Origin of the sequence: Streptomyces sp. HP-A2021 (assembly GCF_022807935.1) — a bacterium.
GTDB classification, from domain to species: Bacteria; Actinomycetota; Actinomycetes; order Streptomycetales; family Streptomycetaceae; genus Streptomyces; species Streptomyces afghaniensis.
On sequence record NZ_CP094344.1, the window covers coordinates 5,912,218 to 6,141,355 of the forward strand.

Sequence of the window (229,138 nt, forward strand, 5' to 3'; positions counted from 1 at the left end):
GTCCAGCAGCCACTCCGCCCCGGGCCCCCAGGCCTGGCCGCGCACCCCACCGCCGTACGCGCAGACCCGTAGCGTGCCGGGCCCGGCGGGCGTACGGCAGGCCCGCCACACGGACCCGTCCGGCGTCGCCCGGAACGTCGGATCACCCGGCCCGCGCCGCAGCGGCCCGAGCACCAGACCGAGATCCAACGGCCCGTCCGGCGACCAGTCGCGCACCCGCCCGGGCCCCGCCGCCTGCCGCGGCACGCCCCCGGCCACGCCGACGTGCCCGCCGCGCACGGTGGTACGCGTGGGCCGGGGTGCGAACCGTCCTGCCATGAATGAAGTCCCTGGGATGCGATGCGAAGCGAGAGGAGCCCTACGAGCGTAGGCGCCGGCCGGCGCCGGTCACCGCACCTCGATGAAGGCCCCCGCATCCCGCTCCGGCCGCGGACGCGGTTCCTCCGCCGGATGTCCGACCGCCACCGCGCCCATCGGGTCCCAGTCGGCCGGCAGCCCCAGCACCTCGCGCACCACGTCCCGGCAGAACATCGTCGAGGACACCCATGCCGACCCCAGCCGCTCCCCGGCCAGCGCGACCAGGAAGTTCTGCACGCCGGCGCCCGCGGCGACCACGAACATCTCCCGCTCGGCCCCGTCGCGCCGGGCGTCGCCGTAGGTGTGCGATCCGTCCATGACCAGACAGGGGACGACGAGGTACGGCGCGTTCCGCAGGACGTCCCCGCGCCGCACCCGCTTGGTGATGGACTCCTCCGTCTTGCCGTCCCGCCGCAGATCCGCGATCCACGCGTCACGCATGGCGTCGAGCAGCCGCGTCCGCGACTCCTCGGACTCCAGCAGCACGAAGCGCCAGGGGGTGGTGTGGTGCGGCGCCGGCGCCGTCACCGCCGCGGCCACCGCCCGCCGTACCGCTCCGGGGTCGACGGGCTCGTCCGTGAAGGCCCGGACCGTGCGCCGCTGGGTCACCGCCAGCCGTACCGCCTCCGACGTGCCGAGCCGGAACATGTCGTCGCGCGCGCCGCGCACCATGGCCCGCGCTCCCTCTCCGTCGTCCGGAGCCAGCACGTGCGGCAGGCCGCGCACCACGGCGACGGGGAGCCCGGCGGCCTTGCCCTTGACCAGGTCGCCGGCCGCGGCGAGTTCGTCGGCCGTGGCGACGACGGTGGCGCTGAGCGGGTTGCCGTGCGTGTCCGTGCCGCCGCGCAGATCGTCCAGTACGCGCACTCCGGCGGCGCCGATCGCGACGTCCGTGAGCCCCGCGCGCCAGGGCCGCCCGAACGTGTCGGTGACGACGACACCGACGTCGACGCCGAGGACGTCGCGCAGCCCCTCGCGGATCGCGCGGGCGGAGGCGTCCGGGGCCTCGGGCAGCAACAGCACCGTCCCGGACGGGGTGTTGGACGCGTCCACCCCGGCCGCGGCCATGACGAGGCCCTGTCGGTTCTCGACGATCCGGAGGCTGCCGCGCCGGGCGACCACCCGTACCGTCTCGGCGTCGATGGCGGCCTCCCGGTCGGCTGCCTGGACCGCCCGGCCCTCCGCCTTGGACACGATCTTCGACGTGACCAGCAGTACGTCCCCGTCGGCCAGACCGGGCTCGGCGGCCGCGATCAGCTTGGCCAGATCGTCCCCGGCCGCGACCTCGGGCATCCCGCCCAGGGCCCACACCCGGTACCCGTCGGCACCCTGCCGGCTCTCCGGGACCTCGCCGCTCAAGCTCCCCGCACCTCCTCCGCCAGGGTCAGGGCCTCCCGCGCCATCTGCGCGGTCGCGTCGGCGTCGGTCATCATCAGCGGCACGGCCCGGCAGCGGATCCCGGCCGCTTCTACCCGCTCCACCGCGCCGGCGTCCACCGTGTCGACGAGCCAGCCGTCCAGCAGGCCCGAGCCGTAGTGCTCGGCCACCGCCGGCGCGGTCGACTCGACGCCCACGGCGGCGAGCACCTTGTCGGCCATGCCCCGTACGGGCGCGTCACCGACGATGGGGGACAGGCCGACCACCGGCACTCCGGCGTCGGCGATGGCCTCCCGGATGCCGGGCACGGCGAGGATCGTGCCGATCGACACCACCGGGTTGGACGGCGGGAAGAGGATCACGTCCGCCTCGGCGATCGCCTCCAGCACACCCGGCGCGGGCTTCGCCTGGTCGGCGCCCACCGGCACGATCGCCTCCGCGGGCACGGAGGCGCGCAGCCGCACCCAGTACTCCTGGAAGTGGATCGCCTTGCGCTCGCCGTCGATCTCGACGGCCACGTGGGTCTCGACGCGGTCGTCGGACATCGGGATCAGCCGCACGCCCGGCTGCCAGCGGTCGCACAGCGCCTGGGTCACCGCGCTCAGCGGGTACCCGGCGCCGATCATCTGCGTCCGCACGATGTGCGTGGCGAAGTCCCGGTCGCCGAGGCCGAACCACTCGGGCCCGACGCCGTACGCCGCGAGCTCCTCCTTGAGGTGGAAGGTCTCGTCGGCACGCCCCCAGCCCTGCTCCTCGTTGATGCCGCCGCCGAGCGTGTACATCACCGTGTCGAGGTCCGGGCAGACCTTCAGCCCGAAGAGGTGGATGTCGTCCCCGGTGTTGCCGATGACCGTGATGTCCGCGTCCGGAACGGCCCGCTTCAGACCACGCAGGAACCGGGCACCACCGATGCCGCCTGCCAGAACCACAATGCGCATGGGAGCCAGTCTTGCAGGCGCCTGTGACAACCGGTCGGCGGCTACGGCAACCGGTCAGGCGGGCCCGCCGACCGGTCAGGCACGTCACGGCAACCGGTCAGGCGGTCACGACATCCGGCAGAGTCCGGGCCTCGCAGTGCTGGGCCGTGTGCATCGGCATCTCCGTCAGGCCCGGGTAGTAGACGTGCAGGCTGACGGCCGGCTCCAGGGCGTCGTTCATGACTTCGTGCGCGTACCCCGGCGCGAAAACGCGCTGCGCGCCTGCCCGCAAGGCGCGCGAGCCCCGCTCCGTGCGCTCGGTCAGCGTGCCGGCCAGCACGGTCAGCACACCGGAGGAGCGGCCGTGGTCGTGCAGCCCGCTGCCCTGCCCGGGCACCCAGGACAGCAGCCACACCTCGTAGCCCGGGCCGGTGCGCAGCCGGTGGTACCAGCGGCTGGTCGCGTCGTACCGGACGAGGTGCTCCCACTGGGATCGGTCGTCGGCGATGGAGCGGGCGAGTCCGACGAACTCGGCGACGGTGGCCGGGTGCTCGCGCGGGGTCTGGAGCAGATGCGGGACTTCGAGGATGTCGCCGGCGATCTGGAGGTCGCTGTCGCTGTTCATGGGTGCGGTGGTTCCTCAGTGAAAGGAGGTCAGAGGGAACGGAAGCCGAGAGACGGGTGGCTCGGCCTTCAGCTGGAGCAGGTGTGGCTCAACAGCTGGAACAGCAACAGCGACAGCGAGCGCGGGCAGCACCGTGGGACCCGGCGGTGCGGGTCGAGGTGAGGGCCGAGTTCGCGAGCATGCCCACAAGGACACCGGTTCACACCCGCACTGTCAACTCGGCACCCGCTGTGTGGGACGTGGTTCACCTCATCCGGTCGTTCACTCAGATGAAAGGTTTGTTCATTGCCCGCCCGGGACACATGGCGTCCAACCGGGCGCACCAAACCCCGTTGCGTACTCGTGATCCGACTGTGATCCGTTTCGCTTCGAGGTGCGTGTCGGAACGAGATCGAACCTCTGGGCGTCCTTCTCCGTACAGGTCTGCGAGGGGTCCGGCGGACGGCGTGAGCCCTTGCGGGCTCCGTCGGTGTGTCAGGTTTTATGGTGATTTGAACACTTTCCGCTTGGGCTTGGTTCCGCAGAGTGAATAAGGGGCTCAATAGCAGATCTCGGCTTGACTCGCCCGGAGCAGCACACTTGTAATTTCACTCGTGTCGTTCAGCCGGAATCGGTAACGGCTAGATCACGGGGACGCGAAAGACAGACGAGGGGCGCACATGACCGAGACGGTGCAGCAACTGCTGGTCGACGACGCGGACGAGGAACTCGGCTGGCAGGAGCGCGCACTGTGCGCCCAGACCGACCCCGAGTCCTTCTTCCCCGAGAAGGGCGGCTCGACCCGGGAGGCCAAGAAGGTCTGCCTCGCCTGTGAGGTCCGCTCCGAGTGCCTCGAGTACGCCCTCGCCAACGACGAGCGATTCGGCATCTGGGGCGGCCTGTCCGAGCGGGAGCGCCGCCGGCTGAAGAAGGCAGCGGTCTGACCGGCGTCCCGGATCCGTACGCACGGCTCGAACGGCCCGTCGCAGGTGGGTTGTCCACAGGCGGCGGGCCCCCTTGTTGCGCAGCCGATAGTGTGGTCGCTCGTCCGAGACGCCCCGCTGCCCCCACCGGTCGCGGGCGTCCACCGCAGTCCACCGAACCGGGGCCCGTACCTCGATGTCCGTGCACAGCCACCCGGCAGCTCATCACGACAGCGCTGCCACACCTGAGTTCCCGCGTCATGTGGTGACCGCGGTCCTCGTCTCCCACGACGGCGCCCGCTGGCTGCCCGACGCGCTCGCCGGGCTGCTCGGCCAGGAGCGACCCGTCCAGTACGCGATGGGCGCCGACACCGGCAGCGCGGACGACTCCGCCCAGCTGGTCACCGACGCCCTCGGCGCCGACCGCGTGCTGCACCTCGCCCGCCGCACCGGCTTCGGCCAGGCAGTCGAGGAGTGCGGCCGCACCGCCCCGGTCCTCACCCCCGAGCAGCTCCCGTACCTGAAGCGGCCCAGCGGCTGGGACCCGGTCACCCGCTCCTGGCGCGACGACGCCTACGACCTGCCCGAGCTCCCGCACGGAGAGCCGGTCCAGTGGCTGTGGCTGCTGCACGACGACTGCGCCCCGGAGCCCGACGCCCTGGCCCAGCTGCTGCGCGTCGTGGACAACGAGTACGAGCTGGGCCGCGAGGACGTGGCCGTCGTCGGCCCCAAGCTCCGCGGCTGGTACGACCGGCGGCAGCTGCTGGAGGTCGGCGTCAGCATCGCCAACTCCGGCCGCCGCTGGACCGGCCTGGACCGCCGCGAGCAGGACCAGGGACAGCACGACCACGTCCGGCCCGTGCTGTCGGTGTCCACGGCCGGCATGCTGATCCGCCGCGACGTCTTCGAACAGCTCGGCGGCTTCGACCGCCACCTGCCCCTCATGCGCGACGACGTCGACCTGTGCTGGCGCGCGCACGCGGCGGGTTACCGCGTCCTGGTCGCCCCCGAGGCCGTCGTCCGGCACGCCGAGGCGGCCAGCCGCGAGCGCCGCACGGTCGACTGCGTGGGCCGCACGGCAGCCTCCCCGCACAAGGTCGACAAGGCCGGCGCCGTCTACACCCTCCTCGTCAACGCGCGTACGGCCGTGCTGCCCTGGGTGCTGCTGCGGATCGTGCTCGGCACGCTGCTGCGGACCGTCGCCTACCTCGTCGGCAAGGTCCCCGGACAGGCCGTCGACGAGATCCGCGGTCTCCTGGGCACGCTGCTCAGGCCCGAGCGGATCCTCGCCGGGCGGCGCGGCAGAGGCGCCCCCCGGATCGACAAGGACGAGCTGCGGCCGTTGTTCCCGCCGCCCGGCGCGACCGTCCGCATGACGGTCGAGCAACTCGCGGGCAACCTCGTGGGCCGCTCCGACCCCGAGGTCGCCTCCGGCGCCGGACGGCACGGCGGTGCCGTCGAGTCGGGCCCCGGCGGCGACGACGCCGACTTCCTGGAGATCGAGCAGTTCGCCCGGCTCAAGCGCATCGCGCGCAAGCCCGGACCGGTGCTCTTCCTCGTGCTGCTGCTCGTCTCCCTGGTCGCCTGCCGCGAACTCCTCGGCGGCGGCGCCCTCGCGGGCGGCGCCCTGCTGCCCGCCCCGGCCGACTCTTCCGACCTGTGGGCGCGCTACCTGGACGCCTGGCACCCGGTCGCCGCCGGTGGCACCTCCTCCGCGCCGCCGTACCTCGCGCTCGTGGCGATGCTGGCGTCCCTGCTGTTCGGCTCGACCGGCCTCGCCGTCACGCTGCTGCTCGTCTGCTCGGTGCCGCTGGCCGGTGTCACCGCCTACTTCGCCTCCCGCCCGCTGGTCGAGTCCCGGCTGCTGCGCGCGTGGGCGGCCGTCGTCTACGCCTTCCTGCCCGCCGCCACCGGCGCCCTCGCCGGAGGCCGGATCGGCACGGCCGTCCTGGCCGTGCTGCTGCCGCTCATCGCCCGCGCGGGCATCGCCGCCAGCGGCCTGGCGAACCCCTCGGGAGGGCGTGGCAGTTGGCGGGCCACCTGGGCGTTCGCCCTGCTGCTGACCATCACCACCGCGTTCACCCCGATCGTGTGGCCCGTCGCGCTGTTCCTCGGCGCCGGGCTGCTGGTCCTGCGCCGGACCGACATCACGGCGTACGGGCTGCGGTTCCTCGCCCAGCTCGGCACGCCCCTGCTGGTCCTCGCGCCCTGGTCGCTGTCGCTGCTGCCGTTCGGCTTCTTCCAGGAGGCCGGTCTGGAGTACGGCCCGTCGGCCGCCTCCCCCCTCGACCTGCTCGGTGCCAGCCCCGGCGGCCCCGGGACGGTCAGCGGCCTCATGCTGATCGGCATCGTGCTGGCCGCGCTCGCCGCCCTGCTCCGTTCGGAACGCCGGCTGGGCATCTGGACGGCCTGGACGGCCGCCCTGACCGGCTTCGTCTTCGCGGTCCTGTCCAACAGCTCCACCTGGTCCGGCCCCGCGACCCTCGTCTACGGCATCGCCCTCCTGGCCGCCGCCGCGCTCGGCGCCGACGGCGCCCGCTCGCGGGTGGCCGAGCAGAGCTTCGGCTGGCGTCAGCCGGTCGCCGTGCTGATCGCCTTCGCCTCGGCCGCGGGCCCGCTGCTCGTCGCCGCGGGCTGGATGATCCGCGGCGCGGACGGCCCTCTGGAGCGGCGCGACCCGACACAGGTCCCCGCGTTCGTCGCCGAGGAGAGCGGCAGCAGCGACCAGGCCCGCACCCTCGTCCTCGACAGCGACTCCGCCTCCCACGTCGGATACATGCTGGTCCGCGGCTCCGGCGCCCGCCTCGGCGACGGCGAGATCGCCGCGGCCGACGGCGAGAACAGCAGGCTCGACAAGGTCGTCGCCAACCTCGTCGCCGGCTCCGGCGCCGACCAGTCAGACCAGCTCGGCGGCTTCGCCGTGCGCTACGTCCTCGTCCACCAGGGCGCTCCCCGCGATGTCACCCGCGTCCTGGACGCCACGCCCGGCCTGACCCGGCTCAGCCAGCAGAAGGGCGGCGCGCTGTGGCAGATCGACCAGGAGGTCGCGCGCGCCACCATCGTCCCCGCCTCCGGCTCCGGCACGCCGCAGACCGTCGCCGCCGGGCCCGTCGACATCCACACCACGATCCCGACCGGCTCCGACGGGCGCGTGCTGCGCCTGGCCGACACCGCCTCCGACGGCTGGACCGCCACGCTCGACGGCAAGCCACTGACCCCCACCACGGTCGACGGCTGGGCCCAGGGCTTCGAACTCCCCGCCACCGGCGGCACGCTGGACGTCACCTACGACGACCCCGTCGGCCACACCGCGTGGCTGTGGGCGCAGGGCCTCCTCGCCGTCGTCCTCGTCGTGCTGGCCCTGCCCGGCCGGCGCCGCGACATCGACGACGATCTGCCCGAGGAGCCGGCCGTCCCGGCGCAGGCGGTCGCGGGCGAGGGCCGTCGGGCCCGCCGCCTGCGCGCCCAGGCGGAGGCCGAGGCCGAAGGGGCGGCGCAGCCCGAGGAGTTCCCGCCCCCGCAGCCCGAGCAGCCCCCGGCACCCGTGCCCCAGCAGAACCACGGGCAGTGGGACCACGCCGGCCGGCAGAGCGGCGAGTACGCGAACTACGGCGACCAGTACCAGGGCGCCCAGTACCCGGCGGACGCCTACGGACAGCAGTACCAGGCGGATCCCTACCAGGGCGGCCAGTACGACCCGTACGCGTACGGCGGCCAGCACCAGAACCCGTCGTACGACCAACAGGGCTACGACCAGACGGGCTACGACCAGGCCTACCCCCAGGGCTACGGCGCGCCGTACGACCCGGCGCAGCAGCACCACCCCCACGGCACGGGCAGTGAGCGTCCCGACGGGAGCCAGCAGTGAACCGCACCACCCTGTCCCTGATCGCCGGCACGACCGCGCTCGCCGCCGTCACCGGCTTCGCCGCGCTGTCCGCCCCGGACACCCCGGGCGCGGGCACCACCGCCAAGGCGGCCGCCCAACTGCCCGTGGAGCGCACGAGCCTGCTGTGCCCCGCGCCCAGCATGTCCGACATCGCGGAGACGTCGTACACCTCCTTCACACCCGTCACGAAGGGCACCGGCGGCGGCAAGGCCGAACTCCAGGCGGCCGCCCAGGAGTCGAAGGACGGCGCGGGTGGCGACAAGGGCAAGGACGGCGGGAAGACCGGCGAGCGGAAGACCGAGAAGCCGGTGCTGACCCCCAAGGAGCCCGGCAAGCCGGTCACCGGGGACAGCTCGGGCGCCGAATCGCCCGCGCTGGTCGGGACAGCGGACGGCAGGTTCGCGCCCGGCTGGACGGTCCAGGAGACGACGGAGGTCGCCGCGGGGACCGGACGCGGCCTTCAGGGCGTCAACTGCACGGCCCCGGACACGAGTTTCTGGTTCCCCGGCGCCAGCACCGCGGCCGACCGCACCGACTACGTGCATCTGACGAACCCCGACGACTCGGCCGCCGTCGTCGACATCGAGCTCTACGGCAAGGACGGCACCCTCAAGTCCACGGTGGGGGAGGGCATCACGGTCCAGCCGCACTCCACCGACCCGGTCCTGCTGTCCACCCTCACCGACGAGCAGCAGACCAACCTCACCGTGCACGTCAATGTCCGCAGCGGGCGGGTCGGCGCCGCCGTGCAGGCCCTGGACGACAAGCTCGGCGGCGACTGGCTGGCCGCGTCCACGGACCCGTCGGGCAGCCTGGTCCTGCCCGGCATCCCCAAGGACGCCACTTCCGTGCGCCTGGTCGCCTTCACCCCGGGCGACGCCGACGCGGACCTCAAGGTGCGCCTCGCCTCCCCCTCCGGGCTGATCACCCCGGCCGGACACGAGACGGTGCACGTCAAGGGCGGCATGACCACGGCCGTCGACCTGGGCGACGTGACGCGCGGCGAGGCGGGCTCCCTGGTGCTGACGCCGACGGACCAGTCCGTGCCCCTCGTGGCGGCCCTGCGGGTCGTACGCGGCAAGGGCGACAAGCAGGAGACGGCCTTCATCCCGGCCACCCGCCCCGTCGGCACGCGCGCGACGTCCGCCGACAACAGCGCCAAGGGCAGCACGCTCTCCCTGACCGCCCCAGGCCGCGCGGCCACGGTCCAGGTCACCGCCTCGGCGGGCAGCGAGGGCGGCACGCCGGTGTCGAAGACGTACACGATCAAGGCCGGCACCACCCAGGACATCGAGCCGCCGCTCCCCAGCGGCCTGAAGGGCACGTACGCGCTCACGGTCGAGCCGAAGTCCGGCGGCCCGGTCTACGGCGCCCGCACTCTGGCGGCGACGGAGGGCGGCGTCCCCGGCTTCACCGTGCAGACGCTCCCCGACGACCGGGGGACGGTGGCCGTGCCGGAGGCGGACGAGGACCTGTCGGTGCTGCAGAAGTAGCCCTGACCACTGCGGTCGGTGCTGCGGAAGCAGCCCTGACCGCTGCCGGTCGTCTCAGCCCTGGTCCTCGCCGTACCGCGGATCCACCGTCTCCGGTGTCAGCCCCAGCAGCTCGGCGACCTGCTCGACGACGATCTCGTGCACCAGCGCCGCCCGCTCGTCGCGGCCCTTGGTACGGATCTCGACCGGCCGCCGGTAGACCACCACGCGCGCGGGGCGGCCCTCGCGGGCGCTGATCGTGCCGCCCAGCGGGACCGCCTCGTCGTTCCAGGCCTGGCCGGGCCCGTCGAGCCGCGGCACCTCCAGCACCAGGAAATCGATGTCGGCGAGCTGTGGCCAGCGCCGCTCCAGGCGCTCCACGGAGTCCTGCACCAGATCGGCGAACGCCTCCGCGCGGCTGGCGGCGAGGGGCACCTGCGGCGGTGCGATGGGGCCGCGCATGCCCCGGCCGTGGCGATCACGGCGGCGGGGCCCGGGGGCGGCGGCTCGGGGCGTTACGGGCTTGTCCATCACTGCTGAAGGGTAGTCCCCGCCGCGTCCCCGCGCCCGGCACCGCACGGCGGTACGGACGGCTTCCGGCCGACCGGTACGGCATGTCGTTACATGACCATTCCAGCCAAGGTTGGGCTCGATTCCGTATCCCGCCGAGACCGGCGACCTCACGGCAATTGAGGGTTTTATGGCGACTCTTGACCGCTTGGAGCGCTGTTCGACACCCCGGACGACGCTGTCCGGGCAGGTCAGCAGGGTGCACCCGAAAGGGGGTGTGGGGCGTTTCACAGCACGACACGGGGGAGTGACCTGGTGGAGAGTCGTCGCGGCCCGCTCAAGAGTGCGGTACCGTCCAACGTCGTGAGCCCTGTACGTCGCTGTTCGCGCACCGCCTGCGGCCGTCCCGCCGTCGCGACGCTGACGTACGTCTACGCCGACTCGACCGCGGTCCTCGGCCCGCTCGCCACCTACGCCGAACCCCACTGCTACGACCTGTGTGCCGAGCACTCCGAGCGCCTCACCGCCCCGCGCGGCTGGGAGGTCGTCCGGCTCCTCGACGGCTCCGCCCCGGCGCGCCCCAGCGGCGACGACCTGGAAGCGCTTGCGAACGCCGTGCGCGAGGCTGCCCGTCCCCAGGAGCGGGCGGCCGGGGCCGGCGGCGGCGGGCGCGCGGCCGACCCGATGGAGGTCGCCCGGCGGGGCCACCTGCGCGTCCTCCGGTCGCCCGACAACTGACCGCCCCCTCACGGTTCCTCCCCGCGCACGCCCATTGACGCGAGCTTGGCGCGGACATGACCATTCCGTTTTGAGGCCGCGAGAAATCGCTTTCGCATGACGGAAACCGGGGAGGCGCCCGTGTACGTCCAGGAACTGGAACCCGTCGCCGGCTCACTGGGCCTGTCCGCCCTCGTGGCGGCCCTGCCCCTCGTGATCGTCCTGGTCCTGCTCGGCGGCGTCCGCATGAAGGCGCACCTGGCGGGCCTGACCGGCCTCCTCGCCGCCGTTCTCGTCGCCCGGCTCGCCTACGGCATGCCCCTGGGGCAGACGCTCGCCGGCGCCGCCCAGGGCGCCGTCTTCGGCCTCTTCCCCATCCTGTGGATCGTCGTCAACGCCCTGTGGGTGTACCGGATGACCGTCCGCACCCGGCACTTCGACATCCTGCGCCGGTCCTTCGGGCGGCTCTCCGACGACCCCCGGATCCAGGCGCTCGTCATCGCCTTCTGCTTCGGGGCGCTGCTGGAGGCGCTCGCCGGCTTCGGCGCGCCCGTCGCGATCAGTGCGGTCATGCTGGTCGCCCTCGGATTCGAACCTGTGCGCGCCGCCGTCGTCGCCCTGGTCGCCAACACCGCGCCCGTGGCCTTCGGCGCGATGGGCACCCCGGTCGTCACGCTCGCCCAGGTCACCGGGCTGCCGCTGGACTCCGTGGCGTCCGTGGTGGGCCGTCAGACGCCGCTGCTGGCCCTCGTGGTGCCCCTCGTACTGGTCTGGCTCGTGGACGGCCGACGCGGACTGCGCGAGACCTGGGTGCCCGCCCTCGCCTGCGGAGTCGCCTTCGCTGTAGCCCAGTTCGCCGCCTCCAACTACGTCTCCGCCCAACTCGCCGACATCGGCGCCGCCCTGGCGGGCGCGGGCGCCCTGGTCGCCGTACCGCACGCGCGCGTGCCCGCCGCCGAGTCCGTACGCGCCTCCGTGCTGACCGGCGTACGCAGCGAGGAACTGGACGAGGAGGACCCGCCCCGCGAGGTCCTGCGCGCCTACGCCCCCTACGCGCTGATCGTCCTGATCTTCTCCGTCGCCCAGCTCCCGCCCGTCAAGGAACGGCTGGACCGGGCCACCCAGACCTACGACTGGCCCTTCCTGGACGTGCTCGGCTCCGACGGCGAACCGGTCGGCGGCAACGTCTTCACCTGGCCGATCGTGTCGACCGGCGGCACGCTCGTACTGCTCGCCGGGATCTGCACGGCCGCCGTCATCGGCGTCCACGCACGCGTGGCGGTGAAGGAATGGCTCGCGACCGTCCACGAGCTGCGCTTCGCGATCCTGACGGTGACGTCCGTACTGGCGCTCGCGTACGTCATGAACCTCTCCGGCCAGGCGGCGACCATCGGCCACTTCGTGGCGGCGGCCGGAGCCGGGCTCGCCTTCCTCTCACCCGTCCTCGGCTGGTTCGGAGTCGCCGTGTCCGGCTCGGACACCTCGGCCAACGCCCTCTTCGGCGCCCTCCAGGTGACCGCCGCCCGGGAGTCCGGACTGTCGCCCGACCTCCTGGCCGCCGCCAACAGCTCCGGCGGCGTCCTCGGCAAGATGATCTCCCCGCAGAACCTCACCATCGCCTGCGCGGCCGTCGGACTCGCGGGCCGCGAGGGCGACCTGCTGCGCAAGGTACTGCCGTGGAGCCTGGGCCTGCTGCTGGTGATGTGCCTGATCGTGGTCGGCCAGAGCACGCCGGTCCTGGGCTGGATGCTGCCCTGACCTGAGGCTACGACTGGGAGTCCTCTCGGCGTCCGCCCAGCGCGCTGTCAGCGGCCGGGGGTAGTTTGGGCGGACCGACAGTACTTTTTCAGGAAGGTTGGCCGTGGCTGCTGATCTGTCGCAGGTCGTCAAGGCGTACGACGTACGCGGGGTCGTCCCCGACCAGTGGGACGAGTCCCTGGCCGAGCTCTTCGGGGCGGCCTTCGTGCGGGTCACCGGCGCGAGCGCCATCGCGACCGGGCACGACATGCGGCCCTCCTCACCGGGCCTGTCGCGGGCCTTCGCGCGCGGGGCGGCGGCGCTGGGTGCCGACGTGACCGAGATCGGCCTGTGCTCGACGGACCAGCTCTACTACGCCTCGGGCGCGCTGAACCTGCCGGGCGCCATGTTCACCGCCTCCCACAACCCGGCGCAGTACAACGGCATCAAGATGTGCCGCATGGGCGCCGCCCCGGTCGGCCAGGACACCGGCCTCGCCGAGATCCGCGAACTGGTGGAGCGCTGGAGCGAGTCGGGCGCCCCCGAGCCGGCCGCGACGCCGGGAGCCATCACCGGCCGCGACACGTTGTCGGACTACGCGGCGCACCTGCGCTCCCTGGTCGACCTGACCTCCATCCGCCCCCTGAAGGTCGTCGTCGACGCGGGCAACGGCATGGGCGGCCACACGGTCCCCGAGGTCTTCGCCGGCCTGCCCCTGACGCTGGTCCCGATGTACTTCGAACTCGACGGCACCTTCCCCAACCACGAGGCCAACCCCCTCGACCCGGCCAACCTCGTCGACCTCCAGAACCGGGTCCGCGAAGAGGGCGCCGACCTCGGCCTCGCCTTCGACGGCGACGCCGACCGCTGCTTCGTCGTCGACGAGCGCGGCGAACCGGTCTCCCCGTCGGCGATCACCGCCCTGGTGGCGTCCCGCGAACTGGCCAGGCACGGCGGCAAGGGCACGATCATCCACAACCTGATCACGTCCTGGTCGGTCCCCGAGGTGGTCGCGGAGAACGGCGGCACCCCGGTCCGCACCCGCGTCGGGCACTCCTTCATCAAGGCGGAGATGGCGCGCTCGGGCGCGATCTTCGGCGGCGAGCACTCCGCCCACTACTACTTCCGCGACTTCTGGAACGCCGACACGGGCATGCTGGCCGCCCTGCACGTCCTGGCCGCCCTCGGCGGCCAGTCGGGCCCGCTCTCCGCCCTCGTCGCCGAGTACGACCGCTACGCCGGCTCCGGCGAGATCAACTCCACGGTCACCGACCAGGCGGCCCGCCTCGCCGCGATCCGCTCCGCGTACGAGAACCGCGAGGGCATCACCCTCGACGACCTGGACGGCCTGACCGTCTCCGCCACCGACTGGTGGTTCAACGTCCGCCCCTCCAACACCGAGCCACTGCTCCGCCTGAACGCGGAGGCGAGGGACCAGGAGACGATGACCAGGGTGAGGGACGAGGCACTGGCGATCATCAGGGGGTAAGGGGAAGGCGAGCCCAGCCCCTTGTCCGACCTCGTCGGGCGGCGGCTGGGCACAGGTCCGGGGGTCCAGGGGGCGAAGCCCCCTGGCGGGGTCAAAGGGGCGGAGCCCCTTCACAAAGCCCAGCCGCCCACCCCCTGCACCCACCAACCACCCCCGCCCCACCCCCACCGGCGGTACCCTGACCAGGCACATCCGCACCACCCCGAACACCAACGCCCCACCCCGCCCCATCCCCGAAGGGACCCCGCATGGCCCTCGAAGCCGGCCTCCTCGAAATCCTCGCCTGCCCGGCCTGCCACGCCCCCCTCAAGGAGCAGGACACCGAACTGCTCTGCACCGACCAGAGCTGCGGCCTGGCCTACCCCGTCCGCGACGGCATCCCCGTCCTCCTGGTCGACGAGGCCCGCCGCCCCGCGTAGGCCCCCGGGCAGACACCCGCGTGAACCCGGTGCACATACACCCGGGCACAACGGGCACCGACGTAGGACATCCCAAAAACGGACCCGGACCGGACTCCGGCGATCGGAGGCTGCCGCCCATGCTCGACGAATCGCTGCTCGACTCCCCGGAGGGCCTCTCCGAGGCCGACCACCGCGGGCTGCTCCGCGGCGCCGCAGAAGCCGGCGCCCGCGTCCGCACCGCCGCCCGCCACTCCGCCGAGGCCGGCATCAACGACCTCAAGCCCGACGGCCGCCCTCGCGCCGTCCTCATCGCCGGCCCGGGCGCCGCCGCCACGCACGCCGCCGATCTCCTCGGCACCCTCGCCGGAGCCGGCAGCCCGGTCACGCGGCTGGCCCCCAGCGGCGTCGCCCCCGCCGCGGGCGCCCTGCGCTGGGAACTGCCCGGCTGGGTCGGCTCCGTCGACCTCCTCCTGATCACCACCCCGGACGGCAGCGAACCGGGCCTGTCCCTCCTGGCCGAGCAGGCCTACCGCCGCGGCTGCAACGTCGTCGCCGTAGCCCCCAGCCGCTCCCCGCTCGCCGACGCGGTGAACGGCTCGCACGGCCTGTTCGTCCCCATGGCGACCGCCCCGTACGACCAGGACGAGCCCCTCGCCGCCTCCGCACCCGGCGTCCTGTGGGCACTGCTCACCCCACTGCTGGCACTGCTGGACCGTACGGGAGTGCTCGTCGCCCCGCCGGACGCCCTCGGCAAGGTCGCCGACCGCCTCGACCGCATCGCCGAACGCTGCGGCCCCGCCATCGCCACCTACAGCAACCCCGCCAAGACCCTCGCCGCCGAACTGGCGGACGCCCTCCCGATCGTCTGGACCGAGGGCACCTCGGCCGGACCGGCAGGCCGCCGTTTCGCCGCCGCGCTCGCCGAACTGTCCGGCACCCCCGCGGTCGTCGCCGAACTCCCCGAGGCGCTCGCCGCACACAGCGCCCTGCTCGCCGGCCCCCTGGCCGCCAGCGCCGACCCCGACGACTTCTTCCGCGACCGCGTCGAGGAACCCCCCGCCCTGCACGCGCGCGTGGTGCTCCTGCGCGACCGGCCCATCGGCGGCCTCACCGCCGCCCCCGGCGCCCGCGACCTGGCCCTCAGCCACGACACACCGATCAGCGAGCTGGAACCGGAGGAGGGCGGCGAACTGGAGACCCTCGCGGAACTGATCGCCATCACGGATTTCGCCGCGGTTTACCTGGCGCTCGCTTCGAGGGCCTGATCTTGCCCGGGACACCCTGACGCGCCCGCACGCCCGAACACCAGAGAGACCCCCATGGACCGCCTCGACAACACCATCCGCCCCTACGCCTGGGGTTCCCCCACCGCCATCCCGCACCTGCTCGGCACCGAACCCACCGGCGAGCCGCAGGCGGAGATGTGGATGGGCGCCCACCCGGGCGCCCCCTCACGCACCGGCCGGGGCACGCTCGTCGAGGTCATCGACACCGACCCGGAGAAGGAACTCGGACCGGCCGCGGTCGCCAAGTTCGGCCCCCGCCTGCCCTTCCTCCTCAAGATCCTCGCCGCCGGCGCCCCGCTCTCCCTCCAGGTCCACCCCGACCTGGAACAGGCCAAGGAGGGCTACGCGGACGAGGAGCGCCGCGGCATCCCCGTGGACGCCCCGCACCGCAACTACAAGGACGCCAACCACAAGCCCGAACTGATCTGCGCCCTCACCGAGTTCGACGGCCTGTGCGGCTTCCGCGACCCGCTCGCCGCCGCCGGCCTGCTCGACGACCTCGGCATCGACTCCCTCAAGCCGTACGTCGACCTGCTGCACGCCCACCCCGAGGACGCCGCCCTGCGCGAGGTCCTCACGGCGATCCTCACCGCCGACCCCGAGGAGATGTCCCGGACGGTCGCGGAGGCGGCGGCAGCCTGCACCCGACTCGGCGGCGCCTACACCCCCTACGCCGACATCGCCCACCACTACCCGGGCGACCCCGGCGTCATCGCCGCCATGCTGCTGAACCACGTCCGGCTCCAGCCCGGCGAGGCCCTCTACCTCGGCGCCGGCGTCCCGCACGCCTACCTGAACGGCCTCGGCGTCGAGATCATGGCCAACTCCGACAACGTCCTGCGCTGCGGCCTGACCCCCAAGCACGTCGACGTCCCCGAGCTCCTGCGCATCGTCCGCTTCCGGCCCAGCGACCCCGGCGTCCTGCGCCCCGAGGCCTCCCCGGACGGCGAGGAGCTCTACGAGACCCCGATCGACGAGTTCCGCCTGTCCCGCTACGTCCTCCCCGAGGCGGGCAGCGCCCACGACCTCACCCGCGCGACCCCGCAGATCCTGCTCTGCACCGCCGGTTCCGTCCGGGCGGGCGAGCACGACCTGACCCCGGGCCGGTCCGTCTTCGTCCCGGCCGGCGAAAAGGCCGAAGTGTCCGGAACCGGCACGCTCTTCCGCGCCACGGTCGTCGCCTGACCGTTTCGATGACCCCCTTGCTGGTGACCTGAAGCACCGCGGCCCGAGCGGGCTGCAACAATGGCCCACCGTCAAGCACGGGCAAAGTCGCGGGCGGCGCAGCAAGGCGAGCGCCCGGGCCCTGGAACGGCGTACGAAGGGACAACGCGAACACATGAGCGCGTCAGGCGGCACCAAGGCGATCGTGGCGGCACTGGCCGCCAACCTCGCGATCGCGGTAGCGAAGTTCGTGGCGTTCATCTTCAGTGGCTCGTCATCGATGCTCGCCGAGTCCGTCCACTCGCTCGCCGACTCCGGCAACCAGGCACTGCTCCTGGTCGGCGGCAAGAAGGCCAAGCGCGAGGCCACCCCGCAACACCCCTTCGGCTACGGCCGCGAGCGCTACATCTACGCCTTCCTCGTCTCCATCGTCCTCTTCTCGGTCGGCGGCATGTTCGCCCTCTACGAGGGCTACGAGAAGATCAAGCACCCGCATGAGCTGACGAACTGGTACTGGCCGGTCGGCGTCCTGGTCTTCGCGATCATCGCCGAGACCTTCTCCTTCCGCACGGCCATCAAGGAGTCCAACGCCCTGCGCGGCCAGCGCTCCTGGAAGGAGTTCGTCCGCCACGCCAAGGCGCCGGAGCTCCCGGTCGTCCTCCTGGAGGACCTCGGCGCCCTCGTCGGCCTCATCCTCGCCCTCGGCGGTGTCGGCCTCGCCCTGCTCACCGGCGACAGCGTCTGGGACGGCATCGGCACCCTCTGCATCGGCATCCTGCTCATCCTGATCGCCCTGGTCCTCGCCGCCGAGACCAAGTCGCTGCTGCTCGGCGAGTCCGCCGGCGTCGAGGAGACGCAGAAGATCGAGGCCGCCGTCGTCGACGGCGACACGGTCACCCGCATCATCCACATGCGCACGCTCCACCTCGGCCCCGAGGAACTCCTCGTCGCCGCCAAGATCGCCGTCCAGCACGACGACACGGCCACCGAGATCGCCGCCGCCATCGACGCCGCCGAGTCCCGCATCCGCGAAGCAGTCCCGATCGCCCGCGTGATCTACCTCGAGCCGGACATCTACAGCGAGTCCGAAGCCGCCAAGGGCCCCGATCCCGAGGCCAGCCCCGGCGGCCCGACCCCGCACCCCGCCGACCACTGACACCCCCTCCCACGACTCCTCCGGCCACGGGGCCCGCCGAACCACTCGGCGGGCCCCGCCGCCTTTCCACCCCCGCACCCCACCCACAGACCCACCCCCCGCCCGTCACGGGATCGGCTTGATGTGTTTGCCTGCGGACTGGGGATCGCAGGCGCCCCCGGTGTAGCTTGGGACGGAGCCAGACGTCGCTGCTGATGGCGGTCGGGCGGTCCCACCGCGGACCGGCCGAGGGAGAGAGGGCCTCCGACGGACTGCGCTGCGCACACGCGGGCATGCCTGTGTCCTCTTTCGGGCACCCCTGTGTCCGCCGCCGCGCAGACCAGCCGTACCCACCTCGACCCAACCCCGAGGAGCAGCTCGCAATGACGACTGTCGAAAACCGACAGGACTTCAAGGTCGCCGACCTCTCCCTGGCCGAGTTCGGCCGCAAGGAGATCACCCTCGCCGAGCACGAGATGCCCGGCCTGATGGCGATCCGCAAGGAGTACGCCGAAGCGCAGCCCCTGGCCGGCGCCCGCGTCACCGGCTCCCTGCACATGACCGTGCAGACCGCCGTGCTCATCGAGACCCTGGTCGCCCTCGGCGCGCAGGTCCGCTGGGCCTCCTGCAACATCTTCTCCACCCAGGACCACGCCGCCGCGGCCATCGCCGTCGGCCCGAACGGGACGCCCGACAACCCGCAGGGCGTCCCGGTCTTCGCCTGGAAGGGCGAGACCCTGGAGGAGTACTGGTGGTGCACGGAGCAGGCGCTGACCTGGCCGGACAGCCCCACCGGCGGCCCGAACATGATCCTCGACGACGGCGGTGACGCCACCCTCCTCGTCCACAAGGGCGTCGAGTACGAGAAGGACGGCAAGGTCCCGTCCGTCGACACCGCCGAGTCCGACGAGCACCGCGTCATCCTCGAGCTCCTGCACCGCACCATCACGGACGGTTCGCAGAAGTGGACCCAGCTGGCCTCCGAGATCCGCGGTGTCACCGAGGAGACCACGACCGGTGTCCACCGCCTGTACGAGATGCAGCGCGACGGCGTCCTCCTGTTCCCGGCGATCAACGTCAATGACGCCGTCACCAAGTCGAAGTTCGACAACAAGTACGGCTGCCGCCACTCGCTCGTCGACGGCATCAACCGCGCCACCGACACCCTGATCGGCGGCAAGACCGCGGTCATCTGCGGCTACGGCGACGTGGGCAAGGGCTGCGCGGAGTCCCTGCGCGGACAGGGCGCCCGCGTGATCGTCACCGAGATCGACCCGATCTGCGCCCTCCAGGCGGCGATGGACGGCTACCAGGTGACGACCCTGGACGAGGTCGTCGACAAGGCCGACATCTTCATCACCACGACCGGCAACAAGGACATCATCATGGCCTCGGACATGGCCAAGATGAAGCACCAGGCCATCGTGGGCAACATCGGCCACTTCGACAACGAGATCGACATGGCCGGTCTCGCGAAGATCCCCGGCATCGTCAAGGACGAGATCAAGCCGCAGGTCCACACCTGGACCTTCCCCGACGGCAAGGTGATCATCGTTCTGTCCGAGGGCCGTCTGCTGAACCTGGGCAACGCCACCGGTCACCCGTCGTTCGTGATGTCCAACTCCTTCGCGGACCAGACCCTGGCCCAGATCGAGCTGTTCACCAAGCCCGACGCGTACCCGACCGGTGTCTACGTGCTGCCCAAGCACCTCGACGAGAAGGTCGCCCGTCTCCACCTGGACGCGCTCGGCGTGAAGCTGACCACGCTCCGCCCCGAGCAGGCCGAGTACATCGGTGTGCAGGTCGAGGGCCCGTACAAGCCGGACCACTACCGCTACTGAGCCGAGCAGCACCGCTGCCGGTCAGTTCGCTGCCGGTCAGATCGCCGAAGCAGGCCCCCGCACCCCCGTGCCGGGGGCCTGCCCCGTTTGCCGGACCAGCGACCTGCCCAGCCCGTCAAGACCCAGGACCCCCATGCCCCGCGGCCGCTATTCGCTCCACGATCCGCACGATCACACCCCCCTCGCAGAAGAACACTTCCAGTGCGCCCCCGGCCCCTCCGGCTGGCGCTACGTCTCCCAGCTGACCACCCCCTCGGGCGATCACCACGGCTCCGTCGACCTCACCCTCGACGAACTCGGCCGTCCCATCCGCCTGGAACTGCACGCCGCCGCCTGGCAGGTCCGCGGCGCCGCCCTCGACGGCGTCACCTGGGTCCGCACCGACCCCACCGGAACCGATGCCACCGAAGGCAATGTGCGCGCCCACGCCTTCACCGGCACCTCCCCGGCGTTCCTCGTCGCCACCACCCGTCTCCTGCGCCTCACCCCCTCCTCAGCAGGCACCCGCGTACGCCTCGTCGCCTTCACGGACCCGGTCCTCGCCCCGCGCACCGTGGACCAGTCGTGGACCTTGCTGAAAAGAGAAGCACACGCCACTGACAACGGCCCCCTGACCGTGGACGAATACCAGGTCACAGCCCTGGACACGGGAGAACAGCACTCCGTGCACATCGCCGGAGACGTGGTGCTCGCGGCCCCCGGCATCGAGCTCGAAGACCTCGAATCACCGCCGTCGGTGTTCACCTGAGGCCCGGGCCCCGCTGAACGGGCAGCCCGCTCTCCCCTACGCCGGCCTACGCCGGCGGCACGAACCCGGTCCCAGGACGCTCGCCTGCAGGCACCTCATGCGGCGCCGCGGGCCGAGCCCCACCCGACGACTCGGCAGCCGCACCGGACGGCTGTGACGGGGCACCGGGCGGCACGAACGGCGGTTGTCCGTAAGCATCGGGCGCCGCGCCCGCAGCCGAAGCGGTCTCAGCAGCCGAAGCCGCATCGGCACCAGCAACTGGACCGGCCGACGAGGACGACCCGCTCCCGAAAGCCCGCCGGGCCTCCCGCGCCTGCCGTTCCTGCACGACCGCCGCCAGATACGCCGCCGGCGGAACACCCTGCGGCACCGGAGCCCCCGTACGTTCCGCGAGGTCCGACGCCAGCCGCTCCGCCATGGACCACCCCACCTGCGGGTCCAACTGCTGCATACGCGTCAGGTACTGACGCACGGCGAGCCACAGCCCATCGGGCACCGCAGACAGGTCGAGCTCCGAGAACCGCCCCGCCAGCCAGGGCGGGGGAGGCGGCACGAACCCGGTCCGCGCGACCGGAATCCGCTCCCGGACGACGAGGGTCCCCGCGAACACATCCCCCAGCCGCCGCCCACGCGCCGACACGAACGAGGCGATACAGGCGACCACACCGAAGGTCATGAGGATCTCGACCACCCCGATCAAGCCCCTGACCAGCGCATGCCGGAACCGGATCGGCCCCCCGTCGTCGCGCACCACACGCAGCCCGCAGGCCATCTTTCCGAGCGAGCGCCCGTGACTGAGCGTCTCCACCGCGATCGGCCCGCCCACCAGTACGAGAACGAACGTCGCGATCGACAGCGCCGTCTGCGCCGCATCGTCCAGCGAGGCAGTGGAAACCACGACCGCGATGGTCACCGCGACGTAGACAGCCACGGCTGCCACAAGATCCAGCAATACGGCCAGCGCCCTGCTGGGCAACCTCGCGGGGCGCAGCTCCAACGCCACCGCCTCGCCCGTCACCAGCTCACTCACGCCCGCTGTCCTTCCCCTGCCCTGCCCCCGACAGGGCCAGTCTGCCAAGCTGAGGGCGCATCGCGCCGCAGTACGACAAGCTGATCCACGACGAGCCGCCGACGAACAGCCGAGGAGCAGGCAGACCGATGGACCTCGACGTCTTCGTCTCCGCCCACCGAGCGGAGTGGGACCGCCTCGAAGCCCTCCTCCGTCGCCAGCGCCGCCTCAGCGGTGCCGAAGCCGACGAACTCGTCACCCTCTACCAACGCACCGCCACGCACCTCTCCCTGATCCAGTCCAGTGCTCCCGACCCCCAGCTGACCGGCAGGCTCAGCCAACTCGTGGCACGCGCGCGTAGTGCCGTGACAGGCACCCGACGCGCCTCCTGGCGCGACGTCACCCGCTTCCTCGCCCACGGCTTCCCGGCCGCCGTCTACAAATCACGCCACTGGTGGGTACCCACCGCGCTGCTGTCCACGGCAGTCGCGGCCCTCCTGGGCTGGTGGATCGGCACCCACCCCGAGGTACAGGCCTCCATCGCGGCCCCCAGCGAACTGCGCGACCTCACCCGCCCCGGCGGCCAGTACGAGACGTACTACTCCAGCCACCCGGCCGCCAGCTTCGCCGCCCAGGTCTGGACGAACAACGCCTGGGCCGCAGCCCTGTGCCTCATCCTGGGTGTCTTCCTGGGGCTCCCGGTCATCTGGATCCTCTTCCAGAACATGCTCAACCTGGGCATCGGCTTCGGCCTGATGTCCTCGGCCGGCCGCCTCGACACGTTCCTCGGTCTCGTCCTCCCGCACGGCCTGCTCGAACTGACCGCCGTCTTCGTGGCAGCCGGCACCGGCCTGCGCCTCGGTTGGACCCTCATCGATCCAGGCCCCCGCACACGACGCACAGCTCTCGCGGAAGAGGGCCGCGCCGCCATCGGCATGGCCATCGGCCTGGCGCTGGTCCTCTTCGTCTCCGGCGCCATCGAAGGCTTCGTCACCCCGTCCGGCCTCCCCACCTGGGCCCGCATCACCATCGGAGTCGCCGCCGAACTGGCCTTCTTCGCCTATGTCTACGTCCTGGGCGGCCGCGCCGCCCGCGCCGGTGACACCGGTGACGTCGAGGCAGCGGAACGCAGCGCCACCGTCCCGACAGCTGCCTGAACGGCCCTGCGACCGCCTGATGTGCGACCACGTCCGTTCAACTGCTAGTCTCCTCTTCGCCCCACGGGAGCCGTTGACACGGCCCCTGCGGGGAGGTAGATTCGAACAGTTGCCTGGAAGTGGGGCTCAGCCTCAGATCGGCGACAGTGAGCATCTGTCTGCTTCATGAAACGCTGATTTCATCGAAGCCCCTCCCGATAAATCGGAAACGAGCGGCCGGTTCAGTCCGGTCCGAAACTTCTGATAAAGTCGGAGCCGCCGGAAAGGGAAACGCGGAAGCGGGAACCTGGAAAGCGCCGAGGAAATCGGGTCGAGAAAAGATCTGATAGAGTCGGAAACGCAAGACCGAAGGGAAGCGCCCGGAGGAAAGCCCGAGAGGGTGAGTACAAAGGAAGCGACCGTTCCTTGAGAACTCAACAGCGTGCCAAAAGTCAACGCCAGATATGTTGATACCCCGTCTCCAGCATCTGCTGGGGCGAGGTTCCTTTGAAAAAACACAGCGAGGACGCTGTGAACGGCCGGGCTTATTCCGCCTGGCTGTTCCGCTCTCGTGGTGTCGACCGGATTACCGGTAAACATTCACGGAGAGTTTGATCCTGGCTCAGGACGAACGCTGGCGGCGTGCTTAACACATGCAAGTCGAACGATGAACCACTTCGGTGGGGATTAGTGGCGAACGGGTGAGTAACACGTGGGCAATCTGCCCTGCACTCTGGGACAAGCCCTGGAAACGGGGTCTAATACCGGATACAACCACTAGGGGCATCTCTTGGTGGTGGAAAGCTCCGGCGGTGCAGGATGAGCCCGCGGCCTATCAGCTTGTTGGTGAGGTAATGGCTCACCAAGGCGACGACGGGTAGCCGGCCTGAGAGGGCGACCGGCCACACTGGGACTGAGACACGGCCCAGACTCCTACGGGAGGCAGCAGTGGGGAATATTGCACAATGGGCGAAAGCCTGATGCAGCGACGCCGCGTGAGGGATGACGGCCTTCGGGTTGTAAACCTCTTTCAGCAGGGAAGAAGCGAAAGTGACGGTACCTGCAGAAGAAGCGCCGGCTAACTACGTGCCAGCAGCCGCGGTAATACGTAGGGCGCGAGCGTTGTCCGGAATTATTGGGCGTAAAGAGCTCGTAGGCGGCTTGTCACGTCGGTTGTGAAAGCCCGGGGCTTAACCCCGGGTCTGCAGTCGATACGGGCAGGCTAGAGTTCGGTAGGGGAGATCGGAATTCCTGGTGTAGCGGTGAAATGCGCAGATATCAGGAGGAACACCGGTGGCGAAGGCGGATCTCTGGGCCGATACTGACGCTGAGGAGCGAAAGCGTGGGGAGCGAACAGGATTAGATACCCTGGTAGTCCACGCCGTAAACGGTGGGCACTAGGTGTGGGCAACATTCCACGTTGTCCGTGCCGCAGCTAACGCATTAAGTGCCCCGCCTGGGGAGTACGGCCGCAAGGCTAAAACTCAAAGGAATTGACGGGGGCCCGCACAAGCGGCGGAGCATGTGGCTTAATTCGACGCAACGCGAAGAACCTTACCAAGGCTTGACATACACCGGAAAACCCTGGAGACAGGGTCCCCCTTGTGGTCGGTGTACAGGTGGTGCATGGCTGTCGTCAGCTCGTGTCGTGAGATGTTGGGTTAAGTCCCGCAACGAGCGCAACCCTTGTCCCGTGTTGCCAGCAGGCCCTTGTGGTGCTGGGGACTCACGGGAGACCGCCGGGGTCAACTCGGAGGAAGGTGGGGACGACGTCAAGTCATCATGCCCCTTATGTCTTGGGCTGCACACGTGCTACAATGGCCGGTACAATGAGCTGCGATACCGCGAGGTGGAGCGAATCTCAAAAAGCCGGTCTCAGTTCGGATTGGGGTCTGCAACTCGACCCCATGAAGTCGGAGTCGCTAGTAATCGCAGATCAGCATTGCTGCGGTGAATACGTTCCCGGGCCTTGTACACACCGCCCGTCACGTCACGAAAGTCGGTAACACCCGAAGCCGGTGGCCCAACCCCCTTGTGGGGAGGGAGCTGTCGAAGGTGGGACTGGCGATTGGGACGAAGTCGTAACAAGGTAGCCGTACCGGAAGGTGCGGCTGGATCACCTCCTTTCTAAGGAGCACTTCTAAGCCGGTCCTTCGGGGCTGGTTCAGAGGCCAGTACATCAGCGAATGTCTGATGCTGGTTGCTCATGGGTGGAACGTTGACTACTCGGCACGGTCCAGGATGGATCAGGCGCTAGTACTGCTCTTCGGAGCGTGGAACGCTGATCTGGTCAGCTGGCTGTGTCGGGCACGCTGTTGGGTGTCTGAGGGAATGGATTTTTCCTCAGTGCCGGCCCCAGTGAACTCGGACCGAAGGTTCGGGGTGATGGGTGGCTGGTCGTTGTTTGAGAACTGCACAGTGGACGCGAGCATCTGTGGCCAAGTTTTTAAGGGCGCACGGTGGATGCCTTGGCACCAGGAACCGATGAAGGACGTGGGAGGCCACGATAGTCCCCGGGGAGTCGTCAACCAGGCTTTGATCCGGGGGTTTCCGAATGGGGAAACCCGGCAGTCGTCATGGGCTGTCACCCGCTGCTGAACACATAGGCAGTGTGGAGGGAACGCGGGGAAGTGAAACATCTCAGTACCCGCAGGAAGAGAAAACAACCGTGATTCCGGGAGTAGTGGCGAGCGAAACCGGATGAGGCCAAACCGTATGCGTGTGAGACCCGGCAGGGGTTGCGTATACGGGGTTGTGGGATCTCTCTTTCACGGTCTGCCGGCCGTGAGACGAGTCAGAAACCGTTGATGTAGGCGAAGGACATGCGAAAGGTCCGGCGTAGAGGGTAAGACCCCCGTAGTCGAAACGTCAGCGGCTCGTTTGAGAGACACCCAAGTAGCACGGGGCCCGAGAAATCCCGTGTGAATCTGGCGGGACCACCCGCTAAGCCTAAATATTCCCTGGTGACCGATAGCGGATAGTACCGTGAGGGAATGGTGAAAAGTACCGCGGGAGCGGAGTGAAATAGTACCTGAAACCGTGTGCCTACAAGCCGTGGGAGCGTCGGATGGAAGCTTGCTTCCATCTCGTGACTGCGTGCCTTTTGAAGAATGAGCCTGCGAGTTTGCGGTGTGTTGCGAGGTTAACCCGGGTGGGGAAGCCGTAGCGAAAGCGAGTCCGAATAGGGCGTTTCAGTAGCACGCTCAAGACCCGAAGCGGAGTGATCTAGCCATGGGCAGGTTGAAGCGGAGGTAAGACTTCGTGGAGGACCGAACCCACCAGGGTTGAAAACCTGGGGGATGACCTGTGGTTAGGGGTGAAAGGCCAATCAAACTCCGTGATAGCTGGTTCTCCCCGAAATGCATTTAGGTGCAGCGTCGTGTGTTTCTTGCCGGAGGTAGAGCACTGGATAGGCGATGGGCCCTACCGGGTTACTGACCTTAGCCAAACTCCGAATGCCGGTAAGTGAGAGCGCGGCAGTGAGACTGTGGGGGATAAGCTCCATGGTCGAGAGGGAAACAGCCCAGAGCATCGACTAAGGCCCCTAAGCGTACGCTAAGTGGGAAAGGATGTGGAGTCGCACAGACAACCAGGAGGTTGGCTTAGAAGCAGCCACCCTTGAAAGAGTGCGTAATAGCTCACTGGTCTAGTGATTCCGCGCCGACAATGTAGCGGGGCTCAAGCGTACCGCCGAAGTCGTGTCATTGCAGCAATACGGCCAACGCCGGCTGTGATGGGTAGGGGAGCGTCGTGTGCCGGGTGAAGCAGCACCGGAAGGTAGTTGTGGACGGTTCACGAGTGAGAATGCAGGCATGAGTAGCGATTCACACGTGAGAAACGTGTGCGCCGATTGACTAAGGGTTCCTGGGTCAAGCTGATCTGCCCAGGGTAAGTCGGGACCTAAGGCGAGGCCGACAGGCGTAGTCGATGGATAACCGGTTGATATTCCGGTACCCGCTGTGAAGCGTCAAACATCGAATCCAGTGATGCTAAGCCCGTGAAGCCGTTCCGGACCCTTCGGGGAAAGGAAAGTGGTGGAGCCGGTGACCCGATCTGGTAGTAGGTGAGTGATGGGGTGACGCAGGAAGGTAGTCCAGCCCGGGCGGTGGTTGTCCCGGGGTAAGGGTGTAGGCCGTGCGGTAGGTAAATCCGTCGCACACAAGGCTGAGACCTGATGCCGAGCCGATTGTGGTGAAGTGGATGATCCTATGCTGTCGAGAAAAGCCTCTAGCGAGTTTCATGGCGGCCCGTACCCTAAACCGACTCAGGTGGTCAGGTAGAGAATACCGAGGCGTTCGGGTGAACTATGGTTAAGGAACTCGGCAAAATGCCCCCGTAACTTCGGGAGAAGGGGGGCCACATCTGGTGATGAGCTTTGCGCTCTGAGCTGGGGGTGGCCGCAGAGACCAGCGAGAAGCGACTGTTTACTAAAAACACAGGTCCGTGCGAAGCCGTAAGGCGATGTATACGGACTGACGCCTGCCCGGTGCTGGAACGTTAAGGGGACCGGTTAGCTCCATTTCGGTGGGGCGAAGCTGAGAACTTAAGCGCCAGTAAACGGCGGTGGTAACTATAACCATCCTAAGGTAGCGAAATTCCTTGTCGGGTAAGTTCCGACCTGCACGAATGGCGTAACGACTTCTCGACTGTCTCAACCATAGGCCCGGTGAAATTGCACTACGAGTAAAGATGCTCGTTTCGCGCAGCAGGACGGAAAGACCCCGGGACCTTTACTACAGTTTGATATTGGTGTTCGGTTCGGCTTGTGTAGGATAGCTGGGAGACTGTGAAGCGCTAACGCCAGTTAGTGTGGAGTCGTCGTTGAAATACCAGTCTGGTCGTGCTGGATGTCTAACCTGGGTCCGTGATCCGGATCAGGGACAGTGTCTGATGGGTAGTTTAACTGGGGCGGTTGCCTCCTAAAGAGTAACGGAGGCGCCCAAAGGTTCCCTCAGCCTGGTTGGCAATCAGGTGTTGAGTGTAAGTGCACAAGGGAGCTTGACTGTGAGACCGACGGGTCGAGCAGGGACGAAAGTCGGGACTAGTGATCCGGCGGTGGCTTGTGGAAGCGCCGTCGCTCAACGGATAAAAGGTACCCCGGGGATAACAGGCTGATCTTCCCCAAGAGTCCATATCGACGGGATGGTTTGGCACCTCGATGTCGGCTCGTCGCATCCTGGGGCTGGAGTCGGTCCCAAGGGTTGGGCTGTTCGCCCATTAAAGCGGTACGCGAGCTGGGTTTAGAACGTCGTGAGACAGTTCGGTCCCTATCCGCTGTGCGCGTAGGAGTCTTGAGAAGGGCTGTCCCTAGTACGAGAGGACCGGGACGGACGAACCTCTGGTGTGCCAGTTGTTCTGCCAAGGGCATGGCTGGTTGGCTACGTTCGGGAGGGATAACCGCTGAAAGCATCTAAGCGGGAAGCCTGCTTCGAGATGAGGACTCCCACCTCCTAGAGAGGGTAAGGCTCCCAGTAGACGACTGGGTTGATAGGCCGGATATGGAAGCACGGTAACGTGTGGAGTTGACCGGTACTAATAGGCCGAGGGCTTGTCCTCAGTTGCTCGCGTCCACTGTGTTGGTTCTGAAACCACGAACAGCCCCATGCCCAGGTCACGGGTGTGGTGCGGCATGGTTCGGCAGTTTCATAGTGTTTCGGTGGTTATAGCGTAGGGGAAACGCCCGGTTACATTCCGAACCCGGAAGCTAAGCCTTACAGCGCCGATGGTACTGCAGGGGGGACCCTGTGGGAGAGTAGGACGCCGCCGAACAATTATTGGGAAAACCCCCGCATCTTCGGATGCGGGGGTTTTCTGCGTTTAGGGGCCCTCTTTCGAGGGGCCCTCGCCGTCACAGGCGCCCAGCCGCCTTCAGCGCCAAATACGCGTCCGCCAGTGCCGGCGCCAAGTCGTCCGGTGTCGCGTCCACGACTGTGACGCCATTACGGCGAAGTTGTTCGGCCGTGCGGTGGCGTTCGGACTGGGCCTGGGCGGCTGCGGCGGCCTCGTAGACGGCGTCGACGTTTCCGCGTGCCTGGGCCATTTCGGTGATGTGCGGGTCCGCTACTGATGCCAGCAGGACCGTATGGCGCTGGGTGAGCTGGGAGAGGACCGGAAGGAGGCCCTCTTCGATGGGGGCCGCGTCCAGGGTCGTGAGGAGCACGATCAGGGAGCGGCGGGGGGACGTGCGTAGGGCGGTGGCCGTGAGGCCTCGGGCGTTTGTTTCGACGAGCTCGGGTTCGAGCGTGGCCATCGCGTTGACCAGGGATGGAAGGACATCGCCTGCCGTGCGGCCCTGGACGAGGGCGCGGATCTTGCGGTCGTAGGCGAGGAGATCGACGCGGTCGCCGGCGCGGGAGGCGAGGGCTGCGAGGAGGAGGGCCGCGTCCATGGAGGCGTCGAGGCGGGGCGCGTCGCCCACGCGGCCCGCGGAGGTGCGACCGGTGTCGAGGACCAGGAGGATGTGGCGGTCGCGTTCCGGGCGCCAGGTGCGTACGGCGACCGCGGACTGGCGGGCTGTGGCACGCCAGTCGATGGAGCGGGTGTCGTCGCCGGGGACGTACTCGCGCAGGCTGTCGAATTCGGTGCCCTCGCCGCGGGTGAGCACGCTGGTGCGGCCGTCCAGTTCGCGGAGGCGGGCCAGTTTGGAGGGCAGGTGCTTGCGGCTGGTGAAGGGGGGCAGGACGCGCACGGTCCAGGGGGTCTTGTGGGTGCCCTGGCGGGAGAAGAGGCCGAGGGGGCCGTACGAGCGGATGGTGACCCGGTCGGCCTGGCGGTCGCCTCGGCGGGTGGGGCGCAGGCGGGTCGTCACGCGTCGGCGTTCGCCCGCGGGGACCGTGAGGCGGTGGCGGGAGGCCGTCGTTTCCGTGCCCGGCTGCCAGGTGCTCGGTGGCCAGGCGTCGCGGAGGCGGGCACGGAGGGGGCGGCGGGACGGATTGGTGATGGTCAGGGTCACGTCCGCTGTGTCGCCGAGGCGTACGGAGGTGTCGCCGGAGCGGGTCAGGCCCAGGCGTCGTACGGGGGCGGCCAGGGCGAAGTCGCAGGCGCAGGCCACGGCCAGGGGTGCGTTGACCGCCAGGATGCCCGTCCAGCTGGGTTCCCAGATGCCGACGGGGAGGGAGCCCAGGGCTGCGAGGAGGGCGGCGCGTCCGGTGAGTGCCATCAGCGGGGGACGGGGACGTGGGCGAGGATCGCGTTGATGACGGAGTCGGCCGTCACGCCTTCCATTTCGGCCTCCGGGCGGAGTTGTACCCGGTGGCGGAGGGTGGGGAGGGCGAGGGCCTTCACGTCGTCGGGGATGACGTAGTCGCGGCCTGTCAGCCAGGCCCAGGCGCGGGCGGTGGCCAGGAGGGCCGTGGCGCCTCGAGGGGAGACACCGAGAGTGAGGGACGGCGACTCGCGGGTGGCGCGGCAGATGTCGACGACGTAGGCGGTGATCTCCGGGGAGATCGTCGTTTTGGCGACGGCGACGCGGGCTGCCTCGAGGTCGGCAGGGCCGGCTACGGGGCGTACGCCGGCGGCGTGGAGGTCGCGTGGGTTGAAGCCCTCGGCGTGTCGGGTGAGGACGTCGATCTCGTCCTGGCGGGAGGGGAGGGGGATGGTGAGTTTGAGGAGGAAGCGGTCCAGCTGGGCTTCGGGGAGGGGATAGGTGCCCTCGTACTCCACCGGGTTCTGGGTCGCGGCGACCAGGAACGGGTCGGGGAGGGGGCGCGGGGTGCCGTCGACGGTGACCTGGCGTTCCTCCATGGCTTCCAGGAGGGACGACTGGGTCTTGGGAGGCGTGCGGTTGATCTCGTCGGCGAGGAGCAGGTTCGTGAAGACCGGGCCGGGCTGGAAGGAGAACTCGGCGCTGCGGGTGTCGTAGACCAGGGAGCCGGTGACGTCGCTGGGCATGAGGTCGGGGGTGAACTGGACGCGCTTGGTGTCGAGTTCGAGGGCGGAGGCGAGGGCGCGGACCAGGAGGGTCTTGGCGACGCCGGGGACGCCTTCGAGGAGGACGTGGCCGCGGCAGAGCAGGGCGACGACGAGGCCGGTCACGGCGGGGTCCTGGCCGACCACGGCCTTGGCGATCTCGGCGCGCAGGGCCTCCAGGGCGGCTCGGGCGGCGCCCGGGTCCCCGGTCTGCCCGGCGTTGTCAGTGGTCGGGTCCATCATGGACGGCGTACCTCTCTTTCGAGGGCGTCGAGTTGGTCGGCGAGTGCGATGAGTGCTGCGTCGTCGCTGGGCGGTGGCCCGAAGAGCAGGGTGCGCAGGTCCTGTCCGTGGCCGTGGAGGTGGTCGGACAGGGCGGGGAGCAGGGCCTCGGGCGTGTGTGCCTGGGTGACGGGGACGCCGGTGAGGGGGGCGAGGCGGGTGCGGGTGGTGGAGCGAAGAGCGTTGGCCGCGCGGTCGCGGGCGTCGGTCTTGCGGTAGAGGCGGGCTCGGCCTTCGGCGGTTTCGGAGGCGCGGATGGCCACGGGGAGTTTTTCGGGCACGAGGGGGCCGAGTCGGCGTGCCCGCCAGAGGGCGGCCAGGGCTGCGGCGATGAAGAGTTGCAGGGTGCCCCAGAGCCAGCCCGAGGGGAGCAGGTCGAAGAAGCTGCGTTCGTCGTCGGTGCCGGTGGCCGACGTGTCGGAGAGCGAGGGGAGGTACCAGACCAGATGGGGGCGGGAGCCGAGGAGTTGGAGGGCGAGCGAGGCGTTGCCCTGCTTGTCGAGGCGGTCGTTGAGGAGGATGTCGGGCGCGCCGAGGACGACGGTGTCGCCGTCCCCGGTCGCGTCCGGGATGCGCAGCAGGGTGGCCAGGCGCTCGCTGGGGTAGCACTTGTCGGCGTCGAGGTGGGTGGTGGTGTAGCGGACGCCGCCCGTGTCGGCGGTGCCCGCGCGCCGGGCGGCGGGCAGGCCGCAGTCGGGGGAGAGCGTCGAGTCGAGGCTGGTGGCGGGGTCGGCGGTGACGCCGGGGGCGAGTCGTTCGACGGAGGCGCTGCCGGAGGCGACCAGGACGGTGCGGCCGCGGGAGTCGGCGAAGGCGTTGTGCAGGCGGGACTGCTGACTTCGGGTCAGCATGTCGGGGACGGCGACCAGGAGGGTCGTGTCCGGGCCGGCTGCGGAGGCTGCCTCGTCGAGGGTGGTGACCACGCGTGTGTCCACGCCCCGGTCGGCGAGGAGTTCGGCGACGGCGCGGCTGCCGTTGGGGTCGGCGGAGCGCGGGTCGAGTGCGCCGTGCCGGGCGTCGGAGCGGAGCAGGGCGATGGTGATGGCCCCCACGAGGAGCAGCACGAGGGCGAGCGCGATGCCGCGCGCGCGGGTCCATACCTGGCGGGCGGTGGGCGAGGCCGAGGTGGACGGGAGCGTGGCCTCGGTGGTCATTCGGCGGCTCCCTGGCGGGTGTGGGGGGCCGTGCTGTGGGCGCTGCTCGTGGCGAGCTGGGGCTTGGTGCGTTCCAGGTCGCTGTCGAGCTCGGCGATGCGGTGGTACGACTGCTCGGTCGCCGACCGGCCGCCGTACGTCACGTCGTCGAAGTCGCGGGCGGCGGCGCGCAGTCGGTCGGTGTGGTCGGGCAGGGCCCGGCCCGCTTCGGCGGCGGCCTCGTCGGCGGTGCGGCCGGGTCGGACGTCGAGCAGGGCGCGTTCCTCCAGGGCGCGGACGAGGGCCCGCATGCGTTCCTGGACGGCCTGGTTCCAGTGGCCTTGGGCGGCGTGTGCCTCGGCGGCTGCGCGGTGGTCGGCGGCGCTGCGGGGGCGGTCGTCGAACAGGGTGGCAGACGAGGTGGGTTGGCGGCGCGGGGTGCCCAGGCGCCACCACAGGGCGGCCAGGACCGCTACGACGGCCAGGATGATGACGGCCAGGCCGAGTGCTCCGCCGGGCGTGGCGGTCGAGGCGGCGTTGAGGAGTTTGTCGAGCCAGTCCCAGAAGGCGTCGAGGGCGCGCTGGAACAGGCTGGGGTCGTCCTCGTGGTACATCCGCTTCGACAGCTCGCGCCGGGCCGCCTCGCGCGCGGGGTCGCGCGGGGTGGTGAGGGGCGGTTCGTCGGCGGAGCGTGCCGACGACAGTACGGAGGTGTCGCCGGCGCGCAGCAGCGTGCGTAGGGCGGCGCGTGGCAGCGCCGATGTGAGGACTTCCCCCGCCCAGCTCACCGCATCAGCTCCCCGGGATGGCGCCGGGGGCGGTGGAGCCGTAGCCCTGGACACCGGCGGCGCGGGCCAGTTCGAGGTCGAGGGCCTCGCGGCGGATGCGCTGGTCGATGTAGAGGAGCACGGTGACGCCGGCGGTGATCGGGAACGTGATCATGGAGCCGATCACCGCGCCGATGCCGCTGACGATGAGGAAGGTCCAGCCGAGGCTGGAGCCGCCGCTGTTGAGCCAGCCGGTGACGCCGTCGCCGCTGAGGGCCGCGGCGAGGAAGGTGAACGGGATGACGATGATCGAGGCGACGACGTTCGCGATGATCGTGGCGAGCAGCTGGATGCCGAAGATCCGCCACCAGGTGCCGCGGACCAGCTTCGTGGAGCGGCTCATCGCCTTCTTGATGCCCTGCTTCTCCAGCATCAGGGCGGGCGAGGCCAGGGAGAAGCGGATCATCAGCCAGAGGGCGACGATGCCGGCGCCGATGACGCCCAGGACGGTCAGGGCGACGCCCGGCCCGGTGCTGCCGGCGGCGGCGATGAGGATGCCGGGCAGGGTGCCCACGGTGACGATGCCCGCGGTGATGAGCAGCAACAGGCAGATGAGGCCGAAGAGTTTGACGACCTGGGGGCGGGCGTCCCGCCAGGCCTCGCCGATGGTCACCGACTTGCCGAGCACGGCGCGGCTGGTGACGGTGGTGAGGAGTGCGGTCGCGATGACGGTGCCGACCAGGGAGATGACGAAGACGACGGTGGAGTTGAGCATGGCGTCGCCCATGGCGCGGCTCAGTTCGCTGAGGGTGGCGCTCGGGTCGTTGAGGGCCTCGGTGCTGGAGTCGTTCAGGACGAGGCCCTGGAACAGCACGACGATGACCTCGGTGATGACCGCGACGGTCAGGGAGATGCCGAGGACCGTGCGCCAGTAGGTGCGCATGGTGGAGACCGCGCCGTCGAGGATCTCGCCCACGCCGAGCGGGCGGAGCGGGATCACGCCTGGCTTGGCCGCGGGCGGGGGGCCGCCCCAGGCGTTGCCCCAGCCGCCGTAGCCTCCGGGGCCGCCGGGGCCTGGGTATCCGCCGGGGGCTCCCGGGCCGCCGGGACCGTAGCCTCCGGGGCCGCCAGGGCCGTAACCGCCGGGGGGCTGGGTGCCCCAGCCGGGGCCGGGCGGCGGGGGCGGGGGAGCCTGGCCGGGGACGGCCGGGCCTCCGGGGCCGCTGGGGGCGGACCACTGGGCGGGTGGCGGTTGGTCCTTGGACCACTGCGGGCCGGGGCCCTGCGGGGCCTGGGCCGGCTGGCCCGGCTGGTCCGCGGGCTGTGCGGGGCCGGGGCGGTCGGTCGGCTCGGCAGGGCCCGGGCGGTCGGCGGGCTCGGCAGGGCCGGACGCGTCAGGCTTCTGCCCTTCGGACGGGGCGGATCCGGGCGAGGCCCAGCCCGGAGTGTCGTTCATCGTCGCTCCTTCACGGTGCCCGTCCGCGGTCGCGGCGGCAGGTTGGCAGCCATCGTGCCATGGGGTGGTCTTGGAGTGACCGGCCGCGGTATGGGCTGCGTACCTTCTATTGTCCGCGCGTTAGGGGGCAGACTGACCGCATGGCTGATCAGTACGCGTACAGCGGCGATGACAAGCGGCCGACCGAGATCCCGGCGATCCGTTGGGAAGAGCCACCGGAAGGACCCGTTCTGGTCCTTCTCGACCAGACGAGGCTGCCGGCCGAGGAGGTCGAACTGGTCTGTACGGACGCGCCCGCGCTCGTGGAGGCGATCCGCTCGCTCGCCGTGCGCGGGGCACCCCTGCTCGGCATCGCGGGAGCGTACGGCGTCGCGCTCGCCGCCGTGCGGGGCTTCGACGTGGACGAGGCCGCGGCCGCGCTGGCGAGCGCCCGGCCGACCGCGGTGAACCTGGCCGTGGGGGTGCGCCGGGCACAAGCGGCTCACGAGGCGGCGCTCGCCAAGGGTGGTGACATCAGGCAGGCGGCCGCTGCGGCGCTGGCGGCGGCGCGGCAGTTGCACCGGGAGGACGCCGAGGCCAGTGCGCGGATGGCCGAGCACGGGCTGACGCTGCTGGACGAGTTGCTGCCCGGCGGCGGGCACCGGATCCTCACGCACTGCAACACCGGTTCGCTGGTGTCGGGCGGGGAGGGGACCGCGTTCGCGGTGGCGCTCGCGGCGCACCGGGCGGGCCGGCTGCGGCGTCTGTGGGTGGACGAGACGCGTCCGTTGTTGCAGGGCGCCCGGCTGACGGCGTACGAGGCGGCGCGCAGTGGGATGGCGTACACGCTGCTCACCGACAACGCGGCCGGGTCGCTGTTCGCCGCCGGGGAGGTGGACGCGGTGCTGATCGGGGCGGACCGCATCACGGCGGACGGTTCGGTGGCGAACAAGGTCGGGAGCTATCCGCTGGCAGTGCTCGCGCGGTATCACCATGTGCCGTTCATCGTGGTGGCGCCGGTGACGACGGTGGATCCGGACACCCCCGACGGGGCGTCGATCGAGGTCGAGCAGCGGGCCGGTCACGAGGTGACCGAGTTCGTGGCGCCACAGGTTCCGGTGACCGGGGCTGAGGCGGGCGGTGGCATTCCGGTGGCGCCGCTGGGGACGCAGGCGTACAACCCGGCGTTCGACGTGACCCCGCCCGAGCTGGTGACGGCGATCGTCACGGAGGAGGGTGCGGTTTCGCCGGTGACGGCCGAGGCGCTCGCGGAGGTGTGTGCCCGGTCGCGCCGGGTGGCGGCGGGCTGAGCCGGGCGGCTGGGCTGAGCCAGGCGGCTGCCGGAGCGCGTGCGCAGTGGCGCGGGCTCCGGCAACCTCGTCGCTTTGCGGGGCGAGGGCCTGCCGCTGCCCGTCGTCGAGATCAACAAGGGGGGCGGACGAGGGCAGACAGTAGCGCTTGCTGCGACTATGGTCACTGGCCGGTGACCTACCTCACCACTGCCTTCGCCACCGTTATGAGAATGGGATGATGTCGTTTATGAAGGGACGAGTCCTTGTCGTCGACGACGACACCGCACTTGCCGAGATGCTCGGCATCGTGCTGCGTGGTGAGGGTTTCGAGCCGTCTTTCGTGGCCGACGGCGACAAGGCGCTGGCCGCCTTCCGCGAGTCCAAGCCCGATCTGGTGCTGCTCGATCTGATGTTGCCCGGCCGGGACGGCATCGAGGTGTGCCGTCTGATCAGGGCGGAGTCCGGTGTGCCGATCGTGATGCTCACGGCGAAGAGCGACACGGTCGATGTCGTCGTGGGCCTGGAGTCGGGTGCCGACGACTACATCGTGAAGCCGTTCAAGCCGAAGGAGCTGGTGGCCCGGATCCGGGCACGGCTCAGGAGGTCGGAGGAGCCCGCTCCGGAGCAGCTCGCCATCGGTGACCTGGTCATCGACGTGGCCGGGCACTCCGTGAAGCGGGACGGGCAGTCGATCGCGCTGACGCCGCTGGAGTTCGACCTGCTGGTCGCGCTCGCGCGCAAGCCGTGGCAGGTGTTCACGCGCGAGGTGCTGCTGGAGCAGGTGTGGGGCTACCGGCACGCGGCGGACACGCGGCTGGTCAACGTGCACGTGCAGCGGCTGCGCTCCAAGGTCGAGAAGGACCCGGAGAAGCCGGAGATCGTGGTGACGGTCCGTGGTGTCGGGTACAAGGCAGGGCCGAGCTGACATGTCCGGCGACAGTGCCGCTTCGGCGCCCGGACGGTCCGGGGCCCGCCCGGAGCGGCCTGTCGGGCGGAAGAAGGCGGGTTCCCGCTGGGGACGGTTCCTGGAGAGCGGGCTGCTGCTCCAGGGCGGGGTCCAGGGCAGCCCGGTCATCCGGCTGTTCATGCGGTGGGTGCGCCGGCCGCTGCTGCCCGTCATGCGGCTGTGGCGCCGCAACATCCAGCTCAAGGTCGTCGTCACCACGCTGCTGATGTCGCTGGGCGTGGTCCTGCTGCTCGGTTTCGTCGTCATCGGGCAGGTGCGCAACGGCCTGCTGGACGCCAAGGTGAAAGCGTCCCAGAGCCAGGCCACGGGCGGGTTCGCGGTGGCCAAGCAGCGGGCCGACGAGGCGGCGAGCGGCACCGGCGACGACGTCGCCACGGCGGACGGGCGTCCCGCGCAGAACGTCACCGAGTGGATGAGCGACCTCGTCTCCTCGCTGTCCAGCGGCGGCCAGGGCGCCTTCGAGGTGGTGACGCTCCCGGCCTCCGACGAGGACGGCGCGGGCGGCCGTGGGCAGCGTGCCTCCGGCGAGGTGGACTGGAACAGGAGCGTGCCCGCCGACCTGCGCGAGCGGATCGGCAGCAGCACGACGGCCGCGCAGAGCTACACCCGCATCACCTACAACAACGCGACCAAGGAATCCCAGCCGGGCCTGGTCGTCGGCAAGCAGGTCAACGACCCCAACGGGGACCCGTACCAGCTCTACTACCTCTTCCCGCTCACCCAGGAGGAGAAGTCGCTGAGCCTGGTCAAGGGAACCCTGGCGACGGCGGGGCTGTTCGTCGTCGTGCTGCTCGGGGCCATCGCCTGGCTCGTGGTGCGGCAGGTCGTCACGCCGGTGCGGATGGCGGCGGGGATCGCGGAGCGGCTGTCGGCCGGGCGGCTTCAGGAGCGTATGAAGGTCACCGGCGAGGACGACATCGCGCGGCTCGGCGAGGCCTTCAACAAGATGGCCCAGAACCTCCAGCTGAAGATCAGCCAGCTGGAGGACCTGTCGCGGATGCAGCGCCGGTTCGTGTCGGACGTGTCGCATGAGCTGCGTACGCCGCTGACGACCGTACGGATGGCCGCTGACGTCATCCATGAGGCGCGTGAGGACTTCGACCCGGTGACCGCGCGGTCGGCGGAGCTGCTCGCCGACCAGCTGGACCGGTTCGAGTCGCTGCTCGCGGACCTGCTGGAGATCAGCCGGTTCGACGCGGGCGCCGCGGCGCTGGAGGCCGAGCCGATAGACCTCAGGGAGGTCGTACGGCGGGTGGTCAGCGGGGCCGAGCCGCTCGCGGAGCGCAAGGGCACGCGGATCCGCATCCTGGGCGACCAGCAGCCTGTCGTCGCCGAGGCCGATGCCCGGCGCGTGGAGCGCGTGCTGCGCAACCTCGTCGTGAACGCCGTCGAGCACGGTGAGGGCAGGGACGTGGTCGTCAAGCTCGCCGCGGCGGGCGGTGCGGTCGCGGTCGCGGTGCGGGACTACGGGGTCGGGCTCAAGCCGGGCGAGGCGACCCGGGTGTTCAGCCGCTTCTGGCGGGCCGACCCGGCACGCGCGCGTACGACCGGTGGTACGGGCCTGGGGTTGTCCATCGCCCTGGAGGACGCGCGGCTGCACGGTGGCTGGCTTCAGGCGTGGGGCGAGCCGGGCGGCGGTTCGCAGTTCCGGCTGACGCTGCCCAGGACCGCGGACGAGCCGCTGCGGGGCTCTCCGATACCGCTGGAGCCCAAGGACTCACGGCGGAACCGAGGGCTCGACGACGCCGGGCTGCCGTGCGGCGGCGGGGACGGCGAGAAGCGGGCGACCGTGCCGGCACAGTCGGCGAGCGGGCCGGCGCCGTCGGGGCCGGGGCGGGACCCGATACCGCCGCGGACGGCCTCCGCGGCCCCTACGGCCGATCCGACGGCGCTGCCCGGCAACGGCGCGCGCGTGGTGCCCCGGCCCGCCTCGGGCACGCGCCGGGCCGAGGATGCGCAGGCGGCCCCGGAGCGGCCGGCTTGCGACGCGGGTGCGAGTGGCCCGGCCGGCAACGGCGTGGTGAGTGATTCGTCAGGCGTGGCCGACGGCGGTACGGCGAGCGGACCGGCTGGTACGGCCGGCAACGGTGTGAGGAATGGACCGGCGAGTGCGGTCGGCAGCGGCAAGTCGGGTGGTCCCGCCGGGGCCTCTCGGGACCGGGACGTGAGCGGGTCGCGGGACGCGCACGGGGACGACGGAACCGCGGACGCGGGCAGGAAAACAGACGCGGAGAGCGCGGACAGGCATGGGGAGGCATCTCGTGGGCGCTGACCGTGGGGGGCGCGGTCGGCGTACGCCCGCGCGCGTGATGGCGTACGCCGCCGGTGGCGTCCTGCTGCTGGCAGGGTGTGCCTCGATGCCGGACAGCGGGGATCTGCGGGGTGTGGAGTCCACACCGCGCCAGGACACCCAGGTCCGGGTGTTCGCCGTGCCGCCGGGGGAGGACGCGCCGCCCTCGGAGATCGTGCAGGGCTTCCTGGAGGCGCTCACCAGCGACGACCCGCACTACAAGACCGCGCGGCAGTACTTGACCGGCGAGGCCGCCAAGACGTGGCAGCCGGAGCTTTCCACCACCGTGCTGACGGACGGGCCGGGTGCCAAACCCGAGGCGGGCGGTGGCGGGGAGGACACCGGCGAGATCTCGTACACGCTCACCGGCACCAAGGTGGCCACCGTGGACGCGCAGCAGGCGTACGCGCCGGCCACCGGGGCGTACGGCCGTACCGTGCACCTGACGCAGGACGACAAGAGCCGGCAGTGGCGGATCGACGCGCTGCCGCAGGGCGTCGTCATGGGTGAGTCGGACTTCCAGCGCAACTACATGTCCGTCAACAAGTACTACTTCGCTTCGAACACCTCGGCGGCCGGGGCGGACACCCAGCCCACGGCGGTCGCCGACCCCGTGTACGTCCGTCGGCGGGTGGACCCCATGACACAGGTGGTGCGCTCCGTCCTGAGCGGGCCCACGCGGTGGCTCGGGCCCGTCGTCAGGTCGAGCTTCCCCACCGGTACGGCGCTGCCGAAGAAGACCGGTGCGCTGACGCCCGACGACCGGAACAAGCTGACCGTCCCGCTCAACGACAAGGCCGCGGGCGTCGGCACCAATCGGTGCCAGGAGATGGCGGCCCAGCTGCTGTTCACGTTGCAGAGCCTCAGCCCCGTGGTGGAGGAGGTCGAGCTGCGGGCCGACGGGGAGGAGCTGTGCTCGCTCGCGAAGGGCGCGGCCGATGCCGCCGCCTTCCGGAGCTCGACGCGCCACCCCGACTACCTGTACTTCGTCGACGGCAAGGACCGGCTGGTACGGATCCCGGCGGGCAGCAGCGACCCCAAGTCGGACCCCGCGCCGGGGGCGCTGGGCGAGGGCGACACGGCACTGCGGTCGGTGGCCGTGTCGCGCGACGAGCACACCGCGGCCGGTGTCAGCCTCGACGGCAAGTCGCTGTACGTGGGGTCGCTGGTCTCGGGCGGTTCGCTGGGCGAGCCGGTACTGCGCAGCCACGGCCGGACCGAGACCGACCGGCTGACGACCCCCAGCTGGGACGCGCACGACGGCTTGTGGGTGGCCGATCGCGACCCGGACAACCCCCGGCTGCTCCTGCTGGAGGAGGGCAAGGGCGATCCGCTGGAGGTGCGCATGCCGCACCTGGACGGGCGGGTCCAGGCCGTGCGGGTGGCCGCCGACGGAGTGCGGATCGCGCTCGTCGTGGAGAAGGGCGGCAAGAAGACCCTGCTCATCGGGCTGATCGAGCGGGAGGGGAAGCCGGGCGAGCAGCCGGCCGTCAGGGTGGTCGAACTGCGCTCCGCGACGCCGGAGTTGGAGGAGGTCACCGCCATGTCGTGGGCCGGGGACAGCCGGCTCGTGGTGGTCGGGCGTGAGCACGGTGGTGTGGAGCAGATGCGGTACGTCCAGGTCGACGGCTCCACGCCGGACGTACCGGCGCCCGCGGCCCTGACCGGCGTGAAGGAGGTCACCGCCGCCGAGGACGAGGGGTTGCCGCTGGTGGCGTACTCGGTGGACGGAATCGTCCGGCTGCCGTCGGGCGCGCAGTGGCAGAAGGTGACGGAGGGGACGGCGCCGGTCTATCCGGGGTGAGGTGTGACACCCCCGTGGCCGGTGCCCGGGGCGTGCGAGCGGTCGCTGCTGCCGGGTGAGGCCCGGGAGGGGCGACCGCTGTCGTTCGGGAGCGGGAGCGGCCGGTGCGCCCCCGGACTCTCGGGCCGTCCCACGGGGCCGTCACTCATGTGGGGGACGAGCCGTTCGCCGGGCGGGGAGTTGTCCACAGGCCGTTGTCCACAGGGGTGGCAGGGGCGGGGCCCGGTTCGGCACAGTGTGGCCATGCGGGGGTGGTGGCAGGACCTCACCGACCTGGTGCTGCCGGCCGAGTGCGGGGGCTGTGGGAGGCCTCGTACGGTGCTCTGTCCGGAGTGCCGTGCGGTGCTGAGCGGAGTCGCGGCACGCCGGGTGCGGCCGGTGCCGGAGCCACCCGGGCTGCCCCGGGTGCACGCGGCGGCTCCGTATGCGGACGAGGTGCGGGCGACGCTGCTGGCCCACAAGGAACGGGGTGCCCTGGCGCTCGCAGGTCCCCTCGGGGTGGCCTTGGCGGGAGCCGTGCGGGCGGGGCTGCAGAGGGCGTGGGGCGGCTCCTGGGCCGGGGGCGAGGGGGCGTGGTCCCGGGACGCCGGGGCTCCTGTGCTGCTCGTGCCCGTTCCGTCCGGGCGGCGGGCCGTGCGGGCCCGGGGGCATGATCCCGCGCGGCGGATCGCGCTCGCGGCGGCGGGGGAACTGCGGCGGCGCGGGGTTCCGGCCAGGGTGCTCGGCGTGCTGCGGCAGGTTCGGGCCGTGGCCGACCAGTCGGTGCTCAACTCCCGGCAGCGACTGGACAATCTCGCGGGCGCGCTGGCGGTGGTTCCCGGGGGTGCCCGGCTGCTCTTGGGAGGGCCGGTCGTCCTCGTCGACGACCTGATGACCACGGGGGCGTCCTTGGCGGAGGCCGCGCGGGCCGTGCGGGCGGCGGGGCCGGTTTCGAACGCTGCGGGGGCTGTGGCCGTGTACGGGGGAGAGACATGGGAAAGCAGAGAGGAACAGAACGTCGGAACAACGCGAGAGAGGACGGGCCGGCGGCCCGGCCGGCAGGGAATCAGGGGCGCGGGCGGCGCCGACGGAGTCGTCGACGTGGTGTGCGCGGCAGTGGTCGCCGCATCACCGGACTCTTTTGAAATAAACCGGAACTGACTGAGATCTTGCGTCGTTGCAGGTAGCGAGAGGGCTTATTCACCTGAACGGAGGTACGCCGCAGTAGAGGGTGACGACATCCGTCCAGGCGAGATATGTTCGGTTGAGAGGGAAAGCCGCAGGCCACACCTCTCAAATCCGAATGCCGTGCCGCGGGTTTTTCTTCATCACTCGCGACGGTGGAGTGGAGATCTCGCCCACGGGGGAGGAGGTGGAAGTCACCGAGTCCGAGGTCCCGGGGCACACCGGGACCTGGTGCAAAAGGGAGACGCTCCGCAGCGAAGCGGAGCGATCCGGGAACGGAGTTCTGCGTGGACATCGTCGTCAAGGGCCGCAAGACCGAGGTGCCCGAGCGGTTCCGGAAGCACGTGGCCGAGAAGCTGAAGCTGGAGAAGATCCAGAAGCTCGATGGCAAGGTGATCAGCCTCGACGTCGAGGTGTCCAAGGAGCCGAACCCCAGGCAGGCCGACCGCTGTGACCGAGTGGAGATCACGCTCCGCTCCCGCGGTCCGGTGATCCGGGCGGAGGCAGCGGCGAGCGACCCGTACGCGGCGCTCGACCTGGCGGCGGAAAAGCTGGAAGCCCGGCTGCGCAGGCAGCACGACAAGCGGTTCTCGCGCCGTGGCGCGCGCCGGATTTCGGCCGCGGAGGTCGCCGACCACGTCCCGGGTGTGGCGACGCTCAACGGAAACGGCCTGGTGCCGACTCCCGAGGAGGAGCCGGAAGAGGCCGTCCCCACGAAGAAGATCGGCTCGCTGGAAGTGCAGGGTGACGGCCCCATCGTCGTCCGCGAGAAGACCCACGTCGCAGCCCCCATGACCCTCGACCAGGCTCTCTACGAGATGGAACTGGTCGGGCACGACTTCTATCTGTTCGTCGACTCCGAGACCAAGGAACCGAGTGTCGTCTACCGACGGCACGCCTACGACTACGGCGTGATCCACCTCCGGACGGACACGATGGTCACACACGCGCACGCCCCCGAGGCCGGCGGTGCGCTCGGCGGCTGACCATGCCGGGTGAGAGCGGAGCAGGTGCCCCTGGAGCGCGTGTGCGCCCCCAGGGGCACCCCCGTGCGACCACTTGACGCCCCGCTCCGTCACCCTGGTGTCGTCCGGGCATGAAATCATGGTTGGCCACGGCCCAACCGGTGGGTCGTTGCTCTGGGTTGGCGATGGCTCAGGACCACAGGCCGCAGCCTTCAGGGGGAGGAACGATGGCGGACAGCTTCGGACCGATGCGTGACGAGGATGCCGACGGCGGCGTCGTCGGCATGGGCCCGGACACGGACTCTCCACGCAAGGAACCGATCAGAGTCCTTGTGGTCGACGACCACGCCCTGTTCCGTCGTGGCCTGGAGATCGTGCTGGCGGCCGAGGAGGACATCCAGGTCATCGGGGAGGCGGGCGACGGCGCCGAGGCCGTCGAGAAGGCCGCCGACCTGCTGCCCGACATCGTCCTGATGGATGTGCGGATGCCCAAGCGCGGCGGGATCGAGGCATGCACCTCCATCAAGGAGGTCGCCCCCAGCGCAAAGATCATCATGCTGACGATCAGCGACGAGGAAGCCGATCTCTACGAGGCCATCAAGGCGGGCGCGACCGGCTATCTCCTCAAGGAGATCTCGACGGACGAGGTGGCCACCGCCATTCGCGCGGTGGCCGACGGGCAGTCGCAGATCAGCCCGTCCATGGCGTCGAAGCTGCTCACCGAGTTCAAGTCCATGATCCAGCGCACGGACGAGCGCCGGCTGGTGCCCGCGCCGCGGCTGACGGACCGCGAACTGGAAGTCCTCAAACTCGTCGCGACGGGAATGAACAACCGCGATATCGCCAAGGAGTTGTTCATCTCCGAGAACACCGTGAAGAACCACGTGCGCAACATCCTGGAGAAGCTTCAGCTGCACTCCAGGATGGAAGCGGTGGTCTATGCGATGCGGGAGAAGATCCTCGAGATCCGGTAGGGCTCAGGCGAGGATGCGGGCGAGTTCTTTGACGAGGGGTTCGCGCAGGTCCGGTGCGTCGACGCGTTCTACGCGTACGTCCGTGCAGTCCACCCAGGTCGCCGCCTCGGTCAGGGCCTGGGCCACGGCCGGGACGGCCTTCGCGCCGTCGAGCGTGACCTGCTTGGCCACCAGCGTGCTGCCCTCGCGGGCCGGGTCCACGCGGCCGACGAGCCGGCCGCCGGCCAGGACCGGCATCGCGAAGTAGCCGTGCACCCGCTTCTGTTTGGGGACGTAGGCCTCCAGGCGGTGGGTGAAGCCGAAGATCCGCTCCGTGCGTGCCCGCTCCCAGATCAAGGAGTCGAACGGCGAGAGCAGCGTGGTGCGGTGGCGGCCGCGCGGGGGTGTCTCCAGGGCCGCGGGGTCGGCCCAGGCGGGCTTGCCCCAGCCCTCGACCGTGACCGGGACGAGGCCCGAGTCGGCGATCACGGCGTCGACCTGCTCGCCCTTGAGGCGGTGGTAGTCGGCGATGTCCGCGCGCGTCCCGACGCCGAGGGACTGGCCCGCCAGGCGGACCAGGCGGCGCAGGCACTCGGTGTCGTCCAGCTCGTCGTGCAGCAGGGCGTCCGGGATCGCGCGCTCGGCGAGGTCGTACACGCGCTTCCAGCCGCGGCGCTCCACGCAGACCACCTCGCCGTACATCAGGGCGCGTTCGACGGCGACCTTCGAGCCGGACCAGTCCCACCAGTCGTTCGTCTTCTTCGCGCCGCCCAACTCGGTGGCCGTGAGGGGGCCTTCGTCGCGGAGCTGCTTGATGACCTCGTCGTAGGCGCCGTCCGGGAGGTCGTGGTTCCAGTGCGGGCGGTTGCGGTAGGCGCGGCGGCGGAAGGCGAAGTGCGGCCACTCCTCGATGGGGAGGATGCAGGCCGCGTGGGACCAGTACTCGAAGGCGTGGGTGTCCCTCCAGTAGGCGTTCTCCACTGTCTTTCGGCCCACCGCGCCCAGGCGGGCGTACGGGACGAGTTCGTGGGAGCGGGCCAGGACCGAGATGGTGTCGAGCTGTATCGCACCCAGGTGGCGGAGGATGCCGCGGACGCCGGCGCGGCGGGGTGGGGCGCCGAGGAAGCCCTGGGCGCGGAGGGTCAGTCTGCGGGCCTCGTCTGCGGAGAGCTCTGTTGCGGGGCGCGGGGTGGTCATGGTTTTGCACGATAGGGGGTGGGACTGACAGAGGTGGCGTGAGCTGCGAGGTTGGGTGTGGGGGTGCTGTGCGCTGGGGCTGGGGCGGGTGGGGCGCAGTTCGGCGGTGCGAGGTGCCGCTGCGCCCGCCCGTGCCGCCCCGGCGGCACGACTGCCCGCAGCTGAGCAGCTCAGCAGCCCTGAGAACAGCTACGCGCGCGCCGGCAAGTACGGGGCCGTCGACGGGAGGCTCAGGTCCGATGGGAGCAAGGAGCCGATCCAGGTGTCGCGGCGTACGCCCTTGTTGTTGGTCGCGGCGCGCAGCGTGCCTTCGATCGTGAAACCGGCTCGTTCCGCCACCGCGCGGGAGGCGCGGTTGCCCACCTCGGCGCGCCATTCGACGCGGTCGATCGCGGCGTGGACGAAGGCCCAGCGGCAGGCCGTGAGGGCGGCCTCCGTGATGTAGCCGTTGGCGCGGTGCTCCTTGGCGGCCCAGAAGCCGATCTCGCCCATGCCCAGGGCGCGCATGGTGATGCCGACCATGCCGGCGAGTTCTCCGGAGTGGAGGAAGACGCCGAAGGTGTACATGGATCCGTCCGCCCAGCCGTCGGGGACCAACTGCTCCGTGAAGGCCTCGGCGTGCTCGCGGAGGTAAGGCGAGGGGATCGTGGTCCAGCGCTGGATGTCGGGGTCCTGGCAGGCGTCGTACACCGCGTCGGTGTCCTGGGGGCCGACCGTGCGCAGCAGGAGGCGGTCCGTGGTGAGGGTGACGGGGTCCATCGGCCGATTGTGGTGGGAGGCCCCCGGAAGCGCCATCTGTTTGCTGTGGGTGAGGGAGTGGTCACGCTTCGCGTGATTCGGGTGAGGGATGCGGCACCATCCGAGGGGCCCGGACGTTGTTCCCTTTGAAGCAGAGTGAAAGCGAAATGAAGCAGCGGACGGTCGCCGTCACGGCAGGCCCTCCCGGCGCGGTGGGGTCCTCGCATACGATGGCCGTTGCTCAGTAAGTCAAGTGGTAACCGACCGTCCCAGGCCCGACCGGCAAGGAGACCAACCCCCGTGTCCGTCCTCTCGAAGATCATGCGTGCAGGCGAAGGCAAGATCCTGCGCAAGCTGCACCGCATCGCGGACCAGGTCAACTCCATCGAAGAGGACTTCGTCGACCTCTCCGACGCCGAGCTGCGGGCCCTCACCGATGAGTACAAGCAGCGCTACGCGGACGGCGAGACGCTCGACGACCTGCTGCCCGAGGCGTTCGCCACCGTCCGCGAGGCCGCCAAGCGCGTCCTGGGCCAGCGGCACTACGACGTGCAGATGATGGGCGGCGCCGCGCTGCACATGGGGTACGTGGCCGAGATGAAGACCGGTGAGGGCAAGACCCTCGTCGGCACGCTGCCGGCGTATCTGAACGCGCTGTCCGGCGAGGGCGTCCACATCATCACGGTGAACGACTACCTGGCCGAGCGCGACTCGGAGATGATGGGCCGCGTCCACCGCTTCCTGGGCCTGAACGTCGGCTGCATCCTCGCCAACATGACGCCGGCTCAGCGCCGCGAGCAGTACGCCTGCGACATCACGTACGGCACGAACAACGAGTTCGGCTTCGACTACCTGCGCGACAACATGGCGTGGTCCAAGGACGAGCTCGTCCAGCGCGGCCACAACTTCGCCATCGTCGACGAGGTCGACTCCATCCTCATCGACGAGGCCCGTACGCCGCTGATCATCTCCGGCCCGGCCGACCAGGCCACCAAGTGGTACGGCGACTTCGCCAAGCTGGTCAAGCGCCTCAAGCGCGGCGAGGCCGGCCAGCCGCTCAAGGGCATCGAGGAGACCGGCGACTACGACGTCGACGAGAAGAAGCGCACGGTCGCCATCCACGAGTCCGGCGTCAGCAAGGTCGAGGACTGGCTGGGCATCGACAACCTCTACGAGTCGGTGAACACCCCGCTGGTGGGCTACCTGAACAACGCCATCAAGGCCAAGGAGCTCTTCAAGAAGGACAAGGACTACGTCATCATCGACGACGAGGTCATGATCGTCGACGAGCACACCGGACGTATCCTCGCGGGCCGCCGTTACAACGAGGGCATGCACCAGGCGATCGAGGCGAAGGAAGGGGTGCCGATCAAGGACGAGAACCAGACGCTCGCCACGATCACGCTCCAGAACTTCTTCCGCCTCTACAAGCGCCACGACCACAAGGGCAAGGAGCAGCCCGGCCTGTGCGGCATGACCGGTACGGCCATGACCGAGGCCGCCGAGTTCCACCAGATCTACAAGCTCGGCGTGGTGCCGATCCCGACCAACCGGCCGATGGTCCGCAAGGACCAGTCGGACCTGATCTACCGGACCGAGGTCGCCAAGTTCGAGGCGGTCGTCGACGACATCGAGGAGAAGCACCGCAAGGGCCAGCCGATCCTCGTCGGCACCACCTCGGTCGAGAAGTCCGAGTACCTCTCGCAGCAGCTCAGCAAGCGCGGCATCCAGCACGAGGTGCTGAACGCCAAGCAGCACGACCGTGAGGCGCAGATCGTCGCCCAGGCAGGCCGCAAGGGCTCCGTCACGGTGGCCACGAACATGGCCGGACGTGGTACGGACATCAAGCTCGGCGGCAACCCCGAGGACCTCGCCGAGGCGGAGCTGCGCCAGCGCGGCCTCGACCCCGAGGAGCACATCGAGGAGTGGGCCCAGGCCCTGCCCGAGGCGCTCAAGCGCGCCGAGAAGGCCGTCCAGGCCGAGAAGGACGAGGTCGAGAAGCTCGGCGGGCTCTATGTGCTGGGCACCGAGCGGCACGAGTCGCGGCGGATCGACAACCAGCTGCGCGGTCGTTCCGGCCGTCAGGGCGACCCCGGCGAGTCCCGCTTCTACCTCTCCCTCGGCGACGACCTGATGCGGCTGTTCAAGGCCCAGATGGTCGAGCGCGTGATGTCGATGGCGAACGTCCCTGACGACGTGCCGATCGAGAACAAGATGGTCACGCGCGCGATCGCCTCCGCCCAGTCGCAGGTGGAGCAGCAGAACTTCGAGACCCGTAAGAACGTCCTGAAGTACGACGAGGTCCTCAACCGCCAGCGTGAGGTCATCTACGGCGAGCGGCGCCGCGTCCTGGAGGGCGAGGACCTGCACGAGCAGGTGCAGCACTTCATGGACGACACGATCGACGCGTACATCCAGGCCGAGACCGCCGAGGGCTTCCCCGAGGACTGGGACCTCGACCGGCTGTGGGGCGCCTTCAAGCAGCTCTACCCGTGCAACGTCACGGTCGAGGAGCTGGAGGAGGCGGCCGGCGACCGGGCCGGACTGACCGCCGAGTTCATCGGCGACTCCATCAAGGACGACATCCACGAGCAGTACGCGGCGCGCGAGGCGCAGCTCGGCTCCGAGATCATGCGTGAGCTGGAGCGCCGGGTCGTGCTGTCGGTCCTCGACCGCAAGTGGCGCGAGCACCTCTACGAGATGGACTACCTCCAGGAGGGCATCGGCCTGCGCGCGATGGCGCAGAAGGACCCGCTGGTCGAGTACCAGCGCGAGGGCTTCGACATGTTCACCGCCATGATGGAGGGCATCAAGGAGGAGTCCGTCGGCTACCTGTTCAACCTGGAGGTCCAGGTCGAGCAGCAGGTCGAGGAGGTCCCCGTCGAGGACACCAAGCCGGTGGCCGACCTGGAGAAGCACGACACGGTGCCGGCGCAGGCCGGTTCCCGCCCGGAGATCCGCGCCAAGGGGCTCGACGCTCCGCAGCGGCGCAACCTCCACTTCTCCGCGCCGACGGTCGACGGCGAGGGCGGCACCGTCGAGGGTGACTTCGCCACCGACGACGAGCCGGTGCGTTCCGAGGCCGACGGCCTCACGCGCGCGGAGCGCCGCAAGCAGGCGCGGAGCCGGGGCCGCCGTAAGAAGTGAGGGTCGCCGAGGCACCGTAGCGGCTTGAAGGGCCGGACACCCTAGGGTGTCCGGCCCTTCGGCTTGGTGGATCGGCGGCTCTGTGGCCTGCGGCGACGGCTCAGTCGGCCTCTGCGCGGGGCGGGCGGGGGCCGCCGAGTTCTACCGCCGTGCAGCGCCAGCGGAGGTCCTGGCCGAGTTCCAGGCGGAAGGCCATGGCGCGCAGTCGGTCGCCGGCGCCGATGCGGGCGAAGGCCTCGATGGCGCCGGGGCGGGGTTCGAAGTAGCCGATGTCCCGGACGACGGGGCGGGCGCCGCGGGTGCGCAGGGGGCCGCGCTCGGCGAGCCAGGCCAGTTCGTCGTAGGCGCGGCCCCGGGTGTGGCGGAGCATCGAGTGGACGGGGCGGTGGCCGCTGAGCACGGCGAGCAGGAGGTCGGCGAAGAGGTCGGTGGGGAGGAGGCGGGGGACCGGAGCCGGGCGGCGGGGGTGCTGGGCCGGGACGCGTGGGGCGGTGTCCCGCAGGGCCGGAGCGGGTGTGGCCTTCCGGGATGCCGGGACCGGTGTGGAGTTCCGGGATGCCGGGGCGGTGGTTCCGGTCGCTCTGCGGGGTGCTGCGGGGGCGGCGGAGGGCGTCGGTGGGCGGGTGTCAGTGGGGCGGGTGCGGGGGCTCGCGGTGCGGGCGGAGCCCGGAGGCCTGCCGTCGGCTGCCGGGGTGGGGGCGGGGCCTCCGCCGGGGGTGCGGGGTGGGGCGGTGCCCCCGGGGACCCGGGGAGTGGGGCTCCCGGGGGTGCGTGGTGTGGTGCTGCCGGGTGTGCGTGGGCCGGCGCTGCCGCCGGGGCGGCGTGGGTCGCGGCGGGCCGGCGGGCGGGCGGCCGGGCGCTGCTGTGCCCTGGTCATGACCTTGTGCATGGGGGGTCCCCGTTTCATGGGCCCGGTAGATACCGGGGGGTAACTTCGGGTTGGTGATCTTGTACGGGGCCGACGGGGGCAGAGGCAAGGAAGCGGACACCGGGTGGCGGGCGCCGGAAGGGTTCACCTATCCGGGTGGTGCGCAGGGCATGAAGCCAGTCAGTGCGGGGGCGGGCCGGGTGAATGACGGGCCCGGAGTTGCCGCGTCCGGCGTCACAGGGCGGAACTCGAAAGGGGACGCGCCGCACGTATCCTGAAGGCCCTCCGGAGCCCTGCGACCGTGACCACGACCACGAAACGACCACGAAAGAAGCGGCCAGCCATGCGTGTCTACGTGCCCCTGACCCTCCCCGGCCTCGCAGAGGCGTACAAGACGGGTGAGCTGGGAGCCGGGCCGTCCGCCGCGTACGCCGTGACGCCCGGGCTGCGCGAGTGGTACCTCTCCGACGACATCGAGGAACTGGAGTACGCGGCGCTGAGCCGGGCCGCCCTGGCCTCGCTGCGGCTGCTGGCGGCCGAGCCGGAGGCGCCGCGGCGGCGGGTCGTGGTGGCCGTGGACGTGCCCGACCGGGCCGCGAGTGCGGACCCCGACCGGGGGCTCGACCCGGCGGCGCTGGGAGAGGTGCGGGTCGCCGGCCCCGTCGCGCTGGCCAAGGCCGCGTCCGTGCATGTCGACGCCGCGGATGCGGAGGCGGACGTGACCGCGGCGGCCGAGGCCCTGCCCGCGGCGGACGGTGGGGACGACGACGCGCAGTTCGTCGTGGACGGGGCGGAGGACCACGAGCTGCTGTGGTTCGCCACGCAGGAGATCCCGAACCTGGTGGGGCGCGGGGACTGAGCGCCGGGGCGGGTGCTCTCGGCGTTCAGGGGGCGCGTTGAGTTGCCGTTCTCTTGATTGTCAGTGGGGGCGGGTACGTTTTGGGGCATGGGGAAGCAGACGGGCGCGCACATTGTCTGGGACTGGAACGGGACGCTGTTCCATGACATCGACGCGATCATCGGGGCGACGAACGCGGCGTTCGCCGAGCTGGGGCTGGAGCCGCTGACGCTGGAGAAGTACCGGGAGCTGTACTGCGTGCCGGTGCCGAAGTTCTATGAGCGACTGATGGGGCGGCTGCCGACCGAGGCCGAGTGGGAGGTCATGGACGACATCTTCCATCGGTACTACGCGGAGCACCGGGTGAGCTGCGGGCTGACGGTGGGGGCGGTGGAGCTGCTGTCCGGGTGGCGGTCGGCGGGGCGGAGTCAGTCGATCCTGAGCATGTACGTGCACGAGGAGCTGGTCCCGTTGGTGCGGGGGTTCGGGATCGAGCCGCACTTCATACGGGTGGACGGGCGGACCGGGCCGTCGGGGGGCAGCAAGGCCGAGCACATGGTGCGGCATCTGGGGTCACTGAGAGTTGATCCTGAACGGACCGTTGTGATCGGGGATGCGGCGGATGACGCGGTGGCTGCGCAGCATGTGGGTGCGCGGGCCGTGCTGTACACCGGCGGGTCGCACAGTCGGGCGAGTCTGGAGGCAGTGGGGGTGCCTGTGGTGGACACGCTTGAGGAGGCCGTGGCGGAGGCGGAGCGGCTGGCGGCGTAGCTGGGTGCTCGGCGTCGGCGCTGGGGGCGGGTGGGGCCGCAGCCCGGCGGAGGGGGGGCCGCTGCGCCCACCCGGGCCGCCCTCAGCGGCACGATTGCCCGCAGCTATGGCCGCCGATAGGTGGCCGCACTGTGCAGAACGTCAAACTTCCAGGCCTGGTTTTGTACACATACGGCTCATGACGGGCCCCCTGTGAGGAGCGATAGCCTTGGTGGCGTGATCAGCGCGATAGTTCGCGGGGACGTCGTCGTCCCTGCCCTGCGCCCGGAGAGCACGGACCACATCCGTGACCGGGCGGCGGTCGCTGGTCTTCGCGGGCGGGACGGGGCTTCGAGGACTCCCTGGACGCCGAGCACCACCCGGATCGAGGCGTCGCAGAGAGCAGCCTCACACCCGTGGGGCAGCTCAAGATTGGCTCAGACACCCCCGCTCATCTCACCTTGCGGCATAGCGTCGGAACAGACCGGATACCCCGTGTCACGACGTGACGTCGTAAGCGCAGAGGCCGTACTTCCTTCTACGTCACGCAACGGCGCGCGACAGGAGCCAGAGGACAATGCAGACCAAGCTGGACGAAGCCAAGGCCGAGTTGCTCGAGAGGGCCGCCCGGGTAGCTGAGAACAGCCCGGTCGGGGGGCACCTACCGACCGGGTCGACGGGCGAGGAGACCCCAGACGCCCAGGAAGCCCCGGATCGCGAGTCCCTGCTCTCGTTCCTCCAGCGTTACTACCTGCACACGGCCCCGGAGGACCTCAGCGACCGTGACCCGGTCGATGTCTTCGGAGCCGCCGTCTCGCACTACCGGCTGGCCGAGAACCGCCCCCAGGGCACGGCCAACGTGCGGGTGCACACCCCCACGGTCGAAGAGAACGGGTGGACGTGCAGCCACTCCGTCGTCGAGGTCGTCACCGACGACATGCCCTTCCTCGTCGACTCCGTCACCAATGAGCTGACGCGGCAGGGGCGCGGGATCCACGTCGTCATCCACCCGCAGTTCGTCGTGCGGCGCGATGTCACCGGCAAGCTCATCGAGGTGCTGCCCACGCCCGCGACCGGCATGGGCGACCTTCCGCACGACGCGCACATCGAATCCTGGATCCATGTCGAGATCGACCGCGAGACCGACCGGGCCGATCTGAAGCAGATCACCGCCGACTTGCTGCGGGTGCTGTCCGACGCCCGTGAGGCCGTCGAGGACTGGGGCAAGATGCGGGAGGCGGCGATCCGGCTGGCGGAGGGGCTGCCGGACGAGCCCATCCCCGGTGACCTGCCCGGACCCCAGGTCGAGGAGGCCCGCGAGCTGCTGCGCTGGCTGGCCGACGACCACTTCACCTTCCTCGGCTACCGCGAGTACCAGCTGCGCGGGGACGACTCGCTGGCCGCCGTGCCCGGCACCGGCCTCGGCATCCTGCGCGCCGACCCGCACCACTCCGATCAGGAGAGCCACCCGGTCAGCCCGTCCTTCGAGCGGCTGCCCGCCGACGCCCGGGCCAAGGCGCGCGAGCACAAGCTGCTCGTCCTGACCAAGGCGAACAGCCGGTCGACCGTGCACCGGCCGTCGTACCTGGACTACATCGGGGTCAAGAAGTTCGACGCCGAGGGCAATGTCGTCGGCGAGCGGCGGTTCCTCGGGCTGTTCTCCTCCGCCGCCTACACCGAGTCCGTGCGCCGGGTCCCGGTCATCCGGCGCAAGGTCGAGGAGGTCCTCGAACAGGCCGGGTTCTCGCCCAACAGCCACGACGGTCGCGACCTGCTCCAGATCCTGGAGACGTACCCGCGCGACGAGCTGTTCCAGACCCCGGTCGACGAGCTGCGGTCCATTGTCACCTCCGTCCTCTACCTCCAGGAGCGCAGGCGGCTGAGGCTCTACCTGCGCCAGGACGAGTACGGGCGCTACTACTCCGCCCTCGTCTACCTCCCGCGCGACCGCTACACCACGGCCGTCCGCCTGCGGATCATCGAGATCCTCAAGGAGGAACTGGGCGGCATCAGCGTCGACTTCACGGCCTGGAACACCGAGTCGATCCTGTCCCGGCTGCACTTCGTGGTCCGGGTCCCGCAGGGCACCGAGCTGCCCGAGCTGTCCGACGCCGACAAGGACCGCATCGAGGCCCGGCTGGTGGAGGCCGCGCGCTCCTGGGAGGACGCCTTCGCCGAGGCGCTCAACGCCGAGCTCGGCGAGGAGCAGGCGGCGGAACTGATGCGCCGGTACGCGCACGCCTTCCCCGAGGGCTACAAGGCCGACCACAACCCGCGCGCCGCGGTCGCCGACCTCGTCCACCTCGAACAGCTGAACGCAGAGGAAGGCAAGGACTTCGCGCTCAGCCTCTACGAGCCGGTGGGCGCCGCCCCCGAGGAGCGCCGCTTCAAGATCTACCGCACGGGCGACGCCATCTCCCTGTCGGCGGTGCTGCCGGTCCTCAACCGGCTCGGCGTCGAGGTCGTCGACGAGCGGCCGTACGAGCTGCGCTGCTCGGACCGGAGCGTGGCCTGGATCTACGACTTCGGCCTGCGCATGCCCCGCTCCGGCAGCGGCGGGGACTACCTCGGCGACGACGCCCGCGAGCGGTTCCAGGACGCCTTCGCCGCCACCTGGACCGGCAAGGCGGAGAACGACGGCTTCAACGCCCTGGTGCTGAGCGCCGGGCTGACCTGGCGCCAGGCGATGGTGCTGCGGGCGTACGCGAAGTACCTGCGGCAGGCGGCGTCCACGTTCAGCCAGGACTACATGGAGGACACCCTCCGCAACAACGTCCACACCACCCGCCTGCTCGTCTCCCTGTTCGAGGCACGGATGTCGCCGGACCGGCAGCGCGCGGGACACGAGATCGTGGACGCGCTGCTGGAGGAGGTCGACGCGGCCCTCGACCAGGTGGCCTCGCTCGACGAGGACCGGATCCTGCGGTCCTTCCTCACCGTCATCAAGGCGACGCTGCGGACCAACTTCTTCCAGGAGGCGGCGGGCGGCAAGCCGCACGAGTACATCTCCATGAAGTTCGACCCGCAGGCCATCCCGGACCTTCCGGCGCCCCGCCCGGCGTTCGAGATCTGGGTGTACTCGCCGCGCGTCGAGGGCGTGCACCTGCGCTTCGGCAAGGTCGCGCGCGGTGGTCTGCGCTGGTCCGACCGGCGTGAGGACTTCCGCACGGAGATCCTCGGCCTGGTCAAGGCGCAGATGGTGAAGAACACCGTCATCGTGCCGGTCGGCGCGAAGGGCGGCTTCGTCGCCAAGCAGCTGCCCGACCCGAGCGTCGACCGGGACGCGTGGATGGCCGAGGGCGTCGCCAGCTACAAGACCTTCATCTCGGCGCTGCTCGACATCACCGACAACATGGTGGCCGGCGAGGTCGTGCCCCCGGCGGACGTCGTGAGGCACGACGAGGACGACACCTACCTCGTCGTCGCCGCCGACAAGGGCACCGCGACCTTCTCCGACATCGCCAACGGGGTCGCCGAGCAGTACAACTTCTGGCTCGGCGACGCCTTCGCCTCCGGCGGCTCGGCCGGCTACGACCACAAGGGCATGGGCATCACCGCCCGCGGCGCCTGGGAGTCCGTCAAGCGGCACTTCCGGGAGCTGGGCGTGGACACGCAGACCCAGGACTTCACGGTCGTCGGCATCGGCGACATGTCCGGTGACGTGTTCGGCAACGGCATGCTGCTCTCCGAGCACATCCGGCTGGTGGCCGCCTTCGACCACCGGCACATCTTCATCGACCCGAACCCGGACGCCGCCACCTCCTACGCCGAGCGCCGCCGCCTGTTCGAGCTGCCGCGTTCCAGCTGGGAGGACTACAACAAGGAGCTCCTGTCGGCCGGCGGCGGCATCTTCCCGCGTACGGCCAAGGCGATCCCGGTCAACGCCCACATCCGCGAGGCCCTCGGCATCGAGGCCAAGGTCACCAAGCTGACCCCGGCCGACCTGATGAAGGCGATCCTCCAGGCGCCGGTGGACCTGCTGTGGAACGGCGGCATCGGTACGTACGTCAAGTCCTCCGCCGAGTCCAACGCGGACGTCGGCGACAAGGCCAACGACGCCATCCGCGTCGACGGCAAGGACCTGCGCGTCAAGGTCGTCGGCGAGGGCGGCAACCTGGGCCTGACCCAGCTCGGCCGGATCGAGTTCGCGCTGCACGGCGGCCGGATCAACACCGACGCCATCGACAACAGCGCGGGCGTGGACACCTCCGACCACGAGGTGAACATCAAGATCCTGCTCAACGGCCTGGTCGCGGACGGCGACATGACCGTCAAGCAGCGCAACAAGCTGCTCGCCGAGATGACGGACGAGGTCGGCCAGCTGGTGCTGCGCAACAACTACGCGCAGAACACGGCGATCGCCAACGCCCTCGCCCAGTCCAAGGACATGCTCCACGCCCAGCAGCGCTTCATGAAGCACCTGGTCAGGGAAGGCCACCTCGACCGGGCGCTGGAGTTCCTGCCCACCGACCGGCAGATCCGCGAGCGGCTCGCCCAGGGGCAGGGCCTGACCAGCCCGGAGACGGCCGTCCTGCTGGCGTACACGAAGATCACGGTCGCCGAGGAGCTGTTGCACACCTCGCTGCCCGACGACCCGTACCTGCGGGGCCTGCTGCACTGCTACTTCCCGACCGCGCTGCGCGAGCAGTTCGCGGAGCGCATCGACGGCCACCCGCTGCGCCGTGAGATCACCACGACCGTCCTGGTCAACGACACGGTCAACACCGGCGGTACGACGTACCTGCACCGCCTGCGCGAGGAGACCGGCGCATCCCTGGAGGAGATCGTCCGGGCCCAGACCGCGGCCCGTGCGATCTTCCGCTCCGCCGAGGTGTGGGACGGGGTGGAGGCGCTCGACAACAAGGCCGAGGCCGACGTCCAGACCCGCATCCGGCTGCACTCGCGCCGTCTCGTGGAGCGCGGCACGCGCTGGCTGCTCAACAACCGGCCGCAACCGCTCCAGCTCGCCGAGACCGTCGACTTCTTCGCCGACCGGGTCGAGCAGGTCTGGGGGCAGCTGCCGAAGCTGCTGCGCGGCGCGGACCTGGAGTGGTACCAGAAGATCTACGACGAGCTGACGGACGCCGGTGTCCCGGACGAACTCGCCACCCGCGTGGCCGGGTTCTCCTCCGCCTTCCCGACGCTCGACATCGTCTCGATCGCCGACCGCATGGGCCGGGAGCCGCTGGACGTCGCCGAGGTCTACTACGACCTCGCCGACCGGCTGCGGATCACCCAGCTCATGGACCGCATCATCGAGCTGCCCCGCGCCGACCGCTGGCAGTCCATGGCCCGCGCGGCGATCCGCGAGGACCTGTACGCGGCGCACGCGGCGCTGACCGCGGACGTCCTGGCGGTGGGCAACGGCACGTCGACGCCCGAGCAGCGCTACAAGGCGTGGGAGCAGAAGAACGCGGCGATCCTCGGCCGGGCCCGCACCACACTGGAGGAGATCCAGGGATCCGAGGCGTTCGACCTCGCGAACCTGTCGGTGGCGATGCGGACGATGCGCACGCTGCTGCGGACGCATTCGTAGCAGTACGGCGTCCTGGGCGCCCCGGGCCGATTCCGGCCCGGGGCGTTTTCTTCTTGGCGTGCGTTTTGTTCTTGGCGTGCCTTAGGGCGATTCGAGTGGAGGACTTACCGTTTCCGGCTAAGGCTTAGGACGTGACAGTGAACCTCTCCGGGGAGCGAGCGGCCGCTCCCCCCACGCCGGTGAAGCGCGTCGTCGTCGAAGTGGTGAACTTCGCGCTGGTCGGCGGGAGCGGCGTCGCGGTGAACTTCCTGGTGTTCAACGTGCTCCTGCACGGCCTGCACCGGGCTGCCATGCCGGCGACCGTGCTGGCCAGCCTGATCGCCATGGGCACCAATTACCTCGGGTTCCGGTATTTCACCTACCGGGACAGGGCGTCCCGGACCCGGCGCCAGATCGCGCTGTTCTTCGTCTTCAGCGGAATCGGCGTGGCCATGGAGAGCGGGCTGTTCTACGTCGGGTACCACGGACTCGGCCTGACCGGCCCCTTCGAGTCCAACGCGGTCAAGGCGGCTTCCATCGTGCTGGCCTCTGCCTTCCGCTTCCTCGTCTACCGCACCTGGGTGTTCCAGCACGATGCGCACCGCACCTAGACCGGCGGCCCTCGCCGCGCAGGCGGCTGCCGCGGTGGTCGTCCTGCTGCTGGTCCTCGTGATCGTCCGGCTGCCGTGGGCCGGGGACCTCGGCATGCACGCCGCGACCGTCCAGCGGCTGCGGCACGATCTCGTCGACCCGGGCAATCCGCTCGTCGACGCGGACACGCCGAGCCCGTACTACTCGCCCTGGATGCTGGTGCTCGGCTGTGTCGCCCGGGTGAGCGGTCTGTCGGTGTTCGTGGTGCTCCGGCTGGGGGCGCTGGCCGGGCTCGCGCTGCTGCTGTCGGGGGTGTGGCGGTACGTGCGGACGCTGAGCGGCCATCGTGCCGCGCCCGCACTGGCCGTACTGAGCCTGCTGTTCCTGTGGGGGACGGCCCTGTTCAACTGGAGCGGCTTCTACGGGCTCAACTCGCTCGCGCTGACGGTGTCGTATCCGAGCGTGTTGGCGCTGGGGCTCGCGTTCCACTTCTGGGCGTGGCTCGGGCGGGCGGTGCGCGGTGACGGCCACGGCGACGGCGGCGGCTACGGCCGCGGCGACGATGGTCATGGTGACGCGGGGTGGGGCGTGTGGCTGGGTCTGGGGGCGCTGTGGGCGGTGATCCTGCTCTGCCATCAGTTCGCGGGGGTGGTGGCCACGCTGGGGGCGCTCGCGACGGTGGTGGCCGCGCGGCCGGGCCGGGTGGTGTGGATCCGGCTGGGCGGTGGGCTGGCGCTGGGGCTCGTCGTGTTGCTGCTGTGGCCGTACTACGACTTCTTCGCGTTGTTCGGGGCCGGGGCTGATCTGGAGTCGGTGCACCGGCCGCTGTACGAGGACCTGGTCGGGCGGTACTGGCTGGTGCTGCTCGGGGTGGTGGCACTGGGGGTGCGGTGGTGGCGGGACCGGTGGGATCCGCTGGTGCTGTTCTTCGTGCTGGGGGTCGTCGTCGTGACGGTGGGTGGGGTGAGCGGGCACTGGTCGTGGGGGCGGGCGCTGCCGGCGGCGCTGATTCCGGCGCAGGTCGCGGTGGCGGTGGAGGTGGGGGAGGCCGGGCGGCGGGGGCCCGGGCGGGGTGGGCGTGCGTGCTGGGGGTGGCGTTGGCCGTGGGGGCTTGGACGCAGGTGGGGACGCTCGGGTACGTGGTGAAGACTCGGGATCTGCCGGAGGCCGTCGCGGAGAAGTACCGGCGGCCCTGGGCGGGGTACTACTGGATGACGCCGTGGGTGAAGTACGGGGACGTGGTGATGGCCCGGGAAGGGCGGCCGGCCCGGCAGATCCCCGCGTACGGGGCGTACACCGTGGCGCCTGGGTATCCCGACTTCTTTCTGGCGGGGGAAGGGCGGCGGGCGGCGGCTGTGCGCAGGTATTTCGCTCAGGGGACGTCGGGGCCGGAGCGCGAGGAGATTCTTCGGGAGTACGGGGTGCGGTGGGTTGTGGACAAGGGGGCTGCTGGGAAACGTGGTGTGGGGTTGCGGGAGGTGACTCGGGGGCCGGAGGGGCAGGTGTTGTACGCGGTGGTGCGGTGACCGGGGCTCGGCGGCTTGTGCGGCTGGTCCTGGGCGTGGCCCGTCAGCGGCTTCGGCGGGCGTTGAGCCGGGCGGCCTGGCGTGTCAGGTGGGCGCGCTCGGCGAGGTTGGGTGCCTTGTGGGCCGCCTCGGCGTACAGCCGGGCCGCCGTCGCCAGGTCGCCGTCGCGCTCGTGGAGGTAGGCCGCCACCGCGGTGTGGCGGGGCAGTGAGGCGTCCAGCGCCGCGAGTGCCGCGAGGCCCGCGCGTGGTCCGTCGGCCTCGCCGACGGCGACCGCGCGGTTGAGCCGGACGACCGGGCTGTCGGTCAGGCGCGCGAGCTCGTCGTACCACTCGACGATCTGCACCCAGTCGGTCTCCTCGGCGGTGGGCGCGTCGGCGTGGAGGGCGGCGACGGCGGCCTGGGCCTGGAACTCGCCCAGCCGGTCGCGGGCGAGAGCCCCCTGAAGGATCACGACGCCCTCGGCGATCAATGCGGTGTCCCACCGGCCGCGGTCCTGCTCGGCGAGCGGCACCAGGCTGCCGTCGGGCGCGGTCCGGGCGGCACGCCGGGCGTGGTGGAGCAGCATGAGGGCGAGCAGCCCGGCCACCTCGGGGTGGTCGATGCGGGCCGCGAGCTGCCGGGTGAGCCGGATGGCCTCGGCGGCGAGGTCGACGTCGCCGGAGTAGCCCTCGTTGAAGACCAGGTACAGGACGCGCAGCACGGTGGCCACGTCGCCGGGCTGGTCGAACCGTACGCCGGATACGGTGCGCTTGGCCCTGCTGATGCGCTGCGCCATGGTGGCCTCGGGCACCAGGTAGGCCTCGGCGATCTGGCGGGTGGTCAGCCCGCCGACGGCACGCAGGGTGAGCGCGACCGCCGATGCCGGGGTCAGCGACGGGTGGGCGCACAGGAAGTAGAGCTGGAGCGTGTCGTCCACCGCGGGCGCCGGACCGGGCGCCGGCTCCTCCTCGAGTCGGTCCTCACGCTTGCGCCGGGCGGCGTCCGAGCGGGCGGCGTCGAGGAACTTGCGCCATGCCACGGTGACCAGCCAGCCCTTCGGGTCCCGTGGCCGGTCGGCCGGCCAGACGCGGACCGCCTCGACCAGCGCGTCCTGCACGGCGTCCTCGGCCGCCGCGAAGTCGGCTCCGCGGCGGACGAGGACGGTGAGCACGCTCGGCGTGAGGCTCCTGAGCAGAGCCTCGTCCATCTGGGGCACCTGGGAGGTCACTCCGTGATGGTGGGCTGCACGCCGTAGAACGGGCGCAGCTCCAGCCACTCGTGGATGGGCTTCCCGCCCGCGCCGGGGGCGGCCGACAGTTCCCCGGCCAGCTCCACGGCCCGCTCGTAGCTGTCGACGTCGATCACCATCCAGCCGGCGATGAGGTCCTTGGTCTCGGCGAACGGCCCGTCGGTGACCGGCGGGCGCCCCTCACCGTCGTAGCGGACCCACGTTCCCTCGGGTGCGAGCGCCTGGCTGTCGACGAACTCGCCGGTCTCCTCGAGCCGCGCCGCGAAGTCGCGCATGTACTGCAGGTGGGCCGAGATCTCCTCCTGGCTCCACTGGTCCATCGGCACGTCGTTGGCCGAAGCCGGGGCGCCGCGGTAGTGCTTCAGCAGCAGGTACTTGGCCATCGTGGTTCTCCTCGGTCCTCGTGCGACCCATTGTGGTCGCGTTCACCCCGGGGACGGAGCCGGACGCGGGTTCTCGACATCCCCGTCGACATTCCCGTCGACTTTCCGAGCTTTTTTGGCACGGCTTACTTCAGCGCGCTCGCCACCAAGCGTGCCGCCCGCTTCACCCGGGGCCTCGCCACCCGGCGGGTCAGCGGGCGGATCAGGGTCGCCGTCAGGCCCAGCGGCTCCCAGCGGACCTGCAGGCGGCCCGGGCCGTGCCCCTCCGGTTCCAGGGTCAGGCGGTGGTGGGGGACCTGGGTCGTCAGGGCCGGGAACGTCAGGGGCGCCAGGAGCAGGCCCGTGTGGGTCAAGCCCTGGTGTTCCAGGCGGAGCAAGGGGTGGCGGACTCCGGCGAAGCCGTGGAAGGGGAGGGGCGCCGCCGCCAGGTCCAGGTGGGCGTGGCCCTCGAAGATGCCGGGGCGGACGGGGGAGAGGCGGAACGGGACGCTGAGACGGCGCCGGCCCGGGGCGATGAGGAGGGTCGCGCGCTGGGGGCCGACGGGGAGGCGCAGGGCCGGGTCGTACGTGCGGACGGTGAGGTCGACCGAGGCGCCGGGGCCCCGGGTGATCTCCGTGATCTCGTGGCGGAACTGGGCGCTCGGGAAGGGGCGCGTCTCCAGGTCCAGGTCCGAGATGTCGAGTTCGCGGCGGGACCATTCGGTGGAGGGGATCCGGTCGCCCCAGTAGGTGCGGCCCTGTTCGTCCGCCGTCACCTGCCTCGGGGCCACGCCGTGGCCGAGGCCCCGGGCCGCCAGCCCGGCCTCCGGCAGGCGGCGGTCGCGGATCAGCTGGAGGACCACTCGCTCGGCGCGGGGCAGGCGGGCGAACGCGCCCGGCGTGAGCGTGTCCAGGTACGGCGTGACGATGTCCGCGAAGGAGGACAGCCACTCCTCGTCCCGGTAGGGCAGGTCACCGGCGTACATCCGGAAGTCGTGCTTGAGGAACTTGTGGTCCTTGTCCTCCCGCAGCGACTCGTGCCCGCTCTCCGCCAGGAACGCGTCGATGAGGTGCTGGACGTGGACGCGGTCGCGGACGTTGGCGAGCTTGTGCCGTTGGTTGGATATCGAGGCCGTGTCGGAGGCGGCGAACGGGGCGACGTACCAGCGGTAGACCGGCTCCGGGATGATCGTGAACGCCTTGGCCAGGCAGTACGCCTGCGCCGTGAACAGCTGGTCCTCGTAGTGGATGCCCTCGGGGAAGCGCAGGCCGTGCCGGTCGAGGAAGGCACGGGCGTACATCTTGCTGGTGGCCAGGTGCTCGAAGAGCAGACGCGGGTCGGCCTCGATGCCTTCCAAGGTGCGGCGCTCGGCGACCAGGTGCGGCATCCACGTCGAGCGGCGGCCGTTGTCGACCCGGACGCGCTGCACCGCGCCCATCGCGAAGTCGATCTCGCGTTCGCGGTGCGCGGCGAGCAGCAGTTCGACGGCGTCGTCGGGGAGTTCGTCATCGCTGTCGAGGAACATCAGGTACGGCGCCCGGGCGATCTCCAGGGCGCGGTTGCGCGGTGCGCTGCAGCCACCGCTGTTCTCCTCCAGGCGGAGGTGGCGGATGCGGGGGTCCTCGGCGGCCAGACGCCGTGCGACCTCCGGGGTCCCGTCCGTCGAGTGGTCGTCGCTGATGACGATCTCCACGTTCGCGTGGGTCTGCCGGCGGACCGAGTCGACCGCGCGGGTGAGGCGTTCGGCGTCGTTGTAGACGATGACCGTCACGGTGACGTCGGGGGTGCTCATGCGGTCGCCTCCTGCGGGGTCGGGGCCGGGGTGCGTTCCTCGATCGGCAGCACCGGCGGCAGGGACCGTTCGTCCTGGCCGAGGAAGACCCGGCGGACGACGCGTTCGGCGGCGCGTCCGTCGTCGAACTCGCAGAACCGGCGCCGGAAGACGGCCCGGGTCTTCGCCGCGCCCTCGTCGCGCCACGCCTCGGTGGTGAGGATCTCCGTGAGCTCCTCCTGGGTGCGGGCGACGGGGCCCGGGCTCTCGGCCATCAGGTCGAAGTAGACGCCGCGGGTGGTGCGGTACGTCTCCCAGTCGTCGGCGTGGATCACGATCGGCCGGTCGAGGTTGGCGTAGTCGAACATGATCGAGGAGTAGTCCGTGACCAGGGCGTCCGCCGCCAGGCACAGCTCCTCCACCGGGTCGTAGGCGGAGACGTCGATGAGCCGGCCCGTGCGGCGCAGGTTGGTGAGCGGGGAGGCCGCGCCGCCGTAGAAGTAGTGGCCGCGGACGAGCAGGACCGTGTCGTCGCCGAGGCGGTCGGCGAGGGCGGCGAGGTCCAGGCGGGGGGTCCAGCCGGCCTCGTAGTCGCGGTGGGTGGGCGCGTAGAGGACGGCCCGGCGGCCCGGCGCGATGCCGAGCCTGTCGCGGACCCTGCGGATGTCCTCGGCGCCGGCGGTGTAGTAGATGTCGTTGCGCGGATAGCCGTGGTCCAGGGAGACGTAGTGCGACGGGTACGCGCGCTCCCACATGCGGGTGGTGTGGCTGTTGGCGGAGACGCTGTAGTCCCACTTGTCGATGCGCTCCAGCAGCGCCTGGAAGTCCAGGCCCTGCGCGGCCGCCGGGTACGCCATCTGGTCGATGCCCATGCGCTTCAGGGGCGTGCCGTGGTGGGTCTGGAGGTGGATCGCGTCGGGGCGTTTGACCACCGCGTTGGGGAAGTTGACGTTGTTGACGAGGTACTTGGCGGTCGCCAGCACCTCCCAGTAGCGACGGCTGCCGGGCACGACATGGTCGGTGCCGGGCGGCAGCAGGGCCGCGTTCTCGTCGGTCACCACCCACACCGGGTGGATCTGCGGGGCGAGTTCGGCGAGCTTCGCGGCGATCGCGGCGGGGTTGCAGGCGACACCGCGGTTCCAGTAGGCCGCGAACACCGCGAGGTGGGGATCGACCGGGCGGCCGAGCGCCCTGCGGTACTGGTGGTCGCGGAGCCTGGCGCCGGCCTGCCGCTTGCGGGCCCGTACGGCCGACTTGGCGGTGCGGCGGGTGCGGTTGACGGCCTGGAAGGCCCGGTACCTGCCGTAGGCGCCCTCTTCGAGCAGGGAGCGGCGGACGCCTTCCAGGCCGGCCGGGCGGCGGTAGCCCTCCGGGCGGCGGCGCAGGGTGGCCAGGGACGCCCGCCGGAAGAACTCCCGCGCGACGTCCTCCGGCATGCCGCCGCGGGCGAAGGTGCGCAGGCAGTCGCGGACCATGACGTCGTAGAGCACGGCGTGGGCGGCGCGGCGCTCCCGGGTGAGGTCGAGGAGCGACTCGTAGCGCTCGACGAGGCCGTAGCGCTGATCGGGAGTCGCAGGGGGCAGGCTCGCCGGGCGCAGCCGGCGGTCCTCGTAGGCGACGTGCGGGAGGCAGGCCACGCGGTCGGCGAGCAGCAGAGCGGCCAGGGCGGCGTACGGCTCGTCGTCGGTGGTGAGCCGCTGCTCGTGCGCCCGCCAGAAGTCCGCGCGCAGCACGCGGGTGCCGAGCAGCGGCGTCAGGCGCAGCAGGGGCGCGCAGTCGTCGAGGGCGACGTCGGCCCGGCCCGCCCGGGCCAGCAGGGAGCCGTCCCGGGAGGGCATGCCGGAGGTGTGCCAGGTGCTGCGGACGTGGTCGAGGAGCAGGACGTCCACTTCGGCGGGCAGCTCGGCCACCCGCTCGGCGACCGTGCGCGGGGCGCCGGCGGGCAGGCCGTCCTTGGCGTGGACGAAGTGCAGCCAGCGCCCGGAGGCCCGGGCCGCGCCCGCCGCCCGGGCCGCGGCGTCGCCCGTGCCCTCCGGCAGCGGGACGACCCGTACGTCCGGGGCGTGCCGCTCGGCCGTCTCCCGGGCCCAGTCGCCGACCGCGGCCACGATCAGCTCGGCGTCCGGCAGCGGATGGGCGGCGAGGGAGCCGAGGAGCTCCGTCAGATGGTCCTGGACGTTCGGCCCGTGGACGATGACGCTGAGCTCGGGCATCAGGGGCTCCTCCCTCTCGGCGCACCAGGCGGGCCTTATTCGGTCATGGTGCCATCAATGCGGCAAAAGGACCGGCCGGGGTCCGCCTCACGAGGGAACGGGCACCGTGGGCTTCGGCTTGGCCTTGGGGGACTTGTCACCGGTGAAGGCCTCGTACTCCTTCAGGACGTCCTCCGTCGGCCCGTCCATGCGCAGCTCCCCGCGCTCCAGCCACAGCACGCGGTCGCAGGTGTCGCGGATCGACTTGTTGTTGTGGCTGACCAGGAACACCGTCCCGGCGTGCTTGCGCAGCTCGCGGATGCGGTCCTCGGAGCGCTTCTGGAAGGAGCGGTCACCGGTGGCCAGCGCCTCGTCGATCAGCAGGACGTCGTGGTCCTTGGCGGCGGCGATGGAGAACCGCAGCCGCGCCGCCATGCCGGAGGAGTACGTGCGCATCGGCAGCGTGATGAAGTCGCCCTTCTCGTTGATGCCCGAGAAGTCGACGATCTCCTGGTAGCGGTCCCTGACCTGCTCGCGGGACATGCCCATGGCCAGGCCGCCGAGGTACACGTTGCGCTCGCCGGTCAGGTCGTTCATCAGGGCCGCGTTGACGCCGAGCAGGGAGGGCTGGCCGTCGGTGTAGATGTGGCCGTTCTCCACGGGGAGGAGCCCGGCGACGGCCTTCAGCAGGGTCGACTTGCCGGAACCGTTGGTGCCGATCAGGCCGATGGCCTCGCCCCGGTACGCGACGAAGGACACGTTCCTCACGGCGTGCACCCGGCGCACGCCCGACGCCTTCTCCGTCTGCTTGCGGCGCACGATGCGGTTGAGGGCGGCGGTCGCGGAGCCGCGTCCGGCGCCGGTGCCGTTGACGCGGTAGACGATGTCGACGCCGTCGGCGACGACGGTGGGGATCCTGTCGTTGGTGAGGTCAGCCACGGCCGTACGTCTCCTCAGCCTTCCAGAAGTAGATGAAGCCGCCGACACCGGCGACCAGCGCCCAGCCGGCGGCGAGCGCCCACACGTGGGCCGGGAGCTGGCTCGCGTGGAAGCTGTCGATCAGGGCGAAGCGCATCAGGTCGATGTAGACGGCGGCCGGGTTGGCCGCCAGCGCCACGGTCACCACGTGCGGGAGGCTGTCCTTCTGCGCCAGCTTGTCGATGCTCCACATGACGCCCGAGACGTACATCCAGGTGCGCAGCACGAACGGCATCAGCTGGGCGATGTCCGGCGTCTTGGCGCCCATCCGGGCCATGACCATGGAGACGCCCGCGTTGAACGTGAACTGCAGGAACAGCGCCGGCACCGCCAGCAGCCAGGACGCGCTGACCGGCACGCCGAAGCAGAGCAGGATGACGACCAGGGCGCCCATCGAGAACAGCAGCTGCTGGAGCTGCTGGAGGCAGAACGACAGGGGCAGCGCGGCGCGCGGGAAGTGCAGGGCGCGCACCAGGCCGAGGTTGCCGGAGATGGCGCGGGTGCCCGCCATGATCGAGCTCTGCGTGAACGTCCAGATGAACACGCCCGTGACCAGGAACGGGATGTAGTCCGGCACGCCGTGCTTGGTGCCGAGCAGTACGCCGAAGATGAAGTAGTAGACCGCCGCGTTCAGCAGCGGGGTCATCACCTGCCAGACCTGGCCGAGCTTCGCCTGGCTGTACTGGGCGGTGAGCTTGGCGGTGGCGAACGCGGTGATGAAGTGGCGGCGGGCCCACAGCTGGCGGACGTACTCGGGCAGGGCGGGACGGGCGCCGCTGACGGAGAGGCCGTGGCGGGCGGCGAGGGCCGCGAGGTCGTCGTCGGCCGGGGCCGGTGCTTGGGGCGGTGTGTGGAGGACCTGGCTCACATCCGCTGCTTTCGTTCGGGGGGTGTGGGACCTGTGGGGTCGTGAAGAGCGAGGGGATGAGGCGGTTCTTACCGGACTCTTCACGACTTCTTACGTCGGGACGGGACCGTATCGTCGTAACGCGAGCGTATGCCGTCGGCACGTCGGAACGCAACCGTTTCGTCGTGACGCCCTATGCTGTCGGCATGACGACGAAGCCCGACGAGCCCCAGCAGCCCCCGCGCCGCCGGGCCCCCGCGGGGGCCGCCGTACTGCGGGAGGACGTGACGGAAGCCATCCGGGCGGCCGTCTTCGAGGAGCTCGCGGCCGTCGGCTACGCGCGGATGTCCATCGAGGGGATCGCACGCCGGGCCGGGGTCGGGAAGACGGCGGTGTACCGCCGCTGGCGCTCCAAGCTGCACCTGGTCCTCGACATCGTCTCGGCGCTCGCCGTGCAGGGCCTGCCCGTGCCGGACACCGGCTCCCTGGAGGGGGATCTGCGGCTGCTGTACGAGGTGACGTCCCGCGCTCTGCGCCACCCCGTCGCCTCGCAGGTCATCCCCGACCTCCAGGCCGAGGCGGCCCGCAACCCGGACATCGCCGAGGCCCTCCAGAAGGCCCTGCGCGAGGGCCAGGACGGCGTCGCCACCGGCATCGTCACGGCGGCGGAAGCCCGCGGCGAACTCCGCCGGGGCATCGACCGCGACCTGGCCCTCGACCTGATCTCCGGCCCGCTCTACTGGCGCTCGGTGGTGATCCGCAGCCCGAAGCTGCCCAAGGGGTACCTGGGGTCGCTGGCCCGGGCCACGGCGGGGGCGTTGAAGGCGTTGTAGTCCTGGTAGTCCTGCGGGACAGCTCGGATCAGCCCCGCGCCGCCTCCGGATGCAGGCGTACCCAGCCCTCCCACGCCGACGTGATCATGTCCTGGACGTCGTGCCGGGCCTTCCAGCCGAGCTCCGCGGCGGCGCGGTCGGCCGAGGCGACGACGCGGGCCGGGTCGCCCGGGCGGCGGGACGTGACCGTGGGCGGCCGGTCGTAGCCGGTCACCCCGTTGATGCGGTCGATCATCTCGCGGACGGAGACGCCCTCGCCCCGGCCGATGTTGAGCGTGAGGCTGCGGCCGGGGGAGGAGCGCAGCACCCGGGCAGCGGCGACATGGGCCTCGGCCAGGTCGACGACGTGGATGTAGTCGCGTACGCAGGTGCCGTCCGGGGTCGGATAGTCGTCGCCGAAGACGCGCGGCGGCGCGTCCTGGGTGAGCTTCTCGAAGACCATGGGGACGAGGTTGAACACGCCGACGTCCGCGAGCTCCGGGCTCGCCGCCCCTGCCACGTTGAAGTAGCGCAGGGCCGCGGTCGACAGCCCGGTCGCCCGGCCCGTGGCGCGCACCAGCCACTCACCGGCCAGCTTCGTCTCGCCGTACGGCGACATCGGCACGCAGGGCGTCTCCTCCGTGACCAGGTCCACGTCCGGCATGCCGTACACCGCCGCCGAGGAGGAGAAGACGAAGGACGCCACCTTCGCAGCCGTCACCGCGTCCAGCAGGACCCGCAGGCCCTCGACGTTCTCCCGGTAGTAGTGCAGCGGCCGTTCGACCGACTCGCCCACCTGCTTCTTCGCCGCGAGGTGGACGACGCCGGTGACCGCGTGGTCCGCGAGGGTGTGCGCGAGCCGCTCGCCGTCCAGCGTGGAGCCCACCACCAGCGGCACCCCGCCGGGCACGCGCTCGGCGATACCGGTGGACAGGTCGTCGTACACCACCGCCCGCTCCCCCGCCGCGGTCATCGCCCGTACGACGTGCGCTCCGATGTAGCCGGCGCCGCCGGTGATCAACCAGGTCATGTGCGGCCGTCCCCTCGTCAGTTGGCCCATGTGGTGGTGCTCTGTGCCGATACGTCGTCGTGCCCTCAGTGAAGCAGGCGGCGCAGCCTTCCGCGTGCGACGGAGAGCACACCGCGTGCGCCGGGCGCCACGCGCAGCGCCAGCGCACCCGAATGGGTGGCGTACGGCTGCACGAGTACCACGCCGTGCCGCGCGCTCGGGACGGCGCTGCGGCCCAGCAGACCGGCGCCCGTGAGGGCGTGCGCCGTGACCTCGCGGCTCACACCGTCGCGGAAGCGGATCCGAAGGCGCAGGTCCCAGGTGCCCACGCCGGGCGCGGCCAGCGCCGGGAGGTCCACGGTCGTCTCCGCCGACCAGGTGCCGGCCGACGGCGCCAGCTCGGTCGTCCGGCGGACCGCCTCGTCCCCGTCGTCCCGGTGCCGCCACTCCACCTCCACCGCCTCCGGGCCCGCCTGCGCCACCCGGCCGTACAGCTCGTGCAGACGCAGCCGGAGCCGGGCGCCACGCGCGCGTGGCCGCAGCTCCGCGTCGACGGCGAGGGGCAGCACGTGCACGGGCCGGGTGAGCAGGGGCTCCAGGGAGACCTGCGGGAGGTCCTCCGACCAGACGGGCGTGCCGTCGGCGGCCCGGGCGTACGGCGGGCACAGCCGGGCCGGGCGGGCCGCCAGCTCCCGCAGCCGGGGCAGGTCGCGCGGCTCCGGCGAGGCCAGGACGACCCGCCCCACCAGCCGGCCGGGAGCGGCCGGGTTGCGGGCCCAGTCGTCCGCGTCGTACGCGGCGAGATGTGCCCGCGTGAGCTCCCACCACGCGCGCCGGTAGGCGGCGTCGCGCAACCCCAGTTCCCGCATGTACATCCGCAGGTCGTGGTCGAGGAACTTGGCGCGCGCGACCCGGGCGAGTTCCTTCTGCCCGGCGCCCAGCAGGGCCTCGTACGCCTGCCGGCACGCCTCCGTGCGGGCCCGCCAGTTCTCGACGCCGGCCCGGTCCAGCGAGATCGACAGCCGCTCGGCGGACCGGCGCACGTGCCAGACGTACACCCGGTCCGGGACCAGTGCGATGCGCGGGGCCGCGGCCAGCACGCGCGCGGTGAAGACGACGTCCTCGTACGGGAAGCGGCCCTCGGGGAAGCGGATGCCGTGCTCGCGCAGGAAACCGGTGCGGTAGAGCTTGTTGACGCAGAGGGTGTCGTGGACCAGGAGCGGGCGTTGCGCGGGGTGCGGTACCACGGCGTGCAGCGCGTACAGGCGCGCCTGCCAGGGCACTTCGCGCCCCGACGGCAGTTCCCGGCGTACGCACAGGCCGCTCGCGACCTCCGCGTGCGCGCCCGTCGCCGCGTCGAGCAGCGCGCCGACCGCGCCGGGCGGCAGGACGTCGTCGCTGTCCAGGAACATCACGTACGGCGACGTCACCGCGTCGAGACCGGTGTTGCGCGGGGTGCCGCAGCCGCCGCTGTTGGCCCGGCGGCGGTTGACCTTCAGGCGGGGTTCCGACGCGGCGAGCCGGTCGAGCAGATCGGCGCTGCCGTCCGTCGAGCAGTCGTCGACGGCCACGACCTCGCGCACGGCCGGGCCCTGGGCGAGCGCCGAGCGCACGGCGTCCGTCACATGCGCGGCGTCGTCGTAACCGATGACCACGACGGCGACCTGGGGGAGAGGCCTCTCGGGGTTCTGCACGGCATCCATTACGGCGGATCGTAAGCCGGGCGAATGACATGAAAGTGGTAACACACCATCAAGTGTCACCAAAACCTGTGCAACGGCACAGAATCGGGCCGTGACGAGCGGACAGTCGACGGGGAGCGGCCGGTTCGCGGGTGTGGTGCCCGTGGCGGTTCCCATGGCGGTGATGGCGGGGATCGGGCTGTGGGGCCTGGACCGCGGCGGCATGTGGGGCGACGAGAGCGTCACCTTCCAGGTCGCGCAGCGCACGGTGCCGCAGATCTGGCGGCTGCTGCACGACGTGGACGCGGTGCACGGCCTGTACTACCTGTTCATGCACGCCGTCCTCACCGTCCACCCGGGCGAGGTCGTCCTGCGTCTGCCGTCGGTGTGCGCGGCGACGGCGACCGCCGGCCTGGTCGCGGCCCTCGGCGTCCGGCTGGCCGGGCCGATGGTCGGCCTGTGGGCCGGTCTCCTCTACGCGATCACGCCGATGACCGGCCACTACGCCCAGGAGGGACGGTCGTACGCGCTCGTCGCCGCGGGCGTGACGGGGGCGACGCTGCTGCTGCTCAGGGCAGTGGAGGCGGCGACCGCCCGGGCCTGGTGGCCGTACGGGACCGTCGTCACCCTGACCTGTCTGCTGCACGAGCTGGCGGTGCTGGTGCTCTGCGCGCACGCGCTGACGCTGGCCCTGACGCGGGTGCCGAGGGCGGTGTGGTCGGGGTGGGCGCGTGCGGCCGGGGCGGCCGTGCTGGTTCTGCTGCCGCTGGTGTGGGTGTCGCAGGGGCAGTCCGCGCAGGTGGCGTGGCTGGTGACGCCCGGGTGGGACAGGGCGGAGAGACTGGTGCGGAACTTCTCGCCGAGCCCGGATGGGGTGGTGTTCTGGGCGTCGCTGCTGCTGATGGCCGTCGGGCTCCGGGCGCGGGCGCTGGCGGCGGTCGCGCTCCCGCTGCTGCTCGTGCCGCCGGGGATCCTGATGACCGTGTCGCAGGCGAGGCCGCTGTTCCACGACCGGTACGTGCTCTACTCCCTCGCGGGAGCGTCCCTGCTGGTGGCCGCCGGCGCCGGGCGGGTGGCCGGAGCGCTGGGCCGGGTGCGGTTCGACGGGCGCCGGGTGCGGGTCGGCGGCCGGCAGGTGCACGCCCTGCTGGGCGTCACCGGCGTCCTCGCCCTCATCGTCACCTTCGTCCACCAGCTCCCCGTCCACCGCCAGGACCGGTCCGCCGCTCACCGCCCGGACAACCTCGCCGCAGTCTCCGCGCTCGCCCACCGCCAGATGCGCCCCGGCGACCCGGTGCTGTTCGTGCCGTCGGTCGGAAGGCTCGCAGCGCTGGCCTACCCGAAGGGGTTCCGGCAGGTGCGGGACATCGCGCTGCGGGAGTCGGCGCCCCGGTCCGGGACGCTGTGGGGTCGTGAGGCGACCCCCGAGCAGCTGCGGCACCGGCTCGCCTCGGTGGACCGTGTGTGGGTCGTCGCCGAGGCGTACGCGCTGGACCCGCGCTGGTCTCCGCGCGATCCGGTCGAGCGTGCGAAACGGGCCGTCCTGGCGGAGCAGTTCACGGTCCGGGAGGAACACGCGCGGGGTGGGGTGGTCCTCCGCCTCCACGTACGGAGGGCCCTGGGGGACGCACCTGCCACCGACGAGCCGTCCACCGGGGTGGCGACCGCCGGTGAGCCGTTCGCCATGCGCCGTGACAGCTCGGGGTTTCGTGTCGAGCGCCGGCCGTCGGTGGTGGATCGCGCAGTTCCCCGCGCCCCTTGATGCCCGACGTACCGGCCGCCGATGAGCCGCCCGGGGCGTCCACCGAGACCCCCGCCTCCGCTACGACCGCCCGTCTGCCGGCGAACCGCCCGTCGGCTCCGCGAGCGCGGCCGCGTCCAGTGCCGTGGTGAGCTCGTCGAGGCGGGCGCGCAGGGCGCGGACCTCGTCGGGCCCGAAGCCGGTCGAGGCGGCGATCCGGCGCGGCACCTGAAGCGCCCGCCCCCGCAGTGCGGTGCCCTCCTCGGTCAGCCGCACCTCCACCGACCGCTCGTCGCGCGCGCTGCGCTCCCGCCGCACGAGTCCCGCCGCCTCCAGCCGCTTCAGCAGCGGCGACAGCGTGCCGGAGTCCAGGCGCAGATGCTCACCGAGCTTCTTGACGGGCAGCTCGTCGTGCTCCCACAGCACCAGCATCACCAGGTACTGCGGGTACGTGAGCCCGAGGTCCTTGAGGATCCCGCGGTAGACGCCGTTGAAGGCGCGCGAGGCCGCGTGCAGGGAGAAGCAGATCTGCTGGTCCAGGCGGAGCCAGTCGTCGTCCGGCGTGTTCATGCTTCCAGGGTAGCTTGTGCCCGCCATTCAATTGCACACAACTTAATTGTGTGCTCTAATTCTGGGTGTCAGGCGGCCCGGAAGCGGGCCGCCGAACGTTGACGTGTGAGAGGGAAGGTTTTCCATGGACGCGCTCTACACCGCTGTCGCCACCGCCACCCACGGCCGCGACGGCCGGGCCGTCAGCTCCGACGGCGTGCTCGACCTCGCCCTGGGCGTGCCCCAGGCGATGGGCGGCAACGGCCAGGGCACCAACCCCGAGCAGCTCTTCGCCGCCGGGTACGCCGCCTGCTTCGGCAGCGCCCTCGGCCTCGTCGGCCGCCAGGCCAAGGTCGACGTCAGCGACGCCGCCGTGACCGCCGAGGTCTCCATAGGCAAGCAGGGCGAGGGCTTCGGGCTCGCCGTCATCCTCCGCGTGGAGCTCCCCGACAGCGTGGACGAGGCGACCGGCCGCAAGCTGGTCGAGCAGGCCCACCAGGTCTGCCCGTACTCCAACGCCACGCGCGGCAACATCGAGGTCGACCTCGTCATCGAGTAGGCATCGGCCCGTCACCCCCCGACCCGCGCCAGCACCTCCCCCGTCCGTCTGCTCCACGCCACCACCACGGCCTCCTCGGGCACCGGGTGCCAGCGCGTCAGCAGCAGCCAGCGCACGTGATAGCGGCGGACGACGGCGGCCCGCTCGGCGCGGGTCGCGTCGCGGGCCAGGTAGGCGCGCACGTCGGCCGCCCGGCGCCGCCGCTCCCGCTCGTCGAGCGCGGGGTCGGGCCAGATGGGCGCGGCGAGGTTCGGCCCGTACCCGGCGATGGAGTGACTGGCCAGATACCCGTCGGTGATCACCACCTCGCCCGGCCCGATGTGCCGCGCCGCCCAGTCGTACGACGGCCAGCGCGTCGGCTGCGCGAACCCCACCGGGTCGACCGAGCGCGGCACGACCGCCCCGGCGTGCACGGTGACGAACCCGGCGCACACCCCGGCCGCCGCCGCCCCGCCCAGCACCCTCCTGGCCCGCCGCCACGGCCGGGGCGCCGCCAGCTCCACCGCCGGCGCGAACTGGAGCGGCACCAGCACGGCCCACAGGGCCCTGGCGTACGTGTAGTGCCCGCTCACCCAGCCGTACGCCACCAGCAGGCACTCCAGCAGGAACATCAGCACCAGCGGGTCACGCACCGACGCGCGGGCCCGCACCCACAGCGCGGGCAGGCCGACCAGCGCCAGCCAGGAGTTGGCGAGCATCCCCTCGTACAGCTGCCGGTGCATCGCGTCCATGCCGGTGTCGCCCACCAGCGACAGGACGTCGTAGTACGGCCACGACACGGCGCCCGCCGCGCAGGCCGCACCGGCGAGGGCCCAGCGGGCCACGACCGGCCGGCGCCACCCCCGCTGCCGCGACGCCACGATCGCCACCGCCCCGACGAGCGCCGAGGCCGCCGTGACGGGGTGGGTGAGCAGGATCAGCCCGTACAGGGCGCCGAGCCCGGCGTACCCCCACCAGCCGCCGAGCCCGCTCGGGCCGACGAACCGCACGGACGGGGCGTCCTCCCGCGCGCGCACGCAGGTCCAGGCCCACGCCCAGAACGTCAGCCCGATCGCGACCGCGGACGGATAGCCGAGGTTCGTCGTCATCGGCATCAGCCCGAGGTAGCCGCTCCACAGGATCCGCGCGGTGCCCCACAGCAGCGTCATGAACAGCAGCGCCAGGACCGGCGCCCACGGGCGCGGAGTGAGGGTCCGGACGAAGCGGCCGATCCCCGTCAGCAGCACCAGCAGATGCACCGGCCCGGCGAGCTTCACGACCGCCCAGCCGGACAGCCCCGTCAGCCGCGCCAGGACGCCCTGGGCGACGGCGTACGGCCCGTAGTACGGGCTGCCCTCGCCCGGCAGATCGGCCATGGTGTGGGCCGGATGCAGCAGATCGGCCTTGAGACGCTCGACGACCGCCGCGTGCTGACCGGCGTCACAGCACAGCGGGACCCGCCAGTACGCCAGCGTCATCACCAGCCAGAAGAGGGCGCCGAAGAACTGGTAGGGGGTCGGGCGCCCCACGCGGCCGCCGCGCAGCGCCGTCGCGCCGCGCACGGTCCGCCGGACGACGACTCCGACGCTCACAGGACTGTCGGAAAGGGGAGGGACTGGGGCATGCGCCGAATGTTCCCGCCCCTGCCGGAGGCCTGACCCCGGGTCACTTCATCGGGTGAGGCGACTGCGCCCACCTGCCGACACACCCGCCTGCCGTCGTCAGTCGCACAGCGCCCGCTCCGCCGCGGCCGGCCAGCGCGCGAACCGGAACTGCGTCCGCTCGAAGGACGCAGTGAGGTTCCGCCAGAACCTCCCGGCGGTGAGCGGCGCGCGCACCGACTCCCTCAGCTCGGCCAGCTCGCCGCAGCCCAGGGCCGCCCGGGCCGCCTCGACCGCCTCCCGCGAGGCCCCGGCCCGCAGCAGGTCCCGCTGCGGCGGGTTCTCCACCGCCCACTCTGCGAAGACCCAGTGGTTGCGCAGGAACTTCTCGTGCCCGGGCCAGCTCCACCGCTCCAGCGCGAGATGCGCGCCGACGGGACTGGCGAGCCCCCAGGCGTCGTTGACATAGGCGTCGAGCGGCGCCGCGGCTCCCGTGACACCGAGATGACGTCCCACGATCACCACGTGGTACGGGGAGTCCTCGCGCATCGGCGTGGCGTGCAGCCGGCGCCCGGCGTCGAAGTACAGCAGGGTCGGCCGGGGCGCCCGCGCGGCCTGCGCCAGCATGCCGCGCCCCTCCGGCAGGGCCGGCCAGTTGGCCACCCAGGTGGCGGTGCGCACCGGGTTGTGGTCGCCGAGGCCCTCCACGTCGGAGCTGCGCACGTTGAAGGAGCCGGGCGTGCTGCGCACGTCGAACGGTGCCCGCAGCGGGCTGACCGCCGCGCACAGCCACACCAGCAGCAGTGCGCTCGCGACCCCCGTGAACCTGGTCGCGGGCACGACCAGGACCGGCAGGAGCAGCAGCAGAAGGGCGGGCAGGATCATGCGGGCGTGCATGTAGTCGCCGCCGACGCGGACGACGTACGCGGCGAGCAGCGCACCCGCCGCGAGCGGCGCCAGCAGCACGGCGAGGGAGGCCCGCCCCGGGGCGCGGTCCCGCCGGGCCGTCCGGGTGCGTCGCACGAGGAGGACGGCCAGCGCGGCGAGCACGGGCACGACGGGCCACAGCCAGTACGGCCCGAGCGTCTCCTGCACATAGCCGGCGCCCCGGCCCCAGTCGCTGGCGCTCGCCTCCTTGGCGATGGCGGGCAGCGGCACCAGGATCCCGTAGTACCCGGCCCGGAACACCTCGTACGCCAGCGGCAGCGCCACCGCCGAGGCCGCCATCGCCGCGGTACCCCGCCGGGACGGGCGCAGCACCCACCACCGCGCCGCCAGGAAGCACACCGTGACCACCGCGAGATCGGGCCGGACCAGCGGCCCCAGCCCGAACACGAAGGCGGCGGCATACGTCACCCGGGCCTGCTGACCGCGCCGGGTGCCCGTCAGCAGCCACCACGACAGGCCGGTCCAGAAGACGCCGAGGCCGCTCTCGAGGCCCGAGGTCATGTACGACCAGAACGGCGGCACGGCCAGCAGCACGAACACACCCGCCGGGAGCAGCAGCCCCGCGCCCCGGTGCAGCCGGCCCGTGGCGTACAGGGCGAGCCCGAACCCGGCCGTGCTCAGCAGCAGCCCCAGCCCGACCGCGAGGAACGCCGGGTCCTCGCCGGTGACCCAGGTGCCCAGCGCGAGCAGCCACTGCCACAGGGTGCCGGTCGAACTCTCCGCCCGTTCCCCGACGTTGAACACGGGCCCGTTGCCCGCCAGGATCTGCCGGACCGGACGCAGGTAGATCAGCCCGTCGTCGCAGATCCAGCGCCGCCGGTAGCCCAGCACGAACAGGGCCGCGGTCGGGACGGCGACCAGGGCCGCGTGCCACCAGTGCACCGGCCGCAGCCGCTCGACGGCGGCCGGCGGCCGGGCCGAGGAGGCCCGCTGGCCGGGCAGGGAGGGAAGGGCCTCGGGGGTGGCGGGAGTTCTCATCGCTCGACCAGCGCCCCGGACGGGGCAGGCAGCCCCGGGGTGCGGCGGGCCGCGGGCAGCAGCGCACCGCTCCGCTCGCCCAGCATCAGCAGGCGTACGACCCGCTCGGCGGCCTGCCCGTCCTCGAACTCGCAGTACCGCTCCCTGAAGTCGGCCCGCAGCCGCGCCGACTCCGCGTCCTGCCAGGTGCCGGACGCGAACAGCCAGGACAGCTCCCGGTACGAGCGCGACACGTGCCCCGGCGCGTCGGCCGTGACGTCGAAGTAGGCGCCCCGGCTCGCCGTGAACGCGCCCCAGTCGTCGGCGTGCACCACGACCGGCCGGTCGAGGAGCACGTAGTCGAACATCAGGGCGGAGTAGTCGGTGACCAGCGCGTCGGAGGCGAGCAGCACGTCCTCGACGTGCGGCTCGTCGGTCGCGTCCACCACCACCCCCCGCCGGTGCAGGTCGACAAGGCCCAGGCCGCGCGCCACGCCCTGGGCCAGCGACGGGTGCAGGCGGACGACGAGCGTGTGGCCGGGGCCGAGGTCCGCGGCGAACCGGGCCAGGTCGAACCGGTCCACGTGCCCGCCCCGCCGGTAGTCGCGGCGGGTCGGCGCGTACAGCACCACCGTGTGGTCGGCGGGGATGCCGAGCCGCTCACGCACGGCGCGGCCCCGCTCCGGGCCGGCGCCGACGAGCACGTCGTTGCGCGGGCTGCCGGTCCGCAGCGAGGTGAAGTTGCACGGGTACGCCCGCTCCCAGGCCCGCTCCGCGTGCCGCCCGGCGACCAGGCTGTAGTCCCAGCGGTCGGCGCGGCGCAGCATCTGCGGCACGTCGAAGCCGTGCCGGGCGCCCGGCTTGGTCAGCAGGTCCGCGCCCATGAACTTGAGCGGGGTGCCCTGGTGGGTGTGGATGTGGACGCTGCCGGGCCGCTTGGCCAGGGTGCCGGGCCAGTTGACGTTGTTCACCCAGTACGTGGCCCGCGCCATGACCTCGTGGTAGCGCCGCGAGCCCGGGGTCACATGGTCGATGCCGGGCGGCAGCGCGTCCACCGCGTCCTCCCGGACCACCCACACGCCCCGGATCTGCGGGGCGAGCTCACGCGCCTTGGCATGGATCGCGGCCGGGTCGCCCAGCACGCCCCGGTGGTGGGTCGCCGAGTAGACGGCGAGATGCGGATCGAGGGGCCGCTTCGACTGGGCCCGGTACCAGGTGCGCACGGCGACGTCCGACGCCTTCCGCGCCACCCGCCGTCGCCCGCCCAGGGCGGCCGCGCGCACGTCCCGCAGGCCACGCACCGCGGCGTACGACGCGTAGGGCGCCGACGCCAGCAGCCGCATCTCGACCCCGCGCCAGCCGTCCGGCTCCGGGAAGCCGCCCTCCGGGAGGTGACGGCGGTGGAAGGAGCGGATCTCACGGTAGAAGTCGCCCCGGTCGGCGGGCCGCACCCGGTCCTCCCGGGACAGTACGAACAGCATGTGGTCCAGGGCCCGCTCCAGCAGCAGCGGCCGGGCCCAGTCGAGGTCGGGGCGCTGCTCCAGGAAGGCGAACAGGCCCTCGTACTGCGGGAAGATCTCGAAGTGCCGGCGCCCCGGCGTCTTGGTGATCGCGCCCTGCCTGCGCTGCCGGTACTCCACCCCGATCCGGTCCAGGCAGGCGATCCGCTCCGCCAGCACCATCGACCGGTAGGTGACCGGCGCGTCCTCGTACAGCCCCGGCGCGTACCGCAGGCCGTGCTCCAGGAAGAAGGACCGGCGGTACGCCTTGTTCCAGGCGACCAGGAAGAGGTTCAGGTACTGCGGGCTCTCCCGGATGCCGAAGGTGTCCGTGCCCGCGGTGGCCAGCAGGTCCGCCGCCTCGCTGCGTCCGCCCCGGCCCCACCAGTGGGTGCGCACGTGGTCGAAGACCAGGATGTCCGGCTCGCCGGTCACCTCGAGGCGCGCGGCGACGGCCGCCAGCAGGCCCGGCGTGTAGTGGTCGTCGCTGTCGAGGAACAGGACGTAGTCGCCGGCCGCCTGCTCCAGACCGGCGTTGCGGGCCCGGCCGAGGCCCACGTTCTCGGGCAGGTGCAGCACCCGCACCCGGGCGTCGCGGGCCGCGTACTCGTCGAGGATCGCACCGCTGCCGTCGGGCGAGCGGTCGTCCACGGCGATCACCTCGAAGTCGCCGAACGACTGGCCGAGCACCGAGTCGAGACACTCGCGCAGGAAGCCCTGCACCTTGTAGACGGGGACGATGATGCTGAAGCGGGGCACTTCTTCGGTCAGCTCCTCACGAGGGTGGCGGCGGGGGCCGGGACGCGCTCCGCGAGCGGGATCACGGGCGGGATCGACTCGGGCGGCTGACCCAGCAGCACCCGGCGTACGACGCGCTCGGCGGCCCGCCCGTCGTCGAACTGGCAGAAGCGCTCCCGGAACGCGGCGCGCAGGGCCGTGGCGGACTCGTCCGCCCAGGTGCCGTCGCGGAAGACGGCCGCCAGTTCCTCGGGCGTGCGGGTGACCCGGCCGGGCGGGAACCGCATCAGGTCGAAGTAGACGCCCCGGACCTCCCGGTAGACCTCCCAGTCGTCGGCGTACACGACGATCGGCCGGTCCAGGTTGGCGTAGTCGAACATGATCGACGAGTAGTCGGTGATCAGCGCGTCGGCGGCCAGGCACACGTCCTCCGAGGAGCGGTGTCCGGTGACGTCGATGATCCGGCCGCCGCCCTGGCTCGCCCCCTGGTCGTAGAAGTAGTGGGCGCGCAGCAGCACCACGTACTCGTCGCCGATCGCCTCGCAGAACTCCGCCAGGTCCAGGCCCGACGCGAAGCCGGTGGCGTAGTCGCGGTGCGTGGGCGCGTAGAGCAGGGCCTTCCTGCCGTCCGGGACGCCCAGCTCCTTGCGGACGCGGGCGACGTCCTCGGCGGACGCCGTGCAGTAGACGTCGTTGCGCGGATAGCCGTACTCCAGCGTCTCGTGCGCTCCGGGGAACGCCTTCTCCCACATCTCGGTGGAGTGCCGGTTGGAGGTGAGGTTGTAGTCCCAGCGGTCGACCCGGGCCAGCAGCTTGGCGAAGCTGCCCGTGGCCGCGGCCACCACGGGGTAGGTCGCCTGGTCGGCGCCCATCTTCTTCAGCGGCGTGCCGTGCTGGGTCTGCAGGTGCACGCTGCCGGGGCGTTTGACGACGGCGTCCGCGAAGTTGGCGTTGTTGACGAGGTACTTGGCGCGGGCCAGCACCTGCCAGTACTTCCGGCTGCCGATCACCGCGTACTCCACGTCCGGCGGCACGGCGCCCACCGCCCCCGGCTCCACCAGGAACACCGAGCGCAGGTGTGGCGCGAGTTCGCGGGCCTTGGCGTGGATCGCGGCCGGGTTGCAGGCGTAGCCGCGGCCCCAGTACGCGCAGAACACGACGAGGTTCTCGTCGAGGGGGAGACGCAGGCCCGCCGCGTAGCGCAGGCGGGTGCGCAGTCCCCTCGGGCGCGGCAGCAGCGCGGCGGCTCGCGCGGCCCGCCGGTTGGCGGCGCGCAGGGTGCGGAACGCGGCGTACGACCCGGCCGCCAGCAGCCGGTGCTGGACGCCGAGACTGCCGCCGGGCGGCCGGTAGCCCGCGGGGCGGTGCTGCCGGTAGAGCGCGCTCGCCCGGCGGAAGAAGGCGCGCCGCCCGGCCGGCAGCCGCCGGGGGTGGGCGGCCGTCTTCAGTACGGCGGCGAAGAGCTGCTCGAACAGCGGCCCCAGCCGGTCCGCGGGCAGCTCCTGCTCCGCGGCCCGCGTCAGCACCAGCTCGGTCTGGTCGAGCAGCTCGGCGTGATGCTCCCCCGGCAGGTTGAGGCGGTTGCCCTGCCGGCGCAGCAGATGCCGGACGACGACCGCGCGCAGGGCCGCCACCCGCTCCGCCCGCAGGGCGACCAGACCGCCGAACCCGGTGTCGGTGAAGTGGTCCCCGGGGAAGGAGAGGCCCTGCTCGGTGAGGAAGGCCCGGCGGTAGGCCGCGCTCCACGCCGGCAGCGCCACGCCCGTCAGCCGCGGGACCCGGCCGGGGGAGAAGGCCCCGTCCGGTGTCCCGGCCAGCAGGGGCGCGGCCGGGTTGACCGGCTCGCCCTCCCACCAGGGGGTGCGCTCGTGCTCGAAGTACAGGACGTCGACGTCGCCCACCGCGCCCAGCCGGGCGTCCAGCGCCGCCAGCGTCCCCGGGACCAGGACGTCGTCCCCGTCGAGGAACAGCACATGACCGCCGACCGCCGACCGCAGCCCGGTGTTGCGAGCCCCGGCCAGACCGGCCGACGGCGGAGAGTGCACCGGCGTCACCCGGGAGTCCCGCTCGGCGTACCCGGCGACGACGTCCGCCGCGGGCGAGTCGGGCGCGTCGCACACCGGGATCAGCTCGAAGTCGCCGAACGACTGGGTGAGGATCGAGTCCAGCGCCTGGGACAGCCGGCCCGCGACCCCATGGGACGGGACGACGATGCTGAAGCGGGGCATTCTGCTCTTTCTGTCGAGGGTCTACCGGAAGTGAACGGCCGCGTCAGGCGGCGCGGCGGCGTCCCGGCCTCCCGGACGGGCGCCAGGAGGGCGGCCGGCTCGGGGTCGGCCGCGACGGGCTGGAGGGCATGCGAACTCCCACGCGTGTGAACCGGGTTCAGAGGAGGTCGGTGACGACGGACGGACCGGTCGGGTGCGGCACCGTGGCGAGCGGCTCGCGCGCCAGCGAGGCCGCCGCGGACGGCACCGGCCGGCGCTCGTCGAGCGGCACGACCGGCGGCAGGTCGGACTCCCCGAGGACGACCCGGCGTACGACCCGCTCGGCGGCCCGGCCGTCGTCGTACGTGCAGAACCGCTCCCTGAACGCCGAGCGCAGCTGGGTCGACCGGGAGCCGCGCCAGTGGCCGGTGGCGAAGATGTCGATCAGCTCGTCCTCGCCGCGCGCGACCGCACCCGGCGGGAAGGAGCGCAGGTCGAAGTAGGTGCCGCGGGCGGCGTCGTACGCCTCCCAGTCGTCGGCGTGGATCACGATCGGCCGGTCCAGGTTGGCGTAGTCGAACATCAGCGACGAGTAGTCCGTGACCAGGGCGTCCGAGGCCAGGCACAGCGACTGGACGCTCGGGTGGTCGCTGACGTCGACGACCCGGCCGCAGGTGCCGGCCAGCGGGGCGTCGTAGGCGTGGTGGGCGCGGGCCAGCACCATGAAGCGCGGGCCCAGGCGGCGCACGATCCGCTGGAGGTCGAGGGCGTGGCGCTGGGAGCGGCGGTAGTCGCGGCGGGTCGGCGCGTAGAGGATCGCCACCGTGCCCTCCGGGATGCCGAGCGAGGCGCGCAGCCGGGCCACGTCCGCTTCGGTCGCCGTGCGGAACACGTCGTTGCGGGGGTAGCCGTACTCCAGCGTGGTGTAGCGGCCGGGGTGGACGCGCTCGTGGGTGAGGGTGGTGTGGCGGTTGGCGGACAGCACGTAGTCCCACTGGTCGACGTCCTTGAGCAGCCGGGCGAAGTCCCTGCCCCGGGCCGCCGCCGGGCGCTCCTGGAGGTCGAGGCCGATGTGCCCCAGCGGGGTGCCCTGCCCGGTCTGGATCAGGGTCTGGCCCCGGCGCTTGACCAGGCGGTGGTCGAAGTCGGTGTTGCTGACCAGGTAGGCGGAGCGGGCGAGTGCCGTCCAGTAGGCGGCCGTGCCCGGGACGAGGCGGCGCGGGCCCGGCGGGATCGTGTGGTGGTGCTCGGGACGGGCGATCCACGCCGTGCGGACGTGCGGCGCGAGATCGCGGAACGCGGACTCCAGCGCGCCGGGGTTGCAGCTGTGGCCGCGGCCGTCGTAGGCGGCGAAGACGGCCCGGTCGGCGCGCAGCGGGAGACAGCGCTGGACGCGGTAGTGGAGCCCGAGCGCGGCGGACCGCACACCGCGCAGCAGCTTCCCGGTGGTCCGCGCGGCGCGGCGGTGCAGGGCCGACACCAGCCGGAGCGTGCGGTAGGTGCGGTGCAGGCCGAAGCGGATCAGGGTGTGGTGGACCCGGCAGCGCACGGGGACCGGGACACCGGGGGTGCGGTAACGGCGGTAGTGGGCCCGGGCCCGGCGCATGAAGTCCGCGTGCGTGCCGCGGGGCAGCCGGTCCGGGCGGGAGTACACGATCGCCAGGTGATGGACCATGCGGCGGAACAACACCGGCCGCCACCGGGCCAGTTCGGGCCGCTCGTCCAGATACGCGAACACCCGGTCGTACTGCTCGAAGACGTCGAAGTGCCGCTCGCTGGTGGTGCGCAGGATGCTGCCCTGCCGGCGCTGCCGGTAGTGCACGCAGACGCGGTCGAGGGTCGCGATCGACTCCGCGGTCATCAGCACCGGGTACGTCCACGGCGTGTCCTCGTAGTACCCGGGCGGGAAGGCGAACCCCTTCTCCTCGACGAACTCCCGCCGGTAGGCCTTGTTCCAGGCGACCATCAGCAGCCTCAGCAGGCCCGGCCGGTCCTCCAGGCGGAACGGGGCCGGGCCCTGCTCGGTGAGCTGGAGGGCCCCCTGGTTGCGGACAGCCTCCCCCGTCCAGTACGTGCGCGCGTAGTCGAAGACCAGGACGTCCGGGTCGCCGGTCTCCTTCAGCCGGTCGGCGATGGACCGCAGCGCGTCGGGCGTGAGGGTGTCGTCGCTGTCGAGGAACAGCAGGTAGTCGCCGCTCGCGTGGGTCACGCCGGCGTTTCTCGCGCGGCCCAGGCCGACGTTCTCCTGCAGGTGGACGGGGTGGACGCGCGCGTCGCGGGCGGCGAACTCGTCGATGATCGCGCCGCACGCGTCCGGCGAGCAGTCGTCGACGACGATCAGTTCGAGATCGGGACAGGACTGGGAGAGCACCGATTCGAGGCACTCGTGCAGGTACGCCTGAACCTGGTACGCGGGGACAATGACACTGAACCTGGGCAAGAGGCCATCCATCGGTCGGCGCGGGCGTTCGGCCCGGGAACGGCCGGTGGGCCGAGTTGGTTACGGTGGCTACGGCATCCGGGGGAACGCGAAAGGGGCGGACCGCGACCGGTCCGCCCCTCCAACTGTCTTGCGCTGAACGCTACTTGACCGCTCCCGCCATCACGCCGGAGACGAACTGCCGCTGGAACGCGAAGAAGACGACCAGTGGGACCACCATCGAGATGAACGCGCCGGGTGCCAGCACGTCGATGTTGTTGCCGAACTGCCGTACCTGCGTCTGGAGTGCGACCGTGATCGGCTGGCTGCCCGAGTCCGAGAAGATCAGCGCGACCAGCAAGTCGTTCCACACCCACAGGAACTGGAAGATGCCGAGGGCCGCGATCGCCGGGGCGCCGAGCGGCATCACCACACGGAAGAACAGGCGCAGTTCACCCGCCCCGTCCAGGCGCGCCGCCTCCAGCAGCTCCCTCGGGATCTCCGCGAAGAAGTTCCGCAGCAGGAACACCGCGAAGGGCAGACCGAAGCCGACGTGGAAGAGCACCACGCCGATCACCGAGCCGAAGATGCCGATGGATCCGAAGAGTTCGGCGATCGGGATCAGCGCGACCTGCACCGGCACCACCAACAGGCCGACCACGCCCAGGAACCACCAGTCGCGGCCGGGGAACTCCATCCAGGCGAAGGCGTAGCCCGCCAGCGAGCCGATGATGACGACCAGCAGGGTCGCCGGCACGGTGATCCACACCGTGTTGACCAGGCTGCTGGTGATGTCTTCGTTCTCCAGCAGCTTGGCGTAGCTGTCGAACGTGAGCTGCGACGGCTCGGTGAACACCTTCCACCAGCCGCTCGCCGCGATGTCCTCGGGCGAGCGGAGACTGGACAGCAGCAGACCGATCGTCGGCACCAGCCAGAACAGGCCGACGACGATGAGCAACACCCTCACCAGCCCACCGCTGACGCCTTCGGCGAGCCGGGACCCCAGCGACTGCTTCGCCTTCATCGCCGCACCTCCCGCCTCAGCCGACGCACGTTGAACCACATCACCGGGATCACGAGCAGCAGCAGGAACACCGAGATGGCGCTGGCGATGCCCGGCTGGTCCTCGGAGAAGCCCTTGCGGTACAGCTCCAGGGCCAGGACGTTCGCGTCGTCCTGGGAGGAGCCGGGGGCGATGATGAAGACCAGGTCGAAGACCTTCAGCACGTTGATCATCAGGGTGACGGTGACGACCGCGAGGACCGGCGCCAGCAGCGGCACCGTGACCCGTCTGAACACCTGCCACTCACTCGCGCCGTCGACCCTGGCCGCCTCCAGCAGTTCGCGCGGCACACCCGCGAGCCCGGCCGCGATCAGCACCATCGCGAAGCCCGCCCACATCCAGATGTACGCGCCGATGATGGACGGGGTGACCAGGGACGGGCCGAGCCAGTCCAGGCCGTTGTACGGCTCCTTGAAGTTGCTGTCCGGAAGCCGGAGCAGGGCCCCGTCGGCCGAGGCCGGCAGCGTGAAGGTGCCGTCGTCGGCGGCCGTCGCCGAGGCCACGACCTTGCCGTCCTTCACGGCCTCGATCTTCATGCCGGCGTAGCCCAGTTCGGCCGCGTCGACGCTGTTGAGCTTGCCGACGCCCTTGCCCCGCGTGAAGTCCTGCCAGGTCGTGCCGGTGATCTTGTCCGGCTGGGGCTTCGCCGCCACGGCGGGCTTCGCGCCGTCCGGCATCAGGTCCGGCGCGACACCCACCAGGGGCAGCGAGACGGTCTCGCCCGCGCGGACGGGCGACTTGGTGATGAACGCGCCCCCGCCCGCCGGTTCCAGCGGCGACTGACGGCCCGGGTGGGCCTTCGGGAACGCCGACGCCTGGGTGAACGTGTCGTGCACGCCCACCCACACCGCGTTCGCGACGCCCTTGTCCGGGTCCTGGTCGTACACCAGGCGGAAGATGATGCCCGCCGCCAGCATCGAGATCGCCATCGGCATGAAGACGACCAGCTTGAAGGCCGTGCCCCAGCGCACCCGTTCGGTCAGCACCGCGAAGATCAGGCCGAGCGCCGTCGCGACCGTCGGCGCGAAAACCACCCAGATGACGTTGTTCTTCAGCGCGGTGCGGATGCCCTCGTCGGTGAAGAGGGACTTGTAGTTGTCGATCCCGGCGAAGCCGTCGCCGGACTGGTCGTAGAAGCTGCGGACCACCGAGTACCCGATCGGGTACACCACGAGCGCGCCGAGCAGGACGAGCGCGGGAAGCAGGAACAGCGCCGCGACGATCCTGCGGGTGCCGGTCACACTCTTGCGCGACTTACCAACGGCAGGGGGCTTGACGCCCCCTGCCGCCGTGGCCGACGTCATGCCGTCAGCCTCCGTAGGCCGCGGCCGCTTCGGCCTCCAGCTTCTGCTGCGCCCCCGCGACGTCCTTCGGGTTCTTCAGGAAGTCCTGGAGGATCTTCCACTCGCCCTTGCCGGGCGTGCCGCCGAAGGCCTGCGGGGCCTGGTCGGACATGTCGAAGCGGAAGTCGTCACCGGCGTCGATGAGCGCCTTGGCGATCCTCTGCTGCACCGCGTTCGGATACGCGGAGTTCGGCACGTTCTTGTTCGGCGAGAGGTAGCCGCCCAGCTTGGCCTGGATCTCAGCCGCGTCCGGCGAGGCGAGCCAGGTGGCCAGGGCCTGCGACCCCTTGGAGTCCTCGAGGATCACGGCCGCGTCGCCGCCCGAGACCACCGGCCCGTTGTCACCGACCGCCGGGAACGGGAACACCTTCGCGTCCGTGCCGATCTTCATGCTCGTCGGGATGTTGACCTGCGCGAAGTCGCCCGCCGCGACCATGGCGGCCTTGGGCTGGTCCCCGCCGGTGAAGACCTGCGTGACGGAGGCCGGGAAGTCGGTCTGCAGCGCCCCCTTCGCGATGTAGTCGGGCTTGCCCCAGACCTGCGCGAGCGTGGTCAGCGCGTCCTTCACGGACGGGTCCGTCCACTTGATCTCGTGCTTGGCCAGCTGGTCGTACTTCTCCGGGCCGGCCTGTGAGAGGTAGACGTTCTCGAACCAGTCGGTCAGCGTCCAGCCCTCGGCGCCGCCGACGGAGAACGGGGTGACGCCGGAGTCGTAGACCGTCTGCGCGGTCTTCAGCAGATCCGGCCAGGTCTCGGGCTCACTCGCCCCGGCGTTCTCGAAGACCTGGTTGTTGTACCAGATCAGGGACTTGTTGGCGGCCTTGTAGTAGACGCCGTACTGCTTGCCGCCCACCTTGCCGATGTCCTGCCAGCCCTGCGAGTAGTTCTCGCCGAGCTCCTTCTGCGCCTCCGTGCCGATGGGCTTGGCCCAGCCCCGGTCGACGGCCTGTTTGATGGCGCCCGGCTGCGGCAGCATCACGATGTCCGGCGGCTGCCCGCCGGCCACCTTCGAGCCGATGAAGTTGATGATCGGGTCCTGGGCGGGCACGAACGTGACCTTGGCGCCCGTGCGCTTCTCGAACTCCGCCAGGACCTTCTTGAAGTTGGCCTGTTCCGCGCCGGTCCACACGGCGGCGATCTCCAGGCTCGTCCCGTCCAGCTTCGGAAGAGTGACGTTGCCGGCGGCGGCCTCCTCGGTGTTGCCCGGGCTTCCACTGCTGTCCTTGTCGTCGCCTCCGCAGGCGGTGAGCGAGAGCGCGAGCGCTCCCGCGGCGACGGCTGCCGCGGCCTTGGCGGCTCTGCGGTGCTGGGGGGTCGCCTTGTCCCGTTCCGGCGACCGGCGTTTCAGGATGGTGCTGCTCGTCATGCGCATGACTGCCCCGTTCTTCGTTCCCTCGTCGAACGTCGAGCGCGCTCCCGTGCGATCTGGTCTACGCCCGGGTGTGCGGGGGCGGCAAGATGGCGTCGGCTGTCAAGCGGGGGATCGTGACCCCCTCGTGACCAGGGACTCGTCCCTGATCAACGGACGGGGTCGGCATCCAGCCAATGCCACGGACGAGTGCCACGTCCTGCTCTACAGAAGTGACGGCACCTGCGCCGCCGCGACCTCCCGCGCCGCCCTTTCCAGCGCGCTGGCCAACAGTGCCAGGTCGGTCGGGCCGTTTCCGAGCTCCCGCACCGGACGCCGGGCCGGAGGGTCACCCATGCGGTGCCATTCCAGCGGTACGACCGTGGGGCGCAGCGTCGCCGTCCGGGGGATACGGCCGGTGACCCGCCCGCCCTGGAACGGCGTGACCCGCCCGTCCTCGCAGGCGAGGCGGCCACGGCCCGGAGCAGGCTCGTCGGGGCCCGGAGCCGGGGCGTCGAGGGTCACGCGGAGGGTGGCCCGGCGCGCCGGTTCCGTCTCCGCCGTACGGGGGCACGGGCCGGTGGCCGCCACCAGGTGGAGGCCCAGCCGCTCGCCCTCCCGGGCCACGGCCTCCAGCGCGCGCATCACTGATCCGGCCGCGGGCCGTCCGGTCGAGCCGAGGGCGGGGGAGACCAGCGCGTCCAGGTCGTCCACGACCACGACGAGCCGGGGCAGCGGCGGCGGCGCCGCCTGCGTCTGCCGCCGGGCCGCACCGGGCCGCAGCCGCATCGTCGAACTGGGCGGGGAGTCGAGATCCGCGGCACCTGCCTCGGTCTGTGCGCCGCCCCGGGCCGTCGCCGTGCGCTGGGCGACCATACGGCCCGACAGTTCGCGCCCGGTGTGCCACTCGGCGAAGTCGGACCGCCCCAGCAGCTCGGCGCGCCGCTTCAGCTCGGCGCTCAGGGACTGCGCGAACTCGCGCATCCTGACCGGGTCGTGGGCCGTGAGGTAGGTGGTGACATGCGGGACGTCCGTACACACGCGCAGTCCCTCGCCGGCCCCGCCGCCCGCGCCGGGGCCGCCGCGGCCGTCGACCAGCACGATGCTCAGCCGGTCCGGGCGCTCGGCGGCCGCCAGGGACGCGACGACCGCCCGCAGCAGCTCCGTACGGCCGCTGCCCTGAGGCCCCTCGATCAGCAGATGCGGTCCCTGGGCCGCGAGGTCCGCGCAGACCGGGCCGCGCGGCCCGGCGCCCAGCACGGCCCGCACCCGCCCGCCCAGCGCCTCGGTGTCGTCGGCCGCGTCCGCCCAGCGCGCCATCAGCGACGCCGGGGTGGCCCGGGCCAGGCCCAGCTCGTCCAGCAGCCGTGCCGCCTGGGGCAGCGGCGCGGAGACGCGCGGCTGCCCCTCGCTCGCCGAGCCGTCCGTACGCAGCGGCGCCAGCGCCCGCGCGAACCGCTCGGCCCACGCGGGGGAGACGGCGTCGACCGTGGCGATGGTGCCGTGTCCGACGGGTCCGGCCGGGGAGTCCTCGCCCCCGACCCGGGCCACACGCATCAGCCGCAGGGCCGTCGCCACGTCCCCGCTGAGCAGCGCGACCGCACCGCACTGCCGGAACGTCGGCGCCACCGAGCAGGCCGCCTCGTAGGTCTCCGTCACGGGCGAGGCGGGCGAGGCGGCGGCGGTCTCGGCCAGGCAGACGACATGGATTCCGGCCCGGGGGCCTTCCAGCGCCAGCCGTGCCACGGCCGCACGCAGGTCGGCGCCGCCGGGGTCGCCGTCCACGACGAGGACGGTGTAGGGGCCGGGGAAGCCGGTCGCCTGGTCGGGGGCGGGAGCAGGGGTGTCGTCCCGGGCCCACGAGGGGCGGCGGGCCAGGGGACCGGCGGTGCTGGTCCCCTGGCTGTCACCGCCCTGGCCGTCGGTCCCCTGTGCTCTGGAGAACCGCACGTTGCCCAGCAGCCCGCCGACCCCCGCGGCGCTGCCTTCCGCGTCCGCCAGCTGGTCCTCCAGGCGGCGCATGAGCTCGTCGGTGCGGGCGGCGGCCTGTTCCCGGTCGTAGGCCAGGAGCAGGCGGCAGTCCTGCCCGTGCCCGGGGCGGACGTGCGGCAGCCAGCCCAGCCAGGACCACTCGGCGGTGCGCTCCGCCAGGGGGCGGGAGCGGTCCGCGGCGATCAGGACGATCTCCAGTGTGTCGGGGGAGTGCAGGGCGGTGAGCTGCGCCAGCACGGCACGGGCCAGTCCGGCGAGCCGCCCCCGGGGCCCGGCCAGGCCCAGTGCGCCGACCTCGCGCAGCCCGGCGGTCACCGGCACCGCGGGCAGCAGGCCGGAGCCGTCCGGCGCGGCCCGGTCGGCCGTGCCGAGGCGCACCGCGAGCGCCTCCGGGTGGCCCGGACCGCGCTCCCACAGCCGGGGCCCCGGCCCCAGCGCCGTCAGCAACAGCGTGGCCGGATCCGGCCAGGTCTCCGGCACGGCCGGCCCGGCGACCGCGGAGCGCTCCGCCGCCACCTCGACCGGCTCGTCCTCGTACGTCTCGCGCGCGGGAGCTCCCTGCTCCCCACGCCCTCCGGCCAGCCGCCGCGCCCACGCCCCGAGCCCGCCCCGCCTGCGCGTCCCCGGCGGAACATCGGTGCCCCGGAGAGGAGTGACCTTGCGCCCCCGCCCGGCCCCCTCGCCCGGGGCGCTCGGGCCGCTGTCATCGCCGGGGCGCTCGCGCCCGGCCGGGGTGTGGGGGGCTGCACCCGTGCCGCTGAGGTCGCCGGGGTGTCCGCCTTGGCCTCCGGCCGGGGCGTGAGGGCTTGCGTCCGTGCTGCTGGTGTCGCCAGGGCGACCGCGCCCTGCCTGACCGGCGCCCTTGGGAGCCGCCGGAGCGGCGCCTGGCCGGGCCCCGGTCCGGGCCTGAGGGCCCGTGCCGTCCGCCGTTCCGGCGCCCTGGCAGGAACCGCCCGCACGCCCGTCATCGAACGCCCCGCCCAGCGCCCCGGCCCTTGAGCGGCCGGCGTGCGTGTCCCCGGCACCGAGCCCGTGCTGCGCCGCGCCGTGCTGCCAGGGAGTGCTGGTGACGCCGTCGGGGGAACCCCCCACCGACGAGCCCTCGGCGCTGCCACGCTGCCGGGGAGCCCGGACCACGCCCTCCGACGACGCCGTACGCGCTTCTTCCCGGGATGCCGAGCGCGCCGAGTCTCCGCCGGGGGCGACGGGCCCTGAGTCTCCTTGGCCCCGGGCGATGTCCGGCACGTACTCCCCGGCAGCAGCCCGGAAACCGCCGTGCGGAGCACTCTCCGCAGCCGGCCGCGAAGCCTCCGCGGCCGCTCCCGCACCCCTGCTTTCGACCCGGGGCGCCCCACCCTGCCCCGGCACCACCGCCGAGTCCTCGGAGCCGTGCCCCGCGCCACCCGGCGTGCCCCAGGGCGCCGAGCCGTAAGCGTGATGGGTCGGCGCGGCGGGACCGGAGGGCCCGGCAGGGGTCGGATCCGGCACGCGCGGACCCGCCCCCGCCCCGTCGGCGGCCGCCGGCACGCGCACGTGCCCCTCCCCGTCCGGCGTCGTGTCCACCCGGCCACCCGGCCCCCCGGCGGGAGCCAGCCGCAGGGCCGATTCGCCGATCCGCAGCAGCGCGCCCGGCGCGAAACGGACCGCCCGGTCGCCCACGCGCGTGCCGTCCAGCGTCGTGCCGTTCGTGGAGTCGAGGTCGGCCACCGAGACGCGGCCGTCGGCGCTCACCGTCACCGCGCAGTGCAGCCGGGAGACGTCCGGGTCGTCGAGCGGCACGTCGGCGTCGGCGGAGCGGCCGATGCGGATCTCGCCGCCGTGCAGGAGGTGGACGCCGCCGGCGTCGGGCCCGGCGACGACCTGGAGCTGGGCCGGGGCGTCGTCCAGCTCGGGATGCGGCTCCGGCTCACCCGGCGCGCCCACGGACAGCACGGCACCGTCGGTCAGCGGGGGCTCGCCGAGCGTGCAGCGCTGGGCGTCGAGCCGCTGCTCCCCGGCGTACAGCACCGGGGTGCCCGAGCCGTCACCGCCGAGGACCACCTGGGCGAGCCCGGCGGCCACCGCCGCGAGCGCCGTCCCGGCGGGCGCAGTGACCAGCACGTCGCAGCGCGCGGCGCGGTCCCGGGCCGGAGCCGCCAGGCCCTGCGGGTCTACGACGGTCAGCCGGATCTGCATCGCCGTCAGCGGTCCCTTCTGCCCGGGCGCGGAGTCCCCCCACCCCGCCCCAGCACGTCGGCCAGTACTGCACGCATCCTCGCACCTGCCACTGACACCGCGCCCCTCGCTCCGGAACAAGTGATCTTGATTGGTCGGCTCTGCCCGCAAAAGTGCCTGGGAGATGACCCACTCGCGATCACTTGAGATCGGTCACGCTCACTCTCGGCAACCACGAGACCGAGGTGAGCGTCTTTCCTTCGAACGCGTGCGAGAACGCATACGTAAGACCCACAGAACGACGACACCCCGGTCCCCGGCGGCACGGCACTACAGTGGGTCGGACAGGCCAGCAGGCAAGGCAAGCACCAGGGAGCGCATGACGTGCGGCCGGTAGGCAGCAAGTACCTGCTCGAGGAGCCGCTCGGGCGCGGCGCCACGGGCACCGTCTGGCGAGCCCGCCAGCGCGAGACCGCGGGCGCCGAGGCGGCCGTGCCGGGACAGCCCGGCGAGACCGTCGCGATCAAGGTCCTCAAGGAGGAGCTGGCCGGCGACCCGGACATCGTCATGCGGTTCCTCCGGGAGCGCTCCGTCCTGCTCCGGCTGACCCACCCGAACATCGTCCGGGTCCGCGACCTGGTCGTCGAGGGCGAGCTGCTGGCGCTGGTCATGGACCTCGTCGAGGGCCCCGACCTGCACCGCTACCTGCGCGAGAACGGGCCCTTCAGCCCCGTCGCCGCGGCCCTGCTCACCGCCCAGATCGCCGACGCGCTCGCCGCCAGCCACGCCGACGGCGTCGTCCACCGCGACCTGAAGCCGGCGAACGTCCTGCTCCAGCAGTACGACGGGCAGATGCACCCGCTGCTGACCGACTTCGGCATCGCCCGCCTGGCCGACTCCCCGGGCCTGACCCGCACCCAGGAGTTCGTCGGCACGCCCGCCTACGTCGCGCCCGAGTCCGCCGAGGGCCGCCCGCAGACCTCCGCCGTCGACATCTACGGCGCCGGCATCCTGCTCTACGAGCTGGTCACCGGCCGCCCGCCGTTCGCCGGCGGCTCCGCCCTCGAGGTGCTGCACCAGCACCTGAGCGCCGAGCCGCGCCGCCCCTCCACGGTCCCCGACCCGCTGTGGACGATCATCGAGCGCTGCCTGCGCAAGAACCCGGACGAGCGGCCCAGCGCCGAGAACCTCGCCCGTGGCCTGCGCGTCGTCGCCGAGGGCATCGGGGTGCACGCGAACTCCGCGCAGATCGCCGCCGCCGAGGGCGTCGGCGCGCTCCTGGTGCCCGACCCGGCGCCCGCGCCCGTGCCGGGCACGCCCGGCACGGGCGACGCCGACCCCACCCAGGTCCTCCCGCAGGGCGCGGGCTCCTACGACCCGAACGCCGCGACCAGCGTCATGCCGCACACCGGCGGCCCGGGCGGCGCCGCCGACCCCACCGCCGTACTCCCGAACCGGGGCGCGGCCGACCCGACCGCCGTCATGCCGCCGGTCCCGCCGGGCTCGCCCGGCCACCCCGGCCAGCAGGGCCAGCAGGGCGGACCCGAGGACCCGCACCCCTGGCAGAACCAGCTGCGGGCGGCCCGCGACCGCAACGAACAGACGCAGGTCCAGTACCTCGACCCGAACGAGGACCCGCTGCGCCGCCGCCCCCAGCGGCAGGTCGCCCGGCCCCAGCAGCAGCCCCCGCGCCGCCAGGCACCCCCGCCCGGGCCCGGCTACGGCCACCCGCAGCAGCAGCCCCAGCAGTACGCACCGCAGCCCCAGCGGCCCCAGCCGCCGCAGCGCTACGCCCCGCCCGCACCGCCGCCCCAGCCCCAGCCGCCGCAGCGCGAGACCCGGCAGCCCCGGCAGCGCAGCGCGAACCGGATGCGGATCCCCGGGCTCGGCTGCCTGAAGGGCTGTCTCTTCACGATCGTCATCCTGTTCGTCGCCGGCTGGCTGATCTGGGAGCTGAGCCCGCTCCAGGAGTGGATCGGTACCGGCAAGGGCTACTGGGACCAGCTCACCGACTGGTTCAGCACGGTGACCGGCTGGATCGAGAAGGTCGGCGGGAGCGGTTCGGGCACGAACTGACCCGAACCACCCCGCGGGGTTGGTGATTTGTCGACACCTGGCGGGTGATTTCTGCCTCCGCAGTGAAGGTTGGCTCTCCGGACGCGTAGTTTTAGCGACAACACGCGTCGGTAGGAGCAGCCTTGGCACGGAAGATCGGCAGCCGGTACACCGCCCACCAGATCCTGGGGCGGGGCAGCGCCGGCACGGTGTGGCTGGGCGAGGGTCCCGAGGGCCCCGTCGCCATCAAGCTGCTGCGCGAGGACCTCGCGTCCGACCAGGAGCTCGTCGGGCGCTTCGTGCAGGAGCGGACGGCGCTGCTCGGCCTGGAGCACCCGCACGTGGTGTCGGTGCGCGACCTGGTCGTCGACGGCAACGACCTGGCGCTGGTCATGGACCTCGTCCGGGGCACCGACCTGCGGACCCGGCTGGAGCGGGACCGGCGCCTCGCGCCCGAGGCGGCCGTCGCGATCTCGGCCGACATCGCCGACGGGCTGGCGGCCGCGCACGCCGCGGGCGTCGTGCACCGGGACGTGAAGCCGGAGAACGTCCTCCTGGACATGCAGGGCCCCCTGGGCCCGGGCGGCTCCCACCGCGCGCTGCTGACCGACTTCGGCGTGGCGAAACTCATCGACACCCCGCGCCGCACCAAGGCCACGAAGATCATCGGCACGCCGGACTACCTCGCCCCGGAGATCGTCGAGGGCCTGCCCCCGCGCGCATCCGTCGACATCTACGCCCTCGCCACGGTGCTCTACGAGCTGCTGGCCGGCTTCACCCCGTTCGGCGGCGGGCACCCGGGCGCAGTCCTGCGCCGGCACGTCACGGAGACGGTCGTCCCGCTGCCCGGCATCCCGGACGAGCTGTGGCAGCTGCTCGTGCAGTGCCTGGCCAAGGCGCCGGCCTCGCGGCTGCGGGCCTCGGAGCTGGGGGTCCGGCTGCGGGAGCTGCTGCCGATGCTGGCGGGCATGCCGCCGCTGGAGGTGGACGAGCCGGACACGGAGTCCGCCGAGGAGGCGGACCGGGAGGAGCAGTCCGCCAGGCCGGCACCGGCCGAGCGGGTCCGGCGGCGGGGCGCGGTCCCCCTGGTGCCGGGCGCGAAACCGGCCGACTCCAACCGGGACACGCACACCTCGATGCGCGTACCGGCCCCCGACGAGCTGGCCGGGGGCGCTCACGGCACGGCCCGGGCCCCGCGCGCGTCGGGCACGCCCCGGCCGGGCTCGGCCCGCAACCGCGCCATCGCCCGGCGCCGCCGCGTGGCCCTCGGCGCGGGCGCGGTCGTCCTGGCGGCGGCGGTCGGCGTCGGGGCGTGGCTGTCCACCTCGGGCGACGACGCGAGCGCACCTCCCCAGGACACGAAGAACTCGGCCCCGCAGTCCCCCTGACCCCCTTGGACCCTCCTGGTCCCCACGGGCCGGCCCGGACCGCCCGGCGATGGCCGCCGGGCGGAGCCGTTACGCTGGAGGGCGTGGCAGTCGTCGATGTATCCGAAGAGCTCAAGTCCCTCTCCTCGACCATGGAGTCGATCGAGGCCGTTCTGGACCTCGACAGGCTGAGGGCAGACATCGCCGTGCTCGAGGAGCAGGCGGCCGCGCCGTCCCTGTGGGACAACCCCGATGAGGCGCAGAAGATCACCAGCAAGCTGTCCCACCTCCAGGCCGAGGTGCGCAAGGCGGAGGCGCTGCGCGGTCGTATCGACGACCTCGCCGTTCTCTTCGAGATGGCCGAGGAGGAGGACGACCCGGACACCCGTGCCGAGGCCGAGTCCGAGCTCGTCGCCGTCAAGAAGGCGCTGGACGAGATGGAGGTCCGCACGCTCCTGTCCGGCGAGTACGACTCCCGTGAGGCCCTGGTGAACATCCGCGCCGAGGCCGGCGGCGTCGACGCCGCCGACTTCGCCGAGAAGCTCCAGCGCATGTACCTGCGGTGGGCCGAGCAGCGCGGCTACAAGACCGAGATCTACGAGACGTCGTACGCGGAGGAGGCCGGCATCAAGTCGACCACCTTCGCCGTCCAGGCGCCCTACGCGTACGGCACGCTCTCCGTCGAGCAGGGCACGCACCGGCTGGTGCGCATCTCGCCCTTCGACAACCAGGGCCGGCGGCAGACCTCCTTCGCGGGTGTCGAGATCCTTCCCGTGGTCGAGCAGACCGACCACATCGAGATCGACGAGTCCGAACTGCGGGTGGACGTGTACCGCTCGTCCGGCCCCGGTGGCCAGGGCGTCAACACCACCGACTCCGCGGTGCGCCTCACCCACATCCCCACCGGCATCGTCGTCTCCTGCCAGAACGAGCGCTCGCAGATCCAGAACAAGGCGACGGCCATGAACGTGCTCCAGGCCAAGCTGCTGGAGCGGCGCCGCCAGGAGGAGCAGGCCAAGATGGACGCCCTCAAGGGCGACGGTGGCAACTCCTGGGGCAACCAGATGCGTTCGTACGTGCTGCACCCGTACCAGATGGTCAAGGACCTGCGCACCGAGTTCGAGGTCGGCAACCCCGAGGCCGTTTTCAACGGTGAGATCGACGGTTTCCTGGAAGCCGGAATTCGCTGGCGCAAGCAGCAGGAGAAGTAAGTTTGTCGACAAGGCAACTGCCGTCGTCAGGACGGCAGTTGCCTTTTCTGTGCCCGCTTCTGTGCTGGCATGTCTGGGTTTTACATCACACTCACAGAGTCAGACTCCCGGCATTGCCCCCGTACTTGGACATGGCGCCCGCAAACGCCCTTGACGTGTCTTTGAAAAATGGGAAGGGTAAAGCGCGGCATGCGTGTCTCTGGGGCGCATGTGAACCGGGGGGCTCTTCACCGCAGCTACCCCCGTCGAGCACAGCTCCAAACGCTGCCTAATGACGATGAGCTACTGGGGGTAGCAACCACATGACGAAGAAGACGCGGATCCGTGTCGCGCGGATAGCGGCCGGTGCCGTGATCGCCGCCGGTGCCTCGCTGACCGCCGCCGGTGCCGCATCCGCCGCGGAGACCGAGGACTGCCTGCTGGGCATCCTGTGCGCCGACGAGTCGCCGGTCCCGACCCCGACCCCGCCGGTTCCCACCGAGCTCCCCACCGACCCGCCGACGGACCTCCCGACGGACCCGCCGTCGACCGAGGACCCCACGGACGAGCCCACCGAGCCCACGGACGAGCCCACCGAGCCGACCGAGGACCCGACGAGCCAGCCGACCAACCCGGGCAACGGGAACGGTGGCGGTAACGGCGGCGGCAACGGCAACGCCAACGGTGGCGGGAACGGCGGCGGCAACGCGGCCGACCCCGACGGCGGCACCTCGCCGCAGGAGGAGGGCTCCTCGTCCCTCACCGACACCGGCTCGGACGCCACCCCGGCGGCGCCGCAGGCCCAGGGCAACGGCCAGGAGCTCGCCGAGACGGGTGCCGCGCAGACCACCTTCCTGGTGATCGGCGCCGCCACGATGATCGCCGGCGGTGTCGGCTTCCGCGTCCTGCCGCGCCTCATGGGCGGCCGTGGCGGGGCTGCCGCCTGACGGTAGCCGCGTCCGTACGGACAGTAGGCACAGCGCAGCGTCGAGGGCCCGGAGCGAAACGCTCCGGGCCCTCGGCCGTGTCTTCGTGTCTTCCGGGTCCTGCGGACCGCCGAGTACGCCGCTAGGCGGTCTGGTGCGCCAGTAGTGCGACAGCGGCGATCAGCACGGTGAGCAGTGCGATCAGTGCCATCGGGTTCAGACCCGCGAGGAAGTTCTCCTGCTGCATCCGCTCGCGGTTCGCACGGCACACGGGGCACCGGCCCTCGCTCACGGGCGCCGCGCAGTTCGCGCACACCAGCCGGTCGTACGTCATGCGCTCGCCCTCCTTGCGCCGGTTCCTTGTGTGTAACGCTCGCGGTGGCGCGAACGTTCCCTCTCCACTGTGCCAGGTTCCTCCGGAGGTCGCGCGGGTCGCTCCCAAAGGGGTGGTGTGCATGGGCGCGCGGCTGCGGGGTCGTGAGGGCTGGGCGCGCCCACGCGGCGGAGCCGCATATCGACACAGCCCCGCGCCCCTGAGGGCGGTGCAAAACGGCACATCCATGGCGCAACCACGGTCGGTGACTGCGGTGCCCTACCCGGTTCGCGTATGGTCACGCTCATCTACCCCCGGCGACCCGTGGTGCATCCGTGATCCGATTCGACAACGTCTCCAAGGTCTACCCCAAGCAGACCCGCCCCGCCCTCAGGGATGTCTCCCTGGAGGTCGAGAAGGGCGAGTTCGTCTTCCTCGTGGGGTCCTCCGGCTCCGGAAAGTCCACCTTCCTGCGGCTGATCCTCCGCGAGGAGCGGTGCAGTCACGGTCAGGTGCACGTTCTGGGCAAGGACCTCGCGCGCCTGTCCAACTGGAAGGTGCCGCAGATGCGGCGCCAGCTGGGGACCGTCTTCCAGGACTTCCGCCTGCTGCCGAACAAGACGGTCGGCGAGAACGTCGCCTTCGCGCAGGAGGTCATCGGCAAGTCGCGCGGCGAGATCCGCAAGTCCGTGCCGCAGGTGCTCGACCTCGTCGGGCTCGGCGGCAAGGAGGACCGGATGCCCGGCGAGCTGTCCGGTGGTGAGCAGCAGCGTGTGGCCATCGCCAGGGCCTTCGTCAACCGGCCCAAGCTGCTCATCGCCGACGAGCCCACCGGCAACCTCGACCCGCAGACCTCCGTCGGCATCATGAAGCTGCTCGACCGCATCAACCGGACGGGCACGACCGTGGTGATGGCCACACACGACCAGAACATCGTGGACCAGATGCGCAAGCGCGTCATCGAACTGGAGAAGGGCCGCCTCGTCCGCGACCAGGCCCGCGGTGTCTACGGCTACCAGCACTGAGACCGCACCCAGAGTCACGGAAAGGCATAACCAGTCGCCATGCGCGCCCAGTTCGTCCTGTCGGAGATCGGCGTCGGTCTCCGCCGCAATCTGACGATGACCTTCGCCGTCGTCGTCTCCGTCGCCCTGTCGCTCGCCCTGTTCGGCGGGTCGCTCCTGATGAGCGACCAGGTCAACACCATGAAGGGCTACTGGTACGACAAGGTCAACGTCTCGATCTTCCTCTGCAACAAGAGCGACGCCGAGTCCGACCCCAACTGCGCCAAGGGCGCGGTGACGGACGACCAGAAGAAGCAGATCAAGGCCGACCTCGACAAGATGGACGTCGTCCAGACGGTCACCTACGAGTCGCAGGACCAGGCGTACAAGCACTACAAGGAGCAGTTCGGCGACTCCCCGCTGGCCAGTTCCCTCACGCCGGACCAGATGCAGGAGTCGTACCGCATCAAGCTGAAGGACCCGCAGAAGTACCAGGTGATCGCCACCGCGTTCAACGGCCGGGACGGCGTGCAGTCCGTGCAGGACCAGAAGGGCATCCTGGACAACCTCTTCAAGCTGCTGAACGGCATGAACTGGGCCGCGCGCGCGGTGATGGCGCTGATGCTGGTCGTCGCGCTGATGCTGATCGTCAACACGGTGCGCGTCTCGGCGTTCAGCCGCCGGCGCGAGACCGGCATCATGCGCCTGGTCGGCGCCTCGGGCTTCTACATCCAGGCGCCGTTCATCATGGAGGCCGCGGTCGCCGGCCTCATCGGCGGCACGCTCGCGTGCGGCTTCCTGCTGATTGCCCGGTACTTCCTCATCGACCACGGACTGGCCCTGGCCGATCAGCTGACGCTGATCAACTTCATCGGCTGGGACGCCGTCCTCACGAAGCTGCCGCTCATCCTCGCCACCAGCCTGCTGATGCCCGCGTTGGCCGCGTTCTTCGCGCTGCGCAAGTACTTGAAGGTGTGACGCATGCCAAGAGGGGCCGTACGGACAACAAGCCGTACGGCCCTTCCCCTTGTCCTAGACTCACCGCCATGTCAGGTCGTGACCCGTTCTGTCAGCCCCGTCCCAACCGTCGCGGGGCCGCCCTGGCATTGATGTTCGCGAGCGTGCTGGTCGCCGGCGCGGCCACGGGATCCCTCCCGCAGGCCGAGCGGAAGTCCGCGCAGGACGAGGCCCGTTCGGCCACCCCGGCCGGGCACCACGCGGACGTCACCAGGGCGGCCGAGGAGGCCCTGGCCGACGGCAAGTCCCCGATGGAGGCCGCGAAGCGCGCCGTCAGCCGCAGCGGGGACCGCTGGGGCGCCGTCTACTCCCGGGGCGAGTACGAGGAGTTCGAGGAAAGCCTCGACGGCCAGTACACCGGCGTCGGCCTGTGGGCGCGCAGCGCACGCGACGGCCGTATCGAGGTGACGAAGGTGCGCGCCGGGTCGCCCGCGGCCGCCGCCGGGATCCGCCCCGGAGACCTGCTGCGCAGCGTCGACGGCGAGAAGACCGACGGGCGGCCCGTCACCGAGGTCGTCTCCTTACTGCGCGGGGACGCCACCGACGCCCCCGCCGGCACCACCGTCCGTCTCGGCCTGGAGCGCGGCACGCGCGCGTGGACCGAGACCGTGCGCCGGGCGCACCTGTCCACAGACTCGGTCGCGGTTCGAAAAGTCGCCGGCCCGGTCACCGTCGTCCGGGTCGACACCTTCACCAAGGGCTCCGGCGACCAGGTCCGCGAGGCCGTCCGGCAGGCCCCGCCCGGCGCCGGGATCGTCCTCGACCTGCGCGGCAACTCCGGCGGCCTGGTCAGCGAGGCCGTCACCGCCGCCTCCGCCTTCCTCGACGGCGGTCTGGTCGCCACGTACGACGTCGACGGCGAGCAGCGCGCCCTGCATGCCGAGCCCGGTGGCGACACGACGAGACCCCTGGTCGCGCTCGTCGACGGCGGGACGATGAGCGCGGCCGAACTCCTCACCGGCGCCGTTCAGGACCGCGGACGGGCGCTCGTCGTGGGTTCCCGGACCTTCGGCAAGGGTTCGGTCCAGATGCCGAGCCGGCTGCCCGACGGCTCCGTCGCGGAGCTCACCGTCGGGCACTACCGCACCCCTTCCGGCCGCGCGGTCGACGGCCGGGGCATCACGCCCGACCTGGAGGCCGACGAGGGCGCGCTCCAGCGGGCCGAGGGTGTACTGCGCGGTCTGGCCGGTCCCTCGTAATCGACTTCCCGCGGGCCCCCTCCGTAGTGCGAAAATGGGCGGCACTATGGCTAAGGAAAAAGGGCGCAAGCTGATCGCGCAGAACAAGAAGGCGCGGCACGACTACCTCATCATCGACACCTACGAGGCCGGTCTGGTCCTCACCGGCACCGAGGTGAAGTCGCTGCGCCAGGGACGGGCGTCGCTGGTCGACGGCTTCGTGCAGATGGACGGGCACGAGGCATGGCTGTACAACGTGCACGTGCCGGAGTACAGCCAGGGCACGTGGACCAACCACAGCGCGCGGCGCAAGCGGAAGCTGCTGCTGCACCGCGAGGAGATCGACAAGCTGGAGTCGAAGTCGCAGGAGACGGGTCACACCATCGTGCCCCTCGCCCTGTACTTCAAGGACGGCCGCGCCAAGGTCGAGATCGCGCTGGCGAAGGGCAAGAAGGAGTACGACAAGCGCCAGACGCTCCGCGAGAAGCAGGACCGGCGCGAGGCCGAGCGGGTGATCTCGGCGGTGCGGCGCAAGCAGCGGGCGTAAGCACCCCTGGGGTGCGTGGGAATACGCTGGCATCGACCTGCGTTGGTCACGTACGATGGCACCTGCGCCCCACAGCGGGTGCGAGCCTCCTCGCGGGGGCCACGATTGAAAAATCAACATGGGGATGATCGGTTTCGACAGCGGCTGTCGAAGCAGGGGAAGCGTGTCGAGGAAGCGGCCATGATCTCGTAAACCACAGGCCGAAAAAAATAATCGCCAATTCCAAGCGATCCATCTCCCAGGGCGAGCTCGCCCTCGCTGCCTGATCTTCAGGTAGCGAGCAGCGGCTCCCCTACTTAAGGGAGTGTCAGCCCGGGGGTGTTCCCGACCCGGATCCTGGCATCATCTAGGGAACTAAACCTTGATCCCGGTCACGGGGTGAAGAGGGAAACCACACAGTGACTGGGCCCGTCGGAGACTTGTCGGCGTGATCTCCGGGGCCGAGAAAAGCACAGCCGACTGCACACGGAGAAGCCCTGATTCCACACCGTTGGACGCGGGTTCGATTCCCGCCATCTCCACTCATCCCATGTGGGCACAGGCCCCGTCGCTTCCGAGCGGCGGGGCCTGTGTCATGCGTGGCGCGTACTCGCCCGCTCCGTCAGCCGCGGCGTCAGCAGCGTCGTCTCCGGTACGGGCGTGCCGTGCAGCTGCGCCATCAGGAGTTCCACCGCCCGGGTGCCCAGCTCCGTGGCCGGCAGGGTGACCGACGTGACCGTCGCGGGGTCGTCGGGGCAGACGGCCGTGATCGACAGGTCCTCGGGGATGCGCAGGCCGAGCTGCTGGAAGGCCGTGATCAGGGGTTCCAGGAGCGGGGCGTTGTGGACGACCACGGCCGTCGGGGCGGGGTGTCCGCGCAGCAGCCGGTCCGCGATGGGGTGGGCCGCGGCCGGGGCCGATTCGGCGGGGTGCACCGAGGAAGCCAGGCCGTGGTGGTCGGCCGCGGCGGTGAAGCCCTCGACCAGGCGGTGGGCCGAGGCGGCACCGCGGAGGTGGACCTCCGGCGGCGAGCCGACCAGGGCCACTGTCCGGTGGCCGAGGCGGGCCAGGTGGTGCACACACACCTCGCCTGCTGCCCGGTAGTCCAGGTCCACGCAGGTCAGACCGTGCGGGTCGGCGGGGAGGCCGAGCAGGACGCAGGGGCGGTTCAAGGAGCGGAGCAGGGGGAGACGCGGGTCCTGGAGGCCGATGTCCATGACCAGTAACGCGTCCGCCGGCGCCGATTCGCCGACGCGGGTCAGGCCCTCCTCATGGGTGAGGAGCAGGACGTCGTGGTCGGACCCGCGTGCTGCTGTCACCACCGCCTCCGTCACACGCATCAGCGCCGGTATGTGGACGCCGGCGCGCAGCGGGGCCGCCACGGCGAGGACCTTCGGCCTGCCGTGCGCCGGTGCGCCCGAGTGCGGGCGGTAACCCAGCTCCAGGGCCGCCGCCTCGACCCGGCGCCGGGTCTCGGCGGAGATCGGGCGCTTGCCGCTCAGCGCGTACGACACGGTGCTGGGGGAGACCCCGGCCCGGCGCGCCACGTCCGTGATCCTGACCATCAGGACGGCTCCGGCCCCAGCGTCAGGGAGCCGGTACCGGCCGGTGCCCGGGTCTCGTGGCCGGCGGTGGCGAGCGCCCAGGGGGCCGCCGGGTCGCTGCACGTGGCCCGCAGGGTGTCACCCTCGCGTACCACCGTGAAGGTCACGTCCCCGACCCGTACCGTCGTCTCGTCGCCGGGCCGCAGCCCGTACGCCCGCAGCGTCACCCCGTCGGCGTGGTCGTAGTCCGGACGGTCGTCCACCGCGCCCACCGGGATCACCGCACCCGGCCTGACCAGCAACGGCACGCTCAGGAAGGCGTGCCGCTCGCGCACCCAGCGCGGGCCGGTCACCTGCTCGCCGGTGAGGAAGTGCGTCCAGGTGCCCTCGGGGATGTAGTACGTGACGTCGCCCTCGTCGCTGAACACCGGTGCGACGAGGAGGTCCGGGCCGAGCATGTACTGCCGTTCCAGGTGCGCGCAGCCCGGGTCGTCCGGGAACTCCAGCACCATCGCCCGCATCATCGGCACGCCCTCGGTGTGGGCGGTCCGGGCCGTCTCGTACAGGTAGGGCATGAGGCGCAGCTTCAGCCGGATGAAGTGGCGCGCGACCTCCACCGACTCCTCGTCGAACAGCCAGGGGACGCGGTAGGAACTGCTGCCGTGCAGGCGGCTGTGCGAGGAGAGCAGGCCGAACGCCAGCCAGCGCTTGAACAGGGCCGGTGCCGGCGTGCCCTCGAAGCCGCCGATGTCATGGCTCCAGAAGCCGAAGCCGGACAGGCCGAGGGACAGGCCGCCGCGCAGTGACTCCGCCATCGACTCGTACGTCGCCTCGCAGTCACCGCCCCAGTGCACCGGGAACTGCTGGCTGCCCGCCGTCGCCGAGCGGGCGAAGAGGACGGCCTCCGCCTCACCGCGGTGCTTGCGCAGCACCTCGAAGACCGTGCGGTTGTACAGGTAGGTGTAGTAATTGTGCATCCGCTCCGGGTCGGAGCCGTCCGACCAGGTCACATCGAGCGGCACCCGCTCGCCGAAGTCGGTCTTGAAGCAGTCGACGCCCTGCTCGAGCAGCGCCTCCAGCTTGGCGGCGTACCAGTCACGGGCGGCCGGGCTGGTGAAGTCGACCAGGGCCATGCCGGGCTGCCACAGGTCCCACTGCCAGACGCTGCCGTCCGGGCGCTTCAGCAGATGCCCGAGTGCCTTGCCCTCGGCGAACAGCGGGGAGCGCTGGGCGATGTACGGATTGATCCAGACGGAGACGCGCAGGCCACGGTCCTTGAGCCGGGCCAGCATGCCCTCCGGGTCGGGGAAGACCCGTGCGTCCCACCGGAAGTCGCACCAGTGGAACTCGCGCATCCAGAAGCAGTCGAAGTGGAAAACCGAGAGGGGGAGTTCGCGTTCCCGCATGCCCTCGATGAAGGACGTCACCGTCTTCTCGTCGTACGACGTCGTGAAGGACGTCGACAGCCACAGGCCGAACGACCAGGCGGGCGGCAGGGCCGGGCGGCCGGTCAGGGCCGTGTACTTGCGCAGGATCTCCTTCGGGGTGGGGCCGTAGACGACGTAGTACGTCAGTTCCTGCGTCTCCGCGCTGAACTGCACCCGGGACACGACCTCCGAGGCGACCTCGAAGGACACCTTGCCCGGGTGGTCGACGAAGACGCCGTAGCCAGCGTCCGTGAGGTAGAAGGGGACGTTCTTGTAGGCCTGTTCGCTGCAGGTGCCGCCGTCGGCCTGCCAGATGTCGACGACCTGGCCGTTCTTGACCAGCGGGCCGAAGCGCTCGCCCAGGCCGTAGACGGACGTGCCGACCTGGAGGACCAGCTGTTCGCGCAGGTGGTGCGCGCCGGTCGGGTCCCGCATGATGCCCATGCTCTTGTCGCCGCTGGTCGTGAGGGTGCGACCGTGCGCGAGGAACTCGACGTGCCAGGGGCCGCCGCGGGCCACCCGGACCGACAGTTCGCCCGAGGTCAGGGTCGCGTGCTCGTCGTCATAGGAGATCCGCGGAGTGGCGCCCGACCCGGTGAGCTCGAACTCGGGACCCCGCGACTCCCCTCCTGTGAAGTGCGTCAGCGTCAGGCCGATGACGTCGGGCATGGGCGTGTGCGCGCGGAGCGTCAGGACGGGGCCCTTCAGCAGGTCCCCGCGGGAGCGGACGGGCCGGGTCGGCGCGTGGATCTCCAGGGCGCCGTCCGACTCGGTGACGTCGAGCACCTCGGCCGGGTACGCCGCGGTGACGCCCTCCCGGAGCAGCCAGTAGCCGTCGGTGAACTTCATGTGGGGGTCCTTCTTCCCGTGCCCGCGGGGGCGGCAGGCGATCCGTCGAAGCGCTTCGACGGATGAACGTATGTGGGGTGCGTGGGGGCGTCAATGGGGCGTGCGCTGATCGGTGAAGCGATTCGACGCTCCGGCCAGGGACAACGCCAGAGCCACGGCCGCCGCCGTCACCGGGATGCCGTAGCCCGCCGTCGCCGACATGTGCTGCACCGTCCAGCCGCCGAGCGCGCTGCCGCAGGCGATGCCGCCGAGCAGGCCGGTCACCGCCAGGGTCATGCCCTCGTTCAGCCGGCCCTCGGGGGTGCGCTGCTGGACCAGCGTCATGGTGGTGACCATCGTCGGGGCCGTCGACATCCCGGCGATCAGCAGTGCACCGGCGACGAGCGGGAGCGAACCGGTGAGGGCGGCCGCGAGCAGCGGCAGGGTCAGCAGCGCGGTCATCGCGGCCACGCACCACGCCAGCCGGGCCGCGGCCCGGCCGGCGGCGCCGTACAGCAGGCCCGCCGCGCACGAGCCCGCCGCCTGGAGCGCGAGCACGGCACCGGCCGCAGACCGGTGCCCCAGCGCGTCCGCGAACGCCAGCGTGACGACCTCCGTCGAGCCGAACACCGCGCCCATCGCCAGGCAGACCGCGAGCAGCAGCGGCATACCGGGGGCCCGCAGCGGCGCCTTCGCGGGTATGCGTGCGCGGACCGGCGGCTCCGTCGCACGCCGGGTCGTGAACCAGACCATGCCGGCCAGCAGCAGCACCGCCCCGACGAGCGTGCCCGCCTCCGGGAAGAACGCCCCGCACAGGAAGGCCGCGAGCACCGGGCCCAGCATGAAGCACAGCTCGTCCGCGGCCTGCTCGAAGGAGTTGGCGGTGTGCAGGCCCTTCGCGTCACCGGCCAGCAGATGCGCCCAGCGGGCCCGGGACATGCCGCCGGTGTTGGGGGTCGTGGCGGTGGCGGCGTAGGAGGCGAACAGGGTCCAGTCGGGGGCGTCGCAGCGGACGCACAGCAGCAGGGCGAGCGAGCCGAGGACGGCGATCACCGTCGCGGGCAGGGCCACCTTGGCCTGGCCGTGCCGGTCGACGAGGCGCGCGGTCCACGGCGCGACCACCGCGGTCGCCGCGAGTCCCGTCGCCGTGACGGCACCGGCGAGGGCGTACGAGCCCCGCGTCCCGGCGATCATGACGACCGCGCTGACGCTGAACATGCCCATCGGCAGCCGGGCGATCAGGTTCCCGGCGGTGAACGCACGGGCGCCCGGCAGCCCGAAGAGACGGCGGTACGGGGTGAGTTGCGGCATGCGCCCACCGTCACCCGGAGACGACCGGGCGGTCCAACACCTGTTCCGTACGGATTCACGCACCTGGGTTGTAGGACTGGCGGGAAATATTCGCCGCTTGTTCTTCATACAGCGATATGGAGAGTCCTTAATGCCGCATGGAAAAGATGTTCAACCGGGAAATCCTTCACTCTTTTGCCGCGCATCCGCCGAAGTGGGCCGACGGTTAGTCGGTACATGACCGAGGCGACCAGGAAAGACGGTTGGGCGGTAACGCTCGGCCCCTACACCTACATTCCCGCTCCAGCACACTCGTCGGCCACCGTCAACGGCACGCTCACCAAAGGCGGTTGCCCGGTCGCGCTCCAGGTGACCGAGCCGGTTCTGCGCGATTTCATCGACACCATGAGCGTGCTGGAAAAGGATCTCGCCCGGCGGTGGATCAGTGCGACGGAATGGCCCGCTTTCGCGCTCGCCGAATAGTCGGGCAACGTGATGTACGACAAAGGTATCGAGGGCACCGGCCGGCACCGGGCGCCCACCCGGGACTTCGTGACCCCGCTGACGCCCCCGGATCCGACCTGGGACCCCGCCGAGGAACTCGCGTTCATCCTCGAGGAGGCCCTCGGGCAGCAGGAGACGAGGATCCCCGCCCCGCGCGACGCGGCACCGGCCGCCCCCGCGGACCCGGCCCCGGGTGAGCGCATGCAGCGGCTCCAGGACATCACCGAGGAACTGCCGCCCGTGCGGGAGATCCCCCGGCGGCACCGCAAGGTCCGGGCCCGCAGAGCACCCGGCGTGCTCCGCACCACCAGCTTCCTCATTGCCGCCCTGACGGCCGTCATCGCCTCCGCGGTGGGCCTCCTGAGCGGCATGGTCGCCTACGACCCGCTGCGCCTGGTCGCCGCTTCCCCCGCGGAGCGCAGCCTGCGCACCTGGTGGCCCCTGCTGGTGTACGGGCCCTGGCTGGTGGCGTCCCTGTCCGTCCTGCGGGCCGCGCTGCACCAGCGCCGTGCCGTGCACTCCTGGTGCGTGGTGCTGGTCTTCTCGTGCGTCGCCGTGCTGCTGTGCGTCGTCCAGGCGCCGAGGACCGTCCTCGGCACCGCGGCTGCGGCCCTGCCCGGGGTGGCTGCGCTGGCGTGCTTCCAGCAGGTCGTCCGGCAGATCACGCTGACGCGTCCGCCTGTGCGTACGGTGCCTCGGCATCGGCTGGGGCAGGTCCCGTCGAGGGAATGTCCTGGTGGGGACGGACCGGGTGGTCAGGTGCCGGGTGCCGACGCCGGTTCGGGGGCGGCCGCGGGTGAGTGTGCGGGTGAGGGCGAGGGGCCTGAGAAGGCCGCCGGGGGCTGAGCGGGCAGTCGCCGTTGTAGGTTCACGGCATGCCCGGCCACCTCGATCCCCGACTCCTGCGTGCCTTCGTCGCCGTCGCCGAGGAGCTGCACTTCACCCGTGCCGCGGTGCGTCTGCACACGGCACAGCAGGCGCTGAGCCGGGACGTGCGGCGGCTGGAGCGGGAGCTGGGCGCCGAGTTGTTCGTGCGGACCACCCGGCACGTGACGCTCACGCCCGACGGGGAGCGGCTGCTGCCGTACGCCCGCCGCGTGCTCCAGTCGCAGGAGGAACTGCTCGCCGCCTTCGACCGGGCCCGGCCCCTGCTGGTGGACCTCAACTCCCCGGGCCTGGTCACACCGCGGCGCGTGCTGCACCGGGCGCGTGAACTCGCCCCCGGACACGAGCTGATGGCCCGCTACGAGAGCGGCCTGACCGGAGCCGCCGGGGAGTTGCTCGCGGGCCGGCTGGACGCGTCGTTCGGACGGTTCGCCGGGCTGGACCCGGCGCTGCGGGCCGGGCTCGACCACCAGCCCGTGCGGTACGAGCCCATGGCGGTCGTGCTGCCCGAGGACCACCGGCTGGCCCCGCTGGCTCAGGTGCCGCTCGCCGAGCTGGCCGGCGAGACCGTCTACGCGGGCGCCGGCAATCCCCTCACGCCGGAGTGGACCGGCCTCGCGCGGCTGCTGTTCGAGGGGCGGGGCATCGAGATCGCGCCACCGGCACCACTGGCCGTCGGGGAGGAGGAGTTCCAGCGGATCATGGCCCGTACGCGCCACCCGGTCCTGGCCGTCGTGGGGTTCCCGGCCCTGCCGGGGACGGTGTCACGTCCCTTGGTCGATCCCGTTCCGCTCTCTCCCGTGTCACTGGTGTGGCGGAGGGGCCTGACGCATCCCGCGCTCGATGCGCTGCGGCGGGCGGCGGCGCGGCTCGCGGTGGCGGAGGGCTGGTTGCGGAGGCCCGCCGGAGGGTGGGTTCCGGACACCGACGATGTCCTCATGGCGTCTCACGGCTGACACGATTCGGCACGCCGTCCGCACACAACCTCCGCGTGCGCTACATTCGACGCCTGAGCACGGTGTGATAATGGGGGCGCTCTGGACGGGTTGGGGACCCGGTCCGGACGACGGGTGCTCAGGTCGCAAGCGCACCTGAACCATCCCGTGGGGGGAAGTGCGTGCGCGTGAACAAGTGGCGAGAAGACACCCAACCTGAATGGCCCGAGGCCGCAGCGAGGACCGGTGAACTCTCCACGGACGGCAGAACCCGGGACCGGAGAGCCACGCAGGTCTTCTCCGGCGGCGACGTCCGGGTGACGGGCGCTCGCCCGTCCGCCGGGACGGACGTGACGGAGATACTGCGCGGCATTCCCCGGCAGAGCGAGGGCGAGGCCGACTCGTTCGCCGCGAGCTCCGGCACGCGGTCGCCCGTCCGCGACCCCTGGCAGGAGGACGCCGACGCGGTTGGGCACGGTCTTGATTCCGCCCGGCACGGTCCTGACCCCGCCGGGCACGGTCCCGACTCCGCCGAGCACACCCACGATCCGCACGAGGTGACCGTCCAGCTCGACGCCGTTCAGCTCGGGGACGGGTTCGTACGGCAGGTCAATGAAGGCGCCGGCGCGGGCCCCGCCGCCGACCGGCCCGTCTTCGTCGACGAGTCCGGCCGCCGCAGCCGGCGCCTGCGCCGGATCGGCATGGCCGTCGCCGTGGCCTGCGGTGTCTACGCCGTCGTCATCGTCGCCACGGTGCTGTCGGGCAACTCCAACGCGCCCTGGCTGCCCGTGCCGGGTCAGCAGGAGGGCCGGCCGGCCGGGCAGGTCGACACACCGTCGCTGCCCGCGGAGTCCGCACCGACCGGTGACACAGGTGTCACCGCCCCGGGCAGCGCGGCGACGACGGACGAGGCCACCGCACCGTCGCCCGGCCCCAGTGCCCTCGAACCCGCGGCCTCCGCGGGCCCGGGCCGTTCCGGTGCGACCGCCAAGCCCTCACCGACCGCGACCCGGACCACACCGGCCGCCCCGGGCAAGGGCGTGACCGACCCGACCCCGACACAGCCGTCGGCCCCGCCGAGCTCGCCCGCTCCCGACCCGACGCCGACGATCGACCCCACGCCCGGGCCGACCCAGACCACGGGCACCGTCGACGACGGCGAAACGGGCACGGTCGCCGAAGGCCCGCCCGAGCCCCAGCCGACCCCCGAACCACCAGCTGCGTAGCGGCTCCGCCGGTTCGGCCGGGTCGTCGGGCCCGCCGAGTCGGTGGACAGGCCGGGGGCGTCGGGACTGCGGTCTGCTGACCGGCTGGTCGTCGGGGCTGGCAGGCCCTGCTGGTCAGTCGGGTCGCGGGGCGGCGGGTCGGCCGGGCTCGTCGGGCCCGCGTCGGGTGGCGGTGTTGGGCCGGTTGATCGGTCCGGGGCGTCGGGCCTGCGGCACCAGCCAGGTCGTGGGGTTGGCCGGGCCAACCGTTCGGCCGGGGGTCGGGGGCCGGGGCCGCCGATCGGATCGGGCCGGGGCCGTCGTAGCCAGCCGACTGGCCGGCTTCCGGGCCGCCGCCGCCCGGCTGAGCGGCTACAGCTCCGGCGAGCCGGGTGGCAGGTGAGAGAGGACTCGCAGAGCCGCCCGCACCTCCGACCGTCCGGCAGGCGGGGGGCAGTGCCCGCCGTCCGACCGTCCGCGGACTGGACCGTCCGCGGCCCGACCGTCCGCCGGCAGACAGGCCGTAGACGCCGCCGACCGCCCGGCATGCAGTGCCCGCCGCCCGACCTTCCGGCGGCGGGGCGCCCGCCGTCCGACTGCTCGCCCGACCTCTCGGTATGGCGAACCCGCCGCCCGCCGCCCCTCCAATTGCCCGTCCGACTACTCGTCCGCCCCCCCGGCCCGTCCAACCGCCGACCAGAACCCCTGCCCGCAACGGCCCCCGCGCGACAACCCGCCCCCGAACCCGCCCGCCGAGCCCGCCCCGCCCGATTCACCACACACCCGGGCCCCGGCACCCTCCCCGCACCCACCCCGTTCCCGCACCACCCCGGAGTACCACCCAAATGGCAACCCGTTCTCATCGCCCCGGCACCGCGACCGGTGCCCCTGGCGGTTCTCGTGGGCGCTTGCGTCGGCGGCTGCCCATGCGGCTGCTGCTGCCGCTGCTCCTGCTGGTCGCTCTCCTGGCGATGCTCATGCTGCGCGGCTATGTGCACAGCGAGATCCTGGCCGACCACCGGGTCGGGCCTCCCGCGGCCAGTGACCAGGTCCCGGAAGAGATCCTCAAGGGCGGGCCCGTCATCGACACCCGGGGAGGGCGGCCGGCCAGTCTGGAACTCCCGGACCACGAGCTGGTGCTGACCTTCGACGACGGGCCGGACCCGGAGTGGACGCCCAAGGTCCTCGACGTGCTGAAGAAGCACGACGCCCGGGCCGTCTTCTTCATCACCGGCACGATGGCGTCCCGCCACCCGGACCTCGTCCAGCGCATGGTCGACGAGGGCCACGAGATCGGGCTGCACACCTTCAACCACCCCGACCTGTCGTTGCAGAGCAGGAGCCGGGTCGACTGGGAACTGTCCCAGAACCAGCTCGCGCTCGCCGGAGCGGCCGGCATCCGCACCTCGCTGTTCCGTCCGCCGTACTCGTCGTTCGCGCACAACATGGACAACAAGTCCTGGCCGATCACCGAGTACATCGGCAGCAAGGGCTACATCACCATCGTCAACAACACCGACAGCGAGGACTGGCGCAGGCCCGGCGTCCAGCAGATCATCCGCAACGCCACGCCGAAGGGCGGCAAGGGCGCCGTCGTGCTGATGCACGACTCCGGCGGCGACCGCTCCCAGACCGTCGCAGCCCTCGACCGGTACGTCACCGGGCTGCAGGCCAAGGGCTACCGCTTCCACACGCTCACCGGCGCCCTGGACGCCCCGAGCGCGCACACCCCGGTCGCGGGACTGGAGGCGGTCAAGGGCGAAGCGTGGGTCTTCCTCGTGCAGGCCTCCGAGAAGACGACCGGCGTCCTGGTCACGGGTCTCGCCGTCGTCGGCGTGCTCGTCTTCGGGCGTCTCGGGCTGATGCTGATCCTGTCCGTCGCGCACGCCCGGCGGGTCCGGCGGCGCGGCTTCCGATGGGGCGCGACCGTCACCGAACCCGTGTCCGTCCTGGTGCCCGCCTACAACGAGGCCAAGTGCATCGAACAGACGGTCCGTTCCCTCGTCGCCAGCGACCATCCCATCGAGGTGCTGGTCATCGACGACGGGTCGTCCGACGGCACCGCCCGCATCGTGGAGAACCTCGGCCTGCCCGGCGTACGCGTCATCCGGCAGCTCAACGCCGGCAAGCCCGCCGCCCTCAACCGGGGCATCGCCAACGCCCGCCACGACCTGATCGTGATGATGGACGGCGACACCGTCTTCGAACCGACCACCGTCCGCGAACTGGTGCAGCCCTTCGGCGACCCGCGCGTGGGCGCCGTCGCGGGCAACGCCAAGGTCGGCAACCGGGACTCGCTCATCGGCGCGTGGCAGCACATCGAGTACGTGATGGGCTTCAACCTCGACCGCCGCATGTACGACGTGCTGCGCTGCATGCCGACGATCCCCGGCGCGGTCGGTGCCTTCCGGCGCAGCGCGCTGGAACGCGTCGGCGGCATGAGCGACGACACGCTCGCCGAGGACACCGACATCACCATGGCCCTGCACCGCGACGGCTGGCACGTGGTGTACGCGGAGAAGGCCATCGCCTGGACCGAGGCCCCGGAGTCCGTCCAGCAGCTGTGGTCGCAGCGCTACCGCTGGTCGTACGGCACGATGCAGGCGATCTGGAAGCACCGCCGGTCCCTCGTCGAGCGGGGCCCCTCGGGCCGCTTCGGCCGGGTGGGAATGCCGCTGGTGTCGATGTTCATGGTCGTGGCGCCCCTGCTGGCCCCGCTCATCGACGTGTTCCTGCTGTACGGGCTGGTGTTCGGGCCGACGGAGAAGACCATCGGCGCCTGGCTGGGTGTCCTCGCCGTGCAAGGGGTGTGCGCGGCCTACGCGTTCCACCTGGACAAGGAACGCATGACCCACCTGATCTCGCTCCCGCTTCAGCAGCTCCTCTACCGCCAGCTCATGTACGTCGTCCTCCTCCAGTCCTGGATCACCGCCCTCACCGGCGGCCGGCTGCGCTGGCAGAAGCTCCGGCGCACGGGCGCGGTCGGCCTGCCCGGGGCCGGTTCCTCCGCGAACCAACCGCAGATGGACGGGAGGCCGGTCGGATGACCACGCACACAGCCCCCGCCACCGAGGCTCCGGAACAGGAGCGGACCTCCCGTGGAGGGCCCGTCCGCGACCGGTACTTCGACCTGTTGCGCGCCCTCGCGCTGTTCCGTGTCGTGCTGTACCACCTCACCGGCTGGGCCTGGCTGCCGCTGGTGTTCCCGTCCATGGGCGTGATGTTCGCCCTCGCCGGCAACCTCATGGCCCGCTCGCTGAAGCGCCCGCCCGTCCAGGTGATCCGCGGCCGGATGCGCCGGCTGCTGCCTCCGCTGTGGCTGCTCGGGGTCGTGGGCGTCACCGGCATGGTCCTTCAGGGCTGGGGGCCGGACGCCGACGGGCATCCCGGCTGGTGGCTGCTCCACCTCACCTTCTGGATCGTCCCGCTCAGCGACCCGCCGTACGCGGAGGGCCTGCCCGGGCTGCACGGTTACGTCGGCGAGAACTGGGCCGCCGACCTCGCGGGCCCGCTGTGGTACATCCGCGCCTACCTCTGGTACGTCCTGCTGTCCCCGCTGCTGCTGAAGGCCCTGCGGGCGATGCCGGCGGTCACGATCGCCCTGCCGGTCGCCCTGGCGGTCGCCTTCGAGCAGGGCTACCTCAACCTGCCGGGCGAGCGGATCCCCTCGGCGCTCACCGACTTCTCCACCTTCGGAGCCTGCTGGATCCTCGGCATGGCCCACCAGGAGGGAATCCTGCGGCGGCTGCCGCGTTACATCGTCCCGTCCGTGGCGCCCGTCATCGCCCTGGCCGGCCTCTGGTACGCCCTGCACCACGGCTTCGGCCCGGGCAACGACCTGGACAGCATGCCCCTGGCGCAGGCCCTGTGGTCCTTCGGCACGGTGCTCCTGCTGCTGCATATCAGCCCGTCCTGGTCCGAGTGGCCGCGCCGGCTGCGCCGCTGGGCCGGGCCGGTCGGCCTGCTCAACTCCCGGGCCGTGACCATCTACCTGTGGCACAACATCTGCATCCTCATCGCCGCGACCCTGTGGGACCGGCTGTGGAGCGTCACCGTGCTGGAGCAGAACGTGCCAGGACTGCTGGAGAGCCCCTGGCCGGTGCTGGTCCTGGCGTGGGTGCTGATCGGCGGCTGCGTCGCGGCGTTCGGCTGGGTCGAGGACCTGGCGGCGAAGCAGAAGCCCCGGTTGTGGCCGAAAAGTGAGCCTCGGGTGAGGGTTCGAGGGGCCCGGAGGCGAGCGGCACCCGGCGGCTAAGCTGGGCCGGCATCGGCGGGGGCGGACGATGAGCGGCCCTTGTCCAGGGCCCCTTTTCGGTCGCAGGTGAGAGGCCCTGGCCGGAGTGCTCGGCACCATCGGCCTGGTCATGACGGCGGTCTCACTGGTCTGCCATGTACTGCTCGCCATCAACGGCGACGGCTCCTGGGGCGACGTGGCGATCGATGCGCCGGGCCTCGCCACGTTCGGTATCGGACGCGTCTCGGCCCTGCCCGACGTGGGCCTGCGGGCGGCCTTCCGCGGACTGCCGAGCTCCTTCGCCGGAGGACCCCGATGCCTGGGCGCGCACCCTCGTCGGACAGCACCTCGGCGGTGACGTCCCCGAGCCGTGGCGTGAGGCCTTCGGGGCGGACCTGCTCTGGCACTGGGGCGCGGCGGTGCGGCAGGGCCTCCTGTGCGCGGCGGTCCTGGCACTCCAGGACGAGCCCGTCGTCGGCAGGTGCACGGTGCGGGAGCTGACCGTCCCGGCGGAATCCCGGACCCTGGCCGCCTTCCGGGCCGAGGCGGAGCGCGCGGAAGGCCCGTACTTCGGTGGGGAGCAGGTCCTCAGGTCCGCCAGAGGACAACGGGACCCCGTTCCCCCGGGCTTTCCCGGTGTGGAAAACTGCCCGGGTTGCGCATGTGAACAACTGTGCCCAGTGGGCGGCCGGGGGAGCGGTGGAATGAGTAAGCGGCAGACACAGAAGATGCTGCGGCTGATGGCGAGCGGAGAACCGGTCGAGCTCACCAGCCCGATGGCATCCGTGAAGAAGCTCGCCCGGCTGGCCTTCGTCGCCCAGCAGTTCGGCTACGAGTACGCGGACGTCCGGCAGAGCAGCGGCCGCAACGGCGCGCTCACCATGCTGATCCTGCCCGACCCCAGCCCGCAGGCCCGGGCCCGGGCCGCACAGAACTGGGCGCAGTACCCCAACGCGTCCGACGGCGTCTCCCTCCCGCCGCTCGTGCCGGACGCCTTCGAGCTCCTCAAGGCCCGCATCAACTTCGACCTCACCGGCAAGAACGCCGAGAAGCGCATGGGCTACGGCGCCCTCGGCGTGACCACCGGCTGTCTGGTCCTCGCCTTCCGGTCCGGCGGTGAGTCCTTCGACTTCATCGCGGCGGGTGTGGTGTGGCTCGTGATCGTGGCGATCCTCGGCATCGGGCTGCTGGTCACGCGCAAGCGCAACACTAAGTTCGCCGCGCGCCTGCAGGCTGCCGGCTTCATGCCGGTGACCGAGGAGAACGGGCGGGTGCGGTACCTGCCGCCCGGGGCGCAGTTGCCGGGGCAGGGCAATCCGTTCGGGGCAGGGCCGTACGGCGGCGGGCAGGCGGCCGGGACGCCGGGGTACGCGGGTGCGCCGGGGCAGGTGCCCGGGGTGCCGGGCGGGCCCGGCGGGATGCCCGCTCCGGCCGCTGGCGCCCCCGCGGGTTACGGCCAGCAGGCGCCGGGGCCGTACGCCCAGCCGGCGCCGGGCCCGTACGGCGGCCAGCCGGCCGCCGGCCCGCACCCAGGGCAGCCGGCACCGGGCCGATACCCCGGTCAGCCGGCCTCTGGCCCGTACCCCGGCCAGTCGGCCTCTGGCCCGTACCCCGGCCAGTCGGCCTCTGGTCCGTACGGAGGCCAGCCGGTACCCGGCCCGTACCCCGGGCAGCAGGCTCCCGGGCCGTACGGAGGCCAGCCGGCCCCCGGCCCGTCCCCCGCCCAGCCCGCGCCGGGACCGTACGGGGCCCAGCCCGGCCCCGCGCCGTATCCCCCTCAGCAGCCCCCCGGCCCGTACGCCCAGCAGTACCCCCAGCAACAGCAGCCCCACGGGCAGCAGAATCCGCACGGACAGCCCCCGCAAAGCTGACCCGACGCCACGGAACCTCTCATCCCGCCCCAAGCCGGGGTGAGAGCAAAGTTCCCTTGCGGTCACCCGCTGGCACAGTCACGAAACGCGTCCTCCCTACCTTCGGAATCAGCACTCATGGAACGACCGAGTCCCGGAGCAAGTGGAGGCGTCATGACAGGCCCTGGCACGGCACCCGCACCCCCGAGCAGGGGCGGACGCTGGATCCAGCACTGGGATCCGGAAAACGAGACCTTCTGGAAGGAGACGGGCGAGAAGGTCGCCCGCCGGAACCTCTTCTTCTCCGTGCTCTCCGAGCACATCGGGTTCTCGATCTGGACCCTGTGGTCCGTTCTGGTCCTCTTCATGGGCCCGGAGTACGGGCTGACCCCGGCCGACAAGTTCATGCTGACCTCGATGGTCACGCTCGTCGGCGCCGTCGTCCGCGTCCCCTACACCTTCGCCGTCGCGATCTTCGGCGGCCGGAACTGGACGATCATCTCCGCCGGCCTCCTCCTCGTCCCGACCGTCGCCGCCTTCATGGTGATGGAGCCGGGCACCTCCTTCTCCACCTTCCTCCTCGTCGGCCTGCTCGCGGGCATCGGCGGCGGCAACTTCGCCTCCTCCATGACCAACATCAACGCCTTCTTCCCGCTGCGGAAGAAGGGCTGGGCCCTCGGCCTGAACGCGGGCGGCGGCAACATCGGCGTACCGGTCATCCAGCTGGCCGCCCTCGCGATCATCGGCGCCGGCGGCGGGCCGCGCGTGCTGCTCGGGATCTACATCCCGCTGATCCTCGTCGCCGCCGTCATGGCCGCGCTCTTCATGGACAACCTGGAGAACGTGAAGAACGACACCGGTGCCGCCAAGGACGCCGCGCGGGACGCCCACACGTGGATCATGTCCTTCCTCTACATCGGCACCTTCGGGTCGTTCATCGGCTACAGCTTCGCCTTCGGGCAGGTCCTGCAGAACCAGTTCGGACGCACCCCGCTGGAGGCGGCGTACGTCACCTTCATCGGTCCGCTCCTCGGCTCGCTGATCCGGCCCCTGGGCGGCTGGATGGCCGACAAGTACGGCGGCGCGAAGATCAGCCTGTGGAACTACGTCGCCATGGGGGTCGCGACGGCGATCCTGATCGGTGCCTCGATGGAGAAGTCGCTGGCGCTGTTCACCGCGGCGTTCGTGGTGCTGTTCGTGCTCAGCGGTCTCGGCAACGGCTCGACGTTCAAGATGATCCCGGGCATCTTCCAGAACAAGGCCCTCGCCAAGGGGCTGCAGGGCGAGGCGGCCGCGGCCTACGGGCGCCGGCTCTCCGGGGCCTCCATGGGACTCATCGGCGCGGTGGGCGCGCTCGGCGGCGTCGGTATCAACCTCGCCTTCCGCCAGTCCTTCCTCTCCTACGGCTCCGGCACCGGGGCGTTCGTCGCCTTCCTCGCCTTCTACGCGGTCTGCTTCGCGGTCACCTGGGCCGTATACCTTCGCCGTACGACTCCCCGGGTACCCGTCACGACGGCGACCTCGGAGGCGGAGCCGCAGCTCAGCTACGCCAGGGTGTGACGTAACACCGCCGACATCAAGCCGATCCGGGCCTGTCACGAGCCGTTGACAGGCTCGATCGGCATGTAGGTACGCCGTACCCACGAAGTACGACGACTCGAGTGCGGGACGAGAGCCATGTACGAGGAAGAACAGCGACCGGACCACGGACCCCTGGCGGGTTTCACCGTGGGCGTGACGGCCGCGCGCCGGGCCGACGAGCTGGGAACGCTGCTCCAGCGGCGCGGTGCCGCCGTCATGCACGCCCCTGCCCTGCGGATCGTGCAGCTCGCCGACGACAGCGAACTGCTGGGCGCGACGAAGGAACTCATCCGGCAGGTGCCGGACATCGTGGTCGCCACGACCGCGATCGGCTTCCGGGGCTGGGTCGAGGCCGCCGACGGCTGGGGACTCGGCGACGACCTGCTGTCACGGCTCGGCGACGCACGGATCCTGGCGCGCGGGCCCAAGGTGAAGGGCGCGGTCCGGGCCGCCGGGCTGACGGAGGAGTGGTCGCCGTCGTCGGAGTCCATGGCCGAGGTGCTCGACCGGCTGCTGGAGGAGGGCGTCGACGGACTGCGGATCGCGATCCAGCTGCACGGTGAGCCGCTGCCCGGGTTCGTGGAGGCGCTGCGCGAGGGCGGGGCCGAGGTCGTGGGCGTGCCCGTCTACCGGTGGATGCCGCCGGAGGACATCGCCCCGGTGGACCGCCTCCTCGACGCGACGGTCTCCCGGGGCGTGGACGCGCTGACCTTCACCAGTGCCCCGGCCGCGGCCTCCCTGCTCTCCCGGGCGGAGGAGCGCGGGATGCTCCCCGAGGTGCTGGAGGCCATGAGCCACGACGTGCTGCCGGCCTGCGTGGGCCCGGTCACCGCCCTGCCGCTGCAGTCCCGCGGCGTCGACACGATCCAGCCCGAGCGCTTCCGGCTCGGCCCCCTGGTCCAGCTCCTCTGCAAGGAACTGCCCGGCCGGGCACGCGCGCTGCCCATCGCCGGGCACCGGGTGGAGATCCGCGGCCACGCCGTCCTGGTCGACGACGACCTCAAGCCAGTGCCGCCCGCCGGCATGTCCCTGCTCCGCGCCCTCTCCCGCCGCCCCGGCTGGGTGGTCGCCCGCGCGGAACTCCTGCGCGCCCTGCCCGGCTCCGGCCGCGACGAACACGCGGTCGAGACGGCCATGGCCCGTCTCCGCACGGCCCTCGGCACGCCGAAACTGATCCAGACAGTGGTCAAACGGGGGTACCGCCTCGCCCTGGACCCGGCAGCGGACACGAAGTACGCGGACGCGTGAGCGCGTCCGCGGGTTGAGCGGGATACCGCCACGCCGAATCGCGACCGGCCCGCGCGAGGGGTTTCCGGCGCCGGAGTGGGCAGGCACTGTAAGAGGGAACGGTTTCCCAGCCCTCTCACTGGCACCTCACTGACCCTCTCGCGACCGGGGTGCACCCCTAGGCGGTGACAGGCACATGGCACTGGGTACGGCCACGGCCCCGTACGAGCTGCGATTCGATGCCGGGCGGATCTGCCTCGACCTGCTCTCCACCACGCATCCGGAGGAACGGCTCGGCTCCGTGGACGTGCTGCGCGCCTGGATCACCGGCTCCGGGCTGGTCCCGGCGGACACCGCCCTGGCACACGCCGACGCCGCCTGGCTGGCAGCCTTCCGCGAACTGCGCGGCCAGATCGACCGGTTGGTGCGCGGCTGGACGGGATCCGGAGCCCGGGCCTGCGACTTCGCGCTGGCGCGGGTCAACGACCTCGCCCGTACCGCGCCCCCCGCCCCGCGCGCCGTCCGCGGGGGAGACGGCGAGCTCGTACGGCAGTTGGACGGCCCGCCCGGCTGCGCCGCCCTGCTCGCGGTCATCGCCCGGGACGCCGTGGACCTGCTGACCGACCCCGTCGCCCGCGCGGCCCTGCGCCAGTGCGCGGGCGACAACTGCCCGATCGTGTACCTCGACACGTCCCGGGGGCGCAGGAGGCGCTGGTGCTCCAGCGAGGTCTGCGGGAACCGCGAACGGGTCGCCCGGCACCGCCGCCGCGCGGCACTCACCCGGGCTTAAGTCCCTTTTGCCCATCGGGCCAAGGGTGTTGAGTGGTCACTGCATTCAATTTCCCTGTCCTAAATGCGACTTCTGTGGACGCACTGTCGAAGTGATTTCGATTACATGCCGTTTACCTACGCACCCGTAGGGAAAGCCTGGCTTGATCTGGTCGATGTGGCGGAAATGTAAAGATCGCGGGGTGGGAATGTGCTCCCATGTCCCCCTCGTCACGTCACTTCGAAGAAATCTGTCACGCCACTTTGAACACCCAACGCCTCGTGTCCGTACGGCATGTGGAGCGACCGACTGGGGGAACCCCCGGACACCGGAGGTGGGCGTGCGCAAGGATTCCGTCGTGGCCAATGAACGTGCACCGAGGGCCCGACATCGCATGTCCCAGCCCTCGGAACCCGACGAGGAGCTGATGCGTGCGCTCTACCGCGAACACGCCGGACCCCTGCTTGCGTATGTCCTGCGCCTGGTCGCCGGAGACCGGCAGCGCGCCGAGGACGTCGTGCAGGAGACGCTCATCCGTGCCTGGAAGAACGCCGGTCAGCTCAATCGGGCGACCGGATCGGTACGCCCCTGGCTGGTGACGGTCGCCCGGCGCATCGTCATCGACGGCCACCGCAGCCGGCAGGCCCGGCCGCAGGAGGTCGACCCGTCGCCGCTGGAGGTCATCCCCGCGGAGGACGAGATCGACAAGGCGCTGTGGCTGATGACTCTCTCGGACGCACTCGACGACCTGACCCCCGCACACCGGGAGGTGCTCGTCGAGACGTATTTCAAGGGGCGTACGGTCAATGAGGCGGCCGAAACCCTGGGCATACCCAGCGGCACCGTCCGCTCCAGGGTGTTCTACGCCCTGCGTTCGATGAAGCTGGCACTGGAGGAGCGGGGGGTGACGGCGTGATGAGTGTTTACGGGGGTAACCAGGGGTTCGGTACGGGAGGCATGGGTATGTCTGGACCCATGCAGGAATCTCCGGTGCCGAACGAGCACGAGACCGTCGGCGCCTACGCTCTCGGCATCCTCGACGACGCCGAAGCAACCGCCTTCGAAGCCCACCTCGCGACCTGTGAATGGTGCGCCCAGCAGCTCGACGAGCTGGCCGGCATGGAGCCGATGCTCGCCGCCCTCGCCGACCTGCCCGGCTCCGGCACACCCGCGATCGGCGAGTCGCTGTCCGCGAAGCCCCGGCCGCGCCTGGTGGAGAAGCTGGTCGACGAGGTCGCCGACCGCCGCGCCCAGAAGCGCCGCCGCAGCTTCTACATGGTGGCCGCGGCCGGCGCGCTGATCATCGGCGGCCCCTTCGTCGCGGTCGCGACGAACAGCGGCGGTGACGGCGGCGGCGCGGAGAACCGTCCGCTCGCCTCCAGCCCCGCCAAGGAAGCCTTCGACGGCATCTCCGACAAGATCACCGCCACCGACCCGAACACCAAGGTCTCCGCGACCGTCGCAGTCCAGAAGAAGGACTGGGGCACCGGAATGGTCCTGGAGCTGAAGAACGTCAAGGGCCCGCTCAAGTGCGCCCTCGTCGCGGTCGGCAAGAACGGCGAGCGGGAGACCCTCTCCTCCTGGTCCGTCCCGGAATGGGGCTACGGCCTCCCGGACGCCAAGTCCGAGAAGGCCAAGGAGCCCCTGTACGTCCAGGGCGGCGCCGCCTTCGAGCCGAACGAGATCGACCACTTCGAGGTAGTGACCTTCGACGGCAAGCGGCTGGTCGAGGTCGACGCGTAGCCTTACCGGGTCCCCTTCGCGTACGGTGGACGGCTGCCCAGCACGTCAGAAGGGGGCCCGGTGGCCGCTCAGGCTCAGCAGGAAACCGCGCTCGACTCCCTGAGAGACAGAGAGATCAGCGTCGAACAGGAACACCTGGACCGGGTGTACCGGCGTCTCGAGGAGAAGATCCACGAGGCCGAGTTCCTCATGAACGACGCGGCCCAGCGCGGCCAGGTCGGCACGCCCGGCGCGCTCGCCGAGCGGGACGCCCAGGTCTTCCGGGCCGGCATACACCTCAGCCGGCTGAACAACGAGTTCGAGGACTTCCTCTTCGGCCGCATCGACCTGCTGCGCGGCAAGGACGGCAAGAAGGGCCCGGACGGCGCGTACACCGCCGTGGAGCCCGCCGAGGGTGCGGTCCGGCAGGACAACACCGCCGACATCGCCGAGACGCTGCACATCGGCCGCATCGGCGTCCTCGACCAGGACTACGCCCCGCTGGTCATCGACTGGCGGGCCCCGGCCGCCGCTCCCTTCTACCGGTCGACGCCCGTGGACCCCGGCCGGGTCGTCCGCCGCCGGGTCATCCGCTCCAAGGGCCGCAAGGTCCTCGGCGTCGAGGACGACCTGATGCGCCCCGAGCTGACGGCCTTCCTCGACGGCCACGAGCTGCCCGTCATCGGTGACGGCGCCCTGATGGCCGCGCTCGGCCAGGCCCGCAGCCACACCATGCGCGACATCGTCGCCTCCATCCAGGCCGAGCAGGACCTGGTCATCCGCGCCCCCGCCGCCTCCGTGACGTACGTCGAGGGCGGCCCCGGCACCGGCAAGACCGCCGTCGCCCTGCACCGCGCGGCCTACCTCCTCTACCAGGACCGGCGCCGGTACGCGGGCGGCATCCTGATCGTCTCGCCGACCCCGCTGCTCGTCGCCTACACCGAGGGCGTGCTGCCCTCCCTCGGCGAGGAGGGCCAGGTCGCCATCCGCGCCATCGGCTCACTCGTCGACGGCGCCGAGGCCACGCTCTACGACTCCCCGGCCGTGGCCCGCGCCAAGGGCTCGTTGCGCATGCTCAAGGTGCTGCGCAAGGCCGCGCGCGGAGCCCTGGAGCTGAACGATTCACCGGAGCGGCTGCGCGTCGTCGCCTTCGGCCGCCGCCTGGAGCTGGAGGCCGAGCAGCTGGCGGACATCCGCCGCGCCGCCCTCGGCGGCACCGCCCCCGTGAACCTGCTGCGTCCCCGCGCGCGCAAGCTGCTCCTGGACGCCCTGTGGGAGCAGTCCGGCGCGGCGGGCCGGCACACCGACCCGGAGCTCGCCGCCGAGCTGCGCTCCTCCTTCGACGAGGACATCACCTCCGAGGACGCCTTCATCGCGTTCCTCGACGCCTGGTGGCCCGAGCTGACCCCGGCGGCCGTCCTGGACGCCATGGCCGACGAGCGGCGCCTCGGCCGCTGGGCCCGGCGGATCCTCAACCCCGGCGAGATCCGCAAGGTCGCCCGCTCCCTCAAGCGCGAGGGCCGTTCCGTGCACGACATCGCGATGCTCGACGAGCTCCAGGCGATCCTCGGCGCCCCCGCCCGCCCCCGCAAGAGGCGCGAACTCGACCCGCTCGACCAGCTCACCGGCCTGGAGGAGCTGATGCCGGTGCGCGAGGAGTCGCAGCGCGAGCGCGCCGAGCGCCTCGCGCAGGAGCGCACCGAGTACGCGCACGTCATCGTCGACGAGGCCCAGGACCTCACCCCGATGCAGTGGCGCATGGTCGGCCGCCGCGGCCGGCACGCCACCTGGACGGTCGTCGGCGACCCGGCCCAGTCCTCCTGGTCCGACCCGGACGAGGCCGCCGAGGCCCGCGACGAGGCCCTCGGCACCCGCCCGCGCCGCCGCTTCGAGCTCACCGTGAACTACCGCAACCCGGCCGAGATCGCCGAGCTCGCCTCGAAGGTGCTGGCCCTCGCCATGCCCGGCTCCGCGTCCCCGAAGGCGGTCCGCTCCACCGGCGTCGAGCCGCGCTTCACGGTCGTGGACCACACATTGGCCGAAACCGTCCGCGCCGAGGCGGCCCGGCTGCTGGAGCGCGTCGACGGCACGGTCGGCGTGGTCGTCGCGATGCAGCGCCGCGAGGAGGCCCGGCGCTGGCTCGCCGGACTCGGCGACCGGGTGGTGGCACTCGGCAGCCTGGAGGCGAAGGGCCTGGAGTACGACGCGACGGTCGTGGTCTCCCCGGCGGAGATCGCCGACGAGTCCCCGGCCGGTCTGCGTGTGCTCTATGTCGCACTGACCCGGGCCACCCAGCAGCTCACGGTCGTCTCGGCGGACCGGGACGAGCCGGACGCGGCGGGAGTACCGGACCTGCTCAGGGACTGATTCCGTCCATCCGGCGGACCGCGCCCCGATACCCACTCGTCGGCGAAATGAACTCCCGGTACGGGAATGGCCTTACGGGATCTGTTTGTTAGCCTGGATGTGGCACCGGCCCGATCCAAGCCCCCGGGCCCAACCATCGTCGCTACGAGCGACCACTTGCCGCGAGGCGAGCATGGCGGGTCGGTGCCGCCTGACTTCCGAAGAGACCCGCGTCCATCGTGACGTGGGTCTCTTTTTGCGGGCCTGTTCCGCGAACAAAACGTTCGCAATTGAGGGTGGCTACCTGCTACTCAGCGGTAGGTGCGACGATCGGACGGCACAACTCAGCGTCAGGTGAAAGCAGAGGAAGTCGGCCATGGCAACGGCGCCCAGCGTCTCCTACTCGATGACGGTCCGGCTGGAGGTGCCCGCGAGCGGAACCGCCGTCTCGCAGCTCACCACGGCCGTGGAGTCCTCCGGAGGCTCGGTGACCGGCCTCGACGTCACCGCATCCGGTCACGAGAAGCTCCGTATCGACGTCACCATCGCGGCCTCGTCGACCGCGCACGCGGACGAGATCGTCGAGGAACTCCGCGGCATCGAGGGCGTCACGCTGGGCAAGGTCTCGGACCGGACCTTCCTCATGCACCTCGGCGGCAAGATCGAGATGGCGTCGAAGCACCCCATCCGCAACCGTGACGACCTGTCCATGGTCTACACGCCGGGCGTGGCCCGCGTCTGCATGGCGATCGCCGAGAACCCCGAGGACGCCCGCCGCCTCACCATCAAGCGCAACTCCGTTGCGGTCGTGACGGACGGCTCGGCCGTGCTGGGCCTGGGCAACATCGGCCCGAAGGCCGCGCTGCCCGTCATGGAGGGCAAGGCGGCCCTCTTCAAGCGGTTCGCCGGCATCGACGCCTGGCCGATCTGCCTCGACACCCAGGACACCGACGCGATCGTCGAGATCGTCAAGGCGATCGCCCCGGGCTTCGCCGGCATCAACCTGGAGGACATCTCCGCCCCCCGCTGCTTCGAGATCGAGGCCCGGCTGCGCGAGGCCCTCGACATCCCCGTCTTCCACGACGACCAGCACGGCACCGCGATCGTCGTCCTCGCCGCCCTCACGAACGCACTGCGTGTCACGGGCAAGGCGATCGAGAACATCCGGGTCGTCATGTCCGGCGCCGGCGCGGCCGGTACGGCCATCCTGAAGCTGCTGCTCGCCGCGGGCGTCAAGAACGCCGTCGTCGCCGACATCCACGGCATCGTGCACGCCGGCCGCGAGGACCTGGTGGACGCCGCCCCGGACTCGGCGCTGCGCTGGATCGCCGACAACACCAACCCCGAGGGCCTGACCGGCACCCTCAAGGAGGCCGTGCGCGGCGCCGACGTCTTCATCGGCGTCTCCGCCCCGAACGTCCTGGACGGCGACGACGTGGCCGCCATGGCCGACGGAGCCATCGTGTTCGCGCTCGCGAACCCGGATCCCGAGGTCGACCCGGCAATCGCCCGTCAGACCGCGGCCGTTGTGGCCACCGGCCGTTCCGACTTCCCGAACCAGATCAACAACGTGCTGGTCTTCCCGGGTGTCTTCCGCGGTCTGCTGGACGCCCAGTCCCGCACGGTCAACACCGAGATGATGCTGGCCGCCGCGACCGCCCTGGCGGACGTGGTGACCGAGGACGAGCTGAACCCGAACTACATCATCCCGAGCGTCTTCAACGACAAGGTCGCGGGCGCGGTCGCCGGAGCGGTCCGGGAGGCCGCGAAGGCGGTCGGCGCGACGGCGGCGACCTCGCAGCCGTAGGGCGACAGCCCTGCGGACGGCTGTGAGGATTGCCACGACTGGCCTGGCAACGGCGCGTCGGGGAACCCGACTCCTCGGGCCGCCCTCTATCGTGTCGGCCAGGCTCAGGCCCTCTTTTCGTGTGACTCCCAAGGGTGTTCTCACGACTCCTGCGGGTGCCGGATTGGCTTTCCCGCCGCAGGTAGAGGCAGGATGCGTCCCTGGGCGCGAGGGTCTGACGACGGACCCGGGTCCGGGGACTCACGGAGGACCCTGGCAGCATCGGCTTCGATCTGACGCCTCAACGGCAAGATGAACACGGGAGTAACAACATGAACCGCAGTGAGCTGGTGGCCGCGCTGGCCGACCGCGCCGAGGTGACCCGCAAGGACGCCGACGCCGTTCTGGCCGCGTTCGCCGACGTGGTCGGCGACATCGTCTCCAAGGGGGACGAGAAGGTCACCATCCCCGGCTTCCTGACCTTCGAGCGCACCCACCGTGCCGCTCGCACCGCCCGCAACCCGCAGACCGGCGAGCCCATCCAGATCCCGGCCGGCTACAGCGTGAAGGTCTCCGCGGGCTCCAAGCTCAAGGAAGCCGCCAAGGGCAAGTAACCCTGCCGTTCGTACGCCCATGGTGTACGAACCACAGTGAGTGACATCAAAGGGGCGGCCACCCGAAACCGGGTGGCCGCCCCTTTGGGCATCACTGCACGTGCTATCCGAGAGCCTTGCCCGGCAGCTCGACCTTCGCGCCGAGCTCCACCAGCTTCTCCATGAAGTTCTCGTAGCCCCGGTTGATCAGGCCGATGCCGTGGACGCGGGACGTGCCCTGGGCCGCCAGCGCCGCGATGAGGTACGAGAAGCCGCCGCGGAGGTCGGGGATGACCAGATCGGCGCCCTGGAGCTTGGTGGGGCCGGAGACGACGGCCGAGTGCAGGAAGTTGCGCTGGCCGAAGCGGCAGTCGGAGCCGCCCAGGCACTCGCGGTAGAGCTGGATGTGCGCGCCCATCTGGTTCAGGGCGGAGGTGAAGCCGAGGCGGGACTCGTAGACCGTCTCGTGGATGATGGACAGGCCCGTGGCCTGGGTCAGGGCCACCACCAGCGGCTGCTGCCAGTCGGTCTGGAAGCCGGGGTGGACGTCCGTCTCCAGCGCGATGGACTTCAGCTGGCCGCCGGGGTGCCAGAAGCGGATGCCCTCGTCGTCGATCTCGAAGGCCCCGCCCACCTTCCGGTAGGTGTTCAGGAACGTCATCATCGAGCGCTGCTGGGCGCCGCGGACGTAGATGTTGCCCTCGGTCGCCAGCGCGGCCGACGCCCAGGAGGCGGCCTCCAGGCGGTCGGACAGGGCGCGGTGGTTGTAGCCGCCGAGCTGGTCCACACCGGTGATGCGGATCGTCCGGTCGGTGTCCATCGCGATGATGGCGCCCATCTTCTGCAGGACGCAGATCAGGTCCTCGATCTCCGGCTCGACAGCCGCGTTCGAGAGCTCGGTCACGCCCTCGGCGAGCACCGCCGTCAGCAGCACCTGCTCGGTCGCGCCCACGGACGGGTACGGCAGCCGGATCTTCGTGCCCCGCAGCCGCTGCGGGGCCTCCAGGTACTGCCCGTCCGCCCGCTTCTCGATCCGCGCGCCGAACTGCCGCAGCACGTCGAAGTGGAAGTCGATGGGCCGGCCGCCGATGTCGCAGCCGCCGAGGCCCGGGATGAACGCGTGGCCGAGGCGGTGCAGCAGAGGGCCGCAGAAGAGGATCGGAATACGGCTCGAACCCGCATGGGCATCGATGTCAGCGACGTTCGCGCTCTCCACGCGCGTCGGATCCATCACCAGTTCGCCGGGTTCGTCCCCCGGACGGACCGTCACACCGTGCAGCTGCAACAGACCCCGTACCACCCGTACGTCACGGATGTCCGGAACATTGCGGAGTCGGCTCGGCGCGCTGCCCAGCAGCGCTGCCACCATGGCCTTCGGTACGAGGTTCTTCGCACCGCGGACACGGATCTCGCCCTCCAGCGGGGTTCCGCCGTGGACAAGCAGGACATCGTCGTTGACGGTCATGAATCTCGCGTTCCGTGGAGTCGGGCAGGGGCCAGGAGGGAAAGGGTAATCGCCCCCCACCCCCCTTCCGTAAGCCTGAGTCAGACCCAGCCACGTCATAGATCTGTCACAACACGAACCGTTCCGTGCCGGGCACGTGGGGTCACGGTCACGCCCGTGCGCGTGGGACGCATCAGTGCGCCCGCCCGTCTCCCGCCGCCACCCTCAATCGAGGCCTTACCAGGCCGCATCCCTGATTCATGGCTGCGTTCACTCCCGTCCCCGCATTGCCTCCCCATGCGGAGGGAAGATGCGGGATCATGTCTGGCATGACCGAGGTGTCCTCGCTCACAGGGCGGCTGCTCGTGGCCACGCCCGCCCTGGCGGACCCGAACTTCGACCGAGCGGTGGTGCTGCTCCTCGACCACGACGAGGAGGGCTCTCTCGGTGTCGTCCTCAACCGCCCCACCCCGGTGGACGTGAACGACATCCTGGAGGGCTGGGGAGATCTCACCGGCGAACCCGGCGTCGTGTTCCAGGGCGGCCCGGTGTCGCTGGACTCGGCCCTCGGGGTCGCCGTCGTCCCCGGCGGCGCGTCCGGGGAGGCCGCACCGCTGGGCTGGCGCCGGGTGCACGGCGCGATCGGTCTGGTCGATCTGGAGGCCCCGCCGGAGCTGCTGGCCTCCGCCCTCGGCTCCCTGCGGATCTTCGCCGGATACGCCGGCTGGGGCCCCGGCCAGCTGGAGGACGAGCTGGTGGACGGCGCGTGGTACGTCGTGGAGTCGGAGCCCGGCGACGTCTCCTCGCCCTCCCCGGAGAGACTCTGGCGCGAGGTGCTGCGCCGCCAGCGCAACGAGCTGGCGATGGTGGCGACGTACCCGGACGACCCTTCGCTCAACTGATGTCTGTGACCTTCAGTACCCTTGGGCCTATGAGCACTCTCGAGCCCGAGCGCGGGACTGGTACGGGGACCCTCGTAGAGCCGACGCCGCAGACCTCCCACGGTGACGGTGACCACGAGCGCTTCGCCCACTACGTCCAGAAGGACAAGATCATGGCGAGCGCCCTCGACGGCACCCCCGTCGTGGCGCTGTGCGGCAAGGTCTGGGTGCCGGGCCGCGACCCGAAGAAGTACCCGGTGTGTCCCATGTGCAAGGAGATCTACGAGTCCATGGGCTCCGGCGACGACGACAAGGGCAAGGGCGACAAGTAGGCCCGACCCGCGTGGCGTAAAGCCTCCAGGGTGCGTTTTGCGCGCTCTGGAGGCTTTTGTGCTGTCCGGGCGTTGCACGGGATGCGTCTGCCGGTCACAGAGTGGTTGAGACCTCTTGTGGGCGTGTTCATGCAGTCCCTAGCCTCCGAGGTGTTGTGCACAGCGAAACCTTCATTGCGCATGTTGCAACACTCCTTCGGAGGAGCACTCCATGAAGCTGTCCGTCCGATGCACCGGGCTCACCGCGCTCACCGCGCTCGCCGCCCTCCTGGCCACCGCCTGCGCGCCCCAGACCGCCACGAACTCCTCCTCCGACAAGGACGAGAAGACCGGCACGCTGCGCGTGTGGCTCTTCCAGGAGGTCGGCAACACCCCCAAGGAGAAGGCCGTCGACTCCGTCGTCGCCGCCTTCGAGAAGGCCCACAAGGGCACCGAGGTCGACGTCGAGTACATCCCGATCGACACCCGCGCCCAGCGCGTCAAGGCCGCCTTCAACGACCCCGCCTCCGCCCCCGACGTGATGGAGTACGGCAACACCGACACGGCCGGGTATGTGAAGGACGGCGGACTCCTCGACGTCACGAAGGAGTTCGGTGACTGGAGCGAGGCGAAGGACACCGACCCGACGGCCAAGCAGTCGGTGACGGTCGACGGCAAGGTCTACGGCGCTCCCTTCTACGTCGGCGTCCGCGCCCTGTACTACCGCACGGACGTCTTCAAGGAGCTCGGCCTGTCCGTCCCGAAGACGATGGACGAACTGGCCTCCACCGCCCGCAAGATCCGCGCCGCGAAGCCCGAGCTGTACGGGCTGGTGGTCGGCGGTGCCTACACCTACGGCGCGATGCCCTTCGTCTGGGCCAACGGCGGTGAACTCGCGAGCGGCAAGGGCGGTTCGTACGCCTCCGGCATCGACAGCCCGCAGGCGCAGAAGGGCATCAAGGCGTACACGTCCCTGTTCGGCTCCGACAACTGTCCGGCCGCCAAGTGCGCGGGCATGGGCGGCAACGACACGATCTCGGCCTTCGCCGCGGGCAAGGCGGGCATGGCGATCGGCGGCGACTTCAGCCACACCGCCGTCGAGGCCGGGAAGGTCAAGGGCAAGTACGCCGTCGTCCCGCTGCCGGGCGTGAAGCCCGGCTCGATCGCACCGGCCTTCGCGGGCGGCAACAACATCGGCGTCCTGAAGAGCACGTCCCACCGCACGCTCGCGGTCCAGCTGATGGAGCAGCTCGCCTCCAAGAAGACCCAGACGGAACTCTTCGACGCGATGGGCTTCCTGCCGACCTTCACGGACGTCCGCCAACAGGTCGCGGCGGAGGAACCGTTCGTGAAGCCCTTCGTGCAGACCCTCTCGGCCGGCACGAAGTTCGTCCCCGCCTCACCCGCCTGGGCCCAGATCGACTCCTCGCTCGTCCTGCCCACGATGTTCCAGGAGATCATCACCGGCAAGAAGGACGTGGCCGCCGCGTCCGAGGACGCCGCACAGAAGATGAACACCGCGTTCGGCTCCGCCGGGTGAGCCGGGTGAACGACAGCAGGGAATCGCCTGGGGGCGAGACGGCTGGAGCTGGCTCGGGTGGGGGTGGTGCGGCTGGGGTCGGTGCGGCTGGAGCGGGTTCGGGCGGAGGCGACTCGGCCGGGGGTGGTTCGACCGGGGGCGACTCGGCCAGGGCTGGTTCGGGCGGGGCCGACTCGGTCGGGGCCGGTTCGGGTAAGGGCGTCTCGGACGGGGCCGATTCGGCTGGGGCCGTCTCGGCTGGGGCTGTTTCGGGCAGGGCCGTCTCCGCCGGGGTCGGTTCGGTCGGGGCCGATTCGGCCGGCGCTGGTTCGGCTGGGGGAGTCTCGGTTGGCACGGGTTCGGCTGGAGTCGTCTCAGCCGGGGGCGTTGCGGGCGGGGCCGTCTCCGCTGGGGCTGGTTCGGCCGGCGCCGGTTCGGCTGGGGCCATCCCCGCTGGGACTGGTTCGGGTGGAGGCGTCTCGGCTGGGACCGGTTCGGCTGGGGCCATCTCGGGCGCGGCCGACTCGGCCGGGGCCGGTGCGGCTGGGGTCGACTCGGGCTGGACCGGTGCGGGTGGGGGTGGCCCCGCTGGGGTCGGCCCAGCCGCGCGTGGCCCGCTCGGGGGGCTTTCCAGGGCCGCTCCCGTGAGCGTCACCGCACCGCGGGCGGCCACGGCGGGGCCGGCCGCGGGTCGCTCTCCGTCGGCGGACGGTTCAGGTGAGGCCCGCGCCGCGCGTCGTGGCGGGGCGCCGGGACGGTCTGCGGGCGGGGGCCCGCGCGGGGCGCGCCGGGGCGGGGCCGGCAAGTCCCCGCTCGTGTCCGGCGGCTGGACACCCTGGCTGTATCTCGCGCCCGCGCTCGTCGTGCTCGGTGGGCTGCTCGTCTACCCCATCTATCAGCTCGGGCTGATCTCGTTCTTCGAGTACACGCAGGCGCAGGTCAGTGGTGGGGAACCGACCGTGTTCCGGGGGGTCGCGAACTACGCCGAGTTGTTCGGGGATCCGCAGTTCTGGCAGGTGCTGCTCGCCACCGTGCTGTTCGCGGCTGCCTGTGTGGTCTCCACCCTCGCGGTCGGCTGTGCTCTCGCCGTGCTGCTCACCCGCGTCCGGGCCGTACCGCGGCTCGCGCTGATGCTGGCCGCACTCGGCGCCTGGGCCACCCCGGCCGTGACCGGCTCCACGGTCTGGCTGTTCCTCTTCGACCCGGACTTCGGCCCGGTCAACCGGATGCTGGGACTCGGCGACCACTCGTGGACGTACGGGCGTCTCAGCGCCTTCTTCCTCGTCCTGCTCGAAGTGGTGTGGTGTTCCTTCCCGTTCGTGATGGTGACCGTCTACGCGGGGATTCGCGCCGTACCGGTCGAAGTGCTGGAGGCCGCCGCCCTGGACGGTGCCTCGCAGTGGCGCATCTGGCGTTCCGTGCTCGCCCCGATGCTCCGGCCCATCCTGGTCGTCGTCACCATCCAGTCCGTCATCTGGGACTTCAAGGTCTTCACCCAGATCTACGTCATGACGGGCGGCGGCGGCATCGCGGGCCAGAACCTGGTCCTGAACGTCTACGCCTACCAACAGGCATTCGCGTCCTCGCAGTACAGCCTCGGCTCGGCGATCGGCGTGGTGATGCTGCTGATCCTGCTCGCCGTCACGCTCGTGTATCTGCGGCTGCTGCGCCGGCAGGGGGAGGAACTGTGAACCCGCTTCGCGTTCGTGTGCGCCGCCCGGGGCGGCTGGCCGCCGAGGCCTCGGCTCTGCTGGTCGCGGTCGTCGTCGCCTTCCCCCTCTACTGGATGGTGCTCAGCGCCTTCAAACCGGCAGGGGAGATCGAGTCGAGCGAGCCCAGGCCATGGACCCTCGCGCCTTCTCTGGACTCCTTCCGGCGGGTCTTCGGGCAGCAGGAATTCGGCCGTTACTTCCTCAACAGCCTCGTCGTCGCGGGCTGTGTCGTGATCGCGTCCGCGCTGATCGCGTTTCTCGCCGCGACCGCCGTGACGCGATTCCGGTTCCGCCTCCGGACCACCTTGTTGATCATGTTTCTGGTGGCCCAGATGGTGCCCGTGGAGGCACTGACGATCCCCCTCTTCTTCCTCATGCGGGACTTCGGTCAGCTGAACACGCTGGGCTCGCTGATCCTGCCCCACATCGCCTTCTCACTGCCCTTCGCGATCTGGATGCTGCGGGGGTTCGTGAAAGCCGTTCCGGAGGCCCTGGAGGAGGCCGCCTACATCGACGGGGCGAGCCGGGCGCGATTCCTGTGGCAGATCCTTTTCCCGCTCGTCCTGCCGGGGCTCGTGGCCACCAGCGTGTTTTCCTTCATCTCCGCCTGGAACGACTTCCTCTTCGCCAAGTCGTTCATCATCAGTGACACGTCCCAGTCGACGCTGCCCATGGCGCTGCTGGTCTTCTACAAGCCCGACGACCCGGACTGGGGCGGTGTGATGGCGGCATCGACGGTGATGACGATTCCGGTGCTGATCTTCTTCGTGCTCGTGCAGCGACGGCTGGTGTCGGGGCTGGGCGGGGCGGTAAAGGACTGACGTGACTGAACTGATCCCGGCTCCCCGCAGCATCGTCTCCGGTTCCGGCGAGGTGCGTCTGACGGCGCACTCACAGCTCTACGCCGACACCGGCACACAGGGCGTCGGCCACTGGCTGCGCACCGCCCTCCGGCAGGCCACCGGCCTGCCGTTGCGCGAGGGGCGGGAACCCGGCGACGCCGGCGGCGACGGCATCGGACTCCAACTCGACCCGGGGCTCGGCCCCGAGGAGTACCGCCTCGTCAGCGACGGGAACGGCGTCCTCATCGAGGGCGGCAGTCCGGCCGGTGTCTTCTGGGGTGCCCAGACCCTGCGGCAGCTTCTCGGCCCCGACGCGTACCGCAGGGCTCCGCTCGGCCGCGACCGCGCCTGGGCCGTGCCGTACCTGACGATCCGGGACGCCCCCCGATTCCGCTGGCGCGGCCTGATGCTCGACGTCGCCCGGCACTTCATGCGCAAGGACGACGTCCTGCGCTGTCTCGATCTGATGGCGGCGCACAAACTCAACGTCTTCCACTTCCATCTGACGGACGACCAGGGCTGGCGCATCCAGATCGAGCGGCATCCACGGCTGACGGAGATCGGCTCCTGGCGGGCGCGGACGAAAACCGGCCACCGGGCCTCACCCCTGTGGGAGGAGAAGCCGCACGGCGGCTACTACACCCAGGACGACATCCGGGAGATCGTCGCCTACGCCGCCGAGCGGCATATCACCGTCGTCCCCGAAATCGACGTCCCCGGCCACTCGCAGGCCGCCATCGCCGCGTACCCGGAACTCGGCAACACCGACGTCATCGACACCACCGCCCTCTCCGTCTGGGACACCTGGGGAATCAACCCGAACGTACTCGCCCCCACTGACAACACCCTGCGCTTCTACGAGGGCGTCTTCGAGGAAGTGCTGGAGCTGTTCCCGTCGGAGTTCGTCCACGTCGGCGGCGACGAATGCCCCAAGGACCAGTGGCGGCGGTCCGAGACCGCCCAGGCGCGCATCAGGGAACTCGGCCTCGCGGACGAGGACGAGCTCCAGTCCTGGTTCATCGGGCACTTCGACGCGTGGCTTACCGCGCGCGGGCGCCGGCTGATCGGCTGGGACGAGATCCTTCAGGGCGGGCTCGCGAAGGGCGCGGCCGTGTCCTCCTGGCGCGGCTACGCCGGGGGCATCGCCGCCGCCCGGGCCGGCCACGACGTCGTCATGTGCCCCGAGCAGCAGGTGTATCTGGACCACCGTCAGGACCCGGGCCCCGACGAGCCGGTACCGATCGGGTGGGTGCGCACCCTGGAGGACGTCTACCGGTTCGAGCCCGTGCCGCCGGAGCTGACGCCCGAAGAGGCCCGGCACGTGCTCGGCACCCAGGCCAACGTGTGGACCGAGGTGATGGAGGACCCCGCACGCGTGGACTACCAGACGTTCCCCCGGCTCGCGGCCTTCGCCGAGGTCGCCTGGAGCGTCCTGCCCGCCCCGGCGGAACGGGACTTCGCCGGCTTCGAGCGCCGTATGACCGCCCACTACCGGCGCCTCGACGCCCTCGGCGTCGCCTACCGGCCACCCGCCGGACCGTTGCCCTGGCAGCGGCGCCCCGGGGTGCTGGGCCGCCCGATCGACGGCCCGCCGCCCCACCGGTAGCGCCCGGCCCCCGTCACCGAACAGCTCGAACAGGCCACGGAAAATGCGCACAAGGGTCACCGAAAGTGCCAATCGACACGCACCGGCGAACCAGTGCGAAAACGGACCATCTCTCCGGTGAGGTGGGCGAATGCCTCCTAGCGGACCCGTGTCTTCGGCTCTCGCCAAGATGTGCCAGAGTTGCCACGTCCGCCCTGTCAGCACGTACCGTACGGCAGCACAGGTGGGACCAGGTGGGGCAGCGGGAAGGGGCAGCCGGTTTGACCACGCACGCACCGCAGGCGGCGCAGGCCGTCACGCTGCCCACGACGCTGGACGAGGCCGTGGCGGCACTGACCGCCGTGCCCGCCGCCGTGCCCGTCGCGGGCGGCACCGACCTGATGGCCGCCGTCAATTCCGGGCAGCTCAGGCCCGCCGCGCTGGTGGGACTCGGCAAGATCAGCGAGATCCGCGGCTGGCAGTACCTGGACGGACACGCGCTGCTCGGCGCGGGCCTCACGCACGCGCGCATGGGCCGCCCCGACTTCGCGGCGCTGATCCCGGCGCTCGCCGCCGCAGCGCGCGCCGCGGGCCCGCCGCACATCCGCAACGCGGGCACCCTGGGCGGCAACATCGCCTCGGCCGCCCCCACCGGGGACGCGCTGCCGGTGCTGGCCGCCCTGGAGGCGACCCTGATCATCGCGGGCCCGGGCGGAGCCCGCCGGGAACTCCCGGTGTCGCACCTGCTGGCCGGGATGGACATGCTGCGCGCCGGTGAACTCATCGGCTACGTGCGCGTGCCGCTGCTGCACGCCCCGCAGGTCTTCCTGAAGGCGACCGGCCGTACCGGCCCGGGGCGCGCGGTGGCGTCCGTGGCCCTGGTCCTGGACCCCGCGCGCCGGGGTGTGCGCTGCGCGGTGGGCGCCATAGCGCCGATGCCGCTGCGGCCCCTGGAGGCCGAGCAGTGGGTCGGCCGGCTCATCGACTGGGACAACAACCGCGCGCTCGTGCCGGAGGCGCTGAACGCCTTCGGCGAGTACGTCGCCGCGGCCTGCATCCCCGACGCGGCCCCGGCCGAGGACGGCTCCGTACCGCAGCTTCCGCCTGCCGTACTGCACCTGCGGCGCACCGTCGCCGCGCTGGCCCGACGAGCACTGGGGAGGGCGCTGTCGTGACCGACGACCAGCACGGAGAGGGCACGCCCCGGGGCGGGAGCCGTTGGGACCCGCTGCCCCAGGGCGAGTACGACGACGGCGCCACCGCCTTCGTCGAACTCCCCGAGGGGGGCGTCGACGCCCTGCTGGCCGCCGACAGTCCCCTCGCCGCGCCCGGCCACGGCTACGTACCGCCGCAGATAACGGTCGACCCCGCCACGACCGCCGGGACCGACCCGGCGGCCCCGGGCGGGTGGCCGGTGCCCGGCGCGCCCGTCGACGGCGCCCAGTGGCACGACCCGCACGCGGCACACCAGCAGGGCCACGAGCAGGGCGGTCACCAGCAGTCCGGACACGACACGGGGGAGCCGTCGTACGGCTCGCAGGCGCCGTACGGATCGGGCACGCCGTACGGCTCCGACGCGCAGGCGGGGCGGCACGGCGGTGACCGCTTCACGTACAACCCGGGAGCCACCGGGCAGTGGCACTTCGAGGATGCCGCGGCGGCGGAGACCGCGCCCGGCCATGACGTGACCGGGCAGTGGTCCATCCCCGTCGCCGGGGGCGACCTTCCGGACGAGTCGGGTGAGTTCACCACGTCCTCGCTCGTCGAACAGTGGGGCGGCACGCCGCCGCCCACGCTGCCGGGCGGCGCGCCCGCACCGTGGGCGACCCAGGCGGCGGGCCGGCCGTGGGGACAGCAGGAGGTCCCGCAGGACACGGCGGGGCAGGAGCAGCTCGGGCCGGGATATCCGCACGGGCACGAGCACGGGCACGAGCAGGGCGAGGGACACGGACACGGACAGCCGGGTGCTGCCGGACCGGCCTCGGGGTACGCACCGGACCCGGGCGCGCGGAACCCGCACGCCCCGGAGCAGCAGCCCGCCGGGCCCATGCCGCAGGAGTCGGACCCGGCGGCCGGCCACGCCCCGGGAGCGACCGACGGCACGGGTCACGCGCCGCAGTGGCCGGAGGGAGCGGGACAGACGCCGGAGTCGTCCGGCTTCGCCGGTCACGGGCAGGAGTCGTCGGGGGCCGGCGGTCACGGCGAGGAGTCGTCCGGGTTCGGCGGTCACGCGCAGGAGCCGTCCGGGTTGGGCGGCCATGGACCGGAACCGTCCGGGTCGGGCGGCCACGGGCCGGAGATGCCCGGCGCCGGTCACGCACCCCAGCCGGCCGACGGCGTCGGCCACGCGCCGGAGCAGCCGGCGTTCACCGACCACGGGCCGGAGCGGTCTCCCTTCGCCGGCCACCGCCCGGAGCAGCCGGCCTTCACCGACCACGGCCCGGATCCGCACGGCTTCACGGACCACGGCCCGGAGACGCACGGCGCACCTGGCCACGGCTCCGAGGCGCACGGCGCACCCGGCCACGGTCCGGAGGCGCACGGCGCACCTGGCCACGGCTCCGAGGCGCACGACGCACCTGGCCACGGTCCGGAGTCGCACGGCGTGCCCGGCCACGGCTCCGAGCAGCACGGCGTACACGGCCGCGGCTCCGAGTCGCACGGCGTGCCCGGCCACGGCCCGGAGTCGCACGGCGCACCCGGCCACGGCTCAGAGCCGCACGGCGTTCCCCGCCAGGTCTTCACGGACCACGGCTCGGATCCGTCCACCTTCGCCGACCACCGCCCGGAGCTGCCGGCCTACGCCGATCACGGGCCGGAGTCGCATGGCGCACCCGGCCAGGGGGCGGACCAGTCCGGCTTCGCGGAACGCGGCTCGGAGTCGTCCGACTTCACCGAACACCGCCCGCAGCCGCACGCCTTCACGAACCACCACGGCCCGGAGCCCTCCGGCCCACCCGGACACGCTCCCGAGCCGTCGGGGCACGTCGGTGAGCCGACCGAGCACCCCTCTGCGGCCGATGACGCACCCGAACACCCCGGGGCAGCCGCGCACGGCCCGGCGCACACCCACGAACAGCCCGCGTCCCCCCAGCCGTACCCCGAGGCCCCGGGGGAGACCCCCGGCGAGCCCGAGCCCGAGGCGCACGTGGAAGCCGCCGCGCACCCGCAGGCCGCCCAGGAAGCCCCACAGGGCGCTCCTGGCGACCGTGAGGCCGCCGAGGGCGCCCCAGAGGCCGCAGAGGGCTCTGACGCCCCCGCCGAGCCGTCCGCCGGGCCCCTCCCGGCCGAGGCGGGCCCGGGCGCCGGGCCGGAGGCCGCCGACGGCGAAACCCCGAACGACCCGGCGCCGCAGGACCTGTCCGCCGTGTCGCACGACTCGCACGACTCGGGCGACACCGAGGGCGAGGCGTCCCAGGACGCGCCCTCCACCGCCCCGCAGGAGGAACACCCCCTCGCCTCCTACGTCCTGCGCGTCAACGGCACCGACCGCCCCGTCACCGACGCGTGGATCGGCGAGTCCCTGCTGTACGTGCTGCGCGAGCGGCTCGGTCTCGCGGGCGCCAAGGACGGCTGCTCGCAGGGCGAGTGCGGCGCGTGCAACGTCCAGGTCGACGGGCGGCTCGTCGCGTCCTGCCTGGTCCCGGCCGTGACCGCCGCCGGCAGCGAGGTCCGTACCGTCGAGGGCCTGGCCGAGGACGGCCGGCCCTCGGACGTGCAGCGGGCGCTCGCGCGCTGCGGCGCCGTGCAGTGCGGCTTCTGCGTACCCGGCATGGCGATGACCGTGCACGACCTCCTGGAGGGCAACCCGGCGCCCACCGAGCTGGAGACCCGCCAGGCGCTGTGCGGCAACCTGTGCCGCTGCTCCGGCTACCGGGGCGTGGTGGACGCCGTGAAGGAGGTCGTCGCCGAACGCGAGGCACACAGCGCGCCCGCCGACGGCGACACCGACGGGGCCCGTATCCCGCACCAGGCCGGCCCGGGCGCCGGCGGCGTCAACGCGTCGGCCTTCGGCTCGCCCCCGGAATCGCACACTCCGGACCCGCACACTCCAGACCCCCATGACCAGCCCTACGGCCAGGACGGAGGCCCCGCGTGAGCAACGAAGCAGCCACCGCGCAGGTCGCACAGGCCGCGGAGGCCGCCCCCGCCCCCGAACCGCTGCCCCACGGCCTGGGCGCCTCCCTCCCTCCCGCCGACGCCCGCGCGAAGACGGAGGGCACCTTCCCGTACGCCGCCGACCTGTGGGCCGAGGGCCTGCTGTGGGCGGCCGTGCTGCGCTCACCGCACCCGCACGCGCGCATCGTCTCCATCGACACCTCCCACGCGCGCGAGATGCCCGGCGTACGCGCCGTCGTCACCCACGAGGACGTCCCCGGCAGCCCGCTGCACGGCCGCGGCAAGGCCGACCGTCCGGTCTTCGCCTCCGAGGTCGTACGCCACCACGGCGAGCCCATCGCCGCCGTCGCGGCCGACCACCCGGACACCGCGCGGATGGCCGCCGCCGCCGTCATCGTCGAGTACGAGGTGCTCGATCCGGTCACCGACCCGGAGCAGGCCTTCGAGGCGGAGCCGTTGCACCCGGACGGCAACCTGATCCGGCACATCCCGCTGCGCCACGGCGACCCGGAGGCGGCCGGCGAGATCGTCGTCGAGGGCCTGTACCGCATCGGCCGCCAGGACCCCGCGCCCATCGGCGCCGAGGCGGGCCTGGCCGTACCGCGCCCGGACGGCGGTGTGGAGCTGTACCTCGCCTCCACCGACCCGCACGCCGACCGCGACACGGCCGCCGCCGCCTTCGGCCTGGAACCCGAGCGGGTCAAGGTCGTCGTCACCGGTGTCCCCGGCGCCACGGCCGACCGCGAGGACCAGAGCTTCCAGCTCCCGCTCGGCCTGCTGGCGCTGCGCACCGGCTGCCCGGTGAAACTCGCCGCCACGCGCGAGGAGTCCTTCCTCGGGCACACCCACCGGCACCCCACCCTGCTGCGCTACCGCCACCACGCCGACGCCGAGGGCAGACTCGTGAAGGTGGAGGCGCAGATCCTGCTCGACGCGGGCGCCTACGCGGACACCTCCGCCGACGCCCTGGCCGCCGCCGTCGCGTTCGCCTGCGGCCCGTACGTCGTCCCGAACGCCTTCATCGAGGGCTGGGCCGTACGCACCAACAACCCCCCGTCCGGCCACGTACGCGGCGAAGGCGCCATGCAGGTCTGTGCCGCCTACGAGGCGCAGATGGACAAGATCGCCAAGAAGCTCGGCATCGACCCGGCCGAGGTGCGGCTGCGCAACGCCATGGCGACGGGCGACGTGCTGCCGACCGGCCAGACCGTGACCTGCCCGGCCCCCGTCGCCGAACTGCTCCAGGCCGTGCGGGACTTCCCGCTCCCGCCGCTGCCCAAGGACACCCCCGAGGAGGAGTGGCTGCTGCCCGGCGGCCCCGAGGGCGCGGGCGAACCGGGCGCGGTGCGCCGGGGCGTGGGCTACGGCGTGGGCATGGTGCACATGCTCGGCGCGGAGGGCGCGGACGAGGTCTCCACGGCGACGGTGAAGGTCCACGACGGCGTGGCGACGGTGCTGTGCGCGGCAGTCGAGACCGGCCAGGGCTTCACGACGCTGGCCCGGCAGATCGTGCAGGAGACGCTCGGCATAGACGAGGTGCACGTGGCGCCGGTCGACACCGACCAGCCCCCGGCGGGCGCGGGCTGCCGCGGCCGGCACACCTGGGTGTCGGGCGGCGCGGTGGAGCGCGCGGCCAAGATGGTCCGCACGCAGCTCCTCCAGCCGCTCGCCCACAAGTTCGGCATGTCCACGGAGCTGCTCCAGATCACCGACGGCAAGATCACGTCGTACGACGGCGTCCTGTCGACGACCGTCACCGAGGCGCTGGACGGCAAGGAACTGTGGGCCACCGCCCAGTGCCGCCCGCACCCGACCGAGCCGCTGAACGAGGCCGGCCAGGGCGACGCCTTCGTCGGCATGTCCTTCTGCGCGATCCGCGCGGTGGTGGACGTCGACATCGAGATCGGCTCCGTACGGGTCGTGGAACTGGCCGTCGCCCAGGACGTGGGGCGGATCCTGAACCCGGCCCAGCTGGCCGCCCGGATCGAGGCGGGCGTGACCCAGGGCGTGGGCATCGCGCTGACCGAGAACCTGCGCACCCCGCGCGGCCTGATCCGCCACCCGGACCTGACCGGTTACGCCCTCCCGACGGCCCTCGACGCGCCCGACATCCGCATCGTCAGGCTGGTCGAGGAGCGGGACGTCGTCGCCCCCTTCGGGGCGAAGGCGGTCAGCGCGGTGCCCGTGGTGACGTCCCCGGCGGCCATCGCGTCCGCCGTACGGGCCGCCACGGGCCGCCCCGTGAACCGCCTGCCGATCCGCCCGCAGGCCGCGGTGGTCACGGAACGGTCCTGAGGCCGGTGCCGCCCCGGGGGCGGCCCGGACCCCGCGCATAGGACTTCGCTCCGCCCATTCGCTCCGCCCGCATGAAACTGACGCCGCGCCAGAGAATGAAAGCGATTTCGGCGGAAAGGGAACGCGCGAGGGTGCTCTGAGCGTCCTGTGAGGTGGACGCGTGTGGTCGCCGGGGCGCGCGTCGCTGTTCCGGGGCGTTGTCAGTGGTGGGGCGTACTGTTCTGGGCAGTGGGGGACGGCTGCCGGGCCTGGCCGGGCGGACTGCCGTGCTCCGCCAGGGGACGGTGAGCAAGCACATGCGGGGGAGCCCATGAGTACGACCGACGCCGGTTCCGCGGTGATCACCCTGACCGAGTCCGAGCTGGATCCGTGGGTGACGCACGCGTCGACGCGGCACTGGCTGACCGGGCCCGGACTGCCGTGCGACAGCGGCGTGCTGAGCTTCGCCGGGCTGGGCCGGGAGGGTCTGCGCACGGTGGCGGACTCGACGGGCGATCCGGAGGACCGGCTGTCGGCGGAGCTGCGCGAGCAGCTCGTGATAGGCGGACTGCTCGGCCCCGGAGGCCTGGAGACGGAGTCGGTCCTGCTGGACGGCGCGACGGGCGAGATCTCGACGACGTACTTCCTGCACGACCGCCCCGACCTGATGGACCGCCGCCCCCTGGCGCCGTCGCTGCGGACGCTGGTGCGCTTCGCCGAGGCGACGGACGAACTGGCGGGTCTGCGCGGCCAGTTCGCCTCCTACGCGGGCCGCTTCGGCCCGAAGGCGGTGGCGGAGGCCTCCCAGCACCTGCTGGCGGTGTTCCGGGACGGGGCGGACGGCGAGCCGGCCCCGTTCTGGAAGATGGCGGCACTGATCCGCCCGCTCTCCCTGGTCGCGGGCCGGGGCGGCACGTCCGGCCTGTCCCTGGACCTCCCGCACCGCCTCCTGGACCAGGAGTTCGGCCCCGGCAAGGTGGCCCGCTTCGAGGACGTCGACTTCCCCGCGACCCTCACGCACGAGCCGACCCGCCGCTTCCTGCGCGAGGTGGGCCTCCCGGAGGAGGCCCACGTCTTCTCCCTGGACACGGACGTCCCGCTGGCGACGCTCGCGGAGTACCACGCCGACACCGACGGCCCCGCGGAGCTCCCCGCCGGGGCCCACCGCCTGATACGCCTCGGCCACCTCGTCGAGGACAACAGCCTGGTCGTCGACGGCGCGACGGGCGCGGTCCTGAACTGGAGCGAGCCCGAGGCGACGCTGTCCCCGCTGAACACGGACGTGTCGACCCTGGCCTTCACTCTCTGGCTCCTGCACCGCGAGCGGGCGATCGACGCCCAGTCCGACCACGAGCTGACGACGGACACCTACGACCAGCTGGCCATGACGATGCTCCAGGTCCTCTCCGCGGTCGACCCGACGGGCGTCACGGCGGGCAGATCGGGCCGCCACTACTGGACGGACGCGTTCCAGGACGAGGCGGGCGGGGTGCTCTGACGGCGCTGCCGTCAGGCGGACCCGGCGGCGCTGCGGCGGCGTACGACGAACACCAGGCTGCCACCGATCACCGCGGCGGCGGCCGCGGCACCGGCGAGGAGCGGGGTGCCGTCGGAGCCGGTGGAGGCGAGGTTGCCGCCGGTGGTGCCGCCGGTCGTGGTGCCGCCGGAACCACTCGTCGTGGTGCCGGTCGAGGCCGACGCCGAGGGGGAGGCCGTGGCACCCGTGCCGCCGGCTGCCTGGCCCTCCGGATCGTTGCCGTTCCCGCCGTCGCCGTTCCCGCCGTTGCCGGAGCCGCCGTCGGCGCCGTCCGAGGGGCTCGGCCCGGGCTCGTTGTCGCTCGGCAGGTCGATGCTGATCAGGGCGGTGTTGTTGGCGCGGTTCTTGTCGTACGCGGGGGCGATGTCGTAGACGGACGACGCCTTGACCTCGCCCTCGGGGTCCTGCGCCGACTTCTCGATCTTCAGCGTGAAGGTGTACGCCAGGGACTGGCCCACGTCGAGGGTCCCGTCCTGCGGCCAGCAGACGTACTTGGGCTTGCCGGTGGTCCCCTGCGGTCCGCTCGGCCCGTCGATCCCGAACGGCGCGCAGTCCTTCGGCACGCCGACGGCGACGGTGCCCGGCGGGATCTGCACCAGCAGGCCCGGGAGGTCGTCGCTCTCCTGGTTCTGCACCCAGCCGGGGCCGTCGTTGCGCAGGGTCGCCGTGACCGACTGCTCCTCGCCGGGCAGCGCCTCGGTGTCCTCGCCGACCGCGACGAGGTCGGCGGTGTTGTCCGCGGTCAGGGTCAGCCGCCGGTAGCTGTCGTCGTACCCCTCGCCCGGGGCGTCACCGGTCGCGCTCGTGCCGTACTCGACGGCCTCCATCAGGGCGTTGTCCAGCGCCTTGAACCGGACGGGCGTGGTGACGGAGGCGCCGGGCTCGATGACCGTGTCGAGCTCGCAGAGCGCCTGCCGCACCTGGTCCTTGACGGTCGAGTAGCTGCAACCCTTCACCTGCTCGGGGAAGTCCAGCCCGCGCGTGAGGCGGACCCGGAAGGTGACTCCGTCCACGGCGGCCGTGCCCTTGTTGGTGAGGGTGACGGACTTGTCGTACACCTCACCGGGCTTGGGAGTCGCGGAAGGCAGGGCCGACACGACCAGCTCGGGCGCGCCCTCCTCGGCCTGCGCCAGGGGTGCGGCGACGGCGGGACCGGCGACGGCGATCACGGCAGCGGCCAGGACGGCTGCCGAGGGGCGGAGGTGCACGGTGATTCTCCTCGTCGAAACAGTGGGCCAGACGACCGGAACGTCGGCTACCGGTCATGTCCTGGACACGTGAGAGACGCCGAGGGTTGTGCGCGACTTTACGGAGCCGCGTCCGGGGCTGTGCACCGAGTCCTGACGCCCGGCGGATTGCCCCGCTGCGCCCTGAACGCGCCCTTTCCCGGTCACCGGCCCGCGCACATGCTCGCGCCATGGGGGGACACAGACGAGTCGAGCGTCATCCCGTTACCCGACCCGACGGACACCGGCAGCGGCCACCGGACGCCCCACGGCCTTGGGAGAAGACCGACCGGGCCCAGGCCGCGATGGAAGGCGCCACCGGGCCCGAGCCGCCCGCTCCGCCCGTCTGCCCCAACTGCGGGCTCGTGGGTGATCGGCGTGTCACCTACTACGGCTGGCACGTCCTCCTGGAACCGGACATGCCGGTACCCGCACACATGGTGCCCGCCTGGCACCGCTGGTACGTGGACGTGGGTTGCGTGGCCTGGCGTGGCTGAGGTGACCCGCAGCGCTTGTGGTCGCTGGACCCGATGGTCTGTGCGTCCGGGAACGGCCGGAGCCCCGCACGAGGCGGGGCGCCGGGTGGATGATGGTCCGGTGTCCGGGGCTGTTGACGGCAGTCCCGGGCCGGGCACTTTCTACTGCCGATTCAGACGCCGACTTGGCGCATCCGTGTGCCAGGAGCCGAGGACCTCGCCGAGGACGGGCCAGAGCACCGTGTTGCGCCCCCATACCGGGTCGATGAGCGTGACCTGCCAGGCCCGGGCGACCTTGCGCACGGCCAGGCGGTCGCACCCGGGCAGGATCCGACGCACCGCGAGCCCGGCACCCAGTTCCCCATCCCGGTGTTGACCCACCGGCTTCGGCGGCTCACGCGTACAGGGCCCGGGCGAGCGCCGGGTCCGCGACGAATCCGGAGACTAACGCCCGCTGACGCCACGGCAGTACATGGAACGTGGCAACTTCGCCGGGCTGAGAGCCTTCGGTGAGGCCCCCCGTCGTTGGCGGCCGCGAGGACCTCCACCAAGGGCTTGGTCTCCGGATCCGGGCCGCCGGGACCGAGGACCCGACCTCACAGCAGGGTGAGTCCCGCCTCTGACCTGACCGTCACACCGAAGCTCCCCCGTCGGAGGGTTCGATGCGGATCACGATGGATTTGGTCACCGGCGTGTTACTGGTCTCGGCCGTGGAGTCCAGGGCGACCAGCACGTTCGTCTCCGGGTAGTAGGCGGCGGCGCAGCCGCGCGGCGTCGGATAGCGGACGGCGCGGAAGCCGGGGGCGCGGCGTTCACCGTCCGGGTTGACGCTGATCAGATCGACCAGGTCGCCGTCGTGGAGGTGGAGGTCGCGGAGGTCCTTCCGGTTGAGGAAGACGACCCGCCGTCCTCCCTTGATGCCGCGGTAACGGTCGTCGAGGCCGTAGACGGTGGTGTTGAACTGGTCGTGCGACCGTACCGTCGTCAGCAGCAGGTGTCCCGGCGGAACTTCGGGCGCGGTCGGTGGGTTGACCGTGAACTGCGCCTTGCCGGTCGACGTGGGAAAGGTGCGGGAGTCGCGCGGTGCCCGGGGGAGCATGAAGCCGCCGGGCTGCCGGACGCGCTCCTCGTATGCGTGGAATCCGGGGCAGACGTGCTCGATGTGGCGGCGGATCACGGCGTAGTCGTCGCGCATGCCGCGCCAGCCGAGGTCGTCGCCGAAGAGAGCGTGCCCGAGGTCGGCGACGATCGCGACCTCGCTGCGCAGGTGCGGTGATCCCGGAAGGAGCCGTCCGTGCGACGAGTGCACCATGGCCATCGTGTCCTCGACCGTCACGAACTGCTCACCGGAGACCTGCCGGTCGCGCTCGGTGCGGCCGAGGCAGGGCAGAAGCAACGCCTCGGTGCCGTGGCACAGATGGGACCGGTTCAGCTTGGTCGCGACGTGGACGGTGAGGGCGCAGTTGGCCAGCGCGGTCTCCGTGACCTGCGTGTCCGGCGTGGCCGCGGCGAAGTTGCCGCCGAGGCCCATGAACACGTCGACCTCACCGTCGCGCATGGCCTTGATCGAGCCGACGGTGTCCAGGCCGTGGGCACGGGGCGGATCGAACCCGAACTCGTCGCGGAGCCTGTCCAGGAACGGTTGCGGCATCCTCTCCCAGATGCCCATGCTGCGGTCGCCCTGGACGTTGCTGTGCCCGCGGATCGGGGCGGGCCCGGCACCGGGGCGCCCGATATTGCCGCGCAACAGGAGGAAGTTGACGATCTCGCGGATGGTTGCCACGGCGTTGCGGTGCTGGGTGAGGCCCATCGCCCAGCAGACGATGACGCTGTCCGCGGCGAGCACGTCGGCCGCGCAGTCCTCGATCAGGCGGCGGGGCAGGCCGGCCATCGTCTCGATCTGCGACCAGTCCAGGGCACGCCATGATGTCGCGGCCGCTTCGAAGCCGTCGCAGTACCGGTCGATGAAGTGGTGGTCGAGCACGGAGCCCGGCTGGGAGTCCTCCCGGTCGACCAGGGTACGGTTCAGGCCCGCGAAAAGGGCCAGATCGCCGTTGATGCGCACGGGGAGCCAGCGGTCGGCGAGCTGCGTGCCCGGGCCGACCAGGCCGCGCGCGGTCTGTGGGTTGTGATAGCGGCCGAACCCGGCTTCGGGGAGCGGGTTGGCTGCGATGATGCGGGCGCCGCGCCGCTTGGCCTGTTCGAGCGCGCTGAGCATGCGGGGGTGGCAGGTGCCGGGGTTCTGGCCCACGATGATGATCAAGTCCGCGTAATCGGTGATGTCGGAGATCGTGATGAGACCTTTTCCGACGCCGATGGTCGCGCTCAGGGCCTCGCCGCTCGACTCGTGGCACATGTTCGAGCAGTCGGGCAGATTGTTCGTGCCGAGCCTGCGCGCCAGCAACTGGTAGAGGAAGGCGGCCTCGTTGCTCGTCCGGCCGCTGGTGTAGAAGACGGCACGGTTCGGATCGGCGAGGCCGAGCAGGCGATCGGCGGTGAGCGCGAGCGCGTCCTCCCACGAGATGGGCGCGTAGTGCGTCGCGCCGGGGGCGAGGTGCATCGGCTGGGTCAGCCGGCCCTGCGACTCCAGCCAGTGACCGTCCCGCTCCCGCAGGTCAGCGACGGAGTGCTCGGCGAAGAACGCCGCGTCGACGCGTTTGCGTGTGGCCTCCCAGGCGACGGCCTTCGCGCCGTTCTCGCAGAACTCCGCGATCTTCCGGTGGTCGGGATCGGGGTCGCCCCACGCACAGCTCGGACAGTCGAAACCGTCTACGTGGTTCACCTTCAACAGCGTCTGCAGACTCCGCTTCGGCCCCATTTCGGCCATGGAATACCGCGCGGATTCGGTGATGCCGTGAATTCCGACGCTGGCCTTCTCGGGTCCTGACGAGGTCACGTCCGATACGGGCGGGTTGATCGGTTTCTCAGTCATGACTGCCTCTTTGCCCTATATGTGGACTATCGTATGCGAGAGCAAAGTCGATCGCAGCCGTCGCCTCGCTCCGAGCAATGCCCGGCCGTCAGGGCAGCCGGTCTTCTACCGGGCGTATCGGGGCAAACCGCAGCCAGGTCCGGCACCCTCACCTGACGTCGACGAAGTCGTCGGCTGGCGTGGACGGGCGGCCTGGTCGGAACCGCCGTGGTGCTTCACGTCGTAGACCCGGTCTCCGACGAGACCGACCGCGCCGGTGCCCTTGGGGCCGGGGGCGATGACGGCGACCGGGCCGTCGACGGGCCGCTTGTCGATGCCTGTCGCGCTGAGACCCTTCCAAGGGTTGGGGCGGGGAATGCCGACATTGACGGAGAGCAGCTTCACCGCCGGGGGTCAGGCCGGCCACTCTCGGATCACCGGGGCGTTTCGCAGGTGAACTCGTCACGTGGGGTGTAGTGGGTGCGGAACGGCTCCCGCCTCACTTCCTTGCCGTCGTTGTGGAAGACCCGCTCGACGGTGACGTCGAAGCCCTCGAGCGGGGTCTGCGGCACGCATTTCTTGTCGGCGCTCACCTTCTGCTCCGGCTCTTTCACATTGCTGCGGGGCCCCTTGACCGATGTGATCCGGTCGTAATTCCTGGTGCCGAGGAAGGTGATGGTCACCGAGGTGTCGGTGGACTCGGCCTGGACGTAGACGGCGTTGCCGGAGTCGTTGGCGAACCTGAGATCGAGGCTGCCCCAGGCGACCGTCGCCTCCCGGCCCTCCGGGTAACGCTCGAGGTGGAAGGAGTGGGCGCCGGGCACCGAGCAGCCGCGCAGCCGCGCAGCCAGTCCAGCTCCTGGGTGAGCTCCCTCGCCGGCTGGAAGCGCCGTCCAACGGCGTTCAGCTTTCGGCGACCGCCGGGCTTGGCCTTGCACTGAATCGGGATGGGTGACTTGCTGCCCCCGCTTGGTCATCTCCCGATGCCGGCTGACGCTTTACGCCTGTGGAGGCCGTGGCGGGATTCGAACCCGCGTAACTCGCTTTGCAGGCGAGCCCCTGAACCACTCGGGCACACGGCCGGGACCGAGACCGACTCGACTGCCGTGGCGGGATTCGAACTCGCGTGACTCCCCGCGAGCGGAGCTCGCTGATGGATGCAGCGCAGACGAGCCCCTGAACCGCTCGGGCACACGACCGTGTCTGAACTCGGTGCAGTGACCGTAGGTCGGGGTGGAGTGAGGGCTCAAGGGCATCGGGCGGGCTGCAACGTGACTGCCATACGCAGTTCATGAAAGGGGCCGAGAGGAGGGGTGTACGACCAAGGTCCCATGAGGGGACCCATCTCGCGACAGGGGTCAAAGTGCCGTGTGGCCCTTACTCTGGCGGTCATGACCGCCCCGAAGCCGCATGACGCAGATGTCGTGGAAGCCGATGGCCTGACCTCCCTTCCCCCGGCGGACGAGACCGTGCTGGGGCGGACCTATCGGGCGCTGAGCTTCGGGATCGTCTCCGTGGTGCTGCTCATCGCGTTCGAGGCGACGGCGGTCGGTACGGCGATGCCTGTCGCGGCGCGGGAGTTGGACGGGGTGCCGCTGTACGCGTTCGCGTTCTCCGGGTACTTCACGACGAGTCTGTTCGGGATGGTGCTCTCCGGGCAGTGGTCGGACCGGCGTGGGCCCCTCGGGCCGTTGACTACGGGCATCGCCTCCTTCGGGGCCGGGCTGTTGCTGTCGGGGACGGCCGGGGCGATGTGGGTGTTCGTCCTGGGGCGGGCTGTGCAGGGGCTCGGCGGCGGGCTGGTGATCGTCGCGCTGTACGTCGTCGTCGGGCGGGCGTATCCGGAGCGGCTGCGGCCGGCCATCATGGCCGCGTTCGCCGCGAGCTGGATCCTGCCGTCGATCGTCGGCCCGCTCGCCGCCGGCACGGTGACCGAGCAGCTCGGGTGGCGGTGGGTGTTCATCGGGATACCCGTGCTCGTCGTCTTCCCGCTCGCGCTCGCGCTGCCGCAGATACGGCGCCGGGCCGCCGGACCGGTACCCGCGGCGGAGCCTTCTCCGTCCGGCCGATCCGACCGACCCCCCTCCTTCGACCGCCGCCGCATCCGCCTGGCCCTGGCCATCTCCGTCGGCGCCGGCCTGCTCCAGTACGCCGCCCAGGACCTGCGCCCGCTCTCGCTCCTGCCGGGCGCGGCCGGACTGGCCCTGCTGGTGCCGGCCGTGCTCGGACTGTTGCCCAGGGGCACCTACCGGGCCGCTCGCGGGCTGCCCTCCGTCGTGCTGCTGCGCGGCGTCGCGGCGGGGTCCTTCATCGCCGCCGAGTCCTTCGTGCCGCTGATGCTGGTGACGCAGCGCGGGCTCAGTCCGACACTGGCCGGGTTCTCGCTCGCCGCGGGCGGCGGGACGTGGGCGCTGGGCTCGTGGGTGCAGTCGCGGTCGCGGTTCGAAGCGTATCGGGAGCGGTTGACGACTCTCGGCATGCTGCTGGTGGCGGCGGCCATCGCCACCGCGCCGAGTGTGCTGATCGACTCCGTGCCCGTCTGGACCCTGGCCGTCGCCTGGGCCTTCGGTTGCTTCGGCATGGGCCTCGTCATCTCCTCCACGAGCGTGCTCCTGCTCAAGCTCTCCGCCCCCGAGGAGGCCGGCACCAACTCCGCCGCCCTCCAGATCTCCGACGGCCTCTCCAACGTCGTCCTGCTCTCCGCCGGAGGCGCCGCCTTCGCCGGCCTCGGCGGCGGCACGGTCACCCACACCCCCACCGACACCACCGCCTCCCACCCGGCCGCATTCACCGCGGTGTTCCTGCCGATGGCGGTGGTGGCGCTGGTGGGGGCGTGGGTGACCACGCGGTTGCGGGAGCGGTGAGAGCCGTTGGGCGGTGGGCTGTTCGGCACGGGCGGCACGGGCGGGCCGTAATACGGTCGCCCGTTCCCGACGGCGCTCCCTATCGTCAGCGGCGTGACCGATTTCACCATCTCCCTCCCGCCGCACGTCCGGCAGGAGCTCGACGACCTCGCGGACGCCACCGGCCGCCTCCCCGAGGACATCGCGCTGGACGCCGTACTGCACAGGTTGGCGCGGGAGTCGTCGGCGGTGCGGGGCACGGCGGAGTCGCTCGCGGTCGCGCATGCCGATCTGCTGCGCAGGCTCGGCGAATGACCAGACACCTCACCGTCGCGGAGGTCACGACGATCGCCCGGATCGCCTTCGGCGGGCGTGCCCCCGAGGTCCGCCGGACCGGGCTGTTCGTCTCCGCCGTGCACCGCCCGCGCGCCCGCATGTTCGGCACGGCGGCCTACGAGGACCTGCACGAGCAGGCGGCCGCTCTGCTGCACGCCATCGCGACGAACCACCCCCTCGTGGACGGGAACAAGCGCACGGCCTGGCTGGCCGCCGCGACCTTCCTCGGGGTCAACGGCGTCGACCTCACGGGCTGCGACCAGGACACCGCGTACGCCCTGGTCATCGATGTCGCCTCCGGGGACGAGAGCGACATCCGCCTCATCGCCGAGCGCCTGCGGCGGCTGTGACGTGGATCCCACCCTGGCATGACCCGGGCTTGTCCGCGCATGGGCAGTGGTGGGCCGCCGGTAGGGTGGCCCGGTTGTCATACGTAGCCGAGCCGTCAGGCTCCCCTCGAACGAGCCGCCCGACCCCCAACGGAGACCGTGACTACCACCGCCGGCACCAGCTCTGCCTCGCACCACCTGTCCCCGGCGTTCCCCGGCCGCGCCCCCTGGGGTACCGCCAGCAAGCTGCGCGCCTGGCAGCAGGGCGCGATGGAGAAGTACATCCAGGAGCAGCCGCGGGACTTCCTGGCGGTCGCCACCCCCGGCGCCGGCAAGACGACCTTCGCGCTGACGCTGGCGTCCTGGCTGCTGCACCACCACGTCGTGCAGCAGGTCACCGTGGTGGCCCCGACCGAGCACCTGAAGAAGCAGTGGGCGGAGGCCGCGGCCCGCATAGGCATCAAGCTCGACCCGGAGTACAGCGCCGGGCCGCTCGGCCGGGAGTACCACGGGGTCGCCGTGACGTACGCGGGCGTCGGTGTGCGGCCGATGCTCCACCGCAACCGCGTCGAGCAGCGCAAGACCCTGGTCATCCTCGACGAGATCCACCACGCCGGTGACAGCAAGTCCTGGGGCGAGGCCTGTCTGGAGGCCTTCGAGCCCGCCACCCGCCGGCTGGCCCTCACCGGTACGCCCTTCCGGTCCGACACCAACCCCATCCCCTTCGTGACGTACGAGGAGGGGAACGACGGAATCCGTCGGTCCGCCGCCGACTACACCTACGGCTACGGCAACGCCCTGGCCGACAACGTCGTCCGGCCCGTCATCTTCCTCTCCTACAGCGGCAACATGCGCTGGCGCACCAAGGCCGGTGACGAGGTCGCCGCGCGGCTGGGCGAGCCCATGACCAAGGACGCCATCAGCCAGGCCTGGCGGACCGCCCTCGATCCGCGCGGTGAGTGGATGCCGGCCGTGCTGCGCGCCGCCGACCAGCGGCTGACCGAGGTCAGGAAGGCCATCCCGGACGCCGGCGCGCTCGTCATCGCCTCCGACCAGGACTCGGCGCGTGCGTACGCCAAGCTGATCCGCGAGATCACCGGCAGCAAGGCGACCCTCGTGCTGTCCGACGACGCCGGCGCCTCCGAGCGGATCGACGAGTTCAGCGCGAACACCGACCGGTGGATGGTCGCCGTGCGGATGGTGTCCGAGGGCGTCGACGTGCCACGCCTCGCGGTGGGCGTGTACGCCACCACCATCTCCACTCCGCTCTTCTTCGCGCAGGCCGTCGGCCGTTTCGTACGGTCCCGGCGGCGCGGCGAGACGGCCTCCGTGTTCCTGCCGACCGTGCCGGACCTGCTCTCCTTCGCCAACGAGATGGAGCGCGAGCGGGACCACGTCCTCGACAAGCCCAAGAAGGAGGGCGAGGAGGACCCGTACGCCGAATCCGAGAAGGAGATGGAGGAGGCGAACAAGGAGCAGGACGAGGACACCGGCGAGCAGGACATGCTGCCCTTCGAGGCGCTGGAGTCCGACGCGGTCTTCGACCGGGTCATGTACAACGGCGCCGAGTTCGGCATGCAGGCCCACCCGGGGAGCGAGGAGGAGCAGGACTACCTCGGCATCCCGGGGCTGCTGGAGCCCGACCAGGTGCAGCTGCTGCTCCAGAAGCGGCAGGCCCGGCAGATCGCGCACAGCCGCAAGAAGCCGGACGAGGAGGCCGACCTGCTCGAAGTGCCCGCCGAGCGGCGGCCGGTGGTCTCCCACAAGGAGATGATGGAGCTGCGGCGGCAGCTCAACACGATGGTCGGCGCGTACGTCCACCAGAGCGGCAAGCCGCACGGCGTGATCCACACGGAGCTGCGGCGCGTGTGCGGGGGGCCTCCGGCGGCCGAGGCCACGGCGGGGCAGCTACGGCAGCGGATCGCCAAGGTGCAGGAGTGGGCCACGCGCATGAAGTGACCCCCGGGTCGTACGTATGCGGGCAAAGGGCGCCAGTCGGTCCTGGACGGTGCCCGGATTCTGGACGGAGCCTTCCGCTCAGCGAACTCCCTTCGCTACTGTCCGGCTACGCATACGCCCCGTGGCAGCGCCGCCGCGGAGCGCAGCCGTGAAGCGACGCGGCCCGGACAGGCCGGGCCGCCGGCCGATCGGCGGCCTCTGAAGCGCGTCGCCGACGGGACTCGGTGACGCATCCGCCGACCAGGGGGCCGTCGACCTCACCACTAAGGAGTGGGCGTCGTGACCGCGGAGACCTCCCAGACGCTCGACAGGGGACTGCGTGTCCTCAAGCTGCTCGCCGACACGGACCACGGGCTGACCGTGACCGAGCTCTCCCTCAAACTGGGCGTCAACCGGACCGTGGTGTACCGGTTGCTCGCCACGCTGGAACAGCACGCGCTGATACGCCGTGACCTGGGCGGACGTGCCCGGGTCGGGCTCGGCGTGCTGCGTCTGGGGCGGCAGGTCCATCCCCTCGTACGGGAGGCCGCGATGCCGGCGCTGCGGTCGCTGGCCGAGGACATCGGCGCGACGGCGCACCTGACCCTGGTCGACGGCTCGGACGCGCTCGCCGTGGCCGTGGTGGAGCCGACCTGGACGGACTATCACGTCGCCTACCGGGCCGGCTTCCGTCACTCCCTGGACCGGGGCGCCGCCGGGAAGGCGATACTCGCGGCCCGGCAGCACCCGATGAGGGACCCGGGCTTCACCCTGACCCACGGGGAGCTGGAGGCCGGCGCGTGCGGGGCGGCGGCGCCGCTTCTGGGTGTGACGGGCGTCGAGGGCAGTGTGGGCGTGGTGATGCTGGCGGACGTGGTGCCGGAGCGCGTGGGGGCCAGGGTCGTCGAGGCGGCACGAGAGGTCGCGGACGCGCTGCGCTGACGTGCGCGGACGCGCTGCGCTGACGTGCGCGGATCCCTCCTGTCGGGCCCCGGGTGACCTGGGCCCGGCCCGATTCCGTGCCCGAGTTAGATTGATCCCGTGTTCTCTCGCCTCACGCGCCCCCAGGCCATCGCCGTCTGTGCCCTGCCCGTCGTGGGTCTGCTCGCCACGGCGGTGTTCGCGCCGCTGCCGTTCTCGGTGGCGCAGCCCGGGCAGACGACGAACGTGCTCGGCGAGGACAAGGGCTCCCCGGTGATCACGATCTCGGGCGCGCCGACCCGGAACACCCCTGGCCAGCTGCGTATGACCACCATCGTCGCGACCTCACCGGACACCCGGGTCTCGCTCCCGGACATCATCGACAACTGGTTCCGCACGGACCGGGCGGTCATGCCGCGCGACGCGATCTACCCGAGCGGCGACACCGTCCAGGAGATCGAGCGGCACAACGAGAAGCAGATGAAGGAGTCCCAGGACGCGGCGACGCAGGCCGCGCTGAACTATCTCGGCCTCGACGACAAGGACGTCAAGGTCGGCCTGAGGCTCGCGGACGTGGGCGGGCCCAGTGCGGGGCTGCTGTTCTCCCTGGGGATCATCGACAAGCTCGACGGTGACGGCACCGGTGGTGATCTGACCGGGGGCCGTGTCATCGCCGGCACCGGCACGATCGCCGCCGACGGCACGGTCGGGGCGGTGGGCGGCGTCGCCCTCAAGACCCAGGCCGCCAAGCGGGACGGGGCGACCGTGTTCCTCGTCCCGAAGGCGGAGTGCGCGGACGCGCGGGCCGAACTGCCGAAGGGCCTGCGGCTGATTCCGGTGACCACGCTGAAGAGCACGGTGAGTTCCCTGGTGGCCCTGGAGACGGGCAAGGGGTCCGTGCCCAGCTGTTAGTGGGCGGCGGCTGCCGTCCCCGGCCGGGTGGCGAGCCTTAATCCGACCTCCACGAGGGTCCAGCCGAGGCGGGTACGGAGGCCATGTCTGTTCCGGGCGGCAGGGTGCAGGACGTCGGCTTCGGCACGGAGGTCGGCGGCGCGGGCGTGGTGCAGGGCGAGGTGGATGTCCGGGTGCATGGGTGATGGCCTCTCACAGCTTCGTCTGACTGGGGAAGACGTGCGTGTGGACGCGCACCGTTTCCGCGTCCGGGGTGCCCTCGGGCAGAGGGTGGTAGCTCTGAACCAGGTCGTGCATCTTGCCGATCAGCTCACGGGCGAGTTCCGGAGTGAGTCGCAGGGTGAAGTCGCTCAGATCGGTGGCGCCGTCCCACTCCTCGGCCCAGTCGCTCGCGGTGCCGAGCCAGGTCGCGACCTCTCGGGTGTGCACGTTCGCGATCTCGTAGCGGAACACGGCGACGGCTCCGCGCACGGCCGGGTCCGGGTCCTTGATCAGGGTCTCGTCGAGTTGGACGCCCTGGTCCACGGCCTTCCACCAGCGCTCCCGTCCCTTGCCGCGCTCCGGGTCGTCCGCGACGAATCCGTGCGCGGCGAGTTGCCGTAGGTGGTAGCTGGTCGCGCCGCTCGACTCGCCCAGCTTCTCCGCCAGTTGGGAGGCGGTGGCGGGACCGCCGCGCCGCAGCGCGATCAGCAGCTGCATCCGCAGGGGATGAGCCAGTCCGCGCAGGGAGCGGGCATCGAGCAGTCGGGGAGCCGGTTCTTCGGGCATGCGTACAAAGGTAGCGTTGCAAAGGAGCCTTTGCAACGGCTTCTTTGTAAGTCACCCCTCCCTGACCAACCCCTCCTCGACCATCCACTCCAACGCCACCTGATGCGGATCCTCCCCCTCCACATCCACCTTCGCGTTCAGCGTCCGCGCCACCGTGTTGTTCAGCCTCGCCGTCACCGGGTCCAGCACATCCGCGATCGCCGGCCACCGCCTGAGGGTCTTCGCGTTGATCATCGGTGCGGCGTTGTAGTTGGGGAAGAACTTCCTGTCGTCCGCCATGACCGCCAGATTCATGGAGTTGATGCGCCCGTCGGTGGTGAACACCTCCCCGTACGGGCAACTCCCCTTCGACGTCTGGGTGTAGATGATCCCCGTGTCCATCTGCGTGACGTTCCGCGCCGGCAGCTCCATCCCGTACGCCCGCTGCATGCCCGGCAACCCGTCCGCCCGGTTCGCGAACTCGACCTCCACGCACAGCTTCACCGCCCCCGGGTCGGACTTCGCCAGCTTCGCCACGTCCGACAGGGTCTTCGTGCCGTACTTCTTCGCGTTCTCCTGGTTCATGGCCAGCGCGTAGGTGTTGTTCAGGGACGACGGCCGCAGCCAGGTCAGCCCGTTCGCCGCGTCGGCCTTCCGGACCGCCTCCCACTGCTCGCGCGGATCGGTGACCGGCTTGCTGTTCCCCAGGTACGTGATCCAGGCCGTGCCCGTGTACTCGTACCCGGCGTCGGCGTCGCCCTTGCGGACGGCCTCGCGGCTGCCGATGGAACCCTGGATGCCCGTGCGGTCGAGTACTTCCGCCCCGGCCGCCTCCAGGGCGATGCCCATGATCGCGCCGAGGATCAGCCCCTCGGTGAAGGACTTGGACGTCACCGTCAGGCTCGCGCCCTTCAGCGGCTCGCCCCGCCCGACCGACCCGGGCCGCACGTCGTCCGCCATGGGGGAGCCGCTGGTCAGTCCGCAGCCCGCGACCGGCAGTCCCGCGACCAGCAGCCCCGCTGCCACCAGGGACGGACGCCGTCTCATGGCTGGAGCCCCCGCGGCCGCAGGAGCACCTCCGCCAGCGAGGCCAGCCAGTCCACCAGCAGCGCCAGGACCACCGTGAGGACCGAGCCCAGCACCAGCACCGGCATCCGCTGGTTGGTGATCCCGGTCGTGATCAGCACGCCGAGCCCGCCGCCCCCGCCGAAGACCGCCAGGGTCGCGGTGCCGACGTTCAGGACGAGGGCCGTGCGGACACCCGCCAGGATCAGCGGGACCGCCAGCGGCAGTTCGACCCGGGTCAGGACTCCCACCGGCGACATGCCGATGCCCCGCGCCGCCTCCAGCAGCGTCGGGTCGTTCGCCTTCAGCCCGGTGATCGTGTTCGACAGCACGGGCAGCACGGCGTAGGCGATGATGCCGATCAGGGCGGCCCTGCGGCCGATGCCCAGCCAGATGACGAGGAGCGCCAGCAGGCCGATCGCGGGCGTCGCCTGGCCCATGTTGGCGAACGCCATCGCCACCGGAGTGGCCCTGCGGAACGCCGGGCGGGTCAGCAGGATGCCCAGCGGGATCGCGATGATCAGCACGAAGAACGTGGAGATCGCGGTCAGTTGGATGTGCTGCCACAGGGCCTTGGAGACCTGGCCGCCCGACAGGGCGTTCCGGGTCAGCGCGTCCAGGTCGGCCTGCCGGAACCAGAGCCAGGTGGCCAGCAGTACGGCCACCAGGACGGCGGGCAGCACGGTCAGCTTCTGCCAGCCGACGTGCCGGGGCGGCGGGCCGGGTGGCGTCCGGGGCGCCTCGGCCTCCTCCTCGTCCGCCGGCTCGGGGGCGGCTCGCACCGGCCCGGGAGCGGTCACCGCGTCCCTCCGAAGCCGCCCACACCCGTGACGCTTCCGCCGCCCTCCTGCTCCGCGTGCGTCTGCGCCGCGCGCAGTTCCTCCAGCTCGTGCTGGTGCTCCAGCGCGTCCAGCCGGTCGGCCTCCAGCATGTCGTGCACGGAGTTGAGGAGCGTCTCCATGTCGACGACACCGGTGTACTCACCGCGCCGCCCCGTGACCGCCACCCGCCCGGTGTTGTCGGTGAGCACCGCCTCCAGCGCGTCCCGCAGGGTCGCGTCCCGGGTGACCGTGTCGTGCACCAGCGTCCCGGCGCGGGCCAGCGAGCCCCGGGCCCGCATCAGGTCGCCGCGCCTGAGCCACTTGTAGGGGCGGCCGAGCCGGTCGAGCAGCAGGACCTCGTTGATGCCGCCGGCCCGCAGCCGGTTGAAGATCTGCTGCAACGGGTCGTCGATCATCACCGTCGGATAGTCGGTGATCTCCACGTCCCGTACGCGGGTCAGGTTCAGCCGCTTCAGCGCCGCCCCGGCGCCGACGAAGCCCGACACGAAGTCGTCCGCCGGGTTGGTGAGGATCGCCTCCGGGGTGTCGAACTGCGCGATGTGGGACCGCTCGCGCAGCACGGCGATCCGGTCGCCGATCTTGATCGCCTCGTCGAAGTCGTGCGTGACGAAGACGATCGTCTTGTGCAGCTCGTGCTGGAGCCGGATCAGCTCGTCCTGGAGATGTTCACGGGTGATCGGGTCCACCGCCCCGAACGGCTCGTCCATCAGCAGCACCGGGGGATCGGCGGCGAGGGCCCGGGCCACGCCCACCCGCTGCTGCTGGCCGCCGGAGAGCTGGCGTGGGTAGCGGCCGTGGAACTCGCCGGGGTCGAGGCCGACGAGGTCGAGCAGTTCCTCGGTCCGCGCCCTGATCCGGGCCTTCGGCCAGCCGATCATCCTCGGTACCAGCGCGATGTTCTGCGCGACCGTCATGTGCGGGAAGAGCCCGGCGGACTGGATGGCGTAACCGACCTTGCGGCGCAGCCCGACCGGGTCGATGTCGGTGACGTCCTCACCGCCCATGCGGATACGGCCGCCGGTCGGCTCGATCAACCTGTTGATCATCTTGAGCGTGGTCGACTTGCCGCAGCCCGAGGGCCCGACGAGGACGACGACCTCGCCCGCCTTGATCTCCATGCTCACGTTGTCCACGGCCGGCTGCGCACTGCCGGGGTACCGCTTGGTCAGGCCCTCCAGCTCGATCGAGGCCCCGTGGTCGCCGGTCTCAGGCACGGATTCCCCCGGGAATGGTCAGCCGCCCGATCAGGACGTACGCGGCGTCGAACAGCAGCGCCAGGACGATGATGCCGAGCGTGCCCGCGAGGACCTGGTTGAGCGCGTTGGCGCTGCCGAGTGAGGCGAGGCCGCGGAAGATGACGTTGCCGAGGCCGGGGCCGGAGGCGTACGCCGCGATGGCCGCGATGCCCATCAGCATCTGGGTCGCGACCCGGATCCCGGTCAGGATCGGCGGCCAGGCCAGCGGCAGCTCGATCCGCAGCAGCCGGGCCGACCGGGACATGCCGATGCCGGTGGCCGCGTCCACCAGCGCCGGATCGACCCCGCGCAGCCCGACGATCGCGTTGCGCACGACCGGCAGCAGCCCGTACAGCGTCAGCGCGATCACCGTCGGAGGTACGCCCAGCCCCACCACCGGGATGAGCAGACCGATCAGGGCGAGCGCCGGCACGGTCAGGATGGTGGCGGTGGCCGTGGTGGCGAGGTTCCCGGCCCACTCGCTGCGGTAGGTGGCGACGCCGATCAGGATCCCGAGCACGGCCGCGACGACCATGCACTGGAAGACGGCGCTCGCGTGCTGGTAGGCGTCCGTGAGCAGCTGCTGGTGCCGGCCGGCCAGATACTCCCAGAAGTTCACACGCGCTCACCCCTGACTTCAGGTCTCCTCCGCGGCCTGCTCCACCAGCGGGATGATCCGCAGCGGAACGGGGTTCTCCATGACGATCGCCGTGGAGGCCCGGACGATGCCATCAAAACCGACGACCCGGTCGATCACACGCTGGAGATCGGCGTTCGAGCGGGCCACCAGCCGGCACAGCATGTCCCCGCTGCCGGTGGTGGTGTGCAGCTCCAGCACCTCGGGAACGGTCGCCAAGTGGGCCCGCACATCGGCGCCTTGGCCCTGCCGGATCTGGAGCGTCGCGAACGCCGTGACCGGGTAGCCGAGCGCCGCCGGGTCCACCTCCGGGCCGAAGCCGCGGATGACTCCGTTCGACTGAAGCCGGTCCAGCCGCGCCTGCACGGTGCCCCGGGCCACGCCCAGCCGCCGGGACATCTCCAGCACCCCGATGCGCGGCTCCCGGGCCAGCAGCAGGATGATCCGGCCGTCCAGATGATCGATCGCCACAGCAGCCTCCCGGCATGGTCATCCTGTACAGAAGGGCCGCCGATACGGCCGTAATGCTGACCAGATTGCCCAGCCAAAACGCAAACTATTGCGCACCTTGCCGGTCGGGGAGACCCTGCGGCTATGACGCAGACCACACACCACACTCCCGACACCGCCCGGCAGGCCGACCCCTTCCCGGTCAAGGGAATGGACGCGGTCGTCTTCGCCGTGGGCAACGCCAAGCAGGCGGCGCACTACTACTCCACCGCCTTCGGCATGAAGCTGGTCGCCTACTCCGGACCGGAGAACGGCAGCCGCGAGACCGCTGCCTACGTCCTGGAGAACGGCTCCGCCCGCTTCGTCCTCACCTCGGTCATCAAGCCGTCCAGCGACTGGGGCCACTTCCTCGCCCGGCACGTGGCCGAGCACGGCGACGGCGTCGTCGACCTCGCCATCGAGGTGCCGGACGCCCGCGCCGCCTATGCGTACGCACTGGAACACGGCGCCCGCTCGGTCGCCGAGCCGTACGAGCTGAAGGACGAGCACGGCACGGTCGTCCTGGCCGCCATCGCCACCTACGGCGAGACCCGCCACACCCTGGTCGAGCGCTCCGGCTACGACGGCCCGTACCTGCCCGGCTTCGTGGCGGCCCGGCCGATGGTCGAGCCGCCCGCGCAGCGCACCTTCCAGGCGATCGACCACTGCGTCGGCAACGTCGAGCTCGGCCGGATGAACGAGTGGGTCGGCTTCTACAACAAGGTGATGGGCTTCACGAACATGAAGGAGTTCGTGGGCGACGACATCGCCACCGAGTACAGCGCGCTGATGTCGAAGGTCGTCGCCGACGGCACGCTCAAGGTCAAGTTCCCGATCAACGAGCCGGCCATCGCCAAGAAGAAGTCCCAGATCGACGAGTACCTGGAGTTCTACGGCGGCGCGGGCGTCCAGCACATCGCGCTCAACACCAACGACATCGTCCAGACGGTCCGCACCATGCGCGCGGCCGGCGTGGAGTTCCTCAACACGCCCGACTCGTACTACGACACGCTGGGGGAGTGGGTCGGCGAGACCCGGGTCCCGATCGACACCCTGCGCGAGCTGAAGATCCTCGCCGACCGCGATGAGGACGGCTACCTGCTGCAGATCTTCACCAAGCCGGTCCAGGACCGCCCGACCGTCTTCTTCGAGATCATCGAACGCCACGGCTCGATGGGCTTCGGCAAGGGCAACTTCAAGGCCCTGTTCGAGGCGATCGAACGAGAGCAGGCCCGCCGCGGCAACCTCTGACCCCGACGGCCGCACCAGTCCGTGCGGGTGTCACGGGGCACCCGCACGGCCTCATTCCCCGGCAGTCTCCGGCAGCTCGTCGACCGGCGGCTCACCCAGCGCCTCCAGCGCAGCCCGGGCCGCGGGCACGTGCAGCGGCGAGAAGTGCGGGTTGATCCGCAGCGCCTCCGCGAGGCGCCGCCGGGCCGCGCCGTACCGTTCCAGCTCCCGTTCGATCATGCCGCGGTGGTACGCGTACACCGCGCTGCGCACCCCGCCCCCCTGCTCCCCCTCCGTCGCCCGCACCGCGAACCGGAGGGCCTCCTCGTGGCGCCCGGCCCGGTGCAGCGCCCAGCCCAGCGCGTCGGCGACCTCGGTCCCGGGCTGGCGGCGCCACTCCGCCCGCAACCGCCGTACCGCCTCCCGCGGATCGCCGTGGTCCGCCTCGAACTGACCCAGCACCAGCTCCTCGTCGGCCCCGCCCGCGGCGGCGCCCCGCACCCGCTCCCGCAGCAGGTCGTACTGCACCCGGGCCGCCTCCGGCATGCCCAGCGACTCGTACAACTCACCCAGCTCCAGGGCGTACCGGGGGCAGGGCTGCTTGGTGAGGGCCACCCGGTACGCGTTCAGCGCCTCCGTCGTGCGGCCCAGGGCCGCCAGCGCCCGGCCCTGCCCGGCCTGCGCCGCCCGCTGGTCCGGGTCGAGGCGCACCGCCTCCTGGAAGTGCCGCAGCGCGTCCTGAAGGTCCCCGCGTTCCCAGGCCAGCTGCCCGGCCCGCTCCAGATAGGCCGCCCGCTCGGCCGGTGCCCGCGCGCCCGACGCCGCGTCCGCCAGCGAGGCCGCCGCGTCCTCCCGCCAGCCCCGGTCCCGGTAGACGGCCGCGGCCCGCGCCAGCACGGCGGGCCCCGAGCGCAGCTCCGTCAGCCGGTCCAGCGTCCGCTTGGCCGCCGCGTGCTCGCCGAGCCCGGTGTAGGCGTCGATGAGCAGCGGGTACGTCGTCCACCGCCGGGGCTCCAGCTTCAGCGCCGCCTCGCCCCAGCGGCGCGCGGCGGGGAAGTCCCGGCGCGCGTTGGCCAGCGCGGCCAGCCCGGCCAGGGCCCGCGTGTTCCCCTTCGGCCGGACCTTCAGCGACGTACGCAACGCCTTCTCGGCACGCGGGTAGTACGCCGGGTCCGCCAGCCGCCGCCCCTGCTCCACGTAGGCCGCCCCGAGCACCGCCCAGGACCGCGCGTCCCGCGGATGCGCCCGCAGCCGCTTCTCCCGCTCGTCGATCAGCTCCGCCAGGTCGGGCAGCGCGGCCGGCACCCCGGCGTTGACCGCCGCCATGGCCAGCGCCCCCGGCGACGGCGGAGCGGGCTCGGCCGGGCGCTCCCACGGCAGCAGTACCAGCACCCCGCCGAGCACGGCACAGCCAGCGACGGAGGCGAGCACCACCCGCCGGGTGCGGAAGCGGCCCTCAGGGGGCTTCTGCTGGTTCTCCATGGCGCTCACTGTGCGTCAGTACGACGACCACACCCGGGCAGGTGAAGGGTGCCGCCGACGGGGTTCACACCGATGGCCCCGGGTGCGAACCTGTGATCATGAGCCGTATCGAAGCGCCCAGCGACGAAACGACCGGCAACCTTCTCGACCTGCTGCTCAGCGGCCTGCCCGCCGAGGCGGTCCTCACCGACCCCGACGTCACGGCCTCCTATGCCCACGACATGGCGAGCTTCTGCCCGGCCGGCGTCCCGGCCGTGGTCGTCCTGCCCCGCACGGTGGAGCAGGTCCAGCACGTGATGCGCACCGCCACCGCCCTGCGCGTCCCGGTCGTCCCGCAGGGCGCCCGCACCGGACTGTCCGGCGCCGCGAACGCCTCCGACGGCTGCATCGTGCTGTCCCTGACCAAGATGGACCGGATCCTGGAGATCAACCCGGTCGACCGCATCGCCGTCGTCGAGCCCGGCGTGATCAACGCCGCCCTCTCCCGGGCCGTCGGGGAACACGGCCTGTACTACCCGCCGGACCCCTCCAGCTGGGAGATGTGCACCATCGGCGGCAACATCGGCACGGCCTCGGGCGGCCTGTGCTGCGTGAAGTACGGCGTCACCGCCGAGTACGTCCTCGGACTGGACGTGGTGCTGGCCGACGGGCGGCTCATGTCCACCGGCCGCCGCACCGCCAAGGGCGTCGCCGGGTACGACCTGACCCGGCTGTTCGTCGGCTCCGAGGGCTCGCTCGGCATCGTCGTACGGGCCGTGCTCGGCCTGCGCCCCAAGCCGCCCGGGCAGCTCGTGCTGGCCGCCGAGTTCGCCTCCGGGGCCGCCGCCTGCGACGCCGTGTGCCGCATCATGGAGGGCGGCCACGTCCCGTCACTCCTCGAACTCATGGACCGTACGACGGTCAAGGCCGTCAACGACCTGGCACAGATGGGCCTCCCGGAGAGCACCGAGGCCCTGCTGCTCGCCGCCTTCGACACCACCGACCCGGCCGCCGACCTCGCCGCCGTCGGAGCGCTGTGCGAGGCCGCCGGTGCCACCCAGGTCGTCCCGGCCGACGACGCGGCCGAGTCCGAGCTGCTCCTCCAGGCGCGCCGGCTGTCGCTCACCGCGCTGGAGGCCGTCAAGGGCGTGACGATGATCGACGACGTGTGCGTGCCACGCTCCCGGCTCGCCGAGATGCTCGACGGGGTCGACCGGATCGCCGAGAAGTACCAGCTCACCATCGGGGTCGTCGCCCATGCGGGGGACGGCAACACCCACCCGACGGTGTGCTTCGACCCGGCCGACCCCGACGAGTCCCGGCGCGCCCGCGAGTCCTTCGACGAGATCATGGCCCTCGGCCTGGAACTCGGCGGCACCATCACCGGCGAGCACGGCGTCGGCGTGCTGAAGAAGGAGTGGCTGGCGCGCGAGATCGGCCCCGTCGGGATGGAGATGCAGCGGGCCGTCAAGCAGGCCTTCGACCCGCTGAACATCCTCAACCCGGGCAAGCTGTTCTGAAGTTCGCGTGTCCTCACCGGGCGAGCAGCTCGGCCAGCTCGTCGTCGAGACCGAGCTGCTCACCCTCCGTCCCCGGCGGGACCACCCGCAGCGTGCGCTCCAGCCACGCCGACACCGGGGCCGCAGGTGCCTCCAGCAGGGCGTCCCCGTCGGGTGAACTCAGCGCCACCAGCACCACGCTGCGCCCCTCCGCCTTCGTCGGCCACACCCGCACGTCCCCCCGCCCGCACGGCCGGAACACGCCCTCCACCAGCAGGTCCCGGGCGAACGTCCAGTGCACCGGGTGCGCGGAGTCGATGTGGAAGGTGACGTGGACGGCGTACGGATCGTCGGTGACGTACCCGAGCCGGGCCGGCACCGGGATCCGGCGCTCCGGCGACAGGACGAGTTTCAGCTCCAGTTCGCGTTCCACCACGGTGCGCATGGCGGTCTTCCCTTCTCTGCACGGCTGCCCGCGAGGGCCGGTCAGGAGGAGAGAGCGCGCGGGGGCGGCGGCATTACGCGCGTTGCCGGAAGTTTTTTCGCAGGGGGAGGCGCCGGGCCGCGCGATGCGTAGCACATCAGTGCTCGAAAGGGGTGGGTCCGGTGGGAGCGGCGGTGGGGGTTGCGCACGTCTGATAGATGTGGAGGCCCCCATTTGGCCCTCGAGCAGATACGGGACGACGGAGATGAGCGCCCCAACCCCGGCCCCCGGTGACGACAGGCCCCGCGAAGGTTATTACCCGGACCCGTCCATTCCTGGATATGTCCGGTACTGGAACGGTGCCTCCTGGGTACCGGGCACCAGCCGTCCCGCACCCAAGGACGGCGAGACGCTCGCGCCGCCGCCCGGTGCGGAACGGTCCGACGCCGCCGGCTCCGCCGCCGCTTCCGGCGCGGTCGAGGAAACCGGCCCGCACTTCTTCGACGAGGACCCGGCCGACGAGCCGTCCCCTGCCGACGCCCAGCACGGCAGCCGTCCCGAACCCGCGTCCGCCTGGGGCGCCGACCGCTCCCGCCAGTCCGGTTTCGGCGGCGACCAGGACCGCCGCGTCTCGTGGGGTGCACCGCAGGGCGCGCAGGGAGCAGCCCAGCAGGGAGCGGCTCAGCAGGGCGCGGACCCGAGGGTGCCGCACGCCGACCGGCAGCCGGCCGGGGAGTCCGCCCCACAGGGGGAGCCCCCGTCGCCCGCCGACCAGGAGGCGAACGCCGCGGCAGCCGGCAGCACGTTCGTCTTCCGCCGCCCGACGGGGAAGGCCGCAGGAGGCGCCTCCGCCGATGCCCCCGACGAGGGCACGATGACGTTCCGCGCGGTGTCGCCGCGTCAGGGCCCGGCGGGGTCCGGGATCGGTGCGCAGGGCGGGCCGGGCGGATCCGGCGGGAACCCGGCAGGGCCTGGATTCGGCCCGCCAGGGGCGGCCGCGGGCCCGGCCGGGTCCGGCTTCGGGGCCCAGGCCGGTCCGGGGGGCAGCCCGGCGGGACCCGCCTTCGGCGCGCAGAGCGGCGGGGCCGCCTCCGGCGACGCCTCCAACCGCCCCGGCTTCGGTGCCGGGAAGGCCGCCGCCGCCCGGGCCGCTCAGGCCGACCCCGGTGCCCAGGCCCCCGCGGCCGTCCCGACGGCACTGTCCGGGCCCCAGTCGGCGCCCACCGTCCCCCCGCAGTCCGCTGGGCCCCAGCCCGGCCCGGCCGCCTCCGCCACCCCCCTCAGCCCCGGCCCCGGGGGCGGTCAGTCCTCGTGGGCGCAGCAGGTGCACCGGTTGGCCGGAGCGGGCGGTGACGAGCAGCCCGTCGCGCCCTGGAAGCCGCCGACCGAGGACGTGTTCCAGGCCGCCGCCCGGCGCCAGGCGTCGGCCCGCCCCGCGGGGCTGGGCAAGCGGCTGGCCGCCCGGCTGCTGGACACGCTCGTCCTCGCCGGCGCCACCGCCGGGGCCGCCGTACCGCTCGGCATCAAGGCGGTCGACCACGTCAACGAGAAGATCGACGCGGCCAAGCTCTCCGGCGAGACCGTCACCGTCTGGCTGCTCGACGGCACCACGTCGGTGTACCTCGGCATCGTCGTGGCCGTCCTGCTGCTCGTCGGCGTCGTCTCGGAGGTGCTGCCGACCGCCAAGTGGGGCCGCACCCTCGGCAAGAAGCTGATGGGTCTCGAGGTGCGGGACATCGAGGGCCACGACGCCCCGGAGTTCGGCGCGGCCCTGCGCCGCTGGCTGGTCTACAGCGTGCCCGGACTCCTCGTCGTCGGGATCGTCGGCATCGCCTGGTGCCTCTTCGACAAGCCGTGGCGCCAGTGCTGGCACGACAAGGCAGCGCACACGTTCGTGGCCGGCTGAGCAGTACGGCTGCGTCCGCCACGGGACGGCGTCGTACCGCTGCGGCACCAGGTGAATCCGTACCTCGGACGGCCGCCTGCCGGATGCGGAGCCGGGGGGTTCGCGGTCGACTCGGGCCATGAGCAGTGAACCGCCCCCCGGCTCAGGTCAGCAGCCCCCGGAAGACGATCCGTTCAGGAAGCGGCCCCCGGGCGAGCAGCCCGGTGAGGGCGCGGGCTCGCCCTACGACCCGCGATACCCGGGCGGCGGCCCCGGCGGTGTCCCTCCCGGTGGCGGCCAGGGCGGCGGCTCCTACGGCGGTCCTCCCGGCGGTGGCCGAGGCGGCGGGCCCTACGACGGTCCTCCCGGCGGTGGCCAAGGCGGTGGCCCCTACGGCGGCGACTCCTACCCCACCGATCCCCTCGCCGGCATGCCCCCGCTCGCCGACAGCGGCAAGCGCACGCTCGCCCGCATCATCGACATCATCCTGGTGGGTGCCGTCGTCTGGCTGCTCACCTGGGGCTTCGGCGTCAACGAGTACGACGTGGACGGCGACCGCATCGAGGCCGGCAAGTCCTTCTGGCAGTCGGCGGTCGCCACCGTCCTCTACATCGCCTACGACACCTTCCTCACCGCGCGGAACGGCCAGACCCTCGGCAAGAAACTGCTGCACCTGCGTGTGGCCAACCTCGACAACGGCGCCACGCCCTCCGCGCAGAACGCGTTGATGCGCGCGGCGGTGCTGTGGATCCCGTGCTTCTTCTGCTGCTTCTGCGTCTGGCTCGTGATCTCGGGTGGCTGGAGCCTCTTCGACCGGCCCTACAAGCAGGGCCTGCACGACAAGGCGGCCAAAACGGTCGTGGTCAGCACCAATTGAGGCACCTCACCGATCGAGGCGCAGACGGGTCAGCCAGCGGTCAGGAGATCGCCCGCTCCCGCACCGGCTCCGGGGCCGGCGCGGCGACCGAGGCCCGTACGGGTTCCTCGGGCGCGGGCTGTTCCACCGCGGCCGGGCGCTTCCCGGGCAGCGGCACCGTCATGGCGACCAGCAGCCCGAGGGCGAGCGCCGCGGCGGCGATGATCGCGATCCCCACGCCCGAACTCGTCTGTGACAGCAGCAGCATGGCGAGGGTCGAGAGGATCACGGTGCAGGAACCGTAGGCGAGCTGTGCGGCAGTCGGACGGGGCATGGCCATCATGTCCTCGAAGTGGGGGTCCACGGGGGTGTCGGCCTGGCATTCCGCCAGCTTCCGGGCGTTCCGCCAATCGACTCTAATCGGCAGGGTGCCCGAGTGGAACGAACGGTAAGCGTGACCTAATCAACAGGCCCGGAGCACAGGGGGCGCACGGAGTCATGGCGTCCAGGTAGTGGACATATGCGCGCGCCCACCGGACGGTGGCACGTGCCTGCCGGACGTCGGCAGATGTCTGTCGGGCGCCGGATCGGTTGTCCGTAAAACGAACGTCGACTCCGCATAGTGCACTTGACCTGTCCAAGTCAAGGTCTGTCTTTTCTTCTAAACCTCTAGTCAAATGTCGTCACTTGACTACACGCGTTGATCACGCGCGCGCGGACCTTCCACGACCAGGACCCCTTCCTTCCGCGCGCTCGAACGCGGGGGAGGAACTCAAGTGACCAGTAGACCCTGGACATTCAGAGCGGCCGCCATCGGCGTGGCGCTCGCGGCGGCCACGGCCACCGTCTCCGTATACGGCGTGGCCCAGGCCGACGACACCTCCGCTCCCAGGCCCACCACCGTGGACCGGCACGACCCGGCGGACCGCCACCACGACGAGCACGACCTCGAAGGCCCGCTGAGCAAGACCCAGGAGGCCCAGCGGCAGGAGGCCCTGAAGCAGGTCATATCCGGCAAGTCCACGGTGAAGAAGCGTGACGGCTCGAACGTCGTCCAGCTCAAGAGCAAGAAGGGCGACAGCAAGTACGTCGAGCTCGGCCGCGAGAAGACCGACAAGATCTTCACCATCCTGGTCGAGTTCGGCGACAAGACCAGCGAGTTCGGCGGCACGCCCGGCCCGCTGCACAACCAGATAGCCAAGCCGGACCGCAAGAAGGACAACTCCACCGCCTGGCGGGCGGACTACGACCAGAAGTACTTCGAGAACCTCTACTTCGGCACCGGCAAGAACACCGAGTCGGTGAAGAAGTACTACGAGAAGCAGTCCTCCGGCCGCTACTCGGTCGAGGGCGAGGTCTCCGACTGGGTCAAGGTCCCCTACAACGAGGCCCGTTACGGCAACAACGCCTGCGGCAGCACCAACTGCCCGAGCGTGTGGAACGTCGTCAGCGACGGTCTGAACGCGTGGGTCTCCCAGCAGAAGGCGGCTGGGAAGACCGACGCCGAGATCAAGGCGGACGTCAAGCAGTACGACCAGTGGGACCGCTACGACTTCGACGGCGACGGCGACTTCAACGAGTCCGACGGCTACATCGACCACTTCCAGGTCGTGCACGCCGGTGAGGACGAGTCCGCGGGTGGCGGCGCCCAGGGCACGGACGCGATCTGGGCCCACCGCTGGTACGCCTTCGGCACCGACGCCGGCGCGACCGGCCCCGAGGACAACAAGCTCGGCGGCGCCAAGATCGGCGACACCGGCATCTGGGTCGGCGACTACACCGTCCAGCCGGAGAACGGCGGACTCGGCGTCTACGCCCACGAGTACGGCCACGACCTCGGTCTGCCGGACCACTACGACACCTCCGGCGGCGGTGAGAACTCCACCGGCTTCTGGACCCTGATGTCCTCCGGCTCCTGGCTGGGCACCGGCAAGAACGAGATCGGCGACCTGCCCGGCGACATGACCGCCTGGGACAAGCTCCAGCTGGGCTGGCTCAAGTACGACACCGCGAAGGCCGCGACGAACTCGTGGCACAAGCTGGGCGTCGCCGAGTACAACACGAAGCACAAGCAGGCCCTCGTGGTCGAGCTGCCCAAGAAGAAGGTCACCACCGAGATCGTGGCGCCCGCGCAGGGCGCGAAGCAGTGGTGGAGCGGCAGCGGCGACAACCTCAAGAACACGCTGGCCCGTTCGGTCGACCTCACCGGCAAGAAGTCGGCGGCCCTGACGCTCGACGGCTGGTACGACATCGAGGCCAACTACGACTACCTCTACACCGAGGTGTCGACCGACGGCGGCGCCAACTGGACCCCGGTCGACGGCACGGTGGACGGCCAGCCGCTCCCGCGTGACGGCAGCGACAAGCCGGCCCTGACCGGCACGTCCGGCGCGTACAAGAAGCTGGCGTTCCCGCTGGACGCCTACGCGGGCAAGAAGATCGACCTGCGCTTCCGCTACCAGACCGACGGCGGCGTGGCCCAGAAGGGCTTCACGGCCGACCGCATCACGGTGACCGCCGACGGCGCCGCGGTCTTCTCCGACGACGCCGAGTCCGCGGACGCGGCCTGGAAGGCCACCGGCTTCTCCCGCATGGGCGCGTCCTTCACCAAGGACTACGCGCAGTACTACCTTGCGGAGAACCGCCAGTACGTGTCGTACGACAAGACCCTCAAGGTCGGCCCGTACAACTTCGGCTTCTCCAAGACCCGTCCGGACTGGGTGGAGCACTACCCGTACCAGAACGGCCTGTTGATCTGGAAGTGGGACACCTCCCAGGCCGACAACAACACCAGCGTCCACCCGGGTACGGGTCTGCTGCTGCCGGTCGACTCGCACCCGAAGGCGCTGAAGTGGACCGACGGCACGCTGATGCGCAACCGCATCCAGGCCTACGACTCGCCGTTCAGCCTGTACCGCACGGACGGCATCGAGCTGCACAACGCGGACGTCGCGACGCGCATCCCGTCGTCGAAGGGGGTGTCGGTCTTCAACGACCGGGTGAACACCTACTACGACGAGACGAACAAGACCGCCGGCGTCAAGATCACTGACACCAACACCAAGATCAAGATCATCAAGGAGGCCAAGGACGGCTCGACGATCGAGCTCGAAGTAGGCCCCGCGGCGAAGTAAAACGCGTTTTCGCAGGTCAGAGCATGATCGGCGGCGACCCCCTGGCGGGTCGCCGCCGATCCGTGTTTAGGTGCGTCCTGTGGTTCTCTTATTGACACCGACCGACGCACCGACCGACACGGGGGTATGACCGCATGGCCGCAGGAGGCTTCTGCAAGCTGCCGAACGGCACCGTGGTGGTGGCGCTGAACCTGCCCAGCCCCGCCACCGACGGCCCCGGCTCCGTCCGCGTACTCGTCCACGCGGCGAACCGCGCCCGAGCCCTGACCAGGCTCCGCAACCTCGGCCTGCGCGCGGTCTACCTGCGCGGCAACGCCGCCCCGCCGTCCCCCGACGAGATCACGGCGGTCCTGCACCACCCCGACGGCCTGATATGGCGCACGGCACCTGACAACGGTGTCGTGGCCGGTCCGGACCTCGCCTTCGAACTGTGGCGGCCGATCAGGGCCCTCCTGCGACGCCCGACGGCCCAGACCTGACCCCTGGGGCGTGTCCGCAAAGTCCCGCCGGCCCCGCGACGCCCGGCACGCCCTCGGGCGTCACCGGGTCACTGGACGACCGGCTTGCCCGACAGCTCCACGCCGGCCTCGCGCAGCTCCTCCAGGGCCCGCTCGGTGGTCTCCTGGGCCACGCCCGCCGTGAGGTCGAGGAGGACGTGGGTGCGGAAGCCCTCCTTCGCGGCGTCCAGGGCCGTGGCGCGTACGCAGTGGTCCGTGGCGATGCCGACCACGTCGACCTCGGTGACCTCGCGGGAGCGGAGCCAGTCGGCCAGGGGTGTGCCGTTCTCGTCCGTGCCCTCGAAGCCGCTGTACGCCGCCGCGTACGCGCCCTTGTCGAACACGGCGTCGATGGATCCGGACGCGACGGCGGGGGCGAAGTTCGGGTGGAAGCCGACGCCCTCCGTGCCGGCGACGCAGTGCGCGGGCCAGGAGCGGACGAAGTCGGGGTTGGTGGAGAAGTGGCCGCCTGGGGCGATGTGGTGGTCACGGGTGGCCACGACGTGCTGGTAGCCGGACCCGGCCGCCTGGCCGATCAGCTCGGTGACGGCGGCAGCCACGTCGGCACCGCCGGCCACCGCGAGGCTGCCCCCCTCGCAGAAGTCGTTCTGCACGTCTACGACGATCAAGGCGCGGCGCATGGTCGGTGTCCTTCGGCTATGAGGTCGGCAAGCCCGGCCGGTGCACTTCCGAGCCTATTGACATGGGGGAGGAGACGGGAGGGGGCACGAGTCGGCGCATCGCGGCACACCGCAATTAGCTACCCGAAGCGCCGTGCGCGTACTCCGTCGGAAGGACGGGCTCCCCGCGCGAGAGTTGCGTGGCCGACATCGGGAGCCCCGCACGCGCCGCCGTGTGCCGGTCCCGCGCCGCGTCCAGCGGCTCACGGGCGACGACCTCGCCGCTCTTGACCAGCTCCACCAGCAGCTGCCGGTCCGCCAGCTCCGCCGGCACCGGACCGGTGCCGACCACCTCGGCCTCGGCGACCCCGTAGGAGTCCAGCCGCCGCGCGGCCCACTTGCGCCCGCCCACGGACGTCTTGCCCCCGCTCGACTTCTTCGCCACCGGCACCAGCGGCGCGTTCGGCTCCGCGGACTCGGCCCGCGCGACCAGCTTGTAGACCATCGAGGACGTCGGGTGTCCGGACCCGGTCACCAGCTGCGTACCGACGCCGTACGCGTCCACGGGCGCCGCCGCCAGCGAGGCGATCGCATACTCGTCCAGGTCCGAGGTCACGATGATCTTCGTGTCGGTCGCGCCCAGCTCGTCCAGCTGCTGCCGCACCCGGTGCGCCACCAGCAGCAGATCGCCGGAGTCGATCCGCACGGCCCCGAGCCCGGGTCCGGCGACCTCCACGGCCGTACGGACCGCCTCGGCGACGTCGTACGTGTCCACCAGCAGCGTCGTGCCCCGCCCCAGCGTGTTCACCTGGGCCTGGAAGGCGTCCCGCTCGCTGTCGTGCAGCAGGGTGAAGGCGTGGGCGGAGGTGCCGACGGTGGGGATGCCGTAGCGGAACCCGGCGGCCAGGTCCGAGGTGGTCGCGAAGCCGCCCACGTACGCGGCCCGGGACGCCGCCACCGCCGCCAGCTCGTGCGTGCGCCGGGCGCCCATCTCGATCAGCGGCCGGTCCCCGGCGGCCGACGACATGCGCGAGGCGGCCGCGGCGATGGCCGAGTCGTGGTTGAGGATCGAAAGGATCACGGTCTCCAGCAGCACGCACTCGGCGAAGGTGCCCTCGACCCGCATGATCGGCGAGCCCGGGAAGTACACCTCGCCCTCGGGGTAGCCCCAGATGTCCCCGCTGAAGCGGTAGCCGGCGAGCCAGTCGAGGGTTTCCTCACCGACGATCTCGCGCTCGCGCAGGAAGTCGAGCACGCCCGCGTCGAAACGGAAGTTCTCCACCGCGTCCAGCACCCGTCCGGTGCCCGCCACGACGCCGTAGCGACGCCCGTTCGGCAGGCGCCGGGTGAAGACCTCGAACACGCTCCGCCGCTCGGCCGTGCCCGCCTCCAGGGCGGCCCGCAGCATCGTCAGCTCGTACTGGTCCGTGAAGAGCGCCGTCGAGGGAACATCCACCGGCAGCCCAAGGTCCGCTGTGTTCATGAGCGGGATCGTACCCCCATTTCGTCAGTTTGACGATTTGCATCAAGGTCCCCGGTTTCCAGGCCCGTTTGTGCGACTACCCCCCTCGGGTGGCAGCATGGGCAGTGTGACGTCACCCGCGCCCCTGGAGATCGAACGGACCGAGTCGGCGGAGGAGGTTTTCGCCGTACCGGAGCCGGACCTCCCCTGGGTCACCATCGTCCACAACGACCCGGTCAACCTCATGAGCTATGTGACGTACGTCTTCCAGACGTACTTCGGCTACTCCAAGGACAAGGCCACCAAGCTCATGCTCGACGTCCACCACAAGGGCCGGGCGGTCGTCTCCAGCGGCAGCCGCGAGGAGATGGAACGCGACGTGCAGGCCATGCACGGCTACGGCCTGTGGGCCACCCTCCAGCAGGACCGCAAGTAGCCAGCTCCCCGCCCAGCAGCGAAAAGGCGTTCATGCCCGGAACCTTCGAACCGCTTCCCGGCGGCGGCGCGGCCGTCGCCCTCGACGACGTCGAGATCTCCATCATCCGGTCGCTGGCCGTCCAGCTCCTGGAACTCATCGGTCCCGGCCCCGCCGAGGACGCTCCCGAGGACCCGCTCGCCGAGCTGTTCGCCGACGGCCCGAGCGAGCCGCCCGCCGACCCGGTGCTCAAGCGCCTCTTCCCGGACGCCTACAGCGACCCCGAGCAGCCCGCCTCGCCCCGGGACGCCGAGGAGCAGCGGGCGTACTCCGCCGAGTTCCGCCGCTACACCGAGAACGACCTGCGGGCCGGCAAGCGGGACAACGCCCTCGCGGTGATCCGCTCCCTGGACGCGCTCTCCTCGGCCTCGGCCGGCGAGGGCGGCGCGGTGCTGAAGCTGTCGGTGGAGGAGTCCCAGCGGTGGCTGAGCGCCCTGAACGACCTGCGGCTCGCGATCGGCTCGCGGCTGGAGATCACCGACGACGAGGACACCGACCTGCTCTACCGCCTCCCGGACGAGGACCCGCGCAAGCCGATGGTGATGGCCTACCTGTGGCTGGGTGGACTCCAGGAGACGCTGGTCGGAACCCTTATGCCCTGATCCGTGCAGGTTCTGTGACCGCCGGGTGACCGATCGGTGTTCGCTCAGAGGACACTCAAATCCGGATAACGATCGCGTCACCGCACCCGCCTCCTATGGCCTCTTTCGGGTGCGCTTTGTCCGGTTTCCCTGTGTGGTGCGCCACATCGCGCCCCTGTGATCAGTATTGCGGCCGTGATAAATCTTCACGACCGCCCGGCCGACACCACCCGAATGTCCGGCCGGGTGCGCCACCGAGCCGACAACCGTCGGCCAGGCACCGCTCCATTTATCCGGGGGGATCGAGACCCGATCCGAGGCCGACGAAGGTCCGGGTCGGCATGGAGAAAGGCGCACCACACATGACCTCTGCGCAGGTCGACACGGAAAACGTGCCCGAAGAGGGGTACGAGCGCGGCCTCGGCAGCCGCCAGGTCCAGATGATCGCCATCGGCGGCGCCATCGGCGTCGGCCTGTTCATGGGTGCCGGAGCGAACATCGCCAAGGCCGGCCCCAGCATCATCCTCATGTACGCCCTCGCGGGCGTCGTCATCTTCTTCATCATGCGGGCGCTGGGCGAACTGCTCCTCTACCGGCCCGTCTCCGGCTCCTTCGCCGAGTACGCCCGCGAGTTCCTCGGCCCGTTCTTCGGGTTCGTCACGGGCTGGACGTACTGGCTCATGTGGGTGGTCACCGGCATGGCCGAGCTCACGGCCGCCGCGATCTACATCCACTTCTGGTTCCCCGAGATCCCGCAGTGGGTCAGCGCCCTGGTCTTCCTGGTGGTGCTCTTCGGCGTCAACCTGATCTCCGTCAAGATCTTCGGCGAGGTCGAGTTCTGGTTCTCGATGATCAAGGTCACGGCCATCATCGGCATGATCGTCATCGGTCTCGGCGTGCTCACCCTCGGCTTCTCCGACGCCGGTGACACCGCCACCGTCTCCAACCTCTGGTCGCACGACGGCTTCTTCCCGAACGGCATCGGCTCCAGCCTGATGACGCTCCAGGGCGTCATGTTCGCCTACCTCGCCGTCGAGCTCGTCGGCGTCACCGCGGGCGAGTCCGAGAACCCCGAGAAGACCCTGCCCAAGGCCATCAACACGCTGCCCTGGCGCATCATCGTCTTCTACGTCGGCGCGCTGCTGGTGATCCTCTCCGTCGTCAAGTGGACCGAGTTCTCCGCCGGTGAGAGCCCGTTCGTCCACGCCTTCGGCGAGATCGGCATCCCGCTCGCCGCTGGCATCGTCAACTTCGTGGTGCTCACCGCGGCCCTGTCGTCCTGCAACTCGGGCATGTACTCCACCGGCCGGATGCTGCGCGACCTGGCCGCCAACAGCGAGGCGCCGCAGGCGTTCGGCAAGCTCAACGCCCGCAAGACGCCCGCCGTCGGCATCACGGTCTCCGTGGCGCTCATGGGCATCGGCGTCGTCCTGAACTACGTCGTCCCGGAGAAGGCGTTCCTCTACGTCACCTCCGTGGCCACCGCGGCCGGCATCTGGACCTGGATGATGATCCTCGTCAGCCACATCCGCTACCGCGCCGCGGTCGACGCGGGCCGGCTGCGCGCCTCGTCCTTCCCCGCTCCCGGCGGTGCGCTCTTCAGCTGGGTCGCGCTCCTCTTCCTCATCGGCGTGACCTGCATGATCGCGTACGACAAGGACGCGCGGATCTGCCTGTACGTCGCGGCCGGCTGGGCCGTCGCCCTGGCCATCGGCTGGGCGATCCTCAAGAGCCGCAACCCGCAGATCGCCGAACGCCGCGACGCGGAGTTCGAGAAGGTCGGCTGACCAACCCGCCAGGACGTCCAGCCGCCGGGAGTACTCGTGGCGCCCCCGGCGGCTGCCGCTCAGGACGTCCGGCATGTGGGCCGTTCCGTACCATCCATCGGTACGGAACGGCCCTTCTGCTTATCCTGACGAGCATGCTGACCATCACCCAGGCCCTCGTCGACCAGATCGTCGCCCACGCGCGCAAGGACCACCCCGACGAGGCGTGCGGCGTGATCGCGGGCCCCGCGGGCTCGGACCGCCCCGAGCGCTTCATCCCGATGCTGAACGCGGCCATGTCACCCACGTTCTACGAGTTCGACTCCGGCGACCTGCTCAAGCTCTACCGCGAGATGGACGACCGAGACGAGGAGCCGGTGGTGATCTACCACTCCCACACGGCGACCGAGGCCTACCCCTCGCGCACCGACATCTCGTACGCGAACGAGCCCGGCGCGCACTACGTCCTCGTCTCGACGGCCGACACCGACGGGGCCGGGGAGTTCCAGTTCCGCTCGTTCCGGATCGTGGAGGGCGAGGTCACGGAGGAGGAGGTCGAGATCGTCGAGGCGTACTGAGCGCGTCGGCACTGGGCTGAACAGGGCAGTCTCACTCTCCGGCCCGAAATCGTCCGAGATGTGGGATCACATTCCAGTACCCGGACCGGGAATCGATACGATGAGCCCATGGTTTTCCACGACGTGAGCGACAAGACGCCGGGCATGCTGCTCGTTGCGCGGCTGCACGTCGACCTGTGCAGGCTCGCCAGCGCCATCTGTTGACGCCGATCCCTGCCGCCGTACGGCCGTGAGCCGCGGCGCTGCACACACGCACCATCCCGCTGTTCCTGCGCTGCCGCGCGCGCCCGACTGACTACTCCCGACAGGAGCCCTGAGCCATGGCCATCGAGGTCCGCATCCCGACCATCCTCCGCACCTACACCGACGGTCAGAAGGTAGTGGAGGGCAAGGGAGACACCCTCGCCGAGCTCTTCACCGACCTCGAGACGCGGCACGCCGGCATCCAGGCCCGCATCGTGGACGGCGACCAGCTCCGCCGCTTCGTCAACGTCTACCTGAACGACGAGGACGTGCGCTTCCTCGACGGCATCAACACCAAGCTGACGGACGGCGACAACGTCACGATCCTGCCGGCCGTGGCCGGCGGCATGGTCTGATCACCGATGCGATACGACTCACCCCTGGCCGCGGTCGGCAACACCCCCCTGGTGCGCCTGCCGCGGCTGTCGCCGTCCGCCGACGTCCGTGTCTGGGCGAAGCTGGAGGACCGCAACCCGACCGGGTCGGTCAAGGACCGCCCGGCCCTGCACATGATCGAGCAGGCGGAGAAGGACGGCCGCCTGACCCCGGGTTGCACCATCCTGGAGCCGACCAGCGGCAACACCGGCATCTCGCTCGCCATGGCGGCGAAGCTCAAGGGCTACCGCATCGTGTGCGTGATGCCGGAGAACACCTCGCAGGAACGGCGCGACCTGCTGGCCATGTGGGGCGCCGAGATCATCTCCTCCCCGGCAGCGGGCGGCTCCAACACCGCGGTGCGCGTCGCCAAGGAGCTCTCGGCCGAGCACCCGGACTGGGTGATGCTCTACCAGTACGGCAACCCGGACAACGCGGGCGCCCACTACGCGACGACGGGCCCCGAGATCCTCGCGGACCTGCCCTCCGTCACCCATTTCGTGGCGGGCCTCGGTACCACCGGCACGCTCATGGGCGTGGGCCGCTACCTGCGCGAGCACAAGCCGGACGTCCAGATCGTCGCCGCCGAACCGCGCTACGACGACCTGGTGTACGGCCTGCGCAACCTCGACGAGGGCTTCGTCCCCGAGCTGTACGACGCGTCGGTCCTCACCAGCCGCTTCTCGGTCGGTTCGGCGGACGCGGTCACCCGCACCCGCGAGCTGCTCCAGCAGGAGGGCATCTTCGCCGGCGTCTCCACGGGCGCCGCGCTGCACGCCGCGCTCGGCGTGGGCAAGAAGGCCGTGGCGGCCGGTGAGCCGGCCGACATCGTCTTCGTCGTCGCCGACGGCGGCTGGAAGTATCTGTCGACGGGCGTCTACACGGCGGCCACGACGGAAGAGGCCATCGAGACGCTCCAGGGCCAGCTCTGGGCGTAACCCGACGGCAGACCACACGAGAAGGGCCGGAGCGAGAACTCCGGCCCTTTTGCGTTTTCGGCCCTTCCGGGTTCGGGCTTCCGGGGCCGTGCCGTCCTGCGGCAGTCGGGTGGGCTCGCCGGCGAGTGCGGCGGCCGCGGCCGGGACCAATGGCCCGGTCCTCGCCGCGGGTCGGCGTGGACGTCCGTCCCCGGGGGCTTGCGGTCCTGGTGGGAGCCCGGGCGCGGTTCGGGTGCCGGTTCGCCTTGCGGTCGTCGGGTGGGCGCACCGGGTGCTGGCCGCGGTCCGCTGTCGTGCTGGTGCTGGTGCTGGTGCTGGTGCCCGGTGCTGGTGGTGGTGCCCGGTGCTGGTGGTGGTGCCGTGGCCGCAGCGGCGGCGAAGATCGCGCCTACGGCCGGGCCACCACCCGGTCCTCGGCGCGGGCCGCCGGACCGGCCGCGGGCCGACTCGCCCGGCCGTATCGGCGGTCGTCGCCGCGCCCGGCTGTCTCGGCGGTCGTCGCCGCGCCCGGCTGTCTCGGCGGTCGTCGCCGCGCCCGGCTGTCTCGGCGGTCGTCGTCGCGCCCGGCTGTCTCTCGGTCGACTGTCCCGTCCGGCCCTGCCCGGGCGGCCCGCCCGGACCGCGGCCGGGCCTGTGGCAGGTTCCCGTGCGGGCGCCGCGCAGGGAGACCCGGCTCTCAGCCGGTCAGATACCGCACCTGGTCCCACAGCGTCGGGTCCACCACCCCGACCCGTCGCCGGAAGCCCCACACCGGGACCTCCCGCAGTTCGTCCGTCTCCAGGAAGCTCGCGCGGCCCTGGGGGTCGCCGACCGTGCCCGGCGGGAGGGGGATCACGCCGGTCCGCTCGTGCCGGAACCTGGTGGTGATCTTCGCGACGGTCGCCCGCTCCCCGCGCACCGCCAGCACCAGACACGGCCGGTCCTTCGTACGCTCCTCGTCCTCGTAGGGGACGTCCGCCCACCAGATCTCCGCCGGCTGCGGCTGCCCCGCCACCGCGGCGGTCCCGGCCGCCGTCCGGCCCCGCCGCGCCGACGACCGCCGCCCCCAGCCGTCGACGAGCGTTGCGACGAGCGCGAGCAGTATCACCGCGGCGAGCGCCAGCCACCAGGACGTGTCCATACTGAGACGTTACCGGCGCCATCACCTCCCCCGCGCCCTTCTCACAAGGATCACACCCGGCGCTGCCAGCCGAACCGGTGACACCACAGGTGAGTTCGCCCACAACAGGCCTTGGCGGAGGAGCTACCGGAGGTTTTGCGCCTTACGCTCGACGAACCGCACGACCCCCGACGCCCCTCTCAGACATTCCCGCCAGCGGAGGTTTCTGCTTCATGAAGCTCACCGTCGTCGGCTGCTCGGGGTCGTTCCCGTCCGCGGAATCGGCCTGCTCGAGCTACCTCGTCGAGGCCGACGGCTTCCGGCTGCTTCTCGACATGGGCAACGGTGCCCTGGGCGAGTTGCAGCGCCACTGCGGTCTCTACGACCTCGACGCGATCTTCCTCAGCCACCTGCACGCCGACCACTGCATCGACATGTGCGCGTACTTCGTCGCGCGTTACTACCGCCACGACGGCGGCCGCTGCGATCCGCTCCCCGTCTTCGGACCGGAAGGCACGGAACACCGGCTGACCACCGCCTACGCGGACACCCCTTCCGCCTCCTCCATGAGCGAGGTCTTCGACTTCCACACGGTCAAGCCGTCCACCTTCGAGATCGGCCCGTTCACGGTGCACACCGAGCGCGTGGCCCACCCCGTGGAGGCCTACGGCATCCGCGTCGAACACGACGGCAAGGTCCTGACGTACTCCGGCGACACCGGCGTGAGCCCCGCCCTGGACGAACTCGCCCGGGACGCCGACCTGTTCCTGTGCGAGGCGGCGTTCACGCACGGCAAGGAGAACATCCCCGACCTGCACCTCAACGGCCGCGAGGCGGGCGAGACGGCGACCCGGGCAGGTGCCCGGCGTCTGGTCCTCACGCACATCCCGCCGTGGACGGACCCGCAGGCCAACCTCGCCGACGCCCGCGCGGTGTACGACGGTCCCGTGGACCTCGCGGCACCCCGGCAGACGTACGAGATCTGAGCACCCGAGCACGAAGAGGCCCCGGAACCGTAGCGGTTCCGGGGCCTTCACCATGTGCGGGCTACTTCGCCTCCGCCTTCTGGAGCTCGGCGAGTTCCTCGTCGGACTCGCGGCCCGGCGTCGGCAGGTTGAACTTGGTGATCGCGAAGCGGAAGACCACGTAGTAGACCGCCGCGAAGCACAGGCCCACCAGGGCCAGGCCCCACGGGTTGGTCGCGATGCCCAGGTTCAGGAAGAAGTCCACCGCGCCGGCCGAGAAGCCGAAGCCGTCCTTCATTCCCAGGGCCCAGGTCAGCGCCATCGAGACACCGGTGAGCACGGCGTGGATCGCGTACAGCACCGGGGCGATGAACATGAAGGTGAACTCGATCGGCTCGGTCACACCGGTGACGAAGGACGTCAGCGCGAGGGAGAACATCATGCCGCCGACGACCTTGCGGCGCTCCGGGCGGGCACAGTGCACGATCGCCAGGCAGGCGGCAGGCAGGGCGAACATCATGATCGGGAAGAAGCCGGTCATGAACTGTCCGGCGCTCGGGTCGCCCGCCAGGAACCGGGCGATGTCACCGCTCTTGCCCTCGTAGGTGCCGGCCTGGAACCAGGGGAAGGAGTTGAGCAGGTGGTGCATGCCGATCGGGATCAGCGCGCGGTTGGCGACACCGAAGATGCCCGCGCCGACGGCTCCGGAGCCCACCAGCCACTCGCCGAAGTTGTGCAGGGCCGTGCCGAGGACCGGCCATATGTAGCCGAAGACGATGCCGATGACCAGGCCCGCGAAGGCGGACAGGATCGGCACCAGGCGGCGGCCGCCGAAGAAGCCCGCCCAGTCGGGCAGCTTGGTGCGGTAGAAGCGCTGGTAGAGCAGGGCGACGACGAGGCCCATCACCACACCGCCGAGGACCTTGGCGTCCACCGGCGCGTCCGTCATGACGACCTTGCCGTCGACGGCCGTCGCCACCTGGGGCAGGTTCGGGTCGGTGAACGTGGCCAGCACGTTCTTGAAGACCAGGTAGCCGACGACGGCGGCGAGAGCGGTCGAGCCGTCCGACTTCTTCGCGAAGCCGATCGCGATGCCCACGGCGAACAGCAGCGGCATGTTGTCGAGGATCGCGTTGCCGCCCGCGCTCATGAAGCTCGCGATCTTGGTGATGAACTCCGGGAACGACTCCCGCCCGAGCATGTCGGTGTTGCCGAGGCGGACCAGGAGGGCGGCGGCCGGCAGTACGGCGACGGGCAGCATGAGGCTGCGGCCGATACGCTGCAGGACCGCCATCACCGCAGACCCCTTCTTCGGGCTCGCGGGCGCGGCTGTGGCTGTGGACATGAACTTCCTCCATGGGGCACGGCGCCGCCCAGGAAGAGTTCGACGGGGGACGGCGGCGTCTCAAAAGGGGAACGCGGTCTCCACCGCGCGACCTCCACCAGTGAGTGGTGTAGACCAGTTGTAGCACGGTAGGCCGAACGAGTGGAACCCGCGAATTCCGCCCGCTGTGACGAACTGGAGGCTGCGGCTCCCGGCCCCTTTGTGGAGAGGCGGGCTCGTGGTGTAGACCTGTTGCCCCAACTGTGGGTTACTGCGACAAAGCGGTTCGATCAGGGAGAACGAACATGGCCACCAAGGCTGAGAAGATCGTTGCCGGGCTCGGCGGCATCGACAACATCGAAGAGGTCGAGGGCTGCATCACCCGCCTGCGGACCGAGGTCGTGGACCCCGCCAAGGTCGACGAGGCCGCCCTGAAGGCCGCCGGCGCCCACGGCGTCGTCAAGATGGGCACCGCGATCCAGGTCGTCATCGGCACCGACGCCGACCCCATCGCCGCGGAGATCGAAGACCTGATGTGAAGTGCGGGGATCGTCCCGGGCTTCACCCCCTGACAGACCGCCGAGGTCGGTCGTGAGGGCCCCTTTCCACCGCGGGAGGGGCCCCTTCCGTATGTACGGATAGGCTCAGCGGCATGTCTCGAATCGACGGCCGCACCCCCCAGCAACTCCGCCCGATCACCATCGAACGCGGCTGGAGCAAGCACGCCGAAGGCTCCGTCCTCGTCTCCTTCGGCGACACCAAGGTCTTCTGCACCGCCTCCGTCACCGAAGGCGTCCCGCGCTGGCGCAAGGGCAGCGGTGAAGGCTGGGTCACCGCCGAGTACTCCATGCTGCCCCGCTCCACCAACACCCGCGGCGACCGCGAGTCCGTCAAGGGCCGCATCGGCGGCCGCACCCACGAGATCAGCCGCCTCATCGGCCGTTCGCTGCGCGCCGTCATCGACTACAAGGCCCTCGGCGAGAACACCATCGTCCTCGACTGCGACGTCCTCCAGGCCGACGGCGGCACCCGCACGGCGGCCATCACCGGCGCCTACGTGGCACTGGCGGACGCCGTCGCCTGGGCCCAGCGCAAGAAGCTGATCAAGGCCGGCCGCCAGCCCCTGACCGGCACCGTCAGCGCCGTCTCCGTCGGCATCGTCGGCGGCGTCCCCCTCCTCGACCTCTGCTACGAGGAGGACGTCAAGGCCGACACCGACATGAACGTCGTCTGCACCGGCGACGGCCGCTTCGTCGAGGTCCAGGGCACCGCCGAGGCCGAACCCTTCGCCCGCGACGAACTCAACGCCCTCCTCGACCTCGCCGTCGCCGGCTGCACGGAACTCGCCGCCCACCAGCGCACGGCGCTTGATACCGTCCTCGAAAAGTAAAGGGCGCGCCAAGACAGGTGCTCGGCACGGGCAACCGTGCCGAGCACACTCGCGTCTGAAGGAGTACGGGCGCACGGCTCATCCCTGTGCGTCCGGCCAGCCACACGGGCCGCCCGGCCCGACCGACGAGAGGGACCGTTCCATGGCCGCGAGCCGCCGACGCCGCACCGCAGCCGTCGCCGCCACTCTGGCGGCCGTCGCGCTGACCGCCGGACTCACCACCGGCTGCGCCGCCGTCGACAAGGCGCTGGACTGCGTCCAGACCGCCGACGCCATCGCCGACAGCGTCACGGAACTCCAGCAGGCCGTGGACAACGCCGCGAACGACCCGAAGCAGCTCGACGAGTCCCTCGACTCCATCGACAAGAACCTGACCAAGATCGGCGACAAGACCGACAACGCGGACGTCAACAAGGCGGTCGACGACCTCAACCAGGCTGTCGGCAACGTCCGTACGGCGGTCAAGAACGGCGACGAGACGCCCGACATCAGCCCGGTCACGGACGCGGCGGGTGAACTGACCAAGGTCTGCACGCCGTAACGCTGCGCCGGGGCTACTCGTTTGCCGGGTTTCGGTGGTGGCCGGCTGCGGGTGCGTCGTGGTTGATCGCGCAGTTCCCCGCGCCCCTTACGGGGCGCTCCCCGGCAATACTGGGGGCCATGACGCGCTTGATCCTCGCCACCCGTAACGCCGGAAAGATCACCGAGCTCCGGGCGATCCTCGCCGAAGCCGGGCTGCCGCACGAACTCGTCGGTGCCGACGCCTACCCGGACATCCCCGACGTCAAGGAAACCGGCGTCACCTTCGCGGAGAACGCGTTGCTGAAGGCCCACGCCCTGGCCCGGGCGACGGGGCTCCCGGCCGTCGCCGACGACTCCGGCCTCTGTGTCGACGTTCTGAACGGCGCCCCCGGCATCTTCTCCGCCCGCTGGTCCGGCCGCCACGGCGACGACAAGGCCAACCTCGACCTGCTCCTCGCCCAGCTCTCGGACATCGCCGACGAACACCGCGGCGCCCACTTCGCCTGCGCGGCGGCGCTGGCCCTGCCGGACGGCACGGAGCGGGTCGTGGAAGGGCGGCTGCGGGGCGTCCTGCGCCACGAGCCCACGGGCTCGGGGGGTTTCGGTTACGACCCTATCCTCCAGCCGGACGGGGAGACGCGGACCTGCGCGGAACTGACCCCGCAGGAGAAGAACGCGATCAGCCACCGGGGCAAGGCCTTTCGGGCGTTGGTGCCGGTGGTGCGGGAACTGCTCGGCTGACGGCAGGGAGAAGGGCGCCCCACCAAGTGGTGCGCCCTTCGTGAATGAGCCCGGTGGGACTCGAACCCACGACACACCGGACCTAAACCGGCGCCCTCTAGCCAGCTGGGGTACGGGCCCACAGCGCTGCCTACTCTACTGGGCGTCACGGATCACTCGACGGCCTCCTCGCCACCACGCTTCGGTGATCGTCCGCCTACCAGCAGCTGAAGGTTCTCGCAAGCGAGGAGAGGCCGAAATGCTGCGGTCGGTCTCGCCGGAGCCGGCGCTTCGGGGGGTCTGAGCGACCTGCCACTCCGTCACTGTCCGAGCCGGATCATCGTGCCGCCGGCCGATGCGACTGCGGTGCCCAACCGCCGTTGCCACCCGCAGGACCTGGCGGTTCCTTCACGAAGCGCGGTCCTCGACCACCTGGGTCACCCCCTTCGTGCGAGCCGTCCATACCCTTCACCTGGCCCTCTCGGACCGGCGGCGAGCGGCACAAGATTTTTACGTCACATTGACTTAAAGATCATCTGTTCGATAGCTTCCTCGCCTCGCCTGATGTGGACAGGCCTCATGGGGGGCCGCATCGGGTGGGAGATTCGGAGTTCCCGCATGTCGGGCAGATCCTCCAAGCGCGCGTCCGCCGTGATCGCCATGGCGTCAGCCTTCACCCTCGCGTTGTCCTCTGGTGCCTGGGCCAACTGGTCGAGCAGCATCAACTCGTGGACGGACGGCGGCGGCAGCAACGGGCAGTCCCGCTACTGGGCGGACGAGAGCTACTCGGAGATCATCTTCAAGGGCTGTTCCGTGCAGGGCGGCAGTAAGACCACCGGGGTCGAGCTGTGGGACTACGACGCGCTGTCGTCCAACGACTTCTACGGTGAGAAGACGTTCACCAACTGCTTCAACGGCAGCACCTACGCGAGCCGGGGCGAGTACAACGGCCTGCCCCAGGAGTCGGACTACTACTTCCAGCTCGACAACGTCGGCGGCGGAAGCAACGCGTGCTGCCTGCTGTGGGCGACCTACGCGGGAGTCGACACCTCTCTCGCCGATTCCTGATCAGTGATCTGCAGCGTGGTGCCTCGCCGTCGGCGAGGCACCACGCCCCCTTTTCGGACCGCTCCAGGAAGCCAAGAAGTGAAACCCCTCACACTCATCAGGTCCAGCAGCGCGCTGCGGGTCGCGCCTGTCGCCCTGCTCCTCGTGTTCGCCTACTACGCCACCGATCTCGGTGACGACCTCCGCATCGATCCGCTGGGCTACTCCGCGACCGTGGTCGACGCGGTGCTGCGCAACCTGCTGCCCGTGGCCTTCGCGGTTGCCTCGGGTCTCGCCGCGTGGGAGGCGCGGAAGCTGGGAGCCTCCGGAATCTGGGGGCTGGGGGCGGTGCGATCCCGCTACACCATCGCCGCACAGCATCTGCTGCCCGTGGTCGCGCTGGCCTGGCTGCTCCTCATCCTTCCCACGCTGTGCGCCCTGGTCCAAGAGCAGGTCGCACCCGACCTGCCCGGCCTCACGCTGCTGGCCTTCGGGCTGGTGCTCTGCGTCGCCCACGGCATCGTCGGGTTCGCCGTCGGAGCCACCATCCGCCACATCGCAGTGGTCCCGATCATCGCGGTCACCGACTTCCTGGCCGTCGGCTGGTCCACGGGACTGGAGACACCGTGGCCCCGGCACCTCACCGGCCTCTTCGCCGGAAAAATGATGTTCGGCGAACTGCCCACCCCCGCCGCCCTCGCGGCTCCCCTCCTGCTCGCCGTCGGCTCCGCCTGCGCCATGGTCCTGCTCTGGACGCCTGTTTCCCGCTGGCTCCGAGGAGCCGTCGCGGCAGCACTCGTCGTCGCCTGCGTGTTCGGCTCGTTCTCCTTGGTCAGCAACTGGAGCTACATAGGCCCACGGAGCACCGGTCACGGCACGGTCGCCTGCGCCGGGCAGTCCCCCCGCATCTGTCTGCCCGAGGCGCGCGCCGAGCACATCTCCTCTCTCACCGAGGAAGCGGACGCCACGCTGGAAACCCTGCGGCGAGCCGGCCTGCCCGCCGAACCGACTTCCATCGCGGACACTTCCCTCAGCCTCCGGTATCCCGAACCGTCCACCGAGGAGGACTGGACCGTCCCACTCGGGGTCGGCGAGGCGACCGGCACCGTCCGCTACCAGATCGCCCGCGAAGTGGTGCGTTTCGAATGCGCCCCTCCCGCCACCGGACCCGCCCGCCTGGTGTACTTCTGGGTGTCCTCCAAGGTCGGGCAGGCGGACACCTACTTGAGACGGCTCAGCTCCGAGCCTGATTTCACCCCTCAGGAACGCAGCCGTATCCAGGACGGAGTGGGGAAGGTCCTGCGGTTGAGCAAGGCCCAGCAACTCGACTGGTACGAGACGACCGTGGCGGAGGCCTGCGAGGAAGACGGGAAAACAACGTGATGTGGTGGCTGCGTGCCCGCCGCGCCCACACTCGACTGCCCCTGGGCTTCCTGATGTTCGCGCTGCTGGCGGCGATCGTTCAGGACACCCCCCTCTTCCTGCCGTCCATCTGGTCCGGCGGCTCCGAGATCGTGCAGGCCGCCACCCTGGTCCCGCTCGTGCTGACCTCGGTCCTCTTCGACTGTCTGCACACCCGGCTGGACGCCGCCGAGAACACCGGAATCCGACCCGTCAGGTTCTTCGACGTCCTGCTCTCGCTCGGCGTGGTGGCTCTCGCATGTGCTGTGGGTGAGGTGATCGCCATGGTCACCGGGGCCGCATCGGCCGAGACACTGGGCCGCAACACGGCCTTCCTCGCCGGCCTCACCCTGTTGTGCGGGGCTCTCTTCGGGAGATCCGCAGTCCTCGTTCCCGCACTGTGGCCGCTGCTCGGCGTGCTGTTCGGCATGAGAGCGCCCGGTGACGCCTATCCGTGGACCGTCCTCCTCGAACCGCCCGGCACCTGGTACGCCACGACGGGAGCCGTCTTGATGCTCACCGTCGGCGTGGGTGCCCACCTCCTTTCACCGACCCGCTTCGCACGGAGAGCCGCATGACGCTTGTTCTCGATTCCTGCACTTTCGCCTACGGCCGACGGCGGGCTGCCGTGCTGAAGGACTTCAACTACCGCCTTCCGGACGGACTGACCATTCTTCTCGGACCGAACGGGGCCGGAAAGTCCACCATGTTGCAGCTGGCCGCCGCCGTCACCACGCCGCAGCGGGGAACCGTGACGTGGGACGGACTTGACGCCAAGAGCAAGGACTACCGGCGGACGGTGGCCTGGATGCCGCAGAACATCACCCCCCTGCCCTCACTCACGGCACGCGAGTACGTCGCCTATGTGGGCTGGCTCAAGGGAATGAGCAGGGGCGCTGCCTGGGCCAACGCTCCTCGGGCGCTGGCCCGCGTCGAGATGTCGAAGCAGGCCGCCACCCGCACCGGCCGGCTCTCGGGCGGTCAGCTGAGGCGGGTGGGGGTGGCCTGTGCCCTGGTCCACGACGCACGGGTGCTCCTCCTGGACGAACCCACGGCCGGCATGGACCCACGCCAGCGACGGGTCTTCCGCGATCTCCTCGCCTCGGTCAAGGGCGAGGTCCGCATCCTGCTGTCCACGCACGACGTGACCGACCTCGCCGAAGAGGCCGATCACGTGTCCGTTCTGGTGGGCGGACGTCTCGTGCAGAGCGGTTCCACCAGGGAGTTCCTCGCCCACACTCCGCCCGGCACGGCGCAGGGCCGGGCTGCCGAGGGGGCTTATACGACCCTGCTCGAGTCGGCCTGACCCGCTCGGGTCTGTGATGCGGGCCGAGATCGTCTCGGCCCGCATCGGTTCCGAGCCCCGCCGGACCGGATCAGATCCCCAGATCCTTGATGATCTTGGCCACGTGGCCCGTCGCCCGGACGTTGTACAGCGCGCGCTCGACCTTGCCCTCCTCGTCCACGACGATCGTGGAGCGGATGACGCCCATGTAGGTCTTGCCGTAGTTCTTCTTCTCGCCGAAGGCGCCGTAGGCGTCCAGGACCTGCTTGTCCGGGTCGGCCAGCAACGTGACCTTCAGGGACTCCTTGTCGCGGAACTTGGCCAGCTTCTCGGGCTTGTCGGGGGAGATGCCGATCACCTCGTAGCCCGCGCCGGCCAGCAGCTCCAGGTTGTCCGTGAAGTCGCAGGCCTGCTTGGTGCAGCCCGGGGTGAGGGCGGCCGGGTAGAAGTACACGATGACCTTGCGGCCTTTGTGATCCGACAGGGACACCTCGGTGCCGTCGGCGTCGGGCAGGGTGAAGGCGGGGGCCACGTCCCCCGGCTGGAGTCGCTCGCTCATCGGGCCAGCGTAACCGGGGGTCCTGACAGTGCGATGAGCCGTGGAGCTGACAGACTGTCCTCCGGCACAGGCTTCATACCGACTTCGGAGGCGACACGGTGGCGGACACGGCGGACACCAGAACCCCGGCGCAGATCGAGGCGGACATCAGGCGCCGCCGCGCGACCCTGGCTGAGACTCTCGACGAGATCGGCGTGCGGGTGCACCCGAAGACCATCGTCGGGGACGCCAAGGCCAAGGTCGCGTCCAACATCGATCACACCCTCGGACGGGCGTACGTGGAGGTCAACCGGGCCGTCACCGACGTGCGGGCCCGGTTCGTGGACGAGGACGGGGCGCCGCGCCTGGAGCGGGTCGTGCCGGTCGCGCTCGTCGTCGTCGGAGTGGTCGGGCTGCTCGCCTTCAGCACGCGGCGGCGCAAGGGCTGACCCGACCACGTACGTCCACGGGGAAGACAGGTAGGTTTCAGGGCGTGAGCGCCAAGAGAAACGAGCACAGCACCCATCCCGACAAGCTGCCCATCCGGATGCTGCACGACCGCGTACTCGTGCGGCAGGACACCAGCGAGGGCGAGCGGCGTTCGGGCGGCGGCATCCTGATCCCCGCCACGGCGGCGGTCGGCCGGCGGCTGGCCTGGGCCGAGGTCGTCGCGGTGGGGCAGAACGTACGGACCGTGGAGCCGGGCGACCGGGTTCTGTTCGACCCGGAGGACCGCGCCGAGGTCGAGGTGCGCGGTATCGCGTACGTGCTCATGCGCGAGCGTGATCTGCACGCCGTGGCCGCCGACCGGTTCGAGGGCTCGGAGGACTCGACGGGCCTCTACCTGTAGTTCGGACAGCAGCCGAAGGGGCCGGTGACGGGAGTCACCGGCCCCTTCGCGCTGCTTTGCTACCTTGGAGGGACCCCCGACGAGACGCGCCGTACCGGGACGAAGGCAAAGACGACGCACCCACACCGTCAGCCCGTTCCCCGGAGGTGCCCGTCATGGCCTGGGTCCTGCTCGTCGTCGCCGGTCTGCTCGAAGTCGGCTGGTCCGTCGGTATGAAGTACACCGACGGGTTCACGCGCCCGCTCCCCAGCCTTCTCACCGGCGCCGGCATCGTCGCCAGCATGCTGCTGCTGTCCCACGCGGCCAAGACACTGCCCATCGGTACCGCCTACGGCGTGTGGGTGGGCATCGGGGCGGCCGGGGCGGCGGTGTTCGGCATGGCCGTGCTGGGGGAGCCGACGACCGCCGCCCGGATCTTCTTCGTGTGCCTGCTGCTGGTCGCCGTCGTGGGGCTGAAGGCGACCAGCGGCCACTGATCTATTCGCGGCGGGCGCCCTGCGGGACCACGCCCCAGCCGGGGCCCGTCGGCCCGCCCGTCGCGCCGCCGTCGGTCTCGTCGCCGCCGCCCTCCGTCGTACCGCCGTCGGTCGTGCCGCCGTCGGTGGCCGTGCCGCCGTCGCCGGTCCCGCCGTCCGCGGTGCCGCCGCCGGTCGGGGACTCGCCGCCCGTGCCGCCGTCGGTGGTGCCGCCGTCGGTCTGGCCCTCGGTCTGCCCCTCGGGCGCGCTCGGGGACTGGCCGGGCGTCTCGGTGCCGGTCTCCTGGCCGCCGGTGGACGTGCTGCCGCCGTCGGTGGTGCCGCCCGTGGTCGGATCGGCCGGGGGCTCGGTGCCGGGGGCCTGCGAGACGTCGGCGCCGGGCTGGAGCCTGAGGTCGAATTCCTTGACGGGCTTGCCCTTGAGGGCGTCCTGGGTGAACTGGGTCCAGATCTCCGTGGGCGCCCCGCCGCCGTTGATGCGGGGCAGGCCCATCGCGTTGTACAGCGACTTGTGGGCGGCGGTGACCGGGTCCTGGCCCATGACGGAGACGACCGTCGCGAGATCGGGGGTGTAGCCCGCGAACCAGGCCGCCGTGTCCTCCTCGGCGGTGCCGGTCTTGCCGGCGACGGGGCGGCCCAAGCCCTGCGCGGCGGAGGCCGTGCCGTTCTGGACGACGCTCTGCAGCATCGAGGTGGTGGTGTCGGCGGCCTCGCGGCTCACCGCCTGCCGGGTGCGCCGCTCCGGCAGCTCGATCGGCGAGCCCTCCTTGGTGACCTTCTTGACCATCGTGTACGTGCCGTGCCGGCCGTGGTTGGCGAGCGTGGCGTACGCCTCCGCCATGTCGAGGACGCTGGCGGTGGCCGTGCCGAGCGCGATGGCGGGGCCGTCGGCGAGGTCGGGGGTGGCCTCGGGGATGCCGAGGTCGATCGCGGTCTGCTTGACCTTCGAGGGGCCCACGTCGGCCGCCATCTGCGCGTACACCGAGTTCACGGAGCTGTCGGTGGCCTCGGTGACCGTGATGTCGCCGTAGGAGCGCTGGTCCTCGTTCTCCGGGGCGTACGGGTCGCCGGTCCAGCCCTGGACGGGGCGCTTGTTGGTGCCGTCGTAGATCGTGTTCGGGGTGATCATCCGGCCGTCCTGGGTCTCCGAGTGGTTCTCGACGGCCGCGGTGAACACGAACGGCTTGAAGGTGGAGCCGACCTGGAAGTCCCTGCGGGTGGCGTTCGGGGTGTACTGCTTGACGTAGTCGATGCCGTTGTACATCGCCACGACCTCGCCGGTCTTGGGATCGACCGAGGCGCCGCCCGCGCGGACGTAGCGGTCGACCTTGTTGTTCTTCTTGTCCAGCTTGTCCATCAGCTTGTCGTTGACGGCCTTCACGAACGCGTCCTGCCTGGGCTTCTGGAGCGTCGTGGTGATGCGGTAGCCGCCGGCGTCGAGCTTGCTCTCGTCGATGATCTTGTTCTGGGTGAGGTAGTCCTTGACGGTCCGCACGATGTAGCCGCGCTGCCCGGACATTCCGGTGGACAGCGTGGACTCCTTCGGCACCGGGAACTTCATGCCCGCCCGCTTGGACTCGCTGAGCCAGCCCTTCTTGACCATGCCGTCCAGGACGTAGTTCCAGCGGGACTCGGCGGCCTTGCGGTTCTCGGGGTGGGCGACGACGTCGTACTGGCTGGGCGCGTTGACGAGCGCGGCGAGGTAGGCGGCGCGGGCCGGGTCGAGGTCCGTGGCGTCCATGCCGTAGTAGGCCTGGGCGGCGGCCTGGATGCCGTAGGCGTTGCGGCCGAAGTAGCTGGTGTTGAGGTAGCCCTCGAGGATGTGGTCCTTGCTCACCTCGCGGTCCAGCTTGATCGCGATGAAGAACTCCTTGGCCTTGCGCGTGACGGTCTGCTCCTGGCGCAGGTAGTAGTTCTTCACGTACTGCTGCGTGATCGTGGAGCCGGACTGCTTGCCCTTGCCGAGGGCCGTGTTCCAGGCCGCGCGGAGCATGGCCTTGGGGTCGATGGCGGACTCGGTGTAGAAGTCGCGGTCCTCGGCCGCCAGGATCGCGTGCTGGGCGTCCTTGGAGATCTGCGGGAGGGTGACGTTCTCCCGGTTGACCTCGCCGTCGCGGGCGATCACCGAACCGTCCGCGTAGAGGTAGACGTTGGCCTGCTTGGTGGCGAGCGCGTTGGCCGGGGGGATCTGCACCAGCGAGTAGCCGAGGAAGAAGCCGCCGACCAGCAGCAGGGCGACGATGATGAAGCCGCCCAGCGTCATGCGCCAGGTCGGGATCATCCGGCGCCAGCCGGTGCGCTTCGGTTTCCCGGCCGGCCGGGCCTCCGGCGCGGCCGGGTCGCCGTCCGCCTGCGGCTCTCTCGGTGCCCAGCCCGGTGTCGGCTGCTGCGGCTGCGGCTCGTCACTCATGTCGTGCACGGACTCCTGTTTCGCGTCGTACGTCGTTCCCGTACGTCTCTGCTCGCTCTTGCGCCCCTGTGATGAAGACTGTCCCACCCGGCGATCAGTTCCCTGACCGAGGGCCGTGTCGTGAGGCGGGTGGCGCGCGGGCGAACGCCCGGCCGAACGCAGGGTGCAGTGAGCCGTCCTGCGCGCCTGCTCGGATCGCGATCTCGCGTGCGCGACATTCGCCTGAAGGGGGACACGACGACGATGCGACTGCTCGCCCTGGCCACGGGCGCCTCGGCCCACGCGGACGCAACGGATCGTACCGTCTGGGCCGGTGCGCACTCGCCCCGCGGCGCCCGAGCCCCTCCTCGAAAACCCGTGGCACGCGTGATCGCCGCTCCACTAGGCTCCTGCGCTTCGGTGCCCGGCGGCGAGGAGGGCTGTGGATGTGGGCTCGGGACGGTTGTACCTGGCCGTCGCTGCGGGGGCCTTCAGGCGGTATGCGACGTATCGGGCGGCCACCGTGGCCGGGGTGTTCACCAACACGGTCTTCGGCGTCATCCTCGTCTACACGTACCTGGCGCTGTGGGATGAGAAGCCGCATCTCGGGGGGTACGACCAGGCGCAGGCCGTGACCTACGTGTGGCTCGGGCAGTGCCTCTACGCGACCCTCGCCATCCAGGGCGGCGGCGCCGAGAAGGACCTGATGGAGCGCATCCGCACCGGTGAGATCGCCGTCGACCTGTACCGGCCGGCCGATCTCCAGCTGTGGTGGCTGGCGGGCGACGTGGGGCGGGCGCTGTTCCAGATGCTGGGGCGGGGCGTCGTCCCGTTCGCGTTCGGCGCGGTCTTCTTCCCCATGGCGCTGCCGACGTCGGTCACCCCCTGGGCGGCCTTCGTGGTCACGCTCCTGCTGGCGACGGTCGTCAGCTTCGCGCTCCGCTACCTGGTGGCCCTGAGCGTGTTCTGGCTCATGGACGGCATGGGCGTCAACCAGGTGCTGATGATCACGGGGATCTTCTTCTCCGGCATGGTGCTGCCGCTGAACGCCTTCCCGGGCGTGTTCGGTGACATCGTGCGGGTGCTGCCGTGGGCGGCGCAGATCCAGATGCCGGCGGATGTGCTGATGGGGGAGACCGACCCGCTCGGGGCGTTCGCCTTCCAGGCGGCGTGGGCGGTGGCGCTGCTCGCGGCGGGGCGGCTGCTGCAGTCGGCCGCGACGCGCCGGGTGGTGGTGCAGGGTGGGTGAGCGGAGCGCCCTGCTGGAGGGCCTGCGCGCCTACCGGCTGATCGCCGGGATGTGGGTGCGCTCCAGCATGACCTACCGCACCTCCTTCATCGTCACGGTGTTCGGCAACCTGTTGGTGACCGGCCTGGACTTCGTGGGAATCCTGCTGATGTTCTCGCAGGTCGACTCGCTGGGCGGCTGGTCACTGCCCGAGATCGCCTTCCTGTACGGGCTGTCGGTGACCGCGTTCGGGATCGCCGACCTGGTGCTCGGCTCGATGGACGTCCTCGGCGCCCGGATGCGCGACGGCTCGTTCGACATCCTGCTCGTGCGTCCCGCGCCGGTGCTCGCCCAGGTGGGCGCCGACCGCTTCGCGCTGCGCCGTCTGGGGCGGATCACCCAGGGCGCGGTGGTTCTGGGCTGGGCGCTGGTCTCGGTCGACGTCGACTGGAGCGTGCCGAAGGCGCTGCTGGTGCCGGTGATGGTGGTCAGCGGCGCGGCGATCTTCTCGGCGGTGTTCGTGGCGGGCGCGGCCTTCCAGATCTTCGCCCAGGACGCCGCCGAGGTGCAGAACGCGTTCACGTACGGCGGGACCACGCTGCTGCAGTACCCGCCGAGCGTGTTCGGGAAGGACCTGGTGCGCGGCGTGACCTTCATGCTGCCGCTCGCCTTCGTCAACTGGGTGCCCGCCGCCTACGTGCTGGACCGGCCGTACCCGATCGAGCTGCCCGGGTGGGCGGCCTTCGTGTCGCCGCTGGTGGCGGTGGCCTGCTGTGTGCTGGCGGGGATGGCGTGGCGGGTGGGGCTTCGTTCGTACCGGAGTACAGGGAGTTGACGGCGTTGGACAGCGCGGACGGTGTGGACAGCGGGTTCATCGAACTCGACGGCGTCGAGAAGGTCTTCGACGTACGCAAGAAGACCGGCTTCATGAAACGGGAGCGGCGGCAGGTCCGGGCCGTCGACTCGATCTCCTTCCGCGTGGAACGCGGCGAGATGGTCGGCTACATCGGCCCGAACGGCGCCGGCAAGTCGACCACGATCAAGATGCTGACCGGCATCCTCACACCGAGCGCCGGCCGGCTCCGGGTCGCCGGCATCGACCCCTCCCGCGAACGCACCCGGCTCGCGCACCGCATCGGCGTGGTGTTCGGGCAGCGTACGACGCTGTGGTGGGACCTGCCGCTGGTCGACTCCTACCGGCTGATGCACCGCATGTACCGGATCCCCGACGCCCGCTACCGCGAGAACCTCGGCCGTCTGGTCGAACTCCTCGACCTGGGCGACCTGCTGGACGTGCCGGTACGGCAGCTCTCGCTCGGGCAGCGGATGCGCGGCGACATCGCGGCGGCCCTGCTGCACGACCCGGAGGTGCTCTACCTCGACGAACCGACCATCGGCCTCGACGTCGTGTCCAAGTCCAAGGTGCGGGAGTTCCTGCGGGAGTTGAACGCCGAGCGCGGCACGACGGTGCTGCTGACCACGCACGACCTGCAGGACATCGAGCAGTTGTGCAAGCGGGTGATGGTCATCGACCACGGGCGCCTGATGTACGACGGCCCGCTCGCCGGGCTGCACGAGGCGGGGGAGAGCGAGCGGACCCTGGTGGTGGACCTGGAGCGGGAACTGCCGCCGATCGACGCCCCGGCACCCGCCCGGGTCGTCCGGGTGGACGGTCCGCGGCAGTGGCTGGCGTTCCCGGCGTCGGAGTCGGCGGCACCGCTCGTCGCGCGGATCGCGGCGGAGTACCCGCTGGTGGACCTGTCGGTGCGGGAGCCGGACATCGAGGCGGTGATCGCGAAGATGTACGCGGAACAGGCCGAGCGGGCGATCTCGTAGCCCCCGGCGGGGTGAACTCGTAATCTGCTGTATATGACCGACGACTCAGTCCCGGACCTCCGCGCCTCCGACGCCGACCGTGAACGGGTCGCCGAGATCCTGCGGGACGCCCTCGCGGAGGGCCGTCTCGACATGGCGGAGTTCGAGGAGCGGCTGGACGCGACGTATCAGGCGCGGACGTACGGCGAACTGGCGCCGATCACCCGGGACCTGCCGGCCGCGGGCGTCACGGCGCCCTCCGTGTCACTGACCAAGGAGCCCGCCCCCGGCCCGGACGGCTCGGACTGGTCCGGGCGGATCGTCGGCGGTGAGGGTTCCTCGTCGTGGGCCGTGGCCGTGATGTCCGGCTTCCAGCGCAAGGGGCGCTGGACGATGCCCCGGCGGTTCACCTGTCTCGCCCTGTGCGGCGGCGGGGAGATCGACCTGCGCGAGGCGAACTTCGCGGACCGCGAGGTCGAGATCAACGCGATCGCGATCATGGGCGGGGTGGACGTCATCGTCCCGCCCGGCGTCGAGGTCGTCGTCCGCGGCATCGGCATCATGGGCGGCTTCGACCACCAGGAGGAGGGCGTCCCCGGCACGCCCGGCGCCCCGCGCGTCATCATCACCGGCTTCGCCTTCTGGGGCGGCGTCGGAGTCCAGCGAAAGCTGACCCGGGCAGAGAAACAACGCCTCCGCGAGCAACGCCGCCAGGAGCGACTGGACGGCCGGTCGGGCCGCCGCCAGCTGGACTGAGGTGCCTGCTGCCTGCGGGCAGTCGTGCCGCTGGGACGGCACGGGTGGGCGATGGGGGTCCCCCCTGCTCGAGCGAAGCCGAGAGCTTGGGGGAGGCACCCCGCACCGCCGGGCCGCGGACCCACCCCCGCCCCGGCACCGACGCCAGTGCCGAAAAACAGGCCGCTCTACAGCTCCGCCGGCGCCGACCCCTTCAGACTCTCCAGATCGAACGCCTCCGCCATCCGCGCATACCCCTTGTCACTGGGATGCAGATGATCACCGGAGTCGTAGTCGGCCCGCAGCCGCCGCGGGTCATAAGGATCACGCAGCGCCTCGTCGAAGTCGACCACCGCGTCGAACACCCGCCCCGCACGGATCTCCGCATTGATCTGCTGCCGCACGGCTTCCCGCGCCTCCGAGTACCCCCGGTGCCCACCGAACGGCATCAGCGTCGCCCCCACGACCTTCAGCCCTCGCGCATGCGCCTGCCCGACCATCGTGCGCAGCCCGCCGAGAATCGCGTTCGGATCCGCGAGCCGCGGGTTGCGCAGGATGTCGTTGACCCCGAGGTCGATGACGACGACCTTGACGTTCGTCCGCTCCAGCACGTCCCGCTGGAAGCGGTTCAGCCCGCTGGGGTTGTCCGCCGGCCGGCCCAGTCCGTCCGTGAGGACCCGGTTCCCGCTGATGCCCTGGTTGACGACGCTGTAGCGGGGCAGGTCCCGCCCGGCGGCGATCTCCGCGCGTAGCCTGTCGGACAGGACGTCGGTCCACCTGTTGTTGGCGCCCGCCGTGGAGGTGATCCCGTCGGTGAGCGAGTCGCCGAGGACGACGACCGTCCCGTCGGACTCGTTGCTCAGCACGTCCAGCGCCGTCAGGTAACGCCAGTACATGCTCTGCTCGGTGTACGGCGCGCCCGTCGTGTCGGCCGCGTGGTCGCCCCGGGCGACGTAGGAGATCTGCCGGGCGTGCGGGTGGTATGTCACCGGGCCGGAGCTGGTCGGCGTGTACGTGGTGATCAGGACGTCCGCGTCGTGCGGGATGACGACGCGCACGGCGTCGCTCATCACCTGCCGGCCGGGCGGGATGACGACCGTCGGCCCGCCGTTGAAGGTCAGCTGCCGCAGCGTGTCCGGGAGCGCGGCGGCCGTGCCGCTGCCGGCGGCGACGGCGATCGAGGCACGCGTGATGCTCAGCGGCGACTGGCCGTAGAGATTGGACAGCGTCACGCGGGCACTCGTACCGCCGACGGTGGTGTGGACGACGTTGCGTACGGAACGGTCCGCCATGCCGGTCGTCTCCGTGCCCGGCTCGGCCGCGGCCGGGGAGGTGGACCAGGTGCCGACCCAGGTGCCGGTGGAGGCGGGTGCGGCGGAGTTGTTCGGGAGGCGGTCGTCGGCGAGAGCGTTCCGCGCCGGCGTACCTCTGTCGGACGCCACCCCGACGTATATGGCGGTGGAAAGGGCCACGATCGCTGCGACAACGAAGGCCAATAGGGCGTAACCACGACCCCGGGTCATGCTGTGTAGTTCTCCTCGGGCGATGGGAGCCCAAGGCTCCGATCTGATATGCCCATGATGCGTCATGGGCCGGGGGAAGCTCACACGGACCCCGTGTCACTACCCCCTCCCGACAGACGCCGGGAACTCCTGATCCGTTCCAGGAGTCGGTCAGGAAGGGACAATGTGTGCGGGATCACCGAGCGGGTGGAGCGGATGGAACGGACGAAAGCAGAAGAAATGGGCAGCGTCGGAGGGCAGCATGCCCGTCCCGGCGTCCCCACGAACCGTGCGATGGCCACCTTCAGCCCCGCGGACGAGGAGAAGCAGCGCGGCGTACGCCGCATGAAACTCACCGCCACCGGGCTCCTGCTGTTCGTGGCCGTGGTCTACGTCCTCGCCAAGTGGGCCCAGAACTCCGGCGCGGGCCCCTGGGCGGCCTATGTCGCCGCGGCCTCCGAGGCCGGCATGGTCGGCGCGCTCGCCGACTGGTTCGCCGTCACCGCCCTCTTCCGCCACCCCCTCGGCATCCCCATCCCGCACACCGCGATCATCCCCACCAAGAAGGACCAGCTCGGCGTCACCCTCGGCGAGTTCGTCGGTGAGAACTTCCTCTCCGAGGACGTCGTACGGCAACGGCTGCGCGCCGTCGGCATCGGCAGCCGCCTCGGCGCCTGGCTCGCCGTCCCCGAGCACGCCGACCGGGTCACGGCAGAGCTCTCCACCGCCCTGCGCGGCGCCCTGACCGTGCTGCGCGACTCCGACGTCCAGGCCGTCGTCGGCGAGGCGATCACCCGCCGGGCCAACGCCCAGGAGATCGGGCCCGGCATCGGCAAGATGCTGGAGAAGATCGTCGCCGACGGAGGCCACAAGCGGGTCGTCGACCTCGTCGTCACCCGCGCGCACGACTGGCTGGTGCTGCACCGCGACGAGGTGATGGACGCCGTGGAGGGCGGCGCCCCCGGCTGGACGCCGAGGTTCGTCGACCGCAAGGTCGGCGAGCGCGTCTACAAGGAACTCCTGCGCTTCGCCACCGAGATGCGCGACATGCCCGCCCACCCCGCGCGCGGCGCCCTCGACCGCTTCCTCACCGACTTCGCCTCCGACCTCCAGTCCGACACCGACACTCGCGCCCGCATCGAGCGCCTCAAGGGCGAAGTGCTGGGCCGCGGCGAGGTCCAGGACCTCATCGCCAGCGCCTGGACGGCCGTACGGTCCATGATCGTCGCGGCGGCGGAGGACGAGCGCAGCGAACTGCGGCTGCGCGTACGGGCGTCCCTGCTGTCGCTGGGCTCCCGGATGGCGGCCGAGCGCAAGGTGCAGGACAAGGTCGACAAGTGGGTGGAGGACGCGGCCGTCTACGTCGTCACCACCTACCGCAAGGAGATCACCTCCCTGATCACGGACACGGTGGCGAGCTGGGACGCCGAGCACACCACCAAGAAGATCGAGGCGAACATCGGCCGCGACCTGCAGTTCATCCGGATCAACGGCACGGTGGTCGGTTCCCTCGCCGGCCTGCTGATCTACACGGTGTCGCACGCGCTGGGGGCGTGAACGAGGGGACGTGACGTACCGGTGGCCAAAGGTGTCAGGGCGTAAGCGAATCCGCTCAGGGCACTCGAACCGGGTTCTTCTCGATGAGGAGGGAGCCCATGACCACCGCGCAGGCCGCAACCGGCCGAACCGTGACCACCGACATCCCCGCCCGCCTCGACCGCCTCCCGTGGTCGCGCTGGCACTGGACGATCGTCATCGGCCTCGGCACCGTGTGGATCCTCGACGGCCTCGAAGTCACCGTCGTGGGCAACATCGCCAGCCGCCTGTCGGAACCCGGCAGCGGCCTGCCCATCACCTCCGGCGAGGTCACCGGCATGGCGGCCGCCCTGTACGTGGCGGGAGCCTGCTCCGGCGCGCTCTTCTGGGGGCGGCTGACCGACAAGTGGGGCCGTAAAAAACTCTTCATGATCACGCTGGCGGTCTACCTCGGCGCCACCGCCCTGACCGCGATCGCCTTCGACACCTGGTGGTTCTTCCTCTTCCGCTTCCTCACCGGCTTCGGCATCGGCGGCGAGTACGCGGCCATCAACTCCGCGATCGACGAGCTGATCCCCAAGGAGTACCGCGGCCGGGTCGACCTGATGATCAACGGCAGCTTCTGGCTGGGCGCGGTCTTCGGCTCCCTCCTCTCGATCGTCGCCCTGGACACGGACATCTTCGCGGCGAACGTCGGCTGGCGCCTCACCTTCGCACTCGGCGCGGTCCTCGCCCTGGTGATCCTCCTGGTCCGCCGGCACGTCCCGGAGAGCCCCCGCTGGCTGCTGATCCACGGCCGCGACGACGAAGCGGAACGCATCGTCTCCTCGATCGAACGGAAGATCGAGCAGGAGCACGGCGAGCCGCTGCCGCGCGCGCAGGGCGAGATCACCATCCACCAGCGCCGCAGCGTCTCCTTCCTCGAAATCGGCCGCACGGTCTTCTCCGACTACCGCCGCCGCGCGATCCTCGGCTTCTCCCTCTTCATCGGCCAGGCCTTCCTCTACAACGCCATCACCTTCGGCTTCGGAGCGATCCTCACGACGTTCTTCGACGTCCCGAGCGGCAGCACCGGCTACTACTTCGCGGTCATCGCACTCGGCAACTTCTGCGGCCCGCTGCTGCTGGGCAAGCTCTTCGACACGGTCGGCCGCCGCGTGATGATCTCCGGCACGTACCTGCTGTCCGGCCTGCTCCTCTTCGGCACGGCCTGGCTCTTCGACCAGGGCTCCCTCAGCGCGAGCACGCTGACCGCATGCTGGTGCGCGGTGCTGTTCTTCGCCTCGGCGGGCGCGTCCAGCGCCTACCTGACGGTCTCCGAGGTCTTCCCGATGGAGACCCGCGCCATGTCCATCGCCTTCTTCTACGCCATCGGCACCGCGGCCGGCGGCATCAGCGGCCCGCTCCTCTTCGCCGACCTCACCGGCACGGGCAAGGTCGGCGACACGGTCCTCGCCTTCCAGATCGGCGCGACCCTGATGTGCCTGGCCGGCCTGGCAGCGGCGATCCTCGCGGTACGGGCGGAACGCCGCTCCCTGGAGGACATCGCCAAGCCGCTGACGGCGTCGGACAAGGCGGCCGGCGATTCGCGGACACCGGCCTAGCTGCGGGCAGTCGTGCCGCTGGGGCGATGGGGGCCCCTGCTCGAGCGAAGTCGAGAGCTTGGGGGAGGGTGGGCGCAGCGGCACCCCGCCAGCGCGGGCGAGCGACCCGACCCGTGCCCGGCCCGCATGCCCAGCGCCCTCGCAACGGTGCCGGACGCTACTCGGCCCCACCCCGCCGCACATGATCTCGCCGTCGCAGCAGAAGCAACCCACCCGCGACGGCGGTGACTCCCGCAGCGGCGGCCCACCCGACGACCTCCTCAGAACCGGTGGCGGCGAGGTCCCTCTCCGAGGCGGGCGAGGCAACGACCGACGGAGTGGCACCGGCCTGAGGCCGGGCACCGGACGTCGCAGGAGACGAAGCAGGGGCCGGCGCCGGCGCCGCTGGATCCGTTGCCTTATCCCGCGTGAAGGCCAACGTTCCGAAGCCCAGCTGGTCGTAACCCCCACTGTTCGGCCCGTAATCCCCACCCCCACCCTCAGGCGCGGCCTTGGCCGCCGCACGCGTCACATACGACGCCGACAACCCCCGCCGCTTGGTGTAGTGGTTGGCGATCATCGCCCAGACGGGACGCGTCATGGCCGGATCCACACCCGCCGCCTCCGTCGCGGTCTCACTCCCCGACCACCCCCCGATCGCCCCCTTCTTCCGCGTATTGGCCGTGTACGGCACATCCCCGCCCAGGCTCCACTTCGCCACGTACTGCGCCCCCTTGAGGAAGCGGTTGTCGTCATAGCCGTAGAGATCGATGCCCTGGTTCCAGGCCATCTCGCAGACCGTGCCCATCAACCCGACCCCGAGCAGTGAATGCCCCTGATCCCGCCCGGACTCGACCCACTCGGCGAGCCCGTCCTCGTGCACGACGGGAATCGCGTGCTTGACGGACCCCATGCCGTCCCCGTGCTTGAAGTACTCCACGGCCCGGTCGACCACGGCACGGTCGTCGCAGAAGATGCCGGTGGCGAGCACACAGGCGATGGCCGTGAGGTCCCAGTTGGGCCAGTAGTTGGTGACGACGGCACCGTTGTGATCGCTCAGGAAACTGTCGCTGAGCGGATAAAAGACGTTCCGCATCACCTCCTGCGCCCGCCCGAGCGCGAAGTCACCGTGATCGCGTACGAGTTCGGCGGCGTTGGCGAACTGATAGCCGTACAACCCGGCGGCCAGGAACCGGTCCGCCGAGCCCTGGATCGACGTCAGCTTCCCCGACCAGGCGTTGAGGATCGCCACCGCGGTGTCGGCATGCGCGGTCTCACCGCTGACGTGGTACCGCAGGGCGTTCTGGTAGGCGGCGTGGATGTCGTTGTAGAGGACCGCGTAGTTCTGGGGCGAACCCGCCCCCCGGTACACGGTGGCCTGCGGATCGGCCCGCCAGCCGCTCTGCGCGTGCCGGTTGGCCGTGAGCTTGGCGAACCCGGCCGTATAGGGTCTGGCGCCCGCCTTCACCTTGGCCGCCATACGGTCCAGGTCGGTACGGGTGTGCAACAGCCCGGGGTGGGCGAAGGCGGAGCCGGCGGCGGAGGCCGGGCTCGCGAGCGCGGTCGTACCGACACCGGCCCCGACACCGATGCCGGCGGCTCCGGCTGCCGCGCCCACGGTCTTCAACATGCTCCGGCGGCTGATCTGTCGTGTCACGTTGTCGTACCTCGACGTCGTAAATCGCGTTCCTGCGGGGGACGGTGAGGAGACGGCCGGACGGCGAAGGCGATAACAAAAACTGCGCTATAGTTGATCTGCGTCCAGTCGCCGGAACTCCGAACTCCGGTCACACGGACGATGCGTTGGTGGTCCAAGGAAAGACGCCCCGCTTCCTGCGGGGAAATGCAGGTGCAAGGCCTGCCCGGCGCTCCAGACAAGAACCCCGGCCCTGGGATTCAGGGCCGGGGTTCTTCGCTGTGCGCTCTGCTCAACTCAGCCGCGCCGGTCGGCGACCACCCAGGACGCCACGGCCACGGCCCCCGCCACCCCGAACACGGCAGGCCAGGCACCCACCTTCTTGGCCAGCGGATGAGACCCGGCGAAGGCGGCGACATACGCGGCCGACAGCGCCCCCGCGGCCACCCCGCCGGCCTGCTGCCGCCACTGCCGCGCGGCCGCGGCCCCGGCGACGGCGAGCACGGCCCCGCCGAGCGGCCGCTGCCTGGTCCAGCGGGCCACGCCGTACCCGCCCACGAGACCGCTCGCGGCGATCACCGCACTGGGAACCTTCGCCATCCCTGCCTCCTGCTTCTGCTCTGCTCTGCGCCTGCTGCTCCTGCCCCGCTCGCGATCATCGAGGCTAACGCCCCAGGTCGGGGGCGCACGCGCCGGGGCGCACGAAGGCGCGCTCCCTCGAGGCCCACCAACATGAGTCGAGGCTTGTCAAGTTTCCCGCTCCGAGTTATATAAGAAGGCGAAGAAACGTAGGGCATCGCACCGACAGCGCCTGAAGAGAGGAGTGACCAGTGATGCTCATGCGCACGGACCCCTTCCGTGAACTCGACCGGCTCACCCAGCAGGTCTTCGGCCCCGCCACGCGCCCGACCGCGATGGCGATGGATGCCTACCGCTCCGGGGACGAGTTCTTCGTCCACTTCGACCTCCCCGGCATCGACCCCGAGACGATCGAGCTGGACGTCGAACGCAACGTCCTGAACGTCCGAGCCGAACGCAGGTCCCCCGCCCCCGAGGACGCGGAGCTGCTCGTCGCCGAACGGCCCACGGGCACCTTCACCCGCCAGCTCTTCCTCGGCGACACGCTGGACACGGAGCGCATCGACGCCTCGTACGAGGCCGGCGTCCTGACCCTGCGCATCCCGGTGGCCGAGCAGGCCAAGCCGCGCCGCATCCAGATCACGGGCGGCGACAAGCCCAAGCAGCTGAGCGGCTGACGGCACGGCACTCACGTACCCACGCAAACCCACGAGGGCTGTCCCGAGGACGTCCCACCCACGGGACAGCCCCCGCCCCCCACACACACACCCACTGCGCGCCGCCGGACTCCCACCCCGGCGGCGCGACGCAGCACCGGATCCGGAGGAAGACCCACACATGAGCGTGACGACGGTGCCCAGTGTGACGACTGCTCTCACGGCCCCGAAGACCCTGATCCCCGCCCCGCCGCGCAACCACGACGCCCGAGGCGACGACAACGCCTGGACCCGACTGATCGAGGCGGTGCGGGAATCGGGCCAGTACCCCACCAGGCCGGAGGCGGAGCGGGTCACCCGTATCGTCCTGTCCGCCCTCGGCGGTCACGTGATCGGCGACGAACGGGTCGACCTCGCCCGCGCCCTGCCCGAGGAGGCCGCCAGGGTCGTAGCGTCCCAGATCCCGGCCACGCGCCGGCTGACGGCCGCCGAGTTCGTCGACTCCGTCGCGGCCCGTATCGAGGGAGCGACCCCCGCCACGGCCCGCTGGGACGTCAGCTCGGTCCTGAGCGTGCTGCCGCCCCTGGTCGGCGACGACCTGATCACCCGCATCCTGGCCCAACTCCCCGCCGGCTACGCCCTCCTGTTCGGCCGAGCGGACCTGAGCCCGGCGTCGTAGGGCCCGGCGTCGTAGGCTCCTGAACCGCGTACGACGGCCACCGCCGAGCCGGGCGGTGGCCGTCGGCCCCCACCGGAGTCACCGCCAGGAGCCGCCCCTTGACCCGCATGAGGTCCACAACCGCAATTCTCACCACCCCCGACGGCACGCACCTCGCCCACACAGACCACCACCCCGCCGCCGGGGACCCCGCGGCCACGTTCCTCCTCCTGCACGGCCTGGCAGGCCACCAGGGCGAGTGGGACACCCTCGCCGCGCAACTGTCGGCCGACGGCCACCGCGTGGTGACGTACGACGCCCGAGGCCACGGCGCCAGTACCCGAAACCCGGCGACCACGACCCGCGCGGCCCACGTCCAGGACGCCGTAGCCCTGATCGAGGAACTGGACCTGGCCCCCGTCACCCTGCTGGGCCAGTCCCTGGGCGGCCACACGGCCCTGCTCCTGGCCGCGGCCCACCCCCACCTGGTGAAGTCCCTGATCCTGGTCGAAGCGGGCCCGGCCGGCCCGTCCCCGGACCTCCCCACACAGATCGCGACCTGGCTGGACAGCTGGCCGACCCCCTTCAAGTCCCTCGACGAGGCGGAGGCCTTCCTTGGCCACGAGGCGTGGGCAAGGAGCCTGGAGAAACGAGAAGACGGCTGGTACCCGAGGTGGGACCGCACCACGATCATCGAAACGATCGCCGAACTGGCGACCACGGCCTACTGGCCCGAGTGGTCCCGCATCACCTGCCCCACCCTCCTCATCCAGGGCGAACACGGCACGATGCGCCACGACGAACCGGCGGAGATGCTCACCCGCCGCCCGCACACCCGCCACACCCGCATCCCCGACGCGGCGCACGACGTCCACCTGGACCAGCCGGACCGCCTGTACGAGGCGATCAGGACCTTCAACAGCTGACCCTTGACCTCAACCAAAGTCGAGGTCCTACGTTGATCGCGTCCAGGCAACCATGGGAGGGGAACGCGTGAGCACGCACACGAAGGACCTCGAGGAGTACACCCACGACGAGCTGGCAGCCCAGCCGATCGGAGCATGGACGGGCCAGGCCTACCGCCTGGTGGTAGGAGCCCTCCGGGCCCAACTGGCGGTGGAGGACCTCACCCAGCCCCACTGGTGGACCCTCAACCATGCGTCCGGCGCCCCCGGCTCATGGACCCGCGCGACCCTGACCGACCGCCTGACCCCCTACGACGACCTGAACACCGACTTCGACGAGGTCTACGACGACCTGATCGCCCGAGGCTGGCTCACGGAGGACGCGACGGGCGGCATGGCCCTGACCGAGGAGGGCGAGGCCGGCCGCCTCCGCGCCCGAGGACGCAACCTCCAGGTCCACGAGCAGACCCACGAGGGCATCGATCCCGCCGACTTCGTGGTGACGATCAACGTCCTGCGCCGGATCGTCGCCAACCTGGGCGGCAACGGAAACCTTCCCGACGACGGCAAATAGTTCGACAGGGCCCCGTCTCCCCGCCCATCCTGCGGAGCGCACCGCCGCACATCAACCCACCCCAGGGAGACGACCGTTGAACCCCGCCATCCGTCACATCACCTTCGACTGCACGGGAGAGCCCTACGAACTGGCTCGTTTCTGGTCCGAGTTGCTCGGCCACCCGATCTCCGACGAGGACAAGCCCGGCGATCCCGAGGTACTGATCGAGCTCCCGAACGGCGCCCCCGGCCTGCTCTTCGTCAGCGTCGAGGAAGGCAAGGCGACCAAGAACCGCATCCACTTCGACCTCCAGCCCACGGGGCGCACCCGCTCCGCTGAGGTCGAACGCGCCGTGACCCTCGGCGCCCGCATCCTGACGGACCGCACCCTCCCGAACGGCAGAGGCTGGGTCGTCATGGCCGACCCCGAGGGCAACGAGTTCTGCCTCGAACGGGGAGAACTGGATCCGGTGGAGGACTGACGTCAGGACGCTCTGGCTCCGGGGGTAGATCCATTATCGCGGCACGCGGAGCCACCTGTCACCGTTCCCCAGAATGATCTTTACGCCCGATATGCGCCCTAGGCTTGCGGGGACAGACACAACATCCCTCACCGAACCGGGAGTTGAGAGTGGCGCACGACGTTGGCGCGCTGGCGGAGGAACTCACAGCCATGGCGGCGGCCGATCACCTGTCCTCGGTCCACGCGAACAGCGATGACCCTGCCGAACAGCTGGCATGGCGCCGGCTGACCGCACGGCACGGTGACCGGCTCAGCGAGATCATGGACGAGTACGGCTGGCCGACGGCAGAACTGGTCGGCGAGGAGGCCGCCCGCGCGGCCTGGCTGATCGCCCAGCACGCCGACCGACAGCTCGATGTCCAGCGCCGCGCCCTCCACCTCATGCAGCAGGCGGTATCGGCGGGCTCGGCCAGCCCCCGCGAACTGGCCTTCCTCCGCGATCGCACCCTGGTCAACGAGGGCCGCAAACAGGTCTACGGCACACAGATCGCCGGCGTGAAGGACGGGGCACCGGTTCCGTGGCCCTGCGAGGAACCCGAGCGCATGGACGACCTCCGCGCGGAGGTCGGCATCGAGCCGTTCGATGAATACGTCGCCAAGTTCTCCCTGACCTGACGCCAGCCACGGTCACTCGGAGAAGCCCAACAACTACCACCACTCACCGTCTACCCGGCAACGGCCCTGCACCCAACCCCAACCGCTCCCGCCGCCCCAGCCCTGGGCCGCCCCGGAACCGCCAACCTCGGGAAAACCGGGCGGCCGTGAGTACCTCACAGCCAACGTGACGTTCGCGGCTTGGTCCGAGGACCAGCCGGCTCCTTGGCCGACCGACGCGAGGTAGCGGGGCGGCACCCCTCAGAGTGCCGCCCCGCCGCGCTTCACGTTCTGGACGAAGGAGCGCCAAGCATCGCTTCCCACCACGATCACCCGCGCGTCCGCGACCTTTGAGTCGCGGACGAGGGCACCTCCGCCGGTGAACGCGCACTCGACGCACTCGCCCCCGGCGCCGTTGCTGTACGACGACGTGAACCACACCGGACGGCCGCTTCCGCCGGACGCTTCTATTGTCACCTTGCGTAATCCTTCAGGATCGACTCGATCAACAGGGCCGAGCGTTGAGGACTCAAGGCCGCGGCTCGAAGACCGTCGAACGCCCTCGTGTACTCACGGACATGATGCTCGCCTTCCAAGTACATGGCATCGGTGATGCCGTCGCGATACACGAGATCCGGATCCTCGGGGGCCGGGAATCCCAGCATGGTGAACGAACCGGTGGCCGGATATGTCCCTGCGTCGAAGGGGAGGACCTGCACGGTCACGGTCGGCAGATCGGCCGTCTCCCGGACGCGTTCCATCTGCTCTCGCATAAGGGCGTGGTCCCCGATGACGTGGCGCAAGGCACCCTCGTTCACGATGAACCAGGCGTCGGGAGCATCCGGTCGCCTCAGCATGGCCTGGCGTTCCATGCGCACCTGCACCGCCTTGGTGATGTCCTCGGCCGACATATGTGCGCCGGACTTGTGGAGCTCGGACGCGTACACCTCGGTCTGCATGAGGCCGGGTACGACCTCGCACTGGTACTGGCGGAAGGTCGAAGCATCCTGCTCGAGGCCGATGTAGATGTTGAACCACTCGGGCACGCCGGCGCCGTGGACCTGCCACCAACCGCGCACTTTTGCCTGCCTCGCCAGCGACTTGAGGAATTCGCGCAGTTCGTCGCTCGTGCCGTAGAAGCGGCACAGGGCATCGATGTCCGACGGCTGGATACGCCCACTGCCCGTCTCCATCCGGTTGACCTTGGAGCCGCTCCAGTCCAGGGCCGAACCGACCTGGGCGCAGGTGAGTGTGCTCTTCTCTCGGAGCTTCTTCAGCTCGATCGAGAGGCGCCGACGGCGTGCCGTGGGTGAACCGGCCATCTCAATCCTCTTTCCAGTAGCGGGCGTTCAGTCTCGCGCCAAGGGGTGTGCTTGCCAATCACACGGAAGTGGGAATCCCGCCGTGCACATTGCACAAAGGGATGCGCTGCCAGCACAGTGGTCGACAGCACAACTCAAAGTGATCGTTCGTGACGCTGCGCTGCGGTGTGGTGTCGACTGCGACGAGAGGGGTCCGCGTGAGCCAGGAAGCGTGCATGTCGCGCAAGCCGTGGGAGCTTGCCTTCACGGCCGAACCCGTGGAGGTGGCTGCCCTGCGCCGGATCATGCGACTGCACCTAGGCGTGTGGGGGTTGCAGGACATCACCGACGAGGCCCAACTCTGCGTCAGCGAGCTGGTGTCCAACGTCATCACGCATGTTGGACACGGCACGCCCGCGACGCTGGCTGTCTCCGTGCGGGGCACGCACCTGCGCATCGAGGTGCATGATCCCGACACACGGGCCCTGCCCGTCCTCCGGGACCCGAGCACGGAATCCCTGGAGGGGAGGGGCATGGCGCTCGTGGACGCTGTAGCCGATCGCTGGGGTGTTCTGCTACGCCCGGACCGGAAGGTCACGTGGTGCGAGCTGGCCACAAAACTCACGGCACCCAACGGCCACGTGGAAGCTCCCAGCGTGATGCGGGCCGAAGCCCTGCTCAGCCTCTACGCCGCTGCTACGCCGTTGTCGTGCAGAACAGGTGTGGGCAGGTTGACCTCGGCCGTGGCGGAGGAGACGGTGATCGCGGCGATCACCGACTTCCTTCACTGGCTCCAGGCCCACGGCTGCGACGCGGACGACATGCTCGACCGCGCGCAGATGCGATTCGAGGCCGAGTGCGCTGCCCTATGTGAAGGGGCATGAGGCGTCACCAGGCTGAGATCGCAGCGTACGTACAGATGCCGGCCGGCAAGGCGTGCACATAAAATTGTGGCGCAACTGGTCTACGACACTCAGCGCGCTGAGGCGTTGAACTCGCCCACTAGGCCGCTCAGTTCAAGTAGCCCTTCGACACGGAAGGTCGGCAGTTCCAAGGCCTCGGCGCTGTTCCACTGAATGGTGGCCCAGGGCCCGCGATGCACAAGCGCTGTGTGCATACCCGCTTGCCCCGCAGGCCTGATGTCGTTGTCGCACCGGTCACCGACGTAAAGGATCTCGCCGACCTCAAAGGGCACGGCGTCGGCCACCCGCTTGAAGAACTCGGGGTCGGGCTTGCTGGCGCCCCAGTCGTCGGATGTACCGATCAAGTCGACGTCGTCGGAGAATAGCGCCCGCAAGATCCCTCCGGCGCGTACGGTCTGGTTGCCGGCGATACCGAGCTACAGCCCCTCGGCCCGGAGCTGCCGGAGAGCAGGTCGGACGTCCTCGTACAGATCCTCTTCCCCAAAGCTCTCCGGCTGTCCGGCAGCGGCCCGCTTCTCCCGCTCTTCGTAGAGTTCGAAGCCGGGCCGGAACTCCTGGAACGTCTCCCGGTAGTCGCGGCCTTGGGCGATCACGGCCCCGAACATTGCGTGGAAGGTATGCCGCGGCACACCCAGCCAGTCGGCCCAAGTGCCGTACTCCCGGCTCTCGTCCACGAGGCACTCACCGACGTCGAAGACCACTGCGCGAATCATGTGAGGAGACTATCCAAGGGCCAACAACGGCTCGGCTGGGCTCAGGCTCGCTACGCGGTCGAGATTTCGGAGGCCGAGGGAAGGTTGAAGTAGGGCTCGGGCCACTCGACGGAGCCGTCTGCCTCCGCTTGAGCCACGTGCTGTAGGAGCAGCGCTGTGTGGTCCTCTATGTTGCGGTGGTCATCACCGACCAATAGGGGGTCCGTGCTGGATATCGACGGGTAGTCGATGCCTAGCAGTTTGCATATGTGCTCGAAATCCTCATTCTTGTTTCCGTTGCCGAGGCTGCCGTGGAGGTAGTCGCGTAGGCGTGAACAGATATCGAGCATTGCATTTCCACTGTCCGTCACGCTGTATAGGCCCCCTTGCGGACTATCGCTCTTTAAGAATCCTATGATGAAGAGCCGTTCCGTTTCGAATTGGAGAGCGTTTAGATTGACGTCCAGTGCCTTGGCTGTGTGTCGATGGTTTCGATAGCCTTGCTTCTTGACGTGCGACAAGATCTCGAGCGGAACGCCGGGGCGCCTTGAGGACGCGAAGCGGGTCACATCAGCGGAGGTAAGGCCTCCTAAGGCTACTTGGAGGAGAAGGTCCTTGGTGATCTCCTCTTTTAAGAGGTTGTGGACGGTTTTGCGGGACCTTTCGTCGTCCGCATCGAAGTCCGCCGGCACCCAGAATACCCGCAGGCGGGACAAGCTTTCGGGCATGGTCCGGAGGTAGTCCTGGGTAACCTCGGCGAGGCGAGAACGATTGCGACTTTCGTGGCGAGCAATGTATACAGCCGCCGCGATGTCCTCCTCATGGAGGAGAGTTCTGAGATCCTTGTCGATTCCGTCTCCACCATGCCCCCAGAGGGTTTGCCCTGAAATCACCTTTGACCAGTCCTTCTTTAGGTCGCAGGAGAAGTCAAAGCGCTTCCGTTGGCCCTCTGTGTAGCCAAATAGTGTGGATTTCGAGGCGCTCTCCATGACATGGAGGGCTGTTTTTGACAGGAAGACATGCTCATCTGACTCTGCCATGGGTGCTCCAAGGATGCGTGCCGGGTGCTCCTACTTGGCTGAACATCTCGTGTAGCCATGCGTATCTTGGTAGACGAGGTCGATTCCCTCTGTATGGAGAAGATCCAGCAAGTCACCCTGTGGCTTCTCCGGAAGCAGTACGGTCAGCTTGGGGTCGCGCGGCTTAATGTGCCGTACGAAGTCCTTCAGTTGACCTATGGCTATGTGCAGTTCATCGCGACTACTGGCGCCCCTTATTGCATGCAGTTCATGCGTGGTGGCGTCGTATAAATCGGTCTTGAGCGTCTTGGTCGTACCTGAAATCTTGATTTGGTACGCGAAGACCTTATGCTCACGCTTGGTGAGATCCTCGAGGTACTGATCCCGCAACGCAGATTGGCGCAGGTCGGCGATGAGGCTCGGCTGAGCAGCCCGCCTGCTCTCTGAGACTCGTTTCCTCTTCGGTTCCACCATTTTGCATGTGACTACCGTGGCGGAAACCATTTGGGTGTCGGTTTCTTGCGCGCGAGAGATGACATCCTGGGTGAGGCGCTCAAAGTCTCCCCTAGGGCGGAGGCGGAAGACGATGATGCGACGCCGCTTCCCCTCCTCGTCGTTCGCCTCGCGCACGGTATACGGCTGCTGCGAGTCCAATTCGAACTCGCCCACGTATCGCTGGCGCTTGGCGGCAGATTTTGAGCCAGGCACCTTGCCAGCTGCCATGAAGACACGCAGGGACCTTCCCGTGTCCGCGTGGCACAGGACGGCAGCGTTGCGGGAACCGTTCAGCCCCAGAAACGTTTGCTCTCCACGAGTGCCCTGGCCGGTGTACTCGAACACCGGCCCGCGCTCGTCCTCTTCCTCTAGCCAGCCGTCCTCATAGCCGTACTTCTTGCCGCTGTCGTGATCTACGTAGATGAGGATGTTTGGGGTGGTATTGGAGGGGATGATCCCTCCCTGCGTTCCTCCGCCGAACAGTTCCTGCATCGCAGCGCGCGTGGTCATCAGCCCGGGCTTGATCGAAGCTAAGTCCATGCTCTGACGTTAGCTGACCACTCTGACATCGAACGTGGGCACTAGCTTGCGTTGATGGCTGCGTACGACCAGACATCGGCTGGCAGCTCATGCTCCAGGCGCCATGTGATCGCCATCGGCTTGCTGCCCGTGTGGCCTTCGTAGATGGCGGGCCCGAGAAGCATCCAGGGCTGAGACTTACCGATGTCGGTGTTCTTGTACCGGCGCATGAAGAGCAGGACATGGCTGCCCCGCTGGGCGTGGTGCTGGTAGCGCAGTCCTGTTGGGGAGCTTTCGGCCGTGGAGTTCTGCGACTCCCAATGGAAGAGGGTCGGGCTCAGGGCGTAGTCCTTGTATCGGACAGTGGGGGAGAAGTCCTTCTCGTTCTTCTCCAAGGTGATCAGGAGGGCGTCTGTCTGGAGGTCCTCGACCCACTGGACGCCCTGTGCGAAGGACCTGGGCATCTGGCCGCCGAAGCGTGCTACCCCGAGAGCCGCCAGGATCTCAGAACGGTTATAGGAGCAGTGGACCTGTAGCGGGACCTGGTCGTGGGTGCCCGATAGGGGGATCGGGAAGTGGTCCGCCTGCTCCATGACGTAGGAAAGGACCTGGCGGAGCTCATCGCGGACGTTTGGTTGATCGCGGAGTGCGTCGAGGCCTTGCTGGAAGCTGGTGAAACCGCCCGCGTTGTCCCACAGATTGAAGAAGAGCATCCGGGCGTACGCCTGGTCCGTGGGGTCCAGTTCCTCGTAGGCGGGTACGTCGTCGGCGAGGAGGCGGATGTACGCGTTCGCGCGATCAGGGTCATCGACGTGCAGGAAGGCATGGACGCGCTTGAGGAGCGCCGACTCGCCAGCCGGAGCAGCCGCTTTTATCAGACCGGCTCGGCGAAGGACAGACGTCCAGGAGTTGTCGCTCTTGTACAGCTCTTTGATCTCCCTGCGGCTCTCCCGCAGGTAGTCCGCTAGCTGCGGCGTGTCATAGGCCTTGACTTCGTTGACCAGCGTCTTGACGGTAGCGCTCAACTGGGTCCGGATGTTGCCCAGCACCAGGTCCTTGGCCTTGCCCTCCAGGATGATCTGGCACCCGGAGGGCAGGAGCGGAAAGTCGTGCTCGATGTGGTCGACGAGCCGGTTCCTGGAGAGGTTCGTCAGAGCTCGGAACTGCTCTTCGAAGCGGAACTCCGCCCGATGCTGTCCGATGAAGTCGAGGACCGTGAGCACGGGTTTCGTCTCAGTACGCCGTAGTCCACGTCCCAGTTGCTGGAGGAAGACCGTAGCGCTGTTGGTGGGGCGCAGGAGCAGGAGTGTGTCGACATCGGGAATGTCGAGGCCCTCGTTGAACAGGTCCACAGAGAAGATGACTTGCAACTTCCCCGCTCGCAGGTCGGCGAGTGCTTGTGCTCGTACTGCGGCAGGCGAGTCGCTGGTGAGTGCGGTTGCTTGAAAGCCGGCCTTTTGGAAGAAGTCGGCCATGAAGCGTGCGTGCTTCTTGTCCACGCAGAAGCCCAGCGCACGCATGGCTCCCGGCTGGGAGACCTTGTCTCGGATCTGCTTAACGACGATGCGGGCACGTGCCTCGTTGCCCGTGTAGAGGTTCCCGAGCTCCTGGTCCGCGTAGGTACCCCTCTGCCAGGTGAGGTTCGTCAGGTCTGTGCCATCAGGGATACCGAAGTAGTGGAAGGGGCATAGCAGGTCATTTTCAAGGGCCTCCCAGAGTCGCATCTCGGCGGCGATGCGGCCCTCGAAGAACTCATCCTGCACGTTGAGCCCGTCCATCCGTTCGGGCGTCGCGGTCAGGCCGAGCAGTTCCTTGGGCTTGAAGTGGTCGATGACGCGGCGATAGGTGCCGGCCGTGGCGTGATGGAACTCGTCGATGACGATGATGTCGAAGTGGTCGGGAGCCAGCTCTTCAAGCCGCTGGATGTTCAGTGACTGGACGCTCGCAAAGACGTGGTCCCAGGCTTGCGGGTCCTCACCGCTGTAGAGCAACTCGCCGAATGAGGCGTCGTCCAGCACCTCTCGGTAGGTACGCAGAGACTGCTTGAGGATCTCCTTGCGGTGGGCGACGAACAGCAGCTTTGGGCGGTGGTTATTGAAGCTCTTGGAGAGGCTTCGGTAGTCCAGGGCGGCCATGACGGTCTTGCCTGTACCGGTGGCGGCGACCAGCAGGTTGCGGTTGCGTCCGCGGAGCTCGCGCTCTACTCGTAGGCGTTCCAGCATGTCCTGCTGGTAGGGGAAGGGGCGTACCTCCAGCCCGGACAGGTTGATTTTCAAGTCAGTGGTAGAGGTGGTGCCGCTCGCTTGGGTCAGGGCTTGATCGAGGCGGTCGGCGTGATGATCGGGGTCGTACGTCTCGAACGCGGAGTCGTTCCAGTACGCGTCGAAGGTCGCCTCGAACTTGTTGAGTACTGCCGGTGTGGCGATGGAGGAGAGACGGACGTTCCACTCCAAGCCGTCGAGGAGCGCAGCTTTTGAGAGGTTCGAGCTGCCGACGTATGCGGTGTCAAAGCCTGTGTCTCGTCGGAAAAGCCAAGCTTTGGCGTGCAGTCGAGTGGATCGAATCTCGTAGTTGACCTTGACGGTAGCGCCGAAGTCACGGACGAGGCGGTCGAGTGCGTGGCGGTCAGTGGCGCCGATGTAGGTGGTCGTAATGACACGGATCGGCACGCCTCGCTCCTTCGCGGCACGCAACGAGTCTTCCAGGACGCGAATGCCGTACCACTTCACGAACGCGCAGAGCAGGTCGATGCGGTCTGCCGTAGCGAGCTCTGCCCTCAACTCGGTGCCGAGACTGAGGTCATCGGGGGAGTTTGTGATGAGCGATGTCTCGGACAAGGGAGTCAGAGGGCGAAGGGCGTAGACGCCTGGTGCCTCTTGCTGAGCGAGTGCCAGGAGCTGCCGAGGACCCTCGACGATTCTGTTTGGGCGTTCAGCTTCGCTCGGGTTGGGTGCACTGGCGGCAAGGGCCGAGAGGATCCGGTTCGCGACCGTCACGCGGTCTTCGGGCGGAAGCTCGCTCAGGCGCTGATTGACGGCTTCACCGATGTAGCGTGCCAGCACGTGCGGGGCGGACTCGGGTGTGACTTCAGCGTCGATTGCCTTCCAGCCTGCGGCCGTGAATCGCTCCAACTCGCCGTGCAGGTCGTGGGTGATTAGCTTCTCGTAGACCCCCGCGATCGGCTTCGATGCGCCCCCGTGCTCTGCCACGACTGCTCCCCTGATCCCTCGTGCTTCTCGTACACGACCACCCGTGCCGATATGGATCTGTTCTAACAGCAATCACTGTCACTAGAGGGGCTGTCTCGAAAGGGGGCCAGCTGTGCTGTTGGGCCGCCCGCTTCTCTGGCCAGTGTCGTACCTCCGCGCCCCGCCTCAAGGGCGCTTCACTCCGCTGCGCTGCGTTCCGCGTCGGCTGGCGCCGATGGCCCTGCGGGCCACCCTTGACCCGGGCCGCGGAAGCACGGGAGAGAAGCGAGCGGGCGGCCCGGAGAGGCGGGGGCCGCAGGTGGGGAGCGCAACTGGTTGGCTCCAGGCGCCCGGCGTGGGTGAATGCGTCAGCGGCTCGGCGGCGGGTCGCCGGTGGGGTGAGGCGTTCGGGGCGTCACCAGAACGCGCCCGCTCCCATCCCCAACCCGAGCAGCACGCAAGAGACCCCCCAAGCCAGATGCGCCCCCGCCGAGTACGACACGTTCGCCGGCCTTCCGTCCTTCTGGTGTACGACCACCACCCGGCGTGGGTCCCTCGGGTCGTAGCGGAGGACGACCGGGACTCCGGCGTGGAGAGGGTGCTGCTCGTGGTTGAGAGGGGTGCGGCGGTACGTCTGGTCGGCCGGGGCGTTGGGGCGGTCGACCGGTGGGGCTTTGTAACGGACCTGGGGCGGGTGGAGGGTGGGGCCCTCTCGGCGGGGGCCTCGGGCCACCTCGCCCCTGGTGCGGATGCCCCGGACGCCGAGGCGGGAGAGGGCTCGGCGCTGGCGGTGGGCTATGCGTAGGTTCCAGATTCCGAAGGCCGTCATGGCGGCGGCCATGATGAGTGCGATCGTGAGCCAGGGCTGGTCCATGTGACGTTCCCCCCCCGGGAGCCGACGTCAGTCGTCAGTCGTTTGTCGTCCGGGAAGACGGGGGTGGTGTCGTGGCAGTTCCGTGGGGCCGGCTGTCGGGCCGGCCCGGGTCGGCACTGCCCCGGCTACTCGGCGATCTCCGTCCGTTCCCACCAGCGGTACACCGTTGCCTGGCCCTCCGGTGTCTCCTCGTGGCGGGTCGTGACTTTGTCGTGCTCGTGGCCGCCGCGGTGGGGGATCTTCAGTTCCTGGCCGGGTGGGTCGGAGGACCCGGTGCCCGTGTCAGGCCGTGCGTCCGTGGCAGGCGCCGTACGGTTGTCCGGAGCCGCACCAGCAGGCCGCGGTGCTCTGTGGGGGCCAGGCCACCGCCCGCCCCCTCGCCGCCAGGGTCGTCGCGTACTGGGGGAGCAGGGTCGCGTCGGACGGGGAGGAGAGTTCCGACGCTGCGAAGGCTTCGTAGGACGGGACCGTGCCGGTGACGATGCCCAGGTTCGGGGTGCCGGAGGACGCGAGTTCTCGCAGGGCGGACTCTATGGTCGCGAGGTGGGTCTCGTGGGAGGGGTACTCCGAGGCCAGGTCCGGGTACGCCTCGAGGAGTTCCGAGAGCTCCGTCGCCGGCCAGTGGAGGATCGCTACCGGGAAGGGGCGGGAGAGGGCCTCGCGGTAGGCGCCCAGTTCTGCTCGGAGGCGGGTGATCTCCGCCTCCAGTTCGGCGGGGTTTTCCGAGCCCAGGGACCAGACGCGCTTGGGGTCGTGGAGTTCGTCCAGGGTGATCGGGAGGGAGTGGACCGTGTCCGCCAGCGCGTCCCACTCGTCGTGGGACTTGCCCAGCATGCGGCGGATCCTGTGGCGGCCGAAGAGGAGGGGGTGGGTCGGCTGCGGGGGTGCCGGTACGTCGGTCAGGAGGAGGCGTACGGCCTCCGTGAACGTGTCGTGCGCCGCTTCCAGCTCGTCGTGGGACTCCAGGGCCTCGGCGACGATCACCCAGGGGGCAGGGTCCCGCGGGGACGCCACCCGGACGCCCTCGATGATCGCCCTGGCCTCGGCCTCGTGGCCGTACTCCCAGAGGTTCGACGCCTTGAGCGCCCGTACCAGATGGGGGTTCTCCAGGCCGTCCGTGGCGGACAGCAGACGGTCGTAGAGGGCCGTGGCCGTGGGGCGGTCACCGGCGAGTTCCAGATGGGCCGCGGCGCGCAGCAGCAGGGCCTCGGAGTCCTCGGGATACAGGCCGGCGGTCCGCTCCAGGCGTGCCGCCTCGGCGGTGTGGTCGACGTTTTCGGCAGGCGAGTCGGGGCGCATGGGGGACACCGTACTGCCGGGAGGTGACGAGCGTGAGAGATGCGCAGGCCAGACGCCCGGCCTGCGCGGGTTCCCCATGCTTGTCATCCCGGCTTTACGGATCGTCCCGAATCGCCGCCATGGCGGCGGGCTAGAGGGTTACGCCGTCTATTTGTAGCGTTTGGACCGACTTTGCGGCGAAGGGGACGCTGACCGATTTGCCGGACAGGCGGATGTCCGAGCGCGGGGTGTAGAGGTCGCCGCCGCCCGTCGTCACCGTGTTCCAGCGGGGTACCGCGCCGTTCGTGCCGCCCGTCACCGTCGAGAAGCGGGAGAGGTCGAAGGTGAGGGTCTGGGCCGACGCCGCGGTGTTCACCGCGACGATCACCAGGCGGCGGGCCGACGCCGAGTACGCCGCGACCGCGTAGCTCACGCCCGTGTCCAGGATCGTCATGCCCGGGCGGATGTGGCGGCTGAACTGGGCCAGCACGTAGTGCTTCGTCTGGACCGTGGTCGGCTGGAGGGTGTTCGCGTCGTAGGCGATCATCGCCCAGCCCGTCGACGGGTCCATGACCTGCCAGTAGCACCACGCCGTGGGGTGCAGCCAGCGGAAGTCGTAGCAGAGGTTCGACGCCATGGTCAGGCCCGTGCCGTCGCTGTCGCCCGTCTCGGAGTTCCACAGCTTCTTGCGGGACGTCGTGACCACGTCCGTGTAGAGGAGGTCGCGGCGGCCGCCCGAGCCCTGGTAGCCGTGCACGTTGACCTGGGAGACCAGGGACTTGGTGGACGAGTTGAAGGAGGACCACGTGGAGCGGGCCGTGTCGTAGTTCGTTTCGTCCGAGGCCGCGATGCGCAGGCCCGTCAGGCCGCGTTTGTCCAACTCGCTGCGCATGTAGGGGAGTACGGCCGCCTGGACCGCGGGGTCCATGTGGCAGCCCTCCTGGGTGCCGGTCGCGGTCCACCAAGTGGAGGCCGGCTCGTTGAAGGGGTCGACCGTCGCGAAGTTCACGCCCCAGTTGTCGCGGGCGTACAGGGCCGTCGCCGCCAGGTGGGAGGCGTGCTGGCGGTAGTTCCAGGTCTGGAGGTTGTTGCCGCCGCCCGCCGCGCCCGAGGGGTTGTGGTTGCTGCACATCCACCACATGGGGGAGTTGGCGAAGAGTTCCGTGATCGCGCCCCGCTGGGTCGCCTTCACCAGCATCGCGCGCTGGTTGGCGTCCGCCGACCATTTCCAGGCCGAGGAGGCGGGGTCCTCGTTGTTCCAGTCCTGCCAGAAGCCCTCGATCTGCTTGAAGCCGGGGATGTTGGGCGACTTGACCATCGTCTCGCCGCCGACGCTGTTCCAGCTGCACGCGCCGAGGTTGTAGCGGGCGATGTTCAGGCCCAGGCCGGGGAGCGATCTGCCGTTGTACGTCACCGACTTGGTGGTGAAGAAGAGGTCCGCGAAGTCGTCCCGGGCGCCGAAGACGTTGGCCCACCAGGCGAGGGAGGTGCCCCAGCCCTCCCAGGTGCCGTACGTCGCCGAGGGGTTGACGGCGATCGTGGCGTCCGCGTGCGCGGTTCCTGTCGCCAGGGCGCTGCCGAGGAACGTACCGCCTGCTGCGGTCAGCAGGGTTCTGCGTCGTATCACGGCTCCTCCGTAGGGGAAATCGGGGCAGGCGTCGGTCCCCCCGGCCCGGCGTCGCGGGTTGGCCCGTTCATGGCAACGAGAAGCATCGGTTGTGGCGGGTGGGTTGTCGAGAGTTGCGACGAACCTTTCTAAAACCCGTGTACGAAGTCTCGGACGCGACCGTCGGAGCGATCCTGTATAACCAACAGAGCGAAGCGAACGGGTAGTCGAGCGAGCGAGTGTTCGGGAGGAGGGGAGCCGATGGTCCGCGGTTGGACGGGTCTGCGTCCCGCTCTCGTGCTGCTCCTCCTGGTCCTGGAAGTGGCGCTGCTGGACACCGGCAGCCTCTACGCCACCGTCGCGCTCGCCGCGACAGCCGCGGCCTCTGCCGCGCTCACGGTCTGTGTCCTCATCGGCTCGCGCTGCGCGCCCGCCGTGCCGCGCACCCGGGTGCGTACGGCCATCCGCGATCGTGACCTCCGTACGGCCTTCCTGCCACAGCGCGATCCCGACGCCCGGGGGCGCACTCGGCCCCGGGCACCCGGGCACGCCCTCCGGGCGACTTTCGCGTAGGGCCACGTCCAGCACTTCACGTAGCCGGCCCCGCGCGGGTCGTCATGCCGCCATGTCCCACTCCCGGCACGACGAGACCCCCGGAGGGCTCACCCATGTCCGTCTTCGCCCAGCTGGTCGAGCGACTCGCCGACCTCCTCCAGCCGCTGTTCGGCGCCTCCGCGGCCGCCGCCGCGATCGTCCTGTTCACCGCGCTCGTACGACTCCTCGTCCACCCCCTGTCCCGGGCCGCCGCGCGCGGCCAGAAGGCCCGGACCGCGCTCCAGCCGAAGATCGCCGAGCTGCGGAAGAAGCACGGGAAGAACCCCGAGAAGCTCCAGCGAGCCGTACTGGAACTGCATGCCGAGGAGAAGGTGTCGCCGCTGGCCGGCTGCCTGCCCGGGCTGCTCCAGGTGCCCGCGTTCTTCCTGCTCTACCACCTGTTCTCCAGCGACACGATCGGCGGCCGGGCCAACGCGCTGCTCGGCCACGAGCTGTTCGCCGCGCCGCTGGGCGGGCGGTGGGCGGACGCGCTCGGGTCGGGCGGTCTGCTCGGTGGTCCGGGGCTCGTCTACGCCGGGCTGTTCGTGGTCGTCGCCGGGGTCGCCGCGTTCAGCTACCGCCTCAGCAAGCGCATGATGGCCGCGAGCCCGGCGCTCCCGGCCGGTGAGCCGCAGGTGGCGGGGCTCGGGGCGGTGACCAAGGTGATGCCTTTCATGTCCTTCTTCACGCTCGTCACCGTGGCCGTCGTACCGCTGGCCGCCGCGCTGTACGTCGTGACCAGTACGACGTGGAGTGTCGTCGAGCGGGCTGTGCTGTACCGGTAGCCGGTCGGGTACGAGAGGTCCAGTACGTGAACTGGGTATTGCGGAGTGCACTGCCAGCTTGGAGGATCGACCAGTCCTCCGATGGCTGCCCCGCCGCATCCGGGTCGCATGCCTCCGGCGGGCGCCCGCGATCGAGGGAGACGTGATCATGAAGCTGCTGCGAGTCGGTACGGCCGGGGCCGAGCGGCCCGCACTGCTCGACGCCGACGGGACCCTGCGGGACCTGTCGGGCGTCGTGCCGGACATCGACGGGGCGCTGCTCGCGGACGACGCGGCGCTCGACCGCGTCCGTGCTGCCGCCGACGCCGGCGAGCTGCCCGCACTGGACGCCACCGGGTTGCGGATCGGGCCGCCGCTGGGGCGGATCGGCAAGATCGTCTGTATCGGTCTGAACTACCACGACCATGCGCGCGAGACGGGTGCCGAGCCGCCCGCCGAGCCGGTCCTCTTCATGAAGGCGCCGGACACCGTGGTCGGGCCGCACGACACGGTGCTCGTGCCGCGCGCGTCCCGCAAGACCGACTGGGAGGTCGAGCTGGCCGTCGTCATCGGGCGTACGGCCAGGTACCTGGGGTCCGCGCAGGAGGGGCTCGCGCATGTCGCCGGGTACGCCGTGGCGCACGACGTGTCCGAGCGGGAGTTCCAGATCGAGCGGGGCGGGACCTGGGACAAGGGCAAGAACTGCGAGACGTTCAACCCGCTGGGGCCGTGGCTGGTGACGGCGGACGAGGTGCCGGATCCGCAGCGGTTGTCGCTGCGGCTGTGGGTCAACGGCGAGTTGAAGCAGGACGGGACGACGGCTGAGCAGATCTTCCCGGTGGGGGAGGTCGTGCGGTATCTCAGTCAGTTCATGACGCTGTACCCCGGCGATGTGATCAACACGGGGACCCCGGCGGGGGTGGCGCTGGGGGCGCCCGAGCCCAAGCCGTTCCTGCGGGCCGGGGATGTCGTGGAGCTGGAGATCGAGGGGCTCGGGCGGCAGCGGCAAGAGTTCAAAGACGCCTGAGGGGCGGGGAGCTGCGGAGCGTTCGCGACTGCGGGTCAGTCGTGGTTGTTCGCGCAGTTCCCCGCGCCCCTGAAGGGTCAGCCCAGCAGCGCTGCCAGGTCGCGCCAGGCCTTCCTCGGGAGGGCGTCGCGCGGCTCGCCGTCCAGGACCTGGAGGGCGAGGTGGTCCGCTCCTGCCTCGAAGAAGGCGTCGGCCTTGGCGCGGATCGCCGTCTCGTCGCCCCAGGCGAACAGGGCGTCGACGAGGCGGTCGCTGCCGCCGTCCGACAGGTCGTCCTCGGTGAAGCCGTGCCGGAGGAAGTTGTTGGTGTAGTTCGGCAGCGGGAGGTAGATCGCGAGGAACTCGCGGGCCAGGGCGCGGGCACGGGCAGGGTCCGTCTCCAGGACGACGCCCAGCTCCGGGGCGAGCAGCGGGGCCTCGCCCAGGATCTCGCGGGCGTGCGCGGTGTGCTCCGGGGTGACCAGGTACGGGATCGAGCCCGCCGCCCGGTCGCGGGCCAGCCGGAGGGACTTCGGGCCCAGGGCGGCAAGGAGGCGGCGGTCCGCCGGCACTCCGGCGGCGTCCAGGCCGTCGAGGTGGCCGACGAGGGCCGAGTAGGGGCGCGAGTACTGCTCCTCGCGCTTGGCGTGGCTCACGCCGAGGCCCAGCAGGAAACGCCCGGGGTGGGTCGACTCCAGCTCCGCGAAGGCCGTGGCGGCGGCGTCCGGCTCGTGCTGCCAGATGCTCTGGATGCTCGTGCCGAACGCGAGCTTCGAGGTCGCCTCGATCAGCGGGGCGGCGTTGGCGGCGGAGCTGTTGCCGCCCAGCCAGACGGCGCCGTAGCCGAGTTCCTCCAGTTCGGCGGCGGCCTCGGCGAGTTCGCCGCGCCGGTCGGGGTCCTCCGAGCGCAGGCCTACGCTCCAGATGCCGTACCGGCCGACGGTTTCCTTCAGAGCGGTGGTCATCGGTTGGGATCCCTCCGGTTGGGCGCCATGCTTGATCATGCGTACGGCAGTGCCAACCGGAGGGGGCCGCCGATGATTCCAACAGGCCCTGATTCCAACACCCCTAGCGGTCCAGGAACCGCTCCAGGGCCTCGACCACGAACCGGTGGTCCTGGAGCTGCGGCAGCCCGGACACGGTCACGGCGCCGATCACGCCGGCGCCCTCGACGGTGATCGGGAAGGAACCGCCGTGTGCCGCGTACGTGTCGGGGTCGAGGCGCGAGGACTCCTCGAACGTCGTGCCCTTGGCGCGGAAGCGGGCACCCACCAGGTAGGAGGCGGAGCCGTAGCGCTCCACCACCCGGCGCTTGCGGGCGATCCAGGCGTCGTTGTCGGGCGTGGAGCCGGGCAGCGCCGCGTGGAAGAGCTGCTGGCCGGCGCGGTGGATGTCGATCGCGACCGGGGCCTGCCGCTCCCGGGCCATGCCGACGAGGAGCGAGCCGAGCTCCCAGGCGTCGTCGTGGGTGAACTGGCGGAACACCAGGCGGCGTTCCTCCTTCTCCAGCTCGTCCAGGCTCGGGGTGAGCTCCGGGTGGAACTTCGGGGTGAGCTCCTGGCTGTGTGAAGGGTTGCTCTTGTGGGTCACAGGGTCACCGTCACCTTCTCGCGGGCCGAACGACGGGCGGCTTCCAGTACGTCCAGGGCGGCGGCCGCCTCCAGGGCGGTCACCGGGTTCGGGGCCCCCTCCAGCAGGGCCTTCGCCACGGCCGCATAGTAAGCCGGGTAGTCGCCCGGGAGGGTGGGTTCGGGGCGTCCGCCTCCCGTGACCGGGGACTCGCCGGAGCCCACGCGGCCCCACAGCGACTCGGGCTCCGCGCCCCAGCCGGGCCCGGGGCGCCGGCCTTCGCGCAGGGCCGCCTCCTGGGGGTCGAGGCCGTACTTGACGTAGCCCGCGGCGGAGCCCAGGACGCGGAAGCGGGGGCCGAGCTGGGCGGTCGTCGCGGAGACGTAGAGGTGGGAGCGGACGCCGCTCGTGTGCGTGATCGCGATGAACGTGTCGTCATCCGTCTCGGCGCCCGGGCGGCGGATGTCCGACTCCGCGTACACGGCGGCGGCCGGGCCGAAGAGGACCAGCGCCTGGTCTACGACATGGCTGCCGAGGTCGTACAGCAGACCTCCGATCTCTGCGGGGTCGCCGGACTCCCGCCAGCCGCCCTTCGGCTTCGGACGCCAGCGCTCGAAGCGGGATTCGAAACGCCAGACGTCGCCCAACTCGCCCTCGGCCAGCAGCTTGCGCAGGGTGAGGAAGTCGTTGTCCCAGCGGCGGTTCTGGAAGACGGAGAGGAGCAGGCCGCGCTCCTCCGCCAGGGCGGCCAGCTCACGGGCCTCGGCCGCCGTGCCCGCTACGGGCTTGTCGACCACGACCGGCAGACCGGCCCGGAGGGCGGTGGTCGCGAGCGGCACGTGCGTCTTGTTCGGGGACGCGACGACGATCAGGTCCAGCTCGGCGGCCCGGTCGAACAGCTCGTCCGGGCCGGCGGCGAGGCGTACGTCCGGGAACTCGGCGCGGGCCTGCTGCTGCCGCTCGGGGTTCGAGGTGACCACCGTGTCGAGGGCGAGGCCCTCGGTGGCGGCGATCAGCGGGGCGTGGAAGACGGAGCCGGCGAGGCCGTAGCCGACGAGGCCGACGCGGAGGGGTGTGCCAGTCATGGCACCACTTTCGCAACGCTGTTGCCAAAGTGCAAGCGCCAGGGACAATGGGGGCGTGAACAGGGCGAACGACCGTACGGGCGGAGTGGGTGGCATGCACGGTGCCGCAGGGACATGGACCGGGGTGACAGGGAGCGGGGCGAACCTGCTCGCCCTGCGCAGCCACAACGCGGCGCTGGTGCTCGACCTGCTGCGCACGGCCGGGCCCGACGGCATCAGCCGGCTCGAACTCGCCGAGCGGACGGGCCTCACCCCACAGGCGGTCAGCAAGATCACGGCCCGGCTGCGGGAGGCCGGGCTCGCGGCGGAGGCGGGGCGCCGCGCGTCGACCGGGGGCAAGCCGCGCACGGTGCTGCGACTGGTGCCCGAGGCGGGACACGCGGTGGGGATCCACCTGGACCGGGACGAGGTCCGGGCCGTGCTCGTGGATCTGCGCGGGACGGTGGTGGGGGAGCGGCGCGCCGCGCTGGATCTGGGAGCCGGGGCGCGGGCGGTGCTGGCGGCGGTGACGGGGACCGTGCGGGGGGTGGTGGCGGACGTTTTGCGGGGGGCGGGGCCGGAGTCCGTCCGGGAGACCGTGACGGAAGCCTTGCGGGATGCGGCGGCGGAGACGGCCCGGGAGACGGCGACGGAAGCCTTGCGGGCGACGGGCCCGGAGTCCGTCCGGGGGACGGCGGCGGAAGCCTCGCGGGGGGCGGCGGCGGAGACGGCCCGGGAGACGGCGGCGGAAGCCTTGCGGGCGACGGGCCCGGAGTCCCTCCGGGAGACGGTGACGGAGTCCGCCGGGGAGGCGGCGACGGAAGTCTCGCGGGCGACGGGCCCGGAGGCCGTCCCGGCGGCGGCCGACGTGCTGCCCGCCGGGCCGTCCCTCGGCCCTGGAGGTTCCCTGCTCGGGGTGGGGGTGGCGCTGCCCGGGCCGCTCGACCATGTCCGGGGTGTGCTGCACCGGGTGACCGGTTTCCCCGAGTGGGACGGGTTTCCGCTGCGGGAGGCGCTGGCGGCGCGGCTCGGCGTGCCGGTCGTGGTCGACAAGGACACCAACGCGGCGGCGCTGGGCCTGGCGGCCGGGGGCGAGAGCGGCTCCTTCGCGTACCTGCACCTCGGTACGGGGCTGGGGGCCGGTCTGGTCATCGGCGGGAGCGTGCACCGGGGAGCCCGGACCGGGGCCGGGGAGTTCGGCCACCAGGTGATCCAGCTGGACGGCCCGCCGTGCACCTGCGGCGACCGGGGCTGCGTGGAGGCGCTGTGCCTCGGTGCCGTGGCGCGCGGTGATGTGGAGGAGGCGGCGCGGGTGCTGGGAGCGGGCGCGGCGAACCTGGTGGGGCTGCTCGACATCGACGTCGTCCTGCTGGGGGGCCGGACCGTGGCCTCGGCGCCGGAGGCGTTCGTGCGGGGGGTCGGGGCGGTACTGGCGGCGCGGGCGCGGCGGACGGGGGAGGACGCCGTGCCGGTACGGGTCGCGCCGGGTGGGGGGCGGGTCGTGGCGGCTGGGGCGGCTCAGCTGGTGCTGGGGCCGGTGTTCGGGCGCGGGGTCGCGTGAGAGGTGGGGGCGGGGTTCGGTGTGAGGGCTCGGCTGGGTGTGAGGGTCGGATTCCGTGTGGGGGTCGGCTGAGGGGCGTGGGCCGGTTTCGGAGTGTGGGCCGGATTCGCTACAGCGGTCGGATTCGCCGTAGCGGTCGGGTTCGCCGTAGCGGTCGGATTCCGCTGGGGCGTGTCCGTGGCGTCCGGGAAGATCCGCCCCAGGTGGTAGTCCAGCACCGTCCGTACGTCCGCGAGTGAGCGGCGGCCGTGCACCACGTCCAGGCCCAGCCCGATCGCGCCCGACACCAGCAGGTCGGCCTCGTACACCCGGTCGATGCCCGGCGCGGTGCTCCCCGCCGCCTCGCCCACCCCGATGATGTCCGCGACGAGCCGTTCCAGCGGCTGCTCGGCGGTCAGGAAGACCTCGGCGAGCACCGGATCGGTGAGGCTCCGCGCGTAGTACGCCGTGAACACCCGCAACGCGAAGGCGCGTTGTTCGTCCAACGGCAGGAACTCGTCCAGCACCGCCCGCAGCAGCGCGCACGGCTCCGTCATGTCGTACGGAATGCGTCCCTGGGCCAGCCGTTCGTTCTCCTCGTGCAGCAGTCGCAGCGCGTCGACCATCAGGGCGTGCTTGGAGTCGAAGTGGTACTGCACGATCCGCAGCGACACCCTGGCCTCCGCAGCGATCCTGCGCATGCTCGCCGCGTCCAGCCCCTGCTCGGCTGCGATGCGCCACACCGCCTCGGCGATCCGGCGCCGCTGCCGGGCCCGGACGTCCGTCGGCCGGGGCGCCGGCGGAGTGCCCGGAGCGGGCAGCGGCTGCCGGCGCCGGCGGTACGCCCGGGCCTGACAGCTCCGGGAGCAGTAGACGGGCGGACGGCCCCGGCCAGGACGGACCGTGGGCTTGCCGCACACCGGACACGCCCGCTCTTTTTCGTCACGCACGCCTTCACGATAGCGCGCCGAGAAAGTGTGACGTAATGCGAGATTGGGCTGCTTATAGCGGCGTATACCCTCCCGCCGATTGATACGTTCGTAACGTCGACAGACACACCCTCCTCCCACCTCCCCCCGGAAGGGAAGGCCATGAAGTACGACGTCCTACAGGTCCTCGGCATGGTGATGCTGGTCGTCTGCGCCCAGGCGCTCGTCCGGCTCCTCGTCGACAACGGTGACCGGGGGCTGCTGGACGGGCTCCCCGGCGGCTTCCTCCCCACGCTGCTGGCCTACGCGGTTCTCACCGCCGCCGGTGTGCTCCTAACCGGCTGGGCCCACTCGCGTGCGAAGGCGCTGGGGCGCCGCTGAGGATCCTGTCCGGTCGCCTCAGGTGTCCGCCGACCGGGCGGATTCGCGCCGCCGTTCGGGGGCGTTCCCGGCGATGTCGGCTCGCCAACGGCTCCATCCGGCAATGTCACATCTCCATGCGACTCTGCACGCCCGCTCACCTCTGCCTGGCGGCGGCAGCCACCACCGTCCTGCTCACCGGGGCCCATCCGGCGTACGCGGACGAGCCGGCGCCCGCCTGTGCCGCGCCCGACGACCACACCTTCCCGCTCACCACCCGCATCCACGGCGGGCCCGGCGCCTACGAGGCCGGGGGCGGGTTCGGGACCTGGTACGTCGATCTGACCAACACGACCGACCGGCCGTGCACCGGAATCCATCCGGTCGTCGTGCTCGTCGACGAGAAGCGGGTGCTGGAGCCTTCGCAGCCCCGGCTGGAGTTCTTCGAGGGGGCGCGAGCACACTCCGTGCGGTTCGAGAAGACGGGTGAGGACGAGCTCATCGGGGCGTTCGCCGACGACCAGGACCGCTTCGCCGGGTTCACCGTCGGGCCGGGGAAGACCGTCTCCGTGAAGGTGCGGCTCGCGGTCACCTCGGACGCCGTGCCGAACAAGGTCACCGTCAACGCCGCCGTGGTGCAGCGGCACGACGACGACGGTGACTGGGTCGGGCAGTCGAACGACTACCGCTTCGGGATCGACACCGAACCGCCGATCGACGGGGACGAGCCGGAGGCCGACGGCGGCACCGACTCCCAGCCCGACCCCGACCCCGACCCCGACCCCGACTCCGACGCCTCCGTCCCGCCCCGCGAGGACCGCTTCCCGTTCGCCGAGGAACTCGCCCGTACGGGAACCGGCGGCCAAGTCGCCGCGGCCGCCGCGGCGCTGCTGCTCGCCGGGGCCGGGGCAGTGCTCCTCGCGCGCCGGCGCCGCTGAGCCGCTGAGTCGCTGGGCAGAGCCGTCCCGCCTGTCGGGATGCCGTATACGGGTCATTCCGCAAGATCCGGCCACTGTTTAGGCTGGGGGCTGCCTGGCCCCAAGGCTCACGCTGGCACGCGTACGGCAGGAGATCCCGCACATGGCAGACCGCAAGCCCATCGAGTCGTGGCTCACCGACATGGACGGTGTGCTCATCCACGAGGGCGTACCGATCCCCGGCGCCGACGCCTTCCTCAAGAAGCTGCGTGAGTCCGGAAAGCCCTTCCTGGTCCTCACCAACAACTCGATGTACACCCCGCGCGACCTGCACGCCCGGCTGCGCCGCATGGGCCTGGACGTGCCGATCGAGAGCATCTGGACCTCGGCCCTGGCCACCGCCCAGTTCCTGGACGACCAGCGGCCGGGCGGGTCGGCGTACGTCATCGGCGAGGCCGGCCTGACCACCGCGCTGCACGACATCGGCTACATCCTGACCGACCACGAGCCGGACTACGTCGTCCTCGGCGAGACCCGCACGTACTCCTTCGAGGCCATGACGAAGGCGGTACGGCTCATCCTCGGCGGCGCCCGTTTCATCTGCACCAACCCCGACGAGACGGGCCCGTCCACCGAGGGCCCGCTGCCCGCGACCGGCGCGGTGGCCGCGCTGATCACCCAGGCGACCGGCAAGAAGCCGTACTTCGCGGGCAAGCCGAACCCGCTGATGATGCGGACCGGGCTGAACGCCATCGGCGCGCACTCCGAGAGCAGTGCGATGATCGGCGACCGCATGGACACGGACGTGCTGGCGGGCATGGAGGCCGGGATGCAGACGTTCCTGGTGCTCACCGGCCTGACCCGGCCCGACCAGGTCGAGGGCTTCCCGTACCGGCCGTCGCAGGTCGTCGACTCGATCGCGGACCTCGTCGACCGCGTCTGAGCCCGGAGACAGCGGGCCTCCGGGCCCGAGGCAGCCGGCCGGAGCTCAAACCCGTCGCCACCCGTACGGAGCAGTCGCCGCCTCCCTGAGGATGCGGGGGCCCACCGTGCGGGGGAGGCTCCAGGCGTCTGGAGGTTCACGATGGGTTCTCTGAAAGTCACTGTCTGTACGAGCGTCCTGGTCGCGGCCGTCCTCACCCCGGCGGCGTACGCGGTGGACGCAGGGGGCGTCTCGGTGACCCCGGCGACCCCCGCGCCCGGCAGTGACGTCACGCTCCGCGTGCCCGACTGTGCGGAGAGGACGGCCGTCGCCCGCTCGGCGGCGTTCGTCGCGGACGCGCGGCTCACCGTCCATGACGGTGAACTCGTCGGCGAGAGCCGCGTCCGCTCCACGCTCGACGCAGGGACGTACGCCGTGAAGGTCACCTGCGGGGGCGCCGAACGGACCGGCACGTTCACCGTCCGGGAGGGGCGGGAGGGTGAGGAGCGGCAGCGGCCGGCGCCCGGGACGGACGAACATGTGTCCGTGCCCGGGACGGACGAGCATGCGTCCGTGCCCGGGACCGGCGGGCAGCCCCCCGCGCCCGGGACGGTCGGGCAGCCCCCCGCACCCGACACCGTCGGACAGCCGCCCATGCCCGAGGGCGGTGGGCAGTCGTCCACGCCCGGTGACGATGAGCAGCAGTCCGCCTCCCGGCGACCGGGCCCGTACGCCTCTCCCGTCGCCCCGGTCCAGGCCGGCGGCGGTGGCGCGGCGGACCTCGTCGCCGCCGAGGACCGGGGGGCCGGTCCCGGTACGGCGCAGGGAGTGACCGGTCTGGTTCTCGCGGGCGTGGCCGCGGTGGTCGTCGCGCTGGGCGGTGTCCGCCGGGGCCGTGGAACGGACTGACCATGTCCGAACAGGGTCGAAACAAGGGCCTCTCCTCGGGCACCGGCCGCCTGCTGGCCGGCGTGGCCTGGGTGGCGCTGCTGCTCGGGCTGTGGCTCTGGGGCCGCGAGGTGACCGACGTACGGCACGGCATCTCCGCCCCCACCACGGGCGACATGGCGGCGGCCGGACGGCCCCCGGACGTGAAACTGCCGCCCGCGCACCGCCCGTTGGGCGACGCGCTGCCGCAGCGCGTCGACATCCCCGGGCTCGGGGTGCAGGCGCCCGTGGTGGCGCGGGGTCTGGACGCGCGCGGCGCGCTCGATCCGCCGCCGTACGACCAGCCGGGCACGGTCGGCTGGTACGCGGGCGGCGTGGCACCCGGGGCGCCGGGGACCGCGCTGATGGTCGGTCACGTCGACACCGACACCCGGCCCGCCGTCTTCTACAAGGTCAGTGCCATGCGTCCGGGCCAGACGATCCGGGTGATCCGGGCCGACGCCAAGGTCGCGGAGTTCACCGTCGAGTCCGTCCAGGTCCTCACCCGCGACCGCTTCGACGCCCACCAGGCCTACGGGCCCCGCGAGTCGGGCCGTGCCGAGCTGCGGCTGGTCACCTGCGGCGGCAGCTTCGACCGTACGACCCGCAGCTACACGGCGAACGTGGTGGTGTCGGCGTACCTGACAGGAACCGGTCTCTAACCCCTTGGGCGCCCACCCAACCCGGTCGGCGACCCGCTCCCCCTGAAGTCGCCGACCGGGCCGGTCCTCGACCGCGCGCACGGGCTGCGGGAGTAACCCGGCGAACTGCGCGGGAGGCCGCGGGGGCCACGGTGGGTGAAACTCTGGCCGGAGGCCGGGCCCTGCTGAGAAGACTCTAGAACCAAAGGGCCGTCCGGGCCTAGAGGTTGAATAACGCCAAGTCCCGATACGGTGGCTCTGCGTCATCGGCGCAGGTGGCTTCGGCCTCGTGGGTGTCGAGGGACGTATGTCAGGATTGAGACTTGGAACGCTGCACCCAAGGGGGAGTTGGATGTACGGCAGCAGGGGGGCAGGGGCGTCCGCCGGGAGGCGGGTGTCCGCAGTGGTGCTGGGGGCGGCACTGCTGATCACGGGGTGTTCGTCCGACGGGGGGGACGGATCGGACACCGGCGCCGACGCGGGCGCCGGGATCACACAGCAGCCCAAGGAGATCGCCCCGTTCTGGGTCAATCCGGACGGCACCGCGGCTCAGCAGGTCGCAGCCCTGGAGAAGGCCGGCAAGAAGCAGGACGCCGAGCACATCCGCAAGATCGCCGAGCAGCCGGTCGCCGAGTGGGTCGGCCCGGACAACCCCGAGGAGCAGACCCGGGGCTTCACCGAGGCCGCCGACAAGGCCGGCCGCACGGCACTGCTCGTCCTCTACAACATCCCGCACCGCGACTGCGGCCAGTACTCGCAGGGCGGCGCCGCCGACGGCAACGCCTACCGCGAGTGGCTCGACGGCGTGGCGGCGGGCATCGGCGACCGCTCGGCCACAGTCATCCTCGAACCGGACGCGCTGCTGCACCTGGTGGACGGCTGCACACCGGAGCAGTTCCACGAGGAGCGCTACGACCTCCTCAAGGGCGCCGTCACGAAGCTGAAGTCCCTGAAGAACACGAAGGTGTACCTGGACGCGGGCAACGCCGGCTGGCAGAACCCCGACCAGATCTTCGAGCCGCTGAAGCGGGCCGGCATCGAACAGGCCGACGGCTTCTCCGTCAACGTCTCCAACTTCTACTCCACCGACGACTCCATCGCCTACGGCAAGCAGCTCTCCGCCAAGGTCGCGGGCAAGCACTTCGTCATCGACACCAGCCGCAACGGCAAGGGCCCCTACGCCCAGGGCAACCCGGACGAACGCTGGTGCAACCCGCC

General features: G+C 70.9%; 188 protein-coding genes, 2 tRNA genes, 3 rRNA genes, 1 other RNA gene, 5 pseudogenes and 1 riboswitch (2 of these 200 running past the window's edge). Of the genes and pseudogenes, 122 read left to right on the top strand and 77 right to left on the bottom strand.

The window, feature by feature from the left end; genetic code table 11:
* The 4 genes from MQE23_RS26850 to MQE23_RS26865 all read right to left on the bottom strand — a co-directional run.
* Positions 1 to 318: the start of a DNA-3-methyladenine glycosylase 2 family protein gene (locus MQE23_RS26850; protein WP_243380501.1), read on the bottom strand. The gene continues 684 nt to the left of window position 1, outside the view; the window shows 318 of its 1,002 coding nt (coding positions 1-318); its start codon is at positions 316 to 318; its stop codon lies off the left edge, out of view.
* A 69-nt stretch (positions 319 to 387) separates the two neighbouring features.
* Complete coding sequence (locus MQE23_RS26855; RefSeq protein ID WP_020276021.1) at positions 388 to 1,716, bottom strand: coenzyme F420-0:L-glutamate ligase; 1,329 nt, start codon at positions 1,714 to 1,716, stop codon at positions 388 to 390.
* Complete coding sequence (gene cofD, locus MQE23_RS26860) at positions 1,713 to 2,672, bottom strand: 2-phospho-L-lactate transferase (protein WP_020276022.1); 960 nt, start codon at positions 2,670 to 2,672, stop codon at positions 1,713 to 1,715. The genes MQE23_RS26855 and cofD overlap by 4 nt, the downstream gene beginning before the upstream one ends.
* Before the next feature lie 97 nt (positions 2,673 to 2,769).
* A complete protein-coding gene (locus tag MQE23_RS26865) occupies positions 2,770 to 3,276 on the bottom strand; it encodes a cysteine dioxygenase family protein (RefSeq protein ID WP_020276023.1) in 507 nt (168 codons plus the stop codon).
* Positions 3,277 to 3,935: 659 nt separating this feature from the next.
* Between MQE23_RS26865 and MQE23_RS26870 the strand changes: the two genes are divergently transcribed.
* The 3 genes from MQE23_RS26870 to MQE23_RS26880 all read left to right on the top strand — a co-directional run bounded on the left by MQE23_RS26870 (position 3,936) and on the right by MQE23_RS26880 (position 9,560).
* A complete protein-coding gene (locus MQE23_RS26870; protein ID WP_010034659.1) occupies positions 3,936 to 4,199 on the top strand; it encodes a WhiB family transcriptional regulator in 264 nt (87 codons plus the stop codon).
* Between the two features lie 175 nt (positions 4,200 to 4,374).
* Positions 4,375 to 8,046, top strand: coding sequence for a glycosyltransferase (locus MQE23_RS26875; RefSeq protein WP_243380502.1), 3,672 nt, complete (start codon positions 4,375 to 4,377; stop codon positions 8,044 to 8,046).
* Positions 8,043 to 9,560: a DUF5719 family protein gene (locus MQE23_RS26880; protein WP_020276027.1), complete on the top strand. Its 1,518-nt coding sequence runs from the start codon at positions 8,043 to 8,045 to the stop codon at positions 9,558 to 9,560. The genes MQE23_RS26875 and MQE23_RS26880 overlap by 4 nt, the downstream gene beginning before the upstream one ends.
* A gap of 54 nt (positions 9,561 to 9,614) precedes the next feature.
* Here MQE23_RS26880 and MQE23_RS26885 read toward each other — a convergent pair whose 3' ends face one another.
* Positions 9,615 to 10,070, bottom strand: a complete 456-nt coding sequence (locus tag MQE23_RS26885) for a metallopeptidase family protein (RefSeq protein ID WP_082320043.1) — start codon at positions 10,068 to 10,070, stop codon at positions 9,615 to 9,617.
* Between the two features lie 294 nt (positions 10,071 to 10,364).
* Between MQE23_RS26885 and MQE23_RS26890 the strand changes: the two genes are divergently transcribed.
* From MQE23_RS26890 to MQE23_RS26930, 9 genes are all read left to right on the top strand, one after another.
* Positions 10,365 to 10,787 (top strand): DUF3499 domain-containing protein, encoded by a 423-nt coding sequence (locus MQE23_RS26890; RefSeq protein WP_010034669.1) that lies wholly within the window; start codon positions 10,365 to 10,367, stop codon positions 10,785 to 10,787.
* 120 nt (positions 10,788 to 10,907) lie between these two features.
* Complete coding sequence (locus MQE23_RS26895) at positions 10,908 to 12,524, top strand: L-lactate permease (protein ID WP_037672395.1); 1,617 nt, start codon at positions 10,908 to 10,910, stop codon at positions 12,522 to 12,524.
* A 103-nt stretch (positions 12,525 to 12,627) separates the two neighbouring features.
* Positions 12,628 to 13,992, top strand: a complete 1,365-nt coding sequence (locus MQE23_RS26900) for a phosphomannomutase/phosphoglucomutase (protein WP_243380503.1) — start codon at positions 12,628 to 12,630, stop codon at positions 13,990 to 13,992.
* Between the two features lie 248 nt (positions 13,993 to 14,240).
* Complete coding sequence (locus MQE23_RS26905; RefSeq protein WP_020269428.1) at positions 14,241 to 14,411, top strand: Trm112 family protein; 171 nt, start codon at positions 14,241 to 14,243, stop codon at positions 14,409 to 14,411.
* A 119-nt stretch (positions 14,412 to 14,530) separates the two neighbouring features.
* A complete protein-coding gene (locus MQE23_RS26910) occupies positions 14,531 to 15,658 on the top strand; it encodes an SIS domain-containing protein (RefSeq protein ID WP_243380504.1) in 1,128 nt (375 codons plus the stop codon).
* A 54-nt stretch (positions 15,659 to 15,712) separates the two neighbouring features.
* Entirely contained in the window at positions 15,713 to 16,864 is a 1,152-nt protein-coding gene (manA, locus tag MQE23_RS26915) for a mannose-6-phosphate isomerase, class I (RefSeq protein WP_020276033.1), read from the top strand.
* Positions 16,865 to 17,018: 154 nt separating this feature from the next.
* Positions 17,019 to 17,999: a cation transporter gene (locus MQE23_RS26920; protein ID WP_020276034.1), complete on the top strand. Its 981-nt coding sequence runs from the start codon at positions 17,019 to 17,021 to the stop codon at positions 17,997 to 17,999.
* Positions 18,000 to 18,361: 362 nt separating this feature from the next.
* Positions 18,362 to 19,819 carry an adenosylhomocysteinase gene (gene ahcY, locus MQE23_RS26925; RefSeq protein WP_020276035.1) on the top strand — a complete coding sequence of 486 codons (1,458 nt, stop codon included), beginning with the start codon at positions 18,362 to 18,364 and terminating at the stop codon, positions 19,817 to 19,819.
* A 133-nt stretch (positions 19,820 to 19,952) separates the two neighbouring features.
* A complete protein-coding gene (locus tag MQE23_RS26930) occupies positions 19,953 to 20,567 on the top strand; it encodes a hypothetical protein (RefSeq protein ID WP_243380505.1) in 615 nt (204 codons plus the stop codon).
* Positions 20,568 to 20,613: 46 nt separating this feature from the next.
* Here the strand turns inward: MQE23_RS26930 and MQE23_RS26935 are convergent, their stop codons facing one another.
* Positions 20,614 to 21,597 carry an RDD family protein gene (locus MQE23_RS26935; protein WP_243380506.1) on the bottom strand — a complete coding sequence of 328 codons (984 nt, stop codon included), beginning with the start codon at positions 21,595 to 21,597 and terminating at the stop codon, positions 20,614 to 20,616.
* A gap of 128 nt (positions 21,598 to 21,725) precedes the next feature.
* On the opposite strand from MQE23_RS26935, the gene MQE23_RS26940 reads away from it, so the two are divergent.
* The 4 genes from MQE23_RS26940 to rrf all read left to right on the top strand — a co-directional run bounded on the left by MQE23_RS26940 (position 21,726) and on the right by rrf (position 28,481).
* Positions 21,726 to 22,733 (top strand): stage II sporulation protein M, encoded by a 1,008-nt coding sequence (locus tag MQE23_RS26940; RefSeq protein ID WP_243380507.1) that lies wholly within the window; start codon positions 21,726 to 21,728, stop codon positions 22,731 to 22,733.
* 578 nt (positions 22,734 to 23,311) lie between these two features.
* A 16S ribosomal RNA gene (locus MQE23_RS26945) occupies positions 23,312 to 24,839 on the top strand.
* A gap of 309 nt (positions 24,840 to 25,148) precedes the next feature.
* Positions 25,149 to 28,268: ribosomal RNA gene (locus MQE23_RS26950) — 23S ribosomal RNA — on the top strand.
* A 96-nt stretch (positions 28,269 to 28,364) separates the two neighbouring features.
* A 5S ribosomal RNA gene (gene rrf / locus MQE23_RS26955) occupies positions 28,365 to 28,481 on the top strand.
* Together the 16S, 23S and 5S rRNA genes form the textbook arrangement of a ribosomal RNA operon.
* 79 nt (positions 28,482 to 28,560) lie before the next feature.
* On the opposite strand, the gene MQE23_RS26960 is transcribed toward rrf, so the two are convergent.
* The 5 genes from MQE23_RS26960 to MQE23_RS26980 are packed head-to-tail and all read right to left on the bottom strand — an operon-like array spanning position 28,561 to position 34,258.
* On the bottom strand, positions 28,561 to 29,871 hold the full coding sequence (locus tag MQE23_RS26960; RefSeq protein WP_020269442.1) for a DUF58 domain-containing protein: 1,311 nt from the start codon (positions 29,869 to 29,871) through the stop codon (positions 28,561 to 28,563).
* Positions 29,871 to 30,860, bottom strand: coding sequence for a MoxR family ATPase (locus MQE23_RS26965; protein WP_243380508.1), 990 nt, complete (start codon positions 30,858 to 30,860; stop codon positions 29,871 to 29,873). Before MQE23_RS26965 ends, MQE23_RS26960 begins: the two co-directional genes overlap by 1 nt.
* Positions 30,860 to 32,056: a DUF4350 domain-containing protein gene (locus tag MQE23_RS26970; protein ID WP_020269440.1), complete on the bottom strand. Its 1,197-nt coding sequence runs from the start codon at positions 32,054 to 32,056 to the stop codon at positions 30,860 to 30,862. Before MQE23_RS26970 ends, MQE23_RS26965 begins: the two co-directional genes overlap by 1 nt.
* Positions 32,053 to 32,823, bottom strand: a complete 771-nt coding sequence (locus tag MQE23_RS26975) for a DUF4129 domain-containing protein (protein WP_020269439.1) — start codon at positions 32,821 to 32,823, stop codon at positions 32,053 to 32,055. Before MQE23_RS26975 ends, MQE23_RS26970 begins: the two co-directional genes overlap by 4 nt.
* 4 nt (positions 32,824 to 32,827) lie before the next feature.
* On the bottom strand, positions 32,828 to 34,258 hold the full coding sequence (locus MQE23_RS26980; RefSeq protein ID WP_243380509.1) for a glycerophosphoryl diester phosphodiesterase membrane domain-containing protein: 1,431 nt from the start codon (positions 34,256 to 34,258) through the stop codon (positions 32,828 to 32,830).
* A gap of 140 nt (positions 34,259 to 34,398) precedes the next feature.
* On the opposite strand from MQE23_RS26980, the gene mtnA reads away from it, so the two are divergent.
* The 7 genes and pseudogenes from mtnA to MQE23_RS27015 all read left to right on the top strand — a co-directional run bounded on the left by mtnA (position 34,399) and on the right by MQE23_RS27015 (position 43,693).
* Positions 34,399 to 35,547 (top strand): S-methyl-5-thioribose-1-phosphate isomerase, encoded by a 1,149-nt coding sequence (gene mtnA, locus MQE23_RS26985; RefSeq protein ID WP_020276230.1) that lies wholly within the window; start codon positions 34,399 to 34,401, stop codon positions 35,545 to 35,547.
* Between the two features lie 217 nt (positions 35,548 to 35,764).
* Positions 35,765 to 36,454 (top strand): two-component system response regulator MtrA, encoded by a 690-nt coding sequence (mtrA, locus tag MQE23_RS26990; protein ID WP_003990656.1) that lies wholly within the window; start codon positions 35,765 to 35,767, stop codon positions 36,452 to 36,454.
* Position 36,455: 1 nt separating this feature from the next.
* Positions 36,456 to 38,468 (top strand): annotated as a pseudogene (gene mtrB, locus MQE23_RS26995) (MtrAB system histidine kinase MtrB); the annotation flags it as partial.
* A 289-nt stretch (positions 38,469 to 38,757) separates the two neighbouring features.
* Entirely contained in the window at positions 38,758 to 40,590 is a 1,833-nt protein-coding gene (locus tag MQE23_RS27000; RefSeq protein WP_243380511.1) for an LpqB family beta-propeller domain-containing protein, read from the top strand.
* A 243-nt stretch (positions 40,591 to 40,833) separates the two neighbouring features.
* Positions 40,834 to 41,730 (top strand): ComF family protein, encoded by an 897-nt coding sequence (locus MQE23_RS27005; RefSeq protein ID WP_037672619.1) that lies wholly within the window; start codon positions 40,834 to 40,836, stop codon positions 41,728 to 41,730.
* 311 nt (positions 41,731 to 42,041) lie between these two features.
* Complete coding sequence (gene raiA / locus MQE23_RS27010; RefSeq protein WP_010039802.1) at positions 42,042 to 42,740, top strand: ribosome-associated translation inhibitor RaiA; 699 nt, start codon at positions 42,042 to 42,044, stop codon at positions 42,738 to 42,740.
* Between the two features lie 206 nt (positions 42,741 to 42,946).
* Entirely contained in the window at positions 42,947 to 43,693 is a 747-nt protein-coding gene (locus MQE23_RS27015; protein ID WP_020276233.1) for a response regulator transcription factor, read from the top strand.
* A 3-nt stretch (positions 43,694 to 43,696) separates the two neighbouring features.
* On the opposite strand, the gene MQE23_RS27020 is transcribed toward MQE23_RS27015, so the two are convergent.
* Together MQE23_RS27020 and MQE23_RS27025 are read right to left on the bottom strand one after the other, a co-directional pair.
* Positions 43,697 to 44,869, bottom strand: coding sequence for a crosslink repair DNA glycosylase YcaQ family protein (locus MQE23_RS27020; RefSeq protein WP_243380512.1), 1,173 nt, complete (start codon positions 44,867 to 44,869; stop codon positions 43,697 to 43,699).
* A gap of 189 nt (positions 44,870 to 45,058) precedes the next feature.
* On the bottom strand, positions 45,059 to 45,628 hold the full coding sequence (locus tag MQE23_RS27025; protein WP_243380513.1) for a GNAT family N-acetyltransferase: 570 nt from the start codon (positions 45,626 to 45,628) through the stop codon (positions 45,059 to 45,061).
* 279 nt (positions 45,629 to 45,907) lie between these two features.
* Between MQE23_RS27025 and secA the strand changes: the two genes are divergently transcribed.
* The gene (secA, locus tag MQE23_RS27030) at positions 45,908 to 48,754 is read left to right on the top strand and encodes a preprotein translocase subunit SecA (RefSeq protein ID WP_020276236.1); all 2,847 of its coding nucleotides are present in this window, start codon (positions 45,908 to 45,910) and stop codon (positions 48,752 to 48,754) included.
* A gap of 100 nt (positions 48,755 to 48,854) precedes the next feature.
* Here secA and MQE23_RS27035 read toward each other — a convergent pair whose 3' ends face one another.
* Positions 48,855 to 49,643 (bottom strand): Rv3235 family protein, encoded by a 789-nt coding sequence (locus MQE23_RS27035; protein WP_243380514.1) that lies wholly within the window; start codon positions 49,641 to 49,643, stop codon positions 48,855 to 48,857.
* A gap of 322 nt (positions 49,644 to 49,965) precedes the next feature.
* On the opposite strand from MQE23_RS27035, the gene MQE23_RS27040 reads away from it, so the two are divergent.
* From MQE23_RS27040 to MQE23_RS27060, 5 genes and pseudogenes are all read left to right on the top strand, one after another.
* Positions 49,966 to 50,481 (top strand): hypothetical protein, encoded by a 516-nt coding sequence (locus MQE23_RS27040; RefSeq protein WP_243380515.1) that lies wholly within the window; start codon positions 49,966 to 49,968, stop codon positions 50,479 to 50,481.
* Positions 50,482 to 50,568: 87 nt separating this feature from the next.
* Positions 50,569 to 51,231: an HAD hydrolase-like protein gene (locus MQE23_RS27045; protein WP_020276239.1), complete on the top strand. Its 663-nt coding sequence runs from the start codon at positions 50,569 to 50,571 to the stop codon at positions 51,229 to 51,231.
* Positions 51,232 to 51,787: 556 nt separating this feature from the next.
* Complete coding sequence (locus MQE23_RS27050; RefSeq protein WP_020276240.1) at positions 51,788 to 56,746, top strand: NAD-glutamate dehydrogenase; 4,959 nt, start codon at positions 51,788 to 51,790, stop codon at positions 56,744 to 56,746.
* A 131-nt stretch (positions 56,747 to 56,877) separates the two neighbouring features.
* Positions 56,878 to 57,336, top strand: coding sequence for a GtrA family protein (locus MQE23_RS27055; protein ID WP_037672624.1), 459 nt, complete (start codon positions 56,878 to 56,880; stop codon positions 57,334 to 57,336).
* Positions 57,320 to 58,842 (top strand): annotated as a pseudogene (locus MQE23_RS27060) (hypothetical protein). Before MQE23_RS27055 ends, MQE23_RS27060 begins: the two are co-directional and overlap by 17 nt.
* A 43-nt stretch (positions 58,843 to 58,885) precedes the next feature.
* Here the strand turns inward: MQE23_RS27060 and MQE23_RS27065 are convergent.
* The 6 genes from MQE23_RS27065 to MQE23_RS27090 form a co-directional block, all read right to left on the bottom strand.
* Positions 58,886 to 60,031 (bottom strand): DUF6596 domain-containing protein, encoded by a 1,146-nt coding sequence (locus MQE23_RS27065; protein ID WP_243382767.1) that lies wholly within the window; start codon positions 60,029 to 60,031, stop codon positions 58,886 to 58,888.
* Positions 60,032 to 60,048: 17 nt separating this feature from the next.
* Positions 60,049 to 60,456 carry a YciI family protein gene (locus tag MQE23_RS27070; protein WP_020276244.1) on the bottom strand — a complete coding sequence of 136 codons (408 nt, stop codon included), beginning with the start codon at positions 60,454 to 60,456 and terminating at the stop codon, positions 60,049 to 60,051.
* 125 nt (positions 60,457 to 60,581) lie between these two features.
* A complete protein-coding gene (locus tag MQE23_RS27075; protein WP_243380516.1) occupies positions 60,582 to 62,228 on the bottom strand; it encodes a glycosyltransferase family 2 protein in 1,647 nt (548 codons plus the stop codon).
* Positions 62,225 to 64,420: a CDP-glycerol glycerophosphotransferase family protein gene (locus MQE23_RS27080; protein WP_243380517.1), complete on the bottom strand. Its 2,196-nt coding sequence runs from the start codon at positions 64,418 to 64,420 to the stop codon at positions 62,225 to 62,227. The genes MQE23_RS27075 and MQE23_RS27080 overlap by 4 nt, the downstream gene beginning before the upstream one ends.
* Before the next feature lie 87 nt (positions 64,421 to 64,507).
* The gene (locus MQE23_RS27085) at positions 64,508 to 65,338 is read right to left on the bottom strand and encodes an ABC transporter ATP-binding protein (protein WP_243380518.1); all 831 of its coding nucleotides are present in this window, start codon (positions 65,336 to 65,338) and stop codon (positions 64,508 to 64,510) included.
* Positions 65,331 to 66,245, bottom strand: coding sequence for an ABC transporter permease (locus MQE23_RS27090; RefSeq protein ID WP_020276248.1), 915 nt, complete (start codon positions 66,243 to 66,245; stop codon positions 65,331 to 65,333). Before MQE23_RS27090 ends, MQE23_RS27085 begins: the two co-directional genes overlap by 8 nt.
* A 185-nt stretch (positions 66,246 to 66,430) precedes the next feature.
* On the opposite strand from MQE23_RS27090, the gene MQE23_RS27095 reads away from it, so the two are divergent.
* Entirely contained in the window at positions 66,431 to 67,057 is a 627-nt protein-coding gene (locus MQE23_RS27095) for a TetR/AcrR family transcriptional regulator (protein ID WP_020276249.1), read from the top strand.
* 28 nt (positions 67,058 to 67,085) lie between these two features.
* Here the strand turns inward: MQE23_RS27095 and galE are convergent, their stop codons facing one another.
* Entirely contained in the window at positions 67,086 to 68,066 is a 981-nt protein-coding gene (gene galE, locus MQE23_RS27100) for a UDP-glucose 4-epimerase GalE (RefSeq protein WP_243380519.1), read from the bottom strand.
* A 65-nt stretch (positions 68,067 to 68,131) separates the two neighbouring features.
* Positions 68,132 to 69,748 carry a glycosyltransferase family 2 protein gene (locus tag MQE23_RS27105; protein WP_243380520.1) on the bottom strand — a complete coding sequence of 539 codons (1,617 nt, stop codon included), beginning with the start codon at positions 69,746 to 69,748 and terminating at the stop codon, positions 68,132 to 68,134.
* Positions 69,749 to 69,902: 154 nt separating this feature from the next.
* Between MQE23_RS27105 and MQE23_RS27110 the strand changes: the two genes are divergently transcribed.
* Positions 69,903 to 71,489: a glycosyltransferase family 39 protein gene (locus tag MQE23_RS27110; protein WP_243382769.1), complete on the top strand. Its 1,587-nt coding sequence runs from the start codon at positions 69,903 to 69,905 to the stop codon at positions 71,487 to 71,489.
* A 60-nt stretch (positions 71,490 to 71,549) separates the two neighbouring features.
* On the opposite strand, the gene MQE23_RS27115 is transcribed toward MQE23_RS27110, so the two are convergent.
* Positions 71,550 to 72,038, bottom strand: a complete 489-nt coding sequence (locus MQE23_RS27115) for a MarR family transcriptional regulator (RefSeq protein WP_020276253.1) — start codon at positions 72,036 to 72,038, stop codon at positions 71,550 to 71,552.
* 124 nt (positions 72,039 to 72,162) lie between these two features.
* Here MQE23_RS27115 and MQE23_RS27120 point away from each other — a divergent pair, with 124 nt between their 5' ends.
* Positions 72,163 to 72,576 (top strand): organic hydroperoxide resistance protein, encoded by a 414-nt coding sequence (locus MQE23_RS27120; protein ID WP_020276254.1) that lies wholly within the window; start codon positions 72,163 to 72,165, stop codon positions 72,574 to 72,576.
* Positions 72,577 to 72,587: 11 nt separating this feature from the next.
* Here the strand turns inward: MQE23_RS27120 and MQE23_RS27125 are convergent, their stop codons facing one another.
* The 9 genes from MQE23_RS27125 to MQE23_RS27165 all read right to left on the bottom strand — a co-directional run bounded on the left by MQE23_RS27125 (position 72,588) and on the right by MQE23_RS27165 (position 90,845).
* Positions 72,588 to 74,147 (bottom strand): hypothetical protein, encoded by a 1,560-nt coding sequence (locus MQE23_RS27125; protein ID WP_020276255.1) that lies wholly within the window; start codon positions 74,145 to 74,147, stop codon positions 72,588 to 72,590.
* 129 nt (positions 74,148 to 74,276) lie between these two features.
* The gene (locus MQE23_RS27130) at positions 74,277 to 76,082 is read right to left on the bottom strand and encodes a hypothetical protein (RefSeq protein ID WP_243380521.1); all 1,806 of its coding nucleotides are present in this window, start codon (positions 76,080 to 76,082) and stop codon (positions 74,277 to 74,279) included.
* Entirely contained in the window at positions 76,079 to 78,319 is a 2,241-nt protein-coding gene (locus tag MQE23_RS27135) for a bifunctional glycosyltransferase family 2 protein/CDP-glycerol:glycerophosphate glycerophosphotransferase (RefSeq protein WP_020272233.1), read from the bottom strand. The genes MQE23_RS27130 and MQE23_RS27135 overlap by 4 nt, the downstream gene beginning before the upstream one ends.
* Before the next feature lie 8 nt (positions 78,320 to 78,327).
* Positions 78,328 to 80,526 carry a CDP-glycerol glycerophosphotransferase family protein gene (locus MQE23_RS27140; protein ID WP_243380522.1) on the bottom strand — a complete coding sequence of 733 codons (2,199 nt, stop codon included), beginning with the start codon at positions 80,524 to 80,526 and terminating at the stop codon, positions 78,328 to 78,330.
* Positions 80,527 to 80,683: 157 nt separating this feature from the next.
* A complete protein-coding gene (locus MQE23_RS27145) occupies positions 80,684 to 82,945 on the bottom strand; it encodes a bifunctional glycosyltransferase family 2 protein/CDP-glycerol:glycerophosphate glycerophosphotransferase (RefSeq protein WP_037668818.1) in 2,262 nt (753 codons plus the stop codon).
* Positions 82,946 to 83,087: 142 nt separating this feature from the next.
* Positions 83,088 to 83,948, bottom strand: a complete 861-nt coding sequence (locus MQE23_RS27150) for a carbohydrate ABC transporter permease (protein WP_020272238.1) — start codon at positions 83,946 to 83,948, stop codon at positions 83,088 to 83,090.
* Positions 83,945 to 85,291 (bottom strand): sugar ABC transporter permease, encoded by a 1,347-nt coding sequence (locus MQE23_RS27155; RefSeq protein WP_243380523.1) that lies wholly within the window; start codon positions 85,289 to 85,291, stop codon positions 83,945 to 83,947. Before MQE23_RS27155 ends, MQE23_RS27150 begins: the two co-directional genes overlap by 4 nt.
* A 4-nt stretch (positions 85,292 to 85,295) precedes the next feature.
* Positions 85,296 to 86,702: an ABC transporter substrate-binding protein gene (locus MQE23_RS27160; RefSeq protein WP_020272240.1), complete on the bottom strand. Its 1,407-nt coding sequence runs from the start codon at positions 86,700 to 86,702 to the stop codon at positions 85,296 to 85,298.
* Positions 86,703 to 86,903: 201 nt separating this feature from the next.
* A complete protein-coding gene (locus MQE23_RS27165; protein ID WP_243380524.1) occupies positions 86,904 to 90,845 on the bottom strand; it encodes an FHA domain-containing protein in 3,942 nt (1,313 codons plus the stop codon).
* Positions 90,846 to 91,208: 363 nt separating this feature from the next.
* Here MQE23_RS27165 and MQE23_RS27170 point away from each other — a divergent pair, with 363 nt between their 5' ends.
* The 4 genes from MQE23_RS27170 (at position 91,209) to MQE23_RS27185 (ending at position 96,383) form a co-directional block, all read left to right on the top strand.
* Positions 91,209 to 92,900, top strand: a complete 1,692-nt coding sequence (locus MQE23_RS27170) for a serine/threonine-protein kinase (RefSeq protein ID WP_243380525.1) — start codon at positions 91,209 to 91,211, stop codon at positions 92,898 to 92,900.
* A gap of 122 nt (positions 92,901 to 93,022) precedes the next feature.
* The gene (locus MQE23_RS27175) at positions 93,023 to 94,267 is read left to right on the top strand and encodes a serine/threonine-protein kinase (protein ID WP_243380526.1); all 1,245 of its coding nucleotides are present in this window, start codon (positions 93,023 to 93,025) and stop codon (positions 94,265 to 94,267) included.
* 83 nt (positions 94,268 to 94,350) lie between these two features.
* Positions 94,351 to 95,457 (top strand): peptide chain release factor 2, encoded by a 1,107-nt coding sequence (prfB, locus tag MQE23_RS27180; RefSeq protein ID WP_020276419.1) that lies wholly within the window; start codon positions 94,351 to 94,353, stop codon positions 95,455 to 95,457.
* 302 nt (positions 95,458 to 95,759) lie between these two features.
* Positions 95,760 to 96,383, top strand: a complete 624-nt coding sequence (locus MQE23_RS27185; protein WP_020276420.1) for an LPXTG cell wall anchor domain-containing protein — start codon at positions 95,760 to 95,762, stop codon at positions 96,381 to 96,383.
* Between the two features lie 121 nt (positions 96,384 to 96,504).
* Here the strand turns inward: MQE23_RS27185 and MQE23_RS27190 are convergent, their stop codons facing one another.
* The gene (locus MQE23_RS27190) at positions 96,505 to 96,696 is read right to left on the bottom strand and encodes a hypothetical protein (RefSeq protein ID WP_020276421.1); all 192 of its coding nucleotides are present in this window, start codon (positions 96,694 to 96,696) and stop codon (positions 96,505 to 96,507) included.
* Between the two features lie 314 nt (positions 96,697 to 97,010).
* Between MQE23_RS27190 and ftsE the strand changes: the two genes are divergently transcribed.
* The 5 genes from ftsE (at position 97,011) to ssrA (ending at position 100,945) form a co-directional block, all read left to right on the top strand.
* Positions 97,011 to 97,700: a cell division ATP-binding protein FtsE gene (gene ftsE / locus MQE23_RS27195; RefSeq protein WP_003990615.1), complete on the top strand. Its 690-nt coding sequence runs from the start codon at positions 97,011 to 97,013 to the stop codon at positions 97,698 to 97,700.
* A 39-nt stretch (positions 97,701 to 97,739) separates the two neighbouring features.
* Entirely contained in the window at positions 97,740 to 98,657 is a 918-nt protein-coding gene (gene ftsX / locus MQE23_RS27200) for a permease-like cell division protein FtsX (protein WP_020276422.1), read from the top strand.
* Positions 98,658 to 98,725: 68 nt separating this feature from the next.
* Positions 98,726 to 99,895, top strand: coding sequence for a S41 family peptidase (locus tag MQE23_RS27205; RefSeq protein ID WP_243380527.1), 1,170 nt, complete (start codon positions 98,726 to 98,728; stop codon positions 99,893 to 99,895).
* Positions 99,896 to 99,941: 46 nt separating this feature from the next.
* Positions 99,942 to 100,421: an SsrA-binding protein SmpB gene (gene smpB, locus MQE23_RS27210; RefSeq protein WP_010039871.1), complete on the top strand. Its 480-nt coding sequence runs from the start codon at positions 99,942 to 99,944 to the stop codon at positions 100,419 to 100,421.
* Between the two features lie 120 nt (positions 100,422 to 100,541).
* Positions 100,542 to 100,945, top strand: a transfer-messenger RNA (tmRNA) gene (ssrA, locus tag MQE23_RS27215).
* Between the two features lie 48 nt (positions 100,946 to 100,993).
* On the opposite strand, the gene MQE23_RS27220 is transcribed toward ssrA, so the two are convergent.
* From MQE23_RS27220 to MQE23_RS27230, 3 genes are all read right to left on the bottom strand, one after another.
* Positions 100,994 to 101,965, bottom strand: a complete 972-nt coding sequence (locus tag MQE23_RS27220) for a LacI family DNA-binding transcriptional regulator (RefSeq protein WP_020276424.1) — start codon at positions 101,963 to 101,965, stop codon at positions 100,994 to 100,996.
* Complete coding sequence (yicI, locus tag MQE23_RS27225; RefSeq protein WP_243380529.1) at positions 101,965 to 104,220, bottom strand: alpha-xylosidase; 2,256 nt, start codon at positions 104,218 to 104,220, stop codon at positions 101,965 to 101,967. The genes MQE23_RS27220 and yicI overlap by 1 nt, the downstream gene beginning before the upstream one ends.
* Positions 104,221 to 104,310: 90 nt before the next feature.
* On the bottom strand, positions 104,311 to 105,510 hold the full coding sequence (locus MQE23_RS27230) for an MFS transporter (protein WP_243380530.1): 1,200 nt from the start codon (positions 105,508 to 105,510) through the stop codon (positions 104,311 to 104,313).
* Positions 105,511 to 105,726: 216 nt separating this feature from the next.
* Here MQE23_RS27230 and MQE23_RS27235 point away from each other — a divergent pair, with 216 nt between their 5' ends.
* The 16 genes from MQE23_RS27235 (at position 105,727) to MQE23_RS27310 (ending at position 125,147) form a co-directional block, all read left to right on the top strand.
* Positions 105,727 to 105,972 carry a hypothetical protein gene (locus MQE23_RS27235; RefSeq protein WP_020276427.1) on the top strand — a complete coding sequence of 82 codons (246 nt, stop codon included), beginning with the start codon at positions 105,727 to 105,729 and terminating at the stop codon, positions 105,970 to 105,972.
* A 12-nt stretch (positions 105,973 to 105,984) separates the two neighbouring features.
* Complete coding sequence (locus MQE23_RS27240) at positions 105,985 to 106,839, top strand: hypothetical protein (protein WP_037672908.1); 855 nt, start codon at positions 105,985 to 105,987, stop codon at positions 106,837 to 106,839.
* Between the two features lie 29 nt (positions 106,840 to 106,868).
* Positions 106,869 to 107,834, top strand: a complete 966-nt coding sequence (locus tag MQE23_RS27245; RefSeq protein ID WP_243380531.1) for a LysR family transcriptional regulator — start codon at positions 106,869 to 106,871, stop codon at positions 107,832 to 107,834.
* Positions 107,835 to 108,001: 167 nt separating this feature from the next.
* The gene (locus tag MQE23_RS27250; protein WP_243380532.1) at positions 108,002 to 109,039 is read left to right on the top strand and encodes a hypothetical protein; all 1,038 of its coding nucleotides are present in this window, start codon (positions 108,002 to 108,004) and stop codon (positions 109,037 to 109,039) included.
* 824 nt (positions 109,040 to 109,863) lie between these two features.
* Positions 109,864 to 112,065: a bifunctional polysaccharide deacetylase/glycosyltransferase family 2 protein gene (locus MQE23_RS27255; RefSeq protein ID WP_037672909.1), complete on the top strand. Its 2,202-nt coding sequence runs from the start codon at positions 109,864 to 109,866 to the stop codon at positions 112,063 to 112,065.
* Positions 112,062 to 113,273 (top strand): acyltransferase family protein, encoded by a 1,212-nt coding sequence (locus MQE23_RS27260; RefSeq protein ID WP_020276433.1) that lies wholly within the window; start codon positions 112,062 to 112,064, stop codon positions 113,271 to 113,273. The genes MQE23_RS27255 and MQE23_RS27260 overlap by 4 nt, the downstream gene beginning before the upstream one ends.
* An 85-nt stretch (positions 113,274 to 113,358) precedes the next feature.
* Positions 113,359 to 113,610, top strand: a complete 252-nt coding sequence (locus tag MQE23_RS27265) for a hypothetical protein (protein ID WP_020276434.1) — start codon at positions 113,359 to 113,361, stop codon at positions 113,608 to 113,610.
* A 346-nt stretch (positions 113,611 to 113,956) separates the two neighbouring features.
* On the top strand, positions 113,957 to 115,123 hold the full coding sequence (locus tag MQE23_RS27270) for a hypothetical protein (protein WP_243380533.1): 1,167 nt from the start codon (positions 113,957 to 113,959) through the stop codon (positions 115,121 to 115,123).
* A 153-nt stretch (positions 115,124 to 115,276) separates the two neighbouring features.
* On the top strand, positions 115,277 to 116,662 hold the full coding sequence (locus tag MQE23_RS27275; protein WP_243380534.1) for a nitrate/nitrite transporter: 1,386 nt from the start codon (positions 115,277 to 115,279) through the stop codon (positions 116,660 to 116,662).
* 117 nt (positions 116,663 to 116,779) lie between these two features.
* A complete protein-coding gene (locus MQE23_RS27280; RefSeq protein ID WP_243380535.1) occupies positions 116,780 to 117,931 on the top strand; it encodes a uroporphyrinogen-III synthase in 1,152 nt (383 codons plus the stop codon).
* 175 nt (positions 117,932 to 118,106) lie between these two features.
* The gene (locus tag MQE23_RS27285; RefSeq protein WP_020274550.1) at positions 118,107 to 118,700 is read left to right on the top strand and encodes an ABATE domain-containing protein; all 594 of its coding nucleotides are present in this window, start codon (positions 118,107 to 118,109) and stop codon (positions 118,698 to 118,700) included.
* 373 nt (positions 118,701 to 119,073) lie between these two features.
* Entirely contained in the window at positions 119,074 to 119,595 is a 522-nt protein-coding gene (locus MQE23_RS27290) for a sigma-70 family RNA polymerase sigma factor (protein ID WP_010039908.1), read from the top strand.
* Positions 119,595 to 120,422 (top strand): zf-HC2 domain-containing protein, encoded by an 828-nt coding sequence (locus tag MQE23_RS27295; protein ID WP_279345160.1) that lies wholly within the window; start codon positions 119,595 to 119,597, stop codon positions 120,420 to 120,422. The genes MQE23_RS27290 and MQE23_RS27295 overlap by 1 nt, the downstream gene beginning before the upstream one ends.
* A gap of 60 nt (positions 120,423 to 120,482) precedes the next feature.
* Positions 120,483 to 122,768: a UvrD-helicase domain-containing protein gene (locus MQE23_RS27300; protein ID WP_020274548.1), complete on the top strand. Its 2,286-nt coding sequence runs from the start codon at positions 120,483 to 120,485 to the stop codon at positions 122,766 to 122,768.
* Between the two features lie 355 nt (positions 122,769 to 123,123).
* Positions 123,124 to 124,554, top strand: coding sequence for an NAD-dependent malic enzyme (locus tag MQE23_RS27305; RefSeq protein WP_020274547.1), 1,431 nt, complete (start codon positions 123,124 to 123,126; stop codon positions 124,552 to 124,554).
* Positions 124,555 to 124,865: 311 nt separating this feature from the next.
* A complete protein-coding gene (locus tag MQE23_RS27310; protein ID WP_003990598.1) occupies positions 124,866 to 125,147 on the top strand; it encodes an HU family DNA-binding protein in 282 nt (93 codons plus the stop codon).
* A 103-nt stretch (positions 125,148 to 125,250) separates the two neighbouring features.
* Here MQE23_RS27310 and murA read toward each other — a convergent pair whose 3' ends face one another.
* Complete coding sequence (gene murA, locus MQE23_RS27315) at positions 125,251 to 126,591, bottom strand: UDP-N-acetylglucosamine 1-carboxyvinyltransferase (RefSeq protein WP_020274546.1); 1,341 nt, start codon at positions 126,589 to 126,591, stop codon at positions 125,251 to 125,253.
* A 308-nt stretch (positions 126,592 to 126,899) separates the two neighbouring features.
* Between murA and MQE23_RS27320 the strand changes: the two genes are divergently transcribed.
* The 10 genes from MQE23_RS27320 (at position 126,900) to MQE23_RS27365 (ending at position 141,311) form a co-directional block, all read left to right on the top strand.
* On the top strand, positions 126,900 to 127,472 hold the full coding sequence (locus MQE23_RS27320) for a YqgE/AlgH family protein (protein ID WP_020274545.1): 573 nt from the start codon (positions 126,900 to 126,902) through the stop codon (positions 127,470 to 127,472).
* Positions 127,473 to 127,501: 29 nt separating this feature from the next.
* The gene (locus MQE23_RS27325) at positions 127,502 to 127,783 is read left to right on the top strand and encodes a DUF3039 domain-containing protein (RefSeq protein WP_010039914.1); all 282 of its coding nucleotides are present in this window, start codon (positions 127,502 to 127,504) and stop codon (positions 127,781 to 127,783) included.
* 211 nt (positions 127,784 to 127,994) lie between these two features.
* Entirely contained in the window at positions 127,995 to 129,302 is a 1,308-nt protein-coding gene (locus MQE23_RS27330) for an extracellular solute-binding protein (RefSeq protein ID WP_020274544.1), read from the top strand.
* 794 nt (positions 129,303 to 130,096) lie between these two features.
* Positions 130,097 to 130,972, top strand: coding sequence for a sugar ABC transporter permease (locus tag MQE23_RS27335; RefSeq protein ID WP_020274543.1), 876 nt, complete (start codon positions 130,097 to 130,099; stop codon positions 130,970 to 130,972).
* Positions 130,969 to 131,814: a carbohydrate ABC transporter permease gene (locus MQE23_RS27340; protein ID WP_010039918.1), complete on the top strand. Its 846-nt coding sequence runs from the start codon at positions 130,969 to 130,971 to the stop codon at positions 131,812 to 131,814. Before MQE23_RS27335 ends, MQE23_RS27340 begins: the two co-directional genes overlap by 4 nt.
* 1 nt (position 131,815) lies before the next feature.
* Complete coding sequence (locus tag MQE23_RS27345; protein ID WP_020274541.1) at positions 131,816 to 133,441, top strand: beta-N-acetylhexosaminidase; 1,626 nt, start codon at positions 131,816 to 131,818, stop codon at positions 133,439 to 133,441.
* 260 nt (positions 133,442 to 133,701) lie between these two features.
* The gene (locus tag MQE23_RS27350; RefSeq protein ID WP_020274540.1) at positions 133,702 to 134,595 is read left to right on the top strand and encodes an FAD binding domain-containing protein; all 894 of its coding nucleotides are present in this window, start codon (positions 133,702 to 133,704) and stop codon (positions 134,593 to 134,595) included.
* Positions 134,592 to 137,519: a 2Fe-2S iron-sulfur cluster-binding protein gene (locus tag MQE23_RS27355; RefSeq protein ID WP_243380536.1), complete on the top strand. Its 2,928-nt coding sequence runs from the start codon at positions 134,592 to 134,594 to the stop codon at positions 137,517 to 137,519. Before MQE23_RS27350 ends, MQE23_RS27355 begins: the two co-directional genes overlap by 4 nt.
* A complete protein-coding gene (locus MQE23_RS27360) occupies positions 137,516 to 139,834 on the top strand; it encodes a molybdopterin cofactor-binding domain-containing protein (protein ID WP_243380537.1) in 2,319 nt (772 codons plus the stop codon). Before MQE23_RS27355 ends, MQE23_RS27360 begins: the two co-directional genes overlap by 4 nt.
* Positions 139,835 to 140,144: 310 nt before the next feature.
* Positions 140,145 to 141,311: an SUKH-4 family immunity protein gene (locus tag MQE23_RS27365; RefSeq protein WP_020277715.1), complete on the top strand. Its 1,167-nt coding sequence runs from the start codon at positions 140,145 to 140,147 to the stop codon at positions 141,309 to 141,311.
* A gap of 11 nt (positions 141,312 to 141,322) precedes the next feature.
* Here MQE23_RS27365 and MQE23_RS27370 read toward each other — a convergent pair whose 3' ends face one another.
* Positions 141,323 to 142,558, bottom strand: a complete 1,236-nt coding sequence (locus tag MQE23_RS27370) for an LPXTG cell wall anchor domain-containing protein (RefSeq protein ID WP_243380538.1) — start codon at positions 142,556 to 142,558, stop codon at positions 141,323 to 141,325.
* A gap of 209 nt (positions 142,559 to 142,767) precedes the next feature.
* Between MQE23_RS27370 and MQE23_RS27375 the strand changes: the two genes are divergently transcribed.
* Positions 142,768 to 143,073 (top strand): DUF6083 domain-containing protein, encoded by a 306-nt coding sequence (locus MQE23_RS27375; protein ID WP_243380539.1) that lies wholly within the window; start codon positions 142,768 to 142,770, stop codon positions 143,071 to 143,073.
* Between the two features lie 141 nt (positions 143,074 to 143,214).
* Here the strand turns inward: MQE23_RS27375 and MQE23_RS27380 are convergent, their stop codons facing one another.
* The 5 genes and pseudogenes from MQE23_RS27380 to MQE23_RS27400 all read right to left on the bottom strand — a co-directional run bounded on the left by MQE23_RS27380 (position 143,215) and on the right by MQE23_RS27400 (position 147,045).
* Positions 143,215 to 143,391, bottom strand: a complete 177-nt coding sequence (locus MQE23_RS27380; RefSeq protein WP_154693913.1) for a hypothetical protein — start codon at positions 143,389 to 143,391, stop codon at positions 143,215 to 143,217.
* 292 nt (positions 143,392 to 143,683) lie between these two features.
* Positions 143,684 to 145,984, bottom strand: coding sequence for an FdhF/YdeP family oxidoreductase (locus MQE23_RS27385; protein ID WP_037674510.1), 2,301 nt, complete (start codon positions 145,982 to 145,984; stop codon positions 143,684 to 143,686).
* 189 nt (positions 145,985 to 146,173) lie between these two features.
* Positions 146,174 to 146,368: pseudogene (locus MQE23_RS27390) on the bottom strand (MOSC domain-containing protein); the annotation flags it as partial.
* A gap of 29 nt (positions 146,369 to 146,397) precedes the next feature.
* Positions 146,398 to 146,781, bottom strand: a pseudogene (locus MQE23_RS27395) (VanW family protein); the annotation flags it as partial.
* Positions 146,782 to 146,970: 189 nt separating this feature from the next.
* A tRNA-Cys gene (locus MQE23_RS27400) sits at positions 146,971 to 147,045 on the bottom strand.
* A gap of 309 nt (positions 147,046 to 147,354) precedes the next feature.
* Here MQE23_RS27400 and MQE23_RS27405 point away from each other — a divergent pair.
* The 6 genes from MQE23_RS27405 (at position 147,355) to MQE23_RS27430 (ending at position 153,242) form a co-directional block, all read left to right on the top strand.
* Complete coding sequence (locus MQE23_RS27405) at positions 147,355 to 148,827, top strand: MFS transporter (RefSeq protein ID WP_243380540.1); 1,473 nt, start codon at positions 147,355 to 147,357, stop codon at positions 148,825 to 148,827.
* A 93-nt stretch (positions 148,828 to 148,920) separates the two neighbouring features.
* Positions 148,921 to 149,121, top strand: a complete 201-nt coding sequence (locus tag MQE23_RS27410) for a hypothetical protein (RefSeq protein WP_020277708.1) — start codon at positions 148,921 to 148,923, stop codon at positions 149,119 to 149,121.
* A complete protein-coding gene (locus MQE23_RS27415; RefSeq protein ID WP_243380541.1) occupies positions 149,118 to 149,492 on the top strand; it encodes a type II toxin-antitoxin system death-on-curing family toxin in 375 nt (124 codons plus the stop codon). The genes MQE23_RS27410 and MQE23_RS27415 overlap by 4 nt, the downstream gene beginning before the upstream one ends.
* 138 nt (positions 149,493 to 149,630) lie before the next feature.
* The gene (locus MQE23_RS27420) at positions 149,631 to 151,430 is read left to right on the top strand and encodes a DEAD/DEAH box helicase (protein ID WP_020277706.1); all 1,800 of its coding nucleotides are present in this window, start codon (positions 149,631 to 149,633) and stop codon (positions 151,428 to 151,430) included.
* Positions 151,431 to 151,709: 279 nt separating this feature from the next.
* Positions 151,710 to 152,351 carry a helix-turn-helix domain-containing protein gene (locus MQE23_RS27425; protein WP_037674506.1) on the top strand — a complete coding sequence of 214 codons (642 nt, stop codon included), beginning with the start codon at positions 151,710 to 151,712 and terminating at the stop codon, positions 152,349 to 152,351.
* A gap of 99 nt (positions 152,352 to 152,450) precedes the next feature.
* Positions 152,451 to 153,242: a S16 family serine protease gene (locus tag MQE23_RS27430; protein WP_020277704.1), complete on the top strand. Its 792-nt coding sequence runs from the start codon at positions 152,451 to 152,453 to the stop codon at positions 153,240 to 153,242.
* Here the strand turns inward: MQE23_RS27430 and MQE23_RS27435 are convergent.
* Genes MQE23_RS27435 through MQE23_RS27465 form a run of 7 tightly spaced genes read right to left on the bottom strand, consistent with a single transcriptional unit; the run spans position 153,239 to position 158,239 of the window.
* Entirely contained in the window at positions 153,239 to 153,421 is a 183-nt protein-coding gene (locus tag MQE23_RS27435) for a hypothetical protein (RefSeq protein ID WP_020277703.1), read from the bottom strand. The two genes, MQE23_RS27430 and MQE23_RS27435, sit on opposite strands and share 4 nt — an antisense overlap.
* A 13-nt stretch (positions 153,422 to 153,434) precedes the next feature.
* Positions 153,435 to 154,010 carry a helix-turn-helix domain-containing protein gene (locus MQE23_RS27440; RefSeq protein WP_020277702.1) on the bottom strand — a complete coding sequence of 192 codons (576 nt, stop codon included), beginning with the start codon at positions 154,008 to 154,010 and terminating at the stop codon, positions 153,435 to 153,437.
* Between the two features lie 51 nt (positions 154,011 to 154,061).
* Positions 154,062 to 155,036 carry a glycine betaine ABC transporter substrate-binding protein gene (locus tag MQE23_RS27445; RefSeq protein WP_037674502.1) on the bottom strand — a complete coding sequence of 325 codons (975 nt, stop codon included), beginning with the start codon at positions 155,034 to 155,036 and terminating at the stop codon, positions 154,062 to 154,064.
* The gene (locus tag MQE23_RS27450; RefSeq protein WP_243380542.1) at positions 155,033 to 155,854 is read right to left on the bottom strand and encodes an ABC transporter permease; all 822 of its coding nucleotides are present in this window, start codon (positions 155,852 to 155,854) and stop codon (positions 155,033 to 155,035) included. Before MQE23_RS27450 ends, MQE23_RS27445 begins: the two co-directional genes overlap by 4 nt.
* Complete coding sequence (locus MQE23_RS27455) at positions 155,851 to 157,110, bottom strand: betaine/proline/choline family ABC transporter ATP-binding protein (RefSeq protein ID WP_243380543.1); 1,260 nt, start codon at positions 157,108 to 157,110, stop codon at positions 155,851 to 155,853. Before MQE23_RS27455 ends, MQE23_RS27450 begins: the two co-directional genes overlap by 4 nt.
* A complete protein-coding gene (locus tag MQE23_RS27460; protein WP_020277696.1) occupies positions 157,103 to 157,750 on the bottom strand; it encodes an ABC transporter permease in 648 nt (215 codons plus the stop codon). The genes MQE23_RS27455 and MQE23_RS27460 overlap by 8 nt, the downstream gene beginning before the upstream one ends.
* An 18-nt stretch (positions 157,751 to 157,768) precedes the next feature.
* Positions 157,769 to 158,239, bottom strand: a complete 471-nt coding sequence (locus MQE23_RS27465) for an Lrp/AsnC family transcriptional regulator (protein ID WP_020277695.1) — start codon at positions 158,237 to 158,239, stop codon at positions 157,769 to 157,771.
* A 123-nt stretch (positions 158,240 to 158,362) separates the two neighbouring features.
* On the opposite strand from MQE23_RS27465, the gene hppD reads away from it, so the two are divergent.
* Positions 158,363 to 159,508, top strand: a complete 1,146-nt coding sequence (gene hppD / locus MQE23_RS27470) for a 4-hydroxyphenylpyruvate dioxygenase (protein WP_020277694.1) — start codon at positions 158,363 to 158,365, stop codon at positions 159,506 to 159,508.
* 51 nt (positions 159,509 to 159,559) lie between these two features.
* On the opposite strand, the gene MQE23_RS27475 is transcribed toward hppD, so the two are convergent.
* The gene (locus MQE23_RS27475) at positions 159,560 to 160,969 is read right to left on the bottom strand and encodes a tetratricopeptide repeat protein (RefSeq protein WP_243380545.1); all 1,410 of its coding nucleotides are present in this window, start codon (positions 160,967 to 160,969) and stop codon (positions 159,560 to 159,562) included.
* A 92-nt stretch (positions 160,970 to 161,061) separates the two neighbouring features.
* On the opposite strand from MQE23_RS27475, the gene MQE23_RS27480 reads away from it, so the two are divergent.
* Positions 161,062 to 162,468: an FAD-linked oxidase C-terminal domain-containing protein gene (locus tag MQE23_RS27480; protein ID WP_020277691.1), complete on the top strand. Its 1,407-nt coding sequence runs from the start codon at positions 161,062 to 161,064 to the stop codon at positions 162,466 to 162,468.
* Between the two features lie 13 nt (positions 162,469 to 162,481).
* Here MQE23_RS27480 and MQE23_RS27485 read toward each other — a convergent pair whose 3' ends face one another.
* Positions 162,482 to 162,892 (bottom strand): SsgA family sporulation/cell division regulator, encoded by a 411-nt coding sequence (locus MQE23_RS27485; RefSeq protein WP_020277690.1) that lies wholly within the window; start codon positions 162,890 to 162,892, stop codon positions 162,482 to 162,484.
* Between the two features lie 244 nt (positions 162,893 to 163,136).
* Here MQE23_RS27485 and MQE23_RS27490 point away from each other — a divergent pair, with 244 nt between their 5' ends.
* Positions 163,137 to 164,777 carry an RDD family protein gene (locus MQE23_RS27490; protein WP_243380546.1) on the top strand — a complete coding sequence of 547 codons (1,641 nt, stop codon included), beginning with the start codon at positions 163,137 to 163,139 and terminating at the stop codon, positions 164,775 to 164,777.
* A 118-nt stretch (positions 164,778 to 164,895) separates the two neighbouring features.
* Entirely contained in the window at positions 164,896 to 165,633 is a 738-nt protein-coding gene (locus MQE23_RS27495; RefSeq protein ID WP_243380547.1) for an RDD family protein, read from the top strand.
* A gap of 40 nt (positions 165,634 to 165,673) precedes the next feature.
* Here MQE23_RS27495 and MQE23_RS27500 read toward each other — a convergent pair whose 3' ends face one another.
* Complete coding sequence (locus tag MQE23_RS27500) at positions 165,674 to 165,946, bottom strand: hypothetical protein (protein WP_243380548.1); 273 nt, start codon at positions 165,944 to 165,946, stop codon at positions 165,674 to 165,676.
* 442 nt (positions 165,947 to 166,388) lie between these two features.
* On the opposite strand from MQE23_RS27500, the gene MQE23_RS27505 reads away from it, so the two are divergent.
* Entirely contained in the window at positions 166,389 to 168,746 is a 2,358-nt protein-coding gene (locus MQE23_RS27505; protein ID WP_243380549.1) for an immune inhibitor A domain-containing protein, read from the top strand.
* 134 nt (positions 168,747 to 168,880) lie between these two features.
* The gene (locus MQE23_RS27510; RefSeq protein ID WP_020270281.1) at positions 168,881 to 169,225 is read left to right on the top strand and encodes a hypothetical protein; all 345 of its coding nucleotides are present in this window, start codon (positions 168,881 to 168,883) and stop codon (positions 169,223 to 169,225) included.
* A gap of 68 nt (positions 169,226 to 169,293) precedes the next feature.
* On the opposite strand, the gene MQE23_RS27515 is transcribed toward MQE23_RS27510, so the two are convergent.
* Positions 169,294 to 169,884, bottom strand: coding sequence for an isochorismatase family protein (locus MQE23_RS27515; protein ID WP_020270282.1), 591 nt, complete (start codon positions 169,882 to 169,884; stop codon positions 169,294 to 169,296).
* 115 nt (positions 169,885 to 169,999) lie between these two features.
* Complete coding sequence (locus MQE23_RS27520) at positions 170,000 to 171,346, bottom strand: nicotinate phosphoribosyltransferase (protein ID WP_037667269.1); 1,347 nt, start codon at positions 171,344 to 171,346, stop codon at positions 170,000 to 170,002.
* A gap of 97 nt (positions 171,347 to 171,443) precedes the next feature.
* Between MQE23_RS27520 and clpS the strand changes: the two genes are divergently transcribed.
* The 7 genes from clpS to MQE23_RS27550 all read left to right on the top strand — a co-directional run bounded on the left by clpS (position 171,444) and on the right by MQE23_RS27550 (position 176,281).
* Positions 171,444 to 171,761 (top strand): ATP-dependent Clp protease adapter ClpS, encoded by a 318-nt coding sequence (gene clpS, locus MQE23_RS27525; RefSeq protein WP_020270284.1) that lies wholly within the window; start codon positions 171,444 to 171,446, stop codon positions 171,759 to 171,761.
* Between the two features lie 32 nt (positions 171,762 to 171,793).
* Complete coding sequence (locus tag MQE23_RS27530; RefSeq protein WP_243380550.1) at positions 171,794 to 172,402, top strand: DUF2017 domain-containing protein; 609 nt, start codon at positions 171,794 to 171,796, stop codon at positions 172,400 to 172,402.
* Positions 172,403 to 172,743: 341 nt separating this feature from the next.
* Positions 172,744 to 174,168: an amino acid permease gene (locus tag MQE23_RS27535; protein WP_037667272.1), complete on the top strand. Its 1,425-nt coding sequence runs from the start codon at positions 172,744 to 172,746 to the stop codon at positions 174,166 to 174,168.
* A gap of 134 nt (positions 174,169 to 174,302) precedes the next feature.
* Positions 174,303 to 174,725, top strand: coding sequence for a M67 family metallopeptidase (locus tag MQE23_RS27540; protein ID WP_010039980.1), 423 nt, complete (start codon positions 174,303 to 174,305; stop codon positions 174,723 to 174,725).
* A 108-nt stretch (positions 174,726 to 174,833) separates the two neighbouring features.
* Positions 174,834 to 174,929, top strand: a complete 96-nt coding sequence (locus MQE23_RS43700; protein ID WP_020270288.1) for a putative leader peptide — start codon at positions 174,834 to 174,836, stop codon at positions 174,927 to 174,929.
* A gap of 116 nt (positions 174,930 to 175,045) precedes the next feature.
* Complete coding sequence (locus MQE23_RS27545; RefSeq protein ID WP_020270289.1) at positions 175,046 to 175,324, top strand: MoaD/ThiS family protein; 279 nt, start codon at positions 175,046 to 175,048, stop codon at positions 175,322 to 175,324.
* A 6-nt stretch (positions 175,325 to 175,330) separates the two neighbouring features.
* Positions 175,331 to 176,281 carry a cysteine synthase gene (locus tag MQE23_RS27550; RefSeq protein ID WP_020270290.1) on the top strand — a complete coding sequence of 317 codons (951 nt, stop codon included), beginning with the start codon at positions 175,331 to 175,333 and terminating at the stop codon, positions 176,279 to 176,281.
* A gap of 676 nt (positions 176,282 to 176,957) precedes the next feature.
* Here MQE23_RS27550 and MQE23_RS27555 read toward each other — a convergent pair.
* On the bottom strand, positions 176,958 to 177,401 hold the full coding sequence (locus MQE23_RS27555; RefSeq protein WP_020270291.1) for a type II toxin-antitoxin system PemK/MazF family toxin: 444 nt from the start codon (positions 177,399 to 177,401) through the stop codon (positions 176,958 to 176,960).
* Between the two features lie 212 nt (positions 177,402 to 177,613).
* On the opposite strand from MQE23_RS27555, the gene MQE23_RS27560 reads away from it, so the two are divergent.
* Positions 177,614 to 178,366 carry an MBL fold metallo-hydrolase gene (locus tag MQE23_RS27560; RefSeq protein ID WP_020270292.1) on the top strand — a complete coding sequence of 251 codons (753 nt, stop codon included), beginning with the start codon at positions 177,614 to 177,616 and terminating at the stop codon, positions 178,364 to 178,366.
* Between the two features lie 61 nt (positions 178,367 to 178,427).
* On the opposite strand, the gene MQE23_RS27565 is transcribed toward MQE23_RS27560, so the two are convergent.
* Positions 178,428 to 179,690: a PTS transporter subunit EIIC gene (locus tag MQE23_RS27565; RefSeq protein WP_037667275.1), complete on the bottom strand. Its 1,263-nt coding sequence runs from the start codon at positions 179,688 to 179,690 to the stop codon at positions 178,428 to 178,430.
* A gap of 284 nt (positions 179,691 to 179,974) precedes the next feature.
* Between MQE23_RS27565 and MQE23_RS27570 the strand changes: the two genes are divergently transcribed.
* From MQE23_RS27570 to rdgB, 4 genes are all read left to right on the top strand, one after another.
* The gene (locus MQE23_RS27570; RefSeq protein WP_020270294.1) at positions 179,975 to 180,208 is read left to right on the top strand and encodes a PTS glucose/sucrose transporter subunit IIB; all 234 of its coding nucleotides are present in this window, start codon (positions 179,975 to 179,977) and stop codon (positions 180,206 to 180,208) included.
* A gap of 113 nt (positions 180,209 to 180,321) precedes the next feature.
* Positions 180,322 to 181,059 carry a ribonuclease PH gene (gene rph, locus MQE23_RS27575; protein ID WP_020272543.1) on the top strand — a complete coding sequence of 246 codons (738 nt, stop codon included), beginning with the start codon at positions 180,322 to 180,324 and terminating at the stop codon, positions 181,057 to 181,059.
* Positions 181,060 to 181,201: 142 nt separating this feature from the next.
* A complete protein-coding gene (locus MQE23_RS27580; protein WP_243380551.1) occupies positions 181,202 to 181,600 on the top strand; it encodes a hypothetical protein in 399 nt (132 codons plus the stop codon).
* Between the two features lie 119 nt (positions 181,601 to 181,719).
* Positions 181,720 to 182,322, top strand: a complete 603-nt coding sequence (gene rdgB / locus MQE23_RS27585) for an RdgB/HAM1 family non-canonical purine NTP pyrophosphatase (protein ID WP_037669092.1) — start codon at positions 181,720 to 181,722, stop codon at positions 182,320 to 182,322.
* Between the two features lie 45 nt (positions 182,323 to 182,367).
* On the opposite strand, the gene MQE23_RS27590 is transcribed toward rdgB, so the two are convergent.
* A tRNA-Leu gene (locus tag MQE23_RS27590) sits at positions 182,368 to 182,442 on the bottom strand.
* Between the two features lie 477 nt (positions 182,443 to 182,919).
* Here MQE23_RS27590 and MQE23_RS27595 point away from each other — a divergent pair.
* The 4 genes from MQE23_RS27595 (at position 182,920) to MQE23_RS27610 (ending at position 186,055) form a co-directional block, all read left to right on the top strand.
* Positions 182,920 to 183,369 (top strand): hypothetical protein, encoded by a 450-nt coding sequence (locus MQE23_RS27595; protein WP_020272540.1) that lies wholly within the window; start codon positions 182,920 to 182,922, stop codon positions 183,367 to 183,369.
* 78 nt (positions 183,370 to 183,447) lie between these two features.
* Positions 183,448 to 184,731: a hypothetical protein gene (locus MQE23_RS27600; RefSeq protein WP_243380552.1), complete on the top strand. Its 1,284-nt coding sequence runs from the start codon at positions 183,448 to 183,450 to the stop codon at positions 184,729 to 184,731.
* Positions 184,731 to 185,327 (top strand): hypothetical protein, encoded by a 597-nt coding sequence (locus tag MQE23_RS27605; protein WP_020272538.1) that lies wholly within the window; start codon positions 184,731 to 184,733, stop codon positions 185,325 to 185,327. Before MQE23_RS27600 ends, MQE23_RS27605 begins: the two co-directional genes overlap by 1 nt.
* Positions 185,324 to 186,055: an ATP-binding cassette domain-containing protein gene (locus tag MQE23_RS27610; RefSeq protein WP_037669085.1), complete on the top strand. Its 732-nt coding sequence runs from the start codon at positions 185,324 to 185,326 to the stop codon at positions 186,053 to 186,055. Before MQE23_RS27605 ends, MQE23_RS27610 begins: the two co-directional genes overlap by 4 nt.
* A gap of 70 nt (positions 186,056 to 186,125) precedes the next feature.
* On the opposite strand, the gene bcp is transcribed toward MQE23_RS27610, so the two are convergent.
* Positions 186,126 to 186,593 (bottom strand): thioredoxin-dependent thiol peroxidase, encoded by a 468-nt coding sequence (gene bcp / locus MQE23_RS27615; RefSeq protein ID WP_037669081.1) that lies wholly within the window; start codon positions 186,591 to 186,593, stop codon positions 186,126 to 186,128.
* Positions 186,594 to 186,691: 98 nt separating this feature from the next.
* Between bcp and MQE23_RS27620 the strand changes: the two genes are divergently transcribed.
* The 3 genes from MQE23_RS27620 to MQE23_RS27630 all read left to right on the top strand — a co-directional run bounded on the left by MQE23_RS27620 (position 186,692) and on the right by MQE23_RS27630 (position 187,898).
* Positions 186,692 to 187,021: a DUF3618 domain-containing protein gene (locus MQE23_RS27620; RefSeq protein WP_020272535.1), complete on the top strand. Its 330-nt coding sequence runs from the start codon at positions 186,692 to 186,694 to the stop codon at positions 187,019 to 187,021.
* A gap of 44 nt (positions 187,022 to 187,065) precedes the next feature.
* Positions 187,066 to 187,422 (top strand): co-chaperone GroES, encoded by a 357-nt coding sequence (locus tag MQE23_RS27625; protein WP_010040015.1) that lies wholly within the window; start codon positions 187,066 to 187,068, stop codon positions 187,420 to 187,422.
* 55 nt (positions 187,423 to 187,477) lie between these two features.
* Positions 187,478 to 187,543, top strand: a riboswitch (guanidine-III (ykkC-III) riboswitch).
* A 34-nt stretch (positions 187,544 to 187,577) separates the two neighbouring features.
* Positions 187,578 to 187,898 carry a multidrug efflux SMR transporter gene (locus MQE23_RS27630; RefSeq protein WP_037669079.1) on the top strand — a complete coding sequence of 107 codons (321 nt, stop codon included), beginning with the start codon at positions 187,578 to 187,580 and terminating at the stop codon, positions 187,896 to 187,898.
* Between the two features lies 1 nt (position 187,899).
* Here MQE23_RS27630 and MQE23_RS27635 read toward each other — a convergent pair whose 3' ends face one another.
* Entirely contained in the window at positions 187,900 to 190,308 is a 2,409-nt protein-coding gene (locus MQE23_RS27635) for a transglycosylase domain-containing protein (protein WP_037669077.1), read from the bottom strand.
* 427 nt (positions 190,309 to 190,735) lie between these two features.
* Between MQE23_RS27635 and MQE23_RS27640 the strand changes: the two genes are divergently transcribed.
* From MQE23_RS27640 to MQE23_RS27655, 4 genes are read left to right on the top strand one after another with little or no spacing between them, the layout of a single operon-like run.
* A complete protein-coding gene (locus tag MQE23_RS27640) occupies positions 190,736 to 191,536 on the top strand; it encodes an ABC-2 family transporter protein (protein WP_037669075.1) in 801 nt (266 codons plus the stop codon).
* Positions 191,529 to 192,350 carry an ABC transporter permease gene (locus tag MQE23_RS27645; RefSeq protein ID WP_020272531.1) on the top strand — a complete coding sequence of 274 codons (822 nt, stop codon included), beginning with the start codon at positions 191,529 to 191,531 and terminating at the stop codon, positions 192,348 to 192,350. Before MQE23_RS27640 ends, MQE23_RS27645 begins: the two co-directional genes overlap by 8 nt.
* A gap of 5 nt (positions 192,351 to 192,355) precedes the next feature.
* Entirely contained in the window at positions 192,356 to 193,351 is a 996-nt protein-coding gene (locus tag MQE23_RS27650) for an ATP-binding cassette domain-containing protein (RefSeq protein ID WP_243380554.1), read from the top strand.
* Between the two features lie 33 nt (positions 193,352 to 193,384).
* Positions 193,385 to 194,086: a DUF1707 domain-containing protein gene (locus tag MQE23_RS27655; protein WP_020272529.1), complete on the top strand. Its 702-nt coding sequence runs from the start codon at positions 193,385 to 193,387 to the stop codon at positions 194,084 to 194,086.
* Positions 194,087 to 194,253: 167 nt separating this feature from the next.
* On the opposite strand, the gene MQE23_RS27660 is transcribed toward MQE23_RS27655, so the two are convergent.
* Positions 194,254 to 195,588, bottom strand: a complete 1,335-nt coding sequence (locus MQE23_RS27660) for an SGNH/GDSL hydrolase family protein (RefSeq protein ID WP_243380555.1) — start codon at positions 195,586 to 195,588, stop codon at positions 194,254 to 194,256.
* Between the two features lie 165 nt (positions 195,589 to 195,753).
* On the opposite strand from MQE23_RS27660, the gene MQE23_RS27665 reads away from it, so the two are divergent.
* Positions 195,754 to 197,124, top strand: coding sequence for a DUF445 domain-containing protein (locus MQE23_RS27665; protein ID WP_020272527.1), 1,371 nt, complete (start codon positions 195,754 to 195,756; stop codon positions 197,122 to 197,124).
* 98 nt (positions 197,125 to 197,222) lie between these two features.
* The gene (locus tag MQE23_RS27670) at positions 197,223 to 198,707 is read left to right on the top strand and encodes an MFS transporter (protein WP_243380556.1); all 1,485 of its coding nucleotides are present in this window, start codon (positions 197,223 to 197,225) and stop codon (positions 198,705 to 198,707) included.
* 157 nt (positions 198,708 to 198,864) lie between these two features.
* Here the strand turns inward: MQE23_RS27670 and MQE23_RS27675 are convergent, their stop codons facing one another.
* Entirely contained in the window at positions 198,865 to 200,316 is a 1,452-nt protein-coding gene (locus MQE23_RS27675; protein WP_243382772.1) for an alginate lyase family protein, read from the bottom strand.
* Between the two features lie 303 nt (positions 200,317 to 200,619).
* On the bottom strand, positions 200,620 to 200,922 hold the full coding sequence (locus MQE23_RS27680) for a hypothetical protein (protein ID WP_020272524.1): 303 nt from the start codon (positions 200,920 to 200,922) through the stop codon (positions 200,620 to 200,622).
* Positions 200,923 to 201,155: 233 nt separating this feature from the next.
* Here MQE23_RS27680 and MQE23_RS27685 point away from each other — a divergent pair, with 233 nt between their 5' ends.
* From MQE23_RS27685 to MQE23_RS27710, 6 genes are all read left to right on the top strand, one after another.
* On the top strand, positions 201,156 to 201,578 hold the full coding sequence (locus tag MQE23_RS27685; RefSeq protein ID WP_243380557.1) for an Hsp20/alpha crystallin family protein: 423 nt from the start codon (positions 201,156 to 201,158) through the stop codon (positions 201,576 to 201,578).
* A 160-nt stretch (positions 201,579 to 201,738) separates the two neighbouring features.
* Positions 201,739 to 202,236 carry a DUF2267 domain-containing protein gene (locus MQE23_RS27690; protein ID WP_020274171.1) on the top strand — a complete coding sequence of 166 codons (498 nt, stop codon included), beginning with the start codon at positions 201,739 to 201,741 and terminating at the stop codon, positions 202,234 to 202,236.
* Positions 202,237 to 202,343: 107 nt separating this feature from the next.
* Positions 202,344 to 203,141 carry an alpha/beta hydrolase gene (locus MQE23_RS27695; RefSeq protein WP_243382774.1) on the top strand — a complete coding sequence of 266 codons (798 nt, stop codon included), beginning with the start codon at positions 202,344 to 202,346 and terminating at the stop codon, positions 203,139 to 203,141.
* Positions 203,142 to 203,193: 52 nt separating this feature from the next.
* Positions 203,194 to 203,694 (top strand): hypothetical protein, encoded by a 501-nt coding sequence (locus MQE23_RS27700; RefSeq protein WP_051185558.1) that lies wholly within the window; start codon positions 203,194 to 203,196, stop codon positions 203,692 to 203,694.
* A gap of 76 nt (positions 203,695 to 203,770) precedes the next feature.
* A complete protein-coding gene (locus tag MQE23_RS27705; protein ID WP_243380558.1) occupies positions 203,771 to 204,157 on the top strand; it encodes a VOC family protein in 387 nt (128 codons plus the stop codon).
* Positions 204,158 to 204,306: 149 nt separating this feature from the next.
* Entirely contained in the window at positions 204,307 to 204,813 is a 507-nt protein-coding gene (locus MQE23_RS27710; protein ID WP_020274169.1) for a DUF6624 domain-containing protein, read from the top strand.
* 240 nt (positions 204,814 to 205,053) lie between these two features.
* On the opposite strand, the gene MQE23_RS27715 is transcribed toward MQE23_RS27710, so the two are convergent.
* Positions 205,054 to 205,269 (bottom strand): DUF397 domain-containing protein, encoded by a 216-nt coding sequence (locus MQE23_RS27715; protein ID WP_082319950.1) that lies wholly within the window; start codon positions 205,267 to 205,269, stop codon positions 205,054 to 205,056.
* On the bottom strand, positions 205,266 to 206,114 hold the full coding sequence (locus MQE23_RS27720) for a helix-turn-helix transcriptional regulator (RefSeq protein ID WP_243380559.1): 849 nt from the start codon (positions 206,112 to 206,114) through the stop codon (positions 205,266 to 205,268). Before MQE23_RS27720 ends, MQE23_RS27715 begins: the two co-directional genes overlap by 4 nt.
* A 215-nt stretch (positions 206,115 to 206,329) precedes the next feature.
* Here MQE23_RS27720 and MQE23_RS27725 point away from each other — a divergent pair, with 215 nt between their 5' ends.
* Positions 206,330 to 206,977, top strand: coding sequence for an ATP-binding protein (locus MQE23_RS27725; RefSeq protein WP_347710167.1), 648 nt, complete (start codon positions 206,330 to 206,332; stop codon positions 206,975 to 206,977).
* Between the two features lie 89 nt (positions 206,978 to 207,066).
* On the opposite strand, the pseudogene MQE23_RS27730 reads toward MQE23_RS27725, so the two are convergent.
* The 8 genes and pseudogenes from MQE23_RS27730 to MQE23_RS27765 all read right to left on the bottom strand — a co-directional run bounded on the left by MQE23_RS27730 (position 207,067) and on the right by MQE23_RS27765 (position 216,708).
* Positions 207,067 to 207,729, bottom strand: a pseudogene (locus MQE23_RS27730) (HAD family hydrolase).
* Between the two features lie 50 nt (positions 207,730 to 207,779).
* Positions 207,780 to 208,748: a hypothetical protein gene (locus MQE23_RS27735; RefSeq protein WP_243380561.1), complete on the bottom strand. Its 969-nt coding sequence runs from the start codon at positions 208,746 to 208,748 to the stop codon at positions 207,780 to 207,782.
* Positions 208,749 to 208,778: 30 nt separating this feature from the next.
* Complete coding sequence (locus tag MQE23_RS27740) at positions 208,779 to 209,762, bottom strand: hypothetical protein (RefSeq protein WP_243380562.1); 984 nt, start codon at positions 209,760 to 209,762, stop codon at positions 208,779 to 208,781.
* 41 nt (positions 209,763 to 209,803) lie between these two features.
* Positions 209,804 to 212,950, bottom strand: coding sequence for a DEAD/DEAH box helicase (locus tag MQE23_RS27745; RefSeq protein ID WP_243380563.1), 3,147 nt, complete (start codon positions 212,948 to 212,950; stop codon positions 209,804 to 209,806).
* A gap of 394 nt (positions 212,951 to 213,344) precedes the next feature.
* Positions 213,345 to 213,803 carry a DUF3592 domain-containing protein gene (locus MQE23_RS27750; protein WP_243380564.1) on the bottom strand — a complete coding sequence of 153 codons (459 nt, stop codon included), beginning with the start codon at positions 213,801 to 213,803 and terminating at the stop codon, positions 213,345 to 213,347.
* Between the two features lie 125 nt (positions 213,804 to 213,928).
* Complete coding sequence (locus MQE23_RS27755; protein WP_347710168.1) at positions 213,929 to 214,048, bottom strand: DUF5988 family protein; 120 nt, start codon at positions 214,046 to 214,048, stop codon at positions 213,929 to 213,931.
* Positions 214,049 to 214,085: 37 nt separating this feature from the next.
* Complete coding sequence (locus MQE23_RS27760) at positions 214,086 to 215,102, bottom strand: SEC-C domain-containing protein (RefSeq protein WP_020274162.1); 1,017 nt, start codon at positions 215,100 to 215,102, stop codon at positions 214,086 to 214,088.
* Between the two features lie 130 nt (positions 215,103 to 215,232).
* Positions 215,233 to 216,708, bottom strand: coding sequence for a beta-1,6-galactanase (locus MQE23_RS27765; protein ID WP_243380565.1), 1,476 nt, complete (start codon positions 216,706 to 216,708; stop codon positions 215,233 to 215,235).
* A 240-nt stretch (positions 216,709 to 216,948) separates the two neighbouring features.
* Between MQE23_RS27765 and MQE23_RS27770 the strand changes: the two genes are divergently transcribed.
* From MQE23_RS27770 to MQE23_RS27780, 3 genes are all read left to right on the top strand, one after another.
* On the top strand, positions 216,949 to 217,260 hold the full coding sequence (locus tag MQE23_RS27770) for a DUF6412 domain-containing protein (protein ID WP_243380566.1): 312 nt from the start codon (positions 216,949 to 216,951) through the stop codon (positions 217,258 to 217,260).
* Between the two features lie 95 nt (positions 217,261 to 217,355).
* A complete protein-coding gene (locus tag MQE23_RS27775; protein ID WP_243380567.1) occupies positions 217,356 to 218,066 on the top strand; it encodes a YidC/Oxa1 family membrane protein insertase in 711 nt (236 codons plus the stop codon).
* A 148-nt stretch (positions 218,067 to 218,214) separates the two neighbouring features.
* A complete protein-coding gene (locus MQE23_RS27780; RefSeq protein ID WP_037670627.1) occupies positions 218,215 to 219,072 on the top strand; it encodes a fumarylacetoacetate hydrolase family protein in 858 nt (285 codons plus the stop codon).
* Between the two features lie 77 nt (positions 219,073 to 219,149).
* Here MQE23_RS27780 and MQE23_RS27785 read toward each other — a convergent pair whose 3' ends face one another.
* From MQE23_RS27785 to MQE23_RS27795, 3 genes are all read right to left on the bottom strand, one after another.
* Positions 219,150 to 220,016, bottom strand: a complete 867-nt coding sequence (locus MQE23_RS27785; RefSeq protein WP_243380568.1) for an LLM class F420-dependent oxidoreductase — start codon at positions 220,014 to 220,016, stop codon at positions 219,150 to 219,152.
* 103 nt (positions 220,017 to 220,119) lie between these two features.
* Entirely contained in the window at positions 220,120 to 220,641 is a 522-nt protein-coding gene (locus tag MQE23_RS27790) for a heme-degrading domain-containing protein (protein WP_243380569.1), read from the bottom strand.
* Positions 220,638 to 221,705, bottom strand: coding sequence for a Gfo/Idh/MocA family oxidoreductase (locus MQE23_RS27795; protein ID WP_020274155.1), 1,068 nt, complete (start codon positions 221,703 to 221,705; stop codon positions 220,638 to 220,640). Before MQE23_RS27795 ends, MQE23_RS27790 begins: the two co-directional genes overlap by 4 nt.
* Positions 221,706 to 221,799: 94 nt before the next feature.
* Between MQE23_RS27795 and MQE23_RS27800 the strand changes: the two genes are divergently transcribed.
* A complete protein-coding gene (locus MQE23_RS27800) occupies positions 221,800 to 223,245 on the top strand; it encodes an ROK family transcriptional regulator (RefSeq protein ID WP_243382778.1) in 1,446 nt (481 codons plus the stop codon).
* Here MQE23_RS27800 and MQE23_RS27805 read toward each other — a convergent pair.
* Positions 223,203 to 224,174, bottom strand: coding sequence for a TetR/AcrR family transcriptional regulator (locus MQE23_RS27805; protein WP_243380570.1), 972 nt, complete (start codon positions 224,172 to 224,174; stop codon positions 223,203 to 223,205). The two genes, MQE23_RS27800 and MQE23_RS27805, sit on opposite strands and share 43 nt — an antisense overlap.
* Positions 224,175 to 224,315: 141 nt before the next feature.
* Between MQE23_RS27805 and MQE23_RS27810 the strand changes: the two genes are divergently transcribed.
* The 6 genes from MQE23_RS27810 to MQE23_RS27835 all read left to right on the top strand — a co-directional run.
* Positions 224,316 to 224,534 carry a hypothetical protein gene (locus MQE23_RS27810; RefSeq protein ID WP_020274151.1) on the top strand — a complete coding sequence of 73 codons (219 nt, stop codon included), beginning with the start codon at positions 224,316 to 224,318 and terminating at the stop codon, positions 224,532 to 224,534.
* Positions 224,535 to 224,650: 116 nt separating this feature from the next.
* Entirely contained in the window at positions 224,651 to 225,451 is an 801-nt protein-coding gene (locus tag MQE23_RS27815; RefSeq protein ID WP_243380571.1) for an LPXTG cell wall anchor domain-containing protein, read from the top strand.
* Between the two features lie 142 nt (positions 225,452 to 225,593).
* Entirely contained in the window at positions 225,594 to 226,373 is a 780-nt protein-coding gene (locus tag MQE23_RS27820; protein WP_020274149.1) for an HAD-IIA family hydrolase, read from the top strand.
* 141 nt (positions 226,374 to 226,514) lie between these two features.
* Positions 226,515 to 227,261 carry a hypothetical protein gene (locus MQE23_RS27825; RefSeq protein ID WP_243380572.1) on the top strand — a complete coding sequence of 249 codons (747 nt, stop codon included), beginning with the start codon at positions 226,515 to 226,517 and terminating at the stop codon, positions 227,259 to 227,261.
* A 2-nt stretch (positions 227,262 to 227,263) separates the two neighbouring features.
* The gene (locus MQE23_RS27830; protein WP_020274147.1) at positions 227,264 to 227,941 is read left to right on the top strand and encodes a class F sortase; all 678 of its coding nucleotides are present in this window, start codon (positions 227,264 to 227,266) and stop codon (positions 227,939 to 227,941) included.
* 331 nt (positions 227,942 to 228,272) lie between these two features.
* On the top strand, positions 228,273 to 229,138 hold the 5' portion of the coding sequence (locus MQE23_RS27835; protein WP_037670601.1) for a glycoside hydrolase family 6 protein. 169 nt of this gene lie beyond the right edge of the window; 866 of the gene's 1,035 nt are visible here — the first part of the coding sequence; its start codon is at positions 228,273 to 228,275; the stop codon falls past the right edge of the window.

What these genes read in the sequence shown, in the direction of transcription:
- MQE23_RS27485 (WP_020277690.1), bottom strand. Translation starts at nt 162,892, where the DNA reads ATGCGCACCGTGGTGGAACGCGAACTGGAGCTGAAACTCGTCCTGTCG.
- MQE23_RS27740 (WP_243380562.1), bottom strand. Translation starts at nt 209,762, where the DNA reads ATGGACTTAGCTTCGATCAAGCCCGGGCTGATGACCACGCGCGCTGCG.
- MQE23_RS27530 (WP_243380550.1), top strand. Translation starts at nt 171,794, where the DNA reads ATGCCCGGAACCTTCGAACCGCTTCCCGGCGGCGGCGCGGCCGTCGCC.
- MQE23_RS27775 (WP_243380567.1), top strand. Translation starts at nt 217,356, where the DNA reads ATGTCCGTCTTCGCCCAGCTGGTCGAGCGACTCGCCGACCTCCTCCAG.
- MQE23_RS27570 (WP_020270294.1), top strand. Translation starts at nt 179,975, where the DNA reads ATGGCCACCAAGGCTGAGAAGATCGTTGCCGGGCTCGGCGGCATCGAC.
- MQE23_RS26865 (WP_020276023.1), bottom strand. Translation starts at nt 3,276, where the DNA reads ATGAACAGCGACAGCGACCTCCAGATCGCCGGCGACATCCTCGAAGTC.
- MQE23_RS27690 (WP_020274171.1), top strand. Translation starts at nt 201,739, where the DNA reads ATGAGCGTGACGACGGTGCCCAGTGTGACGACTGCTCTCACGGCCCCG.
- clpS (WP_020270284.1), top strand. Translation starts at nt 171,444, where the DNA reads ATGGGCAGTGTGACGTCACCCGCGCCCCTGGAGATCGAACGGACCGAG.
- MQE23_RS27115 (WP_020276253.1), bottom strand. Translation starts at nt 72,038, where the DNA reads ATGAACACGCCGGACGACGACTGGCTCCGCCTGGACCAGCAGATCTGC.
- MQE23_RS27160 (WP_020272240.1), bottom strand. Translation starts at nt 86,702, where the DNA reads ATGCGCATGACGAGCAGCACCATCCTGAAACGCCGGTCGCCGGAACGG.
- MQE23_RS27660 (WP_243380555.1), bottom strand. Translation starts at nt 195,588, where the DNA reads ATGACCCGGGGTCGTGGTTACGCCCTATTGGCCTTCGTTGTCGCAGCG.
- MQE23_RS27475 (WP_243380545.1), bottom strand. Translation starts at nt 160,969, where the DNA reads ATGGAGAACCAGCAGAAGCCCCCTGAGGGCCGCTTCCGCACCCGGCGG.
- MQE23_RS27255 (WP_037672909.1), top strand. Translation starts at nt 109,864, where the DNA reads ATGGCAACCCGTTCTCATCGCCCCGGCACCGCGACCGGTGCCCCTGGC.
- galE (WP_243380519.1), bottom strand. Translation starts at nt 68,066, where the DNA reads ATGACCTGGTTGATCACCGGCGGCGCCGGCTACATCGGAGCGCACGTC.
- MQE23_RS27405 (WP_243380540.1), top strand. Translation starts at nt 147,355, where the DNA reads ATGACCGCCCCGAAGCCGCATGACGCAGATGTCGTGGAAGCCGATGGC.
- MQE23_RS27680 (WP_020272524.1), bottom strand. Translation starts at nt 200,922, where the DNA reads ATGGCGAAGGTTCCCAGTGCGGTGATCGCCGCGAGCGGTCTCGTGGGC.
- MQE23_RS27240 (WP_037672908.1), top strand. Translation starts at nt 105,985, where the DNA reads ATGTACGACAAAGGTATCGAGGGCACCGGCCGGCACCGGGCGCCCACC.
- MQE23_RS27285 (WP_020274550.1), top strand. Translation starts at nt 118,107, where the DNA reads ATGGCACTGGGTACGGCCACGGCCCCGTACGAGCTGCGATTCGATGCC.
- MQE23_RS27490 (WP_243380546.1), top strand. Translation starts at nt 163,137, where the DNA reads ATGAGCGCCCCAACCCCGGCCCCCGGTGACGACAGGCCCCGCGAAGGT.
- MQE23_RS27435 (WP_020277703.1), bottom strand. Translation starts at nt 153,421, where the DNA reads ATGCACCCGGACATCCACCTCGCCCTGCACCACGCCCGCGCCGCCGAC.
- MQE23_RS27150 (WP_020272238.1), bottom strand. Translation starts at nt 83,948, where the DNA reads ATGAAGGCGAAGCAGTCGCTGGGGTCCCGGCTCGCCGAAGGCGTCAGC.
- MQE23_RS27550 (WP_020270290.1), top strand. Translation starts at nt 175,331, where the DNA reads ATGCGATACGACTCACCCCTGGCCGCGGTCGGCAACACCCCCCTGGTG.
- MQE23_RS27245 (WP_243380531.1), top strand. Translation starts at nt 106,869, where the DNA reads ATGCCCGGCCACCTCGATCCCCGACTCCTGCGTGCCTTCGTCGCCGTC.
- MQE23_RS27560 (WP_020270292.1), top strand. Translation starts at nt 177,614, where the DNA reads ATGAAGCTCACCGTCGTCGGCTGCTCGGGGTCGTTCCCGTCCGCGGAA.
- MQE23_RS27220 (WP_020276424.1), bottom strand. Translation starts at nt 101,965, where the DNA reads ATGGTCAGGATCACGGACGTGGCGCGCCGGGCCGGGGTCTCCCCCAGC.
- MQE23_RS26910 (WP_243380504.1), top strand. Translation starts at nt 14,531, where the DNA reads ATGCTCGACGAATCGCTGCTCGACTCCCCGGAGGGCCTCTCCGAGGCC.
- MQE23_RS26875 (WP_243380502.1), top strand. Translation starts at nt 4,375, where the DNA reads ATGTCCGTGCACAGCCACCCGGCAGCTCATCACGACAGCGCTGCCACA.
- MQE23_RS27800 (WP_243382778.1), top strand. Translation starts at nt 221,800, where the DNA reads ATGCACGGTGCCGCAGGGACATGGACCGGGGTGACAGGGAGCGGGGCG.
- MQE23_RS27270 (WP_243380533.1), top strand. Translation starts at nt 113,957, where the DNA reads ATGAGTAAGCGGCAGACACAGAAGATGCTGCGGCTGATGGCGAGCGGA.
- MQE23_RS27105 (WP_243380520.1), bottom strand. Translation starts at nt 69,748, where the DNA reads ATGGATGCCGTGCAGAACCCCGAGAGGCCTCTCCCCCAGGTCGCCGTC.
- MQE23_RS27545 (WP_020270289.1), top strand. Translation starts at nt 175,046, where the DNA reads ATGGCCATCGAGGTCCGCATCCCGACCATCCTCCGCACCTACACCGAC.
- MQE23_RS27535 (WP_037667272.1), top strand. Translation starts at nt 172,744, where the DNA reads ATGACCTCTGCGCAGGTCGACACGGAAAACGTGCCCGAAGAGGGGTAC.
- MQE23_RS26970 (WP_020269440.1), bottom strand. Translation starts at nt 32,056, where the DNA reads ATGACCACCGAGGCCACGCTCCCGTCCACCTCGGCCTCGCCCACCGCC.
- MQE23_RS27785 (WP_243380568.1), bottom strand. Translation starts at nt 220,016, where the DNA reads ATGACCACCGCTCTGAAGGAAACCGTCGGCCGGTACGGCATCTGGAGC.
- MQE23_RS27565 (WP_037667275.1), bottom strand. Translation starts at nt 179,690, where the DNA reads ATGTCCACAGCCACAGCCGCGCCCGCGAGCCCGAAGAAGGGGTCTGCG.
- MQE23_RS27025 (WP_243380513.1), bottom strand. Translation starts at nt 45,628, where the DNA reads ATGGACCCCGTCACCCTCACCACGGACCGCCTCCTGCTGCGCACGGTC.
- MQE23_RS27110 (WP_243382769.1), top strand. Translation starts at nt 69,903, where the DNA reads ATGGCGGTGATGGCGGGGATCGGGCTGTGGGGCCTGGACCGCGGCGGC.
- MQE23_RS27500 (WP_243380548.1), bottom strand. Translation starts at nt 165,946, where the DNA reads ATGCCCCGTCCGACTGCCGCACAGCTCGCCTACGGTTCCTGCACCGTG.
- MQE23_RS27610 (WP_037669085.1), top strand. Translation starts at nt 185,324, where the DNA reads ATGACGCTTGTTCTCGATTCCTGCACTTTCGCCTACGGCCGACGGCGG.
- MQE23_RS27770 (WP_243380566.1), top strand. Translation starts at nt 216,949, where the DNA reads ATGGTCCGCGGTTGGACGGGTCTGCGTCCCGCTCTCGTGCTGCTCCTC.
- MQE23_RS27070 (WP_020276244.1), bottom strand. Translation starts at nt 60,456, where the DNA reads ATGGCCAAGTACCTGCTGCTGAAGCACTACCGCGGCGCCCCGGCTTCG.
- MQE23_RS26885 (WP_082320043.1), bottom strand. Translation starts at nt 10,070, where the DNA reads ATGGACAAGCCCGTAACGCCCCGAGCCGCCGCCCCCGGGCCCCGCCGC.
- MQE23_RS26940 (WP_243380507.1), top strand. Translation starts at nt 21,726, where the DNA reads ATGGACCTCGACGTCTTCGTCTCCGCCCACCGAGCGGAGTGGGACCGC.
- MQE23_RS27495 (WP_243380547.1), top strand. Translation starts at nt 164,896, where the DNA reads ATGAGCAGTGAACCGCCCCCCGGCTCAGGTCAGCAGCCCCCGGAAGAC.
- MQE23_RS27675 (WP_243382772.1), bottom strand. Translation starts at nt 200,316, where the DNA reads ATGTTGAAGACCGTGGGCGCGGCAGCCGGAGCCGCCGGCATCGGTGTC.
- MQE23_RS27510 (WP_020270281.1), top strand. Translation starts at nt 168,881, where the DNA reads ATGGCCGCAGGAGGCTTCTGCAAGCTGCCGAACGGCACCGTGGTGGTG.
- MQE23_RS27540 (WP_010039980.1), top strand. Translation starts at nt 174,303, where the DNA reads ATGCTGACCATCACCCAGGCCCTCGTCGACCAGATCGTCGCCCACGCG.
- MQE23_RS26960 (WP_020269442.1), bottom strand. Translation starts at nt 29,871, where the DNA reads ATGGCACTCACCGGACGCGCCGCCCTCCTCGCAGCCCTGGGCTCCCTC.
- ftsX (WP_020276422.1), top strand. Translation starts at nt 97,740, where the DNA reads ATGCGCGCCCAGTTCGTCCTGTCGGAGATCGGCGTCGGTCTCCGCCGC.
- MQE23_RS27280 (WP_243380535.1), top strand. Translation starts at nt 116,780, where the DNA reads ATGTACGAGGAAGAACAGCGACCGGACCACGGACCCCTGGCGGGTTTC.
- MQE23_RS27760 (WP_020274162.1), bottom strand. Translation starts at nt 215,102, where the DNA reads ATGCGCCCCGACTCGCCTGCCGAAAACGTCGACCACACCGCCGAGGCG.
- MQE23_RS27155 (WP_243380523.1), bottom strand. Translation starts at nt 85,291, where the DNA reads ATGACGTCGGCCACGGCGGCAGGGGGCGTCAAGCCCCCTGCCGTTGGT.
- mtrA (WP_003990656.1), top strand. Translation starts at nt 35,765, where the DNA reads ATGATGTCGTTTATGAAGGGACGAGTCCTTGTCGTCGACGACGACACC.
- MQE23_RS27795 (WP_020274155.1), bottom strand. Translation starts at nt 221,705, where the DNA reads ATGACTGGCACACCCCTCCGCGTCGGCCTCGTCGGCTACGGCCTCGCC.
- MQE23_RS27185 (WP_020276420.1), top strand. Translation starts at nt 95,760, where the DNA reads ATGACGAAGAAGACGCGGATCCGTGTCGCGCGGATAGCGGCCGGTGCC.
- MQE23_RS27515 (WP_020270282.1), bottom strand. Translation starts at nt 169,884, where the DNA reads ATGCGCCGCGCCTTGATCGTCGTAGACGTGCAGAACGACTTCTGCGAG.
- MQE23_RS27810 (WP_020274151.1), top strand. Translation starts at nt 224,316, where the DNA reads ATGAAGTACGACGTCCTACAGGTCCTCGGCATGGTGATGCTGGTCGTC.
- MQE23_RS27780 (WP_037670627.1), top strand. Translation starts at nt 218,215, where the DNA reads ATGAAGCTGCTGCGAGTCGGTACGGCCGGGGCCGAGCGGCCCGCACTG.
- bcp (WP_037669081.1), bottom strand. Translation starts at nt 186,593, where the DNA reads ATGAGCGAGCGACTCCAGCCGGGGGACGTGGCCCCCGCCTTCACCCTG.
- MQE23_RS27275 (WP_243380534.1), top strand. Translation starts at nt 115,277, where the DNA reads ATGACAGGCCCTGGCACGGCACCCGCACCCCCGAGCAGGGGCGGACGC.
- MQE23_RS27725 (WP_347710167.1), top strand. Translation starts at nt 206,330, where the DNA reads ATGTCGCGCAAGCCGTGGGAGCTTGCCTTCACGGCCGAACCCGTGGAG.
- MQE23_RS27050 (WP_020276240.1), top strand. Translation starts at nt 51,788, where the DNA reads ATGCAGACCAAGCTGGACGAAGCCAAGGCCGAGTTGCTCGAGAGGGCC.
- MQE23_RS27695 (WP_243382774.1), top strand. Translation starts at nt 202,344, where the DNA reads ATGAGGTCCACAACCGCAATTCTCACCACCCCCGACGGCACGCACCTC.
- MQE23_RS27830 (WP_020274147.1), top strand. Translation starts at nt 227,264, where the DNA reads ATGTCCGAACAGGGTCGAAACAAGGGCCTCTCCTCGGGCACCGGCCGC.
- MQE23_RS26965 (WP_243380508.1), bottom strand. Translation starts at nt 30,860, where the DNA reads ATGGACCCGACCACTGACAACGCCGGGCAGACCGGGGACCCGGGCGCC.
- MQE23_RS27080 (WP_243380517.1), bottom strand. Translation starts at nt 64,420, where the DNA reads ATGCCCGAGCTCAGCGTCATCGTCCACGGGCCGAACGTCCAGGACCAT.
- hppD (WP_020277694.1), top strand. Translation starts at nt 158,363, where the DNA reads ATGACGCAGACCACACACCACACTCCCGACACCGCCCGGCAGGCCGAC.
- MQE23_RS27235 (WP_020276427.1), top strand. Translation starts at nt 105,727, where the DNA reads ATGACCGAGGCGACCAGGAAAGACGGTTGGGCGGTAACGCTCGGCCCC.
- manA (WP_020276033.1), top strand. Translation starts at nt 15,713, where the DNA reads ATGGACCGCCTCGACAACACCATCCGCCCCTACGCCTGGGGTTCCCCC.
- MQE23_RS27580 (WP_243380551.1), top strand. Translation starts at nt 181,202, where the DNA reads ATGGCCGCGAGCCGCCGACGCCGCACCGCAGCCGTCGCCGCCACTCTG.
- MQE23_RS27075 (WP_243380516.1), bottom strand. Translation starts at nt 62,228, where the DNA reads ATGAGCACCCCCGACGTCACCGTGACGGTCATCGTCTACAACGACGCC.
- MQE23_RS27630 (WP_037669079.1), top strand. Translation starts at nt 187,578, where the DNA reads ATGGCCTGGGTCCTGCTCGTCGTCGCCGGTCTGCTCGAAGTCGGCTGG.
- MQE23_RS27595 (WP_020272540.1), top strand. Translation starts at nt 182,920, where the DNA reads ATGTCGGGCAGATCCTCCAAGCGCGCGTCCGCCGTGATCGCCATGGCG.
- MQE23_RS27415 (WP_243380541.1), top strand. Translation starts at nt 149,118, where the DNA reads ATGACCAGACACCTCACCGTCGCGGAGGTCACGACGATCGCCCGGATC.
- MQE23_RS27365 (WP_020277715.1), top strand. Translation starts at nt 140,145, where the DNA reads ATGAGTACGACCGACGCCGGTTCCGCGGTGATCACCCTGACCGAGTCC.
- MQE23_RS27655 (WP_020272529.1), top strand. Translation starts at nt 193,385, where the DNA reads ATGACCGACGACTCAGTCCCGGACCTCCGCGCCTCCGACGCCGACCGT.
- MQE23_RS27320 (WP_020274545.1), top strand. Translation starts at nt 126,900, where the DNA reads ATGACCGAGGTGTCCTCGCTCACAGGGCGGCTGCTCGTGGCCACGCCC.
- MQE23_RS26980 (WP_243380509.1), bottom strand. Translation starts at nt 34,258, where the DNA reads ATGAACGACACTCCGGGCTGGGCCTCGCCCGGATCCGCCCCGTCCGAA.
- ahcY (WP_020276035.1), top strand. Translation starts at nt 18,362, where the DNA reads ATGACGACTGTCGAAAACCGACAGGACTTCAAGGTCGCCGACCTCTCC.
- MQE23_RS27020 (WP_243380512.1), bottom strand. Translation starts at nt 44,869, where the DNA reads ATGACCACCCCGCGCCCCGCAACAGAGCTCTCCGCAGACGAGGCCCGC.
- MQE23_RS27165 (WP_243380524.1), bottom strand. Translation starts at nt 90,845, where the DNA reads ATGCAGATCCGGCTGACCGTCGTAGACCCGCAGGGCCTGGCGGCTCCG.
- MQE23_RS27720 (WP_243380559.1), bottom strand. Translation starts at nt 206,114, where the DNA reads ATGGCCGGTTCACCCACGGCACGCCGTCGGCGCCTCTCGATCGAGCTG.
- MQE23_RS27445 (WP_037674502.1), bottom strand. Translation starts at nt 155,036, where the DNA reads ATGAGACGGCGTCCGTCCCTGGTGGCAGCGGGGCTGCTGGTCGCGGGA.
- MQE23_RS27670 (WP_243380556.1), top strand. Translation starts at nt 197,223, where the DNA reads ATGACCACCGCGCAGGCCGCAACCGGCCGAACCGTGACCACCGACATC.
- MQE23_RS27635 (WP_037669077.1), bottom strand. Translation starts at nt 190,308, where the DNA reads ATGAGTGACGAGCCGCAGCCGCAGCAGCCGACACCGGGCTGGGCACCG.
- MQE23_RS27735 (WP_243380561.1), bottom strand. Translation starts at nt 208,748, where the DNA reads ATGGCAGAGTCAGATGAGCATGTCTTCCTGTCAAAAACAGCCCTCCAT.
- MQE23_RS27290 (WP_010039908.1), top strand. Translation starts at nt 119,074, where the DNA reads ATGTCCCAGCCCTCGGAACCCGACGAGGAGCTGATGCGTGCGCTCTAC.
- MQE23_RS27205 (WP_243380527.1), top strand. Translation starts at nt 98,726, where the DNA reads ATGTCAGGTCGTGACCCGTTCTGTCAGCCCCGTCCCAACCGTCGCGGG.
- MQE23_RS27260 (WP_020276433.1), top strand. Translation starts at nt 112,062, where the DNA reads ATGACCACGCACACAGCCCCCGCCACCGAGGCTCCGGAACAGGAGCGG.
- MQE23_RS27330 (WP_020274544.1), top strand. Translation starts at nt 127,995, where the DNA reads ATGAAGCTGTCCGTCCGATGCACCGGGCTCACCGCGCTCACCGCGCTC.
- smpB (WP_010039871.1), top strand. Translation starts at nt 99,942, where the DNA reads ATGGCTAAGGAAAAAGGGCGCAAGCTGATCGCGCAGAACAAGAAGGCG.
- MQE23_RS27305 (WP_020274547.1), top strand. Translation starts at nt 123,124, where the DNA reads ATGGCAACGGCGCCCAGCGTCTCCTACTCGATGACGGTCCGGCTGGAG.
- murA (WP_020274546.1), bottom strand. Translation starts at nt 126,591, where the DNA reads ATGACCGTCAACGACGATGTCCTGCTTGTCCACGGCGGAACCCCGCTG.
- MQE23_RS27700 (WP_051185558.1), top strand. Translation starts at nt 203,194, where the DNA reads ATGGGAGGGGAACGCGTGAGCACGCACACGAAGGACCTCGAGGAGTAC.
- MQE23_RS27825 (WP_243380572.1), top strand. Translation starts at nt 226,515, where the DNA reads ATGGGTTCTCTGAAAGTCACTGTCTGTACGAGCGTCCTGGTCGCGGCC.
- MQE23_RS27140 (WP_243380522.1), bottom strand. Translation starts at nt 80,526, where the DNA reads ATGCCCCGCTTCAGCATCGTCGTCCCGTCCCATGGGGTCGCGGGCCGG.
- rph (WP_020272543.1), top strand. Translation starts at nt 180,322, where the DNA reads ATGTCTCGAATCGACGGCCGCACCCCCCAGCAACTCCGCCCGATCACC.
- yicI (WP_243380529.1), bottom strand. Translation starts at nt 104,220, where the DNA reads ATGAAGTTCACCGACGGCTACTGGCTGCTCCGGGAGGGCGTCACCGCG.
- MQE23_RS27605 (WP_020272538.1), top strand. Translation starts at nt 184,731, where the DNA reads ATGTGGTGGCTGCGTGCCCGCCGCGCCCACACTCGACTGCCCCTGGGC.
- MQE23_RS27820 (WP_020274149.1), top strand. Translation starts at nt 225,594, where the DNA reads ATGGCAGACCGCAAGCCCATCGAGTCGTGGCTCACCGACATGGACGGT.
- rdgB (WP_037669092.1), top strand. Translation starts at nt 181,720, where the DNA reads ATGACGCGCTTGATCCTCGCCACCCGTAACGCCGGAAAGATCACCGAG.
- MQE23_RS27325 (WP_010039914.1), top strand. Translation starts at nt 127,502, where the DNA reads ATGAGCACTCTCGAGCCCGAGCGCGGGACTGGTACGGGGACCCTCGTA.
- MQE23_RS26920 (WP_020276034.1), top strand. Translation starts at nt 17,019, where the DNA reads ATGAGCGCGTCAGGCGGCACCAAGGCGATCGTGGCGGCACTGGCCGCC.
- MQE23_RS26905 (WP_020269428.1), top strand. Translation starts at nt 14,241, where the DNA reads ATGGCCCTCGAAGCCGGCCTCCTCGAAATCCTCGCCTGCCCGGCCTGC.
- MQE23_RS27045 (WP_020276239.1), top strand. Translation starts at nt 50,569, where the DNA reads ATGGGGAAGCAGACGGGCGCGCACATTGTCTGGGACTGGAACGGGACG.
- cofD (WP_020276022.1), bottom strand. Translation starts at nt 2,672, where the DNA reads ATGCGCATTGTGGTTCTGGCAGGCGGCATCGGTGGTGCCCGGTTCCTG.
- mtnA (WP_020276230.1), top strand. Translation starts at nt 34,399, where the DNA reads ATGGCTGATCAGTACGCGTACAGCGGCGATGACAAGCGGCCGACCGAG.
- MQE23_RS27385 (WP_037674510.1), bottom strand. Translation starts at nt 145,984, where the DNA reads ATGACTGAGAAACCGATCAACCCGCCCGTATCGGACGTGACCTCGTCA.
- MQE23_RS27685 (WP_243380557.1), top strand. Translation starts at nt 201,156, where the DNA reads ATGCTCATGCGCACGGACCCCTTCCGTGAACTCGACCGGCTCACCCAG.
- MQE23_RS27015 (WP_020276233.1), top strand. Translation starts at nt 42,947, where the DNA reads ATGGCGGACAGCTTCGGACCGATGCGTGACGAGGATGCCGACGGCGGC.
- MQE23_RS27555 (WP_020270291.1), bottom strand. Translation starts at nt 177,401, where the DNA reads ATGGACACGTCCTGGTGGCTGGCGCTCGCCGCGGTGATACTGCTCGCG.
- MQE23_RS43700 (WP_020270288.1), top strand. Translation starts at nt 174,834, where the DNA reads ATGGTTTTCCACGACGTGAGCGACAAGACGCCGGGCATGCTGCTCGTT.
- MQE23_RS26930 (WP_243380505.1), top strand. Translation starts at nt 19,953, where the DNA reads ATGCCCCGCGGCCGCTATTCGCTCCACGATCCGCACGATCACACCCCC.
- MQE23_RS26870 (WP_010034659.1), top strand. Translation starts at nt 3,936, where the DNA reads ATGACCGAGACGGTGCAGCAACTGCTGGTCGACGACGCGGACGAGGAA.
- MQE23_RS27375 (WP_243380539.1), top strand. Translation starts at nt 142,768, where the DNA reads ATGGGGGGACACAGACGAGTCGAGCGTCATCCCGTTACCCGACCCGAC.
- MQE23_RS27065 (WP_243382767.1), bottom strand. Translation starts at nt 60,031, where the DNA reads ATGGACGAGGCTCTGCTCAGGAGCCTCACGCCGAGCGTGCTCACCGTC.
- MQE23_RS27815 (WP_243380571.1), top strand. Translation starts at nt 224,651, where the DNA reads ATGCGACTCTGCACGCCCGCTCACCTCTGCCTGGCGGCGGCAGCCACC.
- MQE23_RS27295 (WP_279345160.1), top strand. Translation starts at nt 119,595, where the DNA reads ATGAGTGTTTACGGGGGTAACCAGGGGTTCGGTACGGGAGGCATGGGT.
- MQE23_RS27440 (WP_020277702.1), bottom strand. Translation starts at nt 154,010, where the DNA reads ATGCCCGAAGAACCGGCTCCCCGACTGCTCGATGCCCGCTCCCTGCGC.
- MQE23_RS27095 (WP_020276249.1), top strand. Translation starts at nt 66,431, where the DNA reads ATGACGACGAAGCCCGACGAGCCCCAGCAGCCCCCGCGCCGCCGGGCC.
- MQE23_RS27130 (WP_243380521.1), bottom strand. Translation starts at nt 76,082, where the DNA reads ATGAGAACTCCCGCCACCCCCGAGGCCCTTCCCTCCCTGCCCGGCCAG.
- MQE23_RS27120 (WP_020276254.1), top strand. Translation starts at nt 72,163, where the DNA reads ATGGACGCGCTCTACACCGCTGTCGCCACCGCCACCCACGGCCGCGAC.
- MQE23_RS27520 (WP_037667269.1), bottom strand. Translation starts at nt 171,346, where the DNA reads ATGAACACAGCGGACCTTGGGCTGCCGGTGGATGTTCCCTCGACGGCG.
- MQE23_RS27040 (WP_243380515.1), top strand. Translation starts at nt 49,966, where the DNA reads ATGCGTGTCTACGTGCCCCTGACCCTCCCCGGCCTCGCAGAGGCGTAC.
- MQE23_RS27035 (WP_243380514.1), bottom strand. Translation starts at nt 49,643, where the DNA reads ATGCACAAGGTCATGACCAGGGCACAGCAGCGCCCGGCCGCCCGCCCG.
- MQE23_RS27750 (WP_243380564.1), bottom strand. Translation starts at nt 213,803, where the DNA reads ATGGACCAGCCCTGGCTCACGATCGCACTCATCATGGCCGCCGCCATG.
- MQE23_RS27190 (WP_020276421.1), bottom strand. Translation starts at nt 96,696, where the DNA reads ATGACGTACGACCGGCTGGTGTGCGCGAACTGCGCGGCGCCCGTGAGC.
- MQE23_RS27310 (WP_003990598.1), top strand. Translation starts at nt 124,866, where the DNA reads ATGAACCGCAGTGAGCTGGTGGCCGCGCTGGCCGACCGCGCCGAGGTG.
- MQE23_RS27230 (WP_243380530.1), bottom strand. Translation starts at nt 105,510, where the DNA reads ATGCCGCAACTCACCCCGTACCGCCGTCTCTTCGGGCTGCCGGGCGCC.
- MQE23_RS27005 (WP_037672619.1), top strand. Translation starts at nt 40,834, where the DNA reads ATGCGGGGGTGGTGGCAGGACCTCACCGACCTGGTGCTGCCGGCCGAG.